This is a genomic window from Streptomyces hawaiiensis (genome assembly GCF_004803895.1).
GTDB classification, from domain to species: domain Bacteria; phylum Actinomycetota; class Actinomycetes; order Streptomycetales; family Streptomycetaceae; genus Streptomyces; species Streptomyces hawaiiensis.
This window is the reverse complement of the sequence record NZ_CP021978.1, coordinates 7,161,107-7,391,792: the sequence shown is the minus strand read 5'-3', so window position 1 is coordinate 7,391,792 and position 230,686 is coordinate 7,161,107. Positions and strand designations below refer to the sequence as shown.

180 protein-coding genes and 12 pseudogenes (1 of these 192 only partly in view) are annotated in these 230,686 nt (G+C 69.5%); 100 read left to right on the top strand and 92 right to left on the bottom strand.

Going from position 1 to position 230,686, the window contains the following annotated elements; translation table 11 throughout:
• On the top strand, positions 1–37 hold the 3' end of the coding sequence (locus CEB94_RS33860) for an LLM class F420-dependent oxidoreductase (RefSeq protein WP_175435762.1). Its footprint begins 926 nt before the window's first position; only the last 37 of its 963 coding nucleotides appear in the window; its start codon lies beyond the left edge, outside the window; it ends in the stop codon at positions 35–37.
• Positions 38–131: 94 nt separating this feature from the next.
• The gene (locus CEB94_RS33855) at positions 132–482 is read left to right on the top strand and encodes a hypothetical protein (protein WP_175437282.1); all 351 of its coding nucleotides are present in this window, start codon (positions 132–134) and stop codon (positions 480–482) included.
• On the opposite strand, the gene CEB94_RS33850 is transcribed toward CEB94_RS33855, so the two are convergent.
• Positions 479–1,510, bottom strand: a complete 1,032-nt coding sequence (locus CEB94_RS33850) for an SDR family oxidoreductase (protein ID WP_246112011.1) — start codon at positions 1,508–1,510, stop codon at positions 479–481. The two genes, CEB94_RS33855 and CEB94_RS33850, sit on opposite strands and share 4 nt — an antisense overlap.
• Positions 1,511–1,516: 6 nt before the next feature.
• Positions 1,517–1,996, bottom strand: a complete 480-nt coding sequence (locus tag CEB94_RS33845; protein ID WP_175435761.1) for a phage holin family protein — start codon at positions 1,994–1,996, stop codon at positions 1,517–1,519.
• Positions 1,997–2,044: 48 nt separating this feature from the next.
• Between CEB94_RS33845 and CEB94_RS33840 the strand changes: the two genes are divergently transcribed.
• Complete coding sequence (locus tag CEB94_RS33840; RefSeq protein ID WP_175435760.1) at positions 2,045–2,392, top strand: VOC family protein; 348 nt, start codon at positions 2,045–2,047, stop codon at positions 2,390–2,392.
• Between the two features lie 13 nt (positions 2,393–2,405).
• Here the strand turns inward: CEB94_RS33840 and CEB94_RS33835 are convergent, their stop codons facing one another.
• The 10 genes and pseudogenes from CEB94_RS33835 to CEB94_RS33785 all read right to left on the bottom strand — a co-directional run bounded on the left by CEB94_RS33835 (position 2,406) and on the right by CEB94_RS33785 (position 12,569).
• A complete protein-coding gene (locus CEB94_RS33835) occupies positions 2,406–2,966 on the bottom strand; it encodes a GNAT family N-acetyltransferase (RefSeq protein ID WP_175435759.1) in 561 nt (186 codons plus the stop codon).
• Positions 2,967–3,010: 44 nt separating this feature from the next.
• On the bottom strand, positions 3,011–4,807 hold the full coding sequence (locus tag CEB94_RS33830; protein ID WP_175435758.1) for a CocE/NonD family hydrolase: 1,797 nt from the start codon (positions 4,805–4,807) through the stop codon (positions 3,011–3,013).
• A 133-nt stretch (positions 4,808–4,940) separates the two neighbouring features.
• A complete protein-coding gene (locus CEB94_RS33825) occupies positions 4,941–5,873 on the bottom strand; it encodes a S66 peptidase family protein (RefSeq protein ID WP_175435757.1) in 933 nt (310 codons plus the stop codon).
• A complete protein-coding gene (locus tag CEB94_RS33820; RefSeq protein ID WP_175435756.1) occupies positions 5,870–7,828 on the bottom strand; it encodes a S9 family peptidase in 1,959 nt (652 codons plus the stop codon). The genes CEB94_RS33825 and CEB94_RS33820 overlap by 4 nt, the downstream gene beginning before the upstream one ends.
• 11 nt (positions 7,829–7,839) lie before the next feature.
• Positions 7,840–9,153 carry a M20/M25/M40 family metallo-hydrolase gene (locus CEB94_RS33815; protein WP_175435755.1) on the bottom strand — a complete coding sequence of 438 codons (1,314 nt, stop codon included), beginning with the start codon at positions 9,151–9,153 and terminating at the stop codon, positions 7,840–7,842.
• Positions 9,146–9,979, bottom strand: a complete 834-nt coding sequence (locus tag CEB94_RS33810) for a M55 family metallopeptidase (RefSeq protein ID WP_175435754.1) — start codon at positions 9,977–9,979, stop codon at positions 9,146–9,148. Before CEB94_RS33810 ends, CEB94_RS33815 begins: the two co-directional genes overlap by 8 nt.
• A gap of 74 nt (positions 9,980–10,053) precedes the next feature.
• Positions 10,054–11,145 (bottom strand): SGNH/GDSL hydrolase family protein, encoded by a 1,092-nt coding sequence (locus CEB94_RS33805; RefSeq protein WP_246112010.1) that lies wholly within the window; start codon positions 11,143–11,145, stop codon positions 10,054–10,056.
• Positions 11,146–11,241: 96 nt separating this feature from the next.
• Entirely contained in the window at positions 11,242–11,571 is a 330-nt protein-coding gene (locus CEB94_RS41290; RefSeq protein ID WP_246112009.1) for an FAD-dependent oxidoreductase, read from the bottom strand.
• Positions 11,568–12,360 (bottom strand): annotated as a pseudogene (locus CEB94_RS42335) (amino acid ABC transporter ATP-binding protein). The gene CEB94_RS41290 and the pseudogene CEB94_RS42335 overlap by 4 nt, the downstream one beginning before the upstream one ends.
• Positions 12,357–12,569, bottom strand: a complete 213-nt coding sequence (locus CEB94_RS33785) for a hypothetical protein (RefSeq protein WP_246112008.1) — start codon at positions 12,567–12,569, stop codon at positions 12,357–12,359. The pseudogene CEB94_RS42335 and the gene CEB94_RS33785 overlap by 4 nt, the downstream one beginning before the upstream one ends.
• A 21-nt stretch (positions 12,570–12,590) precedes the next feature.
• On the opposite strand from CEB94_RS33785, the gene CEB94_RS42330 reads away from it, so the two are divergent.
• Positions 12,591–12,692 (top strand): hypothetical protein, encoded by a 102-nt coding sequence (locus tag CEB94_RS42330; RefSeq protein ID WP_381103463.1) that lies wholly within the window; start codon positions 12,591–12,593, stop codon positions 12,690–12,692.
• Between the two features lie 58 nt (positions 12,693–12,750).
• Here the strand turns inward: CEB94_RS42330 and CEB94_RS33775 are convergent, their stop codons facing one another.
• From CEB94_RS33775 to CEB94_RS33740, 8 genes are all read right to left on the bottom strand, one after another.
• Entirely contained in the window at positions 12,751–13,473 is a 723-nt protein-coding gene (locus CEB94_RS33775) for a class I SAM-dependent methyltransferase (protein WP_175435753.1), read from the bottom strand.
• Positions 13,474–13,668: 195 nt separating this feature from the next.
• A complete protein-coding gene (locus CEB94_RS33770) occupies positions 13,669–16,251 on the bottom strand; it encodes an FtsX-like permease family protein (protein WP_175435752.1) in 2,583 nt (860 codons plus the stop codon).
• Positions 16,248–16,928, bottom strand: a complete 681-nt coding sequence (locus CEB94_RS33765; RefSeq protein WP_175435751.1) for an ABC transporter ATP-binding protein — start codon at positions 16,926–16,928, stop codon at positions 16,248–16,250. The genes CEB94_RS33770 and CEB94_RS33765 overlap by 4 nt, the downstream gene beginning before the upstream one ends.
• Before the next feature lie 115 nt (positions 16,929–17,043).
• Entirely contained in the window at positions 17,044–17,355 is a 312-nt protein-coding gene (locus CEB94_RS33760) for a hypothetical protein (RefSeq protein ID WP_175435750.1), read from the bottom strand.
• A gap of 78 nt (positions 17,356–17,433) precedes the next feature.
• Complete coding sequence (locus CEB94_RS33755) at positions 17,434–17,730, bottom strand: helix-turn-helix domain-containing protein (RefSeq protein ID WP_175435749.1); 297 nt, start codon at positions 17,728–17,730, stop codon at positions 17,434–17,436.
• 189 nt (positions 17,731–17,919) lie between these two features.
• Positions 17,920–20,340: an ATP-binding SpoIIE family protein phosphatase gene (locus CEB94_RS33750; RefSeq protein WP_175435748.1), complete on the bottom strand. Its 2,421-nt coding sequence runs from the start codon at positions 20,338–20,340 to the stop codon at positions 17,920–17,922.
• A 141-nt stretch (positions 20,341–20,481) separates the two neighbouring features.
• Positions 20,482–22,872, bottom strand: a complete 2,391-nt coding sequence (locus tag CEB94_RS33745; RefSeq protein WP_175435747.1) for an MFS transporter — start codon at positions 22,870–22,872, stop codon at positions 20,482–20,484.
• Positions 22,873–23,028: 156 nt separating this feature from the next.
• Complete coding sequence (locus tag CEB94_RS33740) at positions 23,029–23,472, bottom strand: SRPBCC family protein (RefSeq protein WP_175435746.1); 444 nt, start codon at positions 23,470–23,472, stop codon at positions 23,029–23,031.
• A 171-nt stretch (positions 23,473–23,643) separates the two neighbouring features.
• Here CEB94_RS33740 and CEB94_RS33735 point away from each other — a divergent pair, with 171 nt between their 5' ends.
• The 3 genes from CEB94_RS33735 to CEB94_RS33725 all read left to right on the top strand — a co-directional run bounded on the left by CEB94_RS33735 (position 23,644) and on the right by CEB94_RS33725 (position 27,083).
• Complete coding sequence (locus tag CEB94_RS33735; protein ID WP_175435745.1) at positions 23,644–24,699, top strand: Rv2578c family radical SAM protein; 1,056 nt, start codon at positions 23,644–23,646, stop codon at positions 24,697–24,699.
• Positions 24,700–24,836: 137 nt separating this feature from the next.
• Entirely contained in the window at positions 24,837–26,414 is a 1,578-nt protein-coding gene (locus tag CEB94_RS33730; RefSeq protein ID WP_175435744.1) for an alpha/beta hydrolase, read from the top strand.
• Between the two features lie 141 nt (positions 26,415–26,555).
• Complete coding sequence (locus CEB94_RS33725; protein WP_246112210.1) at positions 26,556–27,083, top strand: GNAT family N-acetyltransferase; 528 nt, start codon at positions 26,556–26,558, stop codon at positions 27,081–27,083.
• A 2-nt stretch (positions 27,084–27,085) separates the two neighbouring features.
• On the opposite strand, the gene CEB94_RS33720 is transcribed toward CEB94_RS33725, so the two are convergent.
• Positions 27,086–27,661, bottom strand: a complete 576-nt coding sequence (locus tag CEB94_RS33720; RefSeq protein WP_175435743.1) for an adenylosuccinate lyase — start codon at positions 27,659–27,661, stop codon at positions 27,086–27,088.
• 397 nt (positions 27,662–28,058) lie between these two features.
• On the opposite strand from CEB94_RS33720, the gene CEB94_RS33715 reads away from it, so the two are divergent.
• The 9 genes from CEB94_RS33715 to pssA all read left to right on the top strand — a co-directional run bounded on the left by CEB94_RS33715 (position 28,059) and on the right by pssA (position 38,974).
• The gene (locus tag CEB94_RS33715) at positions 28,059–29,864 is read left to right on the top strand and encodes a 3-hydroxyacyl-CoA dehydrogenase family protein (RefSeq protein WP_175435742.1); all 1,806 of its coding nucleotides are present in this window, start codon (positions 28,059–28,061) and stop codon (positions 29,862–29,864) included.
• 142 nt (positions 29,865–30,006) lie between these two features.
• Positions 30,007–30,834, top strand: coding sequence for a TetR family transcriptional regulator (locus CEB94_RS33710; RefSeq protein ID WP_179956579.1), 828 nt, complete (start codon positions 30,007–30,009; stop codon positions 30,832–30,834).
• A 379-nt stretch (positions 30,835–31,213) separates the two neighbouring features.
• Positions 31,214–32,557: a crotonyl-CoA carboxylase/reductase gene (ccrA, locus tag CEB94_RS33705; protein WP_175435740.1), complete on the top strand. Its 1,344-nt coding sequence runs from the start codon at positions 31,214–31,216 to the stop codon at positions 32,555–32,557.
• A 10-nt stretch (positions 32,558–32,567) separates the two neighbouring features.
• Complete coding sequence (locus tag CEB94_RS33700; protein ID WP_175435739.1) at positions 32,568–34,616, top strand: protein meaA; 2,049 nt, start codon at positions 32,568–32,570, stop codon at positions 34,614–34,616.
• Positions 34,613–35,578, top strand: a complete 966-nt coding sequence (locus CEB94_RS33695) for an HpcH/HpaI aldolase/citrate lyase family protein (protein ID WP_175435738.1) — start codon at positions 34,613–34,615, stop codon at positions 35,576–35,578. The genes CEB94_RS33700 and CEB94_RS33695 overlap by 4 nt, the downstream gene beginning before the upstream one ends.
• A gap of 5 nt (positions 35,579–35,583) precedes the next feature.
• A complete protein-coding gene (locus CEB94_RS33690; protein ID WP_031136470.1) occupies positions 35,584–36,096 on the top strand; it encodes a MaoC family dehydratase in 513 nt (170 codons plus the stop codon).
• A gap of 2 nt (positions 36,097–36,098) precedes the next feature.
• Positions 36,099–37,304 carry an acyl-CoA dehydrogenase family protein gene (locus tag CEB94_RS33685; RefSeq protein ID WP_175435737.1) on the top strand — a complete coding sequence of 402 codons (1,206 nt, stop codon included), beginning with the start codon at positions 36,099–36,101 and terminating at the stop codon, positions 37,302–37,304.
• Positions 37,305–37,476: 172 nt separating this feature from the next.
• Positions 37,477–38,133 (top strand): phosphatidylserine decarboxylase, encoded by a 657-nt coding sequence (locus tag CEB94_RS33680; RefSeq protein ID WP_010038789.1) that lies wholly within the window; start codon positions 37,477–37,479, stop codon positions 38,131–38,133.
• A 58-nt stretch (positions 38,134–38,191) separates the two neighbouring features.
• The gene (pssA, locus tag CEB94_RS33675) at positions 38,192–38,974 is read left to right on the top strand and encodes a CDP-diacylglycerol--serine O-phosphatidyltransferase (protein ID WP_062931704.1); all 783 of its coding nucleotides are present in this window, start codon (positions 38,192–38,194) and stop codon (positions 38,972–38,974) included.
• A gap of 72 nt (positions 38,975–39,046) precedes the next feature.
• Here pssA and CEB94_RS33670 read toward each other — a convergent pair whose 3' ends face one another.
• Entirely contained in the window at positions 39,047–40,165 is a 1,119-nt protein-coding gene (locus tag CEB94_RS33670; protein WP_175437278.1) for a glycerate kinase, read from the bottom strand.
• A gap of 294 nt (positions 40,166–40,459) precedes the next feature.
• On the opposite strand from CEB94_RS33670, the gene CEB94_RS33665 reads away from it, so the two are divergent.
• From CEB94_RS33665 to CEB94_RS33655, 3 genes are all read left to right on the top strand, one after another.
• Positions 40,460–41,533, top strand: a complete 1,074-nt coding sequence (locus CEB94_RS33665) for an ADP-ribosylglycohydrolase family protein (protein ID WP_175435736.1) — start codon at positions 40,460–40,462, stop codon at positions 41,531–41,533.
• A gap of 42 nt (positions 41,534–41,575) precedes the next feature.
• Positions 41,576–42,070: an NUDIX domain-containing protein gene (locus CEB94_RS33660; protein WP_175435735.1), complete on the top strand. Its 495-nt coding sequence runs from the start codon at positions 41,576–41,578 to the stop codon at positions 42,068–42,070.
• Between the two features lie 88 nt (positions 42,071–42,158).
• The gene (locus tag CEB94_RS33655; protein WP_175435734.1) at positions 42,159–42,914 is read left to right on the top strand and encodes an SIR2 family NAD-dependent protein deacylase; all 756 of its coding nucleotides are present in this window, start codon (positions 42,159–42,161) and stop codon (positions 42,912–42,914) included.
• Here the strand turns inward: CEB94_RS33655 and CEB94_RS33650 are convergent.
• From CEB94_RS33650 to CEB94_RS33640, 3 genes are read right to left on the bottom strand one after another with little or no spacing between them, the layout of a single operon-like run.
• Complete coding sequence (locus tag CEB94_RS33650) at positions 42,874–43,587, bottom strand: bleomycin resistance protein (RefSeq protein WP_175435733.1); 714 nt, start codon at positions 43,585–43,587, stop codon at positions 42,874–42,876. The two genes, CEB94_RS33655 and CEB94_RS33650, sit on opposite strands and share 41 nt — an antisense overlap.
• Before the next feature lie 35 nt (positions 43,588–43,622).
• Positions 43,623–44,105 carry a methylated-DNA--[protein]-cysteine S-methyltransferase gene (locus tag CEB94_RS33645; RefSeq protein WP_175435732.1) on the bottom strand — a complete coding sequence of 161 codons (483 nt, stop codon included), beginning with the start codon at positions 44,103–44,105 and terminating at the stop codon, positions 43,623–43,625.
• An 8-nt stretch (positions 44,106–44,113) separates the two neighbouring features.
• Positions 44,114–45,583 (bottom strand): AlkA N-terminal domain-containing protein, encoded by a 1,470-nt coding sequence (locus CEB94_RS33640; RefSeq protein WP_175437277.1) that lies wholly within the window; start codon positions 45,581–45,583, stop codon positions 44,114–44,116.
• A 143-nt stretch (positions 45,584–45,726) separates the two neighbouring features.
• Here CEB94_RS33640 and CEB94_RS33635 point away from each other — a divergent pair, with 143 nt between their 5' ends.
• On the top strand, positions 45,727–46,089 hold the full coding sequence (locus CEB94_RS33635) for an ArsR/SmtB family transcription factor (protein ID WP_175435731.1): 363 nt from the start codon (positions 45,727–45,729) through the stop codon (positions 46,087–46,089).
• A 25-nt stretch (positions 46,090–46,114) separates the two neighbouring features.
• Here CEB94_RS33635 and CEB94_RS33630 read toward each other — a convergent pair whose 3' ends face one another.
• Both CEB94_RS33630 and CEB94_RS33625 read right to left on the bottom strand, forming a co-directional pair.
• Positions 46,115–50,011 carry a glycoside hydrolase family 2 TIM barrel-domain containing protein gene (locus CEB94_RS33630; protein WP_175435730.1) on the bottom strand — a complete coding sequence of 1,299 codons (3,897 nt, stop codon included), beginning with the start codon at positions 50,009–50,011 and terminating at the stop codon, positions 46,115–46,117.
• 224 nt (positions 50,012–50,235) lie between these two features.
• Positions 50,236–51,065, bottom strand: a pseudogene (locus CEB94_RS33625) (alpha/beta fold hydrolase).
• A 152-nt stretch (positions 51,066–51,217) separates the two neighbouring features.
• On the opposite strand from CEB94_RS33625, the gene CEB94_RS33620 reads away from it, so the two are divergent.
• The gene (locus CEB94_RS33620) at positions 51,218–53,263 is read left to right on the top strand and encodes a SpoIIE family protein phosphatase (RefSeq protein ID WP_175435729.1); all 2,046 of its coding nucleotides are present in this window, start codon (positions 51,218–51,220) and stop codon (positions 53,261–53,263) included.
• A gap of 11 nt (positions 53,264–53,274) precedes the next feature.
• On the opposite strand, the gene CEB94_RS33615 is transcribed toward CEB94_RS33620, so the two are convergent.
• Positions 53,275–53,691: a DUF7144 family membrane protein gene (locus CEB94_RS33615; RefSeq protein ID WP_175435728.1), complete on the bottom strand. Its 417-nt coding sequence runs from the start codon at positions 53,689–53,691 to the stop codon at positions 53,275–53,277.
• 32 nt (positions 53,692–53,723) lie between these two features.
• Positions 53,724–54,194: an SHOCT domain-containing protein gene (locus CEB94_RS33610; RefSeq protein WP_175435727.1), complete on the bottom strand. Its 471-nt coding sequence runs from the start codon at positions 54,192–54,194 to the stop codon at positions 53,724–53,726.
• A gap of 187 nt (positions 54,195–54,381) precedes the next feature.
• Between CEB94_RS33610 and CEB94_RS33605 the strand changes: the two genes are divergently transcribed.
• From CEB94_RS33605 to CEB94_RS33595, 3 genes are all read left to right on the top strand, one after another.
• Complete coding sequence (locus tag CEB94_RS33605) at positions 54,382–54,960, top strand: potassium channel family protein (protein ID WP_175435726.1); 579 nt, start codon at positions 54,382–54,384, stop codon at positions 54,958–54,960.
• A gap of 3 nt (positions 54,961–54,963) precedes the next feature.
• A complete protein-coding gene (locus tag CEB94_RS33600) occupies positions 54,964–56,370 on the top strand; it encodes a DUF2252 domain-containing protein (RefSeq protein WP_175435725.1) in 1,407 nt (468 codons plus the stop codon).
• A gap of 416 nt (positions 56,371–56,786) precedes the next feature.
• Positions 56,787–57,620: a class II glutamine amidotransferase gene (locus CEB94_RS33595; RefSeq protein WP_175435724.1), complete on the top strand. Its 834-nt coding sequence runs from the start codon at positions 56,787–56,789 to the stop codon at positions 57,618–57,620.
• An 18-nt stretch (positions 57,621–57,638) separates the two neighbouring features.
• Here the strand turns inward: CEB94_RS33595 and CEB94_RS33590 are convergent, their stop codons facing one another.
• From CEB94_RS33590 to CEB94_RS33570, 5 genes are all read right to left on the bottom strand, one after another.
• A complete protein-coding gene (locus CEB94_RS33590; RefSeq protein ID WP_175435723.1) occupies positions 57,639–58,148 on the bottom strand; it encodes an O-acetyl-ADP-ribose deacetylase in 510 nt (169 codons plus the stop codon).
• The gene (locus tag CEB94_RS33585) at positions 58,145–59,554 is read right to left on the bottom strand and encodes a phytoene desaturase family protein (protein ID WP_175435722.1); all 1,410 of its coding nucleotides are present in this window, start codon (positions 59,552–59,554) and stop codon (positions 58,145–58,147) included. Before CEB94_RS33585 ends, CEB94_RS33590 begins: the two co-directional genes overlap by 4 nt.
• Before the next feature lie 180 nt (positions 59,555–59,734).
• A complete protein-coding gene (locus CEB94_RS33580; protein ID WP_175435721.1) occupies positions 59,735–60,580 on the bottom strand; it encodes an inositol monophosphatase family protein in 846 nt (281 codons plus the stop codon).
• Between the two features lie 85 nt (positions 60,581–60,665).
• Complete coding sequence (locus CEB94_RS33575) at positions 60,666–62,492, bottom strand: gamma-glutamyltransferase family protein (RefSeq protein WP_179956578.1); 1,827 nt, start codon at positions 62,490–62,492, stop codon at positions 60,666–60,668.
• A 308-nt stretch (positions 62,493–62,800) separates the two neighbouring features.
• Entirely contained in the window at positions 62,801–62,938 is a 138-nt protein-coding gene (locus CEB94_RS33570) for a hypothetical protein (protein WP_175435720.1), read from the bottom strand.
• Positions 62,939–63,167: 229 nt separating this feature from the next.
• On the opposite strand from CEB94_RS33570, the gene CEB94_RS33565 reads away from it, so the two are divergent.
• The 4 genes from CEB94_RS33565 (at position 63,168) to CEB94_RS33550 (ending at position 69,803) form a co-directional block, all read left to right on the top strand.
• Positions 63,168–67,145 carry a HEAT repeat domain-containing protein gene (locus CEB94_RS33565; RefSeq protein ID WP_175435719.1) on the top strand — a complete coding sequence of 1,326 codons (3,978 nt, stop codon included), beginning with the start codon at positions 63,168–63,170 and terminating at the stop codon, positions 67,143–67,145.
• A 407-nt stretch (positions 67,146–67,552) separates the two neighbouring features.
• Positions 67,553–67,993, top strand: a complete 441-nt coding sequence (locus CEB94_RS33560) for a hypothetical protein (protein ID WP_342790231.1) — start codon at positions 67,553–67,555, stop codon at positions 67,991–67,993.
• A gap of 98 nt (positions 67,994–68,091) precedes the next feature.
• A complete protein-coding gene (locus CEB94_RS33555) occupies positions 68,092–68,745 on the top strand; it encodes a DUF305 domain-containing protein (RefSeq protein WP_175435717.1) in 654 nt (217 codons plus the stop codon).
• Between the two features lie 389 nt (positions 68,746–69,134).
• On the top strand, positions 69,135–69,803 hold the full coding sequence (locus CEB94_RS33550) for a hypothetical protein (RefSeq protein ID WP_175435716.1): 669 nt from the start codon (positions 69,135–69,137) through the stop codon (positions 69,801–69,803).
• A 32-nt stretch (positions 69,804–69,835) separates the two neighbouring features.
• Here CEB94_RS33550 and CEB94_RS33545 read toward each other — a convergent pair whose 3' ends face one another.
• The 9 genes from CEB94_RS33545 to CEB94_RS33505 form a co-directional block, all read right to left on the bottom strand.
• Positions 69,836–71,362, bottom strand: coding sequence for an NCS1 family nucleobase:cation symporter-1 (locus CEB94_RS33545; RefSeq protein WP_175435715.1), 1,527 nt, complete (start codon positions 71,360–71,362; stop codon positions 69,836–69,838).
• Between the two features lie 148 nt (positions 71,363–71,510).
• Positions 71,511–72,533: a TIGR03842 family LLM class F420-dependent oxidoreductase gene (locus tag CEB94_RS33540; protein ID WP_175435714.1), complete on the bottom strand. Its 1,023-nt coding sequence runs from the start codon at positions 72,531–72,533 to the stop codon at positions 71,511–71,513.
• An 11-nt stretch (positions 72,534–72,544) separates the two neighbouring features.
• On the bottom strand, positions 72,545–73,948 hold the full coding sequence (hydA, locus tag CEB94_RS33535) for a dihydropyrimidinase (protein WP_175435713.1): 1,404 nt from the start codon (positions 73,946–73,948) through the stop codon (positions 72,545–72,547).
• 79 nt (positions 73,949–74,027) lie between these two features.
• Positions 74,028–74,870 carry a nitrilase-related carbon-nitrogen hydrolase gene (locus tag CEB94_RS33530; protein WP_175435712.1) on the bottom strand — a complete coding sequence of 281 codons (843 nt, stop codon included), beginning with the start codon at positions 74,868–74,870 and terminating at the stop codon, positions 74,028–74,030.
• Between the two features lie 155 nt (positions 74,871–75,025).
• Positions 75,026–76,591, bottom strand: coding sequence for a PucR family transcriptional regulator (locus CEB94_RS33525; RefSeq protein WP_175435711.1), 1,566 nt, complete (start codon positions 76,589–76,591; stop codon positions 75,026–75,028).
• A gap of 28 nt (positions 76,592–76,619) precedes the next feature.
• Positions 76,620–77,906 (bottom strand): aspartate aminotransferase family protein, encoded by a 1,287-nt coding sequence (locus CEB94_RS33520; protein WP_175435710.1) that lies wholly within the window; start codon positions 77,904–77,906, stop codon positions 76,620–76,622.
• A complete protein-coding gene (locus tag CEB94_RS33515; RefSeq protein ID WP_175435709.1) occupies positions 77,903–78,745 on the bottom strand; it encodes a nitrilase-related carbon-nitrogen hydrolase in 843 nt (280 codons plus the stop codon). Before CEB94_RS33515 ends, CEB94_RS33520 begins: the two co-directional genes overlap by 4 nt.
• A 170-nt stretch (positions 78,746–78,915) precedes the next feature.
• Positions 78,916–80,721: a hypothetical protein gene (locus tag CEB94_RS33510; RefSeq protein ID WP_175435708.1), complete on the bottom strand. Its 1,806-nt coding sequence runs from the start codon at positions 80,719–80,721 to the stop codon at positions 78,916–78,918.
• A 98-nt stretch (positions 80,722–80,819) separates the two neighbouring features.
• Entirely contained in the window at positions 80,820–81,071 is a 252-nt protein-coding gene (locus tag CEB94_RS33505) for a helix-turn-helix domain-containing protein (protein WP_175435707.1), read from the bottom strand.
• 32 nt (positions 81,072–81,103) lie between these two features.
• On the opposite strand from CEB94_RS33505, the gene map reads away from it, so the two are divergent.
• Complete coding sequence (gene map, locus CEB94_RS33500) at positions 81,104–81,871, top strand: type I methionyl aminopeptidase (RefSeq protein WP_175435706.1); 768 nt, start codon at positions 81,104–81,106, stop codon at positions 81,869–81,871.
• 186 nt (positions 81,872–82,057) lie between these two features.
• Positions 82,058–84,580, top strand: coding sequence for an ATP-dependent Clp protease ATP-binding subunit (locus CEB94_RS33495; protein ID WP_175435705.1), 2,523 nt, complete (start codon positions 82,058–82,060; stop codon positions 84,578–84,580).
• Positions 84,581–84,650: 70 nt separating this feature from the next.
• Here CEB94_RS33495 and ggt read toward each other — a convergent pair whose 3' ends face one another.
• A complete protein-coding gene (gene ggt / locus CEB94_RS33490; protein ID WP_175435704.1) occupies positions 84,651–86,459 on the bottom strand; it encodes a gamma-glutamyltransferase in 1,809 nt (602 codons plus the stop codon).
• Between the two features lie 104 nt (positions 86,460–86,563).
• Here ggt and CEB94_RS33485 point away from each other — a divergent pair, with 104 nt between their 5' ends.
• Positions 86,564–87,322, top strand: a complete 759-nt coding sequence (locus CEB94_RS33485; protein ID WP_175435703.1) for a hypothetical protein — start codon at positions 86,564–86,566, stop codon at positions 87,320–87,322.
• Between the two features lie 116 nt (positions 87,323–87,438).
• Positions 87,439–89,007, top strand: a complete 1,569-nt coding sequence (locus tag CEB94_RS33480; RefSeq protein ID WP_175435702.1) for a CocE/NonD family hydrolase — start codon at positions 87,439–87,441, stop codon at positions 89,005–89,007.
• A 223-nt stretch (positions 89,008–89,230) separates the two neighbouring features.
• On the opposite strand, the gene CEB94_RS33475 is transcribed toward CEB94_RS33480, so the two are convergent.
• On the bottom strand, positions 89,231–89,974 hold the full coding sequence (locus CEB94_RS33475; protein ID WP_175435701.1) for an amino acid ABC transporter ATP-binding protein: 744 nt from the start codon (positions 89,972–89,974) through the stop codon (positions 89,231–89,233).
• Positions 89,975–90,114: 140 nt separating this feature from the next.
• Positions 90,115–90,522, bottom strand: a complete 408-nt coding sequence (locus CEB94_RS33470; RefSeq protein WP_175435700.1) for a DUF6278 family protein — start codon at positions 90,520–90,522, stop codon at positions 90,115–90,117.
• 218 nt (positions 90,523–90,740) lie between these two features.
• Here CEB94_RS33470 and CEB94_RS33465 point away from each other — a divergent pair, with 218 nt between their 5' ends.
• A complete protein-coding gene (locus CEB94_RS33465; RefSeq protein ID WP_175435699.1) occupies positions 90,741–92,507 on the top strand; it encodes an SGNH/GDSL hydrolase family protein in 1,767 nt (588 codons plus the stop codon).
• On the opposite strand, the gene CEB94_RS33460 is transcribed toward CEB94_RS33465, so the two are convergent.
• From CEB94_RS33460 to CEB94_RS33445, 4 genes are all read right to left on the bottom strand, one after another.
• On the bottom strand, positions 92,504–93,283 hold the full coding sequence (locus CEB94_RS33460; RefSeq protein WP_175435698.1) for an exodeoxyribonuclease III: 780 nt from the start codon (positions 93,281–93,283) through the stop codon (positions 92,504–92,506). The genes CEB94_RS33465 and CEB94_RS33460 overlap by 4 nt on opposite strands.
• Before the next feature lie 69 nt (positions 93,284–93,352).
• Entirely contained in the window at positions 93,353–93,988 is a 636-nt protein-coding gene (locus CEB94_RS33455) for an MBL fold metallo-hydrolase (RefSeq protein ID WP_175435697.1), read from the bottom strand.
• Between the two features lie 35 nt (positions 93,989–94,023).
• Complete coding sequence (gene pcaDC, locus CEB94_RS33450; protein ID WP_175435696.1) at positions 94,024–95,331, bottom strand: bifunctional 3-oxoadipate enol-lactonase/4-carboxymuconolactone decarboxylase PcaDC; 1,308 nt, start codon at positions 95,329–95,331, stop codon at positions 94,024–94,026.
• Between the two features lie 457 nt (positions 95,332–95,788).
• Complete coding sequence (locus CEB94_RS33445; RefSeq protein WP_246112006.1) at positions 95,789–96,994, bottom strand: tyrosine-type recombinase/integrase; 1,206 nt, start codon at positions 96,992–96,994, stop codon at positions 95,789–95,791.
• Positions 96,995–97,875: 881 nt separating this feature from the next.
• Here CEB94_RS33445 and cutA point away from each other — a divergent pair.
• Positions 97,876–98,196, top strand: a complete 321-nt coding sequence (gene cutA, locus CEB94_RS33440) for a divalent-cation tolerance protein CutA (protein ID WP_175435695.1) — start codon at positions 97,876–97,878, stop codon at positions 98,194–98,196.
• A gap of 69 nt (positions 98,197–98,265) precedes the next feature.
• Here the strand turns inward: cutA and CEB94_RS33435 are convergent, their stop codons facing one another.
• Positions 98,266–99,507 carry a helix-turn-helix transcriptional regulator gene (locus CEB94_RS33435; protein ID WP_175435694.1) on the bottom strand — a complete coding sequence of 414 codons (1,242 nt, stop codon included), beginning with the start codon at positions 99,505–99,507 and terminating at the stop codon, positions 98,266–98,268.
• 132 nt (positions 99,508–99,639) lie between these two features.
• Here CEB94_RS33435 and CEB94_RS33430 point away from each other — a divergent pair, with 132 nt between their 5' ends.
• Positions 99,640–100,149, top strand: a complete 510-nt coding sequence (locus tag CEB94_RS33430) for an ATP-binding protein (protein ID WP_175435693.1) — start codon at positions 99,640–99,642, stop codon at positions 100,147–100,149.
• 62 nt (positions 100,150–100,211) lie between these two features.
• Here CEB94_RS33430 and CEB94_RS33425 read toward each other — a convergent pair whose 3' ends face one another.
• Entirely contained in the window at positions 100,212–100,712 is a 501-nt protein-coding gene (locus CEB94_RS33425; protein ID WP_175435692.1) for an SAM-dependent methyltransferase, read from the bottom strand.
• A gap of 72 nt (positions 100,713–100,784) precedes the next feature.
• Positions 100,785–102,173: an NsdA family TPR-like regulatory protein gene (locus CEB94_RS33420; protein WP_175435691.1), complete on the bottom strand. Its 1,389-nt coding sequence runs from the start codon at positions 102,171–102,173 to the stop codon at positions 100,785–100,787.
• 231 nt (positions 102,174–102,404) lie between these two features.
• On the opposite strand from CEB94_RS33420, the gene CEB94_RS33415 reads away from it, so the two are divergent.
• The 33 genes from CEB94_RS33415 (at position 102,405) to CEB94_RS33250 (ending at position 135,661) form a co-directional block, all read left to right on the top strand.
• The gene (locus CEB94_RS33415) at positions 102,405–102,860 is read left to right on the top strand and encodes a DUF6415 family natural product biosynthesis protein (protein WP_246112005.1); all 456 of its coding nucleotides are present in this window, start codon (positions 102,405–102,407) and stop codon (positions 102,858–102,860) included.
• Positions 102,857–103,000, top strand: a complete 144-nt coding sequence (locus tag CEB94_RS33410) for a hypothetical protein (RefSeq protein ID WP_175435690.1) — start codon at positions 102,857–102,859, stop codon at positions 102,998–103,000. The genes CEB94_RS33415 and CEB94_RS33410 overlap by 4 nt, the downstream gene beginning before the upstream one ends.
• 89 nt (positions 103,001–103,089) lie before the next feature.
• Positions 103,090–104,994: a glycoside hydrolase family 15 protein gene (locus CEB94_RS33405; RefSeq protein WP_175435689.1), complete on the top strand. Its 1,905-nt coding sequence runs from the start codon at positions 103,090–103,092 to the stop codon at positions 104,992–104,994.
• 27 nt (positions 104,995–105,021) lie between these two features.
• Positions 105,022–106,533, top strand: a complete 1,512-nt coding sequence (locus tag CEB94_RS33400) for a sensor histidine kinase (RefSeq protein WP_175435688.1) — start codon at positions 105,022–105,024, stop codon at positions 106,531–106,533.
• Between the two features lie 73 nt (positions 106,534–106,606).
• Positions 106,607–107,122, top strand: coding sequence for a roadblock/LC7 domain-containing protein (locus CEB94_RS33395; RefSeq protein ID WP_175435687.1), 516 nt, complete (start codon positions 106,607–106,609; stop codon positions 107,120–107,122).
• Complete coding sequence (locus CEB94_RS33390) at positions 107,119–107,532, top strand: DUF742 domain-containing protein (protein WP_175435686.1); 414 nt, start codon at positions 107,119–107,121, stop codon at positions 107,530–107,532. Before CEB94_RS33395 ends, CEB94_RS33390 begins: the two co-directional genes overlap by 4 nt.
• Before the next feature lie 7 nt (positions 107,533–107,539).
• A complete protein-coding gene (locus tag CEB94_RS33385; protein ID WP_175435685.1) occupies positions 107,540–108,172 on the top strand; it encodes a GTP-binding protein in 633 nt (210 codons plus the stop codon).
• Positions 108,172–108,813 carry a GAF domain-containing protein gene (locus CEB94_RS33380; protein ID WP_175435684.1) on the top strand — a complete coding sequence of 214 codons (642 nt, stop codon included), beginning with the start codon at positions 108,172–108,174 and terminating at the stop codon, positions 108,811–108,813. Before CEB94_RS33385 ends, CEB94_RS33380 begins: the two co-directional genes overlap by 1 nt.
• An 86-nt stretch (positions 108,814–108,899) precedes the next feature.
• Positions 108,900–110,153 carry an acyl-CoA dehydrogenase family protein gene (locus CEB94_RS33375; RefSeq protein WP_175435683.1) on the top strand — a complete coding sequence of 418 codons (1,254 nt, stop codon included), beginning with the start codon at positions 108,900–108,902 and terminating at the stop codon, positions 110,151–110,153.
• A gap of 128 nt (positions 110,154–110,281) precedes the next feature.
• The gene (locus CEB94_RS33370; protein WP_175435682.1) at positions 110,282–110,773 is read left to right on the top strand and encodes a DNA-binding protein; all 492 of its coding nucleotides are present in this window, start codon (positions 110,282–110,284) and stop codon (positions 110,771–110,773) included.
• A gap of 74 nt (positions 110,774–110,847) precedes the next feature.
• Positions 110,848–111,420 carry a hypothetical protein gene (locus CEB94_RS33365; RefSeq protein ID WP_175437273.1) on the top strand — a complete coding sequence of 191 codons (573 nt, stop codon included), beginning with the start codon at positions 110,848–110,850 and terminating at the stop codon, positions 111,418–111,420.
• Positions 111,417–111,992 (top strand): DUF6624 domain-containing protein, encoded by a 576-nt coding sequence (locus tag CEB94_RS33360; protein WP_175435681.1) that lies wholly within the window; start codon positions 111,417–111,419, stop codon positions 111,990–111,992. The genes CEB94_RS33365 and CEB94_RS33360 overlap by 4 nt, the downstream gene beginning before the upstream one ends.
• 73 nt (positions 111,993–112,065) lie before the next feature.
• Positions 112,066–112,533 carry a DUF6082 family protein gene (locus CEB94_RS33355; protein ID WP_175435680.1) on the top strand — a complete coding sequence of 156 codons (468 nt, stop codon included), beginning with the start codon at positions 112,066–112,068 and terminating at the stop codon, positions 112,531–112,533.
• A 131-nt stretch (positions 112,534–112,664) separates the two neighbouring features.
• Positions 112,665–112,853, top strand: coding sequence for an FxLD family lanthipeptide (locus CEB94_RS33350; RefSeq protein WP_175435679.1), 189 nt, complete (start codon positions 112,665–112,667; stop codon positions 112,851–112,853).
• 169 nt (positions 112,854–113,022) lie between these two features.
• Positions 113,023–114,981, top strand: a complete 1,959-nt coding sequence (locus tag CEB94_RS33345) for a lantibiotic dehydratase family protein (protein WP_175437272.1) — start codon at positions 113,023–113,025, stop codon at positions 114,979–114,981.
• Positions 114,978–116,048, top strand: coding sequence for a lanthionine synthetase LanC family protein (locus CEB94_RS33340; RefSeq protein WP_175435678.1), 1,071 nt, complete (start codon positions 114,978–114,980; stop codon positions 116,046–116,048). Before CEB94_RS33345 ends, CEB94_RS33340 begins: the two co-directional genes overlap by 4 nt.
• Positions 116,049–116,083: 35 nt before the next feature.
• Positions 116,084–118,129: a methyltransferase, FxLD system gene (gene fxlM / locus CEB94_RS33335; RefSeq protein WP_175435677.1), complete on the top strand. Its 2,046-nt coding sequence runs from the start codon at positions 116,084–116,086 to the stop codon at positions 118,127–118,129.
• A gap of 4 nt (positions 118,130–118,133) precedes the next feature.
• Positions 118,134–119,246 carry a hypothetical protein gene (locus CEB94_RS33330; RefSeq protein WP_175435676.1) on the top strand — a complete coding sequence of 371 codons (1,113 nt, stop codon included), beginning with the start codon at positions 118,134–118,136 and terminating at the stop codon, positions 119,244–119,246.
• Between the two features lie 235 nt (positions 119,247–119,481).
• Positions 119,482–121,422 carry an ABC transporter ATP-binding protein gene (locus CEB94_RS33325; RefSeq protein ID WP_175435675.1) on the top strand — a complete coding sequence of 647 codons (1,941 nt, stop codon included), beginning with the start codon at positions 119,482–119,484 and terminating at the stop codon, positions 121,420–121,422.
• A gap of 61 nt (positions 121,423–121,483) precedes the next feature.
• Positions 121,484–122,620: an NUDIX hydrolase gene (locus CEB94_RS41775; RefSeq protein WP_175435674.1), complete on the top strand. Its 1,137-nt coding sequence runs from the start codon at positions 121,484–121,486 to the stop codon at positions 122,618–122,620.
• 57 nt (positions 122,621–122,677) lie between these two features.
• On the top strand, positions 122,678–124,171 hold the full coding sequence (locus CEB94_RS33315; RefSeq protein WP_175435673.1) for an NUDIX domain-containing protein: 1,494 nt from the start codon (positions 122,678–122,680) through the stop codon (positions 124,169–124,171).
• Positions 124,168–125,436 carry a M15 family metallopeptidase gene (locus CEB94_RS41280; protein ID WP_246112002.1) on the top strand — a complete coding sequence of 423 codons (1,269 nt, stop codon included), beginning with the start codon at positions 124,168–124,170 and terminating at the stop codon, positions 125,434–125,436. Before CEB94_RS33315 ends, CEB94_RS41280 begins: the two co-directional genes overlap by 4 nt.
• A gap of 129 nt (positions 125,437–125,565) precedes the next feature.
• Positions 125,566–126,468 (top strand): NUDIX domain-containing protein, encoded by a 903-nt coding sequence (locus tag CEB94_RS33300; RefSeq protein ID WP_246112001.1) that lies wholly within the window; start codon positions 125,566–125,568, stop codon positions 126,466–126,468.
• Between the two features lie 28 nt (positions 126,469–126,496).
• Positions 126,497–127,645 (top strand): hypothetical protein, encoded by a 1,149-nt coding sequence (locus tag CEB94_RS33295; RefSeq protein ID WP_246112000.1) that lies wholly within the window; start codon positions 126,497–126,499, stop codon positions 127,643–127,645.
• Positions 127,632–128,681 carry an enolase C-terminal domain-like protein gene (locus CEB94_RS33290; RefSeq protein ID WP_175435672.1) on the top strand — a complete coding sequence of 350 codons (1,050 nt, stop codon included), beginning with the start codon at positions 127,632–127,634 and terminating at the stop codon, positions 128,679–128,681. Before CEB94_RS33295 ends, CEB94_RS33290 begins: the two co-directional genes overlap by 14 nt.
• On the top strand, positions 128,681–129,130 hold the full coding sequence (locus tag CEB94_RS33285; RefSeq protein ID WP_175435671.1) for a hypothetical protein: 450 nt from the start codon (positions 128,681–128,683) through the stop codon (positions 129,128–129,130). The genes CEB94_RS33290 and CEB94_RS33285 overlap by 1 nt, the downstream gene beginning before the upstream one ends.
• Positions 129,127–129,816: an HAD family hydrolase gene (locus CEB94_RS33280; RefSeq protein ID WP_246111999.1), complete on the top strand. Its 690-nt coding sequence runs from the start codon at positions 129,127–129,129 to the stop codon at positions 129,814–129,816. Before CEB94_RS33285 ends, CEB94_RS33280 begins: the two co-directional genes overlap by 4 nt.
• 16 nt (positions 129,817–129,832) lie before the next feature.
• A complete protein-coding gene (locus tag CEB94_RS33275; protein WP_175435670.1) occupies positions 129,833–130,615 on the top strand; it encodes a class I SAM-dependent methyltransferase in 783 nt (260 codons plus the stop codon).
• A gap of 76 nt (positions 130,616–130,691) precedes the next feature.
• On the top strand, positions 130,692–131,462 hold the full coding sequence (locus CEB94_RS33270; RefSeq protein ID WP_175435669.1) for a phytanoyl-CoA dioxygenase family protein: 771 nt from the start codon (positions 130,692–130,694) through the stop codon (positions 131,460–131,462).
• A gap of 14 nt (positions 131,463–131,476) precedes the next feature.
• Positions 131,477–132,130 (top strand): L-threonylcarbamoyladenylate synthase, encoded by a 654-nt coding sequence (locus CEB94_RS33265; protein ID WP_175435668.1) that lies wholly within the window; start codon positions 131,477–131,479, stop codon positions 132,128–132,130.
• Positions 132,120–134,237, top strand: a complete 2,118-nt coding sequence (locus CEB94_RS33260; RefSeq protein ID WP_175435667.1) for a phosphoketolase family protein — start codon at positions 132,120–132,122, stop codon at positions 134,235–134,237. The genes CEB94_RS33265 and CEB94_RS33260 overlap by 11 nt, the downstream gene beginning before the upstream one ends.
• On the top strand, positions 134,234–135,085 hold the full coding sequence (locus CEB94_RS33255) for a phytanoyl-CoA dioxygenase family protein (RefSeq protein WP_175435666.1): 852 nt from the start codon (positions 134,234–134,236) through the stop codon (positions 135,083–135,085). The genes CEB94_RS33260 and CEB94_RS33255 overlap by 4 nt, the downstream gene beginning before the upstream one ends.
• Positions 135,086–135,142: 57 nt before the next feature.
• Entirely contained in the window at positions 135,143–135,661 is a 519-nt protein-coding gene (locus CEB94_RS33250) for a P-loop nucleotide/nucleoside kinase family protein (RefSeq protein WP_175437267.1), read from the top strand.
• Here CEB94_RS33250 and CEB94_RS33245 read toward each other — a convergent pair.
• The 4 genes from CEB94_RS33245 to CEB94_RS33230 form a co-directional block, all read right to left on the bottom strand.
• Positions 135,639–137,087, bottom strand: coding sequence for an amidase family protein (locus tag CEB94_RS33245; RefSeq protein WP_175435665.1), 1,449 nt, complete (start codon positions 137,085–137,087; stop codon positions 135,639–135,641). The two genes, CEB94_RS33250 and CEB94_RS33245, sit on opposite strands and share 23 nt — an antisense overlap.
• Entirely contained in the window at positions 137,084–138,292 is a 1,209-nt protein-coding gene (locus CEB94_RS33240) for an MAB_1171c family putative transporter (protein ID WP_175435664.1), read from the bottom strand. Before CEB94_RS33240 ends, CEB94_RS33245 begins: the two co-directional genes overlap by 4 nt.
• Positions 138,289–138,588: a secondary metabolite protein gene (locus tag CEB94_RS33235; RefSeq protein ID WP_031102850.1), complete on the bottom strand. Its 300-nt coding sequence runs from the start codon at positions 138,586–138,588 to the stop codon at positions 138,289–138,291. Before CEB94_RS33235 ends, CEB94_RS33240 begins: the two co-directional genes overlap by 4 nt.
• A 247-nt stretch (positions 138,589–138,835) precedes the next feature.
• Complete coding sequence (locus CEB94_RS33230; RefSeq protein ID WP_245237322.1) at positions 138,836–139,267, bottom strand: XRE family transcriptional regulator; 432 nt, start codon at positions 139,265–139,267, stop codon at positions 138,836–138,838.
• Positions 139,268–140,157: 890 nt separating this feature from the next.
• Here CEB94_RS33230 and CEB94_RS33225 point away from each other — a divergent pair.
• The 6 genes from CEB94_RS33225 (at position 140,158) to CEB94_RS33200 (ending at position 145,304) form a co-directional block, all read left to right on the top strand.
• A complete protein-coding gene (locus CEB94_RS33225) occupies positions 140,158–141,054 on the top strand; it encodes a helix-turn-helix domain-containing protein (protein ID WP_175437266.1) in 897 nt (298 codons plus the stop codon).
• Positions 141,055–141,056: 2 nt separating this feature from the next.
• Positions 141,057–141,773, top strand: coding sequence for a zinc finger domain-containing protein (locus tag CEB94_RS33220; protein WP_175435663.1), 717 nt, complete (start codon positions 141,057–141,059; stop codon positions 141,771–141,773).
• Between the two features lie 160 nt (positions 141,774–141,933).
• Positions 141,934–142,575, top strand: coding sequence for a WhiB family transcriptional regulator (locus CEB94_RS33215; protein ID WP_175435662.1), 642 nt, complete (start codon positions 141,934–141,936; stop codon positions 142,573–142,575).
• Complete coding sequence (locus CEB94_RS33210) at positions 142,572–144,167, top strand: hypothetical protein (protein ID WP_175435661.1); 1,596 nt, start codon at positions 142,572–142,574, stop codon at positions 144,165–144,167. Before CEB94_RS33215 ends, CEB94_RS33210 begins: the two co-directional genes overlap by 4 nt.
• Positions 144,164–144,355, top strand: coding sequence for a hypothetical protein (locus tag CEB94_RS33205; RefSeq protein ID WP_020276726.1), 192 nt, complete (start codon positions 144,164–144,166; stop codon positions 144,353–144,355). Before CEB94_RS33210 ends, CEB94_RS33205 begins: the two co-directional genes overlap by 4 nt.
• 460 nt (positions 144,356–144,815) lie before the next feature.
• On the top strand, positions 144,816–145,304 hold the full coding sequence (locus CEB94_RS33200; RefSeq protein WP_246111997.1) for a plasmid mobilization protein: 489 nt from the start codon (positions 144,816–144,818) through the stop codon (positions 145,302–145,304).
• Positions 145,305–145,313: 9 nt separating this feature from the next.
• Here CEB94_RS33200 and CEB94_RS33195 read toward each other — a convergent pair whose 3' ends face one another.
• Positions 145,314–145,799, bottom strand: a complete 486-nt coding sequence (locus tag CEB94_RS33195; protein WP_175435659.1) for a hypothetical protein — start codon at positions 145,797–145,799, stop codon at positions 145,314–145,316.
• 83 nt (positions 145,800–145,882) lie between these two features.
• Here CEB94_RS33195 and CEB94_RS33190 point away from each other — a divergent pair, with 83 nt between their 5' ends.
• Positions 145,883–147,610 carry a relaxase/mobilization nuclease domain-containing protein gene (locus CEB94_RS33190; RefSeq protein ID WP_175435658.1) on the top strand — a complete coding sequence of 576 codons (1,728 nt, stop codon included), beginning with the start codon at positions 145,883–145,885 and terminating at the stop codon, positions 147,608–147,610.
• Positions 147,611–147,640: 30 nt separating this feature from the next.
• Here the strand turns inward: CEB94_RS33190 and CEB94_RS33185 are convergent, their stop codons facing one another.
• Positions 147,641–148,456: an SDR family oxidoreductase gene (locus CEB94_RS33185; RefSeq protein WP_020276721.1), complete on the bottom strand. Its 816-nt coding sequence runs from the start codon at positions 148,454–148,456 to the stop codon at positions 147,641–147,643.
• A gap of 186 nt (positions 148,457–148,642) precedes the next feature.
• Between CEB94_RS33185 and CEB94_RS33180 the strand changes: the two genes are divergently transcribed.
• Both CEB94_RS33180 and CEB94_RS33175 read left to right on the top strand, forming a co-directional pair.
• Complete coding sequence (locus CEB94_RS33180) at positions 148,643–149,086, top strand: hypothetical protein (RefSeq protein WP_175435657.1); 444 nt, start codon at positions 148,643–148,645, stop codon at positions 149,084–149,086.
• Between the two features lie 79 nt (positions 149,087–149,165).
• Complete coding sequence (locus CEB94_RS33175) at positions 149,166–149,849, top strand: hypothetical protein (RefSeq protein ID WP_175435656.1); 684 nt, start codon at positions 149,166–149,168, stop codon at positions 149,847–149,849.
• Between the two features lie 189 nt (positions 149,850–150,038).
• Here the strand turns inward: CEB94_RS33175 and CEB94_RS33170 are convergent, their stop codons facing one another.
• The 3 genes from CEB94_RS33170 to CEB94_RS33160 all read right to left on the bottom strand — a co-directional run bounded on the left by CEB94_RS33170 (position 150,039) and on the right by CEB94_RS33160 (position 151,623).
• Positions 150,039–150,860: an SPDY domain-containing protein gene (locus CEB94_RS33170; RefSeq protein ID WP_175435655.1), complete on the bottom strand. Its 822-nt coding sequence runs from the start codon at positions 150,858–150,860 to the stop codon at positions 150,039–150,041.
• 15 nt (positions 150,861–150,875) lie between these two features.
• Positions 150,876–151,166, bottom strand: coding sequence for a hypothetical protein (locus CEB94_RS33165; protein ID WP_175435654.1), 291 nt, complete (start codon positions 151,164–151,166; stop codon positions 150,876–150,878).
• Positions 151,167–151,269: 103 nt separating this feature from the next.
• On the bottom strand, positions 151,270–151,623 hold the full coding sequence (locus CEB94_RS33160; RefSeq protein WP_037673256.1) for an SPDY domain-containing protein: 354 nt from the start codon (positions 151,621–151,623) through the stop codon (positions 151,270–151,272).
• A 224-nt stretch (positions 151,624–151,847) separates the two neighbouring features.
• Between CEB94_RS33160 and CEB94_RS33155 the strand changes: the two genes are divergently transcribed.
• The 4 genes from CEB94_RS33155 (at position 151,848) to CEB94_RS33140 (ending at position 156,779) form a co-directional block, all read left to right on the top strand.
• Positions 151,848–153,161: a hypothetical protein gene (locus tag CEB94_RS33155; protein WP_175435653.1), complete on the top strand. Its 1,314-nt coding sequence runs from the start codon at positions 151,848–151,850 to the stop codon at positions 153,159–153,161.
• Between the two features lie 151 nt (positions 153,162–153,312).
• On the top strand, positions 153,313–154,836 hold the full coding sequence (locus tag CEB94_RS33150; RefSeq protein WP_037667101.1) for a hypothetical protein: 1,524 nt from the start codon (positions 153,313–153,315) through the stop codon (positions 154,834–154,836).
• A gap of 447 nt (positions 154,837–155,283) precedes the next feature.
• Entirely contained in the window at positions 155,284–156,423 is a 1,140-nt protein-coding gene (locus CEB94_RS33145; protein WP_175435652.1) for a hypothetical protein, read from the top strand.
• 194 nt (positions 156,424–156,617) lie between these two features.
• Positions 156,618–156,779 carry a hypothetical protein gene (locus CEB94_RS33140; RefSeq protein WP_175435651.1) on the top strand — a complete coding sequence of 54 codons (162 nt, stop codon included), beginning with the start codon at positions 156,618–156,620 and terminating at the stop codon, positions 156,777–156,779.
• 20 nt (positions 156,780–156,799) lie between these two features.
• Here the strand turns inward: CEB94_RS33140 and CEB94_RS33135 are convergent, their stop codons facing one another.
• A complete protein-coding gene (locus CEB94_RS33135) occupies positions 156,800–157,120 on the bottom strand; it encodes a GFA family protein (RefSeq protein WP_281292540.1) in 321 nt (106 codons plus the stop codon).
• A 469-nt stretch (positions 157,121–157,589) separates the two neighbouring features.
• On the opposite strand from CEB94_RS33135, the gene CEB94_RS33130 reads away from it, so the two are divergent.
• Positions 157,590–158,216, top strand: a complete 627-nt coding sequence (locus tag CEB94_RS33130; protein WP_175435649.1) for a hypothetical protein — start codon at positions 157,590–157,592, stop codon at positions 158,214–158,216.
• Between the two features lie 149 nt (positions 158,217–158,365).
• On the opposite strand, the gene CEB94_RS41270 is transcribed toward CEB94_RS33130, so the two are convergent.
• From CEB94_RS41270 to CEB94_RS33115, 3 genes are all read right to left on the bottom strand, one after another.
• Positions 158,366–158,983 (bottom strand): hypothetical protein, encoded by a 618-nt coding sequence (locus tag CEB94_RS41270; protein ID WP_246111996.1) that lies wholly within the window; start codon positions 158,981–158,983, stop codon positions 158,366–158,368.
• A 124-nt stretch (positions 158,984–159,107) separates the two neighbouring features.
• Complete coding sequence (locus CEB94_RS33120; protein ID WP_175435648.1) at positions 159,108–160,649, bottom strand: CATRA conflict system CASPASE/TPR repeat-associated protein; 1,542 nt, start codon at positions 160,647–160,649, stop codon at positions 159,108–159,110.
• Positions 160,639–160,965: a CATRA system-associated protein gene (locus CEB94_RS33115; RefSeq protein WP_246111995.1), complete on the bottom strand. Its 327-nt coding sequence runs from the start codon at positions 160,963–160,965 to the stop codon at positions 160,639–160,641. The genes CEB94_RS33120 and CEB94_RS33115 overlap by 11 nt, the downstream gene beginning before the upstream one ends.
• A gap of 74 nt (positions 160,966–161,039) precedes the next feature.
• Here CEB94_RS33115 and CEB94_RS33110 point away from each other — a divergent pair, with 74 nt between their 5' ends.
• The 3 genes from CEB94_RS33110 (at position 161,040) to CEB94_RS33100 (ending at position 167,574) form a co-directional block, all read left to right on the top strand.
• Entirely contained in the window at positions 161,040–164,966 is a 3,927-nt protein-coding gene (locus CEB94_RS33110; RefSeq protein WP_175435647.1) for a CHAT domain-containing protein, read from the top strand.
• Positions 164,967–165,791: 825 nt separating this feature from the next.
• A complete protein-coding gene (locus CEB94_RS33105; protein ID WP_246111994.1) occupies positions 165,792–166,022 on the top strand; it encodes a peptide deformylase in 231 nt (76 codons plus the stop codon).
• Between the two features lie 472 nt (positions 166,023–166,494).
• Entirely contained in the window at positions 166,495–167,574 is a 1,080-nt protein-coding gene (locus CEB94_RS33100; RefSeq protein ID WP_246111993.1) for a M48 family metalloprotease, read from the top strand.
• Between the two features lie 193 nt (positions 167,575–167,767).
• Here the strand turns inward: CEB94_RS33100 and CEB94_RS33095 are convergent, their stop codons facing one another.
• Both CEB94_RS33095 and CEB94_RS33090 read right to left on the bottom strand, forming a co-directional pair.
• Positions 167,768–168,079: a hypothetical protein gene (locus tag CEB94_RS33095; protein ID WP_175435646.1), complete on the bottom strand. Its 312-nt coding sequence runs from the start codon at positions 168,077–168,079 to the stop codon at positions 167,768–167,770.
• Between the two features lie 585 nt (positions 168,080–168,664).
• Positions 168,665–169,381: a DUF4839 domain-containing protein gene (locus tag CEB94_RS33090; RefSeq protein ID WP_175435645.1), complete on the bottom strand. Its 717-nt coding sequence runs from the start codon at positions 169,379–169,381 to the stop codon at positions 168,665–168,667.
• Between the two features lie 499 nt (positions 169,382–169,880).
• On the opposite strand from CEB94_RS33090, the gene CEB94_RS33085 reads away from it, so the two are divergent.
• Entirely contained in the window at positions 169,881–170,057 is a 177-nt protein-coding gene (locus CEB94_RS33085) for a hypothetical protein (protein ID WP_175435644.1), read from the top strand.
• 113 nt (positions 170,058–170,170) lie between these two features.
• A complete protein-coding gene (locus CEB94_RS33080; RefSeq protein WP_175435643.1) occupies positions 170,171–171,394 on the top strand; it encodes a hypothetical protein in 1,224 nt (407 codons plus the stop codon).
• A gap of 301 nt (positions 171,395–171,695) precedes the next feature.
• On the opposite strand, the gene CEB94_RS33075 is transcribed toward CEB94_RS33080, so the two are convergent.
• Complete coding sequence (locus CEB94_RS33075) at positions 171,696–177,041, bottom strand: sacsin N-terminal ATP-binding-like domain-containing protein (protein ID WP_175435642.1); 5,346 nt, start codon at positions 177,039–177,041, stop codon at positions 171,696–171,698.
• Positions 177,042–177,593: 552 nt separating this feature from the next.
• Here CEB94_RS33075 and CEB94_RS33070 point away from each other — a divergent pair.
• Positions 177,594–177,866, top strand: a complete 273-nt coding sequence (locus tag CEB94_RS33070) for a helix-turn-helix domain-containing protein (RefSeq protein WP_102930544.1) — start codon at positions 177,594–177,596, stop codon at positions 177,864–177,866.
• A gap of 255 nt (positions 177,867–178,121) precedes the next feature.
• Here CEB94_RS33070 and CEB94_RS33065 read toward each other — a convergent pair whose 3' ends face one another.
• Positions 178,122–178,622 carry a toll/interleukin-1 receptor domain-containing protein gene (locus CEB94_RS33065; protein WP_175435641.1) on the bottom strand — a complete coding sequence of 167 codons (501 nt, stop codon included), beginning with the start codon at positions 178,620–178,622 and terminating at the stop codon, positions 178,122–178,124.
• A 72-nt stretch (positions 178,623–178,694) separates the two neighbouring features.
• On the opposite strand from CEB94_RS33065, the gene CEB94_RS33060 reads away from it, so the two are divergent.
• Positions 178,695–179,117, top strand: a complete 423-nt coding sequence (locus CEB94_RS33060; protein WP_175435640.1) for a restriction endonuclease — start codon at positions 178,695–178,697, stop codon at positions 179,115–179,117.
• 176 nt (positions 179,118–179,293) lie between these two features.
• On the opposite strand, the gene CEB94_RS33055 is transcribed toward CEB94_RS33060, so the two are convergent.
• The 5 genes and pseudogenes from CEB94_RS33055 to ureC form a co-directional block, all read right to left on the bottom strand.
• A complete protein-coding gene (locus CEB94_RS33055) occupies positions 179,294–180,394 on the bottom strand; it encodes an IS110 family RNA-guided transposase (RefSeq protein ID WP_425472558.1) in 1,101 nt (366 codons plus the stop codon).
• A 194-nt stretch (positions 180,395–180,588) separates the two neighbouring features.
• Positions 180,589–181,527 carry an urease accessory protein UreD gene (locus tag CEB94_RS33050; protein WP_246111991.1) on the bottom strand — a complete coding sequence of 313 codons (939 nt, stop codon included), beginning with the start codon at positions 181,525–181,527 and terminating at the stop codon, positions 180,589–180,591.
• Between the two features lie 266 nt (positions 181,528–181,793).
• Positions 181,794–182,486, bottom strand: a pseudogene (gene ureG, locus CEB94_RS33045) (urease accessory protein UreG).
• 27 nt (positions 182,487–182,513) lie between these two features.
• Positions 182,514–183,182 carry an urease accessory protein UreF gene (locus CEB94_RS33040; RefSeq protein WP_175435638.1) on the bottom strand — a complete coding sequence of 223 codons (669 nt, stop codon included), beginning with the start codon at positions 183,180–183,182 and terminating at the stop codon, positions 182,514–182,516.
• A gap of 105 nt (positions 183,183–183,287) precedes the next feature.
• Positions 183,288–184,822 (bottom strand): annotated as a pseudogene (gene ureC, locus CEB94_RS33035) (urease subunit alpha); the annotation flags it as partial.
• A gap of 202 nt (positions 184,823–185,024) precedes the next feature.
• On the opposite strand from ureC, the pseudogene istB reads away from it, so the two are divergent.
• A pseudogene (gene istB / locus CEB94_RS41975) lies at positions 185,025–185,793 on the top strand (IS21-like element helper ATPase IstB).
• Between the two features lie 156 nt (positions 185,794–185,949).
• Here the strand turns inward: istB and CEB94_RS33025 are convergent.
• Complete coding sequence (locus CEB94_RS33025; RefSeq protein ID WP_425472510.1) at positions 185,950–186,942, bottom strand: IS630 family transposase; 993 nt, start codon at positions 186,940–186,942, stop codon at positions 185,950–185,952.
• Between CEB94_RS33025 and CEB94_RS42325 the strand changes: the two genes are divergently transcribed.
• The 4 genes and pseudogenes from CEB94_RS42325 to CEB94_RS33005 all read left to right on the top strand — a co-directional run bounded on the left by CEB94_RS42325 (position 186,866) and on the right by CEB94_RS33005 (position 189,756).
• Positions 186,866–187,351, top strand: a complete 486-nt coding sequence (locus tag CEB94_RS42325; protein ID WP_175435637.1) for a VOC family protein — start codon at positions 186,866–186,868, stop codon at positions 187,349–187,351. The genes CEB94_RS33025 and CEB94_RS42325 overlap by 77 nt on opposite strands.
• A gap of 263 nt (positions 187,352–187,614) precedes the next feature.
• Positions 187,615–188,025 (top strand): annotated as a pseudogene (locus CEB94_RS33015) (transposase); the annotation flags it as partial.
• 230 nt (positions 188,026–188,255) lie between these two features.
• Entirely contained in the window at positions 188,256–189,077 is an 822-nt protein-coding gene (locus tag CEB94_RS33010) for an SDR family NAD(P)-dependent oxidoreductase (protein WP_175435636.1), read from the top strand.
• A gap of 343 nt (positions 189,078–189,420) precedes the next feature.
• Positions 189,421–189,756 carry an ankyrin repeat domain-containing protein gene (locus CEB94_RS33005; RefSeq protein WP_175435635.1) on the top strand — a complete coding sequence of 112 codons (336 nt, stop codon included), beginning with the start codon at positions 189,421–189,423 and terminating at the stop codon, positions 189,754–189,756.
• On the opposite strand, the pseudogene CEB94_RS33000 reads toward CEB94_RS33005, so the two are convergent.
• Positions 189,728–190,527: pseudogene (locus CEB94_RS33000) on the bottom strand (IS5 family transposase). The gene CEB94_RS33005 and the pseudogene CEB94_RS33000 sit on opposite strands and share 29 nt — an antisense overlap.
• A 364-nt stretch (positions 190,528–190,891) precedes the next feature.
• On the opposite strand from CEB94_RS33000, the gene CEB94_RS32995 reads away from it, so the two are divergent.
• On the top strand, positions 190,892–191,662 hold the full coding sequence (locus CEB94_RS32995) for an IS5 family transposase (protein WP_175437259.1): 771 nt from the start codon (positions 190,892–190,894) through the stop codon (positions 191,660–191,662).
• A 37-nt stretch (positions 191,663–191,699) separates the two neighbouring features.
• On the opposite strand, the pseudogene CEB94_RS32990 reads toward CEB94_RS32995, so the two are convergent.
• Both CEB94_RS32990 and CEB94_RS32985 read right to left on the bottom strand, forming a co-directional pair.
• Positions 191,700–192,872 (bottom strand): annotated as a pseudogene (locus tag CEB94_RS32990) (IS3 family transposase).
• Between the two features lie 43 nt (positions 192,873–192,915).
• Positions 192,916–193,341 carry an IS110 family transposase gene (locus CEB94_RS32985; RefSeq protein WP_484422083.1) on the bottom strand — a complete coding sequence of 142 codons (426 nt, stop codon included), beginning with the start codon at positions 193,339–193,341 and terminating at the stop codon, positions 192,916–192,918.
• On the opposite strand from CEB94_RS32985, the pseudogene CEB94_RS32980 reads away from it, so the two are divergent.
• Positions 193,306–193,651 (top strand): annotated as a pseudogene (locus CEB94_RS32980) (transposase family protein); the annotation flags it as partial. The gene CEB94_RS32985 and the pseudogene CEB94_RS32980 overlap by 36 nt on opposite strands.
• Before the next feature lie 39 nt (positions 193,652–193,690).
• On the opposite strand, the gene CEB94_RS32975 reads toward CEB94_RS32980, so the two are convergent.
• Together CEB94_RS32975 and CEB94_RS32970 are read right to left on the bottom strand one after the other, a co-directional pair.
• Positions 193,691–194,302: an ATP-dependent Clp protease proteolytic subunit gene (locus CEB94_RS32975; RefSeq protein ID WP_281292588.1), complete on the bottom strand. Its 612-nt coding sequence runs from the start codon at positions 194,300–194,302 to the stop codon at positions 193,691–193,693.
• Positions 194,303–195,580: 1,278 nt separating this feature from the next.
• Positions 195,581–196,912: pseudogene (locus CEB94_RS32970) on the bottom strand (NF041680 family putative transposase).
• A gap of 95 nt (positions 196,913–197,007) precedes the next feature.
• Here CEB94_RS32970 and CEB94_RS32965 point away from each other — a divergent pair.
• Positions 197,008–198,412 (top strand): annotated as a pseudogene (locus tag CEB94_RS32965) (ISL3 family transposase).
• Positions 198,413–198,467: 55 nt separating this feature from the next.
• On the opposite strand, the pseudogene CEB94_RS41970 reads toward CEB94_RS32965, so the two are convergent.
• The 10 genes and pseudogenes from CEB94_RS41970 to CEB94_RS32915 form a co-directional block, all read right to left on the bottom strand.
• Positions 198,468–199,028: pseudogene (locus tag CEB94_RS41970) on the bottom strand (transposase); the annotation flags it as partial.
• A 124-nt stretch (positions 199,029–199,152) separates the two neighbouring features.
• Positions 199,153–199,380: an MbtH family protein gene (locus tag CEB94_RS32955; protein WP_281292538.1), complete on the bottom strand. Its 228-nt coding sequence runs from the start codon at positions 199,378–199,380 to the stop codon at positions 199,153–199,155.
• 39 nt (positions 199,381–199,419) lie between these two features.
• Positions 199,420–206,562, bottom strand: coding sequence for an amino acid adenylation domain-containing protein (locus tag CEB94_RS32950; protein WP_175435634.1), 7,143 nt, complete (start codon positions 206,560–206,562; stop codon positions 199,420–199,422).
• Entirely contained in the window at positions 206,559–220,568 is a 14,010-nt protein-coding gene (locus CEB94_RS32945; RefSeq protein ID WP_281292537.1) for a non-ribosomal peptide synthetase, read from the bottom strand. The genes CEB94_RS32950 and CEB94_RS32945 overlap by 4 nt, the downstream gene beginning before the upstream one ends.
• Before the next feature lie 35 nt (positions 220,569–220,603).
• On the bottom strand, positions 220,604–221,389 hold the full coding sequence (gene fabG, locus CEB94_RS32940; protein ID WP_246111987.1) for a 3-oxoacyl-[acyl-carrier-protein] reductase: 786 nt from the start codon (positions 221,387–221,389) through the stop codon (positions 220,604–220,606).
• Positions 221,386–222,507, bottom strand: coding sequence for a beta-ketoacyl synthase N-terminal-like domain-containing protein (locus CEB94_RS32935; protein ID WP_175435632.1), 1,122 nt, complete (start codon positions 222,505–222,507; stop codon positions 221,386–221,388). The genes fabG and CEB94_RS32935 overlap by 4 nt, the downstream gene beginning before the upstream one ends.
• Positions 222,504–223,766, bottom strand: a complete 1,263-nt coding sequence (locus CEB94_RS32930) for a beta-ketoacyl-[acyl-carrier-protein] synthase family protein (RefSeq protein WP_175435631.1) — start codon at positions 223,764–223,766, stop codon at positions 222,504–222,506. The genes CEB94_RS32935 and CEB94_RS32930 overlap by 4 nt, the downstream gene beginning before the upstream one ends.
• A gap of 39 nt (positions 223,767–223,805) precedes the next feature.
• The gene (locus CEB94_RS42320) at positions 223,806–224,270 is read right to left on the bottom strand and encodes a phosphopantetheine-binding protein (protein ID WP_423514345.1); all 465 of its coding nucleotides are present in this window, start codon (positions 224,268–224,270) and stop codon (positions 223,806–223,808) included.
• 424 nt (positions 224,271–224,694) lie between these two features.
• Positions 224,695–225,810, bottom strand: coding sequence for a zinc-binding dehydrogenase (locus tag CEB94_RS32920; protein WP_218945948.1), 1,116 nt, complete (start codon positions 225,808–225,810; stop codon positions 224,695–224,697).
• A complete protein-coding gene (locus tag CEB94_RS32915) occupies positions 225,807–226,631 on the bottom strand; it encodes a phytanoyl-CoA dioxygenase family protein (protein WP_175435630.1) in 825 nt (274 codons plus the stop codon). The genes CEB94_RS32920 and CEB94_RS32915 overlap by 4 nt, the downstream gene beginning before the upstream one ends.
• A gap of 675 nt (positions 226,632–227,306) precedes the next feature.
• Here CEB94_RS32915 and CEB94_RS32910 point away from each other — a divergent pair.
• The 3 genes from CEB94_RS32910 (at position 227,307) to CEB94_RS32900 (ending at position 229,727) form a co-directional block, all read left to right on the top strand.
• Positions 227,307–227,813, top strand: a complete 507-nt coding sequence (locus CEB94_RS32910; protein ID WP_246111986.1) for a helix-turn-helix domain-containing protein — start codon at positions 227,307–227,309, stop codon at positions 227,811–227,813.
• Positions 227,814–228,052: 239 nt separating this feature from the next.
• Positions 228,053–228,574 carry a regulator component gene (locus CEB94_RS32905; RefSeq protein ID WP_175435629.1) on the top strand — a complete coding sequence of 174 codons (522 nt, stop codon included), beginning with the start codon at positions 228,053–228,055 and terminating at the stop codon, positions 228,572–228,574.
• A 1-nt stretch (position 228,575) separates the two neighbouring features.
• Positions 228,576–229,727 carry an MAB_1171c family putative transporter gene (locus tag CEB94_RS32900; RefSeq protein ID WP_175435628.1) on the top strand — a complete coding sequence of 384 codons (1,152 nt, stop codon included), beginning with the start codon at positions 228,576–228,578 and terminating at the stop codon, positions 229,725–229,727.
• 358 nt (positions 229,728–230,085) lie between these two features.
• Here the strand turns inward: CEB94_RS32900 and CEB94_RS32895 are convergent, their stop codons facing one another.
• Entirely contained in the window at positions 230,086–230,595 is a 510-nt protein-coding gene (locus CEB94_RS32895; protein WP_246112206.1) for an HIT family protein, read from the bottom strand.
• Positions 230,596–230,686 lie beyond the last annotated feature (91 nt).

The window sequence follows — 230,686 nt, the reverse complement described above, 5'->3', positions numbered from 1 at the left end:
CACCAAGGTGCTGCCGCAGCTCCAGCAGTCCGTCTGACCGGGGCGAAATCAGGAGGTGGCGGAGCAGCGGGTCGCCTAGAGTCGCCCGCATGTCTGTTCGTCTACGCATGCGTGCCGCTCTGCCTGAAGCGATGCGGGCCCGGGACAAGGCCGCGGTGAGCGCCCTGCGCGGCACCCTGTCCGCGCTGGACAACGCCGAGGCGGTGCCGGTGGACGAGACCGCGCCCCGCGCCGCCGCTCTGGAAGCCTCACCGGTCGGCGCCGGCGCCACCGAGGCGGTCCGGCGCGAGCTCAGTGAGCGCGAGATGGTGGACGTCGTACGCGCCGAGGCCGCCGAACGGCTGGAGGCGGCGGCACACTTGACCGCCCCCGCACACGCGGACCGTGCCGAACGACTGCGTGCGGAGGCGGCCGTGCTGCTGCGCTTCCTCGACGGCGCCGAAGGCGCCACAGAAGCAGAGGGCACCGCAAAAGGCGCCTAGCGGCGGGCGGGCGCGGCCAGCTTGCGGGCCGCGAGGGCGGCGGCTCCCGCGGTGAGGGCCGCGCCCATCCACCCGCGGTTGCGCGACAGCCACTGCTGCGGGCTGTCGTCCGTGGACTCGTCGTCGAAGCGCCCGTGCGCGCCGAAGTCCCGCCCGTGCGGCCCGTCCGCCGGGGACCACAGGTTCGCCGGCCCCTCGGGCCGGCCCTCCTCCTGCTGCGCGTCGACGTTGGTGCGGGCCAGATAGCGGTCCAGCAGTCCGGGGATCACCGCGTTGGCGAGGAGCGTGGCGGCCGTGGAGCCGCCCACCCAGTACTCCCGGCGCCGCGCGTGCGACGACGCGTGCACGATCGCCCGGGCCGCGACCTCCGGCTGGTACACGGGCGCGACGGGCCGGGCCCGCCCCGGCATCCGGTTCAGCACCCAGTCGAACTGCGGGGTGTTGAGGCCCGGCAGCTGCACCATCGTCGTCCGCACCCCGCTGCGCGCGTGCAGCAGCTCGCAGCGCAGTGACTCATTGAACCCCTGGATGGCGTGCTTGGCCCCGCAGTACGCGGACTGCAGCGGAATGCCCCGGTAGGCGAGCGCGGAACCGACCTGCACGATCGTGCCGCGGTCGCGCGGCAGCATGTGGCGCAGGGCGGCCCGGGTGCCGAACACATAGCCCAGGTACGTCACTTCGGTCACGCGGCGGAACTCGTCCGGGGCGACCTCCGTGAACGGCGCGAACACCCCGGTGAAGGCGTTGTTGACCCAGACGTCGATGTGGCCGAAGGTGTCGACGACCTGCTGGGCGGCGTCGTCGACGGCCTTGGCGTCGGAGACGTCCACGCCGACGACGAGCGCCTCGCCCCCGGCGCGCTCCACCTCGTCCGCCGCGGCGGCCAGTCCCTCACGCCCGCGGGCGAGCAGGGCGACCTTGTCGCCGCGGGCGGCGAAGGCCCGGACCGTGGCCCGTCCGACACCGCCGCTGGCCCCGGTCACCACGACCACGCGGCCAAGCCGGTGCGATGTTCCTGTCGTGCTCACCCGGCATCACACCCCGCGGTGGGGTACGTCCGGGTCGCCCGCCGGCCGCGGGGGCACGGTGCCCGGGGCGGCCGCCTTACCGGGCGGGGCCGGCGGCACGGGCGGATACGGCATGCCGCCGACCGCCCCGGCGGCGGTCCGGCGGGCGCTGTCCCCGCAGGGCGCCACACCGGCCGCGTGCTCCGGGCCCGGCCGGGACGGCCGGGCCATGCCGCGCAGCACATAGGCCAGGGCGCCCAGGATCACGGCGGTGATCAGCGCGGCGGCCCAGTCGGGCAGGCCGAGGGCGAGGGCCAGCCCCACGGCGAGCGCGAGGGCCGCGCCCGCGTACAGGGCGAGCGCGCCGGACGCGGCGTACAGCGCGGCCTTGCGGCGCTGCTTGCGCGTCTGCTCGCGCAGTTCCTCCCGTACTGTCTCGCGCGCCACCTGTGCCAGCTCGTCGACCAGATGCTTGTCCAGGCGCTCCAGGTGATCCAACGGCTTCATGCCCGGCCGGGTACCCTCGCCCCCCTGCGCGTAACTAGGCTCAGACGCATGGAGATTCTGGGTGCCACACTGCGCGTCTGCGTCGACGACCTCGAGACCGCGATCCCCTTCTACGAGCGGCTGGCGGGCGGCAGAGCCCAGCGCTTCGAGCGGGGAGGTGTCCAGGTGGCGGCGATCGGCTGCTTCCTGCTGATGAGCGCTTCCCCGGCCGAGCTGGAGGTGCTGCGCAAGGTCGCGGCGACGATCGCCGTGACGGACGTCGAGGAGACCCACAAGGTGCTGACCGAACTGGGCGCCCACATCGTCGCGGGCCCGATCGCCTCACCGGCGGGCCGCAATCTGATCGCCCTGCATCCGGACGGGTCGGTCTACGAGTACGTGGACCGCAACGCGTAAGCGCCGCCGGGGCTCAGTGCCGCCCCGGCGGGGTGATCATCTCGGTGGTGATCGCCCAGCGTTCGTGGTCGCGCCAGGCCCCGTCGACGAAGAGCATCTTCGGCGAGAAGCCCTCCAGACGGAACCCGCAGCCGCGGGCCAGGGCGATCGACGCGGCGTTCCCCGGCTGGACGTTGATCTCCAGCCGGTGCAGCCGCATCGGGCCGAACGCGTACCGCACGACGAGGTCGAGCCCTTCGCGCATCAGCCCCCGCCCCGCGGCGTGTGCGAAGGCGCCGTAGCCCAGCGCCCCGGACTGGAAACCGCCCTCGACGATGTTGTTGATGTTGATGAACCCGGCGATGGCCCCGTCGCTCTTCTGGCACACCAGGAACCCGGCCTTGGACGGGTCCTCGATCAGCCGCCCGGCGTAGGCGGTGTAGGCCTGCGTCGTGGTGGGCGGGAAGAGCCACGGGTGGTGCAGGTCCTTGCTCTCCCGGGCGCGGGCGGTGAACTCGGCGCCGTCCTCGTAGGTGAAGTGGCGTATGCCCACCCGGGGGCCTTCGGCGAGGTGGCGGGATGCGTGGTGCGGCACCCCGCCACAGTAACCGCGCTGGCGGTGTGTCCCCAGTCGTGGTGTCAGGAGCCGGCGACCGGCAGCCGGAGCACCCCGGTGTTCCGCGGCCCGCTGATCACCGTCACCGGCTTGATCCCCCGGTTGCCGAAGTACGCGTCGTCGCTCGCGGCGATCACGAACCGCAGCCGGTGTCCTCTGTCGTACCGGTGCACGATGCCGGGCAGGGTGACGGTGAAGCTCTTGGTGACGTCCGGGACGCGCACCGGCGCGACCAGGCGGCGCACCAGGGTGCGGGTGCCGTCGGGGGCGACGTCGTAGAGCTTGGCGAACAGGACGAGCTTGTCGGCCGCGTCGGCGGAGTTCTGGGTGCGCGCGGCCTTCGGTGAGACGACCTTGAGCGTGGCCCGGGGTGCGCCGACCACGTCGAGGGGGCGTTCCAGCGGTGCGCTCGTCCAGGCCTGGTAGGTGCCCTCGGTGTCGCGTGGCGGTGAGTCCTGGAGCCCGATGAGGCCGGAGAGCAAGCTCTCCGAATGGCTCGTGGGGGTCAGCCAGTTGGTGTAGCCGCGGCTGCCGCGGGCCACCTTGCCTCGGTGGTCGACGAGTGTGCCGTCGCCGGAGAGGTACAGGGTGCGGCCGAGGGCGGGAAGGTGGCCGGCGGTGGCGTAGGTGCGGTCGGGGTCGGTGATCCAGTCGCGGTAGTAGGCGAAGGCCGGTCCGGTGTCGACGTGGGTCTGCTTGCGCAGGTGGCGGTCGAACCAGGCGAGGACGCGCCGGCCGACGTAGCTGGTGTCCAGGTTGCCCCGGGACAGGTCGAATTCACCGGCGGCCGGGCCGGTGAGCCCGCCGCTGTGGCCCCAGGACTGCCAGATCATCTTCACGGGCGTGCCCTGGGCCTTGAGCGTCCGGTACGTCGCCGTCGCCTCGTTGAGGTTGAACAGGGTGTCGGCCTGCCCCTGGATGAGCAGGGTCGGCGTGTCCACGCGGTGGAGGTACGACGCCGGGGAGACGCGGTGCGCGAAGGCGAGCAGCTCGGCGGTCCGGTCGGCCGGATAGCTCCCGGAGTTGAGGGTGTGGACGGTCCGGCAGGCCTCGGTGACGAAGTGCAGGCAGGCCAGGGAGTTGATGCGCGACGGGTCGAGGCTGGGCTGGAGCAGTGGCTGGCCCTCGCCCACGAGGTAGAAGCCGTTCGTCCACTGCCATTTGAAGACCCCGGGCACGCCCCGGCTGCCGGTGGCGTTGTTGGGGGCGAGCGAGTAGGCCAGGTCGTTCCAGGTGATCATCGGGACGAGCGCGTCGAGGCGGTGGTCGACGGCGGCCGTCGCGAGCTGGACGGCGCCGCCGTAGGAGCCGCCGATCATGCCGACGCGCGGGTCGCCCGGTGCGTCACGGGTGACGAAGTCGGCGGTGGTGCCGTCGTCGGCGGCGCGCTTGCCGCCCAGGAAGTCGACCAGCCGCGTGGCGGCGGCGCCGTCGATGGCCGGGTCGTCGAGGGAGACGAGGCAGCCGCTGCGGCCGAATCCGAGCCCGGAGTAGACCAGGGAGACGTAGCCGCGCCGGGCGAAGGCCTTGCCGATGGTGTCCGTGGAACCGTCCGACTTGCTGCCGCCGAAGCCGTTGGTGCCGAGCACGGCCGGCGCCGGGTGCTCGCGGTCCACTCCGGCGGGACGGTACAGGTCGGCGTCGATGGCGCAGGTGCGGCCGCCCGCCCGGACGGTGAACTTCAGCGGCGTGACGGTGTAGGCGTCGTCGGCTGCGGTCGCGGGTGGGGTGAGGGCGAGGGGCACGGCCAGGGCGGCGCCCAGAGCGAGAGCGAGGGGCGCGCGGGATCTGGGCACGCGTCGGGACACACGGACCTCCATGGTGAGGACGGCGACACCCGGTCCAACCGGATACCGACCAGTAGGTACTGGCCGGTTGTCATGGTGTGACACGTGTCAGGAGCCGTCAATCACCGAAACGAGGGTTCTTGACAGTATTTCAGTAGCGGCCCGCTCAGCTCAGGGCCGGTTCGTCCAGCATCAATGTGCCCGCATCGGCGTCCAGTTCGGCCCGGATCCCGAGCGGCATGGTCAGCGCGCCCTCACCGTGCCCGAACCCGAACTCCTCCACGACCGGGACGCCCAGGCCGCCGAGCCGGTCGGCGAAGACCGCGCGCAGCTCCCCGTACGGGCCGCACGCCGCCCAGGACCCGAGCACGATCCCGGCGGCCCCGTCGAGCCAGCCGGTGCGCAGGAGTTGGGTCAGGTACCGGTCCAGGCGGTACGGGCTTTCGCCAATGTCCTCCACCAGCAGAAGCCCGCCCCGCGCCCCGGGGTGGGCGTGCGGGGTGCCGAGGTCGCTCGCGAGCAGGCTCAGGCAGCCGCCCAGGGTGACGCCCCGGGCGCGGCCCGGGACCAGGGCGGTGCCGCCCGGGGGCACGGCCGAGAGGGTCGTCACGGACTCCGGCTCGAAGAGGGTGGCCCGCAGATGCTCCTGGGCCCGGGCGTTCTTCAGGAAGTCGACGCCTGCTGCCGCCGGCCCGTACAGGGTGACCAGGCCCAGGCGGGTGGCGAAGGCCTGGTGCAGGACGGTGACGTCGCTGAACCCGGCGAACACCTTCGGGCCGGCGGCCCGCATCGCGTCCCAGTCGAGCAGGTCGACCATGCGCTGCGCCCCGTACCCGCCCCGGGCGCACAGCACGGCCGCGACGGACGGATCGCACCAGGCGCTTCGGAGGTCGGCGGCCCGCTCCTCGTCCGTCCCGGCCAGGTAGTCCAACTCCCCGTGACGGCCGAGCACATGGGGTGCCACCACGGAGTCGAGGCCCCAGCCACGCAGGATGTCGAGCCCGGCCTGGAGCCGCTCCTCGGGCACGGGCCCGCTGGGCGCGACGACGGCGACGCGGGCGCCGGGGGCGAGCCGGGGCGGTCGGACGAGCTGGTTCACTTGGTGAGCTCCAGGGCGGGGATACCGGGCGGGTTCAGGCGGAACACCTGGGCGTAGAGGGAGAGTTCGGCCTCCAGGGCGCGCACCATGATCTCCGCCTTCCGGAACCCGTGCCCCTCCCCCTCGAAGGCGAGATACGCGTGCGGCACGTTACGGCCCTCCAGGCGGGCCAGGAACCGCTCGCACTGGACGGGCGGGCAGATCACGTCGTCCAGGCCCTGGAGCAGCAGGAACGGCACGGCGAGGCGGTCGGCGTGGGCGGCGGGCGAGCGCTCCGCGTACCGGGCGGGCACCTCGGCGAGCGGCCCGATCAGACTCTCCAGGTACCGCGACTCGAAGTCGTGGGTCTCCCCCGCGCCCCAGCCGGCCAGGTCCAGGATCGGGTACTTGATCGTGCCGCAGGCGTAGACGTCGGTCGTGGTGAGCGAGGCCGCCGCGGTCCAGCCGCCCGCGCTGCCGCCCCGCACGGCGAGCCGGCCGTGGTCGGCGGTGCCCTCGTCGGCGAGGGCCAGGGCGACGGCGGCGCAGTCCTCGACGTCCACCACGCCCCACTGTTCGCGCAGCCGCTCGCGGTACGGGCGGCCGTAACCCGTAGAGCCGCCGTAGTTGACCTCGGCGACGCCGATGCCGCGCGAGGTGAAGTAGGCGATCTCCAGGTCGAGCACGAGCGGCGCGCGGCCGGTGGGCCCGCCGTGCGCCCAGACGACGTAGGGCGGCAGTTCGTCGCCGGGCGCGACGCAGCCGGGGTGGTGCGGCGGGTAGATGTGGGCGTGGATGTCGCGTCCGTCGGGGCCGGTGAAGACGCGGATCTGCGGCTCGGGGTAGTACGCGGGATCCACGGCGTCGTCGTGCTCGGCGCCGACGACCCGGGCCCGGCCGGTGCGGGCGTCCAGCTCGACGACCTCGTAGGCGCTGCGCGGGCTGGCTCCGACGGCGACGACCCGTTCGCCGTGGGCGGCGAGGGTGGGGGTGAACTCGGTCCAGGGCCCGGCCGCGTCGACGACCTCGCCGGTCTCGGGGTCCAGGATGCCGAGGGCGGTGGCGCCCCGGCCGTGCACGACGGCGATCAGACCGCTCTGCAGCGGCGTGAACCATCTCGAACCCAGCTTCCACAGCGCCCCGCCGAACTCCTCCTCGCGCGGGCACAGCGGCTCGCCGTCGAGGTAGAGGTTCCACCAGCCGGTGCGGTCGCTCGCGTGCAGGAGGCGGCCGTCGTGGGTCCAGTCGGCCTGGGCGATCGATTCGCCGGGTCCGCCGGCCACGGCCCGGGCGCCGCGCAGGGTGCCGTCGGGCGCGACGTCGGCGAGGAGCAGTTCGGTGCCGTCCCAGGGCATGCGCGGATGGTCCCAGGCGAGCCAGACGGCCCGCCGCCCGTCGGGCGAGAGCTTCGGCCCGGTCACGAACCGGTGCCGGGCGTCGGTGAGTTCGCGTACGGCGTCCCGGTCCCGGGCCGCGGAGCCGTCCAGCGGTACGGCGGCCAGGACGCGGCGCACGTCGGTGGGCCCCTCACCGGTGAACTCCTCCAGCACGCACCACACTTCACCCCGTTCGGGCCGCAGCTGCGGCTCGGCCCAGCGCAGGCCCGCGCCCACGGGGGACACCGGTGTGAGCGGACGGGGTTCCCCGCCCGGCTCGCAGCGGTACAGCCGCTGGTCGGCGAAGTTCACGAACACCACCAGCGGCCCGGCGTCATCGGCGAGGGCGGCCCACGGGTGCCCGCCGTACTCGATGACCCGGCTGCGCACGTTCCACGGCGCGGGCAGCAGCGGCTCCTCCCGGCCGTCGGGATGCCGCCGGACCAGGGTGCGCCGGCCACCCTCGTCGGGGCGCGGCTCGGTCCACCACACCTCGTCGCCGACGAAGCCCACGTACTCCGGGTGCCCGTCGTGCGCGGCGGTCAGGGCCGCGTCGATGGGTGAGGGCCACGCCCCGTAGGCCAGCGTCCGCACCGTCATCCCCCACTCTCCTAGGCCGTCCGCAGGAACCGGTCGAGTACGCGGACACCGAAGTGCAGCGCCTCGACCGGTACCCGCTCGTCGACCCCGTGGAACATGGCCGCGTAGTCGTAGCCGTCCGGCAGCTTCAGCGGGGTGAAGCCGTAGCCGGTGATGCCGAGGCGGGAGAACTGCTTGGCGTCGGTGCCGCCGGACATGCAGAACGGCACGACATGGCCCTCCGGCGCGAACTCCTCGACGGCGGCCCGCATACCCGCGAAGGTCGCCGAGTCCACCGGTGACTGAAGGGCGACCTCGCGGTGGTGGAACTCCCAGTCCACGTCCGGCCCGGTGAGCCGGTCGAGAGTGCCGCGGAACTCGTCCTCGCCACCGGGCATGTACCGGCCGTCCACGTACGCCACGGCCTCGCCGGGAATGACATTGATCTTGTAACCGGCGTCCAGCATGGTCGGACTGGCGCTGTTGCGCAGGGTCGGCTCGACGAGAGCGGCGGCCGGGCCGAGCTTCTCCAGCAGCGCGTCCACATCGGCGAGGTCGGTCTCGATGCCGTAGAGCGCGGCAAGCTCGGTGAGCGCGGCGCGCACGGTCGGGGTGAGCCTGAGCGGCCACTCATGTGCGCCGATCCGCGCGATCGCGCAGGCGAGGCGGGTCACGGCGTTGTCCCGGTTGACCTTGGAGCCGTGCCCGGCGCGTCCGCGGGCGGTGAGCTTCAGCCAGGCGGTGCCGCGTTCCCCGGCCGCGATCGGGTAGATCTGCCGCCCGCCGCCGTCGTGGAAGGTGAAGGCGCCCGACTCGCTGATGCCCTCGGTGCAGCCCTCGAACAGTGCGGCATGCTCGTCGGCGAGGAACCCGGAGCCGTCCTCGGCGCTGGCCTCCTCGTCGGCGGTGAACGCGATGACGATGTCCCGGCGGGGCCGGACGCCCTGCCGGGCCCAGCCGCGCAGGACGGCCAGGATCATCGCGTCCATGTTCTTCATGTCGACGGCGCCGCGCCCCCAGACGACCCCGTCGCGGATCTCCCCGGAGAACGGGTGCACGCTCCAGTCGGCGGCCGCGGCGGGCACGACGTCGAGATGGCCGTGGAGCAGCAGGGCGCCGGCCGAGGAATCGGTGCCCTCGATCCGGGCGACGACGTTGGTCCGCCCCTCGGCGCGCTCCAGCAGGGTCGGCTCGATGCCGGCCTCGGCGAGCCGTGCGGCGGCGTACTCGGCGGCGGGCCGCTCCCGGCAGTCGCCCCCGCCCCGGTTGGTGGTGTCGATCCGGATGAGGTCGGACGTGAACGTCACGACCTCGTCCAGCGCGGGCCCGTCGACCTGCTCAGCCATACTGCTCCTCCACCGCGGCCGAGACGATCGTGGTGACCGCCTTGAAGGCGCGGATGCCCTCGTACATGGTCTCGCTCGTGTACGCCACCTTCCGCTCCGCGATCCGGTCCACACCCGGGACGACGGTGGCGGCCATCGCCAGGTGCTCCGCGTCGAACTCCACGGCCACGGTGAACGGGCCACCGCGCACGGGTTCGTGACGCACCGCCAGCGCGGCCGCCTCCTTGGCCGCCGCCCGGATGTCGGCCGCGGTGCGGGCGGGTGTGCGGCACACCGCCGCGTAGCGCGACACGTGGTCCTTCACCGCGACCTTCGGCGCCTCGGGCGCGTACCCGAGCGCGTCCTCGCAGGCGACGTCGTCCCCGGTGACCAGCACGACCGGCACCCCGTACTCGGCGACGACATGGGCGTTGAGGAGCCCCTCGCTCGCCCGTACGCCGTTCAGCCACACGCCCGTGATGGAGTTGGCGAGGTAGGTGTGGGCGAGGACGCCCTCCATGCCGGCGCCCGCGTGGTAGCCGACGAACGCGATGCCGTCGACGTCGCCGTGCTGCACGCCCTCCACCATGGACAGCGCCTTGTGCCGGCCGGTGAGCATCTGGGCGCGGTCGTCGAGCTGCTCCAGCAGCAGGTTGCGCATCGTGGAGTGCGCCTCGTTGATGATCACCTCGTCGGCGCCGCCGTCGTGGAAGCCCCGCACGGCGGCGTTGACGTCGGAGGTGAACAGCGAGCGGCAGCGCTCCCACTGGGACGCGCCCGGCATCACGTCATCGGGCCAGGTGACGCCGGTGGCGCCCTCCATGTCGGCGCTGATGAGGATTCTCATGACGAGCCGTCCAGGGCGGAGATCTTCATGGTTCGTCACGTTACGCGCTGCGGGCGGAACCGGCTACGAGGTGGTCACCAGCGGATCGGCAGGTCGGCGAGGAACGCGGTGAGCCGGTCGGCCAGCAGGCGGTGATCGCGAGCCGAGTAGTGCCAGTGGCAGCCGTTGAGATCCAGGCCGGTGGTGTCGAGGGGCCAGTAGCGGACCCGGTGGTCGCCCGCGCCGGTGCGTTCCCGGACGACGTGTTCGACGTGCCCGGCGAACGGGCCCGTGCCCGCGGCCAGGATGGTGGTCGTGGCCCCGTAGCGCTTGCGCAGCTTTTCGAGGAAGCCGCTGTAGGCGCTGCGGTAGGCGGCGGCGAGGCTCTCGTCCGTCCAGGGCTCGCCCGGGTTGACCGGGGTGGAGAAGTCGTTGGTGCCGAGGTTGACCACCACGAGTTGCGGCCGCCAGGTGCCCGGGTTTCGCCAGACGTCGCCCGGCACGTTCAGCAGCGCGCGGTCGTAGAAGGTGCGGTAGTTCACCTCCGGGGAGCCGCCGTTGTAGTTGCGCACCATGCCCTGGCCCGAATACGCGTTGACCTGGTAGTCGGCGCGCAGCCCCCGGGCGGTGAGGGCGCCGTAGCTCACATCGGCGTTGGTCGTGCGCTTGAGCTGTTCGCCGTCGCAGTCGCGGGAGGCGGAGAGGTTTCCGTAACCGGCCGTGAGGGAGTCGCCGATGAACTCGATCTGGCGGCTGCGCGCGGCCGGCCGGGCCAGGACGGCACCGCCGGGCGCGGCGACGAAGCCGCCGAAGGAGCTGGTGCTCCACGGGGTGTCGTTGCGCTTGACGAGCCGCACGGTGTGCACGCCGTCGCGCAGGCCCCTGACCCAGTGGGTGGTCCTTCCCGGCGTGACGAGGGTCGCGACGGTGGTTCCGTCGACCTGGACGTCGTAGTCGGCGGCCGGGTCGTCGAGCACGACGCCCACGCCGGTGCCCCGGATCCGGCCCTCGAAGTAGACGCCGGGCCAGCTGTACCGGAGCAGGTCGCCGGCGTCCTGGACCCGCCCTGCGGTGTGCACGCTGTCCCGTACCGCGCGATGGTCCGGTGCGGCGGCGGTCGTGACGGCGGATGTGCCGACCATCACCGCCGACGCCGCCGAGGCGATAAGCATCCGTAACCAGGGCATCGGCATGACTGTCCTCCGCGGGGGCGAGGCAGGCGCATGGACGGGGCAGAGTGACCGTACACCGACAAATCCGTCGTCCACCAGACCACGTCCGGCTCAGCGTCGGAGCCGCTCGAAGCGGAACGGCACGAGCGCCTCGGGCCGCCGCCCGGTGACGACGAACTCGGCGAGCCGGTGACCGGGCCCAGGGTGACTCCCAGCATGCCGTGGCCGGTGGCCGCGTAGGCGTTGTCGTGCCCCGGGACGCGGTCGATCACCGGGAGCCCGTCGGGACACCCAGCCGGCGTTGCCCCGGGACGCCCCGGAGCCCAGCTGCCGCCGCTCGACCACCTCCACGGGCAGCCCGGCGGCGGCCAGGTAGTACGCCGTGCACAGCCCGACCACGCCACCGCCCACGACGACGACCGGGCCCGTCGCAGCGCTCATGACGCGTTCCCGTACGACGCGAGGAACTCCCTGGTACGAGCCTGGGCGGGGGCGCCCAGGACGTCCCCGGGCCGGCCCTCCTCGACGATCCGGCCGCCGTCGACGAAGACGACATGGTCGGACACCTCGCGGGCGAAGGGCAGTTCGTGGGTGACCAGCAGCATCGTCATCCCGTCGGCGGCGAGTTCCCGCATCACGCCCAGCACCTCCCGGGTGGCCTCGGGGTCCAGGGACGAGGTGGGCTCGTCGAAGAGGAGCACCTCGGGGTGAGCGCGAGTGCACGGGCGATGGCGACGCGCTGCTGCTCGCCGCCGGAGAGCTGCTCGGGCTGCGCGAGGGCGCGGTGGGCCACGCCGACCCGGCGCAGCAGCGCCACGGCCCGCACCAGGGCCTGTTCCTCGGGCACACCGGCTTTGCGCTGTGCGAGGACGACGTTCTCCACGGCCGTGAGGTGCGGGAACAGATGGAACCGCTGGAAGACCATGCCGACCGTGCGGCGCAGCCGGGGCAGCTCTCGGCAGACCGTGCGTCCGTCCTGGTGGACCACCTCCCGGCGACCTCGATGGTGCCCCGGTCGGGGCGTTCGAGCAGGTTGACGCAGCGCATCAGGGTGGTCTTGCCGCCGCCGCTCTGCCCGATGACGCTGACGATGCTGCCCCGGCCGACCTCCAGGTTCACCCGGTCGAGGACGAGCCGGCCGTCGAAGGACTTGCTCAGCGACTCGATGCGTACGACGGCCTCGGAGGAGGCCCGGGTGGCGGGCGTCACCGCGGCGACCGACTCGGTCATGCGGAAGCCTCCTTCACGGGTACGCCGGCGGCCGGTTCGGCGGCCAGCAGGGCACGGGCCGCCCGCAGGCGCCGCCGGCGCCACGGCGACAGGGGCACTCCCGAGCGGACCTTCCGCTCCAGGAGCAGCAGCAGTTGGGACAGCGGGTAGCACAGGGCGAAGTAGATCGCCGCGATGACCAGGTACACCTCCAGTGCCCGCACATCCACCGCAACACCGTCGTCTACCGCATGAACAAGATCGAGCAGCTCACCGGCCGTCCACTGCGCGAGCACCGGACGGCCATGGCGCTGTACCTGGCCTGTCTGGCCGACCGGCTGGGCGGCGGCTAGGGGTGTCCGCAAAGTCGCGTCGTCCACCCGGAGGGCGGGCGGGACTTTGCGGACACCCCTAGGAGCGCCCCGCCACCAGCCAGGTGGAGGGCAGCTCGATGCGTGTGCCGTCGGGCCGGTACTCGGTGCTCTTCAGGGGCATTCGGCCGCTCGCCAGGACGGTGAGACCGGCCGAGTGCAGATACTCGGGCACGGCCTCGTCCGCGACCTCGCCGGGCGCGAGGCCGTGGCGGAACACGGGCGCGAGCTTGGGCGGCGGGCCTTCGGGGCCGTCCGCCAGGCCCCTCAGCACCTGCTTGGCGGTGCCCGACAGCTCCACCAGGCAGGCGCGGCCGCGGTCGCCGACCAGCGTGGCGATCCCGTCGACCAGGGACTGCCGGTCGTCCGGCTCGCACTGGTGCAGGACACCCCGCATGTAGACGTTGGTGTCGCCGAGCTCGGCGTGCAGGGCCTGGGCCTCGTCCTTCTCGGCGGCGTCCAGCTGCCGGTAGGAGGCCTGCCCCGCCGGGTCGGAGCGCCGGGCGTGGTCGAGGGCCGCGGCGGACAGGTCGACGCCCAGCACGTGCGGGAAGCGGTCCGCGAGGTAGCGGGTCTGGGTGCCGTTGCCGCAGCCGAGGTCCACCAGCGGCAGCGCCGGATCGGCCAGGTACGGCTCGAACAGGGCGAGATGCGGACCCACGGTCAGGACCGGTTCCGCGTCCCAGAACACCGCCCCGGGTTCGCCGGGCGCCTCCCGCCAGAACCCCTCCCACGCCTCCCGGTACCGACTCGTCACGCTCATGGCCCACTCCCCAGGGTGCGAACGAATCCCGCCATGCGACGGGCGAGTACGGTGTATCGCGCCCCGGCCCTGGCCACAAGAACGCGGCACGTACCTTCACGACCCGTTCGCCCCGGGGGTGTTCAGCGGAGCGGCAGCGAGCCCCCTGTGGCGTCACCCGGCCGTAGCGGGCGCGCGCCCGCTACGGCCGGGGCCTCACTGTGCGGCCCTCAGCAGGGTCGTCACCCGGGAGCCACCGAGGCAGCCCGCCGCCACCGCTGCCGCCACGGCTCCCGCCGATGCGGCGGCGAGACCGAGCCATGGCCACAGCGACCAGCCCACGTCCAGGGAGAGCAGCAGGGCGGGGGTGGCGACGGCGGTCACCACGACCCCCATCAGCACTCCGAGGAGCGTCACCTGACCGGCGTACACACCGGTGAGCCAGGACCGGAACCGCCGGTCGGCGCCCGCGGCGGCCAGCGCGGAGAGGTCCGGCCGCATCTCCTGAGTGGCGAGGCCCACCGTGAGGAAGGCCAGTGTGGCCGCCACGAGCATCAGCACGAGCGCGCTGCCGAGGGTCGTGGCCCTCAGCACCTCGGCGGCGACCGGGCCCCGCTCCACCTCCAGCGTGAAGTAGCCGCTGCCGATGTCCGAGGCGAGCGCTCCACGCGCCCGGTCCTCCTGTTCCGAGGAGATCGAGTCATCCGGCGCGGGAAGGTAGTAGTAGGCCGAGTTGGGCTGTTCGACACCGCCGAGCGCCCTGAGACCGACGGCACTGACGTAGACGACCGGCAGGCTGCGGTACTCCGAGCGCCGCTGGGCCACGACCGCGTCGAGGCTCTCGGTGTACATCTCCGTTCGGCCCGTGTCCAGAACCGGGGACTTCGGCGCCGTCACGGTCAGCCGGCCGCCCGGTGCGAGCCGCTCGTCCAGGACGACGGCTCCGCCGGCGGACAGCACCCCGCGCTCCCGGGCGGTGGATTTCCTGCCGAGCACCGTGGACAGGTCGGCCTCACGGATCACCATGACGGCGGACGGCCGGTCGGGCAGCGGTGAGGCGGCCTCGAACTCGCCCCAGTAGGACCACGCGGTGCCGTCCGGGGCCGTGCCCCGCGGGGCCGGCGGGCTGGCGATGCCCATGGCCGTCAGGCGCTCGCCCCCGAGAGCCTCCTCCATGGCGGCGACGGTGGCGGGCCCGGGCACCTTCGTGGCGTAGGTGAAGGCCGAACCGTGCGGGGAGGCGGGCTCGTACGACTTGCCGACCTCCGCGGTGAGCCCTCCCATGGCCGCCAGGACCAGCCCGGTCAGCACCGTGAGACTGGCCACCACCGTTCCCATGGTCGCGGAGCGGGACGCGGAACGTGCCAGCAGCCGGGCCCCGATGCGCTGCATCAGCCGGAGACCGTCGGCCCGGCCGGCGCTCGACGGCAACAGCCGCCGCACGAGGAGGCCCGTGCCGATGACCAGGCCCAGCGCCCCGATCATGACGGTGAACGGAGCCTTGAGCGACGCACCGGCGACGGCCAGCAGCACACCGCAGGTCAGCAGGGCGCCGAGGGCCACCTGCCCGCGACGCGGCGCACGGTCGTCGAAGTCGGCCTGGTCGCGCAGCGCGGCGACCACATCGCCGCCGACGCCGCGTGCCGCGACTCGGGCAGCGATCGCCGGAGTGAGGACGCCGAGCAGTGCCAGGACCGCCGTAGACCAGGCGTCCAGCCGCAGCCCACCCCAGATTTCACCGTTCCGCTCCGCCGCCCAGGGCTTCAGCAGCCAAGCACCGGCCACGCCGGCCCCGAGGGCGAGTCCGGTGGCGATGAGGCCCACCAGGACCCCTTGGTGGGTGATGACCGAACGCCTGGTCTTCGGTCCCGCGCCGGCCGCGGCCAGCAGGGCGAGTTCACGTCGGCTGCTGCGTACGACGATCGCGTAGACCGCCCCCATCACCAGGCCGAGTTCGCCGAGTACCAGGACCGCCAGTCCGATGACCCAGGCGGTCGCGGACTCCTCGGGAAGCAGGGAGTCGGGGGCGTCGCGGGCGACGTCGAAGGCGGTGGACCGGGGTTCGAGGCGCCAGCCCTGCTCCGTCATGGCCCGCTGTGCCCGGGGCGTGAGCGCCTCCGGGGTGTGCCACACGACGACGGTGCCGTCCTGAGCGGCGGCCATGGAGCTTTCCTGCCCCGGTTTCGGGAGAGCCGGTGCCTGGCCGGCGACGACGGCCGGGAGGGCCACCACGAACTTCCGCAGGGTGTCCGTGGGGATCGCGGCGATCCCGGAGACCTCGGCCGTGGCGCCGCCCTCGCCGAGTTCCACCCGGTCACCCGGCCGGGCCCCGAGCCGTTCCGCCACGCTCGGCGAGAGGGCGACCTCGCCCGGTGCGCGCGGCGCCCTGCCGTCGGTCAGCACGAACCGGCCTTGGTGGAGGGGCTGGTCGAGTTCGAGTCCGTAGCCGTAGGAGTCGACCTGAAGGCCGTCCGACGAAACAGCGAGCGGGCCGTCCACCTCGGGGACGACCTCGATGTCCTGGCCGACGGCGTTCGCCAGCGCCTGAGGCCCTTCGGCCAGGGCGCGTTCGGCGCCCCGCTCGGCTACGAAGTCGAGGTTGCGCAGTACGCCCTGCGACTGGCCGATGAGCGTGCCGACCCGTTCGTCCTGGGGGATCTCGCTGGTGGCCCGCAGAGTGACCAGGGTGACGGCCAGGGTCAGCGGAACGAGCAGCGCCGCGGTGAGGGCGACGGTCCGCTTGCGGTCGCGCCGCACGCGCCGCAGGGCGACCCGGAGGGCGATTCTGCGTGCGCTCACGCGGCGGCTCCGGTGACTTCCCCGACGACGCCGTCGCGCATCCGGACCACACGATCGGCGCGGGCCGCGACCGCCTCGTCGTGGGTGACGATCACGCAGGTGGCCCCGGACCGCACCAGTACCTGGAGGCTGTCGAGGACCTGGCCGGCACTCTCGCTGTCCAGCGCCCCGGTCGGCTCGTCCGCGAGGATCAGTCCGCGGCCACCCGAGAACGCCCGGGCCAGGGCGACGCGCTGCTGCTGCCCACCGGAGAGGGAGTCCGGGTAGCGGTCGGCGTACGCGTCCATGCCCACGGAGGCGAGCGCCTCTCGCGCCTGTGCGCGGGCCTTGCGGCGGGACATCCCGTCGAGTTCGGCGGGCAGGGCCACGTTTTCCGCGACGCTGAGGATGCGCACCAGGTTGTAGTCCTGGAACACATAGCCGATGTGACGACGCCGGTGCTGATAGAGCTCCGCTTCCGCGAGCGTGTCGATGCGCGCCCCGGCGACGGTGACGGTGCCCGTGTCCGGGGGCTGCAGTCCGCCCGCCATGGTCAGCAGAGTCGACTTGCCGCATCCGCTGGGTCCCATGACCGCGGTGAGGGTGCCCTCGCGGGCGGTCAGACTCACCCCGCGTACCGCCTGAACCTCGACCTCGCCGCTGCGGTAGCGCCGGGTGACGCCGTCCAACACCAACACCTGTGCACCTCATTCATCCGTACTCGCCGATGGCTGCGAAGCTGGCTGACGGCTGCCGGGCTGCTTTCCTCAGCCCGGCAGCCGTCAGTCGTGCTTCACCGCCGTTTCACACCGGTCACCGGTGCTGGAAGCCCGACTCGCCCACGCCCCACGTGCAGCTGGAGGTGCTGAAGCTGGCTCCCGAGAAGGACCCGCCCTTGTAGGGCGAGTACACGGCGAAGGGCGACAGGTCGCACTCGCCGTAGAGACGGACGTCGTGGGCGCCGCTGTGCGAGCAGCCGCTGGCCCATGCGTTGCCGCCGTTGCCGGCGTTGTGCCCCTGATTGCTGCAGGACACGGTGCCCGCCTGGGCGGGCAGCACGGTGGCGGCCGTTACGCCGCCGGCGAGCGCGGCCCCGATGGCCAGAGAAGCCAGAAGACGCTTCATGAATTGCCCCCTCAAGATCCGCTGACCGGCGCTTCCCGAACAACGGACCAGGTTGTACCCGGTCGGGCTCTCCGACCGTCATACGTCACTTTTGCAACTCACGGCGCGTTCGCCTATCGGACCTTGGGGTATTACCCTGAGGTCCGATAGCGCTTTCTGGTATCTCTGTGCTAGAAGGGCCGCTTCCACACGGGATTCGACGCCGAGCTTGCGCATCAGACTCGTGAGGTGGGCCTTCACCGTGCGCTCCGCGATGCCGAGTCGATGAGCAAGTCGCCGGTTCGAGTCGCCCGTGGCAAGCAGGGACAGAACCTCCAGTTCACGCCTGGTCAGTTCGCTGAACCGTGATCCGTCTCTCCCCTGATCCGCTCCCATGCATTTCCCCCGTTTTCTCTCGTTATTCAGGTGTACGGCATAGTGCTTGGTGCGCTGGGCGGACGAATCGTAGTCTCCGGAGAACCACCGATACACAGGTCGCGCGCCGGGCGCGGAAATCAGCCACAAAAGCAGCTCGAAATAGGTGGTTGACTTTTAAATGATCTCTGGATACTGCTGTCACGGTGTTCAGCGGCGCGGCAGGGTCAGCTCGAACCACACCGTCTTGCCGGCCTTGGTCCGGCTGGTCCCCCACTCGCGTGACAGCGTGCTGACGACGCGCAGGCCGCGTCCGGCCTCGTCGAGCGGGCCCGCGTCGAGCAGCGTCGGCAGTTCGTGGTCGTCGTCGTCCACCTCGCACAGCAGGGTGTCGCCGCGGACCAGGCGCAGTTCGACGGGCCGGGCGTGGGAGTGCCGTACGGCGTTGGTGACGAGTTCGCCGGCCATGAGCTCGGTGGGGGCGGCCAGCTTCGCCAGGCCCCAGTCGTGCAGTTGCTCGCGGACCACCGCGCGGGCCCGGCCGACCTCGGCCGGGTCGAGGGCGAGGCGCCACTCGGCGACGTCGTCCGGCTCGATGCCGTTCAGGCGGGCCATCAGCAGGGCCACGTCGTCCTTGCGCCCGCCCCGCGTATTGAGTGCCCGGATGATGGTGTCGCAGGCGTCGTCCATGGAGGCGGCCGGGTGCGCGGCCGACGCGCAGAGCGTCGCGAGGCCCACCCCGATGTCCTCGCCGCGCATCTCGACCAGCCCGTCGGTGCACATCACCAGCCGGTCGCCGGGCTCCACGCGCACGCGTATCGCCTCGAAGGGCACTCCCCCGACACCGACGGGCGCGCCCGTGGGCAGGTCCAGCAGTTCGCCGCGGCCGTCGCCGGCCCGGACCAGGACGGGCGGGATGTGCCCGGCGTTGGCCAGGTGGAGTTCGCTCGCGATCGGATCGTAGACGGCGTAGAGGCAGGTCGCGAGGTAGGTGTCGCCGAGGCGCTGGGCGAGGTCGTCGAGGTTGCGCAGCAGCTGGGCGGGCGGCAGGTCGAGCCCGGCCATGGTCTGCACGGCCGTGCGCAGCTGGCCCATCATCGCGGCGGAGTTCAGGCCGTGTCCCATGACGTCGCCGACGACGAACGCCGTGCGCCCGCCGTGCAGTTTCACCGCGTCGAACCAGTCGCCGCCGACCCGCCCGAGCAGCGTGCCCGGCAGATAGCGGGTGGCGATGTCGCAGCCCGCCATGCGGGGCGGGATGTGCGGCAGCATGCTGTCCTGGAGCGTCTCGGCGACGTTCTCCTGGAAGGTGTACATGCGCGCGTTGTCGAGCACGAGGCCCGCCCGGGCGGCGAGTTCGGCGCCGGTGACGCGGTCCATGTCGTTGAAGACGGGCCGCTCCGGGTGCCGGAGCAGGATCATGAAGCCGAGCACGACGTTGCGTGCCTTGAGAGGCACGACCAGCATGGAGCGGCCGGTGATGAGGGGCCGGATGTCGCGCTTCTCGAACTGCGCGGCGATGGCGTGCCCCATCTCCTCGCTGATGCGCGGCACGAGGACGGGTCGGCCGCTGGTCATGCACTGGAAGAACGGCGTGTGTGCCGGGAACGGCATGGCCTCGCCGACGGGGACGACGTCGTCCCAGCGGCCGGGCTCGTCGGTGTGCTCGACGGCGACCCGGTGCCACATCGTCGTCGTGTCGGGCACACCGTCCTCGAACCCCTCGCCGGCGACGACCTGTTCCCGCAGATACGTCCCGGCGACATCGGTGAAGCGGGGCACGACGGCCCTGCTGACCTCGACGATCGTGCGGGACAGGTCGAGGGAGGTGCCGATGCGGCCGCTGACCTCGTTGAGGAACTCCAGGCGCTCACGGACGGCCGCGTACTCCAGGTCCTCGCCCTCGTCGGGCGGTTCCTCCGGCACGGGCTCACCGGCGGCCCGGGCCCGCGCGGCCCGTTCGCGGCGCGCCTTGCGCTCGGCTCGCCGGGCCACGCCCCACTCGGGAGTGACGGGGACCCGGTCGTTCTGGCTGAACTCCAGGATCGGATAGCCGAGTTCGAGGATCTGTCCGACGATGCGGGCGCTCTCACCGACACTCATGCTGGGCAGGATCTCGGGGAGCCGGCGGGCGAGGTCCTGCGACCCGGGGAAGTCGGTGTGCGGCGCGAAGCCGGGCGCGATCCGCTCGAACGCCCCGTCGCCCGCACGCAGGGCTTCGGCGTCGGCCGCCAGCACGAGCAGCCGCTCGGGCCCGGGGCCCACCAGCGGGTAGGCCCACCACAGGACGTCGACCCGGCCGCCCCCGGGCGCGGTGAGCCGGGCGCGACCCGCCGCAGGGTAGGACAGCCCGCCGTCGAGGGAGGATTCGAGGTCGGGGCCGAGGCCGTCGCAGGCGGTGTACGAGGTGGTGTCCCGCTCTTCGGGCAGGGCGCCCGAGACGGGGAGCAGGTCGAGAGCGGTGCGGCCGATCGCCTCTTCCTTGGGGGTGCCGAACAGCCGCCGTGCACCGCGGCTCCAGTGGGACACGAGGCCGTCGCGGTCGACCACGACGACGGCCAGGGGGACGCGGCCGGGCTCGGCTCTTTCCGTCGCCGTGCCCTGCTCAGCCCTGTCGGTGCCATGGTCCATGACCCGGGCCCTCTCTCCCCACGGACGCAAGATCTGTGCCGGCGTCACCACCGTACGACTCCGCCGGTGGCGATGTGAGGCAACGCGGGAATTGCCCGCGCGGGGTGCGCACCGGCGTACGACCCCGCGCGCCGCGGCCGGTCAGTTCTCGTGGCCCAGTTGGAGATCCCGCTCGGTACGGCCTCCTCCGGCGACCTGGAGGACGGTGGCGACGGGCGGGTAACCGGCGGCGATGACGGTGTACTCGCCGGAGGACAGGTCGACGAAGCGGAACGTGCCGTCGGCGCCGGTGGTGAGGGTGTCGACGACGTTGCCGCCCACGTCGAGCAGCGTCACGCGCGCGTCCTCCACGGGCCGGCCGCCGCCCGCCCGGACGGTGCCGCGCAGCACGGCGCCGCCGGCCAGTTCGATGTCCCGGCGGGTCTCGCGGGCGGCCTGGACGGTGACGGGGAGCGCGGCCGGGCGGAAGGCGGGGGCACTGGCGGCGAGGGTGTACTCGCCGGCGACGAGCTCGGTGATGACGTAGCCGCCCTCCCGGCCGCTGCGGGTGGTGGCCACGACCTCGCCGTGCACGTTGGTGAGTGTGACGGTGGCGTCCCGTACGGGCGTGCCGTCGGCGGTGACCACGGTGCCGATCAGGTTCCCGGCGCCGCCGAGGACGATGTCGAGCTCGACGGGGCGTTCGCCGACGGTCACGGAGACCGCCTGTGGCTGGTGGCCGCCGGCCGCGGCGATCAGCACGTACGAGCCCGGGCCCGGGGTGGCCAGCGCGTAGCGCCCGTCCTCGCCGCTCGCGCCACGCCCGGTCTGCTGCCCGGTGACGTCGATGAGCGTGAGCGCCGCACGGGGCACGACGGTCCCGTCGTGGTGCTGCACCGAGCCGCACACCGGCACGCCGGCGGCGTACGCGGCACGGGCCTGCGGGACCGGGGCGTTCCCCGGCGCCGCGTCCGGGTCGGTGACGGAGGCGTTGTGGGACACCAGGGGTTTCTCCTTGAGGAAGAAGGCGATGACCAGTCCGAGGACGAGCACCGGCACCAGGTAGAGGAAGATCCGCGGCATGGCGTCGGCGTACGCCCGGATGTAGCTGTCGCGCAGGGCCGGGGGCAGTGCGTGCACGAGCTGCGGGGTGATGGACTCGGAGTCCGGCAGCCCCGTGCCCGCGCGCGCGGGCAGGCGCTCGGCGAGGGCGTGGGTGAGCCGGTCGGCGAAGAGGGTGCCGAAGACGGCGGCTCCGACGCTGCCGCCGATCTGCCGGAAGTAGTTGTTGGCGCTGGTGGCGGTGCCGAGGTCGGCTGGGCGTACGGAGTTCTGCACGGCGAGGATCAGCACCGGCATCACCATGCCGATGCCGGCGCCGAGGACGGCCATCCAGATGCTGTAGTGCAGCCGGGGCGTCCCGACCTCCAGGCGGGACAGCAGCCACATGCCGGCGACGGAGAGGGCGCCGCCGAGGATCGGATAGGCCTTGTAGCGGCCGGTGTGGCTGATGAGCTGGCCGGCGATGATCGAGGCGCCGACGATCCCGGCCATCATCGGCAGCATGAGCAGGCCCGACTCGGTGGCGGAGGCTCCGTCGACCATCTGCAGGTACGTCGGCAGATAGCTGGCGGCGCCGAACAGGCCCACCCCGACCACCAGGCCGACCAGGCCGGTGACGTTGAAGACGGAGTCCCTGAACAGCCGCAGCGGGATGAGGGGTTCCGCGGCGAAGTGCTCGGTGACGAGGAAGAGGACGGTCGCCGCCGCCGCTGCGGCCGCGAGGCCGAGGATCATGCGCGAGTCCCAGGCGTACTCGGTGCCGCCCCAACTGGTCAGCAGGACCAGGCAGGTGGAGGCGGCGGTCAGCAGCAGCGCGCCGACGATGTCGAATCGGGCCCTGTGGGCGGGCTTGGGGAGCTTCAGGGTGACGGCGACGACGGCCAGGGTGACCAGGCCGAAGGGGACGTTGACGTAGAAGCACCAGCGCCAGGAGAGGTGGTCCGTGAAGTAGCCGCCGAGCAGCGGTCCGGCCACCGAGGCGAGGCCGAAGGCGGCGCCGATCAGGCCCAGGTAGCGGGCGCGCTGCCGGGGCGGCACGATGTCCGCGATGATCGCCTGGACGCCGATCATGAGGCCGCCCGCGCCGACGCCCTGCAGGGCGCGGAAGGCGATCAGCTGATCCATGGTCTGCGCCCGGCCCGCGAGCGCGGAGCCGGCGACGAAGACGACGATGGCGAACTGGAAGACGCCCTTGCGGCCGAGGAGGTCGCCGAGCTTGCCGTAGATCGGCAGTCCGACGGTGGCCGTGAGCAGGTAGGCGGTGATCGCCCACGACATCCGGTCCAGGCCGTGCAGTTCACCGACGATCTTCGGGAGCGCGGTGGCGACGATCATCTGCTCCAGGGCGGCCAGGAGCAGGGCCAGCATGAGAGCGAAGAAGACCAGCCGCACCCGGCGCGGACTCGGTCCGGTGTCCGGATCCGGCGGTGGTGCGGGGGTGTCGGGGGGTGCCACCGCCGGTTCGTCCTGCGCCAGAGTGATCCCGCCCACTCACCGCTCCCCTCGTCGCGCTGCCGCACAATTCCCGCGTAAAAGCGACAACTACGAGCAAGCGCGACGAGTTACGGCGCAGGAGCGAGCCGTGCGGAGATCACTCGAACCGGTGAGGGGCGTAACACGCCCTGGGGGTTTGAGCCTTGGGGCGGGTTACTTCTCGACCTCGGCGGCGAGCTTGGCGAGCATCGCGTCGTAGATCCGGCCGAGACCCTTGGGCGCGAAGGTCCTCTCGAAGAAGCCGCCGATGCCGCCGGCACCGGTCCAGATGGAGGTCACGACGACCCGGGACTTGCCCTCACCGGCCGGTGTGACCCGCCAGGTGGTGACCATGGAGGAGTTGCGGTCCTTCTCGACCAGTTCACCGTCGGTGGGTTCGCCGACTTCCAGGAGGCAGTCGCGCACGCGCTTGCTGGTGGCCTGGAGCTTCCAGTGGACGAGGGTGCCCTCGCCGTCGCCGCCCTCCCGCACCTCGTACTCGCTGAACTGCTCGGGCAGCAGCTTCGCGCGCGTGCCGCTGTAGTCGGCGAGGGCGTCGAACACCGTCTCCGCGTCCGCCGCGACGATCCGCTCCGTAGTGGCCTCGACCTGCGCCATCGCATTCCTCCAGGACCTGGTTGCTCGGGGGTCGGGGCAAGCCAACCACCCCGCTGCCCGGCCTCCCAAATCGGGGTGGCGCAATCCGGTCGAACGCGTTCGGAAAACACCCCTCGCACGATCAAGGGAACGTGTGTTCTATTCTGTGGTCAGAGCTACCGAGGAGGCGTCATGCGCTGGGAGAACCTCACAATGGACTCCGAACACAGCCGGGCCGATGCCGCGCTGTTCGGCGCGGACGCGGTCACGACGCGTACGTTCGACACACCGGAGTTCCGCGGGATCACCTTCCACGAGATCCGGGCCCGGTCGATCATCAACCGGGTGCCGGCGGTCTCGCGGATGTCGTTCCAGTGGACGGTCAACCCCTATCGAGGCTGCTCCCACGCGTGCGTGTACTGCTTCGCGCGCAAGACGCACAGCTACCTGGACCTCGACACGGGCCTCGGCTTCGACAGCCAGATCGTGGTCAAGACCAACGCGCCGGAGCTGCTGCGCCGGCAGCTCGGCTCGCGCCGCTGGCAGGGCGAGCACATCGCCATGGGCACGAACGTCGACTGCTACCAGCGCGCCGAGGGCCGCTACCGCCTGATGCCGGGCATCATCGCTGCGCTGCGCGACCACGCGAACCCCTTCTCGATCCTCACCAAGGGCACGCTGATCCTGCGCGACCTGGAGCTGATCAAGCAGGCGGCGCAGGTCACCGACGTCGGCATCTCCGTGTCGGTCGGCTTCACCGACGAGGAGCTCTGGCGCACCGTCGAGCCGGGCACACCCGCGCCGGAGCGGCGCCTGGAGGTCGTCCGGACCTTCGGCGAGCACGGCATCGGCTGCGGGGTGCTGATGGCGCCGGTGATCCCGTTCCTGAGCGACACGCCCGCCCAACTCCGCGCCACCGTACGGGCGATCGCGGCCTCCGGTGCCACGTCCGTGACGCCCCTGGTGCTGCATCTGCGGCCCGGCGCCCGCGAGTGGTTCATGGCCTGGCTGGGGCAGCACCATCCGTATCTGGTGGCCCGGTACGAGCGGTTGTACGCGGAGGGCTCCTACGCCCCGAAGTGGTACCAGCGCCGGATCACCCGTCAGGTGCACCAACTGGCCGAGGAGTACGGCATCGGGCCCACGCGCGCGGGGACGCCGCGGCGGATCCGGCCCGCAGAGCCGGTGGAGGAGGAGCCCCCGGCGCCCGGGCAGATGTCCGGGCCGACTCAACTTTCGCTCCTTTAGGAGCATACGAGCGCATCCGAAGATCCAATCGGGTCATCAGTTTGACGGAATGAGTTCTTCCGGGACCGGTTTCCGGGACGATGCGGCGAGGACGGCGACCCTCGCGGTCCTTCATCCCGCCGTCCTGGGAGGACTCCATGAGAAAACGCGCAGCCGCGCTGTGCGGTGCCGCCATCGTCATGGCCGGGGCCTTCACGGCCGTTGCCGCCGAGGCGAGCGCCCCCGCCAACACCCCGCAGACCGCGAAGCTCTCCTGGAAGAGCTGCGCCACCGAGGACTACCCGACGCTCCAGTGCGCGTCCCTGAAGGTGCCGCTCGACCACCGCAGGCCGCACGGGGAGAAGATCACCCTCGCCCTGTCCCGCGTCCCGCACACCGCCAGGACCTACCAGGGCCCGCTGCTGGTCAACCCCGGCGGTCCCGGCGGCAGCGGTCTGACGCTCGCCGGGTTCGTCGCGTCCTCGCTGCCCGCGAAGGTCGCGGCCCAGTACGACGTCATCGGCTTCGACCCACGCGGCGTGGGGGCGAGCAAGCCCGCACTGGACTGCAAGCCGGGCCACTTCGACCCGGTCCGCCCAAACTCCCTGCCGACGACGCCCGCGATCGAGAAGGCCAACCTCGACCGCGCCAGGTCCTTCGCCGCCGCCTGCGGCAAGAAGTACGGGCACCTCCTGCCCTACATCAACACCACCAGCGCCGTGCGCGACATGGACGCGATCCGGCAGGCCCTGGGCGCGAAGAAGATCAACTACTTCGGCTACTCGTACGGCACCTATCTGGGTGCGGTCTACGCCAAGTTCTTCCCGGAGCGGGTCCGGCGCCTGGTCCTGGACTCGGTCGTCGACCCGACCGACGTCTGGTACGACGCCAACCTCAACCAGGACGTGGCCTTCAACGACCGCCACCGCGCCTTCCTGGCCTGGGTCGCCAAGTACGACGCGACGTACAAACTGGGCACCGATCCGGAGAGGATCGAGGCCAAGTGGTACGCGATGCGCGCGGTCCTCGCGAAGAAGCCGGCGGGCGGCACGGTGGGCGCCTCGGAGCTGGAGGACACCTTCATTCCGGGCGGCTACTACAACGGCTACTGGCCCAGCCTGGCGGAGGCGTTCGCGGCGTACGTGAACGACAAGGACCCCGAGCCGCTGGTCGAGGCGTACGAGAACTTCGGCGCGGTCGACGCCTCCGGCGACAACGGCTACAGCGTCTACACCTCGGTGCAGTGCCGGGACGCCGACTGGCCGCGCGACTGGCGGCAGTGGCGCAAGGACAACTGGGCGGTGTACGAGAAGGCGCCGTTCATGACCTGGAACAACGCCTGGTACAACGCGCCGTGCGCGTTCTGGCCGACGGACTCACTGCGCCCGGTGAACGTGGCCAACGGCAAACTGCCTCCGGCCCTGCTGTTCCAGGCGACCGGCGACGCGGCCACTCCGTACGAGGGCGCTGTCACCGTCCACCACCTGCTGGCCCGTTCCAGCCTGGTCGTCGAGGAGGGCGGCGGCAACCACGGCGTCACGCTGAGCGGCAACGCCTGCCTGGACAAGCACCTGGCGGCATACCTGTCGGACGGCACCGTGCCGCGCGGCTACGGCGAGGCGGACGCGGTGTGCGAGGCGCTGCCCGACCCGAAGCCCGCGGCGACGGCCGCGAAGGCGGCGTCGGCCTCCTCCGACGGCTCGACGCTGCACGGCCTGCTCGGCTTCCGTCACTGAGCGGCTGACGATCCGTCGGGGGCGGGCGTTGTCGCTCCCGTGGTCCACCATGGAGCCATGAGTGAGCTGACGAGGACCCCCTCCCCCGGCGGCGAGGCCGCACTCGGCGGCGCGGGCCCGCCAGGTCTCGGCTGTGGCGCCATGAGAAGCCTTCGGATACGGGAGATGACGCTCGCCGACTGCGACCGTGTCGCTCAGATCCGCGTCGGCGGCTGGCGCAGCGCCTACCAGGGCCTGATCCCGCAGTCGTACCTGGACGGGCTCAGCGTCGAGGAGGACGCCGAGCGCCGTCGTACGTACCTCTCGCAGGGCGACGGCAGTGTGGTGAACCTGGTCGCCGAGGGCGCCGGCGGCGAGCTCGTCGGCTGGGCGTGCCACGGCCCGTACCGGGAGGGTGAAGTCCTCACCGGGGACGCCGAGTTGTACGCCATCTACGTGCACCCGGATCAGGTGGGGCAGGGCGTGGGGCAGGCACTGCTCACGGAGTCGGTCGCGCGCTGCTCCGCCGCGGGCCACGGCCGTCTCCTGCTGTGGGTGCTCAAGGAGAACGACCGGGCCCGCCGCTTCTACGAGAGGGCCGGCTTCCGGGCGGACGGCGCCGAGGAGCCCTTCGACGTGGAGGGGGTCGCGGTCCCCGAGGTGCGGTACGCCAGGGCACTCCCGCGCTGACGTCACCTCCGCTTCGGGATCCGCCCCAGCGCCCGCACCGCCGCCTCGGCCAGCGCCGGGTGCGCGAGGGCCTCGTTCAGGACGGGTCTGGCCCGGGCGTCGCCCAGCGCGCCGAGCCCGTCCACGCAGGCGAGCGCCACGCGGCGGTACGGGTCGTGCGGGCGCAGGCGCCGCTGGAGCGTGGTGATCAGCGCGGGCACCGCCTCCGGGGCGCGCAGCTCGACCAGCAGGCGCACCGGGTGCAGGGCGTAGGCGACGCGCAGCTCGTTGGTGGCCAGGGCGGCGGCCGCGCGGGCGGTGCGCGGGTCCCCGAGCCGGGCGAGGGCGTGGGCGGCGGAGGCGCAGCGCGGGGGGTCACGGTGGTTGAGCAGCAGCACCAGGGCCTCGAAGGCCCGCCGGTCCCGCGCGAGCCCCAGCCGGAACGCGGCCAGTTCCCTCGCCCACAGGTGCTGTCCCGGTTCGGTCAGCGCCGCCGCCAGGGCGTCGAGGTCGTCGGTCGCCACGAGCCGCTCGAAGGCGGGCGACGCCCCGGACTCCTGCCGTAAGCGCTCCGTGAGTGATCGCAACTCTTCGTCCATGACTGAGAGGTTAGGGGCGGTGCGAGCCGCGCGGGACGTACATCACAAAGACGAGGGCTGGCGCGCTCGTTACCCGCCAGTTAAGCTCAGACGAGCGAGTTACCCACTCGCATTTCCTCGCGGCGGTCTGGTGACGCGGCAGTCGCGAGAGCAGTCGGTTCGGTGCCTCAGGTACCGCAGTACGGCTCGGCCCCGGGACAGGGCCGGTCGGAACCGCCGTTCACCCCGGGCGTGTGCACGCCCGCGGAGCGGCACCGGGCGTGTGCGCTTCGCAGCCCGGCCAGCACCCGCACTTCATCACGCACCCGGTTGCGCCCTGTGGTCCGGCTTCCGCCGGGCCGCCTACGGCGCACCCGGAGCGCGTTCCCCGTCGTCACCCTCATCCTGGAGTCCCGCGATGGCCACTCCCCTTTCCGACCCGTCCCAGTCCCCGCTGCAGACCGTCGCCGTCGTCGGCCTCGGCACGATGGGCACCGGCATCGCCGAGGTCCTCGCCAAGGCCGGCCGCACGGTCGTCGGCATCGACATCAGCGAGGCCCAGGCCGCGAAGTGCGTCGCCGCTCTGGAGGCCTCCACCGCCCGCGGCGTCGAGCGCGGCCGGCTGACCGAGCAGGAGCGCGCCGAGATCCTCGGCCGTGTCCGCACCTCCGCCGACCTGCGCACCGCGGCCGACGCCGACCTGGTCATCGAGGTGGCCCCGGAGTCCTACGAGGTCAAGCAGCAGATCTTCCGTGAGCTGGACGGGATCGTGCGCCCCGAGACGATCCTGGCGACCGGCACCAACGCCCTGTCCGTGACCCGGCTGGCCGCCGACTCGTCCCGTCCCGAGCGGGTGCTGGGCCTGCACTTCTTCAACCCGGCCCCGGCGATGCGGCTGGTGGAGGTCGTCTCCTCGGTGCTGACCGCGCCGGCGGCCGTCACCGCGGTCACGGACCTCGCGCTCGACCTGGGCAAGGAGCCCGTCGCGGTCGGCGACCGCCCCGGATTCGTCGCCGACGGCCTGCTGTTCGGCTACCTCAACCAGGCGGCCGCGATGTACGAGGCGAAGTACGCCTCCCGCGAGGACATCGACGCCGCGATGCGGCTGGGCTGCGGGCTGCCCATGGGCCCGCTGGCGCTGCTCGACCTGATCGGCGTGGACACCGCGCGCACGGTCCTGGAGGCCATGTACGCCGCCTCCCGCGACCGGCTGCACGCCCCGGCCCCGATCCTCAAGCAGCTGAGCGAGGCGGGCCTGACCGGCCGCAAGGCGGGACGCGGCTTCTACACCTACGAGGCGCCGGGCAGCCCGGTCGTCGTGCGGGACGCGCTGACCCCGCTGGAGGGCGGCGACCTGGTTCCCGGCCGGGAGGTCCGCTCGGTCGGCGTCGCGGGCTCGGGCACCATGGCCTCCGGTATCGCCGAGGTCTTCGCCAAGGCCGGCTACGAGGTGGTCCTGGCCGCCCGCAGCGCGGAGAAGGCGCAGACCGCGAAGGCCCGGATCGGCAAGTCCCTGGCCCGCTCGGTCGACAAGGGCCGCATGAGCGCGGAGGCCGCCGCCGAGACCCTGGACCGCATCACCGCCACGGGCACCTACGACGACTTCGCGGACGTCGACCTGGCCGTGGAGGCGGTCGCCGAGGAATTGGAGGTCAAGCGCCAGTTGTTCGCCGCCCTGGACAAGGTCTGCAAGCCGGGCGCGATCCTGGCCACCACGACCTCGTCGCTGCCGGTCGTCGCCTGCGCCCGGGCCACCTCGCGCCCGCAGGACGTCATCGGCATGCACTTCTTCAACCCGGCGCCCGCCATGAAGCTGGTCGAGGTCGTCCGGACGGTGCTGACCGCCGACGACGTCCACGCGACGGTCCGCGAGGTGTGCGGCCGGATCAGGAAGCACCCGGTGGACTGCGGTGACCGCGCGGGCTTCATCGTGAACGCGCTGCTGTTCCCGTACCTCAACAACGCGATCAAGATGGTGCAGGAGCACTACGCGACGCTCGACGACATCGACGCGGCGATGAAGCTGGGCGGCGGTTACCCGATGGGCCCGTTCGAGCTGCTGGACGTCGTCGGGCTGGACGTCTCGCTCGCCATCGAGAAGGTCCTGCACCGCGAGTTCCGCGACCCGGGGCTCGCTCCGGCGCCGCTCCTGGAGCACCTGGTGGCCGCGGGCTGCCTCGGCCGCAAGACCGGCCGTGGCTTCCGCGAATATGCCAAGCGCTGAGCGTCCCGGCGACTGGTTCCGGTCCGGCGCGGAGTGGGGCGGCCTGCTCGGCCCGGACCGGTTCCACCCGGCCGGCCGGCCCGCCCCTGCCCCGCCCCGCGGCGGCGGGGTGGAACCAGGTCATGCGCAGCGAGCTGCGCACATGCAGTACGTTCAGGGCATGCCCCAGCCCGCCAAGTCCTCACGTACACCCGCCGCGACCGACGCGCCGGAAAGTGCCGCCGGCTCTCGCGCCGCCGCCCAGCGGCTCAAGATGCGCCGGGAACTGGCGGCCGCCGCGATGGAGCTGTTCGCGACCAAGGGGTACGAGGCGACCACCGTCGACGAGATCGCGGCCCAGGCGGGGGTGGCCCGCCGCACCTTCTTCCGCCACTTCCGCTCCAAGGAAGAGGCGATCTTCCCCGACCACGACGACACCCTGATCCGCGCCGAGGCGGTGCTCAACGCCGCGCCCGCGCACGAGCATCCGCTCGACACGGTGTGCCGTGGCATCAAGGAAGTCATGAGGATGTACGCGGCCCGGCCGGAGATCTCGGTCGCCCGCTACAAGCTGACGCGCGAGGTGCCCACCCTGCGCGAGGCGGAGATCGCGTCGGTGGCCCGCTACGAGCGCCTCTTCACCCGCTATCTCCTCGGCCACTTCGACGAGCGCGCGCACGCCGACGACGCCAACGACGACCCGCTGCTGGCGGAGGTCGCCGCGTCCGCGGTCGTCACGGCCCACAACCACGTGCTGCGGCGCTGGTTGCGGGCGGGCGCCCAGGGGGATGTGGAGGCGCAGCTGGACCACGCCTTCGCGATCGTGCGCAAGACCTTCGGGTCGGGCATGGGGGCCGGGCGCTCCACGGAACCGCAGCCGGCCGCGGCCACGGCCTCGGCGCAGGGTGAGGTGCTGGTGACCGTCGCCCGCACCGACGCCCCGCTGGACGAGGTCATGCGGACGATCGAGCAGGCGCTCAAGGAACGCTGAGCCCCCTTCACCCGTGTGATGACGGCCACCCCTCGGGGTGGCCGTTTTGGCATGTCAGGGGCCGTTTTGCAGGCACTCCGGGATACCGTTCGATCGATCATCGCTCATTTGTCAAGTAAAGATTTCACCTGAGAGAAACTTCTGGCACTCAGTGCCTTGCGGGGTGACACGCGGTGTCATACGTTGAAGAGGTCCGGGCGACGTCCCAGCAGGCCCAGCGCCTGCCCGTCCGGACGCCTGCGTCACAGGCAACCTCCCGCGCCACCAGCGCTGCCGAACAGCACCACCGCCGAACCGACGGCACACCCTCAACCCTCAGCAGCACCGACGTAACCATCGGCGCCCCTCCCTCAGGGCGCTCACCGCCGGAGGCAACACCGTGACCGTTAAGGACATCCTGGCCGCGATCCAGTCGCCCGACTCCACGTCGGAGGACTTCGCCGCCCTCCCGCTCCCCGAGTCGTACCGCGCGATCACCGTGCACAAGGACGAGACGGAGATGTTCGCGGGCCTCGAGACCCGCGACAAGGACCCCCGCAAGTCGATCCACCTCGACGAGGTGCCGCTGCCCGAGCTCGGCCCGGGTGAGGCCCTGGTGGCCGTCATGGCCTCGTCGGTCAACTACAACTCGGTGTGGACGTCGATCTTCGAGCCGCTGTCGACCTTCGGCTTCCTGGAGCGCTACGGCCGCACCAACGAGCTGGCCAAGCGCCACGACCTGCCGTACCACATCATCGGCTCCGACCTCGCGGGCGTCGTCCTGCGCACCGGCCCGGGCGTCAACGCCTGGCGCCCCGGCGACGAGGTCGTCGCGCACTGTCTGTCCGTCGAGCTGGAGTCCTCGGACGGCCACAACGACACGATGCTCGACCCCGAGCAGCGCATCTGGGGCTTCGAGACCAACTTCGGCGGCCTCGCCGAGATCGCGCTGGTCAAGTCCAACCAGCTGATGCCGAAGCCCGGCCACCTGTCGTGGGAGGAGGCCGCCGCCCCCGGTCTGGTCAACTCCACCGCCTACCGGCAGCTGGTCTCCCGCAACGGCGCCGGCATGAAGCAGGGCGACAACGTGCTCATCTGGGGCGCGAGCGGCGGACTCGGCTCGTACGCCACCCAGTTCGCGCTGGCCGGCGGCGCCAACCCGATCTGTGTCGTCTCCAGCGACCAGAAGGCGGACATCTGCCGCTCGATGGGCGCCGAGGCGATCATCGACCGCAGCGCCGAGGGCTACAAGTTCTGGAAGGACGAGCACACCCAGGACCCCAAGGAGTGGAAGCGCTTCGGCAAGCGCATCCGCGAGCTCACCGGCGGCGAGGACATCGACATCGTCTTCGAGCACCCGGGCCGCGAGACCTTCGGCGCGAGCGTCTTCGTCACCCGCAAGGGCGGCACCATCACCACCTGCGCCTCGACCTCGGGCTACATGCACGAGTACGACAACCGCTACCTGTGGATGTCGCTGAAGCGGATCATCGGCTCGCACTTCGCCAACTACCGTGAGGCCTGGGAGGCCAACCGGCTCATCGCGAAGGGCAAGATCCACCCGACCCTGTCCAAGGTGTACTCGCTGGAGGACACCGGCCAGGCCGCCTTCGACGTGCACCGCAACCTCCACCAGGGCAAGGTCGGCGTGCTGTGCATGGCCCCCGAGGAAGGCCTGGGCGTGCGCGACCAGGAGAAGCGCGCGCAGCACGTGGACGCCATCAACCGCTTCCGGAACATCTGAGAGGCGTCGCATGACTGAGGGTCAGACGCCGCAGGCGCACAAAGAAAGGGACCGGCCGTGGCTCATGCGCACCTACGCCGGTCACTCCACCGCCGAGGCGTCCAACGAGCTGTACCGGCGCAACCTCGCCAAGGGCCAGACGGGTCTGTCGGTGGCGTTCGACCTGCCGACGCAGACCGGCTACGACTCCGACCACATCCTCGCCCGCGGCGAGGTCGGCCGGGTCGGGGTGCCGATCGCGCACGTCGGTGACATGCGCCGGCTGTTCCAGGACATCCCCCTGGAGCAGATGAACACCTCGATGACGATCAACGCCACCGCCATGTGGCTGCTGGCGCTCTACCAGGTCGTCGCCGAGGAGCAGGGCGCGGACATCACCAAGCTCCAGGGCACGACCCAGAACGACATCGTCAAGGAGTACCTGTCCCGCGGGACGCACGTCTTCCCGCCGGGCCCCTCGCTCCGCCTGACGACGGACATGATCGCGTACACGGTCTCCCACATGCCGAAGTGGAACCCGATCAACATCTGCAGCTACCACCTGCAGGAGGCGGGCGCCACGCCGGTCCAGGAGATCGCGTACGCGATGTCCACCGCGATCGCCGTCCTCGACGCCGTGCGCGACTCCGGCCAGGTGCCGCAGGAACGCATGGGCGATGTCGTGGCCCGCATCTCCTTCTTCGTGAACGCGGGCGTCCGCTTCGTCGAGGAGATGTGCAAGATGCGGGCGTTCAACCGCATCTGGGACAGCGTCACCCGTGAGCGGTACGGCATCGAGAACCCCAAGCAGCGCCGTTTCCGCTACGGCGTCCAGGTCAACTCCCTGGGCCTGACGGAGGCGCAGCCGGAGAACAACGTCCAGCGGATCGTCCTGGAGATGCTGGCCGTCACCCTCTCCAAGGACGCCCGCGCGCGTGCCGTGCAGCTCCCCGCGTGGAACGAGGCCCTTGGCCTGCCCCGCCCCTGGGACCAGCAGTGGTCGCTGCGCATCCAGCAGGTGCTGGCGTACGAGAGCGATCTGCTGGAGTACGAGGACATCTTCGAGGGCTCGAAGGTCATCGAGGCGAAGGTGGACCAGCTGGTCGAGGAGGCGTCCGCCGAGATCGACCGCATCCAGGAGATGGGCGGCGCGATGGTGGCCGTCGAGTCCGGCTACCTCAAGTCGCAGCTGGTCGCCTCGCACGCCGAGCGCCGGGGCCGGATCGAGTCCGGCCAGGAGAAGATCATCGGCGTCAACATCTTCGAGGGCACCGAGCCGAACCCGCTCACCGCCGACCTGGACACCGCGATCCAGACGGTGGACCCGGCGGTCGAGGCCCGGGTCATCGCCTCGCTCCAGCAGTGGCGCGACAGCCGCTACCAGCCTCCCTTCAACCACCCGCGGCCCTGCAAGGCGCTGGAGCGGCTGAAGGAGGCCGCCCGCGGCAACGACAACCTCATGGAGGCCACCCTGGAGTGCGCCCGCGCCGGTGCGACGACGGGCGAGTGGGCCGGGGCCCTGCGCGAGGTGTTCGGTGAGTTCCGGGCGCCCACGGGCGTCTCCTCGGCGCCGGTGGCCGTCCCCGTCGAGGAGGGCAGCACGCTGGCCCTGGTCCGCCGCAAGGTGGACCTCACGGCCAAGGACCTCGGTGTGGGCAAGCTGCGCTTCCTGGTCGGCAAGCCGGGCCTGGACGGGCACTCCAACGGCGCCGAGCAGATCGCCGTGCGCGCGCGTGACGCCGGCTTCGAGGTGGTCTACCAGGGCATCCGGCTGACGCCCGAGCAGATCGTCGACGCGGCTGTCGCCGAGGACGTGCACGCGGTCGGCCTGTCCATCCTGTCCGGCTCGCACGCCCAGCTGGTGCCGGACGTGCTCGAACGGCTGCGTGTGGCGGGTGCCACAGATATTCCGGTGATCGCCGGTGGCATCATCCCGAACGGTGATGCCGAGCAGCTCAGGGCAGCCGGAGTGGCCGCGGTCTTCACCCCGAAGGACTTCGACATCACCGGAATCATCGGCCGCATCGTCGACGAGATCCGGAAAGCGAACAAGCTCGACCCCCTGGAGGTCCCCGCATGACCACGCCCGTCAACCGTCTGCGTCCGCGACGCTCCTGCCTCGCGGTCCCCGGAAGCAACCCCCGCTTCCTGGAGAAGGCACAGGGCCTCCCCGCCGACCAGGTCTTCCTCGACCTGGAGGACGCGTGCGCCCCGCTGGCCAAGCCCGAGGCGCGGCACACCATCGTCAAGTTCCTCAACGAGGGCGACTGGACGGGCAAGACGCGGGTCGTGCGCGTCAACGACTGGACGACCGAATGGACGTACCGCGATGTCGTCACGGTCGTCGAGGGCGCCGGCCCGAACCTCGACTGCATCATGCTGCCGAAGGTGCAGACGGCCCAGCAGATCGTCGCCCTCGACCTGCTGCTGACGCAGATCGAGAAGACGATGGGCTTCGAGGTCGGCAAGATCGGCATCGAGGCGCAGATCGAGAACGCCCAGGGCCTGAACAACGTCAACGAGATCGCGCAGGCCTCGCCGCGCGTCGAGACGATCATCTTCGGCCCGGCGGACTTCATGGCGTCGATCAACATGAAGTCGCTGGTCGTGGGCGAGCAGCCGCCCGGCTATCCGGCGGACGCCTACCACTACATCCTGATGAAGATCCTGATGGCCGCCCGCGCCAACAACCTCCAGGCGATCGACGGCCCCTACCTGCAGATCCGCAACATCGACGGCTACCGCGAGGTCGCCCAGCGCGCCGCCGCGCTCGGCTTCGACGGCAAGTGGGTGCTGCACCCGGGCCAGGTCGAGGCGTCCAACGAGATCTTCTCGCCGTCCCAGGAGGACTACGACCACGCCGAGCTGATCCTGGACGCGTACGACTACTACACGTCCGAGGCCGGCGGCAAGAAGGGCTCCGCGATGCTCGGCGACGAGATGATCGACGAGGCCAGCCGCAAGATGGCCCTGGTCGTCTCCGGCAAGGGCCGCGCCGCCGGCATGCAGCGCACCAGCAAGTTCGAGATTCCGGAGGGCTGAGCGCGATGCAGTTCGGGCGCACCTACGAGGAGTTCGAGGTCGGGGCGACGTACAAGCACTGGCCGGGAAAGACGGTCACGGAGTACGACGACCACCTGTTCTGCCTCCTCACGATGAACCACCACCCCCTCCACATGGACACGAACTATGCGGAGAAGACGACGGACTTCGGCAAGAACGTCGTCGTCGGGAACTACATCTACTCGCTGCTGCTCGGCATGTCCGTGCCGGACATCTCCGGCAAGGCCATCGCCAACCTGGAGATCGAGTCGCTCAAGCACGTGGCGCCGACGTTCCACGGCGACACGGTCTACGGCCAGACGACCGTGCTCGACAAGTGGCCGTCGAAGTCCAAGAACGACCGCGGCATCGTCTACGTCGAGACCAAGGGCTACAAGCAGGACGGCACGCTGGTCTGTGTGTTCCGCCGCAAGGTGATGGTGCCGACCGAGACGTACATCAAGGAGCGCGGCGGCGAGCAGCCCGGGCGCCCGGAGCTCAAGGAGCAGGAGAAGTAGCCATGGCGCGACTCGCCCAGACCGCCGGTCTGACGGACGTCCAGCAGGAGATCCTGTCCACTGTCCGGGACTTCGTGGACAAGGAGATCATTCCGGTCGCCACGGAGCTGGAGCACCGTGACGAGTACCCGCAGCAGATCGTCGACGGTCTGAAGGAGTTGGGCCTGTTCGGCCTGATGATCCCCGAGGAGTACGGGGGTCTGGGTGAGTCGCTCCTGACCTACGCGCTGTGCGTGGAGGAGATCGCCCGCGGGTGGATGTCGGTGTCCGGCATCATCAACACGCACTTCATCGTGGCGTACATGCTCAAGCAGCACGGCACGCAGGAGCAGAAGGACCACTTCCTGCCGAGGATGGCGGCCGGTGACATCCGGGGCGCCTTCTCGATGTCGGAGCCGGGTCTCGGCTCGGACGTCTCGGCGATCACCTCGAAGGCGGTGAAGGACGGCGAGGAGTACGTCCTCAACGGCCAGAAGATGTGGCTGACGAACGGCGGAACGTCGTCTCTGGTGGCCGTTCTGGTCAGAAGTGACGAAGGTCACCCCGAGGGCACCGCGCCCCATAAGTCGATGACGACCTTCCTGGTCGAGAAGGAGCCCGGCTTCGGCGAGGTGCACCCCGGCCTGACGATCCCCGGCAAGATCGACAAGATGGGCTACAAGGGGGTCGACACCACCGAACTCATCATGGATGGCCTGCGGATTCCTGCGGATCGCGTGCTCGGCGGGGTCACCGGCCGTGGTTTCTACCAGATGATGGACGGCGTCGAGGTCGGCCGCGTCAACGTGGCGGCGCGTGGCTGCGGCGTCGCCCAGCGTGCGTTCGAACTGGGTGTCCGGTACGCGCAGCAGCGTCACACCTTCGGGAAGCCGATCGCCCAGCACCAGGCGATCCAGTTCAAGCTGGCCGAGATGGCTACCAAGGTCGAGGCCGCCCATGCGATGATGGTGAACGCAGCACGCAAAAAGGACTCCGGGGAGCGAAACGACCTCGAGGCTGGGATGGCGAAGTACCTCGCCTCCGAGTACTGCAAGGAGGTCGTCGAAGACGCCTTCCGGATCCACGGCGGCTACGGCTTCTCCAAGGAGTACGAGATCGAGCGCCTCTACCGTGAGGCCCCGATGCTGCTCATCGGTGAAGGTACCGCCGAGATCCAGAAAATGATCATCGGCAGGCGGCTGCTCGAAGAGTATCGATTCCAGGGCTAGATGTCCGGATACGGGGTGTTTTCTTGGAGAAGAAGATCACACCCCGTCAGCGCTCTTCTGCCGCCGACTCGGCTGCCTGGCTTACCCAGTTACGGCCCCGAGCCGCTACGATCGCCGGAAAGCCGCCGTCCCCCGTCAGAGTGCGGCATCATCTCCGCTACGAAGGTCATCCATGCCCCACAGCCAAACCTCTGCACCTCGCGACAGCCGGGCCGGCGTACGCCTCGCGCGCGGAGCATCGCCGTGGCTCCTTCCGACCGTCGCCACCGCAGCCCTCAGCCTGGCCCGGGCCCGGCGCTCCGGCGCCGCCAAGGCCGTCGCCGTTCCCGCCACCGCGCTCGCGGCGGGAATGCTGTGGTTCTTCCGCGACCCCGAGCGCGAGATCACCCAGGGCCGGGTCATCTCTCCCGCCGACGGTGTGGTGCAGAGCATCATGCCGTGGAAGGACGGCCGCACCCGCGTCGCGATCTTCATGAGCCCGCTGAACGTCCACGTCAACCGCGCGCCGCTGGCCGGCACGGTGACGTCGGTCGAGCACGTGCCTGGTGGCTTCGTTCCCGCCTTCAACAAGGAGAGCGAGAACAACGAGCGCGTCGTCTGGCACTTCGACACCGAGCTCGGCGACATCGAGATGATCCAGATCGCCGGCGCGGTCGCCCGCCGCATCGTCCCCTACGTGCCCCAGGGCACGAAGGTGGAGCAGGGCGAGCGGATCGGCCTGATCCGCTTCGGCTCACGTGTCGACCTCTACCTGCCCGAGGGCGTGGAGGTCGCGGTCGAGGTCGGTCAGAAGACCGTGGCTGGGGTGACTCGCATTGACCGTGATTGATCCTGACACCAAGGCCGGCTGGGTCCCGGAAGCCGGCGAGGTCGACGAAGAAGAGGAGATGCCCCTCTCTCTTCGCCTGTCGATAGCGGACACCCTGACGCTGGGTAACGCCACGTGCGGCTTCATGGCGGTGTACTTCACCACCACCGGCATCCTGATCCCGCACCTCACGGGCAGCCAGGAGACCGGCATGGCCCGCCACAGCGCGGCCACGGCGGTCATCCTCATGCTCTGCGCGGCGGTCTTCGACCTCTTCGACGGCCTGGTGGCGCGCAAGCTGCGCTCCTCCCCCATGGGCGCGGAGCTGGACAACCTCTCCGACCTGATCAGCTTCGGTCTGGCGCCGGCGTACTTCGTCCTCGTCTACGGCATGGTCGCGAACGACGCGCACCAGCGGGTGGCCGCGGTCGGGGCGATCGTGGTGTTGCTGGCGGTGGTGCTGCGGCTCGCGCGCTTCTCGTGCGTGACGGTGAAGGACGGCACCTTCCAGGGCATGCCCTCGCCGTTCGGCGCGCTGACGGTCGTCGCGATCGTGCTGCTGGAGCTCCCGTTCGAGGCCACACTGCTGGCGATCGTGGGGACGGCGTGGCTGATGGTGAGCCGGGTCGAGTACCCGAAGCCGCGTGGCTGGCTCGCGGTGGCCATGCTGACCTGGATCGTCCTGTCCATGGGTCTGCTGGCGGCCTGGGCGTTCGGCGCGCCCGGCGGACAGCTCCTCCTGCAGACGGGGTGCGCGCTCCAGCTGGTCACGGGGGCGGTGATTCCGCTGTTCGCGACGGCTCGGCGGGTGAACAACTTCCGCGACAACCGCCGCGAGGCGCGGGCGGCGCAGCTGCCGTGACGCCGTGGCGTTGACATGGCTCGGGCCCCGGACCGGTAACGGTTCGGGGCCCTTTGCCTGTTCTGAAGAGGCTCAGGTCAGGAAGTCCCTGGCGATGCGTTCCGCGACCCGTTCCAGGATCGGGCCCGCCTCGGCGATGCACTTCGCCACGTCCGGCTCCGCGTCCGTCAGGGGGTAGGCCCGACGGAAACCGGCGCGGCCCAGAACCTGGGGCGGCAGGGCGAGGCGGCCGCAGACCGCCACGACGTCCTTGTCCGCGGCACGGGCCGCCGCGGCGACACCCGCCGGGGCCTTGCCGTGGAGGGTCTGCTCGTCGAGGGAGCCCTCGCCGGTGATGACCAGGTCGGCACGGTCCAGGGCGGGCGCGAAGCCCAGGACGTCGAGCATGACCTCGATGCCGGGGCGGAACGCCGCGCCCAGCAGCAGGGCGCCGTAGCCGATGCCCCCCGCCGCGCCCGCACCCGGCGATGCCGCGTACTCGGCGGCCTTCGGGCCGACCGGTCCCTCCAGCACCTTCGCGAAGTGCGCGAGGGCGGTGTCCAGGGCCGTCACGTCGTCGGGCGAGGCGCCCTTCTGCGGGCCGTAGACCGCGGGTGCGCCCTTCGGGCCGGTCAGCGGGTTGTCGACGTCGCTCGCGAGGACCAGCTCGACCTCACCGAGGCGCGGGTCCAGTCCCGACAGGTCGGCGGTGGCCAGCTTGACGAGTCCGCCGCCGCCCGGTGGCACCGGCTCCCCGTCGGCGTCCAGGAACCGGGCGCCGAGCGCCGACAGCATCCCGGCACCGCCGTCGGTGGTGGCGCTGCCGCCGACCCCGAAGACGATCGTGCGGGCGCCCGCGTCCAGCGCGGCCCTCAGCAGCTCGCCGGAGCCGTACGTGGACGCCGTGAGCGGCGCGAAGACCCCGGCGGGCAGCCGCTGCAGCCCGCTGGCCTCGGCCATCTCCACCACGGCGGTGCCGTCGCGCAGCGCGAACGCCGCCGTCACCTCGTCGCCGAGGGGGCCGGCGACCCGTACCTCCCGGCGCTCGAACCCGGCCGCGACCGCCGCGGCCACGGTCCCGTCGCCGCCGTCGGCCACGGGCAGCGCCTCGACCTCGAGGTCCGGCACGACCCGGCGCAGCCCGGCCGTGACCCGCTCGGCGACCTCCACGGCCGTCAGCGACCCCTTGAACTTGTCCGCGGCGACGAGCACCCGCGGTGCCTTCCAGGTGTCGCTCACTGCAGCGTCCGCCACTTGCACTCCCCTTGCTCTCCGGGCCCTCACGCACGTCAAGGCCAGTCGCGCCGCTGTGACCTTAACCGGAGGACACCCCGGGCGTCAGCCTCTGCCCAGCCTCTGGACCGAGGCTCCTGGGGGCACCGCGGCTCCTAGGGGGCGGGGCCGCATCCGGCATGCGGCTGGCGACGCGCGGGCGCGACCGGACACGACGCACCGGCAGCCGCCGGACGCACCGCAGACCTGCCCCGAAACGGGTAAACCGTAACCATGACCCCCGCAAGCACCGAGACAGACCTGGCGAACCGCATCCTCGGCGGCTGGCAGGGCCGCATCGCGGGCAACATGCTCGGCAAGCCGGTCGAGCAGGGCGAGGTGTGGACCCGCGAGCGCATCGACCGCTACCTCAGGCAGGCCGCCGCCCTCCCCCTCACCGACTACCTGCCCGAGCCGATCAGCGAGCACGACGGCTTCGAGCTGCGCCCGGAATGGCGCCAGTGCGTCCGCGGCCGCATCCACGGCAGCTGCCGTGACGACGACGTCGACTACGCGATCCTCGGCCTCGACCTGCTGGAGACCCACGGCTTCGGCTTCAGCACCGAGCAGGTCGGCGACCTGTGGCTGCTGCGGCTGCCGTATCTGCAGACGTTCACCGCCGAGCGGGCCGCGTACCGCAACCTCGCCAATGGGCTGAAGCCGCCGCTGACGGCGACGTACGACAACCCGTACCAGGAGTGGATCGGCGCCCTCATCCGCGCCGACATCTTCGGCTGGACCTGCCCGGGCGTCCCGCGCCGCGCCGCCCTGCTGGCCCGGCGGGACGCGGTGCTGTCGCACACCGGCAACGGGGTCTACGGGGCGATGTGGGCGGCGGCGCTGATCGCGGCGGCGTTCACCGCACCCACCGTGCGGCACGCCGTCGACGAGGCCCTGGCGGTGATCCCGGCGAGCAGCCGCCTCGCCCGCACGGTACGCCGGGTGGTCTCCCTGCACGACACCCGGATGTCCTGGGAGGACACGCTCACCACGGTCGCCGAGGAGACCACCGGCATGGGCTGGATCCACACCGTGCCGAACGCGGCCGTCCTCACCGCCGGTCTGCTCTATGGCGACGGCGACTTCACGCGCACCATCACCCTGACCGTCCGCGGAGGCCTGGACACCGACTCCAACGGCGCGACCGCGGGTTCGGTGGCCGGCGTGTTCGGCGGGGCGGCGGCCATCCCCGACAAGTGGACGGTCCCGCTGGAGGACACGGTCCGCAGCGCGGTGTTCGGTTTCGACGGGGTGCGGATCAGCGAACTGGCGGAGCGGACGCTGCGGCTGGCGGAGCCGGCGGCCTGACCGCCGGAGGATGAGACGGGATCCGGTGGTTACCCTGCACCGGTGACTTCCTCTCCTGACTTCGCCGCCTACATCGCGTCCCTGCCCCGCGTCCTGGCCGGCGCCGCCGCGCTGTTCCGGGACGGCGAGGGCCGGGTGCTGCTCGTCGAGCCCAACTACCGGGAGGGCTGGGCGCTGCCCGGCGGCACCGTCGAGTCCGACGACGGCGAGACCCCGCGGCAGGGCGCGCGACGCGAGACGGCCGAGGAGATCGGCCTGGACCGGGAGCCCGGCCGGCTGCTGGCGGTGGACTGGGTGCACGGCACGGGCCGTCCGCCGCTGGTGGCGTATCTGTACGACGGTGGGGTGCTGAGCGAGGACGAGCTCAAGGCGATCCGCCTCCAGGAGGAGGAGCTGCTGTCCTGGCGGCTGGTTCCGCGCGATGAGCTGACCGCCTATCTGCCGGGTGCCCTCGGCGGCCGTGTCCTGGCCGCCCTCGACGTTCTGGCCGACGGGTCGGGCACGGCGGAGCTGGAGAACGGCCGGCGGGTGTTCTGACGGGCCCCACCACCCGTACCTCACACCCTCGGCGTCCCGTTGGATATCCGCTCGCCGCCGCCCTGCGCCCCGGCCTACCCTCGGTGACATGGCCAAGCCCCTTGTCGCCCTGCTCACCGGTGCCGGCATCAGCACCGACTCCGGGATTTCCGACTACCGCGGGTTGAACGGACTGTGGCGGCGGGACCCCGAGGCCGAGAAGCTCGTCACGTACGAGTACTACATGGGTGACGCGGAGATCCGCCGCCGCTCCTGGCGGATGCGGCGGGAGAACCGGACGCTGCGGGCGGAGCCCAACGCCGCGCACCGGGCGGTCGCCGAGCTGGAGCGGTCCGGTGTGCCGGTGCGGGTGATCACCCAGAACGTGGACGGTCTGCACCAGCTCGCCGGGATGCCCGCCCGCAAGGTGCTCGAACTGCACGGTACGGCGCGGAGTTTCGTCTGCACCGGCTGCCACGCCCGCGGCCCGATGGCGGACGCGCTCGCCCGGGTCGAGGCCGGTGAGGACGACCCGCCCTGCCGGGAGTGCGGCGGGATCCTGAAGCCGGCGACGGTGATGTTCGGCGAGCGGCTCGACCCCGTCGTCCTCGGTCAGGCGGTCGCCATCAGCAAGGGCTGCCAGATCTTCGTCGCCGTCGGCACGTCTCTTCAGGTCCAGCCCGCCGCCGGTCTCGCCGGGGTCGCCGCCGACCACGGCGCCCGGCTGATCATCGTCAACGCCGAGCCGACGCCGTACGACGACCGTGCCGACGAGCTCGTCCGCGATCCGATCGGCACGGCGCTGCCGGAGGTGCTGCGCGGCCTCACGGCAGAGGCGGGCTCCGCAGGTCCGCCAGGCGTGTGAGCGCGTCGCGGCCCCGGTCGCGTTCGGCTTCGGCGAGGTCGAGCGCGGCGGCGCGGGCGAGGGCGGTCGCGGACGCCTCTTCGTCGCCGAGCCGTCCCGCTACGTCCGCGCGCAGCACGAGGAGCTGAAGCAGCTGGACGCGCGTCGGTGTCTCGTCCGTCAGGCACAGCACCCGGTCGATGACCTTGGCGGCGCCCGCCGCGTCCCCCTTGGAGTCCGCCAGCAGCGACGCGAAGTGCAGGGCCCGCGCGAACGTCTCCTCGGGGGCGGGCCCGTGGTGGCGCTCCTGGCCCGTGCGCTGCCCGACGCGGACGCAGTTGCCTCCGGGGTCGGTCATGAGGAACTGCCGCACGCCGTACGACATGTCCTTGAGCGGCCCGACCCGGGGCAGGCCCCGGGTGGGGACCCTTCCGTACGTCTCCTTGAGCCCGGCCCGGAATGCCTGGTAGAGGCCGTCGACGTCGTCGGTCAGGACGTAGCAGGTGCTGAACGACACGGTCGGCTCGTACTGCTTCATCGCGAAGAACTGCAGCTCGATGCCGCCGCGTTCCACGACCGCGTAGGGGTTGGGGCTGCGCTGCTGGTACGTCACCTCGAATCCGAGGGCGGTGTAGAAGTCGAGGACGGGCTGGAGGGTGCGGCACGGCAGGATCGGGATCGTCTTCTCCGGCATGACCGCAGTCTAGTCAAATTTGATGAGCTGTGGCGTCAGAAAAGGGCGGCTCCGCGTTCGAAGTCCAGCAGGCGCTGCTTGCGCTCCAGCCCGCCGCCGTATCCCGTCAGGCTCCCGCTCGCCCCGATCACCCGATGGCACGGCACGATGATGCCGATGGGATTGCGGCCGTTGGCCAGGCCCACCGCGCGGGAGGCGGTGGGGGTGCCGAGGGCGTCGGCCAGTTGGCCGTAGGTGCGGGTCTCGCCGTACGGGATGCGGCGCAGTTCGTCCCAGACGGTGCGCTGGAACGGGGTGCCGTTCAGGCGGAGTTCGACCGTGAACTCCTCGAGGTCGCCCGCGAAGTAGGCCTTCAGCTGCTCCTCCGCCTCCGCGAAGAGGGTGTCGTCGCGGGTGCCGAAGGTCTCCTCCGGCGGGCGGTGGCGCTGGTCGGTCATGTACAGGCCGCACAGGACCCCGTCGTCGGCGACGAGGGTGAGGGGGCCGTACGGGCTGTCGGTCACGGTGTGCTGCTTCATCGGACGTCCTATACCGGAAGGAAGTTGATCGGGTGGCTGTCGGTCGCCCAGAGGTACTGGACCGCGTAGGCCCGCCAGGGGCGCCAGGCCCCGGCGCGTGCGGTGAGCGCGGCGGGTGTGGACGGCAGGCCCAGTTCCCGGGCGGCGCGGCGGATGCCGAGGTCGGTGGGGAGGAAGGCGTCGGGGTCGCCCAGGGCGCGCATGGCGATGACGTCCACCGTCCAGGGGCCGAAGCCGGGCAGGGCGAGGAGCCGGTCGCGGGTGCGCGGCCAGTCGCTCTCGACGCCCAGGTGGAGGTCGCCGTCGGCGAGGGCGCGGACCAGGGTGGTGAAGGTCGTGCGGCGGGTGCGTGGCATCGCCAGCGTCTCGGGGTCGAGCGCCGCGAGGGCCTTGGGGGCCGGGAAGAGGTGGGTGAGGCCGCCCTCGGGGTCGTCGACCGGTTCGCCGTACGCGGTGACGAGACGGGCGGCGTGGGTGCGGGCGGCGGCGGTGGAGACCTGCTGGCCGAGCACGGCCCGAACGGCGAACTCGGCCTCGTCGACTGTGCGCGGCACACGCCGGCCGGGCGCCTTGTCGACCAGCGGTGCCAGGACCGGGTCCGTGCGGAGCTGGTCGTCGATCGCGACGGGGTCGGCGTCCAGGTCGAGCAGGCGGCGGCAGCGGCTGATGGCGACGGTCAGGTCGCGCAGGTCGCTGAGGGTGAGGCGGCAGGCGATGTGATCCGGGTTCGGGGTGAGGGCCACGACGCCGTGGCCGTAGGGCAGGCGCAGGGTGCGGCGGTAGGAGCCGTCGCGCCACTCCTCCACGCCGGGTACGGCCGTCGCCGCGAGGTGGCCGAAGAGGTTGTCGGGGTTGAGCGGGGCGCGGAACGGCAGCCGCAGCGACAGGGCGCCGGGGGTGCTCGCGCCCTGCCGCTTCGGGGCGCGGGCGCGCAGCTCGCTCGGGGGCAGGGCGAAGACCTCGCGGACCGTGTCGTTGAAGGTCCGGATGGAGGCGAAACCGGCGGCGAAGGCGATCTGCGCCATGGGCAGGGCGGTCGTCTCGATGAGCAGCCGGGCAGTCTGGGCGCGCTGGGCCCGGGCGAGCGCGAGAGGGCCCGCGCCCAGCTCGGCGAGGAGCTGCCGCTCGACCTGCCGGGTGCTGTACCCGAGCCGGCCGGCGAGGCCGGGCACGCCCTCACGGTCCACGACCCCGTCGGCGATCAGCCGCATGGCACGGGCCACGACGTCGGCGCGCTGATTCCACTCCGGGGAGCCGGGGCTGGTGTCGGGCCGGCAGCGTTTGCAGGCCCGGAAGCCGGCCTGCTGGCAGGCCGCCGCGCTGGGGTGGAAGACCATGTTCTCCGGCTTGGGCGGCACCACCGGGCAGCTGGGACGGCAGTAGATGCCGGTGGTCAGGACGGCCGTGAAGAACCAGCCGTCGAACCGTGCGTCCTTCGACCGGACGGCGCGCACGCAGCGCTCGGTGTCGGTGTGCATCCCCATCTGCATGGGTCCAGCATCCGGCACCGGGCCGGGCGGGGCTGGCGAGAATCCGACATCGACGTGCCCGCGCCTCCTCACCCCAACGAGACAGATGAAGATTCATTCATGTGTTCGTGCGGGGCCGGTACGATGACGTCATGGGTCATGGAGCCGTCACCCCCGTGCAGGACGCCGGCGAGCGCGTACGCCTGGACGCGGACAACGTCGCGAAGGTCGCCACCACGCTCCAAGCCCTGTCCACACCCTCCCGGCTGCTGATCCTGGCGCGGTTGCGCGAGGGCCCGCTGCCGGCCACGGAGTTGGCCGCCGAGGTGGGCATGGAGCAGTCGGCCTGCTCGCACCAGCTGCGGCTGCTGCGCAATCTGGGCCTGGTCGTGGGCGAGCGGCGGGGCCGTTCGGTGGTCTACGCGCTGCACGACCACCATGTCGCCGAGCTGCTCGACCAGGCCGTGTTCCACGTGGAGCATCTGCGCCTGGGCATCAGCGACGCCGCCGACTGAGGCGGCGCCGCTGTCACCCGGCGGGCTAACTGGTGGCCGTCGGCCGTCGCGAGGCCTCCATCGCCTCGCTCACCCGCGTCAGCGGCCGCAGCCGGTAGGTGTACGCGTAGTCGCGGTTGGCGAGCAGCTTGAACTCGTCGTGCGTGTGCGCGCCCCAGCTGTTGTCGCCGCCCACGCCCATCTGGCGGTGGTTGAGCCGCAGGACCACCGCGTCCCGGGGGGTGAGCTGGTAGTCGTGGCGGGCCCCGACGGACAGGTCCTCGGGGGTGAAGTGCGAGGCGTTGACCTCCAGCAGCGGCTCACCGCAGACGAGCAGTCCGCGCCCCCTGCCGTCGGTCAGCGCGGCCCAGCGGACGTCGGTCTTGTTGCCGTTCTCCTGGGGGCGCAGATACGGGGTCCACTGCCCGGAGACGGTGCCGGAATACAGACCCACGTCGGTGGCGTTGTTGCGGTCCCACATGTTCTCCTCGGGGCCCCGGCCGTAGTAGTGCAGCCGGTCCAGGCTCCTCGGCAGGAACAGCAGGGTCCCGACCTCCGGGATGTACGGCAGGTTCGCCGCGCCCGGGTGCAGGGTGTTGTCGACCTTGATCTCGCCGTTGCCGAAGACCGTGTACGTCGTGCTGTACGTGGACGCCGTGCCGGTGGGCAGCGTGCCGGTGAAGGTGACCTCGACGGCCCGGTCGTCCAGGGGCCGTACCCGTACGTCCGCGACCTTGCGCTTCGCGCCGGCGTCGCGCCACACCTGGTTGCGGGTGTGGTGGCCGTTGCCGCGGTCGTTGTCGGTGGGCGCCCGCCAGAAGTTCGGGACGGGGCCGGAGGTGATGAGCCGGGTGCCGCCCGCCTCGTAGGACGTGATGGTTCCGGTGCTCTTGTCGACGGTGACGGCGAAGCCCTTGCCCTTGACGGTGACGGTCTTGTCCCCGTCGGTGTGGCTGAGGGCGGGCACGCCGCGCAGCGGCGCGGGTTTCACGGCCGGGCTGCCCGCGTCGAGGGCGATTTGCTGCTTGGCGACCTCGAAGCCGGCCTTGGCCCACCGGGTGGGTTCCCTGGTGGTGAAGGAGAGCTGGAGGAAGTACTCCGTGCCGGGTTCGGGCTTCGCCGGGAGGCGCACCGGGATGTTGATGTCCTTGCTGCTCAGCGGCGCGACGTTCAGCTGGTCGCGGGTCAGCCGGCCGCGCCGGACGACCTCGCCGTCGGCGACGAGGGACCAACGGCCTTCGAACTCGCGGAGGTTGGTGAACAGGTACTCGTTGGTGAGCGTGACGGCGCCGGGGCCGCCCGAGGCCGGGGTGGCGTTGACGGACTGGTAGATCTGCTTGACCTCGGCGGACTTGCCGGTGAGCGTGCGGTCGGGCAGGACGATGCCGTCCCCGGCGAAGGCGCCGTCGTTGGGGTTGTCGCCCCAGTCGCCGCCGTAGGCGTAGAACGTCTTGTCGCGCGGGCGCTTCTCGGTCAAGCCGACGGTGGCGGCGTCGAACCAGAAGCGCACGCCCTCGTCGTCGGGCTTGCGGGTGTCCGAGGCCAGTTCGGCGGCGCTGAGGGCGCGGGCGTACACGCGGGCCCGGCGGATGGTGCCGCTGAACTCGCGGGTCGGGTTGTCGATGTCGGTGGCCAGCGACAGGGACGCGGTGTTGTCGGCGGGACGCCGGGTGGTGGTCTTGGTGCCGCGCACCTGGCCGTCGACGTACAGGGTGAGCGTGCCCGCGTCCGCGTCGAAGACACCCGCGACGTGGTGCTCCTGGCCGGTCCAGCCGTCGGGCAGCGCCCAGCTCGCGGTGACCCACTGGCCGCCGCCGTGGATGAAGAACTCCAGGGTTTTGTCGGACTGTTTGAGGGCGTACTGGGTATCGCCCTTGGCGATGATCGGCTGGTGGCCGCCGGTCACGTGTGGGGTGACCCAGGCCTCCAGCGTGAGGGAGCCGGTGAGGTCGAGGCGGGTGTCGCGGGGGAAGACGGTGCCGCCGGAGACGCCCTTGGCGCGGTCGAAGGTGCCGGCGGGCGCGATGATCTCACCGCGCAGCGAGCCCGGGCCGGACTCGGTGAGCAGCTTGCGGGCCGGGGCGGGCCAGCTGAGGGCCTGGTCGACGAAGTCCCAGATCCAGCCGCCCTGGAGGACGTCGTAGCGGCGGACGATGTCCCAGTACTTCTTGAAGTTGCCGTTGGAGTTGCCCATGCCGTGGGAGTACTCGATCATCACGTACGGCCGGGTGTCGCTCGTGTCCTTGGCGCGCTGCTCGACCCGCTGCGGGCTGTCGTACATCTCGGAGCGGATGTCGCTGATGCCCGGGCGGTCGTCGCCCTCGTACTGGATGACGCGCGAGGGGTCGTAGGAGCGGATCCAGTCGTACATGGCGTTGAAGGTCGTGCCGCCACCCGCCTCGTTGCCCAGGGACCAGATGACCACCGAGGCGTGGTTCTTGTCGCGGTGGACCATGTTCTGGGCGCGGACCACGCACGCCTCGGTCCACTCCGGGTGGCCGCTGCCGGGGAACTTGTCGCGGATGCCGTGGGTTTCGAGGTTGGTCTCGTCGACGAGGTACAGACCGTACTCGTCGGCGAGTTCGAGCCAGAGCGGGTTGTTGGGGTAGTGCGAGGTGCGGACGCTGTTGATGTTGAGCCGCTTGATGACCTCGATGTCCTCGACCATCTGCGCGCGGGTGAGCGCCGAGCCGGTGACGGGGTGCATCTCGTGGCGGTTGGTGCCGCGGAAGGAGACCGGCTTGCCGTTGATGCGCATCAGGCCGTCCTTGAGCGCGAACTCGCGGAAGCCGACCCGGTGCGAGAGGGTCTCCACCACCTTGCCGGCCGGATCGCGCAGGCGGAGCACGGCCGTGTACAGGTTCGGGTGCTCGGCCGACCACAGCTTCGGCGAGGGGACGGCTCTGGAGGCCTCGGCCGTCGCCTCGTCGCCGTCGGGGACGTCGGCGGACCCCTTCAGGGGCCGGGACCAGACCGCGTGGCCGCGCGCGTCGTAGAGCTGGGTCTCGACGGTGTAGCGGCCCGCGCCCTCGCCGCCGTAGTCGCGTACGTGCGCGGTGACCTTGAGCTCGGCGGAGGTATAGCCGTCGCCGAGCGGAGTGTCCAGGCGGAAGTCGCGCAGGTGCACGTTCGGGGTGGAGTACAGGTGGACCGAGCGGAAGATGCCGCTCAGCCGGATCATGTCCTGGTCCTCCAGCCACTCCGCGTCGGAGTAGCGGTACACCTCGACGGCGATCTGGTTGGTGCCCGGCTTGAGGTGGCGGGTGATGTCGTACTCGGCGGAGGTGTAGGAGTCCTCGTGGTAGCCCACCAGCGCGCCGTTGATCCACACGTAGTGGGCGGACTTGACGCCCTCGAAGTGCAGGAAGGTGCGCCGGCCCTTCCAGTTGCGGGGCACGGTGAACGTGCGGCGGTACTGGCCGACGGGGTTGTAGCGGGTGGGGGCGGCCGGCGGCTGGGCGTCCTCGCCGCCGCCGTTGGGGCCCCACCAGGGGTAGGTGATGTTGACGTAGATCGGGAAGTCGTAGCCGTGCATCTGCCAGGCCGAGGGCACGGGGATGGTGTCCCAGCCGGAGTCGTCGACGTCGGTGCGGTGGAAGTCGGTGTCCCGGTCGTCGGGGCGGTCCGCGTAGGCGAACTTCCAGGTGCCGTCGAGGCTCAGCCGGTACGGCGAGCGCTCGCGGTCGCCCTTCAGTGCCTGCCCGAGGTCCGCGTAGGGCATGAGGGTGGTGTGCGGTGGCTCGGTGCCCACCCGGTACACGCTCAGGCCGTCGTTCCACTCCGGAGGGCCGTCCGCCGCCGGGCGCCGGCCGGCCGCGTGTGCCGCGGCGGGCGACGCGGACAGGGCGAGCGCGCCGAGCACGGCGGCTCCCCCCTCCAGCAGTCGGCGGCGGCTGACGACCGGCCGGTCGGCGGGAGAGGGGTGCGGGTGCGGGTGCGGCATGACCGTGGCCTTCCTCGGTTCGACAGGGTGCTGCACGGACTGAGGGCATGTCAGATGGGATGCCCAACTGCCCATCCCTGATGGGTGTTTCTGTTGGGACGCGTGCAACTGACGGTGACGGAGCAACTGCTGAGCAGGCACACCCTAGGACTCGAACACAAACGAAGCAATGACCCCGTCGGACTTTGTGCGGTCCTGATGGTTCCCCGGTGTCGGACGGGCTCTCAGACCGTGAGGAAGCTGAGCAACTCGCTCGTCAGCAGGGCGGGGGCGTCCAGCGGAACGAGATGGCCGGCCTGCGGGACGGGCACCAGGCGGGCACCCGGGATCAGGGCGGCCAGTTCCTGCCCCTTGGTGAACGGGACTCAGGTGTCCTCGGTGCCCCAGCAGACCGTCACCGGCAGGTCGATCGTGGGGTACAGCGGCTGGATCTCGTCGGTGTAGCGCTGGTCGGCCTGCGCGATCTGCCGGTAGAAGGCGGCCTGCCCCTCCTCCCCCGTCCAGGGCCCGACCAGCGCGTCGAGGATGGCGGGCCGCAGGCCGAGATGGCTCGCGGAGGAGACGTACTCGCGCACCAGGGCCTCGTGCAGCGCTGCCGGGAGCTGCTCGAAGACCTGGCTGTGCTCCCCGACCAGCCGGAAGAAGGGGGAACCCCAGGGCCTCAGGGCCACCGGGTCGACCAGCGCGAGCCGCCGGTAGCGGGCCCCGTGCAGCAGGTGGGCCCGCAGGGCCACGCATCCGCCGAAGTCGTGTGCGATCACGGACGGTCCCGCAGTCCCCAGTGCGCGAGCAGTTCGGTGAGGATCCGGCCCTGGGCGGCCAGCGAGAGGTCCTGGCCGGCGTGCATGGCGGAGGTGCCGTAGCCCGCCATGTCCCACAGGTGCACATGGTGCCCGGCGGCGGCCAGGGCGGGTGCGACCTCGTGCCACACGTACGACGAGAAGGGCGTTCCGTGCAGCAGCACGACCGGCTCACCGCCGGGCTCGCCGAGCCGGTCCCAGCGCACCGGCCCCGAGGCGGTGACCAGGCTCTCCCGCAGTGTCCAGTCCCCCATCACGCCGCTCCCTCCCGCCGGGTGTGCCGACCCGCGGTTTTTTGTCATTTCGGCGCGACAGTGCCGCTCCTCCGACCGTAATGTGACCTCATCGGACAGCCAGCGCACCAGATCATGGCGGTACCTTTGCCGCGCCGAAAGGAGCGGCTCGCATGAACGGGTATGCGACCTCGGACCGCGACGCCGTCACGGCCGCGCCCGGCGGGCTGCTGGAACTGCTGAAGGTCGCGGCGGTGGTCCTGGACCCGGGCGGGCACATCGCGCTGTGGAGCCCCGAGATCGAGCAGCTGCTCGGCTGGAGTGCGCAGGAGGCCCTGCGTCAGCGCGCCGACACCCTCCTGGTCTCCCCCGCGAACCGGTCCCGGGGCAGGGAGTTGTTCGCCCAGGTCAGCACGGGCGCCCGGTGGGCCGGTGTCTTCCCGCTGCGGCACCGCGACGGCACGGAACGCGCCGTGGAGTTCCGTACGATGCGCCTCCTCGACCCCGAGGGGCAGCCCCACCTGCTGGGACTCGCCACGGACGCGACGACCGTACGGCGGGTGGAGCGCGACCTCGCCCTCTCGCACAGCCTCGTCAACCAGACCCCGCTCGGCATCGCCGTCTTCGACAACGACCTGCGCTGGGTCGGGGTCAACCCCGCGCTGGAGCGGATCAACGGCGTGCCCGAGGAGGCCGTACTGGGGCGCCGGATCGGCGAGGTGCTGCCCGACCTGGACGTGGAGACCATCGAGGCCCGGATGCGGCACGTCCTGGAGACCGGCAGGCCGCTGCTCGACCAGCAGACCGTCGGGCGTACGGCGGCAGACGTCCAGGAGCGCGCCTACTCGGAGTCGTACCACCGCATCGAGGACACCGACGGCCGGGTGCTCGGGCTCGCGATGGCCGTGCTGGACGTCACCGAGCGCCAGCAGGCCGCCGCCGAGGTGGCGCAGGCGCGCCAGCACCTGTCGGTGATCGCCGACGCGGGGATGAAGATCGGCACCACGCTCGACCTCCAGCAGACCGCCCGGGAGCTGGCCGGCGTGGTCGTGCCGCATCTCGCGGACCTGGCCGCGGTGGACGTCCTGGAGTCGGTCGTGGCCCGGGGCACCATCGCGCCCGTGTCGGGCGGCGCACCGGCCGAGTTCCGGGCGCTGGCCGTCGCGGCCGGCTACCCCACCGACGCCATCCACGCCGCCGACCCCGTGGGCGAGCTGGCCACGTACGGCTCGTCGCGGATCATCACGCAGTGCGTCCGCAGCGCCCGTCCGGTCCTGGTCGAGCGGGTGGACGGCAAGATGCTGCGGCGTCTGGCCCGGGACTCACGGGCCGCCCTGGCCCTGCACGAGGCCGGCGCCCACTCCTACCTGGCGCTGCCGCTGGTGGCGCGGGGCAAGGTGCTCGGCACGCTCTCGCTGTACCGCACGGTCAACGAGCGCCCCTTCGACGGCCGGGACCAGGTGCTCGCCTCGGAACTGGCCGCCCGCGCCGCGATCTGCATAGACAACGCCCGCCTCTACGGCCGCGAACGCGGCACCGCCCTGACCCTGCAGCGCAGCCTGCTGCCGAGCACACCCGCCGAGCGGGAGGGGCTGGACATCGCCGCCCGCTATCGCCCGGCCCTCAGCGAGGTCGGCGGCGACTGGTACGACGTCCTGCCGCTGGGCCCGGGGCGCACCGGGCTGGTCGTCGGGGACGTCATGGGCAAGGGCGTCCAGGCCGCGGCGATCATGGGGCAGCTGAGCACGGCGACGCGGGCGCTGGCCCGGCTGGACCTGCCGCCCGCTGAGCTGCTGCGGCACCTCGACGACATCGCCGGCTCGCTCGGCGACGCGATCGCCACGTGCGTGTACGCGGTGTGCGACCTGGGGCGCGGCACCTGCGAGCTGTCCAGCGCCGGGCATCTGCCGCCGGTGCTCGCCGGTGCGGACGGCAGCGCGAGGCTCGTCGACGTGCCGGGTGGTGTGCCGCTCGGGGTCGGCGGCGTGGAGTTCGGCACGGTGGAGGTGGAACTCGCCCCCGGCTCCCTGCTCGCCCTGTACACGGACGGGCTGGTCGAGAACCGCGCGGAGCCGATCGACACCGGCCTCGACACACTGACCCGGCTGCTCCGCAGCGCGGGGCCCAGTCTTCAGCGCGCGAGCGACAGTCTGCTCAGCGCGCTGAGTCCCGAACCGGACGACGACGTGGCCCTGCTGCTGGTCCGCAGGCGGGCCTGACCCGCGACGGCTCAGGTGTCACCCTTGCGTGGGCTGCACAGGGCCCAGATGATGAACGCGGACATCGCGATCATGATCACGGACCAGACCGGGTAGGCCGGCAGGGAGAGGAAGTTGGCGATGATGACGAGTCCGGCGATGCCCACGCCCGTGACGCGCGCCCAGCCCGCCCCCTGGAACAGGCCCATGCTGATGAGCACGGCGGCCACGCCCAGGGCGAGGTGGATCCAGCCCCAGCCGGTGAGATCGAACTCGAAGATGTAGTTGCGGGTCGAGACGAAAACCTCGTCCTCGGCGATCGCCGCGATACCGCGGAAGACGGCCAGGATCCCGGCGATCATGAGCATGACGGCCGCGAAGACCATCATGCCGGTGGCCAAGCCGTGCTTCGCCGTCGTGTGCCCGTGCGTGGGGTGTGTGGCGGTCATCTGCTACCTCGCTTCTGCTGGGTCCGGCGCGGTCAGCGACCGGAGGTGGGGGTGCCGGGGGCCGAGGCGCCCGAGGCTCCGGAACCGCTGAGTACCAGCTCCTTCGCCCTGCGGAACTCCTCGTCCGTGATGTCGCCGCGGGAGCGGATCTCGGACAGCCTGGCGAGCTCGTCGACGCTGCTGGTCCGGTTCTCGCCGCCCCGGGCGGTCTGCCTGATGTAGCTGTCGAAGGCCTGCTGCTGGGCGCGGGCCTGGTCCGTTTCCCGGCGGCCCATGTTCCGGCCGCGGGCGAGGACGTAGACGAACACGCCCAGGAAGGGCAGGACGACGCAGAAGACGAGCCAGCCGGCCTTGGCCCCGCCGCTCAGGGAATCGTCGCGGAAGATGTCGAGGACCACCCGGAAGAGCAGGACGAACCACATGATCCAGAGGAAGAACCACAGCATCGACCAGAAGGCGCTCAGCAGCGGAAAGTCGTACGCCAGGTAGTTCTGCGCGCTCATGTCGGTCTCCGTCCCGGGGGCACGCCCGACGGCCGTCCCCGTCGACCCCAGCCTGCTCGGGGCCCGGGCCGGGGCGCCTCACCCGTGGCGGGTGATCCGTACGGGGCGCCGGGGCGCTGGGGTGGTGGGGCAGGCCTTGTGCGGTGCCCGGGTGCCGGGGGCCAGGACCGAGACCGAGAGACACGCGATGGACGATCCAGCGGAGGTGCCGTACCGGCGGCGGCCGGGGCAGCCGCGGCGCGCGGCGGTCTCGGCCGTCCTGCGTGCCGTGCTCATCGCGGCCGGGCTCATCACGGTCTACTACCTGCTGCCCCTGGACGGGCGGGGCACGAGCGGCGATTCGGTGCTGTTGGCCTGCGGTCTGCTGCTGGTGGTCGTGGTCTTCTGGTGGGAGGTGCGGGCCATCGTGACCTCGCCCTACCCCCGGCTGAAGGCCGTCGAGGCCCTGGCCACGACGCTGGCGCTGTTCCTGCTGCTCTTCGCGGGCGCCTACTTCCTGCTGGAGCACACGACCCCGGGGTCGTTCAGCGAGCCGCTGACCAAGACGGACTCCCTGTACTTCACGCTCACCACGTTCACCACCGTCGGCTACGGCGACATCGCGGCTCGCTCCCAGACCGGGCGGGTGCTGACGATGACGCAGATGGCGGGCGGGCTGCTGCTGGTGGGCGTGGCGGCGCGGATCCTGGCCGGCGCGGTGCGGGCGGGACTGCGCCGGCAGGGCCGGGAGCCCTCGGACGACTTCCCCTCGCAGCCGGAGGGCTGAGCCATGACCGTACCGAGCCCCTTCACGACCTTCGTGTCACCGGCCGAGCGGACGGCCGCGGGCCGGGACGCGCGGCGGCGGGTGCCGCGGTCGTCCCAGGCCGGGTTCGAGGCGGGGCCGGACCGGTTCGACCCGGTCGAGGTGGTGGAGCGCCAGTCGGCCACCCGCGTACCGGAGCTGGTGCCGATCCGCTACGGCCGCATGCTCGAGTCCCCGTTCCGTTTCTACCGCGGCGCGGCGGCGATCATGGCGGCGGACCTCGGGGCCACCACGGACACCGGGCTGCGGGTGCAGCTGTGCGGGGACGCCCATCTGCTGAACTTCCGGCTGCTGGCCTCGCCGGAGCGCCACCTGGTCTTCGACATCAACGACTTCGACGAGACGCTGGCCGGGCCGTTCGAGTGGGACGTCAAACGGCTCGCGGCCAGTTTCGCCATCGCGGGCCGCGCCAACGGCTTCTCGGCGGCGGAGCAGATCAGCGTGGTGGAGACGTGTGTCCGGGCCTACCGGCGGCGGATGCGGGAGTTCGCCGGGATGCGCACCCTGGACATCTGGTACGCCCAGGACGACGCCGACCGCCTGCGGGAGCTGATGGCCGCGTCGATGCCCAAGGAGGCGCGGCGCCGCACCGCGAAGGCCACGGCCGACGCGCGGACCCGCACCCATATGCAGGCCTACGCGAAACTCACCCGGGCCACGGCCGAGGGGCGGCGGATCACACCGGACCCGCCGCTGATCACCCCGCTGCGGGACCTGGCGGACGACTCCTCGCCGCACGGCCGGGAGAAGGAGCTGCGCGCCGTCCTGGAGGGTTACGCCCGGACCCTGTCGTCGGAGCGCCGGCATCTGCTGCGCCGCTACCGCCCGGTGGACATCGCCCGCAAGGTGGTCGGGGTCGGCAGCGTCGGCACCCGCTGCTGGATCGTGCTGCTGCTCGGCCGGGACGACGACGATCCCCTGCTGCTCCAGGCCAAGGAGGCACAGGAGTCGGTGCTCGCCGTCCACAGCGGCGGCGACCGCTGGGACAACCAGGGCCGGCGCGTGGTGGCGGGACAGCGGCTGATCCAGACGACCAGCGACATCCTGCTGGGCTGGACCCACGCGGTGGGGCTCGACGGGCACGAGCGGGACTTCTACGTACGGCAGTTGCGCGACTGGAAGGGCATCGCCCGGCCGGAGACCATGGACCCCGGCCTGCTGCGGCTGTTCGGGCGGCTGTGCGGGGCGAGCCTGGCACGGGCCCACGCACGCTCCGGCGACCCCGTCGCCCTCGCGGCCTACCTGGGCGGCGGCGACCGCTTCGACCGTGCGCTCACCGTGTTCGCCCAGGCGTACGCCGACCAGAACGAGCGGGACTTCGAGGCGCTGGGCGCGGCGGTCCGCTCGGGCCGGGTCCGCGCGGCGGAGTAGTCCCGCGGCAGCGGGTCGTGGGCCTCCGGGTGAGGTCGTCCGGTCGAGTGCGTCGAACCCGACCACGGTGGTCCGGTTCCGGCACTCCGGGTCGGAGGCCGGGCAGGTCAGCGTCCGCCGGTCCATCCGGGGCCGCCTCCGCCGGGCAGCCGGCCTCGCCCGCCGGCGGCACCCCGGCGGCGTGCGGCGCCCGGAGCAGACGCGCCCGGAAGATGCCGGGTCCGGTCGGCGGTGTCGGTTGTGAGGGCCGGTCGACGTCAGCGTTCCCTCGCCCGCGCCCACCCGGGCCCGGGCCCCGTAACCACCCGCGGCGGGCGATGCGCCCCCGGGCCCGGCCGTTGTTCTCTGAGGTCCACGCACACCACCTACGGAGCCGTGCGGCCCGGCCCGGGCGGCTCGGAACAGGGGTATCGGCCATGTGCCGCTGGCTCGCCTACTCGGGCACTCCCGTGCTGCTCGACGACGTCCTCTACCGCCCGGAGCACTCGCTGATCGACCAGAGCCTGCACGCGCGGATGGGGGTCGAGACCACCAACGGCGACGGTTTCGGTGTCGGCTGGTACGCGTGGCACCTGCGCACGCCCGCCGTCATCCGCGACACCGGCCCGGCCTGGAGCAACCGTAATCTGCGGGAGATCTCCGATCATGTCCGCTCGTCGCTGTTCTTCGCCCATGTGCGCGCCTCCACCGGCTCGGCCGTGCAGCAGACGAACTGCCATCCGTTCCGTCACGGGCGGTGGATGTGGATGCACAACGGGGCGATCGACGGGTTCCGCGAACTGCGCCGGGATCTGATGCTGGCGGTGGACCCGGGGCTGTTCCCGTCGCTGGAGGGCACGACGGACTCCGAGGTGATGTTCCACGTGGCGCTCACCCTCGGGCTGGACGCAGATCCGCCGGGTGCGGTGGCCCGGATGACGGGGCTGATCGAGCGGCTGGGCAGCGAGCACGGAGTACCGCAGCCGCTCCAGATGACGGTCGCGGTGACCGACGGGGAGCGGGTGTGGTTCTTCCGGTACTCCAGCGCGGGAAAGTCGCGGTCGTTGTACTACAGCAGCCGGGTGGAGGACATCCGGGCGCTCCACCCCGACCTGGGGTTCCTGAACCATGTCTCCGACGAGACCCGGCTGGTCGTCTCGGAGCCGTTGGGCGATCTCCCCGGCGTGTGGAACGCCGTACCGGAGAGCACCTACGGGGTCGTCCAGCCCGGCCGGCACCTGCTGCGGCACTTCGAGCCCGAGCCCGTCTGAGCGCTGCCGTCCCGTGCCTCAGCGAAGATGCGCGGCGAACGCCTCGTACGCCCGCTCGTCGAAGAGGACGAACCTGACCTTCTCGACCGTCGTGTCCGCCACCCGTGCGGTCTCGACCGCGATGCGGGCTCCGTCGTCCATCGGCCAGCCGTAGACGCCGGTGGAGATCGCGGGGAACGCGACGGTACGGGCGCCCAGTTCGCCGGCGACGCGAAGCGACTCGCGGTAGCAGGAGGCGAGGAGGGCGGAGCGGTCGTCGGTCGCGCTGAACACCGGGCCGACGGTGTGGATGACCCAGCGGGCGTCCAGGTCGCCCGCGGTGGTGGCGACGGCCTGGCCGGTGGGCAGGCCCTTGCCGAGATGCGCCGCGCGGAGCCTGCGGCAGTCCTCCAGGATGGCCGGGCCGCCGCGGCGGTGGATCGCTCCGTCGACCCCTCCCCCGCCGAGCAGTGAGGAATTGGCCGCGTTGACGATCGCGTCGACGCTCTCGCGGGTGATGTCGCCCCGGACCAGTTCGATGGTGGTCATGTCTGCCTCAGTCGCTTCCAGACGGCCTTCGCCGCGTTGTGCCCCGACATGCCGTGCACTCCGGGGCCCGGCGGGGTCGCCGACGAGCAGATGAACACCGCCGGGTGCGGGGTGCGGTACGGGAACAGGGTGGGCCTGGGGCGCAGCAGGAGCTGGAGGCCGGAGACCGCGCCGGAGGCGATGTCCCCGCCGACGTAGTTGGCGTTGCGGGTGGCGAGTTCCGGCGGGCCCGCCGTGGCGCGGGCCAGGACGCGGTCGCGAAAGCCCGGGGCGAAGCGCTCCAGCTGGCGCTCGATGGCGTCGGTGAGGTCACCGGTCCAGCCGTGCGGGACGTGCCCGTAGGCCCAGAAGACGTGCTTGCCGACCGGGGCCCGGGTGGGGTCGACGACGCTCGGCTGCACCGTGATCAGGAACGGCTTGTCGGGGGCCCGGCCCTCCCGGGACACCGCGCGCAGGGCCGCGCCGATCTCCGCGCTGCTCGCGCCGATCTGCACCGTGCCTGCGGCGCGGGCCTCCTTCGCGGTCCAGGGCACGGGGCCGTCCAGCGCGTAGTCGACCTTGAAGACGCCCGGTCCGTAGCGGTAGCCGCCGTAGTGGTTGCCGAAGCCGGCGATGCGGGCCAGGGCGGTGGGCGAGGTGTCGAAGACGTACGCCCGGGCCGGCGGCAGGTCGTCGAGGCGTTTGACCTCGTAGTCGGTGTGGACGCTGCCGCCGAGGTCACGCAGGTAGGCGGCGAGGGCGTCGGAGAGGGACTGGGAGCCGCCGCGGGCGACGGGCCAGCCGCGGGCGTGCGCCGCGAGGGCGAAGACCAGGCCGATGGCGCCGGTGGCGAAGCCGCCGAGCGGTGCCATCACGTGGGCGACGAGCCCGGAGAACAGGGCCCTGGCCGGTTCGTCGCGGAAGCGGCGCATCAGCATCGTCGACGGGGGCAGCCCGGCCAGGCCGAAGCGGGCGAGGGTCACCGGGTCGCGGGGCAGCGCGGTCAGCGGAAGGGACATGAAGTCCCGGGCGAGGGTGTCCCACTTGGGCAGGAAGGGCTCGACGAGCCTGCGGTACGCGCCGGCGTCGCGCGGGCCGAAGGAGGCGGCCGTCTCGCCGACCGTCCGGGCCAGGACGGCCGCCGTGCCGTCCGGGAAGGGATGGGCCATGGGCAGCTCCGCGTGCAGCCACTCCAGGCCGTAGCGCTCGAGCGGCAGGGCGCGGAACGCCGGTGAGTTGATGGCGAGGGGGTGGGCCGCGGAGCACGGGTCGTGCCGGAAGCCGGGGAGGGTGAGCTCCTCGGTGCGGGCTCCGCCGCCCACGGTGCTCCGGGCCTCGAAGACGGCGACGGAGAAGCCGCGGCGGGCCAGCTCCACGGCCGCGGTCAGTCCGTTCGGCCCCGCACCCACTACGACGGCATCGAGCATCGACGGCACCTTCGGACCCCTTCGTCAGCCGACGGCCACTGGGGATCAGGATATGCCCGGGGACTGACAGTCACCGGCCGCTGGTGATTTCTGGTGCGGGAGGGCCGGTTTGCGGCGGCTGGGACCCCTCGCGTGCGCACACGGCGTAATCAAGTGTGTACGGTATGCGATTCCTTCCGCTCATGCCGCGCCCGACAGCAGGCCCACCACCCGGCGGGCCGTGGCCGCGTCGCGGGCGGCGGTGAAGGGCAGGACGTTGCCGCCGGCGATGCGGAACGGCTCGCCGGCGAGCGTCAGGTGGGCGCCGCCCGCCTCCTCGACCAGGAGCAGACCGGCCGCGTGATCCCAGGCGGCTTCCCAGGAGAACGCCACCGCGTCCGACTCGCCGCGGGCGATGGCGAGATACTCCAGTCCGGCCGAGCCGCACGGGCGCGGTGCCACACCGTCGGCGCGCAGGCCGAGCAGGGCGTGCTTCTCCTCGTCCGTCGTGTAGTCGGGGTGGGAGGTGGCCACGCGCAGGTCCCGGCCGGGCTCCGGCACTCCGGCGAACAGCCGCTCCCCGTCGAGGTGGGCGCCCTTGCCCCGCTGGGCGGTGGCGAGCCGGTCAGGGGCGGGCGCGTACGTCCAGGACGCCAGCAGGGTGCCGCGGTGGGCCAGCGCGACCAGGGTGCAGAAACCGGCCTCGCCGCGCACGAACTGGCGTGTCCCGTCGACCGGGTCGACGATCCAGACCGGGGCGTCGCCGCGTATCGCCTCGTAGGACGCCGGGTTGGCGTGGACCGCCTCCTCGCCGACCACGACCGAGCCGGGCAGCAGGGTGCCCAGCGCCTCGGTCAGGTACAGCTCGGCCTTGCGGTCGGCGTCGGTCACCAGGTCGTGCGGGCCGCTCTTCTGGTCGACCTCGTGCGCGGCCAGCTGGCGCCAGCGCGGCATGATCTCGGCGGCGGCCGCCTTGCGGATCGCCTCCTCGACGTCGGAAGCGTGCTCTGAGAGAAACTCTTCGATGGTTTCGTTGCTGTCGATCACCCCTCCATGACAACACGCGCCACTGACAATCCCCGCCCGCCGGGTGCACTGCGGGTGGCAGTGCGATGAACAGCGGTCCGCCGGATCACCGGCCCACCGCGTACCCCTGCATCCCGCGCGGGTTCGCCGCCGCCGACAGGACGCCCGTCTCCGGGTCCCGCGCGACCGCGCACAGCCGGCCCTCCGACCAGGGGCCGCCCACGGTCACGTCGTGGCCGCGGCGCCGCAGCTCCTCGACGAGCCCTGGGTCGGTGCGGGACTCCACGGTCACGCTGCCCGGGCGCATGCCGCGCGGGTAGAAGGAGCCGGGGAAGCTGTCGTTGTGCCAGTTCGGGGCGTCGATCGCACCCTGGAGGTCGGGGCCGCCGCGCACCTGGGCGCGCAGCGCGACCGCGAGGAAGAAGTGCAGCTGCCACTGGTCCTGCTGGTCCCCGCCGGGCGTGCCGAACGCCATGACGGGCACGCCGTCGCGCAGGGCGATCGAGGGCGTCAGGGTGGTGCGGGGGCGGCGGCCGGGGGTGAGGGAGTTCGGCAGGCCCTCCTCCAGCCAGGTCATCTGGAGCCGGGTGCCGAGCGGGAAGCCGAGTTCGGGCACGACGGGGTTGGACTGGAGCCAGCCGCCGCTGGGGGTTGCCGAGACCATGTTGCCCCAGCGGTCGACGACGTCGAGGTGGCAGGTGTCGCCGCGGGTGGTCCCGTCGGCGAGGATGTCCGGTTCGCCGGGCACGGGGGACACCGGGCTCTTGGCTACGGTCGGTTCGCCGACGCCCAGGGCGTCGAAGCCCTCCTGGGCGGCGGCCGCCACGCGCGCGTGCGCGCACAGCCGCGGGGTGCGTCCGCCGGGGCTGCCGGGCCGCAGGTCGTGCTCGGCCCGCTCGCCGACGAGGGCGCGGCGGGCCGTGTTGTACGCGTCGGACAGCAGGTCGTCGAGCGGCACGTCGGCGGCGTCCCCGTACCAGGCCTCCCGGTCGGCCATGGCGAGCTTGCAGTTCTCGACCAGGAGATGGACGTAGTCGGCCGAGCCGTAGCGGGGCAGTTCGGGCGGGAGCAGGGCGAGTTGCTGGAGGAGGACGGGGCCCTGGCTCCAGGGGCCCGGCTTGCACACGGTCCAGCCGTTCCAGTCGTACGTCGCCGGCGTCTCGTAGGTCGCGGACCAGGCGGCGAGATCGGCGGCGGTGAGGGTGGCGGTGTGGTGTTCCCCGCTGGTGTCCCTGGTCGGGCGCCCGGCCTGGCGGACGAGGGCGTCGGCGATGAACCCGGTGCGCCACACCTGCCGGGCGGCCTCGATCCGCGCCTGCCTGTCGCCCGCGCCGGCGGTCTCGGCGAGCAGGCGCTTCCAGGTGGCGGCGAGTGCGGGGTTGGCGAAGAGCTCGCCGGGGCGGGGCGCCTTGCCGCCGGGGAGGTAGACGTCAGCCGAGGAGGTCCACTCCGTCTCGAACAGCTCGCGCACGGTCTCGACGGTCTCGCCGACGCGCTCCACGGGCGCGTGGCCGTGCTCGGCGTAGCCGATGGCGTACTTCAGCACCTCGTCGAGGGGCATGGTGCCGTGGTCGCGCAGCAGCAGCATCCAGGCGTCGAACGCGCCCGGTACGGCGGCGGCGAGCGGCCCGGTACCGGGGACGAGGTCCAGGCCGAGGCCCCGGTAGTGCGCGACGGTCGCCCCGGCCGGTGCCACGCCCTGCCCGCACAGCACCCGCACCTCGCCGCCGGCCGGGGCGAGCAGGATCGGCACCTCGCCCGCCGGGCCGTTGAGGTGGGGCTCGACGACGTGCAGCACGAAGGCCCCCGCAACGGCCGCGTCGTAGGCGTTGCCACCGCTCTCCAGGACGGCCATCGCCGACTGCGAGGCGAGCCAGTGGGTGGAGGAGACCATGCCGAAGGTGCCCTGGAGGGTCGGTCGGGTCGTGAACACAGAGCCTCTCACCTCGCTGTTCGCGTGTATCGGCCCGGATGATGGGCCCTCAGGACGGGTTGGGGAGAATCTGGGGAGTCAGCGCCAGGGGTCTCCTTCTTCCCGCTCCCCCGGAAGGCTATCGATCGCGCTGCGCCCCTTCTCCCCCGCCTTGAGGATGAGGGACGCATATGGGTGCCTCACCCCGTGGAACCCGCAGGAGGGCCGGGGCGCCCGGCCCTCCTCTCAGACCACCGGACATGCGGGACCCGCGTCCAGCGGTTCACCGAGCTGATGTCAACGACGGCGGGCGCGGTGGCGCTGACCCCCTACGACGCGTCAGGGGCGTCGCGGTCGTCGTCCGGTGTGCAGCGGGTGCCGCGGAGGGCGGTCACCAGGGTGATGGCCGAGGCTGCCAGGGTCACGACGGCGGTGCCCAGTTGGAGGACGAGTGTCCAGTGCTGCATGGGTGTTCTCCCCTGCGGAATGGTGAGGAGGGGCCGGCCGGGTCCCGTTGGTGTATGCAGCCTGGAGGGGCCGGGAGGCCGGCGGAGTTCTGTCGCGTTCTCCGTGATGGGCGGCCTATGCTGCCGCAGGCGGGTACCGGGGTGGGCGTGCGGGGACAGAACACGTGCAGGACGGGAGAGAACACCACCTTTCACGTGTCCACCTGGCTGAGTGGGGAAGGAAGGCAGCGTGGGACGCGGTAGGAGGATCAACCGCTCTGGCTGGCCCGAATCGGGACCGCACCGTGAGCTGCTGGAGCGGCTCGACGCCGTTCACCTCGCCAACGGCGTGAAGAGCATGGCCGATGTCGCGAAGGGCATGGGGCTTTCCGCCCGGTCGCGAGTCAATACGCTGTTACGGGGAGCCAACGGTTCCCTTCCCGCCGACGAGGCGCAGATGACGCTGCTCGTGCATGCTCTCGGCGGGGGCGACGACGACGTGCGGATCGCCTTGAAGCTCTACGCAGCCGCGGTCAGGGCGCGCGACTGCGAAGTCCCGGTTGCTGCGTCCTCGTCTGCCGAGCAGCAGGTGACCGAGGCCGTGGCGCACTATGCCGGCCGCGCGGTGCAGGTGTACGGGCGCTTGGACCTGGAGGTGCTCGCCCCGGTGGGGGAAGCCTCGTCGGCAGTCCGGCTGCCAGAGGTGTTCGTCGCCCCGACCGTGCGGGCCGACCCACCCCCCGTACAGCTGTCCCGGGAACTGCAGAGGCGCGTGTTGGAGTCAGGTGGACTCCTGGACGACGAACTCCTGCCACCGGGGTCGGACACGGACGCATTCGAGCGCCTGGTGAACTCCTATCTGGAACGCCCCGAACAGTGTGTTCTGGAGACGCTGGCCGGACCCTCGGGCAGACGGGCTGTCCTCCTGGGCGATCCCGGCGCAGGCAAGTCGAGCCTCATCCGCTACCTGACTCTGGCGTTGACCAGTGGCGAACACGAGGGCGCTCTCAAGCTGTTGAAGGGCCTGGTGCCGCTGGTGGTCGAACTGCGACAGTACGCCGACGACCGGTGGCATCACAGCAGCTTCGAGGACTTCCTCGCCCACCAGTACCGCGACTTCGCGCTCGGCGTTCCACCCGCTGTGCGGGATCATCTGCTGGCCGAAGGCCAAGCGATGGTGATCTTCGACGGTCTGGATGAGATCTTCGATGCCAGGGTGCGGACGGAGGCCCAACAGCGCATCGCCGGTTTCGCCGCCCGCTGGCCCGCGACGCGGATCCTCGTGACCTCTCGGGTCATCGGCTATCACCGTGCGGTCTTGGACAGCGCGGGCTTCGCCCACTTCACGATCCAGGACCTGGACGATGAGCGGATCAGCGCGTTCGCCGACCGTTGGTATCGCACCACCTGCCCGGACGACGCGGTGCTGGCCCGCGAACGGTCGGTACGACTCACGTCGGCGATCGAGACCTCACCGCCGCTGCAGGAGATGGCAGGCAATCCACTCTTGCTGACCATTCTGGCCATCATCGGCCGGCACGCTTCCCTTCCACGCAACCGGCAGGGCGTGTACGAGCACGCGGTCACCGTCCTGGTCGCGCACTGGGACGAGGCCACCAAGATGCTCAAGGCGCCTGTGCCCCCGGCCGTCGCCACGGCACTCGATGTACTGGGGCCGGGCGAGCGCCTGAGGCTGCTGCGCCTGGTGGCCCGCACCATGCAGGAAGGCCACAACGGCATCGCCGGCAACCACATTCACGCAAGCGACCTCGAACGCGTCTTCCGCGACTATCTGCAGCAGTACGCACTGGAGCCCGTCCAGGCCACCCTCACCGCCCGAGCCATGATCGCTCAACTGTTCCACCGCAACTTCATCCTGGCCCGCTACGGCGGCGACATCTATGGTTTCGTGCACCGCGCCTTCCTTGAATACCTGACAGCGGCCGATATCACCCACCGGTACAAAGACGAACGTCATTGGACGCCCGAGGGCCTGATCGATCAGGTCGTGAGCGTGCGGGCCGCTGACCCCGCGTGGCACGAGGTACTGCTGCTCCTCGTCGGGCAGCTGGACATCAGCGACGCGACCGCCGCCATCGACCGGCTCCTGGACCTCCACGCTCGACGCACGGATCCCACTGATGCCCGCTATGTGATCCTGGCCCTGCGCGCACTGGCCGAGTTGGACAAGAACGCCGCGCCGACCGCCCAGATCACCACTGCCGTCGACGCCATCACCGCGGTTCTCAACACGCGCGGTTCCAAGGGGCCATGGCTGCTGGCCCGAGCATGGTCCGCGTTGGCCTCGTTCGGCCGGTACTGGGCCGGGCGCGAGCCCTACCTGCGCTGGTACCGCCTGAGCGGACAGTTCTCCCCCAGCGATGAGCCGACCGACGTCCTGGCCTTCGCCCTCAAAGCGGACGACGACGAACTGGCGGCACTCGCCCGCGGCTGCTGCTACGGCTTCGACCGTCTGACGTTCCTCTACGTGCTGGGGCAACGAAAGCCGGACGACGACGCCATCCGCGAACTCGTCCTGCGCGAGGCAACACTCCATCCCGGTCACCGCGTCCGCTCCATGGCGCTAGAGGTACTCGGCGAGGTGTGGAAGGCCCGGAACGACGTCCGCGCCTTACTGGTCAACCGCGCCGCCGAAGATCCCGAAGCCAACACCCGCGGCAGGGCCCTGGAAGTCCTCGGCACCTGGTGGCCGGATGAGCACCACGTGCGTGACCTGATCGTCCACGCAGCCACACACGCCAACCATCCGTTCGTCCGCAGCGACGCGCTGCGCACCCTTGGCCGACAGTGGCACGGCCGTGAGGACATTCGGTCCCTGCTCATTCGACGTGCCCGCGACGACCGCAACGACAACACGCGCGGCACGGCGCTGCAGATGCTGAGCCGGCACTGCACCGGTCACCAGGACGCTCTCGACTTTCTGACACAGTGCGCCGCCGACGACACCGCCCCTGATCTGTGCCGGCAGGCGATGTGGGCCCTCAGCGAATGCCCAAGCGGAGACGACACGGTCCGGGATCTGTTGATCAAACGTGCCGTCGACTCGTCCGACGACGGCGTCCGTGAAGCGGCCTTGAGGGCGTTGGCCAAGAAGTGGCCGGGGCACACCGATGTCCGCCACACCCTTGTGCGTGCCGTCGCCGACGATCGCTGTCCACGTGCGCGTGAATCCGCGCTTCAGCTGCTGGGCGAGCGTTGGTCCCGACACGAGCGCGTCCGTGACCTGATCCTGCGCCGGGTCCACGAGGACGCGGATGAGGAAGTGCGTGGCGCTGCCATAGAGGTGGTGGGTAACCGCTACCGCGACGATGACGACGCTCTCAGCAGCCTCATCCGCGCGGCCACCGGCGATCCGCACAAGAGAGTCCGGGAGCGTGCCCTGCGTGTGCTGGCCGAGCAGCGGGCCGGGCAACCGGATATCCGCGACCTTCTGGTCCGGGCTTGCACCGACGATGTGGGTGGCTGGGCCCGCGCGACCATGCTGCGGGGCCTGGCACAGCACTGGCCCGACCGGCAGGACATTCACGAGCTGCTCCTGGCCTCCGCCGATCACCCGCACCGCTACACCAGCTCCACCGTGCTCGACGAGTTGCGGGATCACTGGCCCGACCGTGACGACGCCCGCGCGGTCCTGATGCGGACCGTTACCGAGCGCGCCGACGTCCTGGTCGGTGCCGCCGCCATGAAGGTGCTGGCGAAGCGGTGGATGGACCGTGCTGACGTCTATGCCTTCGTGATGCCTGTCGCCGCGGACCCCTCGCACCCTTACCGTCGCGCGGTGCTGGATGTGCTGTGCGAACACTGGGCATACCGCGAGGACGTTCGGGACATCCTCATCCGCGCGGCCGCAGACGATTCCGACACGGACACCCGCGCCAAGGCGGTGAAGGTGCTGGGTCTTCGCTGGAGCGACCACGAGGGCGTTCAGGAACTGTTCTGCCGCCGCGCCGTCGTCGACCCGGACCCCCATGTGAGGTTCTCCTCGCTCCGTTGGTGGGTCGTCAAAGCCGGCGAAGATGAGGGAGTAACGCTTGTCAGCACGCGGGCTGTCGAGGAGCCGGACTCGCAGGCGCGGCGCAAGATCATTCACATGCTTGCCCTGGGTTGGCCGGCACATCCACAGACCACCGCTGTACTGCGAGACCGAGTCCTGCATGATGAAGACGAGAGAACGAAAGCTGCCGCGTACGACCTCTTGGCCCGTTGACGCAACTCCTGGATTCAGGCAGCGCCATTGACGTACCGGCCACTGGCCGAGAACTACGGCCTTACGTGGCTGATCGGCCCGGCGGGCGAGGTCGGGTCCGAGGAGATCAGGCAGATCTCGGGGGCCTCGGAGGGGAGTTCGCAGGCGCGGCCCGGGACTCCGCTCCCCGGTGGCGGTCCGGAGGCATCGGGTGACGACAGTGAGGCTGCGCGGCCGGACACGGCCTGAGGCACGCCTTGAAGCATCAGGTCAGTGGCTCGTCCTCAGATGCCCGGGTATGGCTGGAGCGTGAGCGCCCCGAGGGGGACAGCCTCGACTGCACAGACCGAGCGGCATGGCCTCCTCCGCTTCGGTAAGGTCGGGTGCGACGGGCCACGGCGGCTCGCGACGGAGTCTTGGGAGTGGCCGTGAGCCGGTACGTACGGACAGGAGGCGCCCTCGGGCACCTGCTGCTCGTCGTCGTGCTCGCACTCGGCGTGTTCGTCATGCACACCGTCGGGCATCCCACGCAGTCGCACGCCGCTGACAGGAGCGCGTCCTCCCATGTGTCGGCGCCGACGGCTCATTCGGTCTCCGCGCCCCAGGCCCCCGCCACAGCGGAATCGAAGCACACGGCCTCCCCCGAGCACTCCCTGTCCACCGACATGCCCGCCATGGCGATGGACATGCTCTCCCTCTGCCTGGCCGTCCTGCTGGCCGCGTGGGTGCTCGCCGCCCTCGTCCGGTCGGCACTCGCCCGCCACCCCGACTGGCTGGCGAACCTCCGTGCCCAGGTCGCCGCCGTTCTGCACCCCAGCCCGCCGCCCCGCGGCCCCGCTCTCACCCAGTTGTCGGTCCTTCGGCTGTAGGCCGAGACACCCTCGCGGGTCGCGCACCACGCGCGATCCCGCTGTCTCGTACGCCCACAAACAGCCAGAAGAACCAGACACCCGAGGTGAAATCGATCATGACTGCCTTCACGCGTGCCCTGCGCCGCAAGTCCGCCCGCCGTATCGCGGCCGCCGGCGTCGTCGCGGCGGGAGCCCTGCTGCTCTCCGCCTGCGGTGGCGACGACATGAGCGGCATGGACCACGGCAGCGGCTCGTCGTCGCCGACGGCGACCGCCGAGGCCGGGGCCAAGGCCGGGGAGTTCAACGACGCGGACGTCACGTTCGCGCAGATGATGATCCCCCACCACGAGCAGGCCCTGGAGATGGCCAAGCTCGCCGACGGCCGCGCCTCCGACGCGGAGATCAAGGACCTCGCCGGGAAGATCGAGCAGGCCCAGGACCCGGAGATCAAGACGATGAAGGGCTGGCTGGAGTCCTGGAACCAGCCGACCGCCATGGAGTCCATGCCCGGCATGGACCACGGCACGGGTCACGGTGGCGACGGCATGATGTCCGACGCGGACATGGAAGAACTCAAAGCCATGAAGGGCACCGAGTTCGACAAGATCTTCGCGGAGATGATGATCGAGCACCACAACGGCGCCATCACCATGGCCAAGGACGAGCAGAAGAACGGCGAGAACGCCGACGCCGAGAAGATGGCCGGCGACATCGCCAAGGGCCAATCCGCCGAGGTCAAGCAGCTCCAGAGCATCCTCGACCGACTCTGAGCCAGGTCACACACCGGCCCGCCCGGGCTCCTCGGCACGCCCGCCGCGGAGCCCGGGCGGCCGGCCAGCTGCACATGCCCTCCCGCGCCCGCCGGAACTCGAGAGCCGGCCCGACCCTGCCTGAGACCGGCGTTCTCCTTGCCGAGGCGGTCGTAGGCGAGGATGTCATCGCGAACGGTGGGGAGTTGGGGTATGTCCCGACTTTTACCGGATGATGGCGGCGAAGTCACAGCTCAGGGCTGCGCAGCGCGACCGTGCCGGTGCAGACGGTATTCCCGCAGCGTGTGTGCCGGGACCGCACTTCCGCACCACAGGGACTCGTGTGACACTGTCGTCCCGTCCGCCGTGCGGACCCGTTCCGCACCGTCGTCCCCCACGAGAAGGGCGCCGTGCGTTCCCTACCTCTGCCCCTGGCCCTGACCGCCCGTCTGTCCCCGGTGGTGGTGCTCGCCACGGTGGGCTGGGCGCTGTCGTCCGGTCCGCTCGCCGCGCCGCAGGCCGCCGAGCACAAGCCGGCCGAAGAGAAGACCCAGACGCAGTCCGCGTCCGCCCCGTCCACGACGACGGTGTCGAAGGCGTACTCGGCCGCGCCCGCCCCGTGCGAGAGCGTCGCCAAGAAGACGATCGAGTCGCTGGTGCCGGGCGCCAAGACGGGCGGCAAGGAGATCCCGTCCACGGACGCGGAGTTGCGCCGCACCTGCTCCTGGAACGCGCTCAAGGGGTACGACTACCGCTGGCTCGACGTGTCCTACGAGGTCATGGAGTCGGACGAGGCCGCACAGAAGTCGTACGAGGCGCACACCGAGAAGAAGAGCGGCGGTGGGGCCGTCCCCGGTCTGGGTGACAGCGCGTACTCGGTCGTGAATCTCACGACGGAGGACAAGCAGGAGACCCGCGAGGGCGTCGTGATCGCCCGTGCCTCCAACGCACTGGTGACGATCACCTACAACGGCAGTGACTTCGAGTCGAAGAAGGCGCCCAGTACGGACACCATCAACAAGGGCGCCATCAAGGCCGCGAAGGAAGCGGTGGCCGCGCTGGAGGCCGACAAGGGCTGATCGCCGCCCTCCAGCGCCGGTCCGGGTTCGTGTCAGACGACCGTGCGGTCACGGCCTCGCAGCGCCATCAGCAGCAGGTACAGCACCATCGACGTGCCCAGGCCAACCGCCCAGCCGTAGTCGGCCAGATCGGCCAGCGCCGGGATGGGACGGCCGTCGATCAGCGGCTTGAAGCTCGCGCCGCCGACGGCGAGGACACCGCCGACCGTGAAGGCGACGACGGCCCGCCAGTTCCAGCCGCCCTCGTACCAGTAGCGGCCGTCCGGGCGGTACAGGTCGGCCAGATCGAGGCGGGAGCGGCGCAGGATCCAGTAGTCGGCGATGAGGATGCCCGCGACGGTGCCGAGCAGGCCGCCGACCAGGCCGAGCCAGGTGAAGATGTAGCCCTGGGGATCGGAGTACAGCTTCCACGGGCAGATCAGCACCCCGAGAACGCAGGTGGCGAGGGCACCGGCCCGGAAACTGATGCGGCGGGGCGCGATGTTGGAGAAGTCGAATGCCGGCGAGACCAGGTTGGCCGCGACGTTGACGGAGAGCGTCGCCACCAGGACGGTGACGAGGGCGAAGAGCAGGCCCACCGTGTTGTCCGTCTTGGCCGCGAGCTGTACCGGGTCCCAGATCGCCTCGCCGTAGACCGCCTGCGAGCCCGAGGTGACCATCACGGACAGGAACGCGAACAGCGTCATCGTCGTCGGCAGCCCGAGGGCCTGACCCCACGTCTGCGCCTTCTGGCTCTTGCCGTAGCGGGTGAAGTCGGGGATGTTCAGCGACAGCGTGGACCAGAAGCCGATCATGCCCATGAGGGCGGGGGCGAACAGCTTCCAGAAGTCCGGGCCCCAGCCGAGCTTCGAGGGCTGGTCGAACAGCGGGCCGAAGCCGCCCGCCTTCTCGCTCATCCACCACAGCATCACGAACGCGCCGACGAGCACGAAGGGCGCCGCCCAGTTCTCGAAGCGGCGGATCGTCTCCATGCCCCGGTAGATGATGACGACCTGCAACGCCCAGAAGATCGCGAACGACAGCCACATCGTCCAGGCGTAGCCGCCGACCTTCGCCGCGTCCGTCCAGCCGGTGCCGATGAGCTTGCCGGCCAGGAAGTAGATGGCCTCGCCGCCGATCCAGGTCTGGATCCCGAACCAGCCGCACGCCACCAACGCCCGTACGACGGCGGGCAGATTGGCGCCGCGGATGCCGAAGGAGGCCCGGGCGAAGACCGGGAAGGGTATGCCGTACTTCGGTCCGGCGTGCCCGGTGAGCAGCATCGGTATCAGCACGATGACGTTGGCCAGGGCGATGGTGAGCACCGCCTGTTTCCAGTCCATGCCGACGGCGATGAGCCCGGAGGCCAGGGTCCAGGAGGCCGTGTTGTGGGCCATGCCGACCCACAGCGCGGAGAAGTTGTAGGTGGTCCAGGTGCGCTTGTCGACCGGGACCGGCAGCAGGTCCTCGTTGGCGTAGGGGCCGGTCGGTGCGGGGGCGCCCGGGGCGATCTCCACCCGGCCGTCGGCGAGGGTGACTTGGGTGGTCGGCGGTGGGGCCGTGGGAGCGGTATCGGTCATGGGCCGGGCCAATCAGGGGAGGTGGGACGGGAAAGGCCGTGCGGTGGCGCCGATGGGGGGTGCGCTCCGGGTGCACCGGGGAGCGTCCTGGGCCCCCTTCCCGAGCCGCTGGGAAGGAGGAGTTCACAGGGGGGTGCGGCGGGTGAGGTCAGCCGTTGACGGCCGGGATCACCCGCGATCCGTAGGCCTCGATCACGGCCTCCTGCGCGTCGTGCATGTCGTAGACGGCGAACTGGTCCACGCCGAGCGCGCGCAGCGCCTCCAGCTTCTCGATGTGCTTCTCGACCGGGCCGATCAGGCAGAACCGGTCGACGATCTCGTCGGGCACGAACTGGGTGTCCGGGTTGCCGCTGCGCCCGTGGTGGGAGTAGTCGTAGCCCTCGCGGGCCTTGATGTACTCGGTGAGTTCGTCGGGGACCGCGGCCGAGTGCTCGCCGTACTTGGACACCAGGTCGGCCACGTGGTTGCCGACCATGCCGCCGAACCAGCGGCACTGCTCGCGCGCGTGGGCGAGCGCCTCGGGCGAGTCGTCCTCGGTGACGTAGGCCGGTGCGGCCACGCAGACGGTCACCTCGGCGGGGTCCCGGCCGGCGGCGACGGCCGCGTCCTTCACGGCCTTGACCATGTACTCGGTGAGGTAGAGGTCGGCCAGCTGGAGGATGAACCCGTCCGCCTCCTCTCCGGTCATCTTCAGGGCTTTCGGGCCGTACGCGGCCATCCACACGGGCAGTTCGGCGCCCTGCTTGATCCACGGGAACCGGACGAGGGTGCCGCCGCCGAGGTCGGCCTCCCGTCCGCTGCCGAGGTCCCGGATGACCTTCATGGCCTCGCTGATCCGGGCGAGGGTGTTGGGCTTGCGGCCGGCCACGCGCATCGCGGAGTCGCCGCGGCCGATGCCGCAGACCGTGCGGTTGCCGAACATGTCGTTGAGGGTGGCGAAGGTGGAGGCGGTGACCTCCCAGGTGCGGGTGCCCGGGTTGGTCACCATCGGCCCGACCTTCAGTGTCGTGGTGTTGGCCAGGATCTGGCTGTAGATCACGAACGGTTCCTGCCACAGCACGGCGGAGTCGAAGGTCCAGCCGTACGTGAAGCCGTTGCGTTCCGCCCGCTTCATCAGGCTGATCACCCGCGAGGCCGGCGGGTCGGTCTGCAGGACGAGTCCGAAGTCCATCTGCGCCACTCCTAGTTGAGGTACTGACAGGTGGAACGCGGGGTGAACACGCCGTGCCCGGCGTGGCCGGTGTACTCCCGCTCGGTGATGACGAGTTCGCCGCGCGAGAGGACCGTCTCGACCCGGCCGGTGGTGCGCTTGCCCTCGTAGGCCGAGTAGTCGACGTTCATGTGGTGTGTCTCCGCGGACATGACCTGCTCGGCACGCGGGTCGTAGATGACGACGTCGGCGTCGGCGCCGGGCGCGATGGTGCCCTTCTTCGGGTAGAGGCCGAACATCCGGGCCGGGGTCGCGCAGGCGATCTCGATCCAGCGGCGGCGGGAGATGTGCCCGTCGACGACCGCCTGATGGAGCAGGTCCATACGATTCTCCACGCCCGGCAGGCCGTTGGGGATCTTGGAGAAGTCGCCGCGGCCGAGTTCCTTCTGGCCGGTGAAGCAGAAGGGGCAGTGGTCGGTGGAGACGACCTGGAGGTCGTTGGTGCGCAGGCCCCGCCACAGCGCGGCCTGGTGCTCCTTCGGCCTGAGCGGGGTGGAGCACACGTACTTCGCGCCCTCGAAGTCCGGCTCGGCGAGGTTGTCGGTGGACAGGAACAGGTACTGCGGGCAGGTCTCGCCGAAGACGTTCAGTCCCTCGTCGCGGGCCCGGGCCAGCTCGGCGACCGCCTCCGTCGCCGAGACGTGCACGACGTACAGGGGCGCGCCGGCCACCTGCGCGAGCTTGATGGCACGGTGGGTGGCCTCGGCCTCCAGCAGGGCCTTGCGGACCTCGCCGTGGTAGCGCGGGTCGCTCTCGCCCCGGGCCAGGGCCTGCTCGACCAGGACGTCGATCGCGATGCCGTTCTCGGCGTGCATCATGATCAGGCCGCCGTTGTCGGCGGAGCGCTGCATGGCGCGCAGGATCTGGCCGTCGTCGCTGTAGAAGACGCCCGGGTAGGCCATGAACTGCTTGAAGGAGGTGACGCCCTCCTCGACCAGGTGGTCCATCTCCTTGAGGGTGTGCTCGTTGACGTCGGAGACGATCATGTGGAAGCCGTAGTCGACGGCGCAGTTGCCTTCGGCCTTGGCGTGCCAGGCGTCGAGGCCCTCGCGCAGGCTGTGGCCGACGCTCTGCACGGCGAAGTCGATGATCGTCGTCGTGCCGCCCCAGGCGGCGGCGCGGGTGCCGGTCTCGAAGGTGTCGGAGGCGAAGGTGCCGCCGAAGGGCAGCTCCATGTGGGTGTGGGCGTCGACGCCGCCCGGGATCACGTACTTCCCCGTGGCGTCGATGACTCGGTCGGCGGTGAAGGTGTCGGCGGCTGATGTGCCCGTGGCTGCGAGGGCGGCGATGCGGCCGTCCTCGATCAGGATGTCGGCGTGGATCTCGTCGGAGGCTGTGATGACGAGGCCGCCGCGGATGACTGTACGGCTGCTCATGTCGTGGTCGCTCCTCGCAGTCGGTACGTGCCGGTTGTGGGTGGTTGCTCGCGCAGTTCCCCGCGCCCCTTCAGGGCGCTTACGGAGCTGTCAGCGGTCCGTACGCCCCCGGTGCCCGGTCCCGGTAGAACTGCCAGCGGTCGCGGACCTCGCGGAGTTTGGCCATGTCCAGGTCGCGGACGACCAGTTCGGGCTCCTTGTCGCTCGCCACCTCGCCGACGAACTGGGCCTCCGGGTCCACGAAGTACGACGTGCCGTAGAAGTCGTTGTCGCCGTACTCCTCGACCCCGACCCGGTTGATCGCGCCGATGAAGTACTCGTTGGCGACGGCCGCCGCCGGCTGCTCCAGCTGCCAGAGGTAGCCGGACAGGCCGCGGGAGGTGGCCGACGGGTTGAAGACGATCTCGGCACCCGCGAGGCCGAGGGCACGCCAGCCCTCGGGGAAGTGGCGGTCGTAGCAGATGTAGACGCCGACCTTGCCGACCGCCGTGTCGAGGACGGGCCAGCCGGAGTTGCCGGGGCGGAAGTAGAACTTCTCCCAGAAGCCCCTCACCTGGGGGATGTGCGTCTTGCGGTACTTGCCGAGGTAGGAGCCGTCCGCGTCGATCACGGCGGCGGTGTTGTACAGGACGCCGGGCTGCTCCTCCTCGTACATCGGCAGCACCAGGACGATGCCCAGCTCCTTGGCGAGGGCCTGGAAGCGGCGGACGATCGGGCCCTCCGGGATCTGCTCGGCGTACTCGTAGAAGGCCGGATCCTGGACCTGGCAGAAGTACGGTCCGTAGAACAGCTCCTGGAAGCAGAGGACTTGGGCGCCCTGCGCGGCGGCGTCGCGGGCCGCCTGCTCGTGGACCTGGATCATCGATTCCTTGTCGCCCGTCCAGGCTGTCTGGAAGACGGCGGCACGGATCACTCGGCTCATCGGGACCTCCGGTCGCTCGGTGTGCCGTGAGCCTAGGAAGTCGCGCGGTCGTCTTTGAGTTGCACCGTGTCACGTCCGAGGGCGCGCGGCGTGCCACCGTGTCACTCTGCCGTGGGCCCATGTTTCACCGCCGTTTTCCCAGGTGGTCGCGTGTTTCACTGTTGTTGCGCGTCGTGCGCGAGGAGTGCGATGTGCACCGAGGCGGCCTGCTCGAAGTCGTCGAGGTCCACCCCGAGGCGGACCTGTATGGCCTCCAGGCGGCGGTAGAGGGCCGGCCGGGAGACGTGGTGGAGCTGGGCGGTGCGGGACTTGTTGCGGCCGCTGGCCAGGTAGGTGCGCAGCACCGACAGCAGGTCCTCCTCGGTCTCGCACAGCAGCCCGTCCAGCTCCCGCTCCGCGAACGACTGCACGTGCGGGTCGTCGCGCAGGAGGCGGATCAGGCCCCGCAGGTGAACGTCCTTCAGGCGCACGACCGGTGGGAGGTCCAGGACGGCGGAGGAGTCGGCCACGGCGTCCGCGACGTGCTGGGCCTCGCGCAGGCCGGTGGGTACGTCGTCCCAGGCGACGCGGGGTTCGGCCGCGGCCACGACCGTGTGGTCCGGTCCGGTCTCGGCCCGCAGCCGGGTCGCGAAGTGGGCGGCGAGGGCGCCCGCGTCCTGGTCCCGCGCCAGGCTGAGCAGCACGGCGGTGGCGCCGTCGGCCAGTTCGGCGACCAGCCCGGGCAGGCCCAGCAGCCGCAGGAGCCGTTCGAGCCGGGCGGGGTCGCCGTCTCGGACGACCAGTGGCACGAACGTGCGCCGGTTGACCGGCAGCCCGGCCGCACGGGCCCGGGGCAGCAGTTGCCGTGCCGGTACGACACCGCTGACCAGGTCGGTCAGCAGGCTCTGTGCGGACTGTTCCTCCCAGGAGCAGGCGGCGCCGCCGGCGAGCATGCGGTGCAGGACGAGGGCCTCGGCGGCGCGATCGGCCAGCAGCCGTCCGGTGGCGGTGTCGCCCCGGTAGCCGCACAGCACGATCCGGCCCCAGCGCTCCCCGCGTCCGCCCAGTTCGGCCCGGATCCAGCCGTCGCCCTCGGTGCCGCCGGCCTGCCGGGCGATGCGCTCCCAGTCGCGCAGCACGTCATCGACCGCGGGCCGCTCCCCCGCCGTGCCGAGGACGCGGTGGGCGAGGTTGGTGACGACGACCGGGCAGGCGCTGTGCCGGGCGACCTCGTCGAGCAGGCGTTGCAGCGGCGCGCCGGCGGTGATGAGGGCGGTGAGTTCGGTGCGGACGGCCTCGGAGAGGCTGACCGCGGCGAACTTGCGCCGCACGAGCCGGGACTGGACCTCCTCGGTGAGTTCGGCGAAGGGGAAGGGCCGGTGCAGGACGACCATCGGCAGTCCGCACCGCTCGGCCGCCCGGCGCATCACGTCCGGCGCCGCGGGGAAGGCGCGGCCGAGTCCGAGGACGACGGCGGCGGCCTCCGCTCGGTGCAGGGAACGGACGTACTCGGCCTGCTTGTCCTCGTCGCCGGCGAGCAGCACGCCGGTGGTGAGGACCATCTCGCCGCCGCTGAGCATCACCCCGACGTCGGCGGCCTCGGCGACGTGCACCCAGCGCACCGGCCGGTCGAGGTGGCTCGCGCCCGCTACCACCTCGGGTTCCCCGGCGAGGACCCGTTCCAGGGTGAGGACCTGCCGGACCGACAGCGCGGGCTCCAGGGAATCCAGGGTGATGGTCATGGTGGCGGGTCCCTTGCTCAGTGCACTGCTACTGGATGCTCCTCAGAGCGTTCTCGAGGATCGCGGCGCCCTCCTCGGCCTCCGCGACGTTGAGGGACAGCGGCGGGGCGACGCGCAGCGAACTGGTGTTGTGCCCGCCGCCCTTGCCGATCAGCAGGCCGCCCTCGCGGGCCGCCTCCAGGACGGCCGCGGCGGTCTGCGGATCGGCCTCGTCGGTCCCGGGCCTGGTGATCTCGATGCCGATCATCAGCCCCCGGCCGCGTACTTCCCGTACGGCCGGAACGTGCGCGGCGGCGGCCCGCAGCCGCTCGATGAGCAGGCCTCCGACGCGCCGGGAGTTGCCCTGGAGGTCGTGTTCCAGCAGGTAGTTGAGGTTGGCGAGGCCCGCCGCCATGGTGATCTGAGTGCCGCCGAAGGTGGAGATGCTGTTGGAGTCCAGGCAGTTCATGATCTCGGAGCGGGCGACGACCCCGCCGATGGACATGCCGTTGCCGATGCCCTTGGCGAAGGTCATGATGTCGGGCGGTCCGCTCCGGCCGTGGGCCTGCCAGCCCCAGAAGTGTTCACCGGTGCGGCCCCAGCCGGTCTGCACCTCGTCGGCGATCCACAGGATGCCGCGCTCGTGCAGCACTTCGCGGAAGGCGGCGTACAGCCCGTCCGGCGGGGCGGTGAAGCCGCCTACGCCCTGGATGGGCTCGGCGATCAGCGCGGCCGGGGCGCGGGTGTGGCCGAGCAGGTCCTTCAGGTCGTCGACGCAGGCCGCGATGTAGTCGTCGTCGCCGAGTGCGGCGAACGGGCCGCGCGTGCGCACGCCGCCGTGGACGTACAGCGTCTGGAGCGGGGAGAGCGAGGTCGGGGACCAGCCGCTGTTGCCGGTGATGCCGACGGAGCTGAAGGAGCGGCCGTGGTAGCTGTTGCGCATCGCCAGGATGGTGTTGCTGCGCCGGTACGCCGTGGCCAGCAGCAGGGCGGTGTCGTTGGCCTCGGTGCCGGAGGTGGTGAAGAAGACGCGGGCGTCCGGGATGCCGCTCAACGCCGCGATGCGTTCGGCGAGTTCGACCATCGGACGGTTGAGGTAGAGGGTGGAGGAGTGGACGATCCGCCCGGCCTGCTCGCTCACCGCCTTGGTCACCTCGGGCAGCGCGTGCGCCGTCATGGTGGTGAGGATGCCGCCGAAGAAGTCGAGGTACCGGTTGCCCTGCGCGTCCCAGACGTGGCGGCCCTCGCCGTGGGTGATCTCGAGGGGCTCCTCGTAGTAGAGGGCGAGCCAGTCCGGGAGCACGGCCCGGTGGCGGCCCAGGAGGTCGTTGGTCACGGCTGCATCAGCCCTTCGTAGGCGTCGGGGCGGCGGTCGCGGTAGAAGGCCCACGTCTGCCGCACTTCTTCGATGAGGTCGATGTCCAGTTCCCGGATCACGAGCTCCTCCTGGCTGTCGCTGGCGACGTCCCCCACGAACTGCCCGCGCGGGTCGACGAAGTAGCTCGTGCCGTAGAAGTCGTTGTCGCCGTACTCCTCCTGCCCGACGCGGTTGATCGCGGCGATGTAGTACCCGTTGGCGACGGCGGCCGCGGGCTGCTCCAGCCGCCACAGGTGGGAGGACAGGCTCCGGTGGGTGGCCGAGGGGTTGTAGACCAGCTGGGCTCCGGCCAGGCCGAGCTGGCGCCAGCCCTCCGGGAAGTGGCGGTCGTAGCAGATGTACACGCCGACCTTGCCGACGGCCGTGTCGAAGACGGGCCAGCCGAGGTTCCCGGGCTTGAAGTAGAACTTCTCGCGGAAGCCCTTGAGCTGGGGGATGTGGTGCTTGCGGTACTTGCCGAGGTAGGTGCCGTCGGCGTCGATCACGGCCGCGGTGTTGTAGTAGAAGCCGGGCTGCTCCGCCTCGAACACCGGCGCGACGATCACCATGCCGGTCTCGCGCGCGAGCGCCCGCATGCGCCGCACGGTCGGCCCGTCGGGGACGGGCTCGGCCCAGCGGTAGTGCTCCGGCTCCTCGACCTGACAGAAGTAGGGGCTGTTGAAGACTTCCTGGAAACCGATGATCTTCGCGCCCCGGCGGGCCGCCTCGCGGGCGTGCTCCTCGTGTTTCGCCACCATGGACTCGGTGTCGCCGGTCCAGGTGGCCTGGACCAGGGCGGCACGTACGACGTTGGCCATGAGCTGCTCCTTCGACGCGACGTCTGCGCCTCTACGCCCGTAGAAGCGAGCCGTAGAGCCACGAACGTAAGCCTCTGGCACGGGGTTGCCAAGACCATCGTCGCCAACCCGCTGGGCAATGCGCGATTCACACTCCTGCGGGTGAGTCGCCCGGGGCGCGACGTCGCCGGTCAGGCGGGGTGTCCCGCGACCCGCAGGGCGTGCACGAGATCCCAGCGGCGCTCGTCCGACACGCCCCGGGCGGCCTCCAGCAGGAGCGGTACGAGGCGACGCGGATCGGGTTCGGCGCTGCGGGCGGCCTCCTCGGGGGCACGGGCCCGCACATACGCGTCGAGCAGCACACGCACCTCGCGGTGCAGTCCCTCGGCGGCCAGGGCGAGGACCGCCTCCCCGACCTCGCCCGGCGGCCGCGCGACGCCCTGTCGCAGCATCTGCTGCCCGTCCCCCGCCCGCCCGGCCGCGACCAGCGCGTCGGCGGCGGCGACCAGCCGCCCGGCGGGCAGCGAGGCGGCCTCCCACAGCAGGGTCTGCCAGTCGGCGTCCAGCCCGGCGAGGTGCAGGCGCTCCGCGAGCAGCGGAAACCGGCCGGGCTCCCACGAGGCGGCCTCGGCCAGCAGCGCGTGGGCCTCCCCGCTGCGGCCCTCGCTCCGCAGCCGGGCCAGCGTCTCCACGGTCCGTCCGACGTCGGCCCGGTCCGCGGCCCCGGCCACGCCGGCCTCCCGCGCCGGGCGCTGCACCACCGCCTCCTCGGCGGCCCCGGCGAAGCGCGCGCCTCGTGGGGTACGGCGGGTGCTCGCGGGGGCGGATGCGGGCAGATCCGGCACGGCAGCGGGCGGCACGGCGACGGGTACGGCTTCCTCGTCCACCATCCCGGCGAAGCGGGCACTGCCGCGACGGCGTTTGCGTTGCTTGGGGGCCGGGGGCTCGGGGGCGGTGAACGCGTCGGGGGCGGCTGGGGCTGACGCCCAGGCGGGGAGCACGTCGGACGTGCCGCCCGCGGCGACCTCCCCGGGGGCGGCCCGGCCCGCCGGATACTGCGGGGCGCGCGACCCGGCCCCCGGGGCTCCGGCTCCGTCCCAGGCGTCATACCGACCGGCGGCACCGGTCATGGCCGGGGCGGAAAGCGTGCCGGGCGTGCCACCCGCGGCGGCCTCTTCGGGAGCGGCCCGGCCCGCCGGATATTGCGGGACGAGCCACCCTACGGCGCCGTCCCCGGTGTCATGCCGATCAGCGGCACCTGTGCCGTCGTAGCCCCGGGGGCCGGACGTGCCGCCCCCGGCGGCCTCCCCGGGAGCGACCCGGCCCGCCGGATGCCGCGGGGCGTGCCACCCCGCCCCCGGGGCTACGGCGGCACCGGTCGCGGCCCGGGGCGTTCCGGGCTTGTACGGATCTTCAGCGGTTGACGGTTCCGACCCGGTGCCGCCCAGCCCGTCACCGTCGTCCCACGCCCTCGGGGGCACCTCCTGCGCACATCGGTCCACGTGAGCCATCCGCGCCCGGAGTTCCGCGCACCGCGCGCCGGCCCGTTCGTGGTCGTCGCGTGCCCAGGCCAGCTCCAGGCGCAGGGCGTCCGCCTGTTCGCGGGTCGTGGCCGAGGTCAGGTGGCGGGCCAGGGCGGCCTGGCGTTCGGCGGCGTACTTCTGTTCGCGGAGCATGACGTCGAGGCGGTCGCCGAGGGCGTCGCGGCCCCCGGGCCGGGTGTCGTACGCGGCGAGCGCGGCCGCGTGCAGGGCACGGGCGCGGTCCGTCTCCGGGGCGGCTCCCCCCGGGCCGTACTGCCCGGCGAGGTCCTGCAGCAGGGCCTCGACCACGTCCCAGGGCGGCATCTCGCGCCCGTCGAGACAGGCCCGCATGCCCTCCGGGTCGCGCTGCCAGAACACCGCGTACCAGCCGCCGGACGGATCGAGACGTGCCAGCAGTCCGTCCAGGTAGGTCGCGAACTCTCCGACTTCAGCCGGGAGTTGATCCGCCGCCATCGCTCAACTCCCGTGAGACCGGAGCACTCCGCCCCGTAGGCAACACCAGTTGTGTTACGGGCGTGCTACGGGGAGTTTTCACGCGCGGCGCAGGAGCCTCAGAGGGGCACCAGCACGCACTGCCCTGCCAGTTCGTCCATGGACAGCCCGAGCACTCCGGCCAGCGCGGCCACCGTGAAGAAGGCCGGGGTCGGGGCCCGCCCGGTCTCGATCTTCCGAAGGGTCTCCGCGGAGATACCCGCGCTCGCCGCGATCTCCGTCATGCTCCGGCCGCCACGCGCTTCACGCAGCAGCTTGCCGAGCCGCTCGCCGCGTTCGCGTTCTTCTGGGGTGAGAGGGGTGCGCACCATGACCCCATTCTAATACCGGTATAGTAATTGGCATGGTTGAGCTGAAGACAGACACTTCCATCGACGCGATGTACGAGGCGGGCCAGGTCGTCGCCCGTGCCCTGACGGCCGCACAGAAGGCCGCCGACGTGGGCGTCTCCCTGCTGGAACTGGACGAGGTGGCGCACGACGTACTGCGCGAGGCGGGCGCGACCTCGCCCTTCCTGGGGTACCGCCCGTCCTTCGCACCGACCCCCTTCCCCGCCGTCCTGTGCGTCTCGGTCAACGACGCGATCGTGCACGGCGTCCCGGACCGCTACCGCCTGCGCGACGGCGACCTGGTCTCCATCGACTTCGGTGCCGAGCTGGGCGGCTGGGTCGGCGACTCGGCGCTCAGCTTCGTCGTGGGCACCCCGCGCGAGGCGGACCTCCGCCTGATCGAGACCGCCGAGCGGGCCCTCGCGGCCGGCATCGAGGCGGCCGTCGTGGGCAACCGCATCGGCGACATCGCCCATGCGATCGGCACGGTGTGCCGGGGCGCCGGTTACGGCATTCCGGACGGCTTCGGCGGCCACGGCATCGGCCGCCGCATGCACGAGGATCCCGGGGTGCCGAACGAGGGCCGCCCCGGGCGCGGCATGCGGCTCCGGCACGGCATGGTGCTGGCGATCGAGCCCATGGTCATCGCGGGCGGCACGGACGATTACCACGCCGCCGCCGACGGCTGGACCCTGAAGACGAACGACGGCTCCCGCGCGGCCCACGCGGAGCACACGGTGGCGATCACCGAGTCGGGGCCGAGGATCCTGACGGCACGCTGATCTCCACTCCACACCCCCTTCCTCCCGGTATGCCTCAAAGGTGCCCGCGGCCGACGATCGTGCGAAGGTGTTCTACGAGCGCGCCCCAGGTGTAACCGGCTGCCACCCGGGTTACCCGACCCCGGCACGTCGACCAGCGAGGGCGTCCCCCGCCCGCGCGCCGGGGACGCCGGGAACGGAAGGCCCATGAGCAGCGGCTTCACCAGCCCGGAGGGCTACGGCTCGGATCCCTTCGGAGAATTCCTCGCACGCTTCTTCGGCGGACCGCGTCCCGGTCCCCGGCAGATCGATCTCGGGCGGCTGCTCAGTCAGCCGGCCCGGGAGCTCGTCCGCGGCGCCGCCCAGTACGCCGCCGAGCACGGCAGCCGGGACCTCGACACGCAGCATCTGCTGCGGGCGGCGCTCGCCACCGAGCCCACCCGCACCCTGCTCAGCAAGGCCGGCGCGAATCCCGACTCACTGGCGTCGCAGATCGACGACCGGTCGGGACCCGCCCAGCACACGCCGGACGACGCTCCCCCACCCACCGCCCTCTCCCTCACCCCGGCCGCCAAGCGGGCCCTGCTGGACGCGCACGACATGGCCCGGGCCCGCGGCTACGGCTACATCGGCCCGGAGCACGTGCTGAGCGCCCTGGCGTCGAACCCCGACTCGGCCGCCGGGCACATCCTCAACGCGGCCCGCTTCGCCCCCTCCGAACCGCCCGAGGCGCCGGAGATGCCCCAGTCCGAGCGCCCGCGCCCGACGAACACGCCCACCCTCGACAAGTACGGCCGTGACCTCACCGAGCTGGCCCGGCAGGGCCGGATCGACCCGGTGATCGGCCGGGACGAGGAGATCGAGCAGACCGTCGAGGTCCTCTCCCGGCGCGGCAAGAACAACCCGGTGCTCATCGGTGACGCGGGCGTCGGCAAGACGGCCATCGTGGAGGGGCTGGCGCAGCGCATCTCCGAGGCGGACGTGCCCGACGTGCTGATCGGGCGCCGCGTGGTCGCCCTGGACCTGACGGGAGTGGTCGCGGGCACCCGCTACCGGGGTGACTTCGAGGAGCGGATGAACAACATCGTGGGCGAGATCCGCGCCCACTCCGACCAGCTGATCATCTTCATCGACGAGCTGCACACGGTCGTGGGCGCCGGGTCCGGTGGCGGCGACGGCAGCTCGATGGACGCCGGCAACATCCTCAAGCCGGCCCTGGCCCGGGGCGAGCTGCACATCGTGGGCGCCACCACGCTGGAGGAGTACCGCCGGATCGAGAAGGACGCGGCGCTGGCCCGCCGCTTCCAGCCGATCATGGTGCCGGAGCCGACCGCCGCGGACGCGATCGAGATCCTGCGCGGCCTGCAGGACCGCTACGAGGCCCACCACCAGGTCCGCTACACCGACGAGGCCCTGGTCACGGCCGTGGAGCTGTCGGACCGCTACCTCACCGCCCGCCGTCTGCCCGACAAGGCGATCGACCTGATCGACCAGGCCGGTGCCCGGGTGCGGCTGCGGGCCCGGACCAAGGGCACGGACGTGCGGGCCCTGGAGCGGGAGCTGGAGCAGCTGACCCGGGACAAGGACCAGGCGGTCGCGGACGAGAGTTACGAGCAAGCCACCCAGTTGCGCGACCGGATCGTGGACGTGAAGCAGCGGATCACCGCGGCCGGCGGCGATGGCGAGGTCGACGAGGGCCAGGACCTGGTGGTCGGGGCCGAGGCGATCGCCGAGGTGGTGTCCCGGCAGACCGGCATCCCGGTCAGCAGCCTCACCCAGGAGGAGAAGGACCGTTTGCTGGGCCTGGAGGAGCATCTGCACCAGCGGGTGGTCGGCCAGGACGAGGCCGTGCGGGTCGTCTCGGACGCGGTGCTGCGCTCCCGCGCCGGGCTCGCGTCTCCCGACCGGCCGATCGGCAGTTTCCTGTTCCTCGGCCCGACGGGCGTCGGCAAGACCGAACTGGCCCGGGCGCTCGCCGAGGCCCTGTTCGGCAGCGAGGACCGCATGGTCCGCCTCGACATGAGCGAGTACCAGGAGCGGCACACCGTCAGCCGGCTGATCGGCGCCCCGCCCGGTTACGTCGGCCACGAGGAGGCGGGCCAGCTCACCGAGGTCGTGCGCCGCCACCCGTACTCGCTGCTCCTGCTGGACGAGGTGGAGAAGGCCCACCCGGACGTCTTCAACATCCTGCTCCAGGTCCTCGACGACGGCCGGCTGACCGACTCGCAGGGCCGCACGGTGGACTTCAGCAACACGGTCATCGTGATGACGAGCAACCTCGGCTCCGAGGCGATCACCCGCCGGGGCGCCACGACGGGCTTCGCGGCGGGCGGCGCCGACGCGGACGAGGAGGCCCGCCGCGAGCAGATCCTGCGCCCGCTGCGCGAGCACTTCCGCCCCGAGTTCCTCAACCGCATCGACGAGATCGTCGTCTTCCGCCAGCTCACCACGGAGCAACTGCGCCGGATCACCAACCTCCTGCTGGACCGCACCCGCTCCCTGGTGCAGAGCAAGGGCGTCACGGTGACCTTCACCGACCGGGCGGTGGAGTGGCTGGCCGAGCGCGGTTACCAACCGGAGTACGGCGCCCGCCCGCTCCGCCGCACGATCCAGCGCGAGGTGGACAACGAGCTGTCACGACTGCTGCTGGACGGCAGGGTGGAGGAGAACGGCCGGGTGACGGTGGACGTGGAGGACGGCCATCTCGCGTTCAGTACCGTGCCCCGATAGGGGCACGGGGCTGTGTCGATCTGCGGCTCCGCCGCGGGCGCGACCAGCCCCACACCCCCGCGGACGGCACTCAACGCGAAGGCCGCACCACCATCGCCGATCCCCCACCACGGCGTTCGGTCTCGGCGGCGGCAAGCCACTTCCCACCCGGAAGCCGCTGAACCCCTGTCGCCGCCCCGATCTCAGGATTGGCCTTGAAGGAGTGTCCGATCGCTTCGAGCTGCTTCCTCAACCGCTCGTTGTCATGAAGACCGGGCTCAAGCTCGGTCTGCGCGGCGTTCCTCTGGCTGGCCCGCGGTGCCGCGATCGCGTCGACCAGCGGCAGCCCCCGGTCCACGAACCCGGTGAGCGTCTGGAGCACGGTCGTGATGATCGTCGCGCCGCCCGGCGACCCCAGGGCCACCACGGGCCGGTCGTGCCGGTCGAGCACGATCGTCGGCGACATCGAGGACCGGGGCCGCTTCCCCGGCCCCGGCAGGTTCGGGTCGTGCACGGCCGGGTTCGCCGGGGTGAAGGAGAAGTCCGTCAGCTCGTTGTTGAGGATGAACCCCCGTCCGGGGACGGTGATCCCACTGCCACCGGTCTGCTCGATCGTGAGGGTGTAGGAGACGACGTTGCCCCATTTGTCGGCCACGGTCAGGTGTGTGGTGCTGTCACCCTCGTAGGTCGTGGGAGCGGACCTACCGCCGGAGCCGCAGGCCTTCGGGTCGCGCGGATCGCCCGGCGCCACCGGACTGGCCAGCACCGCGTCGTCCTTGATGAGGCACTCACGCGAGTCGGCGAACCTCTGCGACAGCAGGTCCTTCGTCGGTACGTCCTCGAAGGCGGGGTCACCCACCCAACGTCCCCGGTCGGCGAACGCGATTCGGCTGGCCTCGATGAAGCGGTGCAGATAGCGCGCCTTGCTCGCCTTGGACAGATCGGTCCGCTCCAGGATGTTGAGCGCCTCCCCGACCGTCGTGCCGCCGGAGGAGGACGGCGCCATGGAGTAGACACCGAGGCCGCGGTAGGAGGTCCTGGTGGGTGCCTGGAGCTTGGTGCGGTAGGCGGCCAGATCCTTCGCGGTCAGGTCGCCGGGCCGGGCGTTCCAGCCGGAGTCCGGGTCCACCGGCGGCTTGTTGACCGTGTCGACGATGTCCCGGCCGAGCCGGCCGTGGTAGATCGCGTCGACACCCTTGCGCCCCAACTCGGCGTACGTACGGGCGAGATCGGGGTTCTTGAAGGTGGAGCCGACCACGGGGAGCTGCCCGCCCGGCAGGAACAGGTCGGCGGTGTCCGGGAAGTAGCGGAAGCGGGCCTCGTTGGACGCCGTCTGCGAGCGGAAGGTCTCGTCGACGGTGAAGCCGTCGCGGGCGAGCCGCTCGGCCGGCTTCAGCACGCTGGAGAGCCGCTTGCTGCCCCACCGGTCGAGCGCCGTCTGCCAGGTGGCGGGCGTGCCCGGGGTGCCGACGCTGAGGCCGCTGCTGACGGCTTCGGCGAAGGGGACGGGCTTGCCGTTCTCGACGAACAGGTTCTTGTCGGCGCTCAGCGGGGCGGTCTCGCGGCCGTCGATGGTGCGTACGGTCCGGGACTCGGCGTCGTAGTAGACGAAGTAGCCGCCTCCGCCGACGCCGGCGGAGTAGGGCTCGGTGACGCCGAGCGCGGCGGCCGTGGCGACGGCCGCGTCGACGGCGTTGCCGCCCTTGCGCAGGACCTCGATCCCGGCGGCGGACGCGTCGGGGTCGACGCTGGAGACGGCGCCGCCATAGCCGACGGCCAGCGGGGATTTCTCACCGCCGGGGCTCTGGGCGGCGGGTGGCGGCGCCGCCGCTCCCACCGACACCACCACGGCGGCCGAAACCGCCAGGACCGTCAGATTCCGTGCGACAGGGCGACGCATCCGCACCTCCAGTCAAAGGCCGTCCGCGCAGCTTAATTCATCGCCATGGCCGCGTCAGGCAGGCGTCGAACACCGGTGCGTCGGGCCCGCTAGCATGCGCGCCCATGAATGACGACGTGCGCAACATCGTCCTGGGCGTGATAGCGGCGGGCATCAGCGCCGCGCTGGGCTGGGTGGCCCGCACCTATCTCTACCGGCGCAGGCTCCGCCGGAAGCAGGCGTTCTTCGGGCTGCCCGACAACTCCGAGTCGCTGCTGGTCGTGAACCGCGGCGCCACGGGGCCGGAGTTGACGGTGATGCGCTATGACGTGTTCGCGCTTCTCGAACTCGCCGCACTGATCAAGGACTGCAACGCCCACGCGCAGATCCTCCCGCACGACACCGCCCGCCAGGGTTTCGGCGAGCGGACCGAGTTCTGTGTCGGCGGGCCGGCGTCGAACCGCCGTATGGCGGCCCATCTGTCCTCCCTGCTTCCCGGGGTGCGGGTGAACGTGGAGGCCGAACCGGGCCCGGACCGCGGCTCCTTCCTGATCGGCTCGGAGCGCTACCGCGCGGAGAACGGCAGGGAGGAGTACGCGCTGCTCGCCCGGCTCACCGCCGAGCGCAGCCAGAACGTCCGTCCGGTGTTCCTCTTCTGCGGCCAGACCTCGATCACCAACCAGGCCACCACCCGCTACCTCGCCCGCAACCACGAGCGGCTGGCCCGCAAGTACGGCAACAGCCCCTTCGTACTGCTGCTCAAGGTGATCAACTCGCAGGCGTACGGCCCGGACGTCGTCGAACTGGTGGAGGACGTGACGCGTGCCGCGCAGACCGCGCTGCCCGCCGCGGCGGCTCCACGCAATACCCACCGGGCCTCCTGACGTCCTTCACTCCTCAACAATCGTTACTGGCACGTAACTTACTGACGGGTTACCACTGGTAAGGAGGCGAGGTTACCGTTCGGTCACTTTGCACTTACACGAGTGAGGAGTGACCCGTGGGACCCCACCGCAAGGCCCTGCGCACCACCGCCGTGGGCGCCGTCTCGGCGACCCTGGTCGCCGGCACCGCCCTCGGAATCGCCCCCACCGCCCAGGCGGCGCCGCACCCCATCCGCTTCGTCGACATCACCGGCGACGGCGGCACCGTCCTCAAGGCCAACGTCGTCACACCGGCCGGAGCCCGCGACACCGACCGCTTCCCCCTGCTCGTCATGCCCACGAGCTGGGGGCTGCCCCAGATCGAGTACCTGGCCCAGGCGCAGCAGCTCGCCGACTCCGGGTACGTCGTGGTCACGTACAACGTGCGCGGGTTCTGGCAATCGGGCGGCGAGATAGAAGTGGCGGGCCCGCCCGATGTCGCCGACGCGTCGAAGGTCATCGACTGGGCGCTCACCCACACCCCGTCGGACGCCGGGCACATCGGCATGGCGGGCGTCTCCTACGGCGCCGGCATCAGCCTGCTCACCGCCGCCCACGACAAGCGGGTCAAGGCGGTCGCCTCACTCAGCGGCTGGGCCGACCTGATCGACTCCATCTACGCCGGCCGCACCCAGCACGTCCAGGCCGCCGCCCTGCTGGACGGCGCGAGCGTGGTGACGGGCCGCCAGAGCGCCGAACTCCGGCAGATCTTCGACGACTTCTACAGTTCCAACCTGGCGAAGGAGCCGGAGCTCATCGCCTGGGGGAAGAAACGTTCCGCTGCGACGTACGTCGACCAGATCAACAACAACGGCGCGGCGATCATGCTCGCCAACGCCTGGGGCGACAGCGTCTTCCCGCCCAACCAGTACGCCGACTTCTACGAGAAGCTGACCGGCCCGAAGCGGCTGGAGATGCGGCCGGGTGACCACGCGACCGCCGAACTGACCGGCCTGTTCGGACTGCCCAACGACGTGTGGAAGGACACCGAGCGCTGGTTCGACCACTACCTCAGGGGCGAGGACAACGGCATCGACCGCGAGCAGCCCGTCCAGCTCAAGTCCCGTTCCTCCGGCGGCTACGAGGGCTACCCCGACTGGAAGTCGGCCGGCGCGACCGACCGGAAGATCGCCCTCGCGGGTTCGAAGACGATCCGCGCCAACGTGAACTCGGGGGCGGACGGCGGCGTCGTCTTCCTGTCCAGCATCCTCGACCAGGTGGCCGAGCTGCCGCCGACGGCCTCGATCCCGCTGCTCCCCCGCCGCTGGGCCGCCGTCTGGCAGTCGGGGAAGTACGCCACGGCCCAACAGGTGCGCGGGACGACGGCGTTGCACACGACCCTCACCCCGACCAAGGAGAGCGGCACCCTCGTCGCCTACCTGTACGACGTGGGGCCGCTCGGCCTCGGCAAGCTGGTCACCCACGCGCCGTACACCTTCCACGGGCGCACCCCCGGGAAGCCGTTCGGCGTCGACCTGGAGCTGTACTCCACGGCCTACGACGTCCCGGCCGGGCATCGCCTCGCCCTGGTCGTCGACACGGTCGACCCGCTCTACATCGAGCACAACCCGTCCGGCGCGCAGCTGACCTTCTCCTCGCCGGCGAACGACCCGTCGTACGTGTCGGTTCCGCTGCGCGAGCAGTGATCTCCGGCTGCCGCCGGACGGGCCTGGCCGATGTGAACCGCCGCCCCCGTGGCCTTCGGGCCATGGGGGCCGCACCCGGTGGGAATCGCCCCGCGGACCGGGCGGGCGGTCTGCTCACCCCTGGCGGGATCGGCGGCCTTCGGTGAAGTCCCCCTCTCCGACAGGGATGAAGGGCACATCGTAGTCGAGGTCCGAACCGATGAGCCGTTGGGAGCCTGCCCGTTCAGTGCTTGAGGATCTTGGAGAGGAAGTCCTTGGCGCGGTCACTGCTCGGGTTGGTGAAGAACTCGTCGGGGGTGCGGTCCTCGACGATCCGGCCGTCGGACATGAAGACGACGCGGTTGGCGGCCGAGCGGGCGAAGCCCATCTCGTGCGTGACGACGATCATGGTCATGCCGTCGCGGGCCAGTTGCTTCATGACCTCCAGCACCTCGTTGATCATCTCCGGGTCGAGGGCCGAGGTCGGCTCGTCGAAGAGCATCGCCTTGGGCTCCATGGCCAGGGCGCGGGCGATGGCCACGCGCTGCTGCTGACCTCCGGAGAGCTGCGCCGGGTACTTGTCCGCCTGATCGGCGACGCCGACCCGGTCGAGGAGTTCACGGGAGCGCTTGTCGGCGTCCTCCTTCCGGCGCCCGCGGACCTTGACCTGCCCCAGGGAGAGGTTCTGCAGGACGGTCTTGTGGGCGAAGAGGTTGAACGCCTGGAAAACCATCCCGACGTCGGCGCGCAGCCGCGCGAGGGCCTTGCCCTCCTCCGGCAGCGACTGCCCGTCGAGGACGATCTCCCCGGACTCGATGGTCTCCAGCCGGTTGATCGCCCGGCACAGGGTGGACTTTCCCGACCCCGACGGGCCGATGACCACGACCACCTCCCCCCGGCCGACGGTGAGGTTGATGTCCTGCAGGACATGCAGCTCCCCGAAGTGCTTGTTGACGTCACGCAGCTCGATCAGCGGATCGACGGCCATGCTCAGCCCTACTCACTCTCAGCTGTGTGGTGGTTGCCGCAACGTATCCAGGCAAGATCAGACTTGTCGGGCGACACGCACTTTTCGGTCATTAGCCGTATTTACGTCGGACTTTGGGCCAAAGGTTGCGGCCATGGGGCTCACGACTCCGCGACTTCCGCGTACAGCTGCGACAGCTCGGGCACCCCGTACGCGGCCCACTCGTGGCCGGAGTCGACCACGTCGAACTCACGGCCGGAGTCCAGCCGTACGACGGGCTGCCCGTCGGGACGGATCTCCCAGGTGGCGCCCGGCACGGTGCGCACGATGACGCTGCCCAGGTAGAGACCGGCGTCGTTGCCGAGCCAGGTCAGGGTGTCCTCGTCGTCCCGCCAGCGCGGCAGGAGCTGGTCCAGTGCCTCCAGCGAGGCCGCCGTGTCGTCCAGCCGGACACCCGCCCGGTACGCCTGGGAGCGGAGCAGTTCACACTCGGCGAGGAGTTCCGCGATGCCTGCCGGATCGGGGACCCCGACCTTCTGGCGCCGGTTGCCCAGGAAAGGGATGTTCATACGCCCAGCGTGTCATTCGTACCCCCGTACGCACCACAGGGCGCGCGGACCCGCGATCCCGGTCGGGTTCAGGCCGAGTTCACGCGGTGCGCGTTGACGGGTCTCTCAGGTCTCCTGGTTTCACCGTGCGTCTTGCGTCTCGGCCGTCGTTGTCCATTGTGTTCCGTCCCTGCGTTTCGTCTGTTGCGTCGTGTGTCGATGAGCGGGAGGAGTCGGCCGTGCGCCGATGTGTCCGGGGGATCCTGGTCGTCCTGACCCTGTGCGGGTCGCTGGTCCCGGCGGTGTCGGCGCAGGCCGTCGAGGAGGGACGGGCCGCGCCGGTGCCGCTGGAGCGGCTGTTCGACAATGTGGCCGTCAGCGACGACAGCTCGCCCGGGGAGGCCGACTTCGACGGTTCCGGTGCCTCCCTGTCCGCGCGGGACCTCACCGCCGCGGGCTGGACACCCGGCCGCACGCTCACCGTGCAGGGCGCCCGGCTGACCTGGCCGAAGCGCCGGCCCGGCGAGCCCGACAACGTCCGCGCCGCCGGCCAGGACGTCCGGGTCACGGGGCGCGGCGACGCCCTGGCATTCCTGGTGGCGGGCACCGCCGGCACGGAGGTGGGCGGCCCGGGCACGGTCACGTACGCGAACGGCTCCCGCTCCGGGTACCGGCTGACCGCGCCCGACTGGCGCACCGGGCCGCTCGCGACCAAGGCGGTGGCCCTGCCGCACATCAACACCCCCGGCGGCCGACTCGCCCGGCCGGCCCGCCTGTATGTCATGACGGTGCCGCTGGTCCCGGGGCGCGCGGTGGCCTCGGTCCGGCTGCCGAACGCGGCCGGGCTGCACGTCTTCGCGGTGTCGGTACGGACCTCCACGCGGGGCTGGACGGGCAGCTGGACGACGGCCACGGGCGGCTACGCCGCCGTGGGCCCCTGGACGGACCGGACGCTGCGGCTGGTCGTGCACACGTCGGCCGGCGGGCCCAGGGTGCGGGTGCGGTTCGACAACACCTTCGCGGCGGCTCCGGTACGGATCGGGAACGCGACGGTCGCGGTGCGGGCGGCGGGCGCGGCCTCGCGGGGCACCCCGGTGGCGCTGTCGTTCGGCGGTGCGGCGGGCGTGGCGATCCCGGCCGGGGCCCAGGCGTACAGCGATCCGCTCGGCTTCTCCGTGCCGGCGGACGCCGATCTGCTGGTGAGCTTCCATCTGCCCGGGACGGTGACGGCCACGCCCGTGCACGGGCTCGCCCAGCAGCGCTCCTACGTCAGTGAGCCCGGCGATCACGCGGCGGACCGCGCCGCCGGGGCGTACACCTCGGTGATCACCCGCTGGCCGCTGCTGGCCGGGGTCGACGTGAGCGGCGGTCCCGGGTCCGTGGTGCTGCTCGGGGACTCGATCACCGACGGCGACAAGTCCACGGTGGACGCGAACCGTCGCTGGCCGGACGTCCTGGCCGACCGGCTCCTGAAGCAGAGCACCGTCCCGCGTTACGGAGTGCTGAACCTGGGCGTCTCCGGCAACCGCGTGGTCACCGACCGGTACCCCGGCGACGGGGTGTCCACGGACACGGCCGGGGTGAGCGCGCTGCACCGCTTCGACCGGGACGTCCTCGCACAGCCGTCGGCGCGTACGGCCGTCGTCTTCGAGGGCGTCAACGACCTGCGGTGGGGCACCTCGGCGGAGCAGGTGATCGCGGGGCTGCGCGAGCTCGCGGCGCGCGGGCAGGCCCGGGGGCTGAGGATGCTGGCGGCGACGGTCCTGCCCTGCGAGGGCGAGACGCGGTGCACCGCGGCCGTCGACGCCGGGCGGGTCGCGGTGAACGAGTGGATCCGCGACGGCGGGGCTTTCGACGCCGTGCTCGACTTCGACGCGGTGGTCCGCGACCCGCAGCGGCCGTCCCGGATGCTCCCCGCGTACGACAGCGGGGACCATCTGCATCCGGGCGACACGGGGCTGGCGGCCCTGGCGGACTCGGTCGACCTGCGGCTGCTGCGGCCCTAGACGTCCAGGTCCACGACCACGGGCGCGTGGTCCGAGGCGCCCTTGCCCTTGCGCTCCTCGCGGTCCACGTACGCGTCGCTGACGGCCTTCGTGAACGGGGCGTTGGCGTACACCAGGTCGATGCGCATGCCGCGGTTCTTCGGGAAGCAGAGCTGGCGGTAGTCCCAGTACGTGAACGGGTGGTCGTACTTGAGGGGCCGCGGGACGACGTCCGACAGGCCGGCCTCACGCAGGGAGGCCAGGGCGGCGCGCTCGGCGGGGGTGACGTGCGTGGAGCCGACGTAGGCGGCCGGGTCGAAGACGTCGTCGTCCGTCGGCGCCACGTTGTAGTCGCCCATCACCGCGAAGGGGCGGCTGCCCGCCGCGTCACCGGCGACGGCGGCCTTGAGGGCCTCGAACCACTGGAGCTTGTAGGCGTAGTGCGGGTGCTCCACCTCACGGCCGTTCGGCACGTACACCGACCAGACGCGGAGCGGGCCGCAGGTCGCCGAGATGGCGCGGGGCTCCACCGAACCGTCGAACCCGGGATCGCCGGGCAGGCCCTTGACGACATCCTCGATGCCGACGCGGGAGAGCACCGCCACGCCGTTCCACCGGCCGGTCGCGTGGACCGCCGACTCGTAACCCAGCTCGCGCAGTTGCTCCGCGGGGAACTGCTCCTCGGCGACCTTTGCCTCCTGGAGGCACAGCACGTCCGTGCCGCTGCTCTCCAGCCAGGCCAGGAGCCTCGGCAGGCGGGCGGTGATCGAGTTCACGTTCCAGGTCGCGATGCGCATGTCCCACAACCTACCCGGCGGGTCTGACAACGCGGCCCGGCCGGGCACAGTGCAAGAACCCCCAAGGCCTCAGACCTCGGCGGACTCCCCCGGCGTCAGCCGCAGGTGCTCCGAGCCGCCGAGCTGCCCGATCTGCCGGTCGTAGATGGGTCGGGCCAGGTCGGTGAGGAGGGCGTCGTGGATGTCGTAGGCGCGCTGCGGCTTCAGCTCCCGGACGTAGTCGATGACCTCGGAGATCTTGCTCCAGGGGGCCATGACGGGGAGCATCAGCGTCTCCACCGGGTGGTCGGGGACGGTGAGGGCGTCGCCGGGGTGGAAGACCCTGCCGCCGTCGACGAGGTATCCGACGTTGGTGATGCGCGGGATGTCCGGGTGGATCACCGCGTGGAGCTCGCCGTGGACCTGGACGTCGAAGCCGGCGGCGGTGAAGGTGTCGCCGTGGCCGACGGAGTGGACGCGGCCGGGGAAGGCGGACGAGATCTTCTCGGCGACCGCCCGCAGGGTCCAGATCTCGGCGGCCGGGTTGTTCTCCATCGCGGCGCGCAGCCGGGACTCGTCGAAGTGGTCGGGGTGCTCGTGGGTGACGAGGATCGCGTCCGCGCCGAGCGCGGCGTCCTCCTCGCTGAAGGCGCCGGGGTCGAGGACGAGGGTCCGGCCGTCCTTCTCCAGGCGGACGCAGGCGTGCGACTTCTTCGTGAGCTTCATGGGTCCATCCTGCCTCCGCGCTCTTCCCGCGGACTTCACCCCTGGGGCGTGGTCTCCTCGCGGATGACCTGCTGGGCGACCTTGAACGCACTGTTGGCGGCCGGTACGCCGCAGTAGACGGCCGCCTGGAGCAGCACTTCCTTGATCTCGCCCGGGGTGAGGCCGTTGCGCAGGGCGGCTCTGGTGTGGAAGGCCAGCTCGTCCAGGTGGCCGCCGGCGACCAGGGCGGTGAGGGTGACACAGCTGCGGGTGCGCCGGTCGAGGCCGGGGCGGTCCCAGATCTCGCCCCAGGCGTAGCGGGTGATGAACTCCTGGAAGTCCCCGGAGAACGCGTCGGCCTGGGCCAGCGCCCGGTCCACGTGCGCGTCGCCCAGCACCTCGCGGCGGACCTTGATCCCGGCGTCGTACGGGTCGGGCCGCCCCTGGGCCTGCGGCGGTACGACGACCGGGGCGATCTCGGCGACGGGCCCGGTCTGCGGGGGCTGCGGCGGGGCGGGAGACAGGACCGGCTTGAGGGCGGCCGGGGGCAGGGCGTTCTGGCCGGTGGAGGTCTCGAAGGCGGGCTGCCAGGCCGTGGAGAAGTGCCGCACCAGCAGGTCGGTGACCGCCGCGGGCTGCTCCACCGGGACCAGGTGGGAGGCGCCGGGGACGACGGCGAGGCGGGCGTCCGGGATGCCGGCGACCAGCGTGCGGGCCTCCGCGGGACCGGTGACCTGGTCGTCCGATCCGACCAGCACCAGGGTCGGTACGCCGACCCGCCCCAGCTCGGGACGGACGTCGAACGAGGCGAGCGCCTCGCAGGAGGCGATGTAGCAACCGGGGTCGGTGGTGCGCACCATCTGCACGGCCCACTCGGTGATCGCGGGCTGGGCGGCGGCGAACCCGCCGGTGAACCAGCGCTCGGGCGCGGTACGGGCGATGGGGTCGAGGCCGTTCGTGCGGACGATCACGCCTCTCTGCCGGAACTCGTCGGCCGTGCCGAAGCGGGGCGAGGCCGCGATCAGCGCGAGCGAGGCGAGCCGCTCCGGGTGGCGCAGGGCCAGCTCGATGCCGACGGCGCCGCCGAGCGCGCAGCCCGCATAGCCGAAGCGCTGCACGCCGAGCCCTTCGAGGGTGGCCAGCAGCCGCGTGGTGAGTTCACCCACCGACCCGGCCGGGTACGCGGGAGCGCCGCCGTGCCCGGGCAGGTCGAACCGGAAGACGCGCCACTGCTTGGTCAGCTCGGGGATCTGGCGGTCCCACATGTGCCATGTGGTACCCAGTGAGGGACCCAGGATCAGGACGGGAGCCTCTTCTGGCCCGTCAAAGCGGTATTGCAGGGTGTTCGGTGGTGTCTCGCTCACCCGTCTGAGCCTCTCATCTGTCACGAGATGTCACATCGCCGGGGTGGAACTAGCGGGCCTTGCCCCGCTCCGGTCCTGCCAACGAGATCCCAGGTATACATTCTCCGGCATGTACTCGTGGCCGTGTCGGCAGTGGGCCCTCCGGGCGCGTGCCCTCCTTCAGCCGCTACGAGCAACGCTTTCCTCTTTGATCACGGCCTCCAGGCGGTTCAGGAAGCAGCATCGAGTGTGGTGGCACGAACGAGGCTCGGCGCGATCCACCTGGAAACCTTCCGAAACCCCGCCCAACAGCAACTTAAACGCCACACGGTGAACGCTTGGTAGAAGGCTTGGCCATAGCCGGATGCTCTCAGTTACAGCCACCGGTCCAAAACCAGCAAGCGGACGCCGAAGCCCCCTCGCCCCAATCCTGCAGGCCATACGGCGCGCAAGTTGCTCGGCTCATAGTCCGCGTGGCTCACTCTTGCCCCTCTGCCGTACCCCCGTGCAGGCCATCCCAAGTGGTGGCGGCTCCACGAAGATCTTCTACATCCGGCTTGACGTACCACCGCTTGGTCGTCTTTACGTTCGTATGTCCGGCCCATCGCGCGAGGATGTGGTCCGGGACGCCGTTGTTGGCCAGGAAGGTGAAGCACGACGAGCGTGCGTCGTAGAGCCTGACGCGACGGAGCCCGAGAAGCTCCATAAGCCGGTACGCGCGTCGGCGAAGTTGCTTGATCGTGAAGGCGTCGCCCGTCTCATGCGCCAGCACGTAGCCCGACACCGTGTACGCCTCCCCCAGAGCGAGCCTCTCCTCGGCTTGGAGAGCCCGGAATGCCTTGAGGGCTCCCAGCACAAGCGCCGGCAGCGGCAGGTCCCGCTCACCCGCAAGAGACTTGGTGTCCTTCTCCACCACGTACCGGTTGCCCATCATCGTGCGCGTGTTGGCAATGACGATCTTGGCGTTCTCCAAGTCAACGTCTTCCCACCGGAGGCCGCAGACTTCAGCTGGGCGAAGCCCCATCAGCGAAAGAAGAAGCGCAGCATAGAGACGCTCGCCCCTAATTCCATGGATGAATTTCTGAACCTCCTGGACGTTCCAGGGCGGCACCTCCTCTTTAGTCTTCCGTTCTTCCTTGCGCGCTCTCCGGGGAATGGTCACGTGCGCAGCGACATTGACGTACACCAACCGCCGGGTAACGGCTCTCCCCAGCGCTTCCTTCAGCCGAGCGAGGCTCATATCCACACTCGTGACACTGAGTGGCGTCCCGGCCCTTTTACCACGCACGCGACCATGCGCCAGCGCCCAGTCTCTCCACTCTTCCACGTGCTCTTCAGTAAGGTCCTGGAGACGGATATTGCCGAGCCTCCCCCGAACTCGGTCCAGGGTAATCCCGTAGTTGTAGATGGTGGTTTCTTCGAGATCCTCCGCTTTCATGGCCAGCCATCGGTCGAGCCACTCATTCACGGTGATCTTGTTGGGCGGCACAAGCGACCCATCATGCCGCCGGTTAGTTATGTTTGCGTACTCAGCCCTAGCTTCCTTCAACGAGTCGAAGGTGCGCCTCAACTGCTTACGCTTACCAGTTTCGGGGTCGATTCCTGCGTCGACAACAAACCGGTATCGAACCTTCCCCTTCGAGTTCGGTGGAAGTTTCTTGATGGGATCGGACAGAGTACTCACTCTCCTTGAGGGTGTGGAAACTGCACGCGGGCGGAGGGCCACTGCGCTTCAGCGAAGGGTGCCGCGGGTATCACCGCTGCGGTAGCCGATGCTCCCCCTCTCCCTCCCCGGTGGGTTTGGGGAGCGCTGCCTTCTTCTGTGTCCGCTACGGCTCCACTGTCAAGTACAGCCAAATGCGGACCTGCTCCATGGTCGCGAAGATCGCCGGTTTGGCTAACCGGCAATCTTGGTCTATGTTGCGCTCGCGCTCCGAAAAGAGGCTCGCCTCGACTGCCAGCCTCGACGCCAATCGATCCGCCCCCGTATGTGGATCCGGCATGAACGGTCCACCGTGTATCGCACAAAGGGTAAGCGGACAGGGGCGGCCGGCCGGACTGATCGGAGGACGCGCATCGGCGGAAATACTCCTCATCGGATCTCCAGGCGGGTCGCTTACCGACCTCACACTTCCGAGGTGTTGTACGTTGACATACACCCGGAGAGGGTTCCAGTCCTTCGAGCCCCTTTCTCGTCTGCCATGGGCAAAATGCCGAGTCAGACTGAGTACACAGAAAGAATTCGCCCTATCGGCCGACCTCGTCCGGGCCGCCGCTCGCTCTCCGCTAGGCACCCGCCGACGCGCTGTCGCCCCCGGAAGTCAGGGGCTCGCCGGCCTGCCTTGCGGTCAGTACGAAGCCCAACGGACGACACAACACCCCGGTGAGGTCACGCATCTATGCGGTCCACGCGTTCAGGTCGCCAAGCGTTTGAATGGCCTGCTGCCCGTCTCAGTGGTCCAGGTCGCTGGTTGAGTCCCGCCCACCTTCACCGGTAGCTACCGACTTCGGTGCGCGCTGGACGGCTGGGTAGGGTCGCGGTACCCGAGCTGGAGAGGTAGTTGCATGGCCAACGAGATTGTGATCGCGCAGACGACCAGCGACAACGAGGATCAGGCGAAGGCGCTGGCCTGGGGCGCTGTCGAGAGCAAGCTGGCAGCGGGCGTCCACATCGATGCGCCGATGACCGCCTTCTACTGGTGGAAGGGGAAGGTTGAGACGGCGCAGGAGTGGCGGATCTCGTACATGACTACGACGGACCGTCTCCCGGCACTGGAGGCGTGGATGCACGAGAAGCACCCGTACGACGTCCCCCAGTGGATCACATTGCCCGTGACCGGCGGTTCGGAGGCGTACCTGTCCTGGGTAGTCGCGGAGACGGCATAGGTCTGCGGAGCGACGGACCGGCCGTACGACTGTTCGCGTCCTGGGCTTGTCCGCGTGCCGCGCAGGGACTCAGGATGCGAACTGCCGCAGATGGCGGCTGAGTTCCTGCTCGCTGTCCGGGAGCGACGCTGCGATAGTCGATGCGCGCTCCTTGCCCATCGTGTTGGGTTTGGCCTGTGCCGCTGCGGCGAACTGGCGTGACACGTAGACCCCTTGGTCGACGTCACCTCCACGCAGCAGGGCCGACGCGAGATCACCGAGGACCACGACGCCTCCGTCCGGTAGTTCGTCTCCGAGTCGGTCGACTGCGGTGTCTGCTGTAGCGGTGAGTTCGGGACGCCCCAACTGCCCGTATACAGAGAGGGCCAGCGAATCCATGCGGTACGGGGTCACGAACCGGACCCACGCCTGCTCGTTGGTGTGATCCGCGAAGTCGTAAGCGAAGCGCGCTCGCTCCAACGCCCGGAGCGCCCCCATCTCGTCGCCGGCCGCCGCAGCCTCCTCCGCGTGCCTGCCGAGGACCCAGGCGGCAGCAGTAGCGTTGCCGTGGCCTCGCACATCGCTGGCCGCCCGGGAAAGGAACTCCAACTTCGCCTTCGGCGTCGAGGCGCCGTAGCTGCTGTAGGTCAGGGCCAGGGCTCGGAGCGGAGGGTGCCCGGCGGTCGTCGCGCACTGCGACGTGACCTTGTAGTAGGCGTCGGCTTTGTCGTGCTCACCCAGGTCCCAGGCGACCCAACCCGCCAGGGCGGCGGTTTCTCCAGCGGCGATAGTGAGAGCCCGCTCGTGCTCGCCAGCACGAGGCAGAGCCGCGGTGATCGCGTCAAGATGCGACTCGACCGTCCTTTGTAGCCGCCGGGCGCTGAGATTGAGTTCCTGGACGTGTAGTTCAGCGGCCCGGTCGATGAGCGCGACGGCGGAGGGCGAATCGATCTTGGACCCCTTACTGAGGGCGAAGGCGAGGCGCCCCCAGGGCTCGGCAGCCGCGCTCACGCCGACAGCGGCGCCACCCAGCAGCGTGCGACGCTTCACGGCGTCCTGGTCCTCCTCTGCACTGGCATGCCCCTTTCTCTTCCGAGCGCGGGCAGCCTTGGCCTCCCGCTGAAGCTCCTCGAAGGGCACACCGCAGGCCGCCGCGATGTGGGCGATTGTGTGATTGGTAGGGACGTTCTCGAAGTTCTCATAGCGGCTGATCTCTCGGCGGGTCATGGTGTCCCGGCCGGAGACAGCGTTGATCGCGTCTGCCTGCTCCTCCTGCGTCCTGCCCGCCTCCTGCCGGAGCCGGAGGAGCAGGTCGGCGAACGGATCTGGCATGAGTGTGACCTCTGTTGGTGGGCGGAATCCAATCATGGCCTCAATTCCCCCTCCGACTTTCCCCCCTTGACAGATATTTCCCCCTCTGGATTCCCCTGGTCGACGGCGTCGCCACGCGGTGCGATAGCCCCCATGACCAGGCTCCAAGAGGAGACCCCGCCCGGCGGGGGCATCCGTAGCTTTGCCGACGTGGCAGGCGTGTCGTGCGCGAGGTCGGTTCACGAAGACCGGCACAGCACATCGGCGAGGGCAGGCATACCGGCGGCACCCCATGGCTGTCAGGCGGCCTTTCTCCCTGATCTCGCGAAAGTTGGGGAGATGCGGCAGACAGCCGGGGCGTTCCTGCGGCGGTGCCGTGTTTCGGACCCGGTGGCGGGGGTCGTCGTACTGGCCGTCTCGGAGCTGGCCACCAACGCCGTGATTCACGGTGAGGGAGAAGTCGTGCTCCGGATCACGGTGGCCGTCGACGTGGTGCGTGTCTCGGTCACCGATCACAATCCGGCCCCAGCTGTACTCAAGGAAGCCGGACCCGACGGTGAATCCGGTCGCGGGATCCGGCTTGTCGATGCGATCTCAGACGCGTGGGAGAGCAGCGGCAAGGAGACGTGGTGTGAGTTCCGGTACGCGAGGGCTGAGGGTTGAGCCAGACTTCCAAATGGTTCCCGGCCATGCGGTTGACGAGTCGGGCAGCTCAGTCACTTCCCCTACAGGGGACGCTCGGAGGGCCGTTCGCTTGCCTTCGCCCAGTAGTTCGGTTCAAGCATCTCGCCAGGCCATGCGGGCTGACGGATCGGGCCCTGAGGCCCCATCTGTTCGAAGTACGGTGCCAGGTCGATCACGGGCGTCCCGTCGACGGCGTCGAGATCGGTGACCAGGAGGTCCCTGCCTTCGACCTTGAGCAACCGCGGGTAACTGACCGCCAGTTGGTTTGGGCGCCGGTGGTTGCGGTGGACGAACGTACCGGTCGCCGGCCAGTTCTGGTTTCCCCTTGGACTGCGTGCGTGGAGCTGGACGTCTTCGGGTCGGGCCAGATGGAAGCGCCAGGTCACGGTCAGGTGGGAGAACTCCTCGATTCCTTGCAGCGTTTCAAGGGGATACGCGTCGTCGAGCCGGATGATCGATTCGACCCCGCCTTGGTAGTCGTCCTGTACGCGAGTGTGGCCGCCGACGACCGTGGCGATCGACTTGACCTCGTAGGTCGGCATCAGCGCTCGTTCCTCTCCCTGGGCGTAGCGTGCGCGGCGGCCTCCGGTCAGCGCCGCGAAACCGTTCTGTGGTCAGCCTATGGCGCGCAACAAGCCTCGCGCGCGACGGTCCAGTTCGGCGACGTGGCGACCACCGCGCTGCCGGACGGGCGAGATGTCGCTCTGCATGCGGACGATGACGTCGCGGGCTCGCCCGGACTGGATACCGGCCATGGCATCGAGTGCTTCGCTCCAGGTTGCGCATGCCTCGTCAAGGCGTCCCTGCTGGACTTGGACGGCGCCGAGGTAACCGAGCGTCACGCCGTGGGTACGGGCGAACTGCTGGCGTTGGCGCGTGGCCACGCTGCGCTTGAAGTAGATCTCCGCATCCCGAGGCTGGCCCATGTCACGCAGAGCGCAGGCCGTCTCGTGGGCGAGGGAGGCTTCCTGAAAAAAGCCGACGCGCGCCGGCGCCTCGTTGGTGTCGGCGCGGGCGAGGTCCCGCTCCGCGCGGCTGATGGCCGCGAGAGAGCCGGCCCGGTCGCCGTCGGCCGCGAGTGCGCGAGCGTGGACGATCGCCAGAAGTGCCTTTTCACGATGGCTGGCTTGGCCGTAGCGGTCGCGGGACATCGAGGCGTCGGCCAGGGCGAGCGCCCGGCGTGGATGCCCGAGGTCCACGGCCTGGTGGGCGAGGGCGCGCAGGACATGACCACCGAGCGGTCCGTCTCCAGCTTCCGCCGCGATGCGGGCGGCAATGGTGAGGTAGCGCTGGGCAGTGCGGTGTTCACTGGCGTCGAAGGCCATCCAACCGGCGAGGTAAGTCATCTCCGCCACGGCGGAGTACGTGTCGCGGCGGAGCTGGTCTGTACGGAATCGGCCGCCAAGCAGCGGTACCGCACCGTCGAGCAGGTGGCTGGCAAGGGCTTTGCGGCCGGAGGCGCCGCCTCGCTGCTGGTCGCGCGCGGAGTAGTAGACCGTGAGGTCGCGGACGTCGTCGATGTCTGTCTGGGTCACCGGGCGCGGGGATGCCGGTCGGCGCTTCGCCGCTGTGGCGGGGGCGGCTGCCCACCACGAGGCTGTGGGCAGGGCGAGGCCGGCCGCGGAGTAGGCGGCGGTGGACAGCAGCTTGCGTCGGTGCATGTCGAGATCGTCGCTTCCCAGCTCGGCCAGTGCGGTCAGAGGGTCGACGCTCCAGTCGGATCCGGTGTCGGTAGTGCCTGTTGGCTCTTCTTCCAGCCCGAGGTCGGCCAGGGTGAGGTGGCGGCCGAGTCTGCGGGACAGCGTCTCGCGCAGGATATGCGGCGCTCTGCCACTCGGCTTCGTGCCGAGCACCCACATGGAGATGTGCGAGCGGGAGATCGCCTCCAGCTCACGCACTCCGCTCTCCGCGGCCACTCGAGCAACGGCAGCGGCTGCTTGTGGCTGGGACCAGCCTGCTTCGCGCAGGAGTGCGGCGAGGGCGACGTTTCGTTCACGGGCCATGGACTGCCCCTCGGGTCCGAAATGATCTTTGGCGCCTTTGGCGGCCTTCCGGTCCGCACAGGCATACCCCTCAGACGGGATTCACGGTTCGCTCAACGTAGCTGCCAGATCACTCACTTCGCACGCCAGCCGTCGGTGCCAACCGGCGATTTCGGCTCACTTTGGCTTGATCCGAACAGGAGTTGTGTCATGCGCCTTTCGCTGGTTCCTCGCGGAGGAGACATCCAGAGCGTGGGCGGGAGCGGAGAGCGAGGGTCCGTCACCGTGAAGCGGGCGCCGCAGCGTGATCACGTGGTGGCCGCGTGGGAGACGGTGACGCTCGTGCTGGGCGAGGAGTCACCGCTACCCGAGAGCGCTGCTGATGTGGAGGGCCTCGTTCGCCGTCTGCGCGGTCACGTTGCCCAGTTGGGAGCACGAACCCCTTCGGGCACCCCCGTCCTGCTGCGCGCGCAGCGGCTCTGCTCGGACAGCGTCCCCGAGGGCTACATGCCCAGCCGGGTGTACCTGGTCGAGCTCGCCGAAGCGACGCGGAAACTCGTCACGCATGTGGAGCGCGGTGATCCCGGGTCGATGCGCCCGCAGCGCAGGCGGCGTTCGTGGAAGCCCCGGATCAAGATGCTGCGCGGGGCGGTTTTCGCAGTCGCCCTCGCCTGTTTGGTCTGGGCCGCTTCGGTGCCACGGACGTGACAGTAACCGGGGTCGTCGTCATCGGGCTGATTCTCGGGCCGATGGCCTGGCTGGTCCTCCGCGGCGAGCGCGCAGCCAGTCCTGTCGCGGCCGACGAGGACGCCCCACCGACCCTGAACGATCCGACCTCACCCCGGTGACCACAGGGGCACTTACTTCTCAGTGTTCCCGGCCGCCGTAGCGGCCCCCGACACCCCCGGCCTGCGGGATCAATGGAGATTCACAAACGATGAAACGTCTTCCGCGTATCGAGCAGTACGGCCTGATCGGCGACATGCAGACCAGTGCCCACGTCTGCGACGACGGTTCGATCGACTGGCTGTGCCTGCCCCGCTTCGACTCGCCGGCCATTTTCGCCAGCCTGCTCGGCACGCAGAAACACGGCACCTGGCAGATCGCTCCGGCCTCGCCGCCTCGTAGCCGGTCCGGCTCCGAAGCGGAAGCCAAACGCCGGTACTGCGGTGACTCACTCGTCCTCGAATCGGTGTGGCGCACCCCGACCGGCTCGGTCCGCGTCCTGGATTTCATGCCGCCACGCGACGGGGCACCCCAAGTGATCCGGATCGTCGAGGGCCTCACCGGCGAAGTGCCGATGATCTCGGCCATGCGTCCGCGGCCGGGATACGGCAGCGTCAGCCCGTGGATCCACGAGGTCGGGGGCCGCATGGTCGCGGAGGCCGGCGCGGACGCTCTGTGGCTCGACACCTGCGTCCAGCAGGTGGAGAAGGACGGCGCCATCGTCAGTGCGTTCGCTGTCGCCGCCGGGCAGAGCGTGGCTTTCGTGCTCAGTTGGTGCCCATCCCATGCAGCCGCGCCTGACCTTCCCGACCCGGAGGGCGCGCTCACCGAGACACTCGCCTTCTGGCGGGAGTGGGCGCAGGAATGCACCTACGACGGCCCCTTCCGCGAGCCCGTGGTTCGTTCCTTGATCGCGCTGAAGGCGATGACCTATGGGCCGAGCGGCGGGATCGTTGCGGCGCCGACCACATCGCTGCCTGAGGAAATCGGCGGCGGACGGAACTGGGACTACCGCTTCACCTGGCTGCGCGACGCCTCCACGACCCTGGCCGCGCTGCTGGGGACCGGGTACCGGCAGGAGGCGCAAGCATGGCGGCGATGGCTGTTGCGTGCGGTGGCCGGCGATCCGGAGAACTTGCAGATCATGTACGGGATCACCGGGGAGCGCGATCTGCGGGAGCGGGAGCTGGCCTGGCTTCCCGGGTACGAGGACTCAACCCCAGTACGGGTCGGAAACGGGGCGGCGGACCAGCTCCAGCTCGACGTGTACGGCGAGGTGATCGAGACCCTGTACCTCGCGCACCAGAGCGGTGTCGCCCACTGCGCCGACACTGCGGTCCTGCACCAGCGCCTCGTCGAGCACCTGGCGCAGCGCTGGCAGGAGCCCGACGAGGGAATCTGGGAGATCCGAGGGGCACGCCGGCACTTCGTCCACTCCAAGGTGATGGCCTGGGTCGCGGTCGACCGCACCATCCGCCTGGCCGAAGTCGGTGCCCTCGACGTGGACCTGACCCCCTTGGTCGAACTGCGGGCCACGATCCACGACGAGGTCTGCACCAAGGGCTTCGACCCGGCGCGCAACACCTTCACCCAGTCCTACGGCTCCCAGGAACTGGACGCCGCCACGCTGCTCATCCCCCGCGTCGGCTTCCTGCCGCCGAACGACCCGCGCGTCATCGGCACCGTGGATGCGGTACGTCGTGAACTCTCCACACCGGACGGGCTCGTGTACCGGTACCCGACCCGCGGCAAGCGCACCGGAGTGGACGGCATGGCCGGCGATGAGGGCACCTTCCTCCTTTGCAACTTCTGGCTCGTCGATGCGCTCGCCCTGACCGGCCGCCTCGGCGAGGCCCACGCCCTGTTCGAACACCTTCTCGCGCTGCGCAGCGACCTCGGGCTCCTGGCCGAGGAGTACGACCCCGTCCAGCAGCGCCAGGTCGGTGATTTCCCGCAGGCGTTCAGCCACATGGGCCTGATCCAAAGTGCCCGGCTCCTTCATCAGCTGGCGACGCAGTCTTCCTGCCACCGAGGCACGGTCGAGGTTCCGGCGCCTCGCTCGACCTCACGCAACACGCTCCAGACCTGCACAAGCCTGACGCCGCAGCACGCCTAGCAACCCCACCCCCTGACGAGGATTCCCATGCCTGACAGCGCCTTCCCGGCACGGCCGGCCGCTCCCGGCCACCGCAGACCTCCACGGATCGACACGATCACGCTGCACCGTGTCCGCCGCACCGTGGCCTTGCCCGTGGTGCTTCTGGCCGCGCTGTTGGGTGCCGCCTTCGCCCTCTGGTCGATGTCTGCGGTAGGTCCCGGCTGGCTCCTGACCGGCCTTGTCTGTGGGCTGGCCGGGGTCGCGCTGGTGGCGGCTCGCGGAGTGCGCACGGCCGCAGGGGTCGTGCAGGCAGCTGTGGAGAAGGCCCAGGCAGCGGCGCTGACAGCGGTCGCCGAGGCAGGGGCGGCCGTCGAGAAGTCGGTGCAGTGGTCGGCGGACGAGCTGTGCCGCGGGGGACGCCCGGCGCTGCCGGACATGCAGACGCCACCGTCGGCCAGTCCGACCGTCGAGATCAACAAGGCGTTGAGTTCCCTCCAGGCGCAGGCCATCGCGTCGCTGATACGTGTGCACGACGAGTCCCAGTCCGTCGTTCTCCTGGAAGTGCTGCGCCGTCTGGCGATGCGCGAGCACGCCCTGGTCGGCAAGGCGCTCCAGGCACTGAGCCAGTTGGAGATGCTGACCGACGACCCGGAGCTGCTTTCGAAGATCTTCGAGATCGATCACCTCGTGACGCGGATGCGTCGCCAGGTCGAGAGCACGGCGGTGCTGGGCGGGCAGTCCCTGCGCAGCGTGCGTCGGCCCGTCCCCCTCGCGACGGCGCTGCGCGGCGCAGTCTCCGAAGTTGTGCAGTATCCGCGTGTGGCCGTCGCGGCTGGTTCCGTGGGCGCTGAGCTGGGCCTTCCGGGACATGTGGGTCCGGACCTGACCCACCTTCTGGCCGAGCTGATCGAGAACGCCTGCGAGTGCTCCGATCCGGCAACGAAGGTGACCGTGCGAGCGCAGCGGGTTTCTAACGGGCTGGCGATCGAGGTCGAGGACCGGGCCATCCCTATGCATCCGCAGACACGCGCGCAGATGAACCACCTGCTCAAGGCCCCTGACGAGGTGGACGTCAGCGGTCAGGTACGAGCGGGACAGCTCGGCTTGCTGGTCGCCGCGAAGATCGCCCAGTCGCACGGGCTCTCCGTTCTCCTCCAGGAGAACGTGACGGGAGGCACCACCGCCCTGGTCGTCATTCCGGCACGGCTCCTCGTCGCGATTCCCTCGCTCGAGGACTCGGGCGCGCTCCCCAGGAGACCCCACCCCTCCGCGCCGCCGCCCCGGCAGAGTGCCACGGCTCCAGCCATCCCGGCGGGCCAGGTACCACGCCCGGGCACCGCAGGGGCGCCGAGAGCCGGAGAGGCAGGTCACTCGGCTGATGCGCCCGCCCTTCCCACGCGTACGCGTCAGGCTGGCTCGTTCCGTCCACCACGCGAGCGGGAGCAAGCCCCCGTGACCGCGGCGACGCCAGGGCTCGCAGCCGCCTTCCGCAACGGCATCCAGGCCGGCGGGACAGCTGGTTCTCCGCCCGCTTCGGCAGAGCAACCCAGGCCCTGATTCTCGCCCTTCCCTCCACGTTCCCGGCGGCCTGTTACATCCGCTGGCCCTTCCCCCTTCTGGAGCGATTCCTATGAGCACCCACCCCGCGATGGACAACGTGACCAGCGACGCGCCCGCATCCGAGACGACAGCAAGCGGTCAACGGGACAACATGGCCTGGCTGCTGCGTCACTTCACCTCCGAGACTCCGGGCGTCACGCACGCCGTCCTGCTGTCGCGCGACGGACTGCGGCTGCTGGACAGCGACGTCGACAAGGACTGGGCGGACGAACTGTCGGCCGCGCTCAGCGGAGTGGCCTCCCTCGCGACGAACATCACCGGCCCCAGCCACAAGAAGAGGCCGGCCAGGCAAGTCATCATCGAGCGAGACGACTGCCTGTTCTTTGTCCAGAGCGCCGGGTGCAGCGCAGCCTTCGAGGGCCATCCCGGCAACGAACGCGGTGAGGTGGACACGATCCTCGCCGTCATCGCCACCACGGACGCCGACGCGGGAACCGTCGGGTTCGAGATGGGGCGCCTCGTCCAGAAGTTCGCTCCTTACATGCAGATCCCCGTCCGCGTCGGCACGGGTGCTGAGGTCCGGTGACCGCACACGGCCGCTCGGCCGAGGAGTCGACGTTCGTGCGGACCTACACGCTGACGCGCGGGCGCACCAAGCCGCGGCACCTGCTGGGCCTGGAAACCGTGCTGGACGCCGGGCCGGGGCGACCCGGCCCGGGCCAGGCCGAGGAATGCGAAGACATCCTCACCCTGTGCCGAGAGCGCCGGCGTTCGGTGACCGAGCTGGCGGGCCGACTCGGCCGCCCCGTCACCGCCGTCAAGATCCTCGTCTCGGACCTCTTGGACGCCGACGCCCTGGTCGTCTCCGTCGCCGATGCCTATGCCGCCTCCGACGCAGACGCGGATGAGCGTCCCACCACCCACCTGTTGGCGGCCCTCTCTGTGGGCCTGAAGAGGAAGTGGCCCGATGCCGTCGCCTACCCCCAGGCCGGATGACTCGACCATGGCGCTGCGGAGTCCGTCGCGCCCGCAGGCCGGCGCACCGACTGTGCTGAAGATCGTGATTGCCGGGGGCTTCGGCGCGGGCAAGACCACCGCCGTTGGTGCCGTCAGCGAGATCACGCCGCTGAGCACGGAGGAGTACCTGACCCAGGCGAGCGCGGACGTGGACAGCCTGGAAGGCGTCGAGGCCAAGCAGACCACCACGGTCGCCTTCGACTTCGGCCGCCTCAGCCTGCCGGACGCGCCTGTGCCCCTGGAACTGTTCCTGTTCGGCACGCCCGGCCAGGACCGGTTCGTCGACCTCTGGTACGACCTCTCCCGCGGAGCCGTCGGCGCGGTCGTCCTGGTCGACACCCGCCGCCTGGAAAGCAGCTTCACCCCCGTCAGCTTCTTCGAAGACATCGGCCTGCCCTTCGTCGTCGCCATCAACCAGTTCGACGGAGCACACCGCTACCACCCCGAACAGGTCCGCACCGCCCTCGAACTCCCCACCTCTGCGCCGGTGGTCACCTGCGATGCCCGCGACCCGAACCACGTCGCCGGCGTTTTGCTGACCCTCGTCGGCCACGCCGTGAAGAACGCATCGGCAGGCCCCGCTCGCCCAGCAGCCACTACCACCCTCCAGGACGCCTGATGTCATATCAGCCCAACGACCCCTACCTCGTACCGCAGACCGCCCCAGCAACCCGGTCACTGCCGCGACGCAACATGCGAGACATCGCCCTTGGGCCGTCCCTCTCGGCCGACGTTGCCGTCACCGGCCCGCAGGACCAGCAGACGACCGAACTGGCTCGGCGGTATGAGCTGCTCGAGCGCCTGGGCGTGCCCACCGCTGCCAGCCAGGACTTCGACGAGCTGGCACGCGACATGACCACGCAGGCCGGATTCCTGTACGGGTTCGTCAATCTCTTCCTGGAGGAGCAGACCTTCGTCGGGCTGCACCAGCCGCCCGCGGACAGCGGGTACGTCATCGTCGGCCGCACCATGAGCCGCGACCACGGCTGGTGCCCGGAGGTCATGGCCCGCAAGAAGGCCCTCCCGCTGCACGACGTGCACGCCAGCCCGCGCTTCAGCGGCAACCACGTGGTCGACGCGGTCGGGATCCGCTCCTACTTCGGCGCACCGCTCATCCACGGCAGCGGCACCGTGCTGGGCACGGTGTGCGTCATCGACCCCGAGAAGCGGCCCCTGAGCGAGGCCCGACGGCTGAGAGACATCGTCATCAACGCCGGCGCCCAGGTGATGGACCACATCGCCCACGCGCCAGTCCGCTAGGCCGTTCCACCACCCCCACCCGGGAGCCGCAGGCGATCCCCGGCCGCTCCACTGTGCGACCTTCACCCAGGGAGAGGGAGACGACCATGCCCGCCACACCCACCACGCCACCACCGGCGCTGCGTCCCTACCTCACCGCCCGCCACGAGCTGCTGTGGGACGAGGCGGACGCCTTCGCGGAAGAGCACATCGCGCCGCGCGCCGCACGTATGGAGGCCGCTCCGGGCAGGGTGGAGCGCAAGGTCGCCGACCTGATGGCCGCACGGGGCTGGTTCGCCGTCACCGTCCCGGCCGCCTTCGGCGGTCTTGGCGCCGGCCATGTGGCCAAGACGGTCTTGGTCCACCGCGTCGCCTGCCTGTCGGCGGCTGCTGCGGCCATCCTGCAGGCCACCCTCATCCCCGTCGGCGGGTTGTTGCACTTCGCCACTTATGAGCAGAAGGTCCGCTGGCTGCCGCGGGTGGCGGACGGTTCACTTCTTTTGTCGATCGCCGTGACCGAACCGCGGGCCGGCGGACACATCGGCGGCATCGAAACCACCGCCGAACGCGGCGGCAATCAATGGGTGATCGCCGGCAGTAAGGTCCACATCGGCAACAGCCATCTCGCGGGAGCCCACCTCGTCGTCGCCCGAACCGCCGAGGTGGGCGTACGTACTTCCCAGGCGCTGACCGCGTTCATGGTCGAATCCGACCGACCCGGGCTTTCGGTCTCCGACCACCGTCCCGGCCTCGGCCTGCACGGCTTCTCCGCCGGCCGCCTCGACCTCGACCACGTCCGCGTCCCCGAGGACAACGTGGTCGGAGAGATCGGCCAGGGGCTGAGCGTGGCCCAGAGCAGCAGCATCCTGTACGGCCGTCCCAACCTGGCCGCGGTCAGCCTCGGGATCCACGAGGCGGTCGTGGCCACCACGACTGCCCGCCTCAAGGCGCGCGCCCGCTACCGGGGCGCCCTGTCCGATCTGCCGGTCCTGCGGGACCGCATCGGTGACATGGAGGCTCGCCTGCGCGCCGGACGAATCCTGGCCTACCAGTCCGTGCACCTCCTCGACCAGGGCCTGCCCTGCGACGCCGACCTGATCAACGCCAAATATCTCGGCCACCAGTGGGCCGTGCAGTCGGCCCAGGACGCCATGGAACTGCACGGCGCCCACGCCCTCGACCGCGACTACGTCCTCCAGCGCCTGTGGCGCGACATCCAGCACACCTATCCACCGGCCGGAACCGGCGAAGTCCAGCGCATACGCCTCGCCGACGCCGCCTTCGACGAGGAGCACATCCAGTGGTCCGAACGCCTCGCCGCCGAAGCGGCCTGGGCACGACCTGACCCCACCGCCGCATGAGCCCCCGTGCGCGGCATCCCGTGAATCCAGACCGCCGCGCACGGGCCCATGTCGCCGGCCCCCGTCCCCCGCGGGGGCCGGCGGCACCCCTTCCGGTGACCGTCCACTCAGCCGAGAAAGAGACACCCGTGACCCCGCCCGTGACGACCAGCGCACCGATCACACCCCTGACGCCGACCCTGCAGCGCGTCGCCCAGCACCTCGCAGACGACCTCACCCCCCGAGAAATCGCCACGAGGACCGGGCTGTCGGCCGTTACCGTCCGCCAGTACGTCCGCGACATCCGGGAGAGCCTCCACTGCCCGCCCCGCTGCAAGCCCCCGGTGATCGTGCACCGCCTGTTCGCTGCCCAGCAGGTCGCCCCACCCACAACGGACAGGCCAACGCCCAAGCTCAGCCCGGAGCAGCAACTGCTGCTGCAGGCCGTCGCTGAGCACAGCAATCCCCACGACATCGCAGTCGCCGCCAAGATCGCCCCCGCCGATGTCCGAGCAGCACACGACGAACTGCTCGATAAGACCGGGGCGGCCAACACCACCCAGCTCGTCGTTCTTGCCCACGCGTGGGGCCTACTGGGCACCAGGCCAGCCGCCACGACGGAGAGCGGAGCGAGCCAGTGAACGCGTCACCCGTTTCTGTGGCCACCAAGCCATTCCCCGCCTCCCTGCACCGGCGCGCGACAGCGTTACCGGCCGTGTACGAGATGCGGACTCTGTGCACCGACGCCGAACGAGACGAGGCCGCCGCACTCGTCCAGGACCGTCAACGCTGGCTCACCATGCGCGGCATGCCTGTACCCGCCCGAGCCGACATCCCGGCTCTGTTCCGCGACCCGCAGGCCAAGCCGGCCGGACTGTTCGAGGACGGGCTGCTGCTGGCCTGCATGATCCCGCAGCGCGGGCCCCACCTCCGATGGGGCGAGGGCCCGTGCCTCTTCCTGGGCTGCGTCCACACCCTGCCCGACCGCTCCGACGACACCGTCCGGCTGATCACTCTGTGGGTCTCCGACTTCGCCGCCCGGCTCGGCGTACCGCTCGTGCGGGCCGAGGTCTTGGCCCGCCATCCTCTCGACGTTGCTCCGACCGCCGCATTCCTTCATCGGCTCACCGACATGGGCTGGGACCTGCGAGGATCCGGCACCGGGCAGCACGATGAGCGAGTCGCTCGCCTCGAACTCACAGCAGAGCGTCGGCCTGGGCTGAGCGCGCTCATCGGCTGCCGGGTCCACGAGCCGCGTTCCGCCGCAGACCAGCGGGGCATCGCGTGATGACCGCCGAACCGCTACGACCGGACCTCGCCCGCGAACTCCTCGTCCGAGCCGCACAGTCGGCAGCGCGCCGGGCCAAGCGCGTGCGCAACCACCTCGACTCCGTCCAACTCGGTCAGGACCGTCACGCCGACCACGCCGACGCCAAAGTGCTGCGCCGCATCCTGGCCGAACATGACTGGCCCGGCCACCGCCTCGTCGGCCCCGACGCGGCACGTGCCGCCTGGAGCATCGCTCTTCATGCCGACGGCGAGCCCGACTTTCAACGGGCGGCCACCGTCCTTCTGAAGCGCGCAGTCCAGGACGACGACGCGCGCATCCAGCACTGGGCCCACCTTCACGACCGTGCCCTGGTCAACAGCGGGCGACCACAAGAGTTCGGGACCCAACTGGTCGTCAACGCAGCAGGGGTTGAGCTGTGCCCGCTGCGCGCACCGGAGTCCCTGGACCAGCGACGGGCCGCCGTCGGGCTGCCGCCGATCGCCGTCGCCCTGGAGACGGTGCGGCGCCGGTACGCCCCGGATCGCCATGCCGGCGACTCCCCGACCGTCGTGCTCGCGGGGGCCGCATGACGCAGCGGGCCCCACAGGTTCCACAGACCCAACGCTCGTCCGCAGACTCCTTACCTGAAAGGACCGTTGAAGTATGAAGCTCACTACCGCCGTCCTCGCTGCCGGAGCCGCCGTCTCCCTCACCACCGCCGTGGTCGGAGCCGCCCGGCTCAGGCAGGACGCGCGGCACCAGGCCGAGCGAAACGAGGTGGCCGTCGCGCGGAACCAGCTCGACTGGCTGACGCAGATGTCCACCAACCCCGACCTCGCCAAGCTCTGGACGCCCGAGGACATCGACGTCGAGGAGTACATGCAGCTGCTCCATGCCAACCAGCAGATCTGCGCCCTCAGCCTGCGTGACCGGCTGGGCTTCGTTCGCCACGGACAACTGCCCTTCTACGCCTCGATGCTCATGAACAGCGACGTCTGCAGGCGGTACTGGGCCCGTTTCGGAGACCTCCGCGCCCAGGAGGCCGAGGGCGACGAGCGCGCCGAGCACTTCACCGAGGTCCTGGACAGGGCTGCGAAGACCCACTCGCGGGCGCAGCCCTCAGCAGCCTGACGACACGGCTCACACCGACTCCCAGACGCCCTGGAGCAGGCGACACCGTCGCCCGCCACCGTCTGGCCCCAAGTTCCGGGTCCCGACCGGGCCCGGGATCCCGCACCACCCATCGCCACTAGGAGGCAAGCATGACCGCCGTGCAGACGGAGAGGCCGACCGCCCCCGCGCAGCCGGACCTCGCAACCACCGACGAGACCGACCCGTTCGGGCTCGACATCACCTTCATCGAGGGCACGCCGGCGACCGAGACGGTCCTGATGTGCAGCACGGGCGACACCTGCGGCAGCTCCTGCCCCAGCGCCTGCACCACCTCGTAAGCCGGTCCGATCCGGCAGCGCGGGCCGGGCGGGGCTTCCCGTCCGGCCCGCATCCCGCCCCGTCACGAAGGAAGAAGGGAGAGCGGTGATGACACGGGTACGTCCCAGCCTGTATCAGGGCGCGGGGCAGGCGATGCTGCGCTCCACGGTGCACCTCACTGCGCCCGCCATGCCACCCTGGCCGGCATCCACGGCACCGGTGGAACCGTGGCGTGCGTGGCTGAGCAGCGTCTGGTCCGACGATGCCTTTCGGCAGACAGTGACCGACGCCAGCCCCGACCTCGCAGGACAGGTGCAGGCCATCATCGACGGCCGCACGCCGAAGCCGCGCCGGGTTCGCCGTGCTGCTCTGGCCACGGCCCGCTATGCGATCCGGTACGCACACCGCTCCACCCCCTACGGCCTGTTCGCCGGCGTCGCCCTGCTCGGCTTCGACCAGTCGACATCCGTGCGCTTCGGAGAAGACCACCAGGCCGTCGTCCGCCCCGATCCGGTCGGTCTCGACGAGATGCTCAGCGCTTGGGAGAGCGACAGCACTCGCATGGCCGAAACGGAGGTCTGCGTCAATACGCTGGCCCGGCAGCGTAACGAGCGCATCCACGTGCCGTCCGAGGGCGACGCAGAGTTCCGCCTCGCCCTGAACCCTGCGCTGCGCCTCGTGCTCAACCTGGTCCGCTCCCCGATCGAGTATCGCCAGTTGGCCGATAAACTCGCCGCGGAGTACCCCGCTGTGAGCGACGCAGCGCGTCACCGGCTCCTGGGCGAACTGCTGCGGGTACGGCTGCTGCGCTCCTCGCTGCGCGCGCCAGCCACCGCCGTCGACCCCTCAGACGCCCTACCGGACGCGGTCCGCGCCCAGGCAGACCGGCTGCGGCCAGCATGCGACCTGCGGCTGGATGCCGACGTGCGGCTGCCCGAACAAGTGCTGACCGAGGCAGGGACGACAGCGACCGTGCTGGCCCGCCTGGCCACTCATCCGAACGGGACACCGACCTGGCGTCGGTGGATCGAGCAATTCACCGAGCGCTACGGCGAGAACGTCCCCGTTCCGGTGGAGGTGGCCACGGACTCCGACCGGGGCGTGGGCTTTCCGGAAGGGTTCGTCACCGTGAGCGAACCGCCCCGACCGATGTCCCGGCGCGACCGCCTGCTGCTGGAGCTGGCCGGCACCGCCGCCGCCGAGGGCAGGCGCACGGTGGCCCTGACGGGCGCGATGATCGAGGAGCTGGAAGCCGCAGCCGGCGAGAAGCCACACCATCCGGCGCCCCATCTCGAACTGGCCGCTCAGGTGCACGCCTCCTCCGTCCAGGCCCTCGACCGGGGGGACTTCCGGCTGCGGGTCCTGACCGTCTCCCGCTCGGCCGGTTCGATGACCGGACGGTTCTGGCACCTCTTCCCCGGCACCGAGGAGGCGTACGCGCACCTGCCCACCATCGATGCGGAGGCGGAGCTGGCACAGCTGTCCTTCCACGCCGGGCGGGTGCCGGCCGACCTGCTCACCCGCGCGCCCCAGGCCCTGCCCCGCGTCGTCAGCGTCGGCGAATTCCGCCGCCCCGCCCCGCACGTCCTCTTCCCCGGCGACCTGTCGGTCACCGTCGCCGACGGCCGCCCCCAGCTGGTGGAGTCCGCGACGGGCAAGCGGCTGGAGCTGCTGGCCCCCACCGCCATCAACTTCCTGTGGAACAACTACACCCCGCCGATGGCCCGCTTCCTCGGCGAGATCAGCAGGGCCGCCTCCCCTCAGGTGACCTGGTTCGACTGGGGCGCCGCCTGGACCCTGCCCTTCACCCCGGCTCTCACCTACCGGCGCACCATCCTCACCGCCGCCCGGTGGAAGATCCGCAGCCGCACGCTGCCCGCCCGCACCGCACCACTCCAGCAGTGGGCAGACCAACTCCACGCCTGGCGTGCCCGGTTCCGGGTACCGGAGCGGGTCCTGCTCGCCGAGGACGACCAGCAGCTGCCCCTCGACCTCAGCCGCGACGTCGACCTGGACCTGCTGCGCGCGCACATGGACGCCAGCCCCGTCGGCATCGCCACCCTGCACGACGCGCCCCCGCCGGACGCAGACGGGTGGATCGGCGGCCGGGCCCACAGCATCGTCGTCCCCCTGGCCAGGCGCTCATGACCACGACGACCGTGCCCCGTACGCAGGACCTGTCCGAGGGCGCCCTGGGGATGGCCCTGCTCGACATCGAGCGCCGTGACTTGTCCACCGCCCGCCGCCACCTCACCCAGGCCACCGTCCGAGGGGTGAGCACCGGCAGCAACGCCAGCCTGTTCCACGGCGCACCCGCCCTGGAGTTCGTCCTGGCCCGCGCCCACGGGGCCGGCGACGACGTCCGCGCGGCCGTCGACCGCGTCGTGGACGCCCGGCTCGCCGCCGCCCACCGCCGCCAGGCGGCCGGCGCGCTGCCCCACCTCGCCGAGTGGGACCTCATCCGTGGCCTGACCGGGCTCGCCGCACTGCTGCTGTCCCGCCGCCCGATCGCGCCCCGGCTGCCCGACGTGCTCGCCTGCCTCGTCACGCTCGCGCACCCAGCCTGCGGTGGCGGCCGGATGCTGCCCGGGTGGTGGTCGGCGGTCGGCCCGGACGGGATGGAGATGGCCGGCGGGCACGGCAACAACGGCATGGCCCACGGCATCGCGGGGCCCCTGGCCGTGCTCTCCCTCGCCCTGCGTGCCGGAGTCAGCGTCTCCGGCCAGGAGGAGGCCGTCGGCACGTTCGCGACCTGGCTCGACCGGCACGGCGCCCACTACTGGTCCACCGCAGCACACCTGGAGGCCGAGCAGCCGCCCGCAGCGGAACCGGCCCGCCAGTCCTGGTGCTACGGCCAGCCCGGCATCGCCCGCGCCCAGCAGCTCGCCGCGCTCGCCCTCGGCGATACCGCCCGGCGCCAAGCGGCCGAGGACATCGTCGAGACCATCCTGACCGACCCGCTGCGGCTCGCCCGCATCACCGACTCGACCCTCTGCCACGGCTGGGCCGGCCTGCTGACCCTCACCCGCGCGGTCGCCGCCGACAGCCCCGCACCCGGACGCTTCACCCCGATCATCCAGGACCTGCACCGACGGCTGGCCGCCGACTGGGAGCACCTGCCCAAACCCGGATTTATGGAAGGCCGCGCCGGAGCCCAACTCGCCCTGAACGCCACCGACACCACCGGCTGGACCCGCGTCCTCCTGCTCACCTGACCTCTCCCCGCCGCCTCGCAAGGAGTTTTCTGCCCATGACCTTCGACGACGAGAACCTGCGGATCCCCGCGGACACATCCTGGTGGCACGCCTCTGTGGCCTTCCCCGACCAGCACGCGGACGCCGCCCGGGCCCTGGCGACCGCCCTGTCCGGGCGCCGCTTCCACTTCCTGCGCAAGGACGCCGGCGTGCGTCTGCGCACCGAACAGCCCGCCACCGGCCTGCTGGACCAGCTCGTCGCCGCCCGCGTGATCACCGGCTGGACGGGCGGGATCTACGAGCCGGAGATCCATGCCTTCGGCGGCCCCGAGGGCATGGAGGTCGCGCACGACGTGTTCTGCGCCGACAGCCCGGCCGCGCTCGCCGAGACTGGCACCCCCGGCGCCCGTGAGCGCAGCGTGATGCTGCTGTCCGCCATGATCCGCGAGGCGGGACTGGACCCGTTCGAAGCCGGAGATGCATGGGCCCGGTGGGCTGCCCTGCGGCCCCCCATCACCCCGCCCCAGGGGCCCGCGCTGGAGAGAGCCGTCTCCGCGATGCGGCGGCTGATGAACGCGGACGCTTCCCTGCGCCCAGACGCGGAAGCGGGCTGGGTCGAGCGCGTCGCCGCGTTTGAGGATGCCGGCCGCCGCCTGCGCCGGCTCGCCGCTGACGGCCGACTGATACGCGGAATCCGGGGCGTCATCGCCCATCACGCGATCTTCGCGTTCAACCGCGCAGGCGTGCCTGCCGAAGCGCAGGCCGCCACCGCATGGCTCGGCCGTCACGTCGCCTTCTCCACCGGAGAAGGAGCTGACGTGTCCACCCGCAAGTCCGCCCCGGCGGACCCTAGCCTCCCTCGAATGGAGACCACCATGACACCCGTCACCGACCCCAACCAGCTGCGCGAATCCCTCGCCCAGCGGCTCGTCGACAGCGGCCACCTGCGCAGCAAGGCGGCCATCGACGCTTTCCGCACCACCGACCGGCACGCCTTCCTGCCCGGCGTCGACCTGGAGAGCGCGTACAAAGAGGACGCGGTCCCGATCAAGCACGACGAGCACGGGGAGATGATCTCCTGCATCTCCGCGCCGTCCATCGTCGCCACCCAGCTCGAACAGCTCGGCGCCCAGCCCGGCCACAAGGTCCTGGAAGCCGGAGCCGCCACCGGCTACAACGCCGCCCTCCTCGGCAAAATCGTCTCCCCCGGCGGGCAGGTGTGGACCCTCGACGTCGACCAGGACCTCGTCGCCGGCGCGAGCCAGCACCTCGCCGAGGCAGGCGTCGACAACGCCACCGCGGTGATGGCCGACGGCGCGGCCGGGCTGCCCGAGCACGCCCCCTACGACCGGATCATCTTCACCGTCGGCGCCGGCGACGTCCCCGTGAAGATCCTCGACCAGCTCGCCCCCGGCGGGCGCCTGGTCCTGCCGATGCGCATCCGCGGCAGCATCTCCCGCTCCTTCGCCTTCGAACGCGACGGCGACACGTGGAAGACCGTCTCCTGCGAGATGGCCACCTTCATCCCCCTGCGCAAGGGCGTCTGCGACGACGTGTACACCCTCGTGCCGATGGCCGGCGAGGGCAACGTGCGCCTGGAGACGTTCAGCGAGCAGGACGTCGACCGCGACGCGCTCCGCTGCGTCCTCGACCAGCAGCAGACCAAGCTCTACACCGGGGTGAAGTTCCGGCAGGGATCGGCGTGGGAGTGGCTGTACTTGTACCTGGCGTGCGTGCTGCCCAACGGCCTCTCCCGCCTGCCGGGCCAGCGCCCCGGATTCACCCCGCACTTCGGGTGGGGCTCCATGGCAGCCCTCGACGCCGGGTCGCTCGCGTACCTGACCATCCGCGAGGGCGAGGACGAGAAGGGCCGGTACTGGGAGGTCGGCGTGATCGGCCACGGCGAGGGCGGCGCTGACCTCGCCGAGCGCGTCGTGAGCGAGATCCGCGCCTGGGACGCGACCGGCGGCAACGACGCCCCCGAGCCGGGCTTCCGGATGGCCGTCGCGGACTCGCGTGACCGGCTGACGGCGGACGACGCCCGCTTCGTCGTCGACAAGCCCTACAGCCGACTGGTCGTCGACTGGGCGCGCAAGGGCTGAGCCGATGATTCCCGCGATAGCCAGCCGCATCCCCCTGGTCCGCCGCACCAAGGCGCCCGCGCTCCACTTGGAGGAGCGCATCAACCATCTCACCGGGCTGACCGTCGCGCCCGCAGGTGCGAGCCACCATGACCTGGTGGCCCGCGCCTGCGGGGTCCTCAACTACGCCGCGCTCATCGCCTCCGACGTCGGCCTGCCCGGCCTGGCCGAGGATCTGTGCTGGCGCCAGCACCAGGTCTTCACCGACGCCGGACGCCTCAGCGGACGGGTCGCCGTCATGTCGCTGATGCCGCTCGTCAACCTCTCCCGATTGCAGACTCGCGCCGGCCACGGCGAACTCGCCTACGGCTTGTTGTACTGCCTCAACGACGCTGCCCGACATCGGAACAAGGCTGACATCGACGGCCGCACCGTCGACCTGTCTGCTCTGACCGGCACGGACGAGGACCACCGCACGGTGTGCCAGGAGCTGTACGTCACCCTGCTCGTGGACGGCGCCCGCGCCCTCGCCCAGATCGGGCGGTGGACCGACGCGGCCGACGCCATGGCCCGGCATCGCGGCATTGGCAACCGGCTCCTCGACGGTCGCCAGATCAAGATCATGGCCCTGATGGAGCAGGGCCTGGACCAGCAGGCCCGCGACCTGATCGACACCACCCAGCCCACGGAGCCTTGGGAGAGAGCCATCGCCCTCCTCCTGCACGCCCACTGCCGGCCCGAAGACACCCCCGTCCCTGAACCCGACCTCGACCGCACCGTTGATGCAGCCGTCCAGCTCCTCGACCATCCCGATCCGCCGACCGCCGCCTTCCAGACCCGGACGGGCCTGTCAGCCCTGGAACTGGACCGCACCGGACGCCATGTCGCCCGCGTACTCGACTCCCTCGTCAGCGTTGCCCGACTCGACGCCTACGCCGCACGAGACGCACTGCACCACCCCGTCGCCGCGGCCGCCCTGGACGACCGGGCGACAGACGCGCTGAACGCGGTGATCGCCGCGGCCGGACTGGGATCCGGCGTCCTGTCCGCCCACCACCATGAGGCTCTGACGGGCGCGGTCGGCCACGCCGAGACAGAGCTGGAAAGGCTGCTACAGGCCGAACCAGATCCCGGTTAGGAGAGGGCGACCGGGATGGGCCCGCCGTGCTGCCCACGCTGTTTGGCGGTGTCGGCGTTTCGGCCATTTCCTGCCCCGCGGCCGCTCCAAGCCAGACCAGGGATCCCGCGCCCGCGGGGTTCCCTGACGCAGGAAATAGCAGGCTCCCCAGCACGACCGAATGACGTGTGTTCGATATCGCAGCCGTGTCGTTAGACCTCACGACTCTGCCGCAGCGACCGTCCTAGGGGGAACGATGACCTCGGCCATTACGCAGGACCAGCCGCCGCAACCGCCAAAGGGGGCCGCGCCGGACGACGAACCGCAGGAGGCCGGTGTTCGAGAGGAGGAATATCTCTACCGCGACGAGTCGAGGCTCCAGGCCGGCTCCCTGCTGACCTCCCGCACCATGGCGCGGCGCCTACCCTCGCTCGTGCGGCGCTCGGTGCAGATGGCCTGGCGCGTGGACCGCGGCGCGACCATCGGCCTGCTGGTGTGCCAGATCGGGACCGGCGTCCTCGCGGCCCTCGGCCTCCTGGCCGTCACGGGCACGATCACCGCGCTGATCTCCTCGGGCGACATCACCGAGCGGCTGTGGGACGCCGCCCCGCAGCTGGCAGTGATCGCCACCGCCACCGGCCTGCGCGCGCTGCTGGGCATCGCCGTCGTCTGGCTGACCGGCCGTCTGCGCCCGGTGCTCGGCCGGGCAGCGGAGTTGACGATGATCGAGGCCGCGCTCGGCGCGGAACTGGCCGCCAACAACAAGCCCGGCTACAACGACGCCTACGACATCGCCGACCGCGGCGCCCAGGTCACCCCCGACCTCGTCGAAGAAGCGCAGGACGTCCTCGCGGCGACCGCCACGCTCGCGGCCGGCGCCACCGTCCTGACCGTCCTGCATCCGCTGCTCCTGCCTCTGCTCTTCCTCGCGTGCCTGCCGCAGGCCGCCGCCTACGTGCGCTCCGCACGCGTGATCTACCTGGCCGGGCTGGAGACCTCCGGGCGGCGCAGGATGCTGGGCAAGCTGCGCTGGCACATGGCCTATCAGGAGTCCAGTGAGGAGATGCGCGCCTGCCTGGCCGGGCCCTTCCTGATCGGCCGGTACCGGCGGCTGGCCGACTCGGTCAACGCGGCCGAACGCAAGGCCGCGAACACCGGTGCCTGGATGGGGCTGGCCGGAGCAGTGGCCGGCGGGATCGCCTCGACCGCGGTGTGGGCGGCGCTGCTGTGGCTCCTGGCCTCCGGGCGGATCAGCCTGGCGGCCGGCGGCGGCGCCGTCTTCGCCCTCCAGACCGCCACCGGCTCGGTGCGCGGCATCATCAACGGTGGGGCACGCCTGGTGCGCACCGGCTGGTACGTGCAGGACTGGCAGAACTTCCTCGACAACGCCCACGGCCAGGCTATGACCGATTCCCGCGGCACCGCGCCCGTGACCGCGGCCCCGGAGCGTTTCGAGGTCCGCGACGTCACCTACCGCTACGACGGCGCCCCCAAGGACAGCCTGAGCAACGTCTCCCTGCACGTGCGGCGCGGGGAGATCGTGGCGCTGGTCGGGGAGAACGGCTCCGGCAAGACGACCCTCTCGCGCCTGATGTGCGGGCTGCTGCTGCCCACCGAGGGCGACGTGGCCTGGGACCACACCTCCACCGCGGACCTGGACCCGTGGGGGTCGTGGGAGCACGTCGCGCTGGTGCCGCAGAAGTTCACGTACCTGCCGCTGACGATGCGCGACAACATCACGTTCGGGCAGGGCGACACCAGCGACGCCGCCCTGCTCGCCGCATGCGAGGCGTCCGGCGCCGCGGAGATGCTGCCGGGCCTGCGCTCCGGCCTGAACACCCTGTTGACCAGCGAGTGGTTCGGCGGACAGCAGCTCTCCGGCGGGCAGTGGCAGCGCCTGGTCCTCACCCGAGCGTTCCACCGGCAGGCGGCGCTGCTGGTGATGGATGAACCCACGGCCGCCCTCGACGCCCGCGCGGAGCACCGGATCTTCGCCGGCCTGCGCGAACTGGCCAAGGACCGCGCCATCCTGCTGATCACGCACCGGCTCACCAACGTGGCCGTCGCCGACCGGATCGTGGTCCTGGACGAAGGGCAGATCGTCCAGGAGGGCACCTACGCCCAGCTCACCCAGGAGCCAGGTCTCTTCCGGACCCTGTGGGAGCTGCAGCGCCGGATGAGCGGCGACACCCCCTGATCACCCCTCGCCGTTCCGCGCTGTCCACTCGCCCGTACACCGTCTCGGAAGGCAGAGATACGTGACCTCTCCCGTCTCCCCTTCGGATCACGTCTCACCGCGTGCCGATCTGCCCGCAGCGCAGTACGCCGCATCCCGGCATGCGGCGTGGCTCGGCGCCGCCGCGATCATCACCGACGAGGTCGGCCGGGTCCTGCTGGTGCACCCCACCTACCGCGGGGACGACTCGTGGCTGCTGCCCGGAGGCGTCGTCGAAGCCGGCGAACACCCGCACGTCACCTGCAGGCGCGAGATCACCGAGGAACTGGGCCTGGATCTACCCCTGTCGGCCGTGCTCGCCGTCCACTCCTTCTCCCCGCACCACCCCGACCTCCAGACTGCCACGGCATGCCCCGGCGAGATCCGGTTCGTCTTCGACGGGGGAACTCTCCACCCCGACCAGGTGGAGGCGATCCGCCTGCCGCGCGAGGAGCTGTCCGAGTACGCCTTCCTGGAGACCCGGGACGCGGTGCAGAGGCTGCGGCCCGTGGACAGGCAGATCATGCTCGCCGCCTACCGTGCCCGGCTCGGGAACACCGCCACCGCTCACCTCGCCGACGGCCGGCACATCCACGACGTCCCGGCGCTGGACCGCCATGACGTCCACGTCCGCTACCGACCCTTGTGGGACAGCCCTCTCCACCGCAGCCCCGTCCCCGAGCGGCTGCCCGTACAGCAAGCCTGGGCGTGGTGCTTCGCCCCCGACGGCCGGGTCGTCCTCGTGGCCGACCCCGGCCCGCGGGGTGCGCTGCCGATGCTGCCCGGCGGCACCGTGGAGACGACCGACGCGACTCCCGAGGACACCTTGCACCGCGAAGCCGCCGAGGAAGCCCAGCTCACCCTGGCCGATCCGGTGCGACTGGGCTGGGTGCTGGACGAGACCGGCGAGGTCTACGGCGGCGTGGGGTCCAACGCCCGGCTCCGCCTGGCCGCCCGGGTCACCGCCATCGGGCCGACGGCCGTCGACCCCGCCACCGGCCACCCCTTCGCCCGCCTGCTCGCCACCCCCGCCCAGGCAGCCGCCCTGCTGGGCTGGGGCCCGCCCGGCGCGCGGCAAGCCCAGCTCGCGGCGGAGACGGCACGCGAGCGGTGGGGCCTGCCCACCGCTCGCCCCGCCGCCATCGAGGAGATCCCGGCGGAGGGGATGCGGCTGACCTGACCCGAACAAGCACCCCGCCTCAACACGTCCCGCTCCACGCCCCTCTGAGGTAGCCCCATGCCGTTGTCGCACGACCACATCCGCACGACCGTCGAGACCTACCTCGCTCGCCACCCTCACGAACGCGACCAGCTCGGCGGCCTCCTGGACGCCCTCGAACGTCCCACCGACATCGCCAGCCGCTCCACCTTCACCGGACACGTCACCTGCGGCGCGATCGTCGTCGACCAGCTCGGCCGCGTCCTGCACGTGCTGCACCTGGCGAGCGGAAAGGTCCTCGCCCCCGGCGGACACACCGAGCCCGCCGACGAGTCCCTGGCAGCAGCGGCGCTGCGGGAGCTGCACGAGGAGACCGGCATCCCGCCGCAGGCCGTGGCACCGTGGCCCGGCTACGAGACTGTGCCGTTCGACATCGACACCCACGACATCGACGCCCACCCGGGCAAAGGCGAACCCGGCCACCAGCACTTCGACCTCCGGTTCCTCTTCCGCCTGCACACCGCGGCCGAGGCGCCGGTGGTGCTGCAGGAAGAAGAGGTCGGCGGCATCGAGTGGCGGCCCGTGGACAGGGTGACCTCCCCCTCCCTGCGCGAGAAGCTGCTCAAGCTCACGCCGGAGACCGAACCGGAGAGGGCCAACGCCTCCGCCCTGATCTACAACGACCGCGGCGAGTACCTGCTCCACCTGCGCGACTACTTCCCCGACCAAATCTGGGAGCCGGGCATGTGGTCCCTGCTGGGCGGTGGCCGAGAGCCCCAGGACGCCACCCTGGAAGACACCGTGCGGCGCGAGCTGGCCGAGGAAGCCAGCCTCGACATCGCCGACCTGACACCGTTCGGCACTGAGTACGCCTCCGACGACGCCGGCGCGAGCGTGCCCATCGCCATCTACGCCGGCCGCTGGAACGGCGACCCCCGCGACCTCCGCCTGACGGAGGGGGTGATGCTGGCCTGGTTCGCCCCCGACGACCTCCACCGCCTGCGCATCGCAGACACCACCAGCGACCTCGTACGGCGCCACGCCGCCAGCCGCCCGGCCAACGCGTCCAGCACTGCGTCGCAGAGCGGGCTCTCATCGCACGAGGAGCACCGCCCAGCTGCGCCGCACGGCACAGTCCTCAACGTCATTGGCGTCCACCTCTACCTGGAGCGGCCCGACGGGACGGTGCTGCTCGGGCTGCGCCACCCCGACTCCGCGTTCGCGCCGTCCACCTGGCACGTCCTGGCCGGCCACTGCGAGCAGGAGAGCGCCATCACCTGCCTGATCAGGGAGGCACGGGAGGAAGCCGGCCTGCACATCGAGCGCCAGGACGTCGAACTCGTCCACGTCGTCCATCACATCGACAAGGCCGGGGACCGGCCCCGCATGGGCCTGTTCTTCCGCGCCCGCGCCTGGAGCGGCGAGCCGGAACTGCGCGAGCCGGACAAGTGCACCCAGTGGAAGTTCTGGGACCCCGCCGCGCTGCCCGACAACCTCGTTTCCTACACCCGCCAAGCCATCGCAAAGATCCAGAACGGGGATCTGTACAGCGAGACGGGATGGCCCGCATGACCGGCACACCGAGCGGCGCACACCGTCGTGTGCCCACTGCAACTGCGGCCGGCCGTGAGGACACCCGCCTGGTGGTGATCCGCGGCAACTCGGCGACAGGCAAGTCAAGCGTGGCCCAGGGCCTGCGAGATCACTACGGCCGTGGTATCGCGATCGTGGGCCAGGACGTGATCCGCCGGAACGTGCTCAGGGAACACGACACCGCGCGCGGCGCCAACATCGCCCTGCTGGGGAGGATCGCACGCGAAGCACTGAACGCCGGCTTTCACGTGGTGCTTGAGGGGATCCTGTACGCCGATCGCTATAGCCACATGATCACGTCTCTGGTACGGGACCACCGCGGCGTCTCCTGCTGCTACTACCTGGACGTGCCGCTGGAATCGACGTTTGTCCGACACGCGTCGAAGGCGGATGCCGCGTACCTGGCGCAAGTCACCGACAGCCACCTCGCCTCCTGGTACCGCGAGCTGGATCTGCTGCCCGGCGGTCTGGAGACCGTGATCCCGGCCGACAGCACGCTGCAGGACACCATCGCGCGAATCCTGCGCGAAACCGACCTGGCCTCTGCCTCCCCAACCCCGCCGCCGCAGTGCAAGCCGTCGCAGGGAGACTCGATGAGCAGTCTGGTGTTGATGTCCGATCCGCAGGTCGCCGCAGTCCCGGTGCGCGAGTGCGGGGAGCCGCTCGTCGACGTGCGTGACCACAGCTTCCGCGTCGATCCCCGCAAGCAAGATCCGCTGGGCGCGTTCGCCCACGTCCGCGAGGGCGTCCTAGCCCGGCTGGAGCACGCCCGCTCGCTCCTGCCCGCTGGCACCGACCTGCTGTTCATCGAGGGCTACCGGCCGCTGGCCCTACAGCAGCGCTACTTCACCGAGTACCGGGACGAGCTGGCCTCCGCTCGCCCCGGCTGGACAGCTGAGCAGCTGTACCAGGCTGCCAGCCGGTACGTATCACCACCGGAGATCGCGCCCCACTCCGCGGGCGCGGCCGTGGACGTAACCCTCGCCGACCAGGACGGTCACGAACTCGACCTCGGTACCCGCGTCAATGCCTCCCCCGAGGAGAGCGACGGTGCCTGCTTCACTCACGCCCCGAACGTCAGCGATCGTGCGCGCCACCACCGCATGCTGCTGCTCAACGCCATGGAGAACGCAGGTTTTACGAACTACCGAACCGAGTTCTGGCACTTCTCGGTAGCGGACCGGTACGACGCGTTGATGCGGCAGGAGCCGCACGCGCGCTACGGACCGATCGAACTGCCGTAGCGCGCTGGCATCCTCGTCCACTTCATCGCCACCCACGCCGATCCAAAACACAGGAGCGCGGCCACCGGACCCTGGCCCGGTTGGGATCCCAAGACCGCGACGGACGGAACGCATCGAACGGAGGCACGTGTGCCTGACGACACCCAGCAGGCGATCCCAGCCGTCCCGAGTCCGGCGACCGGAGGTGAACCACAAGAGCACCACATGCACCTGCTCGGGCGGTACTACCGCCAAGTGGAAGCAGGCCGCAAGACGATCGAAGTGAGGGTGGCCACCCCGCAGAAGCGCGCCGTCGCAGTCGGTGACACGGTCGTCTTCCACGACCGGGACACCGGGCGGGAACTCGACGTCATCGTTAAGCGGATCACCCCGTACCACTCCTTCGAGGATCTGCTCAGCTCGGAGGACACCGTGCGCATCGACCCGGACGGGCCGCCCGGAGAGCTGCTCGCCAACCTCCGCAGCATCTACCCGCCGGCCAAGGAAGCCCTCGGCGTTCTCGCCCTCGCATTCGACCACCGCCCTGCCCGGCCCGGCCGCCCCATGCCGATGACGCCCACGCAGTACGCGCAGACCGTCCCCCACCACACGGTGTACGGCTGCCTGTACATCCGCGACGAACACGACCGGCCGGTCCAGCTCCGCTCGGTCTACGGCTCGAGACTCTGGCAGTTCCCGGGCGGCAACTTGGACGCCCGAGGCGAGGACCCGCTGCAGACAGCACGGCGAGAGGCGGTCGAGGAGACGGGCCTCCAACTCGGTCTGGAAACGCCGAAGCTGCTCCTGACGCACTTCCTGCACGCCGGGCCGCGCCTGCCGCTGAACAAGGTGGGGCTCATCTTCGACGGAGGCCAGCTGACCGCCGACCAGCTCGGCCGGATCCGACTCGATCCCGCAGAGCACGACATGTGGGCCGTCCACGACCTCGCGACCTGGCAGGAGCTGATGGCGCCGCGCGCCTTCGCCCGCCTCGGCGCCATCGAACGAGCCCGGCGCGGCGAGGGCCCCACCTACCTGATCACGCACACCTGATCCCCAGCACCTCACCCAGGAGGCAACCGTGCCCGCCGAACTCAAGTTGGAGTCCTCCATGCTGCATCTCTCCATGCGCCGGTCGATATCCTCGGACGGCGCCGTCGGCACCGACCGCCTGCGTCATCTGGAGCAGGCTGCCTTGCGCCACGGAGTCCCCGTCGAGGACGTGCTGCTGATCGCCGTCAACCTGTACGGGATCACCTCCGACCAGGACCGTCACCGGGCCCGGGTCAACCTTCGCCTCGTGCGCCGCCCCGATGCCCCCTGGCAGATCATCGTCCCGCTGAACCAGCCGGCCAGCCCCTTCCGGCTCCGGAGCGACGAGCTGTCGCTGAACGGCGAGGTGGTCGCGCACGTCGGGCGCATTGATGCCGACGAGGCGGTCGGAGGGTACTTCCGCAACGACGGCCGCGCCGCGACCCTCAACCCCAACGCCCGCAGCCGGTGCGTCGGGTGCGGCTGGTGCCCGAACACCCTGGAGGCCGCCGCCGATCCGAGGATGCAGGAAGACCAAGGGCTCGACGCCCTGCTGCACGCCCTCGGCGAGCAGCATCCCCGCCGCAGCCTGGCCGAGCTGACCGAGGTCACCGTCTCCACCGGCTGTTTCGAGCGGGAGGAGGCGGCCGTCGCACACCTAACCGCCCTGCGGCCCGCTCTGGAGCGGGCCGGCGTCAAGGCTCGGATCGGCTTCCTCACGTCCGTGCTGCGCAGCGACGAGGCGTTCGAGACCATCGCGTCGCAGGTGTCACCGTTCGTGCTCAGGCTGACAGCCGAGCACTTCACCCGGCGGGAGGCACTGATGAAGGCGACCAAGGCCGACCTTCGGCCGGAGCAGATGCCGGACCTGCTGATGCGGGCGCGGGCGGCGGGGCTGGACACCTCATACACGTACATCGTCGGGCTGGACCCGATGGAGGACCTCATGGACGGGGTGAACGCACTGGCGGGCGAGGTCACCGCGTTCCCGAACTTCCAGGTCTTCCAGGCGCACACGGTGATGATGCAGGGGATGCGGACGCCGAGCGCGGAGAGCCTGGAGTACTACCTGCAGGCGCGTACGGCGATCGAGCAGGCCATGGCAGCGACCGGACTGCGGCCGGTGGGCTGGGAGTGCTACCGGCCGCTGTGGTACTTCACCTACGCGGGAGAGGACCTCGTCGATGGACCCCGCTGACGCGGTCATCGACCGGGTGCGGGTCGAGCGCCTCGACGAGAGCGGGACGGGCCCGTGGAAGGCTGGCGACAGCCGGTTCGCGATCGTGGTCGAGGCCGGCGGAGTGACCGGGGTATTCGCCCCGGTCGACGAGCTGCCCGCCGCGCTCGTCGCCACCCGGCTTGGGCAGAGCGCTCTGCGGCACCCCGTGGCCGACCACACGGGTCTGTTGCACAGGCTCTTGGCCGGCCTCGGCCCGCACGCGGCGGGGCTCGGCCGCTGGGCGGTCGGGGCGCTGGACTGCGCGGTGTGGGACCTGCACGGCCGACTCGCCGACCTGCCGGTCGCGGCCCTGCTCAGCGACCGGCCCGAACCGCGAGTGCCGGTCTACGCCTCCTGGCTCTCCCTGGACCTGGCCTCCACGTCGGCCCCCGAGTCCGTCAAGTCCACCGCCGACGGGGGCTTCGCCTTCACCAAGTGGGCCCTGCGCGGCGCTGAAGCCGCCGAGATGGCGCTGCTGGCCGAACGGGCGGCGAAGTGGGCGGGGGACAGTGTGGCGGTGGACGCCCTGGGCGCATGGGGGCACCTGCGGACCATGGAGGTCGCACCGCTCCTCACTCCGGAGACGGTGCGCTGGGTGGAGGACCCGCTCCCGCGAACCGACCAGGCCGCGTACCGACAGCTGCGCCGACAGACGGAGGGGCTGAGGGTCGCATTCGGCGAGCGACTGTCCCATGCGGAGGACGCCAGGGCCCTGCTGGAGCACTGCCGGCCGGAGGCGTTCACGTTCGACGCGGTGTGGTGCGGCGGGATCACCGAGGCGCAGGGCTGGCTCGGCGCCGCACACGACGCGAAGGTGCCCGTCCACCTGCACGGCCGGGCGTTCCTGCCCGCCGTGCACCTAGCCGCCGCGTTTCCGCACGTGTCGGGCGCGGTGGAGTACCAGGTGGTGTGGGAGCCGCGCCGCCAGCGGGCACTGTGCGGCACACTCCGGCCGGACGGCGGCCACGTCGCTCTCCCGGACCGGCCCGGTCTCGGGATGGAGGTGCGCCGGTAATGCCCAGGCACACGGGCGAGCTGGCGGTCCACGGCCGCCTGGAGCAGCGCGAGGAGAAGGTCCTGCTCGTCGTGGACGAGCGACTTAGCGGACACGACACCTTCCTGTCCACGACCCTTCGCCTCGAGCGGCCGGTGTACCTGCCCGAACTCCCGGTCCGGATCCTCACCTTCGACGACGTCACCGTCCTTGCGCCCCTCGACCCTGCCCTGCCGCAGGGGCAGGCCGGAGAGGGGTGGAGCGGCACGCTGCTGTTACCGCACGGCGCGCGTCCGCCGACGATCCCCGACGACCTCGCCCGGGCCGCTGCCGAGGCCGGTGTCGACACCAGCAGTTGGTCGCCGGCCGAAGCCCGGCATCTGCTGACCTTCCTCGGCGAGGCTGGCCCTGGCCCCGTGCGCACCGAACGGATCGACATGATCATCGCGGCCCTGGCGGGTCGTTCGTGAGCACGGGGGCCCCGGTGCGGCTGGTGAGCCTCGACGTCGGATACACCCTGGGCGAGCCGTCCGGGACGACGCTGACGCAGCGCCTCGTGAAGCTGTCCCCGCTCCCGGCCCGGCAGGCGAAGAAGGTCGCTCAGCAGATCCTGCACGCCCTGGACCCGCGCAGCGATGCGACAGCGCCGCAGACGGTGTGTGCCGCTCTGAGGATCGCACCGTCCGCCTTCCCCCAGGACCACTGTCCGCCCGACTTCGCCCTGTGGCCCGGCGCGGTGGAGGCGGTGGCACGGATCGCCCGGGTCGTGCCGGTGGTCACCCTGTCGAACGTGAGCCACTGGGACGAGCAGGAGACCGACGTCGCAGCCCTCCTCGCCCCCCACCTCCGGGCCCATCACCCGTCGTGGCAACTCGGGTTCGCCAAGCCGGACCCGCGCGCCGTGGAGACTGTCGCTCGACTGCACGGCCGCGACCCCGCGGAGGTGCTGCACGTCGGCGACAGCCTCGACTACGACGTACGCGGGGCCCTCGCCGCCGGAGCCCACGCCCTGTGGATCACCTCGCGCCCGCCGTCGTCCGAGGCACTCCGGCTGCTGGCCGAGTACCCCGGCCGGGTCACGGTCGTACCGGACCTCACCCGTGCGGTCGAGCACATCGAGCAGACCGTCCTTCCGTCCTTCCGTCAACCCAGATGATCAGGAGTTCTACCCCGTGAGCCAGTTCGACACCACCGCCCCGTACTACGCCGCCTACCGGCCCGGGATCCCGACGGAAGCCGTCAAGCTGCTCGCTCAGCGGGTGGCCGGCAAGGAGCACCGGGCCCTGCTCGACCTCGGGTCCGGCACCGGGCAAGTCCCCCTGGCCCTGGCCGGGGCGATGACGGAGATCGACGTCGTCGAGCAGGACGCGGGCATGCTCGCCGAGGCCGACAAGGCGCTCGCCGGGCTGCCGCTCACTGTCCGCCTGCACAACGCTCCGGCCGAGGCGTTCACCCCACTCGCCTCTTACCGGGCCGACCTTGTCACGGTCTGCCGCGCCTTCCACTGGATGGACCAGGACGTGGTGCTTTCGCGTCTGGAGGACATGACCGCGCCTGACGCGACCGTCGCGGTCATGGGCGACGGCAGCCTGTGGACCGCGCGCTCCGCCTGGACCGACGCCCTGCGCGCCCTGATTCAGGAGTACCTGGGCAAGGAGCGGCGGGCCGGAGTGGGCAAGAAGTACGCGGCGCACAACCGGCCGTACCGCGAGATCCTCGCCGAGTCCGCGTTCGGCCAGGTCGAGGAGCACACCATCGCCGTCGAGCGGGAGTGGAGCACCGAGACGGTGATCGGCTACCTGTACTCGACCTCCTTCGCCGCCCGGCCGCTGTTCGGCGAGCGGGTCGACGACTTCGAGCGCCGCGCCCGGGCTCTGCTCGACGAGCACGCCGCCGCCGGCGGCGGCCTGATCGAGCCTGCCTCCTTCCAGATCGTCCTCGGCCGGCGCGGCTGACCCGCTCCTCCCCCTTCGCGCCGGGGCGGCCCCCCTTCCCGCCCCGGCCCCGTGTCCCTCCGGAAGGAGATCCACCATGCCCAGTCCTGTGACGTGGAGCGACGACGAGCGGCGCCGGTTCGTCGACGACGGCGTCGTCATACGCCGTGGCCTGGTCCACGGCGCCGTCCTGTCCAAGGCGCGCGCCCTCGTCGGCGGCTGGCTGGCCGAGGCGTACGACCCCGCGCGGCTCACCGCTTACACCGAACGCAGCTTCGCCCCCGAGCTGGAGGAGCACCCCGACATCCTCACCCTGTACCGGCGAAGCGGCCTGGCGGAGTTGGCCGGAGACCTGCTGCGGCCCGCGAGGCCCGCCCCGGTCACCCGGGCGCAGATCCAGATCCGGCTTCCGCACGGCGCGCAGCAGCCCGTGAAGCGGATGCACGTCGACGGTGTCTCCTGCCCCCACCTGGAACCGCGCGACCTACGCACGTTCACCTTCATCGCCGGCGTCGTCCTGGACGGCAGCTCCACCGCAGACGCCGGCGCTATGCACTACGTGCCCGGCGGGCACTACCGGATGGCCGACTACTTCGCCACGGACTGGGTCCTGGGGCAGCCGGCCCAGACTCCCGACGACATCGACGCCCAGGACGGCACCGCTCTCACCGCCGAGCCCGGCGACGTGGTCGTGATGCACCACTTAGTCCCGCACCGGGTCGGCATCAACGCGAGCAGCACCCCGAGGGTGATGGCGTACTTCCGCGTCAGCCACGCCCAGCACCCCGACCTCGCCCGGCGCGCTCTGTCGGACCCGTGGCTGGAGTACCCGGCGCTCGCCGCCCTCGCCCGTCCCGGCACCGTGTGAGAGGGGAGAGCGCCGTGGACGTCCTCACCCCCGCCCAGCTCCCCGACGCGGCCCGGCTCCTGGCCGCCGGACAGATGGTCGCCGTGCCCACCCCCCGCTGGTACATGCTGTGTGCCCGTGCCGCCGACCCCGCCGCCACGAACGCGGTCTTCCGCGCCAAGCAGCGTCCCACCGCCAAGCCGCTGTTGCTCGTGCTCGATTCCCCGGCCACGGCCGAGATCCTGTTCGACCTGAGCGCCGACGCCCGGCTGCTGACATGCGGCCTGTGGCCGGCGGACCTCGCGCTGCGTCTTCCGTGGAAGCCCGCGGTGGAGCCTGTCGCGGCGGTCGGCTCCCCGGCACTCGTCGGATGCCCCGACGGAATACTGGGCCAACTGGTCGCCCTGGCCGGCGAACCGCTGGCCGCCGCCGTGTGCAGCATCTCCACCCCCGCCGCCGGCGAGAAGGACCACCCGGCGCTCACCGCCGGCCAGGTCGCCGTCTTCGAGCGGACCATGAGGGCCGGGATCGCCGCGGTCGTCGACGGCGGGATCTGCCCGCACGGCCGGCACATGACCATCGTCGACTGCCCCGCGGGCGCCGCAGCGCGCCTGGAGCGGGAGGGCGCCGTCCACGCCCGCGCCGTCGAAGCCGCTCTCGCCCCGACAGGAGGACCGCATGTGGGGTGACCTCGCCCGTCGGACGAACCGCCTGGTGCCCGACGCGTCGGTGGCCGCCGTCGCCGACGCGCTCGACTACCTCTGTCTCGCCCAGCTCTATCTGCGCGACAACCCGCGCCTGGCCCGGCCCCTGACCCCGGCCGACGTCAAGACGCGACCGGCCGGCCACTGGGGAGTGTGCCCGCCCGCCAACCGGATGCTCGCCGCCCTGGGCCCGCTCCAGGCGACCGTCCCCGACGGCTACGAGCTGCACGTCCTGCACGGCGCCGGGCACGCCGGCCCCTCCGCCCTCGCCCACGCCTACCTCACCGGCCGACTCGGCCACGCCCACCCAGGCTTGCGCCAGGACGAGGCCGGACTGCACGCACTCGTCGCCGGCTTCCCCCGGGCCGACATCGGCGGGGAGATCACCCCGATGATCCCCGGCCACCTGCACACCGGAGGCCAGCTCGGCCCCGCCCTCGCGATCGGGCAAGGCACCGTGCTCGACGCGCCCCACCGGCTGACCGTGGTCCTGATCGGCGACGGCGAGTGCGAGACCGGGACGACCGCCGCCTCCTGGCTCGCCACCCGCGCGCTGCACGGTACGGGCGACCACGGCACCGTTCTCCCCGTAGTCCTGCTCAACGGGCTGCGCATGGGCGGCAAGAGCCTGCTGTCCACCCTGAGCCGCGCCGAACTCACCGCCTATTTCACCGGACTTGGCCACCGGCCCGTCTACAGCGACGGGCACGACGTCGGCCAGCTCCGCCAGGCGGTGGCCGAAGCGCTCGGCGCCGCCGCGCCCTTGGGCATTCCGGGACCGTCGAGCGTCATGGTCCTCACCCTGGACAAGGGCCACGGCGCCCCCGCACACCTCGCCGGCACCCCGGCGGTCCACAAGACGCCGCTGCGCGACCCGGCCGGTGTGCCCGCCGAGTTCGACGCGCTTGCCGACTGGCTGGCCTCCTACCAGCCCAACCAGCTCCTCACCTCCAGCGGCCGGCCCCAGCCGCACCTGCTGCCCGCGCTCCCTTCATCCCGGCCCGAGCCCGACGGCCTCCCGGCGCCGCGCGGCTGCGTCGCCGCCTCCGCCCAGGTCGCCGACCGCGCCGTCGGCCGCCCGTTCACGCAGGTGGTCCCGGAGGTTCTGCGGGCCCGCGCCGAGCAGGGCCCGTTCCGCGTGTTCAGCCCCGACGAGCTGCCCTCCAACCGCCTCGACCTCACCGACGATGACGGGCGCCCGGTGCCGTGGGCGGTGGAAGTGCTCAGCGAGGAGCTGTGCCACGCCTGGGCCCAGGGCTACACGGAGACCGGCCGGCACGCCCTCGTCGCCACCTACGAGGCGTTCGCGCCGATCACCCTCAGCCTCATCCAGCAGCAGCTCAAGCACCGGTCCGTGCGTCGGCACGCCGGGCTCGCCCCACTGCCCAGCCTTGTCTACCTCCTGACCAGCCTGGGCTGGCACAACACCCTCACCCACCAAAACCCCAGCCTCACCTCGGCACTTCTGGCCGGCGGCGACCCCACGCTCCACGTCCTCACCCCCGCCGACCCCGCGCGCACCGCCGCCGCACTCACCTTCGCCCTGCGCAAACTCGGCCGGTGCACGATCGTCATCGCCGGCAAGCACACGACCGTCCACCACTCGCTGGAGACCCTCGACGAGGAACTGCGGCACGGCATCGCGATCTGGCCCCACCTGACCCACCCCGGCCCCGGCGAGCCCGACCTGATCCTCACCTCCGCCGGCGACCTGCCCGCCGAGGCCCTGACCACCCTCGCCCGGCGGCTGCGCGCCGAACGCCCGGACCTGCGCCTGCGGTACGTCCACGTCCACGACCTCACGGCCCTCGCCGAGGACGGCACCCGCCCCCTCGCCCTCGCCCCGGACGCGTTCGCCCGCCACTTCGGCACCCGGGCGCCGATCGTCCTGGCCACCAGCGGGCACCCTGCCGACATCCACGCCCTCCTCGGACGCCGCCACCCCGGGCCCCGGCTCACCGTCCTCGGCTACCGCGACCCCGGCCGCCCCGTCTCCCAGGCCCACCTCCGCCAGCTCTGCGGCCTCGACGACCCCGGCCTGTGGCAGCTCGCCATCACCCTCACCAACACCCCGAAGGAAATACCGGCATGAGCACCCCGCTCCCACCCGTCGCCCCCGACGCCGGCACCATCGACGCCTTCGAACGCGACGGGTACGCGGTCGTCCGCGACGCGATCACCCCGGACCTGCGCGACCGGCTCCTGACCGCCGCCGAGAAGCTGCTGGCCAGCGACATCACCCAAGGCCGCGACCGAGGAGGCGACGGCAAGGACGGCTTCCGCGGATGCCTCAACCTCGACCCTGTGTTCCTCCCGCTCCTCGCCAACCCGGCCGTCCTGCCCACCGTCGTCCAGCTCCTCAGCCCGAACATCCACCTGCTGTCGGCCCACCTCATCGCCCTGCCCAGCGGCCCGCCCCGCACCATCCGCATCCCCGGACGCCACGGCTGGCACCGCGACATGTACGGCGTCACCGCCGACCTCGGCTTCCCCCACACCCCCCGCATGGCGATCAAAGCCGCCCACTACCTCACCCCCGTCACCCCCGACTGCGGGCTGACCATGTTCCTCCCCGGCAGCCACCGCCTTACCGACGAGCCCGTCGTCCCCGCCGGCGCCATCGACCCACCCGGCGCCGTCACCCCCGACATCACCGGAACCGACGCAGTTCTCTTCGAGAACCGGACCTGGCACACCGGAGGCATCAACCTCTCCGGCCGGCCCCGCATCGCCCTGATGCTCCAGTACGGGTATCGCTGGCTCCACCCCGTCGACGACCCGGCCACGGAACTTCGAGCGGACCCCGCTCTCACCTCCATAGAACAGCAGCTCTTGGGCCTGCCCGACCGCCACCCGGACGGATCCCTCGCCAAGGGCAGCGGAGCCGCCCCTATGCGCTCGTGGTGGCAGTCCGGCCCGTCTGTTGCCCACTGCCGCTAGAGCCAGGGGTAAGCCCCCAACGACCCCACCGGTACGAGCAGCACGAGGGAGCACGACATCGAGAGCGAGTCGACCGCCGTCCTGCTCATCGGGATCACCGGCTCCGGCAAGACGCACCTTGCACAGGCCCTCTCCGCGAGGGGCATTGTCCGTCTCAGCGTTGACGAGGAGGTTCACCGCCTCCATGGCCGGTACGGCGTCGACTACCCCGAGCACGAATATTTCGAGCGCGAGGCACCCGCGGTCGAGACCGTACGGGCGCAGCTTATGGAGCTGCTGCGCGCCGGCCGGTCCATCGTCCTCGACCACGGCCTCTGGCGTCGTTCCGATCGCGACGAGTGGAAGAAGACCGTCCGGGCCGTGGGAGGACGCCCACTGCTCGTCTACCTGCCAGCGTCCAAGGAGGTCCTCCTGCGGCGCCTGGCGGCACGCAACCAGCGTCGAGACGCCAATGCCTTGACCGTCACTCCCGAAGCCTTGGACGACTTCTTCGCTCGGTTCGAACCGCCTACCGCCGATGAAGACGCAGTCACTTACAACGGTGACGTAGAGGTCATCCGCTCCGTGGTGCGATGACGCCCTCGGCCGTCCCTCCGAGCAGGAGCGCGAGGTGCTCGGCCATCACGAGCAGGGTCCGGTCCGAATAGGCCGGTCCTACGAGCTGCACACCGATCGGGAGGCCGTCGGCGCCGTGCGCAATAGGCATGACCAGGCTGGGCAGGCCGATGTGGCTGGTGAGGTTGGCCCAGCCGGTCTGGTCGAAGAAGCTCCGTTCGACGCCGTCGACCATGAGAGAACGGCTCCCGGCTGGGATCGCCGCGGTGGGAGCGGCTGGCGTAATGAGGACGTCGTACTGACCGTCGGTGAAGAACCGGTGCCACGTCTGCTGGAGCCGGAGGCGCTCCTCGTTGGCGCGGAGCCAGGCGCGGTGTGTCTGCGTGCGGTGGCGGAGGATGGCGGCCCGTGGGCTCGCGTCGTCCGTGTGCAGGTCACGGGCGGCGGCGAGTTCGGCCGCGCCGGCGGCATCGTCGGTGGCGGCCGTCGTGGTGGCGTGGAGGAGCTGCTCGAAGAGGCGGAGGGATTCGGCGAAGCGGACCGACCCCGCAGTGCGGTGGACACTGGCGCCGGCGGAGGCGAGTGTCCCTTCGAGGGCGGCGACAGCATCGGCGATGTTGCGGTCGACGGGGCAGCTCGCGTCGTCGGCCCACACCGCCACGCGGAGCTGGCCGATCGGGCGCTGCGCCGTGGGCAGCGTGACGCGCCAGGGGGTGTTCTCGTCGGGTGACGGTGTCGTCAGTGCGGCGAGGAGCAGGTCGAGGTCGCGGGGGTGGCGGGCCAGGGGGCCGGGGGTGACCATGTCGCTGCTGGTGATCCATCCCGGCGGGCGGGGGATGTGGCCGCGGGCTGGGATGAGTCCGTGGGTGGGGCGCAGGCCGTAGACGCCGCAGTAGTGGGCGGGGAGCCGCAGGGAGCCGGCGAGGTCGCTGCCGAGGTCGGCGGGGGTCAGGTGTGCGGCGACTGCTGCGGCGGGGCCTCCGGAGGAGCCGCCGGTGGTGTGCTTGGGGTCGTGCGGGTTGAGCGTGGGGCCGAAGAGGGCGTTGTCGGTGTGCAGGTCCTGGCAGTACGCCGGAGTGTTGGTCTTGCCCATGATGACGGCACCTTGGTGGCGGAGCCGGGCGACCGCGTCGGCGTCGCGTGTGGGGACGTGGTCGGCGAGGTCTTCGGCGCCGCTGGTGGTGCGCAGGCCGGCCGTCTCGAAGCTGTCCTTGATCGTGAGGGGTAGGCCGTTGAGGACGCCGGTGCTCTCGCTGCGAGCGCGGCGTTCGTCGGCTGCGTGCGCGGCGGCTCGGGCCGCGCTGTCGTCGCGCGTGACGACGGCGTTGATCTGGCTGGCGTCTATCTGGGCGAGGTGCAAGTCGAGCAGTTCGCGGCTGGAGATCTCGCCGCGGTCCAGGGCCCGGAGCTGGACGTGGGCGGGCTGGTGGGTGAGGTCGTTCGTCATGCGGAGACTCGCTCAAGGTGGGGGGCTCGTGCGGGCTGGCGGGGCAGGTGGCGGGCGACGTCGAGGAGAGCGTCGATGTCGTCCATGGGCCTGGTGGTCTGGCGTTCGAAGTCGGCGAACTCGGTGAGCTGGTCGGGCTCCGGGCGGGCGCCGGCGGCCCTGGCGGCGATTCCGGCGAGGATCTGGTCCGCCGTGACGGCCGCGGACAGATCCTTTCCGTGAAGCCCTCGGGCCCGGTGACGGGCTTCGCTGGCCTCGCGGACGGCGGCGTCAAGGTACTGGCGGATCACGAACCGGCCGTCCCGGATCTCGACGGCTCGGCGGTAGAGCCGGATCGAGATGCGACGGAAGCGGCGCCGCTGGGCCGGGTCGACCCTGTCGATCGGCAGCTCGATCTCGGGTGCCTCGCTGTAGAAGGCCAGCCATAGGGGGCGCAGGCCGTAGTAGCTGCGGTACTGCTTGATCCGGTACCGGACGCTCTGGGCCTGGTCGCTGATGGTGGGCACGAGCCAGCCGATCAGCGTGAGCATGGCGCCGACATCGCCGCAGGTCCAGGCAAAGCCCTCCCATTCCGCGAGGGAGGTGGCGAAGGCGCCGGCGATCACGTTGCCGATGCGGACGGCGCTGTATCCGAGGGTGACGGTCGCGCCGAGGGCGACGATGCGCAGGCCGACGCGGACGGACCCGCGAGTGCTGCGGCGGGCCAGGCGCCAGCAGGCGCGGGCGAGGAAGACTTCGCCGATGGTGTAGGCCGTGACGTACAGGGTGAGGTACGCGGCGTACCAGTCGTCGTGCGCGTAGTAGAGCGTGAAGTCGATCGGGTGCGGCGCGTTGGGCGTCAGCAGGGCGAACAGCACCAGCAGCCCGGCGATCACCGCGAAGCCGGCCCAGAGCCAGCGGCGACTGCGCCGGCGGGCCACCCCGGGCGGGGATCCCCAGTAGGTGAGGACCACCTGTTGGCAGGCCAGGAGCGCGACCACGCAGCCCTGCGCGAGGGGCACGGAAATGTTGACGGTGCCGAGCACGCGGTCGAGGTAGTTCCACATCGGCGTGATGGAGAACAGGAACGAGAGCCCTGACAGCAGGAAGACAGCGGCCAGCGCGGCGGAGGCGGGGTCGCGGCGCCGAGTGGGCACGTCCCGCAGGAGGCACAGGAAGCCGAGCGTCGCGACGACGAGGCTGATCGGGTGGAGCAGGTCCTTCACGGCCGGGCCTCCCGTCGGCGCAGCAGCGTGTGCGTCACCCGATCCTGCACTTCGTCCCCGGAAGGCTCGTCGCTGCGCAACCACCGGTCGATGATCCGGCGCTGGAGCAGCGATGCTAGGAGTTCGGTGTCTCGCTCCTCGTCCTCGTCGTACTTGGTGCGCCCCAACATCATCTGCACGGTGGCCGGGTCCACGCTGGTGATGAAGGCCGGAGCCAGGGCGGAGACCGGTCGGTTCTCGTGGTGGCCGAGCAGTAGGTGGCTGAACTCGTGGGCGATGATGTGGTCCTGGTGCAAGACACTGGTCCACGGGTCGTAGAAAACGTGGACGGCACTCTCTGTAACTGCACATGCCCCGCACACCGAGGGCGCTTGCTCCCGGGGCTCTAGGACCACCGTCCGTCCCGTGCGGCGAGAGACCTCGTCGCTGAGGTCGCGGATATTGGTGACGTGCGGGAGCTTCAGCTCGGCCAAGAGGTCAGGCCGGCGCAGCCTACGTGCAGACCACATTGCTTTCCTTGATCATTTACTGAACTGCGGCCGTTTACGCGCCAGTTGAGGGCGGCAACCCCTCGGATTTTCGTACGCTCTCAACGATCCCCAGGACGGCGTCCTTTCCGTCTGCGGAGACGTCGGATAGGCGAAGAAGAACGTTCTTGATCTTCGCGTCGCGAAGCAGCGCGAGCAACTCAAGTTCCTGCACCGTCTTTTCGGCGACAGCATCGTCGAACCAATAGGCGGGATCCACGCCGAAGAACCCTGCAAGCGCCTCGAGATGACGCTTCGTCGGGTTATCGCGCTGCCCGGTCCGCAAGAGCCACAGGTACTGGCCCGACAGCTTGCCCAGCCCTCGCTTCTCCATCAGTTCGGCCACTTCAGCGTTGCTGTAAGGGCCGCGATCGGGCGGGTGCACAGTGTCGAACAGGCGGTTTAGGCGATCCATGAGCCCCTTGGGGCTCACCTGACCTTCAGCCACTCTTTCATGATCCTTTCCAAGGCGGGCTTCCTCGCAACTTCAGCCACCCTACCCCGCCATAAACACCAGTTTGACGCGCCGATCACACGTATGGAAAGTTCTTCCCCACCAGCACGTTTCCGTGTGGCGCGTACCGCCTGCTTCAGGTCGACCTGTCCGTTTCTGCCGACAGGAGTACGCCGGGCGACGTGGCGCAAGCCACATTCGCCCAGCAATATAAGTCACGTCTGGCAGGCCGTGTTTGATCTTCGAACGGAAAGCGCGGAGGCGACCGTGGAAACACCTCATCCACATCCCATTTCCGCTGCGGGAAATACCAGACTCCCGCTCCAATTCGGACACAATGGCACGCTCTCGGCGTACGGGGCAACCGCGGCAACGGTGCGCTTCGACGCGAGGACGGGCCCCGCCAAGCCCTGTGCGGACGGCTGCGGCACACGACCGTTCGGCGACTCTCTGCAACCAGTACAGAGTTTAAGAACCAAGTCTGGATCTTGACACCGGTCCATGCGTATGTTCGTCGTCCCCGGGCAGCCCGCCTGCGGCGACGAACGTGAGGAGACCGCGAGCACGGACCGGACCGCGAAGGTCCGCAAACAGCGACGGCGCCCGAGAGCGGTAACTCACGGACGCCGAACGCTAAGCGGCATACCCGCCCCGGCAAGGGCGGAGATTGCCCACCATCACCACGCTGAGTCCTTCCGAGGGGCGCGTCAGCGTGGCGACACTGCAAAGGGGAGTATCGCATGCCTCCTGCCCTGCGCAAAAGGCCCTTCCGCCTGGCCTGCGCGGCAGCCACCACCGCCTCGGCGCCTCAGCGCCCCGAGCCGGACCGCACGACCCTGGCCCCCGGCGAGCAGCCGGACCCGCCCGCTCGTCTGGAGCGGCCGATGAGCAGCGAAGCCCGCGAGTGGGTGTGGGAGCACAGCTCCAGCCGAGGGGCCGCGCGCCTGGTCCTGCTGTCGATCGCCGACCGGGTGGCCGACGAGCAGTGCATCTCCTGGGCCTCGCTGTCCAGCCTGGCCAAGCGCACACGCGCCTCGGTCTCCACGGTGCGCGAAGCCGTCGAGCGCCTGCTCCTGTCCGGCGAGCTGGAACAGCTCCATGAGCTCGTAGGCCCGCAGCGCAGCACGGTCTACCGCATGCCTCTCGCCGCCGAAGTGGTCGCCCAGGCCCAGCGCGAGCAGCAGGAGCAGGAAGACAGCGACACAGCAGCAGACGAGCCCGCAGGCCCCGCGAAGCTTCGGCTCTCGGCTCTGCGGCGGTACGGAATCCGCCCGCGTGAGGTGCCGGAATCCCCCGCGAGGGTCCGGAATCCGGCAGTACCGGAAACCGGCAGGTCGAGGCGGAAACCGGCACAGCGACGTACCGGCCACCGGCACAGCGATGTACCGGCTACCGGCACACAGAACCGTAGTGAACCTGATTTGAACCGGAGGTACAGCAGAAGTGGTGCTGCCGTCCTCCCGGCTGCCGAGTGGCAGGTCGACTCCGCCACCCGCACCTGGGCCCGCCAGCAGGGACACCTCGATCGCCTCGGCGAGCAGGGCCTGCGGGCCGCCGACGCGAAGTGGCGTGCGCACCGGGCGGGCCATGCTCCGAGGGCAGCGGAAGCCTGGGCTGCCGACTGGCGCTCCTGGGTCGCCCGGGAGCACGCTCCCAGCCGACCGAACCTCTACGCCGTGCCCGGCAAGAACACCGCCGTACCGGGGGGCATGACGCGGACGGAGGCGCACACCGCCGCCCTGCTTGCCGCCCTCGACGAGCCGACCGGAACGGAGGGGTGACCGTGGACCGCCGCGAAATCGCAGCCCTGCTGGCCTACATCGGCCGACTCGACCCCCGCACCATCCGCACCGACCAAGGCGAGGCCCGCGACCAGCTCGCCCAGTGGCACGAGCTGCTCGGCGACGTGCCGATGGCCACCCCGCACGGCTGGGACGTCCGCGTTGCCGCCCGCCAGCACATCCGCACCTCGCCGTACCAGATCCTGCCCGCGGACCTGGCCCGTCCCTGGGAGAGCTACCGGCGCGACCGCCTGGCGAGGCACTCCGACCCGACACCGTCCGTCGACCCGGACGACCAGGCCGCCTGGACCGCCGAGCTGGTCGGCACCCGCCGCGCCGTCGCCGCCGGTACCGCGCAGCCCGCGCAGGCCCGGGCGATCACCAGCGGTCGCGACGGAGGCGACCCGAAGCTGGAGGCGCGGTTGCGGGAGATCGGCTCCTGCATACCGCCCGCCGCCCGAGCAGCCCTCGCGCCCTACCGGCCCGCCCGCGCAGTCCGTGAGGCCGCTGTCGCGCAGGGGCTGCCCGATGCCCTGAGCGTGCGGTGTGAGTGGTGCCTGGCCCAGCCCGGCGAGCCGTGCCGCCGCCGGAGGATCGGCCCCGATGGCGGAGCCCGCGGAACCGCCCCGCGCGCCACTCCGCACCCCGGCCGTCTCGACCTCGCCGCCGCCGAGCAGGCACAGCGCACCGAGCAGGCCCAGCAGCCCGCCTTGGCCTGATCCGGCGCCTCCGGCGCGTGCATTCCGTCCGCTGCACCGCCGCAACATCACCGTCCCGCACCGGCTGCGTCGCACGCCCTGTGCCGCAGCTGGCACCCGACGCCGCACCCGCCGAGCACCGCCCTAGCCGGCCGGCACGGCAGCACATCGGAGACTCGCCTTGCGCCACATCACCACCCACGACGCGCCGGCCACCGGCCTGCGCGGCATCGGAGACACCAGCTGGCACGTCCGCGGAGCGTGCCACGGCATGGACGTCGAGGACGCCGACGCCGTGTTCTTCCCCGGGCCCCGGGACCACGAGGAGATCGCGGAGGCGAAGGAGCTGTGCGGTTGGTGCCCCGTACGCCGCGAGTGCCTGGACTTCGCTCTGGAGAACGTCCTCAAGGAGGGCGTCTGGGGCGGGCTCACCGAAGCCGAGCGGCGCCCGCTGCACGACGGACTGCACCGGCGCCTGGACTACCGGCGCGTGACGGCCTTCTTCCAGGGACGCGACGTGCACCTGACCGAGGCCGAGCGGCAGGTTGTCATCGACCACGCCTACGTCCGGGGCTGGCGGCCCGAACGGCTTGCCGCCGCCCTGCAGATCAGCCACAAGCACGCCCGAGACCTGCTCCGGCAAGCCGCCAACAAGGTCCTCGACCGCGACCGTAACTACGGCGTGCCCCGCCCCAAGAAGAAGCGGAAGAAGACCTCCAAGACCAAGGGCACCCCCGCGTCCGCAGCTCCCGGCACGCAGCAGCCGGCAGGCCGCCCGGCAGCGTCGCCCCCGACGCACGCCCCTCTCGGAAAGGCAGCATGACCCACCCCGTCCTCGCCTTCGGTGCTACTTCGGACCTCCCTCTCCTCCTCGCCGCCGTCGTGCCCGCCACCCTCGCGCTCGTGCTGACTGCCTGGACCATCCGGCGCCGGGGATCTCGCTCGCAGAAGCGTCTCGGCGGCCCGGCGGTCAAGGTCGCCGCTGTCGCCGCCCTCGGCTGCACCGCCTACAGCGCCGACACCTCGTGGCGGTTCGCGGCCGACTACCTCGACATGGCCGGCGCCGCCGAGCGCGCCGGCATGTTCGCCGCCGCCGAACTCGCCCTGTTCGCCACCGCGCTGATGGCGCGGCAGAACCTCGCCGTCCAGGGCGCCCCCGGCCTGCCGGGCACGCTGGTCTGGGTGATCACCACGGTGCAGGTGATCCCCGCCTACGCAGAGAGCGGCCCCATCGGCGGCACGGTCCGCGCCTTCGTCGGACCAGTCATGGCGGCGATGCTGTGGCACCTGGCCATGGGCATCGAACTGCGCCTGCGCACACCCGGTGCCGCCTCAAAAGGATTGATCGCCATCCTGGGCCGGGAGGCACGCGAGCGTCTCCTGTCTCGCCTCGGCATCGCTGCGCGAGACCGCGACGCCGCACAGATCACCCGGGACCGGGCCACCGCCCGTGCGGTCACCCTCGCCGCCCGCCTCGCCGAGCGCACACCCGAGCAGCAGCGGAACCGTCGAGGCCGGCGGCTGACCCGACGCCTGTCGAAGGCGGTCGGCAGGGCTTCGGTCGGCACCGACCCCCTCCAGCGAGCACAGCTGCTCGACCAGCTCGCCGCCCGGCGACACGCGCTCGCGCTCGCCACGGTCCCGCTCCCTTCTCCCTGGTCCCCGGCGCACAGCAGCGCATCAGCGGCCACGGTCCCCGCACAACCGACATCGAATGTGCCGGTCCCCGTCCCCGGTCCCGACGGTTTCGACGAGCCGGTCCCGGACCGAGGACCGAGGACTCCTCGGGGACCGGTCCCCGAGGAGGCGGACCCTGAAGCCAAGGTCGGCGCGGGGACCAAGGGCGACGAAACGGGAACGACCGCGGGGACCAAGCCCCCTGAAGAGGGTGCGGTCCCGGGGACCGAACCCGCCGATCCAGAAGCCGCAGCGCGGGACGCAGGGGCCACGAGGACCGACCGCAACACGCGAGAAGTAGCAGCTCAGGGCACAAAGCCTCATCGGGGACCGGGCATGGCAAAGTCGGGGACCGAGAGCACCGCGGACCGAGGACCGACCGCCACCGAGTCCGGGACCGAGACCACCCAGGACCGAGGACCCAAGGTCCCACTCCGTCGGAAGCCGGCCAGGAAGTCCCGGACGAAGAACAAGGACAACCGTGCCCGGTCCCGCTCTCCGCAGACGGAGCGCCCGGCACGCGAGCTGGGCGAGTCCGAGCGCCAGCTTGTCCAGGAGGTACGCCCCCATGTTCCCGCCCTGCTCGAACGGGACGGCAACGGAGCGATCACCCGGGTGCAGCTGCGCGAAATCATCCGCCGCCAGGGCCTGACAGGTGTCGGGAACGACCGACTCGGCCTCGTCCTCCAGGAGCTGCGGAACGAGGACATCACGACGACGAGGAGCACCGCCCGATGAAGACCTGCCACCAGTTCGACACCGTGCGCGCGGAGTACGAGCGAGAGATCGGATTCATGCTCGCTCACTCCGAGCGGCACGCGGGCAGGCCGGCGGCGAAGTCCAGTGCGAAGCACGCTGCCTCGGCGAAACAGCGAATGGCCCGCGCGCTCAACAGCCACGTCGGGCGCTGCCCCGAGTGCGGCTGAACCGGCAAAACTCCAGGTCAAGCCCGTACCCGTAAAGGTGGCCGACTCCACGCCGGGCCACCGCCCCGCTTAGGAGGTACGCAGTGATTCCGCGTCCCCCTCGTTCTTCCGAGCCCACCACCGCCGAGGCCGATGCCTGGGCGGACGTCTTGGTCCGCCGGCAACTCCTACACGCCGTCGTCCCCACGCCGACCGGGCAGTGGCTCGTCCAGGACCACCCCGAAGGGCCGGTCGGCGTCCTTGCCAGCCCAGCCGATGTCCTCGCGCTGGCCGCAACCATCCAGCAGCGCACCCGCTCGACGAGGCCCGAATCCCGATGACGAACGCACGCAAGAACGGCACCACCCCGGAACCTGATCCCGACTCCAACTCGGTCTCGGGGCGAGCAAGTTATCGGCCAAGCTACTCTTCCCCGTCGGGGAAGGCAGCTTGGCCATCTCCCGCCCCAGGGGTGGCGGGAGTGGTCCAGCACCGGGGGGCGCTGGACCGTCAGGCAGCGACCGAGGGCGGATCGCAGCCAGAGGTGGGGAAGCAGCAGCGAAGCCGCGTGAACGCAGCTCCACCAACCACGACACGTAAGCGCTCCCCCCAGAAGAACAAGCGCGCACGCATCTGCAACGTCCGTCTCAACGACGACGAGTGGAATCGTCTGACCACCGCAGCACGTACCTCACGCAAGAGCCTGCCCGCCTTCCTCGTGCGCGCCGGCCTCGCCGCCGCCGACGACTCCGAGAACACAGCAGCGGCCATCGCAGGCCACCGAGATCTCATAGCCGAGCTGTTCGCCGCACGCCGTCATCTCGGACAGGTCGGCAACAACCTGAACCAGGTCGCCCGCACCATCAACAGCGGCGGACAACCCGCCGAACTCGACGCCGTCGTTTCGGCCGTCCAGCGAGCAGTCGCTCGTGTGCAAGTGGTCACCGACAGGATGCTCGAACAGGATTGACCGGGCGGCTCAGGCAGACCACGAGGCGCTGCCAGACAGCAGCCCGCGTACGTCATGCCGGACAGCATCCTGGAACCGGTCGCGCAGGCTTCCGACCTCATCCTTCATAGCGAGGAGCCCTGGGGTGTCCTGCGGATCCGCAGCTGCGACGTAGTCACGAGCACGTCGCAGAGCACGGAAGATCTCGTCGGCTGCCCGGACGACGTCGAGTGGAGCCAGAACGTGGATCCGCTGCCGAGTGCCGCCGAGGTTGAAGTCGGCGAACGCCACCTCGGCCGCCGTCTCGCGTTCCTCACCCGCCGTGGTCCGCAACACGCGCAGGAGGTCTCTTCCCGTGTCCTCCATCGCGACCAGGTACTCGGCGTACAGCTCCGTACGCAGCTCCAGCAGGCGCGTGACCGACTCCCGACGCCAACGCCGCCGGTCCCCCAGCGCCGTCGCACCAGCACCCAGCAGAACTCCCAGCAGCGCGGACAGCGGCGATACCCAGCTCATCCGTGAGCACTTCCCGCCCAGCGCACGTGGAACGCCCCCTTCCCACGCCCCATCCCAGTTGATCAATCGTCAAGGACAGCACCATGGTTCCCCGGATCCAGAAGCGCGGACAGCGCACCATTGGCCTCCTGTACTACCTCTACGGACCAGGCAAGTACGAGGAGCACACTGACCCCCACCTCGTCGCTTCCTGGGACCACAATGCTCCCGACCCCGGCCGCGACGCCACCGCAACCCTCAAGCAGCTCCAGCAGCTCCTGGACCAGCCCGTCGACAACATCGACCAGTCACAACGGCCCAAGAGGCATGTGTGGCACCTCTCCGTCCGCAACGCCGGCGAGGACCGGATCCTCACGGGCGAGGAATGGGGCGACGTGGCACGCCGCATGGTCGCTGCCGCCGGCATCGACGACCCCGAGGCGGGAGCGGGCTGCCGGTGGGTGGCCGTCCGGCATGCCGACGACCACATCCACATCGTCGCCACCCTCGTCCGCGAAGACGGGTACAAACCCGACCTCGCCAACGACGCCAACCGGGTGCAGGCTCAGGCCCGAGCCCTCGAAGCGGAGCTGGGTCTGCGTCGCCTCAACAAGGGTGATGGCACCGCAGCGAAGCGCCCCACCAGCGCCGAGCGCCACAAGGCCCAGCGCCAGGGCCGCGAGCGCACCGCGCGGGAAGAGCTGCGTGAGACCGTACGCGGAGCCGTGACCGGCGCCCGAAACGAGACGGAGTTCTTCGACCGCCTCGCCGCCGCCGGCCTCCTGATCCGTAAGCGCGAGGCTCCCTCTGGCGACCTGCTCGGATACAAGGTGGCTCTGCCGGACGACCGCAACAAGGACGGCGAGCCCGTGTTCTATCCCGGAGTGCGCCTGGCCCCGGACCTGTCCCTGCCGCGGATCCGCGAGCGCTGGTCCGCCGACCAGACATCATCGACGGGTGCTCCCGGCCGCGCCGCTCCGACCAACCCGTCTGCCGCACGTCGGCGGGCAGCGTCGGCCGCCTGGTCCGCGATCACGGTCATCGAGCACGGTGACGACGCGGTCGCCGCCGCCTACATCTCTTCGGCTGGCGAGGTCTTGGATGCCCTCGCGAAGACGTCCGCTGCACACACCCGCCGCGAACTGCGGGATGCTGCCTTCGCGTTCGAGCGGGCCTCCCGATCCCACGTACGTGCCGAGCGTGGGCACGACCGCGCTCTACGGCAGGCCGCCCGCGACCTCGTCCACGGCGGTCCTGCGCTCGGCCGAGGCGAGGATGGTGCGAGCACCGCGATGGCCATCGACATGCTGTTCTTCCTCATCATCGCCGCCGCGCACTGGCACGCAAAGAAGGGCCACGCACAGCAGGTCGCTGCTGCGCGTCAGGCCGCCGAGCACCTGCGCTCCGCCTACGAGGATGCCGCCGCCCAGCCCCTCGGCGTGCTCTACCAGCGAGGCCGGCGTCTGAGCCGGCCGGTGTTTCAGCGGCAGACGGTACTGCTGCGCGAGGCGCTGCCGGGGCTGGCTGAGCGGATCCTTACCGAACCCGCTTGGTACGCCCTGGCCGCCACCATCACCGACGCCGAGGCCGCCGGCCACGACCCAGCGGACCTCCTGTCCCAAGCAGTTGAGCGCCGCGAACTCGACACCGCGGACTCGGTCAGCGACGTCCTGGTGTGGCGACTTCGTCGCCTGGCCGATCTGCCAGCCGACGCTACCGGGATACCGGAGAACAACACGAAAAAGAGCCCGACGACCGTGCGCCCGGCATCGGCTCGCACCACCGCCTCTGGCCGCCGCTTCGGTGAAGAGGCGCCGGGCAATACACGATGAGCCTCGCGCAGGTGCGACGGCGCTTGTATGTCAGAGGAACTCACGGACGCCGCGCAATCTGGTACGCAGCTTGGCCTGGGTTGCGCGGCTGTCGAGCCGGACGTCGAGTGCGCCGGGAAGCGCGGTGGCTGCCCGGAGGCCCTTCGGTAGACGGGAAGCGTCGAGCCCGTCGCGGTGGGCGATGAGAACACCAAGGGCGTGACGACTCACGGCGTCGGGACCTGCAAGGTGGTGGATGCCGCGCGCGTCGGTGGAGGCCAGCTCCAGCAGGGCGGCGGCCAGGTCACCGACATGAACGGGGCAGCGGATGTCGTCAGTGAACAGGGATCCCGCTCGGGAATCGGTCGCGAGGTCGTGCACAAGGCGTACGTGCTCGGACTGGATGCCGCCGATGATCAGTGAGGTACGGGCAATGGCGGCGTCCGGGGCCAGCAGCCGGATGCCGGTCTCCGCCGCGGCCTTCGCTGCGCCGTACGGGGTTACGGGATCGGGGAGGCAGGATTCGTCGTAGTGGGCGCGCGTGCCGGAAAACACGGCGTCACTGCTTACGTGAACGAGACGGCAGTTGTGCTTCGCCGCGGTCATCGCCAGGCGCACGGAACCTTCGGCTGTGGCTGCCCAATCGGCGCTGCCGCTACTCGCGTTGATGACCATGCAGGGGGCGAGCGAGGAGACGACCTCCTCGACGCGATCGCCGTCCCGCAGGTCCAGGTCGTACCAAGTGGCCTCCGGACTGCTGACCGGCCTGGTCGCAAAGGTCGCGGCGGTGAGATGCCCGGCGGCAGATGCCTGGCGGACCAACTCGGTGCCCAGGAACCCGCTGCCGCCGACGATGAGGACAGTCATGGCATGCCACGGTAGACGGTCCTCGCTCGCTGGAAGCACCTCGCACAGAGCGGGCCCCGGCCCCGGGAAGCGATGAATCACCTTGCGACCGGCCCAAAACTGACTGTGATCTTTGTGAATTGAAACCGCCAGGGGCGTAGGGCACGATCATGAAGCGAGTAGGACGAGGCAAAGGAGGACGCCAGGGTGTTTCACCGGATACGCCGCCGGGCCAAGGAGCCGAGCGAGGCGCAGCGACAGTTCGCCGAGCTGCATGCGCGGCTGCAGAACCAGGTCCCGCCCGGGTTCGGGCTACCGCCGGCCGAGCCGGAGCGCACCGAGCCGACCGCCGTGGTGGACGACTTCCTTCCGCCGGAGCTGCGGGTACCAAGCCACGACCAGCTCGACGGCAAGATGATGCCGTGGAAGCAGCCGCTCGTCCTCGACGGTGAGATGGTCGCCTGCTCCGAGTGTGGCGCATACCGAGACTGGCTCATCCTTTCCACGCGCGACCAGATCTGGCTGCGCTGCCGAGTCGGCCACCAGCAGCAGGAGACCCGCCTCAACACCGCCTGGTTCAACCGGAACTCCGGGCCGGCGGACGCGACGCACGCCACGTTCGAGGACTGCCTGCGCCACCTCGGACACTGACCTCCACTCCTACGACCCCACCGGGCCCGCGGGCCCGCACTGACCACCCGTCGCCTAGCACCAAGGGGTCAGTTCCGTCATGCGCGTTCGCGTCGCCAGCACCGCCCTCGGCATCACCGCCGCCCTCCTCGCCGTGCCCGCCTGCTCCACCGACACCGCCGGCACCGACACCTCCACCCGCACCGGGAAACCGGCAGACGCCGCGCAGCAGGCTGCCCCGCTCAAGTCGGCCACGCTGCAGACGCGTCTGCTCGACCAGAGCGACCTCGGCAGCAGCTACCTGCGCAAGCAGGAGCGCCCCACTCAGCACGACGACGTCACGGTCATCGGCTGCCCCGCCCTGAGCGAGCTGGGCGGTGACGCGGCGACCGGCGGCACTCTCACCTTCCCGCACAAAGCGAAGGCCGCCTTCACCTACGACGGCAGCAGCTCCGAGGTCGCCGAGGAGCTGTACAGCGACAGTGCGGACAAGCTGTCTGACAGCATCGGCCGGATCTTCGACGCCATGACGGGATGCCCCACGTACCAGGTCGTCGCGGGCGGCACCCCGGTCGACATGGCCTCGCAGAAGCTGCCCGCGCCCCGCAACCTCGGTGACGAGCAGTGGAGCCAGCTCCTGACGTTCTCCACCGGAGGAAAGAGCACCGTGGTCAAGCAGACCGCGATCCGCGACGGCAGTCTGCTGCTGATCGTCTCCGGCTCCCCGGCCCTCGTCGACCGCCACCTCGACAAGGCGCTCGCCAAGGCCACGACAACGAGCTAGCCCCTCCACCACCCAGCTCCTGCCCCCGACCACCATGGGTCGGGGGCAGCAGCGCGTTACTGGCCGACCCGCTGAGCGGCGCGGGCAGCTTGGCCAGGCCCCAGGCTCGGACAGCCCGGGAAGCAAGGAACCCGGCGCCCTCCACCTGGGGAGGAGCCGGGCTGCGTGCGTTGGGAGTTGAGCGGGACGTTAGATGGCCGGCGCGCGCAGGAGGCGCTCCTGGGTTGCCTCGGGCAGCACTCGGCGCAGGACCGGTGCGGTCGAGCTGAGGGATGCGGCGAAGGCAGCCACGAGGTCGTGCGGGACGCTGGCCCCGAAGGAGGCCGCCCACAGGCAGGGGGCGCCGAGCGCGGGCTCGGCCCATGCCTGCCATCCGGCCGGTCCCGCCTCGTCGGCCTCGATGGTCAGGGCGCGCGGGTCGGCGTCCTGGATGAGGGGCGGCACCTCGCCAAGGCTGACGTGCGAGGTGAACGTCGGGTCCGTTGCCGCCGCCTGCGGCTGGTCAATGTCGCGGAGCCAGCCGTGTGCTGCGACGGCGTCGAGGACCAGCTCGGGGCCGGCGAGCGGCGCGGCGGGTTGGTCGCGGGCGTCGAGCGCGACAAGGAAGTCGGCCACGGCCTCGCCGGGGGCGTCGGGGGTGAAGTAGGCCGACCACGACGCGATCGGGCTGCTCGTGTCCGTGCGGGCCGAGATCTGCCAGGCGATCGGTAGGTCGCCCAGGTGGAACGGCTCGTCCGGCAGACTCCACTGCGCCCAGCGGAGGGCGTCGGGGCTGATGTGCAGGACGGTGCTGCGCAGGACCTGGCGGTCCTCCGCTGCTTCATCCGGCTCGTACCGTCCGCGGACGATCGTCAGGCTCGTCCAGCCCAGGCCGGAGAGCGTGTCGGCGACGGCGTCGTAGAGGCGCCCATCGTCGCCGGCCAGATGCCGGGGCCCGACCCAGAACGCGGGCTGGCCGCCGCGCGGAGTGGACGAGTCGAGCGGGAAGTCGGGGTACAGGGGCGCCTCCAAGGGCTCAGTGCGGGTCTAGTTGCCGCCGGCACGGCGGCGGGGGCGGCGCGGGGGTGCCTGGACGGGGCCCTGCCACGTCAGGTCGACGGCGACCTCGGACGGCAGATGGCCGAGTTGTGCGTCCTCGTCCCGCCCTTCGGCGAGGTAGACGACGGTCCGGCCGGTCTCGTCCACGGACTGCACGACCTGCGCCAGGCGGTGTGCCATCGGAAAGAAGGGGTTCATGGCCTGGCGGACCGGAGCACTCCGGTCGCAGGCGGACAGCAGGTCGATGAGATCACCGACGGTCATCTCCGGGGACGTCACGAACAGCCTCCTGGGGTGAGGGGAAACGGGGAGCAACGGAACGGGCCGGAGGCCAGCAGTAAGCCAGTCTTCCGAGTGAGGGCTACCAGTGGGCTCTACACGGTCATACGCGACGCGAGGTCTCCAGCACGCACGCCACGGCGGCGGCGACGATGTCGGCCGGCGTCTCGGTGTCGAACGACAGGTGGTAGCCGGGCACCTGGGCCGTGCCGGTGACGGCGATCCTCCATCCCTCGCCGTCGGTGCCGGGGCGACCGAGCGGGAACCAGCCAAGGTAGAAACGGCCGTCCTTCGAGCTGACGTGCACGTCAGCGCGGTCGTCCACAATCAGGTGGAAGTCCTCTGCGGAGAACTGGTCCATGACGAGCGTGGGCTGGCCGGGGCCGAGCTGCCACTCGCGCAGCCGCAGGGCTTCGACGGTGGTGGAGAAACCGGGGGCCACTGGCGCTACGGCCACAGGCAATCACCTCTCTGACCTGGTGTTTCTTGCAAGGTCGTCTACGTTGACATGCTCTCGCCCGCGTTGGCCAGCCTTTCCGCGATCTTTCCTGTCTGCCCCCGGCGAACTGCTATTCCAAGTCACTTCGCGTCGAACTCACGAAGTCACCCCACGGGAAACGGGTGGCCGACTGGGGGCCTATGGGTGCATGCTGGCCCGTTTCCCATCGTGAGGAGAAGTACGTGGAGATCCGGCCCCTTGAGGATTTGCGCGCCGCGGACGATCTGTCGCTGGCGTTCAACCCCTATGGGCTCGGCGGCCGTATGAAGCCCGAGGACGCTGCGGAGTTCCAGCAGCGGCAGATCGCCGACTGCGACCTGGCGAAGAGTGTCGCGGCTGGAACACGCGACTCCTTCGAGCGGCTGCGCACCGTCTTCGCCTACGGCGTGCTGTGCTACGACGTGTACACCATGGTCGGCGACCAGGCGCTCCTCATCTACGAACAGGCGTTGCGCGACCGCTTCATGGAGTGGTGCGCCGGCACCATCACCTTCCGCCCCACCCAGGCCCCGGACGTCTGCTACACCGTCTCGTCGTACGACGACGTCAAGAAGTGCGCGGACAGGATGGCGCGACAACACGCGAAGCTGGTCGTAGCCACCCACGCCATCGACTTCAACGGGATGCTGCACGGGCTCCGTCTGTGGGCGCGTGCGGCGGGTCTGCTTCGCGGGCGGCGCAGCCGCGCGGTCGAGGACGCGCTTGCCAAGCTGCGTAACTACGTCGCCCATCCCTCCGGCCACCATGTCGACACCCCCGTCGGGGCGGCCCGAACGGTGCGGGATCTGGCGGAGCTGATCAACCAGCTGTGGGGGCAGGCCACTCCCAATGGGCGCCTGTACCCGGCCCCTCTGCGCCGGGAGATCGCCGTGCTGAGCTGGAACGGGTCCGGGCGGACGCGGATGGAGCCCGCCGATGCTCTCACCGTCCCCGACCCCGTGGAAGATCAGGAGGACGACGAGTACCAGCACGTCGTGGTGCGGGCCATCCCCTTCGTCCCGGGCAGCCGCTGGGATGACGCTCACTGGGCGGAGTACGACACCCGCTACGAGACCACACGGTTCCCGACGGATTACCTGTGGGGGCCGGGCACCCGGGAGCAGGCCCGGGCGTGGCTGGAGCAGGAGCGCCCCGAGGGGGACAGCGTCGACTTCACCGACCGGGTGTTCCTCGTCCAGGACCACGAACGCCTGCTGCCGCCGATGCGGCCGGCGGTGGCGGCCGGGCTGCCCGACAACGAACGCGTCGGGATCTGGCATGCCGTTCGGGCCGACTTTCCCGACGACGCCTTCACGCACGTCCGAGGCTCCGCGGATCGCAGCGCCGGTCATGCCCGCCGCCCCAGTGACTGTTCTGCCTGTTCTGCTGAGGTCCTTGGTTTCGGCTCCTACGACGAAGCCCTTCGCGCTGCAGCAGCCGCCCTCGGACCGATCCGGGCGGTACAGCTGCCCTCCGTCCGGCTGCCTTCGTCGACCTTCTGGCCCGACCGACCGTGAGCGGCGCATCGCGGTGAGGCGGGTGGCAGGCCAACAACACCCGTCGCCATCGGACATGGCCGCGACTGCGCCATGACGACGGGAGTCAAGCAGATCGGCGGCCCGCTGCCCGGCATTCGGAAGGGTCCAGACCCGTGCCACAGTGATCCTCATGATCCCCGCACACATCGTCGACGAGCCGCCGCTCACCTACGCCGACAGCTTCGACGTACCGGTCCTGTTCCGTAACGGACCCGCGAACAAGCCCAAGAGGCAGTGGCGCACGGCGAAGCATGAGGCGTGGAGCGCGTCGGACGGGTTCCCGGCAACCGATGGCTGGTACGCCCCGACCACCACGTGGCGGGAGATCATCAAGGCCGCCACCGAGGTCGGCCGCGACGTCACCCCGCACCTGCAGAACCAGCCCCGGTACGCGCACGGGGAACTCGTCGCCCGGGTCTCCCCGCTGTACGCCTACCTTGGCACCCACCCCGTCACACCCCGGCACCCCGTACCGGGCGCAAAGGGCCAGCGCCTGACCCTGAACCCGGTGTACGAGCACGGCACCGAGCGCACTGCGAAGAACGCCGCCGCCTACCGGCTGGGCATGACGATGACCGAGTGGGCGTGCCGCTCCCTGCTCAGCCTCGGACAGACTCACCACCTCGAACTGGGCGGCCCCATCCCCGCCCTGAGCGGCACGTTCAAGGACCCGAAGAGGACGCTGCCCGACCTGTGGGGACGGCACGAGGCGGAAGAGATGTACTGGCTGATCGAGGCCAAGGGCGGCAGTGTCGGCGTCGGCGAGCTCCGCAAGGGGTGGGTGCAACTGGAGGCCGGCAGCAAGATTCTCGGCTCCTACAAGCACCGCATCGTCCTGGTCGGGGCGTCCGTGCGGCCCGGAGACGACCTCTTCCTCACGATCGACCATGACCTGCGCTCCGGCGAGCCGCCCCTTCTGCCTGCCGGATCCGGCGCTGACGACGCAGCGGTCGGCCCCGGCAACCTCGAAGACCACCTCGGGGACAGCGACGAAGCGCTCATCGGCGCCGCCCGTGCACAGATGCTCGCTTACCTGGCGCTGCGCTCCGCTCCCGCCTCTCAGTTGCGCACGGTACCGGTACCGGCCGACCGCGCTTCCCGCCACCGGCGTTCCGGACTGACCACCCCCTTGGAAAACGACGACCTCACCCTCGCCATGCGGGCGGACGCCCGCGGAGCGGCGCTCCACATCGAGTCGCACACCCTGCGCGCCCAGATCCGCTCCTGGGGGCTCGACGACTTCCTCACCTGCCGCATCCCTGGAACCGAGGTCCACCTCGGCATGTCCAGAAAGCTGTTCGCCGCCTGCGCACGCCTCCACGAAGAAGATCTGGCCATCGCCCAGCGCACCCCGGGACTGCGCGCCGAGGATCAGCCGGCCCTCGACCACGGGCTCAGCGACGAAGCCCAGGAAGTACAACGGCTCACCCAGCGACGGATCTTCCGCGAGCAGCAGGAGGAAGCCCGCCCACGGCTGCGCCCCCTGCTCCGCGACGCCTACGAGCGGGGAGCGACGAGCGACTGGAGCGACCTGCTGCGCCGTCCCCAGGAGCCGAAGCTCGACCTGGAGGACGACGAGGGTCTCCTCGAAGCGGCCACGCCGGAAACGTACCTGGCCGTCAGCCGCTACGACCTGCCTCCCGCACGCGCTTAGTCCGGCCCGGGCGGCGTCCGGGGTGAGTGCCAGGCCACGAAAAATTTGGTCGGGTAGCTGGGGACCATTGCTGATCCCCAGCTACCCGACCACGGGAAATGTGACTGAGCGTCCAGGTTGGCCAGTCTGAGCACCACAGTTGGCCACACCTCGCGCCTCACTTCACTGCGCAGGGAGCGCGAGCCGGCACGAACTACCGGGACTGGAACCACCAGATCCCGCCAGTCACGGCAGCGCTGCCGACCGCGTACGCAGCACCTCGGATCATGGCGAACCCGGCAACCCGAAGCATGTGTCGAGGCCCCTTGCGGAATCGGCTTGTCATTTGATCTTCCCATCTGGCCTGGTTGCCGTGCGCACAACGCGCGGCACTCGTATGCCCAGTAGGCCAACCCGTCCCACGGTGAGGGCCTCTGTGGATCGCGGGGTTCTAACTAGACTGGCCCCGTGGCGTGGAAAGAGCCCAGTGACGCCGAACGGCGACTGCGTGAGCGGCTTGCGGCGGATGGGCTATCAGTGAGCTGGGCGAAGATCCGCCGATGGCGGGAGTTCGGCGCGCTCCCCTGGAGGAAACAGCACGGCCTGGGGCGTGGGTCTGGGTCCACCTCGGAGCTCCTGCCGGAGACTTTCGTGGTCGCTGAGGCCCTGGCTTTGGCCACCATCAAGAAGAGACCCCTGGAGCAGGCGGTACTCCACGTGTTCACCACGCACCCTCGGTTCGATCAGGGCCTTGCGGCCACGTCGATACCGCTGCCCGAACGTGCGGTTCGACGCGCTTTGGCCTGGTACATGGCCCGGGACGACTCTCATCCACTTGCCGCCATCGAGAAGGCCGCCCGGTCCGCAAGCAGCTGCCCCGACAAGGCCATGGACGCCGCCCTGGAGTCGGCTCACCGCTATTTCTCAAAGCTGTACCGGCAGGCGACACAAAGAAGGCACCCACCGGGCACGACGGCACCCGATAATCTTGCCGACGCCGACGGTCTCGCCACCTTCGCCGTGGCCACAGTGCTCGGCTTCGAGAACTACGGCGCCGACGCCATCGTGGAGGCAGTCAGCAAGTCACTGCCGGAACTCGCTGACGAGTACGGCAACCAGTTGTTCGCCCAATGGAGTAAGGCCGTCCGAAAGGCAGAGGGCGTCAGCGAGAGACCATTTTCCCGCCAACCTCGCTGGCCCTCACTCGAAGACCGGGTCCAGAGGATGGAGCGGGTCGAGTATCCGGTGATCTGCACGGTCCGCGACGTGCTGGCCCTTCTCGTAGAAGCCTCCCCTGCGCTGGCCTTGGCCCGGCAAGCAGGGATCGACAATCCGGACGTACTGCACATTGAGGCAATTCGGACATCAAACCGGCGCACGGACGAATACCTGAAGCGGGCTGAGGCCATCAGCCGCCGTCCCGGGGAACGGGCCTGGAAAGGCTTCACTGGCCTTCTCCTGGACGTGTGCACCTCGCCGCGACGGCTGAGCACGTTCCAGGAGGATGTCACGGCACTGGACCCTGCCTTGGACGACGTGCCGGGCCTTGGTCGTCGCATACTCGCGAGCTGTAACGCACCCACCGCCAGCTCGGACGGCGAAGCATGAGGTCACCAAGCGCCACAAGACGCCGTTGGCCCGTTGAGCGTACGGATCTCCTCGACGTTGGACCCCGGGCCCGCACCCATTCCCCCGTCCCGGTCCTCCATATCGGGTCCCGGGCGGGCCACGTGGCACGAGGATGGGGGAACGCCGTGGGAGGCCGACGGGGAGCGAAGAGAATCAGCGAGTCTCTGGTGGAGATGGTTAGGGAAGCCGTCGCCGAGCTGATCCTCACTCCGATCACCTGGGACACGCTGCGGGCCGACCCGCTGGAGCAATGGAGTGTGGAGCTGCGCCGCGCGGTCCGAGCAGGACCGCCCGAATTCGCCGTGAATGCCCGCGGGGACGCGCCGATCTCGTAACCGGGGCTCAGCGTAGACCATCATGTCCGGCGCTGCGGGTCGGGCGCGAGCGTGATGGCCATCCAAGGCGCCGCCTCCTCGCGGTAGCTGTGTCCGACCGGGGCCAGTTCAGCGCTGCGGGAAAGACTGAAGATCGCGACCATGATCATGTCCGAGCCGTCCGCGACGGAGGTGAGCTGGGTGCGGCAGCGCTGGCAGGACCCTCGATGAAGCGTCGGCCAGGTGGAGAAGTACGTCGGCTCACCTACCGGGCCCGTCCACTTCAGAGCGTCCCTGTGGAATCCGACCCACGCCATCGCCGGCGCACCGGACAGGCGCGTGCAGTGCTCGCACGAGCACAATTCCCTGTCAAGTCTTTCTGTTCAGGTCCGTCAGACCGCCCATGATGCTGTCCCTTTCGTGGTCTAGGTGATCAAGCATCTGGAGTGCTTGGCAGGATGGTGGAGCTCTCGGTGCAGAGGGCGTCCAAGCTCTCGTTGGACCCGCACGCCGCCCGGATCTCCATTTGGGAGCCGCTTGATCCGGACGCCCTGCCAGTCGGAGGGGTCCACGCTGCCCGTCCGTGAGCGTCAAGTGACCATAAGATGTTGCGTGTTGGTGGTCTCGTAGCGCATGCGGTAGATCTCGTGGTGCATCAAGCCGCGTAGATCGGGGGAGCCGATGGCAGCCGATAACTCGAACAACACCAGCACGTCGCCTTCGCCTGGTCAGGAGCCACCCAGGCCGGACCGGCGCCCACCTGCGAGACAGCCTGTCGACCCGGCGATCACAGCGGCTCGCATCAGCGCCCGCGCAACTTTGATCGGAGCTGTGTTGGCAGCTGTGATCGGTGGCATCTTCGTTGTCGCCACCTCTGATGATGACGACGAGAAGGAAGACGCGAAGCCCTCGGCCACGGCTACTACTCACGCCGCGAAGCCACCCACCGCTTCCGCGCCATCGTCTGCGGCGTCCTCGGCCTCAGCCGATGCGGAGAGCCCCGAGCCGAGCATCGACCCAGCAAAGCCCTTCCCGGGGGAGCCGCTACCTCTCCGTCTCAACGGCGATAGCACATGCGACTACGCCAGCCACATCGACTTTGACTCGTACCCCTTCGTCACCCGAGTCGACAGGGCCGAGCCCGACGCCGAGGACGCAGCCGCACCAGCGGATCTGAATTGGTACGGCTGCTCCCCGGTCGAATTTGGGACGGCGCGAGACAGCCACGCTGGTGTCCTCTCGAAGCGCCAACCGTTCAGTAAGCAAGCCTGCGAGGCTGCCGCGAACGGCGGTGGGCTCGAAGGCATCCTCATGCACTCGAATGCAGTGGAGGAAGCCGGACTCATCGCAGGCAACTCGATCTGTGTGATCACAGACAAGGGCAGACTGGTTCGCGCTCAGATCGTTGAAGCCCCCTGGGCGCCGAACCTATCCCTGAAGATCACCACGGTCTCATAGCACTCACTGGGCATGTTTCGCGTGGCGGGGAGGCTGCGCAGCCTGATGACGGCGCCGGGAGGTGGAGTCCGGCCTTGAAGCTTGCGGGCACCTTGTCGTAGCGGATGGCCAGCCCGCGCCATTGCTTGATCTGAACCGGCCGTCCCGGGTCAGTTGGGCGCCGGATGCACTACCGATCCATTCGGCTGGATGTGGAGCGTGGGTGAGAGCGCGGTTGCGGAGAGGTCGCCGTCCTTGGGAGCAAGTTGGGCGGTGGCCTGGACGGCTCCGTGCACGCGCGTGACGGAACATCCCGGGAGAGTGAACCACGCCGTCGTGGCGGGCTCGGCCGTGAGGGACACCTCGTCCTCCGGCGCGTCGCAGGGGACCGGGTGCTCTGCGCGGACGTACCCGAGGCGAAGGCGGAGTTCCTGGCGTCCCCCCGTGTTGCGGACCAGGACACCGAAGTGGACCGCGTCCGCGGTGACGCGTGCGCAGGGGACCCATTCCACTGATCCCACCGCCCTCGGCTGGCGGGCGCAATACGTGTCGGGGTCCGTCTCGGTGAACGGCGTACCGGGTTCTGTGGACGGACGGCCGTCGTCGCTCTCGGCGGTCACCACCGTGCGGTCGGCGGCCGACCCGGGCGGGGCGGGATCGTCTGCGAACCAGTTCTGGGCCCAGGCGCCCACCACGCCCGAGAGCACAGCGGAGGCGACGACGGCCAGGGCCTTGCGCCAGGTCGGCCAAGGGGCGGAGCCAAGCGGCTCTGGAGGCGGTGTGGTCATGAGGTGCCTGCTTCTCGTCGTGCGGACTGGCAGCGGTCATCGTGATCGCTCAGCTTCACTTGGTGCATCCCGGTGCATCAGATCCGGCCACCCGCGTGCGGGCCGGTCGTACCGGGTGACGGGTTCAAGGGGACGACCGGCGCGTCAGCCACATTCCGGCGACGCCCAGGAGGAGGACCCCGCTGAGGACCAAGAGGCTGGTGTGTCCGAGGGCGCGTCCTACCAGCCAGCCCGCAGCCGCGCCCGTCGCGGCGAGGGAGGCGATCTCCAGGATGCTGCCGATCCGACCCCCGGTGCCGCCGCGCCACCGACGTACCACGAGGAGGGGGAGGCCCAAGCCGAGCGAACCGAGCAGGGCGATCAGCGGCGCGTGCAGACCGGCCGGGATAGGCAGTTTGTACGCCAGAGCCTGGATGGCAGTCAGGGTCATCAGGAGGGCGCCGATGATCGCGGTCTGGATCAGGGCGAGGTACTGCTGGTGGCGCTGCAGATGCTGCGTCGCAGTCTCCGAGGCGATCCGGGCAGTTTCGGCCACCTGTTCCCTGGCGATTTCGCTGTGGGTCACGTCGTCATCGAGGATCTGGGCGAGGTTCGAGTGACACTCGTTGTCGCGTCCCACTGTCTTCGGGGTGCCGTCCGTGCCCGTCCCCAGGACCTTCATGCCGTCGGCTGCGATTTCCAGGTTGCGTTGCATCAGGCGTATGTCGCCGGTGGCCGCGTTCGCCAGTCTCTCCTCCGCGAGGAGCCGCCGCGCCCGGACGGCAATGCTCTCGCAGCGCGCCAGGTCGCGTCGGCCAATGCGTGTGCTGGCTGGGTGTCCCACAAGGACTTCTCGCCATTCCCGGGTCAGTTCTTCGCCCTGACACCGCAGCCTGCGGAGGTGGCTGGCGATCGACGCCGCATGCGCAAGGCGTACCCGGTACTGGTTACGGACGATGGTGGCGTTAGCGAGATAGCGCGTCAGAGGCACGAGGCTGTCGTCGACGGTGGTCCAGGTCCAGTCGTCGAGCAGGCCCTCCTGCTCGTCGGTGGCGGGCCCGGTGGCGAGGAGTTCGCGGTCGGCAGAGAAGGGATCACCCCGCTGGGTGAATTCCCAGAGGACCAGTTGGCCGGTCAGGTTGACGGGGCGGGAGAGCTGGGTCTGCGGGGCCAGTTCTCGTCGGAGTTCTTCCCCCACGGCCGCGGGGTCCACGGGCGTGGGCCCGCCCGGAAGGGTGAGCGAGCGGTGGACACGGACGGACCCGATGACCGTCCGGTCGTCGTCGGTACCGTGCCCCGCGGTGGCGGCAGCTCGCGCATACGCCTCGTCCCAGTCCTGCGCGAGGGCGCGCAGCCGGGCGGCACTCTGCGCGCCGGTACGGCCGGTCCCTTCGTCTGCCGCCAGCATGATGGTGAGTCCGACCACGCCGTTCAGGCTGTAGAGCGTGGCCTGGCGTGTCGCGGTGGCGTCGGTCCGCTGGCACAGGGACCGCCCGCCGAGGCTGGCGTCCAGGTCGGTGGGGAGGGAGAGGTTGCCGCCGAGTGACGGGGTGCGGTCCATGCCGGCCTGCGCGCAGGCGTCCCAGAGGCGGCCGAGGCGATGGGTTCCCCTCAGTGCGAGCTGTTCCACTCCGAAGAAGTAGTGGAGGAGCAGTGCCTCGCGTGCGTAGCGCGCCTCACTGATCATCCTGTTCCTCAGTCTGGTCTGCCGAGGTGTCCTCCGCGCCGATCCGTTCAACGAGCACAGCATGCCGCTCAAGGACCGGCTCTGGGGCGCTGGTCGTGCCGGGCAGCGTACGCGGCCCCCGCTCCACCGGGATCAGATCCTCGACGCGGTAGAGCTCTTGCCGGAAGGTCTCATGGTCGCCCTGGTCCAGGGCCTTGGCCATGGCCGTCAGGGACACCTCGATCTCCTGCCAGTCGGCCGGCGTGAGCAGCGCGTGGGTGACGTCCTCCAGGATCTCGCGGGCCTCGTCCCGGAGATCGCTCAACTCGGCGTGCATAGTTCCCCCTTGGTAATGTCCCGGCTCCGGCCACAGAGTAGGGCATCCGACGGGACTGCAACGGGGGGCGGGACATGGACCACACACGGGGGCTCAGCAGCCGGGAGCGGGTCATGGGGCTCCTGATGGGCCTCAGAAAGGGCACGCTCGACGGCAGAGACCTCGGACTGCGCGCCTACGTGCGGCTACGCGCGTGGGAGGAGGATCCCGACGACGTGCCGGCCCTCCAGGATGCGACGGTCATGTACGCGGAGGCTCTGCGGAGCATCCCGGAGAAGCATCCCAGTCGGTTGGGACTCATCGATCAGTTGGCGGCGTGCCATCTCAATCTGTGGATCGCCAGAGGAGACCTGGACAATATCCGGCAGTCCCTTGAGCTGATGGCGGAGGCGCTCCGTCTCACGCCCCCGCAAGCCGTCCGGGACTGGGCCGAGCGGCGCTGGTACATGATGTTGATCCACGTGCTGCGGTACGGCGCCACCAAGCACGCTGGCGACCTCCGGCACGCTGACGATTTCCGCAGGGAGTTGGCGCCGTTTCTGACCGGACCGTATCGGCACCCCTGGGAGCCCGATGTCCGGGCCGCAGTGTGTCTGGCGGATGCCCAGCTCGCCGCCGTGCAAGGTGACGCGGCCGCGTGCGCCGAGCTCGTTGCCCGGGCCCGGCAGGTCCTCGGCGGATCCGTGCCGCCCACCGGTGGGCGTGCAGTTGAGACCTGGGGCGTCCTCGTCCGGCGTCGTACCCGTTTCCTGGCCGCCGCGTACGAGGACGCCGACGACGAGCAGGCGCTGGCGGAAGCACTTGCCCTGGCCTCGTGCGGCATCGACGCCTTCGGGGCGGTCCCGGGCACTCCGGCGATGCTGCTCAGGTTCCGCGGCTGCCTCCGGGCCGCCCGCTACCAGTTCCACAGACGCCGTGACGACGCCCTCCTCGCGCGGGACGACTTCGATGCCTCCCTCAGTCTCACAGAGCCGTCCCACACGAAGGCGCGAGCCGAGACGCAGTGGCGGCTCGCCCGGCTCTTCGTTCTCATGTCCGACCACCGGCAACTGGACGCGGCGGATGCGGCGCGCGTCCACGCCCTGACCATGGAGTCCCTCGCGGCCTTGGCTCCCGGGAGTACGGAACACGCGCACTGTCTGGTAGCCGTGGCCGACATCCGGCGTGAGCACACACCCGACGGGTCCACGGAGTCCCTACACGAAGCGGTGGGACTCTATGAGCAGGCGCTCCCGGTCCTACAGGACACCAACACCGGCTGGGAGGTGCACAACAGGCTCAGCATCGCTCTCGGCGCTCTGTACAAGGCGAGGGGGGACCTCGGACACCTGGACGCCGCCATCGGCCACGCGGAACGTGCGCTCACGCTGTGCCCCGCACGCGCGGCTCCGCTCAACGCCCCCCTACTGCACTCCACGCTGGGGGAATTCCTACGCGTGCGGTACGAGCGGTTCGCGCACCACGAGGACTACGACCGGGCGCTCCACCACACCCGGCATGGCTTGGAGCTGTCCCGCTATCCGGGTGGGGCGCCGCAGTGGGCGCTCCGCGTCTCCAACCACGCGCTTGTAGTCAGTCTCGGCGGCGGGGCCGAGAACCTCCAGAAGTCGGAAGATCTCCTGCACGAGGCGCTCAGCCACGCCAACTTGGCCCCGTGGGAGAGGACACACCTGCACCTCAACCTCGGGGCCACGATGCGTGAAGCCGCCGAAGCCACACAGGACCGGGAGCGGCTTCGGACCGCGATCCTCCATCTGGAGCGGGCCGAAGCCTCGGTAACCGAAGGACAGGCCCTCCCCTTGATCCGACGCAACCTGGCCCTCGCGCTCCACACCCAATGGCATCTCGAGCATCGAGCGGCCTCGCTCGACAAAGCCCACGACCTGATCGAAGCCGCCCTCGCAGACACCCCTGCAGGATCCCCACTCCGTGCCCTTCTCCTGTCCGACCTGGGCACACTCCTGGTGGCCCGCGCCCACCGGAGGCTAGGCCCCAACGAGCCCGGGAGCCCTTCGCCCGGCAGCTTGGAGGCGGCAGAGCGCGCGCGAGAAGACGTGGAGCGCGCCGTGGATGTACTGGAGGCGGCACGGAACGAGCCGGGCGCGGGACTCGCCGAGTTGGGGCTCTTCGCCACACAGTACGGCGAGGCCCTGTCCTTCCTCGGCCAGCTCACCGGCGATCCGGGGCTCATGGAGGCGTCGCTCAGGGCCCCGCGGGAGGCCATGCGGTCGCTCGACGAACAGGGACCGCACTGGGTACTGCCCGCCCTGTTCCTGGCCGACGCCCTCGTTGGCGAGGAACAAGCGTCGAACGAGCACGGGCACGAGGCCGCGGAGCTGTACGGGAAGATCGCCAGGCACCCGATGGCCGCCCCCGCCACCCGGTGGCGGGCCGCCGTAGCCCGCGCCCGAATCCTCACGGAAGCAGCGGACTGGGCAGGCGCGCTCGACGCCTACTCGACGGCCATCGCTGGCCTGCCGCAAATGGCCTGGGGCGGACTTGACTTCGACGACCGGCTGAATGTGCTGAGCAACACCTCCCAGACGGTCTCCGACGCTGCCGCCGTTGCCCTGGAGGCGGGAGCGCCTGAGCGGGCCCTTGAACTCCTCGAACACGGCCGCGGCCTGCTGCTCTCGTCCGCCCTCGACATGCGAACCGACCTGGGGGCAATCCGCCGACGCGCCCCGGAACTCGCGGCCGACCTGGCGCTCTCGCGCGATGAACGGGCCTCAGGGCGCGTCCGCGGATCGGACGACGTCGGAATTCAACGACGCCAGAGCCAGCGCCGCTGGGACCGACTCGTCGAGAAGGTGCGCCAACAGCCGGGCCTCGAGGACTTCCTGGAGCCCCTGCCGTACCAGGAACTGCTCGGCACCTCCAGCCACGGCGCCGTGGTCGTCCTCAACTCCAGCTCGCTACGGGCCGATGCGCTGGTACTCCACGACGGTCAGCTCAAAGTCGTCCCGCTGACCCGCTTCCGGCACAACAAGGCAGTCCTGCGGGCCGACGCCCTGACACGCTCGGAGCACCGGCCTGGGAACGGGGACGGTCAGGAACGTCTAGCACGTCGGCCCTATCTGACCGACGTACTGGACTGGCTGTGGACGACGGTGGCCGAGCCCGTTCTCCGCGTGCTGCCACCGGCCCCCGCGCGGGACATGAACTCCACCCCACCGCGCATCTGGTGGTGCCCGACCGGCGTCTTCAATCGCCTTCCGGTTCATGCTGCCACGCGGCTGCCCGATCCGTGCGAGCCGGACCACGGAGGTGCCGACAGCCTCGCCGACCGGTTCGTTGCGAGCCACACACCGACCCTGCGAGCCCTCAAGGCCGCACGCGAGGAGGTAGACCAGACGACTCCCGGTACGACATCACCGGTGCTTCTGGTCGGAGTTGGCAAGACACCCCCGTACACAGAGCACCCTCCTCTGGACCACGTCGCCCTGGAGATCAACGCCGTGGCCAGGCTACTCCCGGCGGCTCGGAGCCTGCGGGACGAAGAGGCTGTCCGGGACGTTGTCGTGCGACATCTCAGGACAGGCGGGTGGCTGCATTTCGCCGGTCATGGCGAGCAGGACATCGCGAACCCGGACGGTGTGCTGTACCTGTGGGATCACTACCCAAGCGGGTCGCTGCGGATCCAGGACATCGCCAGGCTCCACCTGGAACAGGCCGATCTCGCCTATCTGTCGGCCTGTGAGACCCACCGGACACCGACGGCCCATTCCGACGAACCCGTGAGCCTCGCTGGCGCACTGCAACTCGCCGGCTACCGCCACGTCGTGGCGTCCCAATGGCAGCTGAACAGCCGGCGTGCGTCCAACGTCGCCAGGGCGTTCTACGAAACCCTATTACTCACGCCCGACGGCCGCACCCGCCCACCGGGGCCACAGGCAGCCGCCCGCTCCGCGTATGCCCTGCACACGGCAGTGGGGATTCTGCGGGCACGGCGTCCGGATGCCGTGGACATGTGGGCTGCGTACGTCCATATCGGTCCGTGAACCGCGTCCCGGTTCCACTTCGTACCGCCAATCCGCTGCGGATTCAGCGGCGAATCGAGGCGGAACTCCTTGTACGCCCGCAAGTCCGCGCTGGTCGCCGACCGCCAGGGCACACCCCTCCGCCACAGCCACGACAGCAACAGCCGGATATCCGTCGCATAATTCCGACGCGACTCCCGCTCCAGACCACGGAACTCGGGCGAGAGGACGAACTGCAGCAGTTCCGTGTCCACGACGAAATCGGGCCGCACGAATACCGGATCACCCGGCCGAAGCCCCACCCCGTCCAACGCAGCTGGCAGATCACGGACCCCCAGCACCCCATCCTCCGGCAGCGGCCCCCACCGCTCCGGATCCGGAACAAACACCACCCACCACTCGTCCAACTTGCACCCCTGTGAGTCCTTGAACTCACTCAATCATCAGAGAAGCACAAGTGCGGGAAGACTGCCGGACCTCGGGTAGTGAAGCGGATACGGCCGCACAGGCAGCCGCCGGTACGTTCCCCGGCTGTTTCGGTTCCCTGGGCGTCGGCTGCGGGGGTGACGTTCATCAGGTTATCTCCCAGGCGCAATGGGCAAATTGGGCCCATCAGTGTGCCATCCATTGCGTGATCGTCAGGATCCTCTACCCGGTCGCGTGGGGCACCGAGACCTCCATGACCGCCGAAGCCTCGTCGCTGCGAACCCCATTTGTCCGCAGCGACGACGGTAAGATACGGCGATTCTCGTGGATCACGACCACACTCGCCTTGCACGCTCGGTACCGTCTGGAGTATCGGTATCGGCCACGGCGCGAACGCACCATGGATCAAGGGGAGTTCAGGTGACTGATGTGCGGCCCAGCCAGATGATGCGAGACCTCGGCGTCGTCCAGCACGGCGCCGGCATACTCGCCGAACCGGCCCGCGCCTTCGACCTGCCCGCCGAGCGCGACGAGGCCGAGGGCATCACCGACGAGCTGTTCGCCGCCATGGAGCGGATCAGCCAGGTCCACCTCTTCGCCCAGGACATGGGCATCGCGGCCCCGCAGATCGGCACGGGGCCGTGGACGTAGTAACTCTGCTCTTGCTCGGGGCAGCGGGAGGTTCCTTACGGGCGTTCGTGGACTTCTATAACCACACGATGGAGTGGCGGGCAGCCCGTCGGGCCCATCGCCAGCTGGCCCCCGTCGACCAGCCAGCCGAGGTACCAGCATTCCGAGATTTCATCGATCCCGTGCCTGACCTGGTAGCCGCCCTATTCCACACAGCGCTTGGGGCCGGTGCCGCCGCGATGTTCGGTAGCACAGGGCAGATTGACGGTGCCTACGCAGCGATTGCGGTGGGTATCTCAGCGCCGGCGCTGCTGACGCAGCTCGGTCAGTTGCAGAGCGTCGGTGACGCGGTGGCTGGCCCCCCTCCCCCCGGGGAAGCTCCTGCAGCCGCTCCAGCTCCGAGCAGCCCGAACATGGGTGGACCCGATCAGCAATCTGCGCGGCCGAACACGATCCCTCCCCCGACGCCGGGAGCAGAACCACGGAGGGCTGTATGAGCACGGAGAATTCATTCGCGCGCAGACTGATTTCAGCAACGCTCAAAACGGAAAAGCGTCACCGTGTCATAGTCGCTCGCAGCCGGGGTCGGCACTACTACAGTCTCTGGCGTCGCTGCGTGGCAGCTACTTTGAACGTCACTCTTCCTATTCCGCCAATAACCCACCGCCAATCCACCCGTGCCCAAATTGAGTTGCAAGGCGCCAGAACTCATCACGGCACCCTCAGAGCGGCAGTGCTGCTGGCAGTCCTTCTCGGAGGGGTGGCGTTGGCTGGGAGTAGCTTCGGTCGTCCAGGAATGATCACCGCCATGGCGGGCGCACTTGCTGTCATCGGGTACGCATATTGGAACGGCGACAGACTTGCGCTGCAAGCCATGCGCGCACGACCAGCTAGCGAACAAGAGGTGCCACAGCTCTATCGAATCGTGCGTGAACTGTCCGTCGACGCACGCCGTCCCATGCCATCGATCTACCTCTCGCCAACGCAAGCCCCGAACGCCTTCGCCGTTGGACGGACCCGGCGGAACGCTGCTGTGTGCTGTACCGATGGCATCTTGCGCATCCTCGATGAACGGGAACTACGCGGTGTAATTGCGCATGAGCTGAGCCATATCCACAACCGCGACGTCTTGATTTCGTCCACAATTGGTGCACTAGCCGGGGTGGTTCTATTCGTGCTCAACCTTGTCTGGCTGACTCCAGTCGGCCGTTCCGACGACGAGGGTGGCTCTACCATGCTTGGCTCGCTGCTGGTCATCCTTTTGGGTGGCCCTCTTGCTGCCTCCCTTATTCGTCTCGCGGTCAGTCGGTCCTGTGAATACAGGGCAGATGCTGCTGGCGCTTCATTGACAGGGGACCCTCTCGCCCTTGCATCAGCACTCCGCAAGCTGGAAAAGGGCACCAAACTGCTGCCGCTTCCGCCCGAGCCTCGCCTCCAGGTAAGGGGACATATGATGGCCGCCGCCCCTTTTCGCGCGGATACCCTTGTGTCGAGACTCTTCTCGACGCATGCCCCCATCCGGGAGCGCGTCGCACGCTTGGAGCACATGGCCGGCCATCACGCTGCGCCGTGAACGTTGTCCTTGACTGACGAGAGCTTGGGTGCTTCTGCTGCCACTGCCTCATCGGCGTCGCGGCGTGACGGCCGGTGATTTGCGGAAGCCCCGAGGTGTGCCACAGCCTCGCCTCCTGGGGCGCGAGTCGGCCGTCCGCGAGTTCACCCACCCCGCAAGGAACTCGGCAGCGCTGCGTGACGGCCTGCTCTCCTTAATTGCCGGACGGGTGGAGCGGGATGACGTTGTCGGGAACAGGCTGGTCTTGGCTATCGGGTTGCCGGAGGATGAGGACGGCTGCCGCGAGGGCCATCTGCTCCGCTCGATGCCGGGACGCGGCCTCGGCAGCCCGGGAGTCTTTGAGAGCTCCCTTCAGGCGGACCAGCTCCTTGCGAAGCCGCCTTTCGACTTCCGGCGTCTGGTGCGTCTCCGTACGCACCCGCGCGTAGAACTCCTCTTTGAGGTCGGCGTGGCGCTTTTGCAGCGCCATGCGGTGGACACCGGCCTCTGCGGCGAGCGCGACCACCGTGAGGCTGCCGCAGGGCCCCGGCGAGTGCCTGGATCACCCCAGGGTGGGGTGATCCAGGCACTCGCCGGGGCCCTGGTGCGCAGAGCGGCGCGATTGGCCTGATGATCGAGCCAGGTGTGAAGGTCCTCGCGGGTATCGACCCCGTCGGCCGCGAGGCGGTCGGTGATGGCGTGAGCCGTCGCGACCTTCTGTGCGTGGTTGAACTTCATGGCCACGGCAAGGTCTTCCGTGACGAGCCGGCGCTGGAAGCCGCGGACTGTTCTTGCATCAGCCCAGCTCAGTTGCAGATGAAGGAGCCGCGGTCGGAGAGTCCTCTCGTAGTTGCACCGGGGCTGGAAGCTGACGTCGCAGATGACGGCACCCATGTGGGTCCATCCGCCGGGCTGGAGAAACGGTCCGCCGCCAAGGAGGTGTCGAACGTGGTCGGCGAGCCGTTGGGCCGGGCTGGATGCGAGCATGGGTCAAGGATGGCGCTGCCGTCTGGCAAGCTGGTGGGAAAGTTCAAAACTCTCGAATGGATGGAGCAGGGGGCGCCGTTCCATCGGGCAGCTCCCTCCATGATGGGAGGGCTGCCCATTTCGGCTACCGGGTCTCCGTCGAGACCGGGGCGAGGCGGAATAGGCACTGGACCGTGTTGAACTCGATCACCTCGGCGATGAAGCGGAACTTGTCGCCAACTGCAATGGTGGCAGGGACCTCCTTGCCGGTCAGGTGGAGGTTGCCGGTGTTGACGTCCTCGTACTTGAAGTTCGGGCCGTCCGTCGTCTGCGGCCCCTTGTCGCCCGGGCCTAGAAGGAAGTCGTAGCGGGTCCGGTCATCCGCGTGGGCCGCCATGTGCCTGATTGACCCGTCGAAGGCGACCCTCTGCCCCTCGTGCTTGGTTGCGAAATTCACGTTCGCTTCGCCACACGGATCCACCTTCAACAACGTCGCGAACTCGGGACTGTTCTGCGCCGTGATCACCTCAGCGGTGGTCGGCTCGTCTGCGGGCGGCGTAGCAGAAGGCTTCTCACTGGCGGCCGTCGAACTGGCCAACGCGCCCTTCTCCTCGTCGCCGTCGCCGAGCGCAACGCCCGTGCCGATGATGGCGGCCAAGACCAGGAGGGCGGCAGCCCCCGCCCCGATCAGACGCCAAGGCAGTGGCCTCTTCGGCCGACGGAAGTTGAGGGTGGTGCGAAGTCTGCCTGGGAGCTGTTCCACGAGCTCCCATCCGTCCTTCTGCATCTTCGAGATCACCAAACCGTCAGTGCCCCGAACCGTCTGCACCGCCTTGTACTCGTACCTGATCTCATCGGCCATGCGGCTCCCCGCCCCCCTGAAGCGAACTGGTCATACCAACTGGGCGCGAGCATAGATGACTCCGCGCAGAGCCCGACGTCACGAACTGTCGGCTCATCACCGGCATCCGCAGCACGCTGAACGCGTTTAACGGGAGACCGGAGTCGGCATGCACTACGACAGCGTCATGTGGAAGTAGTAGACCTTCGGGATGTCCATTTGGGCGAAAAATCCTGCCGCCGTCGCCCCGGTCCACCTGGGTCTGGGCGCCGGAGACGACCTAGAACCGGCGGTGCATTTCGACGAGTTCCTTCGGCGTGATGCCGAGTTCCTCGGGATGCGAGGCCGGGCTTCCTGAATGTAGAACTTGACGCGTCTGCCAGGATTGCGCCTCAGTTCGCAGCGTGCGGCAACGCTCCCGCGAAGACATTGCCCGGTGGAGGCGCAGCTCGACGAGGGCAAGACCTATGCCATGGGATCCACCACGAGCCGGCTCCACCGATGGGACTGCCGTTCGCTCATGAGCCTCGAGAAGCGCGTCGAGGCCATGGAGATGGGCATCGAGGCAGTCCGCCACGGGCACAGCCGCTCCTACCTGGCATGGCTCGGTCCTCCCTCCCTGTTCACCGCACAGGAGCTACGAGCGAAGGAGATCCGGAGGAAGCGCTGCGAGCTATGCGGACCTGACCCGCTGTAGGCCCACTGCCCCCTGTGTCTCTCAGTGCGTCCTGTTTCCGCAGGACAGCCCCGATTGTCAGACCCTCCCCGTAGCGTTGTGAGTCCTACTCGTGGCGGCTGCGGGGAGTACCAATGGACGACGACCTTCAGATCGACAGCGACGAAGACCTCTTCCGCAACCCCGTCTACTACGAACCGGCTGGCCGCAACCTCGACTTGGATCGCCCCGACCTCGGCGTCCCGCACGGCCAAGACCTCCTGAACGTGCTCCTGCGCATGCGAGGACGTGTCCCCGTCGAAAAGCGCGGGCTCATCTGCCCCGACTGCCGGGATCTCCGCGGCCGGCGCGTCCCCATGTACCTCGTCCAGCGTGACGGCGTTTGGCTTGCCTCCCACTACCGGAAGCCCGGGGAGAAGCCCATCAGCCACGAGTCCGACGAGCACCTCGCCCGCAAGGAACGCGTCGCGAAGGACTCCGAAGATCACGGCTTCCACGCCGACATCGAGTCGCAGACCGCCGACGGGCACGCGCGCCTCGATGTACGCATCAACGGCGCCAACGGCATCGTCCTGGGCTACGAGCCTCAGCTGAGCGCCCAGACAGCCCGCGGAATGCGTGCACGGGAGGGGTTCCGGCGCCGCGGCGGTATCCAATCGGTCTGGGACTTCGCCGACCACGACCACGCAGGCATCGGCACCGTCCCTTACGTCCGCACGCCCAACCTGCCGGCCTCCATCATCCGCGTGCAGAAGAACCCCATCGCGGTCCAGGACGGCAACTTCGTCCTGGAGGAGGGCCAGTGCAGCCAGAACGGCGCGCTCACACGGTGCCCGGAGAAGCCCTACGACCCGGAGAACCCCACCGACGCCGGGTATTGCGGGGGCTGGCACCGCGTCCTCATGCCCGCCCATCAGTCGAGCACCTTCACAGGGGAAGGCGGCCTGACCCTCACCCGGTTCATCGTGGAAGCTGCGGCCGGTGAGCGGATCCCGTTCCAGCGGGGCGGCCACCACGGTTGGCTCCCCGCACAGCAGTGGCAGCAGTACCTCGAGGCGAACGGGCCCGCCCTGGACGACAAGGAGCGCCAGCCATCCGTACGACAGGGGGACCGGCGCGACAGGTGCACCGAGGACCGTCCGGCTTCGGAGGTGCGGGCTGAACCGAAGCAGAGACGTGGCAGCCGCGCGATCGTCCTTGAGTCCCGCCCCCGGGAAACCGAGACCGCCAGGGTTCCGGTCGACGCGTCGGGGCAAGCAATCCCGCTCTGCCGCTTCGGCTGCGGTCAGCCCGCAAGCCTTCCAGGACCCGAAGGGCTGCCCGAGCACTTCTCGTGCCGCAGGAAGCATGAGGCGTGATCTGTCGGCCGCCGCTGACCGCCCCTCGCTTCGTCACCTGGTGCCAGAGCCCCCCTGACCGGTTCGGGGGGTGTCGTGTTTCCACCCGACATGTCAGTCCCGGTGCCACAGTGGGCGCAGCACACCCAGCACCCCTTTCCCTAGTACTACAGGGACACTTCGGTCTGCAACCTGCGGCGACGGACTGAATGAGCGTTCGCTCGCGAGCCGCTGACCTGCGAGTGGATGCCTGTCGTCCGCCAAGTATCCCTGTAGTAGCAAGGCCGTCGTCCCACAGCCAGCCGGGCACGAACTTATTGATTCAGCCAAGGTTGAATCGAAGCCTCAGCTGGGTGCTAACCAGTTCATAGCCAGCGAGGTCGGGGGCGCCGAATGGGTTGGGCAGGACGGTGATGTCGCGGCGGTCGCGGTCGAGAACATGAGAGACGTACACGATGAAGTACGTCTCGCCCGGGGCCAGCCGGGAAGCGCGTCGCACCTCCGACCCGCCCAGGATGATCTCTCCGCTGTCACCCATGGACGACTTGACCTCGTAGAGGTAGGTCGCGTCGCCGTCGTGGATGAGGAAGTCGTAGCCGAGCCGATCGTCCCCCGGCTGCGCACCGGCGAGTCCGTGCACGCGCAGGCTCGACTTCCACGAGTCCTGTGGTTCGACGCCGAACTGCTCGTGCAGCCACGCGGCCACCGCCGCCTCCCCGGCGACGCCCACCGGCACGGTGCGGTCCTGGTCGTTGCCTGCGGCCTGGTAGGAACCGCCCTGTGATCCGGCGGCGGGCTGTGACGGGGTGCGAGGCCGGGGAATGCGGGGCGCGAGTGCCGTCACGGACGTGGCCGGGGTGGCGCACTGTTCTGGTGTCAGGTCCGCGGCCACCTCACGGGCCAGTGCGGCCAGGTCGTCGGGGCCCGCCGGGACAAGCTTGCCGTTCAGGGCTACTTGGGGCCCCGGCAGGGGTGTTCCGGATCGGCTGGTGCCCGTGGCCGCGGCGCTGTTCCCGGCAGGCGCCGACGAGCGCGTCGGGGACAGCCCGAGTTGGGCGCGGCGGTCCGACAGGGGCATGTCCACCGGCCAGTGGCCGTGGTCGCTGAGCCAGGTGATCAACGTCTTCGTGGACAGGACCTGGAAGTCCAGCATCCCTTCGTCGTCCAGCGCTCGCAGCACCTCCTGCGCGGGTGGCAGCACCGCGGTACGGCTCGTCGGGTGCAGACGCTGCCATTCCTCAATCAGCTGCCGTAGACGCGGCAGGTGCTGGTGGACGGCGGTGGTGGATGCTTCGCGAACCTCGGTGAGCGGCGGCAGCGCGCGGGATGTCGGCGGCTGTGCGGGGAGCGATCGGGTCAGCCAGGCGTCCGCGTGAGCCCGGAGGAGCTGGTCGGTGAGGTCCCAGAGTGTCGTGTGCCAGGCCGGGTCCGGCGCGAGTGAGGGCAGGCCGCGCAGCCGCACGTAGGTGGCCAGGGACCGGCCGGAGCGGTGGACGTCGGCGTGGGCGTCCCTGATTCGCTCGGCGAGTGCGGGACGGTTCCGCTGGAGCCAGGTCGCGAACTGTCGTTCGTGCCGGTCGGTGTTGTCGATCTGCGGCAGGCCCAGTGCGTGCCAGGCGCGGTTGGCCTCGGCCAGGGGCACGGACAGGGCCCTCAGCTGCCGTTCCGGATCGTCGTCGTCGAGGAGCCGCATGAGGCGTTCCGCGTCCGGTGCGCCGGCCCGGGCGGTGAGCCAAGCCAGGAGGGCAGCCCGGTCGGGGAAGTCCTCGATACGTTGCTGAAGTTCCTCCGCGAGGTCGAGGTCGAGGCAAGCGAGGAGCGGCACGAGCCGCGCGCTGCCGGAGCGCTCCGAGGCCCGCTCGGCGAGGACCGCGCGCAACTGGTGCTGCCGCAGTTCCAGGACGTCCGCGAGATCTTCCTCGGAAACGTCGTCCGTCTTCAGGTCCCGCTCCTCCAGCCGGGTCAGTGCCTTCCACAGGATGTCCGCGAGGTAGGGCGCGCGGATGAGAGCGGCCAGGGCGGGTGCGGCGGTACGGAGCACTCGCCAGCCGGTGCGCGGCCCACTGCGCACGACGACGACACAGGGCCGGTCGGGGTGCGGGTGCAACAGGGCCCGGTCCGCGCCGTTCTCGGTGAGACGGTGTCCGGCGATCCAGACGACGGCCTCATCGGCCACGGTCACCTCGCAGCGGCGCAGCAGGCCGGTCGCCTCTGCCACGGCCACAGGCTCCGTCCGGGACGCGCGCTCCTCGTCGAATTCCAGCAGAGCGGCGACCAGGGTGAGCAGCCAGGGGCCCGCGTACCGGGTCAGCGGCAGGCGCATCGCCTCACGGACGGGCAGCCCGTCGGTCTGGATGTCGTGTGCGGCGTCGCCGCACCGCTGGACGTCGAACGTCGTCCCCTGGTCGAGGAAGGCGTGGACCCGGGCGCCCAGCGCCCTGTCCCTGATCGGGATCACGGGCACCGGGACGCGGTCCAGGAGGGCCCGGTTCTGGGCCCCGTCAGGGTCCGGGACGTAGACCGTCTCGTCCATCTCGGCCGGGTCCAGCAGTTCGATGGCACCGGCCCGGTGGATTAGCAGCCGGCGCGGTGGCGTGGCGGGCCCGTCGTCGGCGGTGCGTGTGCCGCCCTCGGCGGGCAGCAGCTGGGCCCACGCCTTCTCGTACTCCTGCCCGATCTCGTGCGCGTGCCTGCCTTCGCGCAGATGCGGGCCGGCCTGCACCAGGTCGGGCAGGTGGCCGAGCCGGTCGAGCGCGGTGCCAGGGTCGTCCCAGGAGCGGATGCCGAGCAGGCCGAGGCGTGCCACGAGCTTGGCGGACCGCCTGCTGCGCAAGGTCGCGGGCACCACGCCGAGGAACGGCGGCGGGGACTGCGTGCCCTGCCACCACCAGGCCCGCCCTGCGGTGGCGAACACGGTCCCCTCCGCGGGGGCGCCCGGGACGGCGGTCTGCGGGATCCACGGCGCGTGGGCGAGGAAGGCGGCCAGCGGAGTGGGCCACGGGGTCCCGGCGGAGTCGGTGTGGCGTACGAAGTGCATCTCCAGCGCGGAGTCGAGCCAGGAGAAAGCGAGGCCGTGCACGATGAGTTCCGCGTAGAGCCTTCGGTCCTCCTCGCCGAAGGCGGCGTAGTCGTCCTGTCCGGGCAGCACGGCCGCGGTACGGAAGCGTGAGTGGTATGCGACTTTGAGGTAGCCGACCCGCCGCCGGTTCGGCCAGCGCTCGGCGGTCGTCCGCCACTGGGGCAGCAGATCCTGCCTGCCCGGGGACCAGAAACGGGCGGGCCAGTTGAGGGCCTCGCCTCGCACTTCGGTGCGGAAGACCTCGTTCCGGGGACGGAGGCCGTGAGCGACGCCGTGCCGTTCGAGGAAGCGCCGCATGGCCTCGACGGGGAGCGTGTCCCCGCACAGCTCGTCGGGGCGCAGGAGAAGCCGCCGCTCGGTCTGGGTCAGCACGGACGACAGTCCCCGGACGTGCTCCAAAAACCGGGTCAGAGTGTCATCGACGGAGGAATGCTCACCGGGCCACCCCGGCCCGAACATGGCGCGGCTCGCCTCCGACCAGCCGCCCCGCGTCGGTACCCGGAGATCCTTCAGGCGCGGAGCTCTACGCCCCTCGGTCTCCTGTGCGTGGGACGCCGCACAGGCGTAGCGGAGGCAGGCCAGGCGCACGCCGTCGTCGTCTCCGCCCTCTCCGCCCGCGCTCAGGGCCGCGGCCACGACATCGAGCACCCGGTCGGCGCCGTAGTCGTGGACGAGGTCGGCGGTCCTGAGCCAGGTGCGGCCGTGCGCTCTGCGCTTGCGGCCCTTGCCGGTCCAGGCGATGCCCTCGTGCACGAAGTGCAGACGGCCGGACAGCCCGTCGGGCAGGGCCGGAAGGGAGCCGCCCCGCGGGGACTCCCGGTCGAAGAAGACGCCTTCCGCGCCAGCCGGTGCCAGCGCCGACCCGGACGTGAGGATGATCCGCTTGCCGGTCAGGTCCGAGCCGTTGGGGAACTCCTGCGAGAGGTCGTAGTAGAAGTCTGCCCACCATCCGGGGTCGAAGGGGGCGCGGGCGGCGGCCTCGGCGAGCCGCTCCGCCCAGGAGGCGAGGCGCTCCGGGGGCGGTTCGAGGCGCGTGCCCATACTCCTCGCCAGAGACACCAACCGCCGCAGCCGTACAAGGTGCAGCTCCGGGTCGAGAAGATCCGTGACCCCCGTGGCGGCGACCGCGTGCGAGGTGAAGGCCGTGGCGTGCTCCTTGCCCTCCCACAGCACTGCCCGGTGCAGGGAGGTGCGCGTGCCGGACGCCGTGGCGATCACCGGGATGAACGGCACCTGGGCGATGCCGTGACCGAGCCGCTGGAAGGCGGAGGTGAGCCGTGGAAGTGCCGTGGGCGACCGCCAGCACATCAGGTCGACCAGCGCTCCGGCAGGAACGGGTGCGCGTCCGTCTGCCGTGGCGAGCACCGCGCGGGCACACGTCTCGGCCACGGTGTCGAGCAGCAGGCCGTTCCACGGCACCGCCTCGTTGAACGAGCGCCGGTTCATCTCGGCGAAGAACGGGGCATGGACGAAGCCGCGCACGGGGGCCGCGATCTTCTCGCCCATCGGCAGGAAGGTGTACAGCCGCCCCTCCCGCAGGGGGTCGGCGACCGGTACGGCGACGCGTACCTCGGCCTTCTTCTCCCAGGCCATCCAGTCGCGCCGCATGCCGCTCTTCTCGATCGACGCGGTGAGCGCCTCCCGGGCGCGGTCCGGGTCGGCCTTCCCACAGACGACGATCAGTCGCATCCGCCGGCGCAAGGTGACCTGCTGCACCTTCAGGCCACGGGCGTGGTGCAGCACCTCCACCTGACGGTCGTACGTCCTGCCCCGGGATTTCCCTGCGGACCGCCACTCCAGCCGGACACGTTCCAGGCGGTCGAGGAACAGCTCGAACGGGGCGCTGTCGTCCATGAGTTCCCGCACCTGCGTCCCGGCGGCCGAGCGCGCGTCGGCGGACTTCAGTGGCAAACGGATGACGGTGACGAAGCCCCGGCGCGCGAAGTTGTGGACGGTCTTCGGTGCCTCCTCCAGGAAGACCGGCACCTTCAGCGTGAGCAGGTTTTCCTTCAAGTAGTCGGCGAAACCGGCGCGTTCGGGCGCCACCTCCCGGGCGAGCGCGTCGTAGTCGTCGAGCCGGGCGAACCGAAAGGTAAACCCGTCGGGGACACGGGATCCCTCCCCGGCCACGCTGTAGACCTCGGGGGCATCGCACAGGTGCAGCACACTCTTGAAGCCGACACCCTTGTGGCCGATCCCGGCGTCGGCACGCTTGCTGGACAGGGCGATGCTGCACAGGTCCTTGAAGTTCTTGCCGCCGAACGGCTTGCCGCGATTGGCCACATAGAGGGTGCCGTGCTCACCCTCGTCCTCGTCCAGCCGGATCTCGATACGTCCGTCGGCGGCACCGGCCGGGTGCGCGTCGTGCGCGTTCTGCAACAACTCGATGAGCACCCGGCCCTCATACTCGGGCGCGATGATCGTCTCGGCCACGGCCTTGGCTTCGCGGGCCGCGTCACGGCCGTCATCCCAGTCCCGCAGACAGCCGCGCACCTCGACCAGCGCCTTCTCGTGCACACGCCTGCGCACGGCGGCCGACCGGCGCTGCCGCACACGCTCCGCCGACGGTCGCCGGCCCCCCGCTGCCATACCGCTAATCCCCACCCCGTGCGCGTCCCGCCTCGCTCTGCCGGTGATCCTACTGAGCGGGAAGGAGCCCTGAAGGGCGTTTGACACGGGCGGCCCTGCGGCTCCGTGGCGTGCAGCACCTGCAAAGCGGCGCAACATAGCGCGGGATTGCCGGTTAGCCAAACCGGCAATCCCGCGGATCATTATTGGCCCACCGCCAACACCTGCTCGCATGTCGGAAGGAATCGCGAACATGACACCAGATCGACTCCGAGAGCCCATACCAGTCCCCCGGGCAGCCGGACCGCTCACGCCCAAGATCCTGGGACCCCTTCAGCTCTCTGCGGCACGCAACGACCCCATCACCGATCTGGGGTAGCCGACTCTCGGCGCACTCTCTCAGCTGGTCTGGGTGTAACGGCTACCGACCCTTGCCGCTGTGCCGTTTTTGCCAGCTGACTCCGCAGTGCAGGGACCCGGCCACCGACTACGCGCAACCGCTGCTCTGAGCAGTTCAAAACCTGCCGACCATACGTAAGCGATGCCGCCTGAGCAAGGACGAAACACTTCGAAATGCACCAAGAAAGCAAAGAGCCGTCAGGTCCCCGCTACAGTCCTATCCACATTCGGGCTACCTGGGACGGAACAGGGAGCGTGGAAGATGCATCAAGGGCACTGGGATTCTCACGAGCGAAAGGCTACGACCTTATTCGTCGCGGAGAGTTCCCCTGCCGCGTGCTGCGCATCGGCCGTACGACACGTGTCGTCACCGCGTCCCTGCTCCGCGTGCTCGAGAGCGGGGTGCCTGAGTACAACGGTACCCACACCGGCCGCGACACGTCGTAGCACGATTTGCACAGAAGCCCCGATGGAGTGCTTCCCGACACGGCTTCGTCGTATCGCGGGCTCCGAACGCTCGAGAGCGGTGAGTCGACAGTTGTACCCATCGGGGATGCCGCACCCCCTCGTGGCTCGCTCCCTGCAGAAGCCTCGTCGGGATGGATCCCCGACGGGGCTTCGCCGTATCACAGCCCCTATGACGAGGGCCAACGCCACGGCGGGTTGGCCCCGACGAAACTCTGTGTGGTGCGCGCGGTGTAGTCAGACTTCGCCGCCTTCGTCCCACCCACATTCAGTACAACGAACTCCCGCGTACATGTCGTCTCGGACGTGATCAACGGCGCTCCAGCCTTCCAACTTCGAACTTGGAGCTCCGCACCGGGGACAGCCAACGATGACGCCGAACCCATTTAAGTACCTGTACTCCAGTCCGGACTCCTCAACGGTTCGCTGCATCGTCTTCACGAGTTCTGCTTGGGAGTCCACACCTACGAGTTCCCGAGCAGCTCTATCGACATCACCGTCAACCATGGAAACCCACATGATCGGCTCAAGGAGCGGCGGAAGCGGGGTCTCGTCGAGGACAACCGGGATGACGCGGACAGAGTCATCCCTCAGTCGCCGTGTGAGGGCGGCCTCCCACTCTGTGTTCACCCAAGGGGACTTCGAAGAGTTGGCGGACCAGAAGACCATGACGGTGTCTACGAGCCCCAGCGCCTCGTTGATCTTGCCGGGGATCCGATCCCCAGGTCGGATTTTCAAGCACTCCGAGACCGACTCAACGATCTGTTCAACGAAGACGACCCGAGAAAGCGAGGCACCGCCCTGGAAGGTGTGCTCAACGACCTGTTCGCAACCGAAGGCATCTTGATCAGGGAATCCTTCACGCTGCGCAGCGAGGAGGGGCATCCCGTTGAACAGATCGACGGCGCCCTCGAAGTCGACGGATCCGCGTACCTCGTAGAGATCAAGTGGTGGGGTGAGCCTGTCGAGATCAACGCGATGAGCCGCCACCTGGTACGGGTGTACGGGCGCTCGGAAGTCCGCGCCCTATTCATTTCTGCATCTGGCTTCACCGGGCCGGCCATCGAAGAGAGCGAACGCGCACTGAACCAGCGAGTGATCGTCCTGGGCGAACTCCGGGAACTCGTTCTCCTGCTCGAACGGCAAGGTGATGTTGCGGCCTGGCTGCGCGAAAAGGTCCGCTTCGCGCAGCTCGAACGTCGTCCTCTCGCCCTGCTGGGCTCCGATTTCTGAGCACCCTACGCACCATCAGAACACTCAAGCGCACAGCGTCCAGCCAGGCATTCGTTCGCCCAATACCGATGGCAAGGCGCCCCCCCAATACCGTCGCTGCACACAGGGGATCCGCTGCGCATCTTCTGTCACGTCCGTGTCACGAGCCCCATGGACGCTGCGTGTCACAGACGCCCCTATAACGCGGGGGTGCGGGAAACCGGTCTGACCAGGTTGAAGACCTCGCGGGCGGCATACCGCTTGAGGCATCGGATGATCTCACGACGGGTCTTGCCCTCCTGGGTGCGGCGTTCGTAGTACGCCTGGGTGCGCGGGTCGTGGCGCAGCCGAGTGAACACGATGCGGTGCAGGGCGGCGTTTGCCTGGCGGTCGCCGCCGTAGTTGAGCCGTCGCGCGACTCGCCGCCCGGAGGAGTACTCGATGGGGTTTACTCCGCAAAGGGCTGCAAAGGACGCCTCGGTGTTCAGCCGCTCAGGGTTGTCTCCCATGGTGATCAGGAGAGTGACTGCGCTGTCCGGGCCGATGCCCACCGGTACGAGTAGCTGTGGGGCGTGGTGTTCGACGAGCCGGGTCAGGCGTTGGTTCAGCTCATTGATCTGCCCGGTGAGCTGTTCGATACGCTCCGCGAGCATTCTCAGGGTCATGTGGGTGGCCTGGGCCACCGCGTTCTCCCCGTCCTCGCCGTCGTCTGGCACGAGGCGTGCGCAGGTGCGGAACAGCTCGCGGTTGCCCAGGCTGGACAGTCGTTCCCGCAGTGCGGGATCGGCGATGACCAGGACGGCTTTGAGCTGGTTGATCGCCTGGGTACGGGCCTTGACCGCGGAGTCCTTGGCGAGCTTGAAGATCCGGGCGCTGTGCACCGGACCGTCGCCGGACTTGGCCCGGGCCCGGGCACGACCGCTGAGCACGGCTCGCGCGGCGGCCTGAGCGTCGAGCGGATCCGACTTCCCGAGTAGCCGGCGGGCCGAGCGGTCGGGCCGGTTCACTTCGAAGACCTGTATCTGCTGGGCCAGCAGGTAACGGGACAGGCCCGCACCGAAGGTGCCGGTGCCCTCCACACCGGCACGCCGCACCGTACCCAGCTTGCGGGCCCACGCGAGCAGCTGTCGGTAGCCGGCCGCCGTCGCGGGAAAGGACTCCGTTCCCAGAATCTTCCCGAGCGGGGAGATCACGGCGGCAACATGCGCCTCGCCGTGCGTGTCCACGCCCAGGACGACCTCGCGCCGAACGGGCGGATCCGTGCTCGATGAGGTGCTGCGCTGTCGGGTCGTCACGATGGTTCGCCTCCCACATGCTGACGTGCTGGCTAGGGTGAATGGCACCGGCCTGCTCGGGCGGTCTGAACCGTGATGGCGCCTGAAACTCGGCAAGGCCCCTATAGGGACACGCCCTGTGGCTCGGTGGCAGGCAGCGTCCCGCAACGGCAGTCGACAGGTCCGTGACTGGACACTTCGGTCATAGATCTCACGAGTCAGACCTCCGCCCGGGACGGCACTGCGCAACCGTGCCATCGATCCCGGCGCATCGGTACGTCCGACCACAACCGGATGGCTTTTCGCCCGAACCAATGCCCAACCTGGCCGGAGCAGGCTGATGATGAGTTGACTCCCGGCCCACTCGTGACCGGGCCGTGGCGGACAGCGGTCCGGCCCGCCTTACGGTCGCCCTTCATCGACCATCGCTCGGAGCATCGAACGAGTGTCACGGTCCGGCCTGCCTGCACTCCCACAGACCGCGCTGAAAGGAAGCCTCCGCTGGACCGGTGATGTGTTCGCTCACTGGTACGCGGGCCGCCTGGTGCCATCGGCATGGGTGCGGGCCCATCGAGGAGCTGACGGAGTCCGGCGAGGGTCGGCGCGACGGCGGTGGCGAGGAGCGCAGCGTCGTCGGCGAGGGGCGACAGCACGCAGTGCCCGCGTAGTGGGTCGCCGAGGAGCAGGGGTGCCGGTGGCGGGTCGAGGTCGGGGGTGACGAGGAGGAGTTGGCCCGTCGCTCGGTGGCAGCCCAGTACGGCGGGTCCGTCCCATGCCGGGGCTCGCGGGCCGTAGACGGTCTGCTGGTCAAGGATCGTACTGCCGGCGCGGAGCACGGTCAGTCGGGTGGACAGCTGGCCCGGGGGTTCGGCGGAGCGTCCGAGGAGCTGTTCTTTGCGCAGGAGCAGGTGGGACGTCCCGTGGAGGTCTACCCGGTAGGTCTGGTGCAGGCTGCTGCCGTGGGTGCTGATCAGCGGCTGTGGCAGCCAGTGCAGCGACGCGTTCTCGCCTACGGTCAGCCGTACATCGTAGGTGGCGGGTTCGTTTGTGGCGCCGCTCAGGGCGATGGTGGCGGCGGCCGCTGTCACCTCCAGTCGGGTGCTCGTTCCAGCGGTGACGTCGAGCGCCAGTTCGTCGCCGCCGAGGGGTGCGCTCATCGCGCCGAGTACGCAGACGCGCGCCCGGTCTCCTTGGGGTCGCAGCCGGCGCAGGTGGAAGGGGCCGTCGCTGTGCAGGAGGCGAACGGTGGTGGTACGGCCGTTGTGGGTGGCCCGGAGGCGTGCGGTGGCGCGGAGGCCGGGGCTTGTGCCTTCGGCAGGGCGAGTCACTGTGTCCGGCATGCGGGTTGTCGCCTGCCGCTGCGGGGGCGTTCCGCCGTTGCCGGCCGGTGATGGCGTCTGGATCCGTGCCTGGGCAGCGGCCTTCACCGGATGGCCCCGGTCCGCCAGGCGGCGAGGCACTCGGCGACCCAGTCCGCGACGGGCCTGATGCCGTCGTCCGAGGTGAGGCTGGTGAAGGCGAACGGCAGGTCCTTGCGCTGCCTGCGGGTGTCGGCCCTCATCGTGTCCAGGTCGGCCCCGACGTACGGCGCGAGGTCGGTCTTGTTGCCACGAGGAGGTCGGCGGTGGTGATGCCGGGGCCGCCCTTGCGGGGGATGTCGTCGCCGCTGGCGACGTCGATGACGAAGACCTGGGCGTCGGCCAGTCCGCGGGAGAAGGTCGCGGTGAGGTTGTCCCCTCCGGACTCGATGAGGATCAGGTCGAGCGGGCCCAGCGTCTGTTCGAGTTGCTCGACGGCTTCGAGGTTGGCGGAGATCGTCGCGGATGGCGGTGTGCGGGCAGGCCCCGGTCTCGACGGCGGCGATCCGCTCGGATGGCAGCACGGCTTCGCGGCGCAGGAAGGCGGCGTCCTCCTGGGTGTAGATGTCGTTGGTGACCACGGCGAGGGACAGCCGGTCGCGCAGGGCGCGGCACAGCGCGGCGATGGTGGCGGTCTTGCCCGAGCCGACCGGTCCGCCGAAGCCGATGCGCAGGGCACGGGGGCTGCCGTCCGGTCGGTGGGGATCGGCACTGTGGGTGTGGCGCTGCGGCAGGGTCACCGGGTGGTCCAGGTGCACGGGGACTCCAGGTCTGTGCCGAAGGATTCAGGATGCGAAGAGGCGTACGGTCTGCGCGGCGTGCTGCTCGGCGGTGATGTCCAGCAGGGGCGCGGACACAGCGGGCAGGATGGCGACGCCGTCCGAGGCGACGCGCCCGGCCGCCTCCGCCGCGGTGACGGCGTCGCACTCGACCGCCAGGCGGGCCAGGACCGCCGCGGCGTCGAAGGGGTCGAGGCTCCGCAGCCGTACGGCGGCGGTCGCCGGGCCCCCGACGCTGTCGAACGCGGCGGCGTGGGCGGCGTCCGGCGGGGACAGCCCGGCGGCCCGCGCCACGACACCGAGGACGACCGGCTGATGCACGCCCCCGGGTCGGTGGTGAGCGAGGTGGTCGAGGTCGGCACAGGGCCACGTGGCGCGGGCGGCGCGCAGCAGTTGCCGGCCCAGTCGGCGGGCGACGTGGCGCAGCGCGGGTGCCGGCGTGCGGGCGTCGGCTGCGTCGTCCAGGGCCAGGGGGTCGTGTCCGGTGGCCGCCGCGGCGGCCAGGCCGGCCGCGGTCAGTCCGGTGGTGTGCAGGCGTCCGCGGCAGAACGCTTCCAGGCTCGCGGTGTCGTGGACGGCTCCGGAGGCGGCAGCGGCCTCCATGCCGCCGGAGTGGGCGTGCCCTCCGGCGGGGAAGCGGCCGTCGGCCGGGACGAGCAGGGCGGTACGGCTCATGGGGTGACAGGGTCGCCTCTCGTGAGAAGGCGGGTGGATGCCGGCCTCCGAGTCTGGGGCCGGCCCACGGTCGAGGAGAGAGGTCCGAAGTGGGCCGGTAGAGGGTCAGAAGAGGAAGTACCGCTGGGCCATCGGCAATTCTGTGGCGTAGTTGCGGCCGATCTCGTGTCCGTCCACGCTGGTGCGCAGGTCGGACGTCGTGGCGCCGCCGATGGTGACCAGGAAGGTCTCCGGGTCGACGACGATATCCGGCACACCGTCGTTGTGGATCATGTCGGCTTTGGTGACGTCGCGGGTGGAGCGGATCGCCTGCAGCGGCTTGAGGAGTCCGAGCTGCGGCAGGCGCCCGTCGAGGGCGGCTTCCGAGACGAAGTTGAAAGAGTTCGCCGCGGGTGAGCGGCCCTGGAATCCCCAGACCGGGCGGGGCAGGTAGGGCTGTGGGGTGGGGATGGAGGCGTTGGCGTCGCCGATCTGGGCGTAGGCGATCTGGCCGCCCTTGATGACCATGTGCGGTTTGACGCCGAAGAACTTCGGTTCCCACAGGACCAGGTCGGCGAGTTTGCCGGTCTCCACGGAGCCGACCTCGTGGTCGATGCCGTGGGTGATCGCGGGGTTGATGGTGTACTTGGCGACGTAGCGCCGGGCCCGGAAGTTGTCCGCGTGCGCGTCGTCCTCACGCAAATGCCCGTAGCGGGACTTCATGACGTGTGCGGTCTGCCAGGTCCGCATGATCATCTCGCCGATGCGTCCCATGGCCTGGGCGTCGGAGGACATCATCGAGATGGTGCCCATGTCGTGCAGCAGGTTCTCGGCGGCCATGGTGGGGGGGCCGGATCCGGGAGTCGGCGAACGCCATGTCCGCCGGGATCTCCGGGTTGAGGTGGTGGCACACGACCATCATGTCGACGTGCTCCTTGACGGTGTTCACCGTCAGGGGCCGGGTCGGGTTGGTCGAGGCAGGCAGCACGTTCGGCTTGCTCACGAGGCTGATCATGTCCGGGGCGTGGCCGCCGCCGGCGCCTTCGATGTGGAAGATGGGCAGGCTGCGGTACCTGGCTTCCCTAGCTTTGCCGCGATGCATGGTCGCGGCGAAGGCGTTGTGCACGAACCCCGACTCGTTCAGCGAGTCGGCGTGCAGCGCCACCTGGACACCGGTCTGCTCGCACACGTTCAGCGCCGCGTCGATCACTGCCGGCGTAGCGCCCCAGTCTTCGTGGATCTTGAAGCCGAGAGCGCCCGCCGTGACTTGGTCGAGCAGTGCCTTCTCGGAGACGGTGCTGCCCTTGGCGAGCAGGCCGACGTTCACCGGAAAGGCGTCCAGCGCCTCGAACATCCGCTGGATGTGCCACTCCCCCGGTGTCACGGTAGTGGCAGTACTTCCCTCGGCGGGGCCCGTGCCGCCTCCGATCAGCGTGGTCACGCCCGAGGCGAGCGCCTCGTGGATCTGGTTCGGGCACAGGAAGTGCACATGCGTGTCAACGCCGCCCGCGGTCAGGATCCGCCCCTTCCCCCGAAATCACCTCCGTCTCTGGACCCACGACGAAGTGCGAGGCACGCGGATCGCCGAGGGGCCGCTCGGACATGGTCTCGGGGTTGTACGCCTTCCCGATCGCCTCGATCCGGCCGTCGCGCAGCCGGACAGGGACGCCGGACCACGACCGGCGACATCCCCGTCCAGCCTCGTCAAGAGCGGCCGCGGGGCGAGGAGGCCGGACCTTTGCAGGCCCTGCTGAACAGGGCCGCGGCCACCCGGATCGAGGTTGGACGCAGGCCGTTGTCCGTCTATGACGAGCTGACTGGCACCCTTCCCTTCACCACCCATCGAGCGACGAAGGAATCGTCTTGAGCGAGCTCGCCGGCAACCGCATCCGCACGACGGCCGGCAAGCTCGGCCTGCCCCACCTCGCGGAAACCATCAACGAGTTCACCCGCCGGGCGGACGAGGCGAAGATGGGCTACCTCGACTTCCTCGACCTGGTCCTCTCCGAGGAACTGGCCGTCCGCGACGACCGCCGCTTCCGCCAGGGCCTGCGGCTCTCCCGGCTGCCGCACCACAAGACGCTCGATGAGTACGACTTCTCCTTCCAGCCCGAGCTCGATCCGCGCAAGGTAAAGGACCTCGCTACCCTCTCGTCCGTTGAGGTCAGGGCGAACGCGGCTCTCCTGGTCCGCCGAGGGTGGACAAGACGCATATCGCCGTCGCTCTCGCCGTTGCGGCTTGCCAGGCCGGCTACTCGGTCTACTTCACCAGCCTCGACGACATGGTCCGCAACTTCAAAGCCGCCGATGCCGCCGGGCGCCTGGCCAACAAACTCGGCACCGATCTGCGGCCCGGCGTCCTCGTGGTCGACGAGGTGGGCTACGAGATCTCGAACGCGGAGAAGCGAACCTGGTCTTCCAGGTCATCCCAAAGCGGTATGAAAAGGGCTCAATCATCCTGACCTCGAACAAGACCTTCAGCGAATGGGGACAGGTGTTCGGCGACGAAGTCCTCGCCACCGCCATCCTCGACCGCCTCCTCCACCACTGCGACGTGATCTCCATCAACGGACCGAGCTACCGGCTCAAGAACCGGCTCAAGGCCATCGAGCGGGAGACAGACGTGGCCTGACAAGCCCGTTCCCAAAACCGGCCTGGTTAGCAGCTCTTAAGGTGTGCATCGGGAAAGTCTGTCGATCGACTCGGAGGTGCCATGCCCCTGCGGATGAAGTTGAGTGCGATAACACTCGATTGCCCTGATCCACTGGCTCTGGCGGCGTTCTATTGATCAAAAACTCATTGGGTTCTCGTCCAGGACGTAGCGGACGTGCGGGCCGCCGAAGTAGCCGCGGACGATGTGCGGCTGGCGCTGGCGTCGGCGGAAGAAGCGGCGGGTCTCCGCGGCGAGTTCGGCCTGGTCTCGGGCTCGGTGCTGCTTGGGCAGGCTGTGTTTGAGGTCGGCGTTGACCAGCTCGTCGGGGTTCAGCTCGGGCGAGTACGGGGGCAGGAAGTGCAGCTCGACGGCCTCGGGGTGGGCGGCGAGCCAGTCCCGGACCATCTTCGAGCGGTGCGCGGAGTGCCCGTCGACCACGAGGTGGACCTTGTGGTCGAAGTGGCCGGCCAGCCGGTCCAGGAAGCGGCACATCACCTCGGCTGTGAAGGACTCGGTGAAGACCATGAAGTGCATCCGGCCCTTGGTACTGATCGCCGACATCGCGTTCACGGAGAACCGATTCCCGCTCCGCCGCACGATGGGCGTCTTCCCTTTCTCGCCCCAGGTGCGGCCGGTGACCTGGTCGGATCGGATGCCGATCTGGTCGGCGAAGAGGATCTGACCGTCTTCGGCCTTCGCCTTCGCGCGGATCTTCGGCCAGGTCTCCTGGTGCCAGCGGCACACGGCCTCGGGGTCCTGCTCGACGGCCCGTTTGTCCGGACGCTGGAAGGACAGCCCCCACCGCTTCAGGTACTTGCCCACCCCCGGTTCGGTCAGCCGCACCCGGTACAGCTTCGCGATCAGGTCACCGATCAGCCGCCGCGTCCACAACTGCCCGCTCAGGCCCACGTCACAGGGCCGGTGATCGAGGACCGCCTGCCGCACGGCGCCCTGCTCGGCCTCACCGAGCACCTGGTGCACCCCCACCGGCTTACCGCGCGGGCGCATGACCAGCGCCTCCCGGCCACCGGCCTGCCATTTCGCCCACCACTTGTCGACGGCCTTCAGCGACACGCCGAAGACTGCCGCCACGTCTTCACGGTCCCGGCCCGCCACCAACGCCGCCACCGCCCGCAGCCGCAGGGCCTCCTGCGCCGACGGCGACAGATGCCGCGCGTCCCCCACCAGATCGCTCACACACCACCAACGACCCAGAACCCGAACCGTTTCGGATCAATACCAGCAGGCCACCGGCCTTGAACCCCACCCGAAGTCGGACGCCGACTTTGCCGGTCTCAACCGCGAGGACGGACTCCTCATCGGCTTTCAACGGGTCGACGACTACCGAGCGCCGAGCTGGCCGGATCAGGCCGTTCCCCAGCAGCTTCACCTCTGCTTCGACGTCGTGGATCTCGACGAGGCGGAAGCCCGGTTGCTGGAGTTGGGTGCAGGCAAGTCGGATCACCAGCCGCATGAGGACAAGTGGGGAGTCCTAACCGATCCGGCTGGGCATCCTTTCTGCATTGTCAGGGGCTGACCGGGCGGGACAACCAGGATCCCCAGCCGTGCTCCTGCCCGCGACATAGCTGGGGACGTTCCTCCGTACGTGGCTGGGGAGCTTTGGTCGTACGCCGACAGCACCCTCAACAACGCCCTCGCCGACGCCCAACCCGTACTCCACGAAGCCGAAATCGCCCTGCCGCCCGCCCGACCCGCTTCACCACCGGCGCTGCTCGCATCCGTCAGCAACGACACGCCACAAGTTGATTCTTTACGGCTTCCCCGTGCAACTCCTTCCGCTATGCCGCCCGCCAGGACTGGGACAAGATCGCTCGTGTCCTCAAGCCCGTCTACACCGCGCCGACCGACGAGGCCGCGCTCGAGCGGTCGCCGAGTTCGCCGATTCCTGGGGCAAGAAGTACCCGGCGATCGTCCGGCTCTGGGAGAACGCGTGGGAGGAAGTTCATCCTGTTCCTCCGCTTCGACACCGAGATCCGCCGCATCGTCTGCACCGCGAACGCGATCGAGTCCGTGAACGCCAGGGCCCGTGGGCACTTCCCGAACGAGACCGCCGCCTTGAAGTGCGTCTACATGGCCATCATGAGCCTGGACCCCACCGGCAAGGGCCAGGCCCGCTGGACCATGCGCTGGAAGACCGCTCTGAACGCCTTCGGCATCACCTTCGACGGCCGGCTCTCCACAGCCCGCTAGTAACCCCAACCACGCTGGTTACACCGCTCGTTTGACAGACCCGGCGATCCTGGAAGCGGTAGAAGGCCGCGGCGGTTCGGGGGGAGAAACTCGAAGTCGAATTGGAGCGGGCGCAACAGGCGATCGCGGACGCGGAGCAAGTACTGACGCTCCGGGCGTTCGGCTTGGATCATGCTTGTGTACGATCAAGGACTCTGAGTGATGTCGCAGTGGACGGGAGGCTGATAGACATGGTGGAGCAGCGAGTCACCATTGTAACCGGTGGGGGCACTGGCATCGGGGCAGCATGTGCGCGGCTGTTACGGGAGGCGGGGCACCAGGTGGTCGTCTCCGGACGGCGGCCCGAGCCGTTGCAGCGCCTCGCGGAAGAGACCGAGGCACTGGCCTGCCCGGGAGACGTCCGTGATCCCGATGCCGCTGTCAGCCTTGTCAACGCGGCCCTGACGTCATTCGGCCGACTCGATGGTCTCGTCCTCAACGCTGGCATCGGCCGCAGTGGTGCCGTCGGGGACCTGTCTCTAGAAGACTGGGACGACGTGATGCGCACGAATGTCACCGGTCCGCTTCTGCTCCTGCGTGCGGCAATCCCGCACCTGCTCCGGACTCGTGGATCGGTCGTCGCCGTCGCCTCGGTGTCCGCCCTGCGCAATGGCGCGAGCAATGCCGCGTACGCCACCTCCAAGGCAGCCCTGCTACAGCTTTGCCGCTCCCTGGCCGTCGACTACGGACGGCAGGGGCTGCGTGCCAACATCGTGTGTCCAAGCTGGGTACGCAGCGAGATGGCCGACCGGCGGATGGCGCGCTTCGCCGCAGATTTCGGGCTGGGCGACGGGGGAACAGAGGCCGCCTACAAAGAAGCAACCCAGCCCTTGCCTCTGGGGCGCCCGGGTGAGCCGCGCGAAGTCGCGGAGGCGGTCAGCTGGTTGCTGTCTTCGGCCGCTTCCTATATCAATGGCGCAGTCCTGAACGTCGATGGCGGGGCGACGGCACTTGATCCCGGGACTTTGGCTTTCGACTTCCGCATCGAGCCCCGGAGCGCTGGAGCACGTTAACGGTGGTGTTGTTATGGATCGGAACACCGTTGGCCAATGCGGTCGAGGCTGATGTCTCGTGCCCCTGTTCGTGGAACCTGCCACCGGTTGGTTCGTTGAGTTCAATATGGACTCTCCTGTGAACAGATAGCAGAACCCGCGAGAGTTGGCACGGTTACTGGATGTTCTCGACCGATGTGGCGCTTCGTGCACGGATCGTGGTGTGGTCCGGTGAGGGGCGGCCGCGCAAGGACGGGACTGCTGGAGGATTGGGTGACAGCGGGGTTTAGACGTCATCTCAATTGGTGGCTGATGACGTAGGTAGCCGCTGGCAGGCGTGCTGTGGGGACGGTTGAATGTCGTAGTGAGCGACTACTGGACGCCCGCGCATCAAGCGGTCGAGCAGGAGGATGCTGAGGCCCTGGCCCGGTTGCTGGCCGCTGGTTCCGATCCCGACGAGGTCTTCAGCAACATGACGCTGCTGACGCACGCAATCGACGCCGAGGGTGATGGCTCCCTGCAGAGCGGGCAGCCGTTGACGGTGCATACCACGGCCGTGTTGCTGGCCTTCGGGGCTGATCCGGAGCTCGCAGACCCAGACGGCCGCACACCCATGGACACGGCCAATCACTACGGCCACGACCTGGCCGTGAAACTGCTGCAGGCCCACATCAGCAGACGAGCCGCCGATAACGGATGAGGGTGCAGGCGATGCTAGTGAAGGCGAGGAAGTGCTCGGCCTTGCGCTCATAGCGGCGATGGAGGCGGCGGCAGCCGGCGAGCCAAGACATGGTTCGCTCGATGGTCCAGCGGTGGCGGCCAAGCCGCTGCGAGGTCTCGATCCCCTTGCGGGCGATGCGGTGCCTGATGCCACGACCTCGTAACCATCGGCGCAGGTGAGAGTAGTCGTAGCCCTTGTCTGCGTGAAGCTTGTCCGGCCTGCGTCGCCGCCGCCCGCGGCGGGAACGGACCGGAGGTCTGCCCTTCACTAACGGCATCAGTGCCTGGCTGTCGTGCAGGTTCGCCCCCCGAGATTCCGACGGACAGAGGCAGACCCGTCCGCTCAGTGATCAAATGGATCTTCGATGCGTACTTGCCCCGGTCGACAGGATTCGGGCCCGTCAGGTCCCCCCTTTCAGGGCCCGCATGTTCACCGAGTCGATCGCGCAGCGAGACCAGTCCAACTCGCCGCGCGAGCCGAGCTCGTCGAGGACCAGGCGATGGAGCTTGGCCCATACCCGAGCCTTCGACCACTCGGCAAAACGGCGGTGAGCCGTCGCCCCCGACGGGCCGAACGACGCAGCGGGCGACTGCTGCCACGTGCAGCCCGAGGTAGCCACGAACACGATCGCGGCCAGCATTTCCCGGTCTCCATGCCGGCGGCGTCCATCGCCCTGAGGCCGCGAAGCGCCTCCGGCACCACCCGCTGGAACAACTCCCACAATTCGTCCGGCACCAGCCGCTCAACGATCCCCGCCACGAACCACAGCCTATCGAGGCAGCCAAATGAGATGACTTCTTAGTGAGCGTTTGATTCGCTTGTCAGGTAGTTCGTGATGATTTCTAGGGGCCAGGCATGAGCACCGGCCCAAGCGATCCGCCGGAAAGATGGCGTCTGCGGCAATCCGTAGACCAGTCATGCGCCGGTTTCCATACAAGAGCTCCTGTCTCATTTAGAAATCCACCGGTTCACGCGAGATTGAAAACGCACGCCCTCACGCAACCGACACTCCCGCACACGCCCTGCTCAGGCCGGCCTCCACCCCTTACCCAGGCATCATGCAGCCCTCACGGGGCCCTACCCCAGCGACCTATCCGACGCCCGCTGGGAACTCATCCGCCCCACCCTCGAAGCCTGGCGCCAGGCCCGCAACGGCATCCGCAAGCCCACCCACGACCTGCGCGCCCTGATGAACGCCATCCTCTACGTCGACCGCACCGGCATCCCCTGGCGCTACCTGCCCCACGACTTCCCGCCCCACCAGACCGTCTACGGCTACTTCGCCCACTGGGAAGCCGACGGCATCTTCGACCAGCTCACCGGCCTGTTACGCGGCAAAGTCCGCCAGGCCGAAGGCCGCACCAGCGAGCCCAGCGCCTGCCTGATCGACAGCCAGAGCATCAAAACCTCCGCCACCGTCCACCTGACCAGCCAAGGCATCGACCCGGCCAAGAAAATCATCGGCCGCAAACGGCACATCGTCACCGACACCCTCGGCCTCCTGCTAGCCGTAGCCGTCACCGCAGCCAGCGTCCACGACTCCGCCGCCAGCACCCAACTTCTGACCCAAGTCCGCCAGCGCCACCCCACCATCACCAAAGCCTGGGCCGACAACGGCTACAAGACCAAAGCCATAGAACAAGCCGCCCACCTCGGCATCGACCTCGAAATCGTCCAACACGACCCCACCACCCGCGGCTTCCACGTCCAGCCCCGCCGCTGGGTCATCGAACGCACCCTCGGCTGGCTCATGCACCACCGCCGCCTGGCCCGCGACTACGAAACCCACCCACACCGATCAGCCGCCATGATCCAACTGGCTGCCATCAACCTCATGACCCGCCGCCTCACCCACGAAGCCACCACCAACTGGCGCGACAGCTAAGCCAAATGAAACAGACAAGCGAGAATCAAACGCTCACTTATGCAGCCAGGGCTGCGGCTGGGTTCATGATGGTCTCGTACTCGACGGGGGCAATCGGGCCAGGCATCTTTGACGCCGGCGTCAGTGGTAGGTGCGCTCGATCCAGGTAACGATCGCGATCCGCAGCTTTTGGCGGGTGGCCCAGGTACGGCGGTCCAGGACGATGTTCTGCAGCAGCGCGAAGAAGCTCTCCATCGCCGCGTTGTCGCCGGCCGCTCCGACCCGGCCCATGGAGCCGACCATGTCCTGCCGTGCGAGAACGGACACGAACTTCCGTGAGCGGAACTGAGGCCCGCGGTCGGAATAAACAGTGCCTCCAACGACCTGGCCGCGACGGACCACCGCGGATTCAAGGGCTCTCACCGCGAGGCTGGACTTCATCCGGGCGTCGATGGAATAGCCAACGATGCGGCTGGAGTACACGTCCCCCCAGAAATGGCTTGCTCTCGCCGGTTGTGTGCTCGGTAATGTCCGTCAGCCACAACCGGTTCGGCCCGGCTGCGGTGAAGTCCCGCCGCACCAGATCATCATGAATAGGCGGCCCGGCCTTGACGTTCTTACCACGCCTTCTGCGCTTGCCGAAGGCACTCCACCAGCGGTTGTCCCTGCAGATCCGCCAGGCGGTCCGCTCAGCCATCGACTCACCGGGCGGCCCGGGCCTCGTCGAGAAGGAAGCGGTGACCGAACTCGAGATCGTCGCGATGCGCGTTGAACAGGGCGTTCGCCCGATATGCCTCGGCGAGCTCGAAATCGGTGACTGGTGAGGCCAGCCACCGGTAGTAGGGTTGGCGGGCCAGCCCGAGCACCCGACACGTCACCGCCACCGGCACCCGGTGAGGGGCAGCGGCGGCGGCCAGCTCGCGGACGAGCGGATACATCACTTTTCACGGCGGGTTCGCCTGCGACAGATACGCCGGAGCCCTCCGCAGAACCTCGTTCTTCTGCTCCAGCAGCCGGATGCGCTTGCGGGCCTCGCGCAGCTCGGCCGACTCACCGACGCCGTCGCGGGCCTGGCGCCCTCATCGGTGTCAGCGCGGCGCAGCCACTTCGACAGCGTGATCGGGTGGACGCCGAAGTCGGCGGCGATCTGTTCCAGCGTGACGCCGGGCCCACGGTTGCGTGCGACCCGCGCGACGTCCTCGCGGAACTCCGTTGGATGAGGCTTGGGCAACATCCTTCCGGGCCGCCTCTCAGCAAGCCAGGTCAAGTGTCACCTATCCGTACAGCAGTCCCGTTCGACACCGAGCAGCGACGGCCTTGAGCTGGTTCTTCGCCTGTGTGCGGGCATTGACGGCTGACTCCCTCGCCAGTCGCATCACGCGCATGTCGGCCGCTGGGTCCTCGCAGGTCTTGGGCGTGACGTCAGCGTGCCCGGACAGCACGGCGCGGGCGGCGGCCTCCGCATCGACGGCGTCGGTCTTGCCGTGCTTGTGGCGCATGGCGCGGTCGGGCTGATTCACCTCGACGACCTGGACGTTCTCCCGGCTCAGGAAGCGTGCCAAGGCTGCTCCGTAGGAACCGGTGCATTCCACACCCGCTCGACGCAGGGCGCCGAAAATGCGTACCCGCGCCAGGAGTTGGCAGTCCGATCCGTTCGGCCGACACTGTGGACTTCGCCTGCGCTGCCCGGCACCATCCACGACATCAAGGGGGTCCGCGCACGACGGCATCGTCGACGCCCTGACCAGCTCGGCCATCCGCTGCTGGGCCGACAAGGGCTACCAGGGTGCGCGGGGCACAATCCGTGTTCCCCACCGCGGCCGGTGGAACGAGTTGTTCGCCGGTCAGCGGGCTGTCAACGTCTCCCGCGCCTGGATCCGCGCCGTCGGTGAGCAGGCCATAGCCACCTTGAAGCAGTGGCGCCTGCCGCGAAAGCTCCGTTGCAGCACGACCCGCATCACCGACGTCGTGAAGGCGGTCCTGGCCCTCCACTTGGCCACGTCAGCCTGAGGTAGGAAAGGGCTCAGTCAGTAGGCGTCAGACGCGAAACTACTTCGCTGCCCCGATATTGCCAGGAACGGTAGCGGCTACATATTCAACCCTGTCGGCGAGGCCGTACTCGACTGCTTCGTCAGCGGAGAACCACCTGTCGCGGTCTGAATCCCGCTTAATCTCCTCGACAGTCCGTCCGGTGTGCTGAGCCGTGATGTCAATCATGCGCTTTTTGACACGAATGAGTCGCTCGGCATGAATCTTGATGTCACTGGCAGAGCCGCCGAGACCGGCAGAGGGCTGGTGCATGAGGATTTCCGCATGAGGCAGAACGATGCGCTTGCCTGGGGTGCCCGCAGTCAGGAGGAATTGGCCCATCGAGGCTGCGGTCCCCATCGCTACTGTGACTACATCGTTCTCGATGTAGTTCATGGTGTCGTAGATAGCCATTCCCGCGGTGACGGACCCACCCGGTGAGTTGATATAAAGGCTGATGTCGCGAGGGGAATCTCCTGCCAACAGAAGCAGTTGCGAGCAAATCGCATTGCTTCCGGCGTCATCGACCTCTTGACCCAGCATAATAATACGCTCGTCCATGAGGCGATGCATTACCTGGTCGTTCAGGTTCCACCGTGATGCGCCGAGGGTGCGACCCGTCAGTTCCTTAATGTCCTTCACTGTAACTCCTTACCGTTCTGATACTCGTGGCCAGTCACAGGTGGTCTGCCTTTTGATTTCCTGGAGGTCGGTATGCGTGATTTCGCCCTCTGGAGAATCTGCTTGGTGTGGTAGAGAGGTATTCTTTACGCGAGGAGGTTATTGACATCTCGATTGATGGGCCACGTGGTCGGCAAATTTCAAAGAGCGCAAACACTAGATGCCGCAGCACTGGGTCCATCAGTGGTCGGTTCAAGGGAAATGAGCGCCGCCAAGGTTGCTGATTCGAGCCATAAAAATCTCGGCAACGGCGCGAAAAAATGATCGCCGCAGCAAGGCGAGCGGCTACGACGGGAAAGCTGATAAAGAAGGTATATCCTTGCCGCGCGTCTTCCAGCGTGATTCCCTCAACCATGAGGCCCGCAAGGGACCGAAGGGAAATGACATCAGCGGATACGCTGGTAGCTCCCAGGCGCTCCGAACCTGGCAAGCCGCAGATGTAAGCCGACGTAGTTGATAATGATTTCACCTGTGACTCGGTGTTGGTCCTGCTGGCGTATAAGCCCGCGACCACGCGTGGTGAGGTCGTACCATCTGGTACGCCAGTCAACCTGGGAAACCTTGAGAAGCTCACAACCTGCCAGCGCCGCAGAGAAGATGCTGGATGGGTCACGCACTTACCTCCTGTACGGCGTACGTTGCATCCTACAGTGATGCCTCATGGCATGCAAGCGTCTCCATTGTCAACTGCCGTTCATATTCACCTCTGTTCATCGGGTCAAAGGAGACATCGCTGAGCGCTCCCCTCGTTGCGGAGCAAGGGGGGCGCCCACATGGAGCAGTGGGCCTCAAGTCCGCTGGCCTTCAGGGTAAAGCGGGCAAGGATCGGTCGACGTGTTCTTCGCTCCGCGCGAACGAGGCAGGCTCACCAAGCTCACGGCCACGACGTACCGGCCATCAGCGCCGAAGCCGCGAGATGGTGGGTAACCGCCTCTCGATGGGTCACGGCACCGTTTGCGCGGAGCAAGTCCGACTGCTGCGGCCCCGTACGGCCAGCGTCAACAACCTCCTGGCCCGCAACATCAAGTGGGTCAACATGCTCATCGTTACCCGATGGGGATCGTTACCCGAGGGGCACCGCCGTTGCATGCTTCCGGCCGCACCAGCGTGCCCTGGTCGGCTGCTGCGCCTCCGCAGGCAAGACCTCGTCCAACTCGCTTTCGCTTCGGCATCTCCGTCGGCACGACCTACGCCTAAGCTTGGCGTTTAGCGTGGGCGGGCTTGGTGTTCCTAGATTGACTCGGCGCGTTTGACTGTCTTGACGACGTCTTGGTGCTTGGCCCGGTGTTTGTTCTTCGACCCCGTAGGGGTGAGTCGGCGAGGCTCGGCCGGTCGTTCCCAGGGGCGGCGGAGGTCCTCGGCGAGGGGTCGGGCGAGGCGGAGCTGGGTGTGGGCGGCGATGATGAGCCAGGTCCACAGGTCGACGGTGTCCGCGTGGCGGACCTTCGGGGCGGTCCAGCCGAGGGTCTCTTTCATGAGCCGGAAGGTGTGCTCGAGGTCGAATCTGCGCAGGAGGGACTGCCACCAGTGGTACACCGTCCGTCGGCGTGGCGGCTGCGGCCGATCACCACAGCCAGACCGGTTTCGGGTCGCGGTCGCTCGGCAGGTGCTCGACCCTCAGGCGGATCAACGTGCCGTGCAGGATGGGGCAGTTCCTCTTTCGTGTGGTTCAGCCAGGCGCCGCGGTGGGTGGGCCGCGGGTGTATCCGGTCCCAGCTCATCGCCTCGGCCTTGCCGTAGCGGGTGGTGTCCGTGACCGTGGTGACCTCGGGTTCGTGCCCAGCTGTCGGGCTTGGCGAAGATCAGGACGCCGCCGTGCCGGCGCGGCCGTCCGCCTTGGGCCCGGAGCGGGCGGGGCCGGGGACACGGAGCATGACGCGGTCCGAGCGCAGGCGTCCGACCAGGACGACCGGCAGGTCCGCCAGGGCATGGGAAAGGTAGGCGATGTCGTAGCTCGAGTCCATGACGATCCAGATCTCCGGATCAGCCGCGCTCCACTGCTGGGACTGGATCAACCGCTCGACGACGTCGCGTAGTTGGGCGGCGTTAACAATGGTCGCGTCGTTGGCCGGCCCGAGGCGCACCGCACCCAGCAACGCGACCCAGGAGGTCCGGTCGGTCTCCGAGCGGCGACGAAGGAGTATACGGCCAGCCCGACACGAACTGGTCCCGGCTGCGGGCTCCGCGTCCGTAGACGTGGCAGAACAGCCGGTCCTCGCTGGTCGGGGCGTCGGGGCGGAGCCGGTTGCTCACATCCACAGCCAGCACGATCCGCCCGTCGGCCGCCCTGGGCAGCAGCAGGCCCGCCAGCGCGCGCCGCAACCGCGCCGGCTCCAGCCGGCCCCGGTCCAACGCCGCGTTCATCGCCCCGTGCCCGCGCCGGTACTCGACCGCCAGCGACAACTCGACCAGCGTCTTCACCGGCCCGTCTGCACACAGCACGGCGTCCGTGAGCTCGAAGAGTGCATCCGCGCGGGCGTAAAGGCACTCGTAGAACTCGACCCGAAAGCGGGACAAGACATCGAACGCCTCGCCCGCGGGCGCGTGGACCGGGAGACTCATAGAAGCGGCCGTTCTCTCGTGCTTCGTGACTGGGACTGGCTCTGGCCCATAGTCGGTGCTGACACCGGGTAGTCATTCGCGATCGTGATCTCGCGATGGTTGTCAACTCCCTTATCGGCACAGTGTCTTTTTTCGGGTTGCCGGTGCTCGTTGTCGAGGACGTGGAGGGCTGTGGTGACGCGGTGGTGGTCACGGCCCGCACGCGGGATGTGGCGGTGCCGTGTCCGGTGTGCCGGACGCTGACGGCGAAGGTGTCACGGACTGCTGGAACGCCATCAGAGCCGCACGGTGCGGCTTGCCTGACAGATATCCCAGGTGGCGGAGGAGTTATGCGGTCGGGCGGCCGCACGCCTCGCCGGCCTGCTGGCCGTGCCCGTCTCCCGCAGCACCGCGCTACGCCATCTGCGACGCCTGCCGCTGCCACAGCAGGCGGTCCCGCGGGTGATCGGCGTGGATGATTTCGCCCTGCGCCGCCGCCACCGTTACGCCACGATCATCACAGATGCCGAAACCGGCCGCCGCGTCGCGGTCCTGCCCGACCGCGAGAGGGCCACTCTGGAGTCCTGGCTGCGCGAACACTCTGTTGCCGAGATCGTGTACCGCGACGGCTCGGCCATCTACGCCGAGGCCATCCGCCGGGCCCTGTCCGACGCGGTGCAGGTCAGCGACCGATGGCACCTCTGGCGCAACCTCTGCGACAAAGTCCAGCTCGAGGTCTGCGCGCACATCGGATGCTGGGCCACCATCAATCCGACCCGCCCCGGCGGAGTACGCGAGCAGACCACCCGCGAAAGCTGGAACAAGATCCACGACCTCGTCGGCCAGGGTGTCGGCCTGCTCGACTGCTCCCGCCGCCTCGGAGTAGCCCTGACACCGTCAAACGCTACGCCCGCATGCCCAAGCCCAGGCTCTGCGCATCGCCCCCGCCTACCGGCCCACGCTCGTTGACCCCTACCGCGACCATCTGCGCACCCGCCGGGTGGCTGAACCGGGAGTTCCTGTCAACCAACTGCTGGGAGAGATAAGGAAGCTGGGCTACACCCGCAGCGCGAACCTCCTGGTCCGCGACCTCAACCAGGGCCGCGCCGAAGGCGACCGCTCCGTCACTACCCCACGCCACGCCAGCCGCCTCCTGCTCACCGACCCCGAAAACCTGCGCCCGAAGGAAACGACCCTGCTGGAGAAGATCGTCGCGGCCTGCCCGGAGATGACCACATTGCCGATCCCGTACGCGGCTTCGCCACCCTGCCAAAACCGGCCGAGGGCAACGACGGGAAACTCACCGAGTGGATCACGGCCGCCCACACCGTCGAACTACCCCACCTGCGCAGCTTCACCAACGGCCTCGAAGACTACCGGTCCGCCGTGGACGCCGGCCTCACCTTGCCCTACCACAACGGCCGCACCGAAGGTGGCAACACCTGCATTAGGAGGATCATGCGACAGAAGCACGGACGCGCCCGATTCGGCCTCCTCCGCCACCGCATGCTCCTGCCCTGACAGACACCCCGGCGTCACCACCGACTACGAGCCAGATCCGAACGTCTGACAGACCCCTTTCGACGACGGCGCGTAGGCGCTGGTCGTCGCCATGGCGGTTTCGCCAGATGATGTATCGGCTGATCATGCTGCCCTGTTCCTTGTGGGTGGCGTGGTCGGTGCCGTCGAGGGTGAAGTAGCGCAGGGTGGTGAACTGCGCTTCTATCCGGTGGAGCCAGGAGCTGTTGGTCGGGGTGTAGGCGATCTCGACGCTGTTCGCGGCGGCCCAGGTGCCGACCCGCTGGCAGCTCTTCGTGGTCAGGTGCGGGGAGAAGTTGTTGCAGACGATCGCGATGCGGGTCTCAAGCGGGTGGAGGCTACGCAGGTAGCGGCAGCCCACTGTTGGCCCGGGTGGGGCATCAGAAGCGGCCCGAACTCGTCCCTGCAGAAGACGCCTTCGGGTTCGTCGTCCTCGGGTATGACCTTGCTGTCGGCGATTGCGTCGTGATGTTCGATCCGGTCCTTCTTGGCCGCGTAGTCCGGATCGCGTTAGGTCTCCCAGGTCTTCAGCCGTTGAAAGGAGACGCCTTCTTTCGCGGAGCAGGATGCGCAAGCCCTCGTGGCTGACGTCGTCGACCGTCATCCGAATCCCTTAAATACCAATATTGACCACATCACTCACAGGGCGAGGAACGCCCCTGCGCGCGGAGCACGCAGGGGCATTGATCAGACACGAATCTGGAAAGACCAGATGCTTCCGGCTACTGAGTTGCCGTCGTGGCCTGCGTGACCGCTTGGGCAAGGCTCCGGGGACGCATGTCCGTCCATTGCGCCTCAATGTATTCCAGGCAGACCTGACGGCCAGCCTTCTGGTGCGCTACATGCCATCCCTCAGGGACGCCGATGTACGCGGGCCAGAGTGAGTATTGTCCTTCGTCGTTGACAAGCGCCAGGTATTCGCTGTCGTTGTCCTCAAAGGGATTGGACACGATAGTCACCTTTCGTTTTTCTTGTCTGCTCTTGTTTCTTCAGGGCCTGGTGTCAAGCTTGTCGGCCACGATCTTTGCGATTTCGGCAAGCGGCCCTGGCTGAACCATGTCCCGGTGCTCGCAGGCGATCGGGTGGTCCTCGATACGGCCTTCGACATGCGGTCGCCAACTCCGCGCCGTCGGTGTCCTCTCGTCCCGGCCCAGCGTGGCCGTGAAGTGCAGGAGCTCCCCACGGAAGCGGACGGGGTTGAATCCTGTCAGCAACTTGTTGTTGTTGATGAAGATGTCCATAAGCGCTGACGTGCTGCGGTCGTCGAGCGCGGCGAGCGCGCTGCCTTCCTGCCGGAGGATGTCCAGCGCAGCTGACCGGTCCAATTTGTCCCGGGTCGCATCGGCATCGATTCCCACGAAGTGGATGAGGTCTGCGAGCAGTTCCTTCTCCAAGCCGCCCGTTCTCTGGTCGGCCTGTTCCGGAACGATCGGATAGGCGTCGAGCATCGCCAGCAGCGCGACGCTCTCTCCCTTATCCTGCAGCTGCGTGGCTATGACATGGGCGACCATCCCGCCGAAGGACCAGCCCAGCAGGTGGTACGGGCCGTGCGGCTGCACCGCCCTCATCTGCTCCAGGTAGTCGCCGGCCATCTCCACGATGGTCTTCGGTAGTTCCGTGGGCTCGGCGAGCCCGCGAGCCTGCAGCCCGTAGATCGGACGGCCCGGTCCGAGATGCTTTAGCAGTCCCGCATAGCACCAGCTGAGGCCACCGCCGGGATGGATGCAGAAGAGCGGGGCTCTGTCACCGTTAGTCCTCAACGGCAGCAGGACGTCGAGCGCGCCTTCCTTGGTGTCCACGCCCAGGCGTTCGGCCAGGCCCGCCACGGTCGGCGCTTCAAACAAACTACGAATCGAAAGTTCCACGCCTAGCAGGTCCTGGATGCGGTTGATGAGGCGCGTCGCCAGGAGTGAGTGGCCACCAAGGTCGAAGAAGTTGCTGTCGATATCGACCCGGGACATCCCCAAGATTTCGGCGAACACGCCGCAGAGGATCTCCTCCTGGGGTGTCCGGGGGCCTCGGCCCGAGGACTCAGTGTCGATAACGGGCGCAGGAAGGGCCCGCCGGTCCACCTTGCCGCTAGGTGTCAACGGCAAGGCGTCCAGCATCACGATCGCGGACGGCATCATGTGCTCCGGCAACGCGCCGGCCAGGTAAGTGCGCAGCGCCGGAACGTCCACGTCGCAGCCCGACACAGGGACGACGTATCCGACGGGGCGTCCACCGCCCGGGCCCTCAGCGCGCAATGCCACGGCTGCCTGGGCGACGTCGGGGTGGCCAGCGAGGACCGCCTCGATCTCGCCTAGTTCGACGCGTATGCCCCGCACCTTCACCTGGGAGTCGGCCCGGCCCAGATACTCCAGCTCACCCTCGGCATTCCACCGCACCAGATCCCCAGTGCGATACATCCGCTCACCAGGAGTGAACGGATTCGCCACAAACCGCTCCGCCGTCAGACCAGGACGGTCGTGGTAGCCGCGGGCCAGGGCGGCGCCCGCGATGTACAACTCACCCGCAACACCCACCGGCACCGGCGCCAGCCCGGCATCCAGCACATACACCCGCGTGTTCCAAATCGGCCGACCAATCGGAGCCGTCGCCCGCCATCCCGTCACATCGTCCGACAGGGAATGGGCCGTGACCAGATGGGTCTCGGAAGGTCCGTAGTGGTTGTGGAGCCGACGACCGGGCTCAGCCGTGATGAACTCGCGCACGGCAGGGGTGAGCCCCAGAGCCTCCCCGCCTTGGCCGATGTGGTGGAGGGCGGGAAGGGTGCGGTGTTGTTCGAGCGCGGCTTCGCAGACCGCTTCCACCATGACGTTCGGCGCGTACAGTTCCGTGATTCGATACTCCTCCAGCCACCGGACGAACCGCGCCGCGTCCCGCCGCACATCAGCATCCGGAACCACCAGACGCTTACCCGACCCCAGCGTCTCCAGAATCTCCTGCGCCGACACATCGAAACTGATCGCCGTGAACTGCGCCACCGACGCCTCCGGCCCCGCCCCGATCGTCGCCACATGCCAAGCAATCAGATTGGCCAGCGCCTCCACCGTCATCACCACGCCCTTGGGTGTGCCGGTGGAACCGGACGTGTAGATCACATACGCCGGCGACTGCGGCCCCACCACACCCAGCCGCTCACCAGACTCGACATCGCCCGCGGGCAGACCGGCCAGCTCCTCCAGCACCGCCGGATCGTCCAGCAGCACCCGCTCCACATCCCCCGGCACGCCGGCCACCACCGCCTCGGTGGACACCAGCAACACCGGCGCCGCATCCCCCACCATGAACGCCAACCGCTCGCGCGGATACTCCACATCCAACGGCAGATACGCCGCCCCGGCCTTCAACACCGCCAGGACCGCCACCACCAACTCCACCGACCGCGGAACAGCCAGCCCCACCAACCGCTCCGGCCCCGCACCCCGCGCAACCAGCAACCGCGCCAGCCGATTCGCCCGCTCATTCAACTCCGCATACGAAACCTCGACCTCGTCACACACCACCGCCACCCCGGCCGGCGTCACCCGCACCTGCGCCTCGAACGCCTCCGAGAGCACGCTCGGGACGATCACCTCCCGGTCGGTGGCATTCCGAGCCTCGATGATCTGGGCACGCTCGTCCGCCGACAGCAGCTCCACCGCACCGACCCGCACACCCGGATCGGCCACCACCTGCTCCAGCACCCGCACCAGCCGTTCCACCAACGACACCACCGTGCCCCGGTCGAACAGATCCGTGCTGAACTCCACAAACCCCTCAAGCCCCAACGCCACACCCGACGCCGAGAACCGCTCATCGACGTTGAACAGCAAATCGAAGCGGGAGGTGCCCGTCCCCACCGGCATGCTCGAAACCTGCACACCCGGCAGAGACAGTTCACCACGCTCAGCACTCTGGAACGCCAGCATCACCTGGAACAACGGGTGATGTGACAACGACCGCGCCGGATTCAGCACCTCCACCAGATGCTCAAACGGCACATCCTGATGGGCATAAGCGGCCAGATCCGTCTCCCGCACCCGCCCCAGCAACTCCCGGAACGACGGATCACCGGAGACGTCGGTCCTCAGCACAAGAGTGTTGACGAAGAACCCGACCAGATCATCGAGCGCCTCGTCCATCCGCCCCGCGATTGGCGAACCCAACGCAATGTCCGACCCCGCACCCAGCCGCTTCAGCAACACCGCCAGACCGGCCTGCAACACCATGAACACACTCGCCCCACACTCCCGAGCCAGCGCCACAATCCGACCATGCACCTCCGCATCCACCGCCAGCGGAACCACATCACCGGCATAACTGGCCACCGCCGGACGCGGACGGTCCACCGGCAACTCCAGCTGCTCAGGCAGGCCCTCCAGCGTCTTCGACCAGTACGCCACCTGACGGCTCACCAGACTGTCCGGATCACCCTCATCACCTAGCAGTTCCTGCTGCCACAGCGTGTAATCCACATACTGCACCGGCAACTCCGACCACCCCGGCACACGCCCACCCGCCCGCGCCACATACGCCACACCAACGTCCCGCGACAGAGGTCGCAGGGACCAACCGTCACCCGCGATGTGGTGCAGTACCAGCAGCAGCACATGCTCGGTCGGCGACAGTTCGAACAGCGTCGCGCGAAGGGGGGTGTCCAGGGCGAGGTCGAAGGCGTATCGCGCCTCCTCGGCCAGTCGGCTCGGCAGCTCTGCTTCAATCGCCTCGATGACGACGAGGTCCGGCACAGCTACTGAAGCGTCCATCACGTGCTGGCGGGGGCCCTCCGGTCCGTCGGAGAATACCGTCCGCAGACTCTCGTGCCGCTCGACCACATCACCCAGCGCCAGCCTCAGCGCGTCCCGGTCCAGCTCACCCGACAGCCGGATCGCCATCGGCATGTTGTACGTCGCACTCGGCCCCTCCAGCCTGTGCAGGAACCACAACCGCCGCTGAGCGAACGACAACGGCACGATGTCCGGCCGCTCGACGACCCGCACCGCCGGCCGAGCCCCCTGGCCCTGCGACAACCGCTGTGCCAGGGCGGCCACCGTCGGCGCCTCGAACACCGCCCGCACCGACAACTCCACACCCAGCACCGACCGCACCCGGCTGATCAACCGCGTCGCCAGCAACGAATGGCCACCCAGCTCAAAGAAGCTGTCATCGACACCGACCTGCCCCACACCCAGCACCTCAGCGAACGCCGCACACAGCACCTCCTCCTGCGGCGACCGCGGACCACGCCGCACCCCCCGACCACCACCAAAATCGGGCGCGGGAAGGGCCCGCCGGTCCAGCTTCCCGTTCGGCGTCAACGGCAGCGCGTCCAGCACCACCACCGCCGACGGCACCATGTACTCCGGCAACACCTCCGACAGACGCCCACGCAGCACACGCTCATCCACCACACGCCCCGCACCCGGCACCACATAGGCCACGATGCGCTGATCACCGGGACGGTCCTCACGCACCATCACCGCCGCCTGGCCAACCTCCGGCCGGCCAGCCAGCACCGTCTCGACCTCACCCAGCTCGATCCGGAAACCCCGCACCTTCACCTGGGAGTCGGCCCGGCCCAGATACTCCAGCTCACCCTCGGCATTCCACCGCACCAGATCCCCAGTGCGATACATCCGCTCACCAGGAGTGAACGGATTCGCCACAAACCGCTCCGCCGTCAGACCAGGACGGTTCAGATACCCGCGCGCCAGACCCACGCCCGCCAGATACAACTCACCCGCAACACCCACCGGCACCGGCGCCAGCCCGGCATCCAGCACATACACCCGCGTATTCCAAATCGGCCGACCAATCGGCGGGGTGACAGTGTGGTCCACACCGGCGAACCAGGCTGTGGCATAGACCGTGGCCTCGGTCGGGCCGTAGATGTTGGCCACCTGGCACCCCGGCATGGCGGCCCGGATATCCGCGACCACCTGCGCCGAGAGTGCCTCCCCGGCCAGCACCACCGTCTGCGCCTTCACGGCCAGATCCGGTTGTCCGACCACCTGCGCCAGAGCCGAGGGAACCGCACTGATCAAGCTGCCCGACCACGGCCGGCCCAGCAGTGCCAGCACATCGCGCACCACCTCCACCGAGCCACCCGACACCAACGGAGCGAACAGCTCGAACACCGACACATCGAAACTCAGTGACGTCGCGGCCAGCACATGCGACAACCGCCCCCGGTCAAACGCCCGCACCGCCCAGGACAACAGATCAGCCACACTCTCCTGCGCCACCACGACGCCCTTGGGTGTGCCGGTGGAACCGGACGTGTAGATCACATACGCCGGCGACTGCGGCCCCACCACACCCAGCCGCTCACCAGACTCGACATCGCCCGCGGGCAGACCGGCCAGCTCCTCCAGCACCGCCGGATCGTCCAGCAGCACCCGCTCCACATCCCCCGGCACGCCGGCCACCACCGCCTCGGTGGACACCAGCAACACCGGCGCCGCATCCCCCACCATGAACGCCAACCGCTCGCGCGGATACTCCACATCCAACGGCAGATACGCCGCCCCGGCCTTCAACACCGCCAGGACCGCCACCACCAACTCCACCGACCGCGGAACAGCCAGCCCCACCAACCGCTCCGGCCCCGCACCCCGCGCAACCAGCAACCGCGCCAGCCGATTCGCCCGCTCATTCAACTCCGCATACGAAACCTCGACCTCGTCACACACCACCGCCACCCCGGCCGGCGTCACCCGCACCTGCGCCTCGAACGCCTCCGAGAGCACGCTCGGGACGATCACCTCCCGGTCGGTGGCATTCCGAGCCTCGATGATCTGGGCACGCTCGTCCGCCGACAGCAGCTCCACCGCACCGACCCGCACACCCGGATCGGCCACCACCTGCTCCAGCACCCGCACCAGCCGTTCCACCAACGACACCACCGTGCCCCGGTCGAACAGATCCGTGCTGAACTCCACAAACCCCTCAAGCCCCAACGCCACACCCGACGCCGAGAACCGCTCCCGCAGATTGAAGAACAGATCGAACCGCGACGTTCCCGTCCCCACCGGCTCGATACGACTCTCCAAACCGGGCAGAACAAACGCACCCTCAGGCGTGTTCTGCAACGCCAGCATCACCTGGAACAACGGGTGATGTGACAACGACCGCGCCGGATTCAGCACCTCCACCAGATGCTCAAACGGCACATCCTGATGGGCATAAGCGGCCAGATCCGTCTCCCGCACCCGCCCCAGCAACTCCCGGAACGACGGATCACCGGAGACGTCGGTCCTCAGCACAAGAGTGTTGACGAAGAACCCGACCAGATCATCGAGCGCCTCGTCCATCCGCCCCGCGATTGGCGAACCCAACGCAATGTCCGACCCCGCACCCAGCCGCTTCAGCAACACCGCCAGACCGGCCTGCAACACCATGAACACACTCGCCCCACACTCCCGAGCCAGCGCCACAATCCGACCATGCACCTCCGCATCCACCGCCAGCGGAACCACATCACCGGCATAACTGGCCACCGCCGGACGCGGACGGTCCACCGGCAACTCCAGCTGCTCAGGCAGGCCCTCCAGCGTCTTCGACCAGTACGCCACCTGACGGCTCACCAGACTGTCCGGATCACCCTCATCACCAAGCAGTTCCTGCTGCCACAGCGTGTAATCCACATACTGCACCGGCAACTCCGACCACCCCGGCACACGCCCACCCGCCCGCGCCACATACGCCACACCAACGTCCCGCGACAGAGGGGCGAAGGACCAGCCGTCAGCGGCAATGTGGTTCAGCACGAGCAGCAGGACATGTTCGGTCGGCGACAGCTCGAACAGCGTCACACGCAAAGGAAGATCGTTCGCCAGGTCAAAACCATCGGCAGCCGCGGCCGCCAGCCTCTCAGGCAGCTCTTCCTCCACCGTCGACACCACCGACAACCCCACGCCCGCCGCAGAGACACTCAGCACCCTCTGCTGCGGCACCCCATCAACCTCGGGAAACACCGTCCGCAGACTCTCGTGCCGCTCGACCACATCACCCAGCGCCAGCCTCAGCGCGTCCCGGTCCAGCTCACCCGACAGCCTCATCGCCAAGGGGATGTTGTACGTCCCGTTGGGGCCTTCCAACTGATGCAGGAACCACAACCGCTGCTGAGCGAACGACAACGGAATCATCGCGTCTCCCCCGGCCGCTGCATGCGACGCAGCTTCGGCCTCTGTGTCTTTTCAACCATTTTCAAGGAACTGGCCATACTCGCGACGGTGGGCGCATCGAAGATGCTTCCGATCGAAAGCTCAACCCCCAGCACCGATCGGACCCGGCTGATCAGCCGCGTCGCCAGCAACGAGTGGCCGCCCAGATCAAAGAAACTGTCATCGACACCGACCCGTGGCAGGCCGAGTACTTCAGCGAACAGATCGCACAGCACCTCTTCCTGCGGGGTGCGCGGCCTTCGTCCGCCCGCCCGTCCGCTGAAGTCCGGCGTAGGTAGGGCGCGACGGTCCAGCTTGCCGCTGGGCGTCAACGGCAGCTCGTCCAGCACCACCACCGCCGACGGCACCATGTACTCCGGCAATGCTTCGGACAGTTGCCTACGCAGCGAGGTAACGAGTGTTTTCTTCTGACGGTGGCCGGCGGGGTCGTTCGTCATTCCGGAGGTCGTCGACGTGCTCCCCTCCGCCGAAAGGTAGACGTCGGTGAGTGCGGCTGCCGTGTCCGTAGCAGTGTGGAACACAACGTCGAAGGCTCCGTCATGGCTGGCGCCCGACCACGTCGTCACCACGCCGTACCCTTGTTCTTCACCGAGTGCCTGGAACTGTTCGGGGTCCCATCCGGCGCTATCGGAATCGGCGGCTCGTCTGCGTACTTCCGCCATCGGCTCATCCGCTTCCATCGCATGCACCGCGGCGATCTCATGGGCCAGCCGCCCGTTGGCGACACCCGTGACGCGGAGAGCGGACGGCCGCTGCTGAGTCAGGTACCGAGCGAGCTCCTCCATGTCGGACACTTCGCGTCCCCATCGCAGGGAGTCGGCCTGTGCTAGGGAGACGGTCGACGTCGCTTGCTTGTGCAGGGTGACGTCGTATCGATAGCGGGTCAGCTCATTGAGGTGCCCACCTTGCTTGATACGGATGTCGACCGCGTTTACGTCGTGGAACAGGTCGGCCGAAGCTGCAAAGAAGGCGGGTGAGACGAGGAGTTCCTTCTCGTCGGACACGGCACGTTTGACTGCCCGGCGCACGGTCGGTACATCGTCCTCCGTGGCGGAACGCGCGAGTTGCACAGCGGCATGGAAGCTGCTCAGCAAATCAAAATTCCGCACATCGCCGATGAGCAGGCGGCCACCCGGCCTGAGGAGCCGAAGTGAGTTCTCCAGCACCTGAAGGAGATAGGAGCGACTCGGGAAGTACTGGACCACGGAATTGATGACTATCGTGTCGAAATGGTTCTCCGGCAGGTCGCTGGTCACGTCTGCGGGCCGACACAGGAGCGTCAGCCGTTCCGCGATCTCCGGATGTCCAGCGACGTCGGACCTCAGCTTATCGATGACGGCGGACGAGAAGTCGCTTGCCCAGTATTCGTCACAGTGCTGGGCGAGGTGGGCCAGCAACAGGCCACTGCCGACGCCGATCTCCAGGACGCGTTCCGGTGTGTGGCTCAGAATGCGCTCAACAGTCGCGTCTCGCCAGGCACGCATCTGTTCCAGGGGGATGGGCTCCCCGTCGTAGCTGCTGACCCATCCGGTGAAGTCGTCACCGAAGCCGGCGCTGTCCTTGGTCTGCCCGTAGATGGAATCGTAGACCTGCTGCCATTCGTCGACCTGTTCGTCCTCCACCTGGTCGCTCGACTGCGCTGATGCGGTCTTCGGTACGACATAGGCGACGATGCGCTGATCACCGGGACGGTCCTCACGCACCATCACCGCCGCCTGGCCAACCTCCGGCCGGCCAGCCAGCACCGTCTCGACCTCACCCAGCTCGATCCGGAAACCCCGCACCTTCACCTGGGAGTCGGCCCGGCCCAGATACTCCAGCTCACCCTCGGCATTCCACCGCACCAGATCCCCAGTGCGATACATCCGCTCACCAGGAGTGAACGGATTCGCCACAAACCGCTCCGCCGTCAGACCAGGACGGTTCAGATACCCGCGCGCCAGACCCACGCCCGCCAGATACAACTCACCCGCAACACCCACCGGCACCGGCGCCAGCCCGGCATCCAGCACATACACCCGCGTATTCCAAATCGGCCGACCAATCGGCGGGGTGACAGTGTGGTCCACACCGGCGAACCAGGCTGTGGCATAGACCGTGGCCTCGGTCGGGCCGTAGATGTTGGCCACCTGGCACCCCGGCATGGCGGCCCGGATATCCGCGACCACCTGCGCCGAGAGTGCCTCCCCGGCCAGCACCACCGTCTGCGCCTTCACGGCCAGATCCGGTTGTCCGACCACCTGCGCCAGAGCCGAGGGAACCGCACTGATCAAGCTGCCCGACCACGGCCGGCCCAGCAGTGCCAGCACATCGCGCACCACCTCCACCGAGCCACCCGACACCAACGGAGCGAACAGCTCGAACACCGACACATCGAAACTCAGTGACGTCGCGGCCAGCACATGCGACAACCGCCCCCGGTCAAACGCCCGCACCGCCCAGGACAACAGATCAGCCACACTCTCCTGCGCCACCACGACGCCCTTGGGTGTGCCGGTGGAACCGGACGTGTAGATCACATACGCCGGCGACTGCGGCCCCACCACACCCAGCCGCTCACCAGACTCGACATCGCCCGCGGGCAGACCGGCCAGCTCCTCCAGCACCGCCGGATCGTCCAGCAGCACCCGCTCCACATCCCCCGGCACGCCGGCCACCACCGCCTCGGTGGACACCAGCAACACCGGCGCCGCATCCCCCACCATGAACGCCAACCGCTCGCGCGGATACTCCACATCCAACGGCAGATACGCCGCCCCGGCCTTCAACACCGCCAGGACCGCCACCACCAACTCCACCGACCGCGGAACAGCCAGCCCCACCAACCGCTCCGGCCCCGCACCCCGCGCAACCAGCAACCGCGCCAGCCGATTCGCCCGCTCATTCAACTCCGCATACGAAACCTCGACCTCGTCACACACCACCGCCACCCCGGCCGGCGTCACCCGCACCTGCGCCTCGAACGCCTCCGAGAGCACGCTCGGGACGATCACCTCCCGGTCGGTGGCATTCCGAGCCTCGATGATCTGGGCACGCTCGTCCGCCGACAGCAGCTCCACCGCACCGACCCGCACACCCGGATCGGCCACCACCTGCTCCAGCACCCGCACCAGCCGTTCCACCAACGACACCACCGTGCCCCGGTCGAACAGATCCGTGCTGAACTCCACAAACCCCTCAAGCCCCAACGCCACACCCGACGCCGAGAACCGCTCCCGCAGATTGAAGAACAGATCGAACCGCGACGTTCCCGTCCCCACCGGCTCGATACGACTCTCCAAACCGGGCAGAACAAACGCACCCTCAGGCGTGTTCTGCAACGCCAGCATCACCTGGAACAACGGGTGATGTGACAACGACCGCGCCGGATTCAGCACCTCCACCAGATGCTCAAACGGCACATCCTGATGGGCATAAGCGGCCAGATCCGTCTCCCGCACCCGCCCCAGCAACTCCCGGAACGACGGATCACCGGAGACGTCGGTCCTCAGCACAAGAGTGTTGACGAAGAACCCGACCAGATCATCGAGCGCCTCGTCCATCCGCCCCGCGATTGGCGAACCCAACGCAATGTCCGACCCCGCACCCAGCCGCTTCAGCAACACCGCCAGACCGGCCTGCAACACCATGAACACACTCGCCCCACACTCCCGAGCCAGCGCCACAATCCGACCATGCACCTCCGCGCTCATCTGGATGTCGATGAGATCGCCTCGATAGCTGGCCACCGCCGGACGCGGACGGTCCACCGGAACGTCCAGCCGGTCGGGGATGTCCGTCAGGGCTGTCTTCCAGTAATCGACCTGACGGCTGATGACACTCTGCGGATCGCTCTCATCACCGAGCAGTTCCTGCTGCCACAGCGTGTAATCCACATACTGCACCGGCAACTCCGACCACCCCGGCACACGCCCACCCACCCGCGCCACATACGCCTCTGTGACGTCGCGCGACAAAGGCCGCAGGGACCAACCGTCGCCAGCAATGTGGTTCAGTACGAACAGCAGGACATGTTCGGTCGGCGACAGCTCGAACAGCGTCACACGCAAAGGAAGATCGTTCGCCAGGTCAAAACCATCGGCAGCCGCGGCCGCCAGCCTCTCAGGCAGCTCTTCCTCCACCGTCGACACCACCGACAACCCCACGCCCGCCGCAGAGACACTCAGCACCCTCTGCTGCGGCACCCCATCAACCTCGGGAAACACCGTCCGCAGACTCTCGTGCCGCTCGACCACATCACCCAGCGCCAGCCTCAGCGCGTCCCGGTCCAGCTCACCCGACAGCCGGATCGCCATCGGCATGTTGTACGTCGCACTCGGCCCCTCCAGCCTGTGCAGGAACCACAACCGCCGCTGAGCGAACGACAACGGCACGATGTCCGGCCGCTCGGATACGACCCGCACCGCCGGCCTGGCCGTACCGGCACTGGGAAGCAGCTGTGCCAGGGCGGCCACCGTCGGCGCCTCGAACACCGCCCGCACCGACAACTCCACACCCAGCACCGACCGCACCCGGCTGATCAACCGCGTCGCCAGCAACGAATGGCCACCCAGCTCAAAGAAGTTGCTGTCGACATCGACCCTGGAAACTCCCAGGACATCGGCGAACACTCCGCAGAGGATCTCCTCCTGGGGTGTCCGGGGGCCTCGGCCCGAGGACTCAGTGTCGATAACGGGCGCGGGAAGGGCCCGCCGGTCCACCTTGCCGCTGGGCGTCAACGGCAGCGCGTCCAGCACCACCACCGCCGACGGCACCATGTACTCCGGCAACACCTCCGACAGACGCCCACGCAGCACACGCTCATCCACCACACGCCCCGCACCCGGCACCACATAGGCCACGATGCGCTGATCACCGGGACGGTCCTCACGCACCATCACCGCCGCCTGGCCAACCTCCGGCCGGCCAGCCAGCACCGTCTCGACCTCACCCAGCTCGATCCGGAAACCCCGCACCTTCACCTGGGAGTCGGCCCGGCCCAGATACTCCAGCTCACCCTCGGCATTCCACCGCACCAGATCCCCAGTGCGATACATCCGCTCACCAGGAGTGAACGGATTCGCCACAAACCGCTCCGCCGTCAGACCAGGACGGTCGTGGTAGCCGCGGGCCAGGGCGGCGCCCGCGATGTACAACTCACCCGCAACACCCACCGGCACCGGCGCCAGCCCGGCATCCAGCACATACACCCGCGTATTCCAAATCGGCCGACCAATCGGAGCCGTCGCCCGCCATCCCGTCACATCGTCCGACAGGGAGTGAGCCGTGACGACGTGCGTCTCAGCGGGGCCGTAGTGGTTGTGCATGCGGCGGTCGGAGGATGCGGAGAAAAAGTCCTGCACCGCGGAACTCAGTCGCAGTGCTTCACCGGCCTGGCCGATGTGGTGGAGGGCGGGAAGGGTGCGGTGTTGTTCGAGCGCGGCTTCGCAGACCGCTTCCACCATGACGTTCGGCGCGTACAGTTCCGTGATTCGATACTCCTCCAGCCACCGGACGAACCGCGCCGCGTCCCGCCGCACATCAGCATCCGGAACCACCAGACGCTTACCCGACCCCAGCGTCTCCAGAATCTCCTGCGCCGACACATCGAAACTGATCGCCGTGAACTGCGCCACCGACGCCTCCGGCCCCGCCCCGATCGTCGCCACATGCCAAGCAATCAGATTGGCCAGCGCCTCCACCGTCATCACCACGCCCTTGGGTGTGCCGGTGGAACCGGACGTGTAGATCACATACGCCGGCGACTGCGGCCCCACCACACCCAGCCGCTCACCAGACTCGACATCGCCCGCGGGCAGACCGGCCAGCTCCTCCAGCACCGCCGGATCGTCCAGCAGCACCCGCTCCACATCCCCCGGCACGCCGGCCACCACCGCCTCGGTGGACACCAGCAACACCGGCGCCGCATCCCCCACCATGAACGCCAACCGCTCGCGCGGATACTCCACATCCAACGGCAGATACGCCGCCCCGGCCTTCAACACCGCCAGGACCGCCACCACCAACTCCACCGACCGCGGAACAGCCAGCCCCACCAACCGCTCCGGCCCCGCACCCCGCGCAACCAGCAACCGCGCCAGCCGATTCGCCCGCTCATTCAACTCCGCATACGAAACCTCGACCTCGTCACACACCACCGCCACCCCGGCCGGCGTCACCCGCACCTGCGCCTCGAACGCCTCCGAGAGCACGCTCGGGACGATCACCTCCCGGTCGGTGGCATTCCGAGCCTCGATGATCTGGGCACGCTCGTCCGCCGACAGCAGCTCCACCGCACCGACCCGCACACCCGGATCGGCCACCACCTGCTCCAGCACCCGCACCAGCCGTTCCACCAACGACACCACCGTGCCCCGGTCGAACAGATCCGTGCTGAACTCCACAAACCCCTCAAGCCCCAACGCCACACCCGACGCCGAGAACCGCTCATCGACGTTGAACAGCAAATCGAAGCGGGAGGTGCCCGTCCCCACCGGCATGCTCGAAACCTGCACACCCGGCAGAGACAGTTCACCACGCTCAGCACTCTGGAACGCCAGCATCACCTGGAACAACGGGTGATGTGACAACGACCGCGCCGGATTCAGCACCTCCACCAGATGCTCAAACGGCACATCCTGATGGGCATAAGCGGCCAGATCCGTCTCCCGCACCCGCCCCAGCAACTCCCGGAACGACGGATCACCGGAGACGTCGGTCCTCAGCACAAGAGTGTTGACGAAGAACCCGACCAGATCATCGAGCGCCTCGTCCATCCGCCCCGCGATTGGCGAACCCAACGCAATGTCCGACCCCGCACCCAGCCGCTTCAGCAACACCGCCAGACCGGCCTGCAACACCATGAACACACTCGCCCCACACTCCCGAGCCAGCGCCACAATCCGACCATGCACCTCCGCATCCACCGCCAGCGGAACCACATCACCGGCATAACTGGCCACCGCCGGACGCGGACGGTCCACCGGCAACTCCAGCTGCTCAGGCAGGCCCTCCAGCGTCTTCGACCAGTACGCCACCTGACGGCTCACCAGACTGTCCGGATCACCCTCATCACCTAGCAGTTCCTGCTGCCACAGCGTGTAATCCACATACTGCACCGGCAACTCCGACCACCCCGGCACACGCCCACCCGCCCGCGCCACATACGCCACACCAACGTCCCGGAGTGCCGGGCGGAGGGAACCGCCGTCGCCCGCGATGTGGTGCAGTACCAGCAGCAGCACATGCTCGGTCGGCGACAGCTCGAACAGCGTCGCGCGAAGGGGGATCTCCGCGGTCAGGTCGAACGCGTGGGCTGCGGCCTCAGCGGTCTCCCGCGCCAGCTCCGTCTCCGTCAACGGGACGACCGGGATGGCGACGTCCACCACATCCAGCACCCGCTGGTACGGCACCCCGTCGGCTTCCCCGAATACCGTCCGCAGACTCTCGTGCCGCTCGACCACATCACCCAGCGCCAGCCTCAGCGCGTCCCGGTCCAGCTCACCCGACAGCCGGATCGCCATCGGCATGTTGTACGTCGCACTCGGCCCCTCCAGCCTGTGCAGGAACCACAACCGCCGCTGAGCGAACGACAACGGCACGATGTCCGGCCGCTCGACGACCCGCACCGCCGGCCGAGCCCCCTGGCCCTGCGACAACCGCTGTGCCAGGGCGGCCACCGTCGGCGCCTCGAACACCGCCCGCACCGACAACTCCACACCCAGCACCGACCGCACCCGGCTGATCAACCGCGTCGCCAGCAACGAATGGCCACCCAGCTCAAAGAAGTTGCTGTCGACATCGACCCTGGAAACTCCCAGGACCTCGGCGAACACTCCGCAGAGGATCTCCTCCTGGGGTGTCCGGGGGCCTCGGCCCGAGGACTCAGTGTCGATAACGGGCGCGGGAAGGGCCCGCCGGTCCACCTTGCCGCTGGGCGTCAACGGCAGCGCGTCCAGCACCACCACCGCCGACGGCACCATGTACTCCGGCAACACCTCCGACAGACGCCCACGCAGCACACGCTCATCCACCACACGCCCCGCACCCGGCACCACATAGGCCACGATGCGCTGATCACCGGGACGGTCCTCACGCACCATCACCGCCGCCTGGCCAACCTCCGGCCGGCCAGCCAGCACCGTCTCGACCTCACCCAGCTCGATCCGGAAACCCCGCACCTTCACCTGGGAGTCGGCCCGGCCCAGATACTCCAGCTCACCCTCGGCATTCCACCGCACCAGATCCCCAGTGCGATACATCCGCTCACCAGGAGTGAACGGATTCGCCACAAACCGCTCCGCCGTCAGACCAGGACGGTTCAGATACCCGCGCGCCAGACCCACGCCCGCCAGATACAACTCACCCGCAACACCCACCGGCACCGGCGCCAGCCCGGCATCCAGCACATACACCCGCGTATTCCAAATCGGCCGACCAATCGGCGGGTGCTTGTCTTCCGTCTCGGAGGCGCAAGCGTGGTACGTGACGTCGACGGAAGCCTCGGTAGGGCCGTACAGGTTGTGCAGCGGGATGCTCAGAGTCGTATGGAACGCCTGTGCGAGGTCCGCGGTCAGGGCCTCGCCGCTGCAGATCACCTGCCGCAGGCTCGTACAGGTGGCCGCCGCGGGCCGGGACAGGAACGCCCGCAGCATGGAGGGCACGAAGTGCGCCGTGGTGACCTGCTGCTCGTTGATGAGGTCGGCTAGGTAGGCCGGATCTTTGTGGCCGCCAGGCCGTGCGATAACGAGGCCGGCGCCCGCGATCAGCGGCCAGAAGAACTCCCAGACGGATACGTCGAAACTCGACGGCGTCTTCTGCAGCACACGGTCCTCGCCGGTGAGGCCGTACTGGGCCTGCATCCACAGCAGCCGGTTAACTATCCCGCTGTGGGGAATCGGCACACCCTTCGGACGTCCCGTCGAACCTGAGGTGTATATGACGTATGCCGGGTGCTGCGGCAGCGGCGTCGTGGGGCGCTCGCCGGGCTCCGGCTGCTCCCGATCGTCGGCGGACCGAGCCAGGCGTATCCGGGTCTCGGGGCTGTCCAGCACGATCCGTTCCGGGGTCGAACCGGTCTGCGGCAGGAGGGTGGATGTCTCCTCGGTGACCAGCAGGAGGATCGGCTGCGCGTCGTCGAGTACGAAAGCCGTGCGCTCGGATGGGTCGTCCGGGTCGAGCGGCAGATAGGCCGCCCCGGACTTCAGCACCGCGAGGAGAGCGACGACCAGATCGATCGACCGGGGAACGGCCACTGCCACCACACGCTCGGGGCCGGCGCCGAAGCTTGTCAGCAGGGACGCCAGGCTGTCGGCCCGTGCATGCAGGTCCCCGTACGTCAGTTCGCTATCCTCGAAGACCAGAGCCGTACGGCCCGGTGTCCGGGCCGCCTGCTCTTCGAAGAGCTCCGTGAGCGTAAGTTCGACGACGTTGTGCGCGGTGTCATTCCACTCCTCTTCGATCCGAAGGTGCTCGGTGGTCGTGAGGATGTCGAGGTTCCTCACGGAGCTGTCTGTGTGGTTGACGGCAGCTTCCAGGAATCGCGTCAGGTACGCCCCGATGCGCTCCGCGGTGGCGTGGTCGAAGAGGTCAGCGCTGTATTCGATGCGGCAATCGATACCCGCGGGGGTGCCGTCCTCGGAGTGCAGTTCACTGTAGGAGAGCGAGAGATCGAATTTGGCCGTGCCGGTTCCGAGAGGCTGCAGGCTCGATGCGAGTCCGGGCAGGTCGATTAGGCCGGTATTGACGTCCTCTGCCGCGAGCATCACCTGGAACAACGGGTGATGCGACAGTGAGCGCGCCGGGCTGAGAACCTCTACCAGGTGCTCGAAGGGAACGTCCTGATGGGCGTATGCGGCCAGGTCCGTCTCCCGCACCCGCGCCAGCAGCTCCCGGAACGACGGGTCACCCGATACGTCCGTACGCAACACCAGGGTGTTGACGAAGATGCCCACCACGCCGTCGAGTGCCTGGTCGGTGCGACCGGCGATCGGGGAGCCGATCGGAATGTCCGTCCCCGCGCCGAGCTTGTGCAGCAGCGCGGCCAACGCCGCCTGGACGACCATGAACACCGTCGAACCGGTTTCGCGGGCCAGTGCGACCGCCGACTGGTGGGCGTCCGCGCTGAACGCGAAGGGCACCACACCACCGGTGAAGGTAGCCACCGCGGGGTGGGGACGATCCGCCGGGAGATTCAACCGCTCAGGTATCCCGGCGAGAGCGTCTGTCCAGTAGCCGACCTGCTGGCTGATGAGACTGTTCGGCTCTTCCTCGCTGCCGAGGAGTTCACGCTGCCACGCCACATAGTCCGCGTACTGCACGGGAAGCCGAGACCATTCGGGCGCCCTGTGCGCCGTACGAGCCGTGTATGCCAGGGCGAGGTCCCTGGACAGCGGAACGATGGACCAGCCGTCAGCGGCGATGTGGTGCAGTACCAGCAGCAGCACATGCTCGGTCGGCGACAGCTCGAACAGCGTCGCGCGAAGGGGGATCTCCGCGGTCAGGTCGAACGCGTGGGCTGCGGCCTCAGCGGTCTCCCGCGCCAGCTCCGTCTCCGTCAACGGGACGACCGGGATGGCGACGTCCACCACATCCAGCACCCGCTGGTACGGCACCCCGTCGGCTTCCCCGAATACCGTCCGCAGACTCTCGTGCCGCTCGACCACATCACCCAGCGCCAGCCTCAGCGCGTCCCGGTCCAGCTCACCCGACAGCCGGATCGCCATCGGCATGTTGTACGTCGCACTCGGCCCCTCCAGCCTGTGCAGGAACCACAACCGCCGCTGAGCGAACGACAACGGCACGATGTCCGGCCGCTCGACGACCCGCACCGCCGGCCGAGCCCCCTGGCCCTGCGACAACCGCTGTGCCAGGGCGGCCACCGTCGGCGCCTCGAACACCGCCCGCACCGACAACTCCACACCCAGCACCGACCGCACCCGGCTGATCAACCGCGTCGCCAGCAACGAATGGCCACCCAGCTCAAAGAAGCTGTCATCGACACCGACCTGCCCCACACCCAGCACCTCAGCGAACGCCGCACACAGCACCTCCTCCTGCGGCGACCGCGGACCACGCCGCACCCCCCGACCACCACCAAAATCGGGCGCGGGAAGGGCCCGCCGGTCCAGCTTCCCGTTCGGCGTCAACGGCAGCGCGTCCAGCACCACCACCGCCGACGGCACCATGTACTCCGGCAACACCTCCGACAGACGCCCACGCAGCACACGCTCATCCACCACACGCCCCGCACCCGGCACCACATAGGCCACGATGCGCTGATCACCGGGACGGTCCTCACGCACCATCACCGCCGCCTGGCCAACCTCCGGCCGGCCAGCCAGCACCGTCTCGACCTCACCCAGCTCGATCCGGAAACCCCGCACCTTCACCTGGGAGTCGGCCCGGCCCAGATACTCCAGCTCACCCTCGGCATTCCACCGCACCAGATCCCCAGTGCGATACATCCGCTCACCAGGAGTGAACGGATTCGCCACAAACCGCTCCGCCGTCAGACCAGGACGGTTCAGATACCCGCGCGCCAGACCCACGCCCGCCAGATACAACTCACCCGCAACACCCACCGGCACCGGCGCCAGCCCGGCATCCAGCACATACACCCGCGTATTCCAAATCGGCCGACCAATCGGCGGGGTACCCGTCCCAGTGAGGGGACCGGTCATGGTCGCGCAGACCGTGCTCTCGGTCGGGCCGTAGGCGTTGATCATTGTCCGCCCGGGGGCCCAGTCGCTGACAAGGGCTGCCGATGACGCCTCGCCGGCGACCACCAGGGTGGTCACCATAGGGAGGGAGTCCGGTGCCATGATCGCCAAAGCTGCGGGGGGAATCGTGGCATGGGTGACACGGTGTTCCGCTGCCAGCTCGGCGAGGGCGGGCCCTGGCGCGAGGCGCTGATTGTCGGCGAGCACCAGGGCCGCGCCAGTCAACAGCGCCATGCACCATTCCCAGAACATCGCGTCGAAGCTCGGTGAGGCGAACTGCAGGACCCTGCTGTCCGCGCCTACACCAAGCCCGTCAACCTGTTGGGAGACTAGGCTCGCGGCACCTGCGTGGGTCACCACGACGCCCTTGGGTGTGCCGGTGGAACCGGACGTGTAGATCACATACGCCGGCGACTGCGGCCCCACCACACCCAGCCGCTCACCAGACTCGACATCGCCCGCGGGCAGACCGGCCAGCTCCTCCAGCACCGCCGGATCGTCCAGCAGCACCCGCTCCACATCCCCCGGCACGCCGGCCACCACCGCCTCGGTGGACACCAGCAACACCGGCGCCGCATCCCCCACCATGAACGCCAACCGCTCGCGCGGATACTCCACATCCAACGGCAGATACGCCGCCCCGGCCTTCAACACCGCCAGGACCGCCACCACCAACTCCACCGACCGCGGAACAGCCAGCCCCACCAACCGCTCCGGCCCCGCACCCCGCGCAACCAGCAACCGCGCCAGCCGATTCGCCCGCTCATTCAACTCCGCATACGAAACCTCGACCTCGTCACACACCACCGCCACCCCGGCCGGCGTCACCCGCACCTGCGCCTCGAACGCCTCCGAGAGCACGCTCGGGACGATCACCTCCCGGTCGGTGGCATTCCGAGCCTCGATGATCTGGGCACGCTCGTCCGCCGACAGCAGCACGGCCCGTGCGATCGGCTGGTCGATGCCGACGGAGAGGGACGATTCGAGAAAGCGAAGGAATCGCTGTTGCAGCGTCACGATCTCGGACGGGCTGTAAAGCTGCGGGTTTGCGTCGAAGTCCAGGCGGATGTCCTGGCCGTCATGGGTGTCGTAGACGGCGATCGAAAGGTCCTCCACGGGACCGTTAGAGATGTTGTGGAAGTAGGTGCGGTGTGGCCCCATGCGCAGGTCGTAGTCGAACGACATGTAGTTGACGAGCGGGCCGAAGATGTTCTGGCGTCCCCCGCGGGCCGGCAGGTCGCGCCGGAGTTCTTCGCTGCTATACCGAAGGTGGCGCAGTGCCTGGAAACTCTCCTGTGACGTTTGCCGGATGAGGTCCGTCATGATCGTGGCGGAGCCGATCGGGATTCGGAGCGGAACCGCGTGGGCGAGCATGCCCGGGACGCGTCGCAGCCAGCTGCTGTCCCGGCCCGTGACGGCGAGACCGAGGACGACTTCACGCGCGTTGGTCATCCGCTGGAGAAACGCCGCCACCGCAGCAGTGATCACGTTGGGAACGGTAGTGCCCGTCTCCGCAGCTGCCTTGCGGACCAACTGCCAGACTCCGTGCGGGAGGTAGGCCGTGCGGCGCAGGAAGGTGGACGGCATGGCCATGGGCGGGCCAGCCAGCCGTACGGTTTCAGGCTGGTCGTGGAAGCGGTTGAGCCAGTACGTTCGGCTCTTCTCGTAGCGGGCCGACTGACGGTACTCCGCTTCGTCGTCGAGGAGAGACGTCAGAGAACCGAAGCGGGTGGCCGGGACCGGCTGATCGTCAACCAGCGATGTGTACACTTCGGCGACCCGCCGGATTATGAGGGAATGGCTCAGCGCGTCGAGCACGATGTGGTGACTGCCCTCGTACCACAAGAAGCGGTCGGGGGCGACGGTGAAGAGGGCCTGGCGGAAGAGCGGGCCTTGCGCGAGGTTGTACGGCTTGGCGAGATCGGCCCGCATCCACTCCTCGGCGGCGGCCCGTGGGTCCGGGGCGTCGCTGACGTCGATGTGGTGAAGTGGCCACCGCGACGGCGGCTCGAGGATCTGTCCCGGCTCACCCTCCTGCTCGACAAATCGCACGTGAAGCGCCTCGGCCTCGGATACGGTCTGACGCAGCGCTGCCTCGAACAGTGTCGCGTCGATCGGGCCGAGTATTTCCAGATAGCCCCCGACGTTGTAGAACGGATTGGCCACGTCTAGCTGCTGCGCAAACCACACTTCGCGCTGAGCCGAGGACAATGGCAGGACAATTCCGCGGCGGCCACTGGACAACGTAATGCTCCCGTCTTCACGCATTTTGAACCAGCTGTTGAGAAGCGCAGACAGCGCATTCAGATGGTGATACCACCATGGATCTCGAACACGCTGCCGGTGATGTAGGAAGCGGCATCCGAGGCCAGGTAGGAGATCAGGTCTGCGACTTCCTCGGAGCTACCGAAGCGGCACAGAGGAATAGCGCGCAGCAGATCTCTCCTGGCATTTTCACTCAGCGCTTCGGTCATATCGGTTTCAATGAGCCCGGGCGCGACGACATTGACCCGAACACCAAACCGGCCGACTTCTTTCGCCAGCGCCTTGGAGAACCCGATGATTCCAGCTTTCGATGCCGAGTAGTTCGTCTGCGTGGGGTTTCCGTGGACACCTGACACCGAGGAGACGTTGATGATGGAGCCGGACTTCCGCTTCATCATCGGGACGATGACGGCCCGGTTGACGTGGTAGCTGCCATCGAGGTTGGTGTCGAGGACCTGATGCCAGTCGTCGTCGCTCATGGTCATGAGCGGCTTGTCCCGGGTGATGCCCGCGCAAGTGACGAGGACGTCGATGGGACCCAGCTCGCGTTGGGTGCGGGTGACCCATCCCCGCACGGCTTCCGCGTTGGCCACGTCGACCTGGACGGCGAGCGTACGGACAGGGAGGCTGCTGAGTTCCTTCCGAACGGCCTCTGCCATGTCGGCGTTCGACTGGTAGCAAAAGCTCACATCGAACCCGTCGCGCGCCAGCTTCAGTACCGCCGCGCGTCCGATACCTCGTGAGCCGCCGCTCACCAGGGCGATCCGCGATGTTCCCGCTTCCGCTGCCCTCTTCGGGCCGATGTCCATCCCGTTGTTGCTCATCGATTGCCACCGCCCGTCCTGAGCAGCGAACAGGCCACGATGCCGTCTCTGTCGACTGAAGTGATCACGGCCACTTTCCCCTCGGCTTCGGGATGGAGGCCAGCAAGGCTGAGCGTGGCGGCGATCTGGAACGCCGCGCCGGCGGCTCCGGTGTCGCCCAGCACGTCGGCCACCGAGATCCACTCGATGTCGGACCCGGAGAAGCACTCGTGCAGTGCATCCGTTTCCTGATCCTCGTAGGGCGTCTGTCCGCCGGAAGACGCGACGGCCCACACGTCATCGGGGTGCACCCCGTTACGCTGCAGGACATCCGAGACACATGCGGCGACGGTGCTGCGCCTGTCGCCGTGTGCGTGCGTCCGTATCCGTACATCGATTATCTCGGCGAGCGGCATACGGTCGGCCGCGGTCTCGTCGGCGGCCTCGATGAGGAACATGGCACTGCCTTCTCCGAGAAGCATGTCGGCCGTTGTTCCACCGTTCCGACGGTCCTCGATCCAGGCGCGGGCAGAGGAGAATTCCTCCGCAGCACCGCACAGGATCCTTTCAGCCCGTCCCGAAGCGAGCAGTCGTCGCGCGTAGTTGAGTGCGAGCAATCCCGCAGACTGGCCGCCCGCGACAGTGGCGTTCGGGCCTTTGAGTTCGTGCCAGATGGCACACTGCCCGGCCGCACAGTTCATCACTGTATACGGCATAAGCGCGGGGTCGACGAGAAACGGCTTGGACTTCTGCATCGATGTGCGGGTGTAGCCCATCATGCTGTCGGCGCTGCCGGTCGTCGTCCCGAGAACGAGGCCCGTGCCCTCTCCTTTCGGAACGGCGCGGCTGCCGCTGTCGTCGTCCCGCAGCAGTTCAGCCGTCACACCGACAGCGAGGCCGGTCGCCCTGTCCATGCCCCGGGTGCCCTTTTTGCCCAGCAGGTCCCTGACGGAGAAGTCCGGTACCAGGCAGGCTTGCTGGACGGGGGCGGACCACTGTTCGGCGTCGAGAGAATGGACAGTGTTGCGCCCGGCGCGTATCCCTTCCCGGAAAGCTTCCTGACCGAGCCCAAAAGGGGAAATAGCCGACCACCGGGTGATTACAAGGCGGCGGCCGGCGCCGGATTTCGCTACCGTCATCGCGCTGCCACCTCACTCTTGTATTTACCGAGGATTACCACGGCGTTGTTTCCGCCAAATGCCATACCGTTGTTCTGGACGATCTCGAGTTCCGCTTCGACCGCCTCGTTGGGAACGCAGTCGATCTGGCATTCCGGATCGGTGGTGACGTGATTGATGGTGGGCGGGATGAATTTGTTGGTGATGGCCAGGGCGCAGCCGATGGCGGCGAGTGCGCTGGCCGCGCCCAGAGTGTGACCGAGCATCGACTTCATCGAGACCGTACGTGGCGGCTGATCACCGAACACGTCGCGGATGGCTCTGGTCTCGGTGATGTCATTGGCCTTGGTGCCGGTGCCGTGGGCAGAGATCATATCGACTTGACTCGGGTCGACGCCCGCGTCCCGCAGTGCCAGCTCCATGCAGCGCGTCACGCTTTCCTGGTGCGGCGCCACCTGATGGTAGGCATCGCAGTTGAGGCCGTATCCGAGCACCTCGGCGTAGATACGGGCGTCGCGGGCGAGCGCAGATTCCAGCGATTCCAGCATCAGCACGCCAGCGCCCTCTCCGGTGAGGATGCCCTTGCGGTCCTTGTCGAAGGGGCGGCAGACGTCGGGGGCCATAGTGCCGAGCCGATAGAAACCCGTGAAGGTCTTGCGGCAAATGGCGTCGGCGCCTCCACACAGGGCATAGTCAACTTCGCCGGTGCGGACCGCGTCGAAACCGCTGCCGATTGCGTAGTTGCCCGCAGCGCAGGCGGTCGCAATCACCGTTGCCTCGACGTCGGCGAGGCCGAGTTCCTGAGCGATGGAGATGGACAACCGGAGGGGACTGACCCGTCCAGCGACCGCTGTGGGCATGCTCTCGTGTCCGTCCCGCAGCTCGATCTCCACGAGTTGATCCAGGTCGTGTGATTCGCCGTCGGTGGTCCCTATACAGACCAGTCCGCGTTGGCTGGCGAGCTCTTCGGCTTCCAGACCGGCGTCCGCGACGGCCATCCGCGCAGCGGCTACGGAGAACCGGCTGGCTCGTCCCACGTTCTCCAGGTCGAGGTTCGAGATCCATTGCTCGGGTTCGAATCCGACCACCTCACAGCCGTTCGAGTGGGCGAATCCTGTCGTGTCGAACTGGCTGATCGGCCCCGCGCCGCTCCGTCCGGCGCGAAGCGACGCGGCGAATTCATCGACGCCGATGCCGATGCTCGACACTACGCCCAGGCCGGTCAGAACCACTCGGCGCAGAGGAGCGCCTGATACGTCGTCAAGGGCGGCCGTTGACATGAGTCTCCTGCGGGGTTGAATAACGCGGGGCAGTGGGGATTACCAGCCGATGGTCTCGGCTACAACCTCGTAGACGCCTTTAACATTGACCATTCTAGGAAGCTGGGACTGATCGATCTCGATGTCGAAATCCGCCTCCAGGGCAGCGAGGATTTCGATGCTCTGGAGGGAGTCCGAACCGTGCTCCTCATGGAAGAGGCTCGTCAGGGTCACTTCGTCCTCGTCGAGCTCCAGCCGATCGCACACGATCTTCTTGACCCTGTCCAGATTGGCGTCATACCGCTCTTCCTCGATTCCCATCTGATTCCTCGATTCTTTCGCTGTCTGAGGTTCTGCCCAAGGGCGGAAAAAGGGTTCAATCAGTTCATCGACCGCACCGCGGGCCAGGCTGTCGTCCGCGGCCAGTCCCGCACGCTGGTCGTCATGGCGCAGCAGCGCGAGCAGCCCGTTGCCGATGAGATTGATCGTGGTCTCGTGACCAGCGACAAGAAGCAGCATCGTCATGGAGACGAGATCCAGCCGGTCACCGTCGTCGCTGACCTGACTGAGGTCAGAGAGCAGGTTGGTCAGAGGGCTTGGCGCGCTTGTCCGCGATGATCGGCGTGAGGTAGCCGCCCCATGGCCATCGATGCTTGCCCACACCTCCTAGGCTGGCCAGCGCCGGCCAGCCTTGGGCCATGCGCGGAAGGTGTCGCGCTCGGCGAGGGGGATTTCGGGCAGTTCGCAGATGACCGCGGTGGGCACCGGAAACGCGAAGTCGTTGCTGAGTCAAGGTTTGGGCGCCGCTTCCCGTCTTTCGCAGCGAATCGATCCTGCATATCCGCGTCACCGAACCCCTCGGTGCCTCCAGGGTGCCATGCATGTCTCGCTCCTCAAGCCGCACGCAGCGCGCACTGGGTGGGCGGGAAATCGGACCACAGAATGGATGTCAGGCCGACTGAAGGACGGCCTTGATGACGGTGCCGTTGGCCACTGCTTCCATGGCGATTCGGACATCGGCCAGCGGGAAGGGAACGACGAGGCTCCGCAGGTCGAATCGGTTGGAGAGGACGGGAAGCAGACGGACGTACTCGACGAGGTGAGCGCCGCTGAATGCCCAGGAGCCGTGAATGTCCAGTTGGCGATGGACGATCTGGTGCGGGTTGAGCATAGTGTCCCCGTTATCGGTGTACTGTCCGACCACGAGATACGAGCCACCGCGCCGGGCCAGCGTCAGCCCCTGAGCGACAGCGCCCGGGATTCCTGCGCACTCGATGACGAGGTCCGCGCCGGTGCCCCCCGGTGTCAGCGCGCGCGCCTGGTCGAGGGCCTGCTGGGGGTTCGCGCCGTCCACGATGTCGATGTGGTGATGGCCGATCCCGCACTTCGCGGCCAGGTCCAGGCGTTGACGCGGTCCGCCGACCAGGATGACCTTCTCCGCGCCGGCCATGTGGGCGAGGGCCGCGGCCGCGAGCCCGACCGGTCCGCTTCCCTGGACGATCACGGTTTCACCGAGCCTGACCGGACGCCGCTCGTACAGGGCGTGCACCAGAGTCGGCCCGGCGCAGGCCAGCGACATAGCGGCCAACTCGTCAGCGCCCTGCGGCAGTTTCACGACGACCACGCCCGGGTGCAGCAGAATGGTTTCCGCCCATGCGCCGGAGAGTCCGGCGCCTTCGGCGAGCGAGCGGTTGACCCCATACGTCCGGCGTGCCTCGCACAACGTGGGTTCACGGTACTGCCGGCACGGCATGCACTGTCCGCAGGAGATCGACGAGGCCCACATGACCGTGTCCCCCACGTGCAGAGTGGCGCCACACGCGTCGACGGTTGTTCCCGCCCCGAGGCTGCGGACCGTGCCCAGGCCCTCGTGTCCAAGTGTCAGAGGAGTCGGAATCGGCAGGTGGCCCTGCTGCAGGTGAAGATCCGTTCCGCAGATGCCGCCGTATGTCACATCGACGAGCATCTCGCCCTCGTTCGGCTCAGGCACGCGCAGTTTCCGGATCGACACCGTCTGCCCGAATCCCTCGAGTACCGCCGCTGCGGCGAATTCCCAGGTCGTCACGATTCCGCCCGCGCTATGGATGCCCCAATAGTCTCCAGTGTCCACGAGTTCGGCACGAGGGGCGTGACGTCCCGGCCCACGAGATATTCGGGGCGCGGTTCTCCCACCGGGCGAGGCGCATTAGTGGAGGCGTTGTACGTCACAATCAGCAGGTCGCGCGGGAAGGGGGAGATGTTCGGTGCTGATCCATGCATGATCTCCGGGTGGAAGAAGACGACGGTTCCGGCCGGCCCCTTGGGGCTCGTCATCTCGTGCACTTCCGCGAGCTTGGACAGGTCACCGGTGGACAGCGCGTAGTCATGCGGATCGATGTGCTCCCCCGCCTGGTTGGCCTGCTGGCGAGAACTCGCTTCCGACCCGAGCCTGTGCGAGCCCCGCAGGAACACCACGGGGCCGTTGAACTCGGTTACCTCGTCCAGGAATACGGCCACGTTGACGGCACGTGGTTCCGGCATACGGTCGGCGTCGCGCCACACGGGGTAGTCCTGGTGCCATGCCCATGATTCGCCCCCGAAGGGCCGCTTCGTGTTGATCTTGAATTGGTGCACGTAGAGGTCCTGAGCCACCAACTGCATCGCCGGGGCGAGGAGTCGCGCGGACGAAACCAACGTACTGAAGAGCGGATGCCGGGTGTGTGACGCGTAAACGGCCCGCAGTGTCGCACCGTCATCCTCCGTGATCAGATGCGGACCCTTACTGGACGCCACGTCCTCGGCCATCGCCCCCTTAAGGCAGTCCATCTCGGCAGGAGAAAAGGCCCCCGGGACGAGGACGAACCCATCGCGGTCATACTGATCCAGCACGCTTTTTGCCAGCTGCACGCAATCCCCCTAATTGGGAAAATCGAAATAACTGCACGAATAGTCAATCGATATTCGGCAAGTGTCACTAAGGCGCGAATTTGACTTGAGCGCACCCTGCCGCCAGGGCCGACCGAAGCGATGCTGCCCTAGCGGCGCCCACGCCAGGCTTTACCGAACAGCGACCGGCAATTCAATGAACCCAGGAGAGGTGACCGCATGGGCAGGCAGGAGAGACAACGCCAGAAATTTTCCGCATGCCACTGCTGGGCGCACTCAAGGGGTGACACCAATGGGCCGCCGCAACGGATCACAGAAAACTTCCGCACCCAGCGCGAGGCCAGACTCGGCACGACGAAGGACGACAGGCACCACACCCGCCCCCCGAGGCGTCAAGCAGAACCTCGGCAAGGGAAGCGCGCAGCTTGCACAGTAGATCTTCACGCTAGTAATCTGATCAGCCGACTATGCGCCTCCGCCTTCACCAGGGGGTCCCCTTTGTAGTTACAGGCCACCCCTCACGCTTGCACGCTGACCGAACCGTCGAAGGCATCTCACCTCAGCACAGGGCGAGTTCACGTTGGTCGCCCCTTCTCGAGCCCTCCTTCCCGCTGGTTGACCATAGCCTCGCGGATCGATCAGTTGCAACATACTTCGACCAAGGTGCAGCATGCTGCACTATGACGGGAGCAGAGAGTGCCAGCTGGCCAACATGTAGAGCACGACGCCTCGACGACGCACGGGCTGGACGAACAGGTCCGTGGCGCGAAGACCGCTATCGCGTCACGGTTGCGACACATCCGGCAGCACCACCCGGAAGGGCCGTTCACCCTGGCCCAACTAGCCGAGCGCGCTGGCGTATCGAAACGCACTTTGGCATCGGCCGAGTCCGCTGATGGAACAAACCTCACCATCGAAACTCTGGTGAAAGTAGCCCACAGCCTGGGCATCGCCCGGTGGGCCTATTTCCTCGACGAGCAGGTCTTCCAGCAGGTCAATACGGAGCTGGCGACAGTGCGGGAACTGAGCCGGCACAAGGTTCGGTCAGCGGCCCTGCGCTCACCCCACTCTGCGTCTTTTTCTGCAGACCAAATGTCAGAGCTTCTCAGCGGCATCATCGATGCCGCTGCGCAGGCCCGAGACTCTCTGCGAGTCATGCCTGCGACCGCATCCGACGATCAGCACACCTCGGATGCCTCATAGCATTCCTCGCGTACCAGCGGAGCCCGCCGTCTTTTATGCGGAGCAGCAGCGCTGGTGATCGGTTACCGAAAAAGGACCCGGCCGACCTGCGCAGCCCGCACGGTCTCGCAGAGCCGCCACAGCCTTCCACGTGACACGACCACATCCCACGTGGTTACCCCGCCTGGGGCAAAGATGAAGACTGGTCGGCAGTGTCACTTTTCCGCAAATGCGAGCGAAGAAACCAGGAGAAGCGCCACATGATGCCCACTAGCGAATATTTGCGATTGCAGCGCCGGTGTCGAAAAATTCTCGATAATCTCCACGCACCTCAAACTAATTCATTTGAAGCGATTTGCCAATGGGTCGAAGAGCGGCGAGGGCGCCCTCTAATCCTGAGAGAATTACCTGACCAGATCGCGGCAACCGGAGTGTGCGGGCTTTGGTTGGGAATCGATGAAGCAGACTTAGTCTTCTACCAGGCGCACACCGTTCCCTTTCATCAACAGCACATCATCCTCCACGAACTCGGCCACATTTTGTGCGACCACCATCGTGCACCAAACTCCGTGGCAGCCGATCAGCTGAGTGGCCTATTCAATGGTCTTCAGCCTCAGCTGATCAAGCGCCTCATGACCCGGACACGCTATACCGCCATAGAAGAACAAGAAGCCGAGATGATCGCTAGCTTATTACACAGCACGAGACGTGTAGCCCGGCCTAGCGGTACGTTAGGCCGAATCGGGGCATTCCTTGGAGTGGCTGCCGATGACAGTGAATGAGATGGCCGGTCTTACCGGCTGGAGCAGCGTCATCGCCATGTGGACCGCTCTTGCTTGGCGCGCTCGCTCCGCCCTGCGCCTAGCCCACCAACGTGGGCTCTGGCTAGCGGTCCTGGCTGCCGCCATCGCCATCACACTCTTCCAGCCGGAGATCATCGCCTGGAGCACGGGCGCCACCGGGGACGCGCATGCGATCACTCTGACCAGGAATCTCGTCGGTGTTCTGAGCGCCGGGCTCACACTCCTCTTCCTGGTCGGCCCCGTATACGAGCGCCATCTGCAGCTGACCCTCTCTTGGGGGCTGGTGATCGTCGTGGCGGTGCTGCTGCTCATGGACTTGAGCGAAGGGGCCTACCCCGGCCCCAGCATCCCTCTGGCTGGAGGTCCCGCTTCTCCCTCGACTGTGTACTGGCTCATTGTCATCATCGCTCACTTGGTGACCGACTGCGTCGCCACCATCGTCTGCTGGCAACACGTTCGCCAAACCGATGATCACGACCTTGTCTGGTCTCTGAGGCTGTTCGCAGTCGGCAGCCTTCTGGCTGTCGCGTACTGGGCCACCTATCTTGTCCATCTCTACAACCGCGTGCCCGTCGCCTTGCCATATGTCGCCGTAGCCATCAACGTCCATGGTCTGTTCCGAGCGGCCTCGCTTCTCGTCCCCACCGCTACCGCCTACACCCGCAAGGCATCGGCCCTGCGGACCATCTGGATACTGTGGCCGCTGTGGCGAGATCTGCTGAAAGCTGTACCTGATGTTGCACTGGTACAGCCACGACGAACCCGGATTCAGGAAGTGCTGTGGCCGTCCACCTCGTTGGTGCTGCAAGCCCACCGCCAGACCATCGAGATCTATGACGCGCTGTTGGGTCTCCGATTCTACGTGTATCCAGGCGCCTACGATCATGCGCGTCAGCACGCCCAACGCATTGGTGTTCCAGCTGACCGCCACAAAGCGGCCGCGCTCGCTGGCGCTATGGGTCAAGCCCGGCGTGCAAAGCTCGCCGCAGTACCTTCGTCCAAGCCCAGCCAGCTTCCCTACCCTGATAGCAGCGACCTGGCCCAACTCCTCCATATAGCTCGGCTATGGCCGCTGATGGCCGATGCACTTCCCGACCCCAGCGAGCCGGTCAACTCCCCCTGCCGGCCCTGACTCAACAAAACCAAACCGCCAGCGCCAGGGGAGGAAAGCCGTATCTCATGAGCCGCAGATCCAGTGAGGACAACTCGACGCTTCGCGCTACCGAAAGCTAATGGAGATTCAACTATAGGGCGCGCCACTAAAGCCACTCTTATCCCCGTGGCGGCCGGGGTCGTGGGCCATCATGCGGTAGATGAAGCAGGTTCGCGCACCAAGCTTGGCGCAGACCAGCCCCGCCAGCGAGATGCTCCCCGAGTCCTGTACAGAGACTTTCACCAACGGTGGCATCGCTCCGGGGTCATGTGTGGGCCTTGGACGGACGCACTGAGCCATTTCCAACTTCACGTTGAGGGTGCGTGGCTCGCCCCGACTACGACGTGACGTCGGTCCAGCACTGGTGATAGATGCGGTCTGCGACGCTGCTGTCTGCGATCTCTCGGAACAGCTCACGAGCCTGATCGCAAAACTCTTCGACATCCGCGATGTCCGGCTCGTCACCGTCCGCCAGCATCCGGGCCTGGAGTTGCTCGGAGCGCAGCCCGCCGTAGCGGGCCCGCACCTCTGCGGTCACCGGCTGGACCGCGATGTGCAGATGCTTGCGCGCGTCGCGGCCATGCGACCACATGCAGACGTAGGTCTGGTCAGGCCGGCACAACGTCTCTACGACACGAGCGGTATCGCGCAGCAAGGGGCCGAGTTCCGCTGCTGCCATACCGTCGAGCTCCGCGAAAGCCACGACGTGCTCCCGTGGACCGACGATCAGGGTGCCGAGATTCATCGGACCGACGACGTGGTTCACCACCCAGGCAGCGGTTTCGTGCAGGACGCCTCCGGGCAACTCCCGTCGACCGGCCAGAAGGTCGCACCCAAGACACCCCATCACATCCACGCGCACCAGCCTATACAGAGCCGCAGCGATGAAGTCGACTGCCAACCTGGTTGATGCGTCTCTCGGTTGGCCTGAGCACGCG

Bases quoted from the DNA above. Each gene is read 5' to 3' on its own strand.
- CEB94_RS33855 (WP_175437282.1), top strand. From the start codon at position 132: ATGCGGGCCCGGGACAAGGCCGCGGTGAGCGCCCTGCGCGGCACCCTG.
- CEB94_RS33845 (WP_175435761.1), bottom strand. From the start codon at position 1,996: ATGAAGCCGTTGGATCACCTGGAGCGCCTGGACAAGCATCTGGTCGAC.
- CEB94_RS33840 (WP_175435760.1), top strand. From the start codon at position 2,045: ATGGAGATTCTGGGTGCCACACTGCGCGTCTGCGTCGACGACCTCGAG.
- CEB94_RS33830 (WP_175435758.1), bottom strand. From the start codon at position 4,807: ATGGAGGTCCGTGTGTCCCGACGCGTGCCCAGATCCCGCGCGCCCCTC.
- CEB94_RS33820 (WP_175435756.1), bottom strand. From the start codon at position 7,828: ATGACGGTGCGGACGCTGGCCTACGGGGCGTGGCCCTCACCCATCGAC.
- CEB94_RS33815 (WP_175435755.1), bottom strand. From the start codon at position 9,153: ATGGCTGAGCAGGTCGACGGGCCCGCGCTGGACGAGGTCGTGACGTTC.
- CEB94_RS33810 (WP_175435754.1), bottom strand. From the start codon at position 9,979: ATGAGAATCCTCATCAGCGCCGACATGGAGGGCGCCACCGGCGTCACC.
- CEB94_RS33805 (WP_246112010.1), bottom strand. From the start codon at position 11,145: ATGCCCTGGTTACGGATGCTTATCGCCTCGGCGGCGTCGGCGGTGATG.
- CEB94_RS41290 (WP_246112009.1), bottom strand. From the start codon at position 11,571: ATGAGCGCTGCGACGGGCCCGGTCGTCGTCGTGGGCGGTGGCGTGGTC.
- CEB94_RS42330 (WP_381103463.1), top strand. From the start codon at position 12,591: ATGAACAAGATCGAGCAGCTCACCGGCCGTCCACTGCGCGAGCACCGG.
- CEB94_RS33775 (WP_175435753.1), bottom strand. From the start codon at position 13,473: ATGAGCGTGACGAGTCGGTACCGGGAGGCGTGGGAGGGGTTCTGGCGG.
- CEB94_RS33760 (WP_175435750.1), bottom strand. From the start codon at position 17,355: ATGAAGCGTCTTCTGGCTTCTCTGGCCATCGGGGCCGCGCTCGCCGGC.
- CEB94_RS33755 (WP_175435749.1), bottom strand. From the start codon at position 17,730: ATGGGAGCGGATCAGGGGAGAGACGGATCACGGTTCAGCGAACTGACC.
- CEB94_RS33750 (WP_175435748.1), bottom strand. From the start codon at position 20,340: ATGGACCATGGCACCGACAGGGCTGAGCAGGGCACGGCGACGGAAAGA.
- CEB94_RS33740 (WP_175435746.1), bottom strand. From the start codon at position 23,472: ATGGCGCAGGTCGAGGCCACTACGGAGCGGATCGTCGCGGCGGACGCG.
- CEB94_RS33735 (WP_175435745.1), top strand. From the start codon at position 23,644: ATGCGCTGGGAGAACCTCACAATGGACTCCGAACACAGCCGGGCCGAT.
- CEB94_RS33730 (WP_175435744.1), top strand. From the start codon at position 24,837: ATGAGAAAACGCGCAGCCGCGCTGTGCGGTGCCGCCATCGTCATGGCC.
- CEB94_RS33725 (WP_246112210.1), top strand. From the start codon at position 26,556: ATGAGAAGCCTTCGGATACGGGAGATGACGCTCGCCGACTGCGACCGT.
- CEB94_RS33720 (WP_175435743.1), bottom strand. From the start codon at position 27,661: ATGGACGAAGAGTTGCGATCACTCACGGAGCGCTTACGGCAGGAGTCC.
- CEB94_RS33715 (WP_175435742.1), top strand. From the start codon at position 28,059: ATGGCCACTCCCCTTTCCGACCCGTCCCAGTCCCCGCTGCAGACCGTC.
- CEB94_RS33710 (WP_179956579.1), top strand. From the start codon at position 30,007: ATGCAGTACGTTCAGGGCATGCCCCAGCCCGCCAAGTCCTCACGTACA.
- CEB94_RS33700 (WP_175435739.1), top strand. From the start codon at position 32,568: ATGACTGAGGGTCAGACGCCGCAGGCGCACAAAGAAAGGGACCGGCCG.
- CEB94_RS33695 (WP_175435738.1), top strand. From the start codon at position 34,613: ATGACCACGCCCGTCAACCGTCTGCGTCCGCGACGCTCCTGCCTCGCG.
- CEB94_RS33690 (WP_031136470.1), top strand. From the start codon at position 35,584: ATGCAGTTCGGGCGCACCTACGAGGAGTTCGAGGTCGGGGCGACGTAC.
- CEB94_RS33685 (WP_175435737.1), top strand. From the start codon at position 36,099: ATGGCGCGACTCGCCCAGACCGCCGGTCTGACGGACGTCCAGCAGGAG.
- CEB94_RS33680 (WP_010038789.1), top strand. From the start codon at position 37,477: ATGCCCCACAGCCAAACCTCTGCACCTCGCGACAGCCGGGCCGGCGTA.
- pssA (WP_062931704.1), top strand. From the start codon at position 38,192: ATGCCCCTCTCTCTTCGCCTGTCGATAGCGGACACCCTGACGCTGGGT.
- CEB94_RS33665 (WP_175435736.1), top strand. From the start codon at position 40,460: ATGACCCCCGCAAGCACCGAGACAGACCTGGCGAACCGCATCCTCGGC.
- CEB94_RS33655 (WP_175435734.1), top strand. From the start codon at position 42,159: ATGGCCAAGCCCCTTGTCGCCCTGCTCACCGGTGCCGGCATCAGCACC.
- CEB94_RS33650 (WP_175435733.1), bottom strand. From the start codon at position 43,587: ATGCCGGAGAAGACGATCCCGATCCTGCCGTGCCGCACCCTCCAGCCC.
- CEB94_RS33645 (WP_175435732.1), bottom strand. From the start codon at position 44,105: ATGAAGCAGCACACCGTGACCGACAGCCCGTACGGCCCCCTCACCCTC.
- CEB94_RS33640 (WP_175437277.1), bottom strand. From the start codon at position 45,583: ATGCACACCGACACCGAGCGCTGCGTGCGCGCCGTCCGGTCGAAGGAC.
- CEB94_RS33635 (WP_175435731.1), top strand. From the start codon at position 45,727: ATGGGTCATGGAGCCGTCACCCCCGTGCAGGACGCCGGCGAGCGCGTA.
- CEB94_RS33630 (WP_175435730.1), bottom strand. From the start codon at position 50,011: ATGCCGCACCCGCACCCGCACCCCTCTCCCGCCGACCGGCCGGTCGTC.
- CEB94_RS33620 (WP_175435729.1), top strand. From the start codon at position 51,218: ATGAACGGGTATGCGACCTCGGACCGCGACGCCGTCACGGCCGCGCCC.
- CEB94_RS33615 (WP_175435728.1), bottom strand. From the start codon at position 53,691: ATGACCGCCACACACCCCACGCACGGGCACACGACGGCGAAGCACGGC.
- CEB94_RS33610 (WP_175435727.1), bottom strand. From the start codon at position 54,194: ATGAGCGCGCAGAACTACCTGGCGTACGACTTTCCGCTGCTGAGCGCC.
- CEB94_RS33605 (WP_175435726.1), top strand. From the start codon at position 54,382: ATGGACGATCCAGCGGAGGTGCCGTACCGGCGGCGGCCGGGGCAGCCG.
- CEB94_RS33600 (WP_175435725.1), top strand. From the start codon at position 54,964: ATGACCGTACCGAGCCCCTTCACGACCTTCGTGTCACCGGCCGAGCGG.
- CEB94_RS33595 (WP_175435724.1), top strand. From the start codon at position 56,787: ATGTGCCGCTGGCTCGCCTACTCGGGCACTCCCGTGCTGCTCGACGAC.
- CEB94_RS33590 (WP_175435723.1), bottom strand. From the start codon at position 58,148: ATGACCACCATCGAACTGGTCCGGGGCGACATCACCCGCGAGAGCGTC.
- CEB94_RS33585 (WP_175435722.1), bottom strand. From the start codon at position 59,554: ATGCTCGATGCCGTCGTAGTGGGTGCGGGGCCGAACGGACTGACCGCG.
- CEB94_RS33570 (WP_175435720.1), bottom strand. From the start codon at position 62,938: ATGCAGCACTGGACACTCGTCCTCCAACTGGGCACCGCCGTCGTGACC.
- CEB94_RS33555 (WP_175435717.1), top strand. From the start codon at position 68,092: ATGACTGCCTTCACGCGTGCCCTGCGCCGCAAGTCCGCCCGCCGTATC.
- CEB94_RS33545 (WP_175435715.1), bottom strand. From the start codon at position 71,362: ATGACCGATACCGCTCCCACGGCCCCACCGCCGACCACCCAAGTCACC.
- CEB94_RS33540 (WP_175435714.1), bottom strand. From the start codon at position 72,533: ATGGACTTCGGACTCGTCCTGCAGACCGACCCGCCGGCCTCGCGGGTG.
- hydA (WP_175435713.1), bottom strand. From the start codon at position 73,948: ATGAGCAGCCGTACAGTCATCCGCGGCGGCCTCGTCATCACAGCCTCC.
- CEB94_RS33530 (WP_175435712.1), bottom strand. From the start codon at position 74,870: ATGAGCCGAGTGATCCGTGCCGCCGTCTTCCAGACAGCCTGGACGGGC.
- CEB94_RS33525 (WP_175435711.1), bottom strand. From the start codon at position 76,591: ATGACCATCACCCTGGATTCCCTGGAGCCCGCGCTGTCGGTCCGGCAG.
- CEB94_RS33515 (WP_175435709.1), bottom strand. From the start codon at position 78,745: ATGGCCAACGTCGTACGTGCCGCCCTGGTCCAGGCCACCTGGACCGGC.
- CEB94_RS33510 (WP_175435708.1), bottom strand. From the start codon at position 80,721: ATGGCGGCGGATCAACTCCCGGCTGAAGTCGGAGAGTTCGCGACCTAC.
- CEB94_RS33505 (WP_175435707.1), bottom strand. From the start codon at position 81,071: ATGGTGCGCACCCCTCTCACCCCAGAAGAACGCGAACGCGGCGAGCGG.
- map (WP_175435706.1), top strand. From the start codon at position 81,104: ATGGTTGAGCTGAAGACAGACACTTCCATCGACGCGATGTACGAGGCG.
- CEB94_RS33495 (WP_175435705.1), top strand. From the start codon at position 82,058: ATGAGCAGCGGCTTCACCAGCCCGGAGGGCTACGGCTCGGATCCCTTC.
- ggt (WP_175435704.1), bottom strand. From the start codon at position 86,459: ATGCGTCGCCCTGTCGCACGGAATCTGACGGTCCTGGCGGTTTCGGCC.
- CEB94_RS33485 (WP_175435703.1), top strand. From the start codon at position 86,564: ATGAATGACGACGTGCGCAACATCGTCCTGGGCGTGATAGCGGCGGGC.
- CEB94_RS33475 (WP_175435701.1), bottom strand. From the start codon at position 89,974: ATGGCCGTCGATCCGCTGATCGAGCTGCGTGACGTCAACAAGCACTTC.
- CEB94_RS33470 (WP_175435700.1), bottom strand. From the start codon at position 90,522: ATGAACATCCCTTTCCTGGGCAACCGGCGCCAGAAGGTCGGGGTCCCC.
- CEB94_RS33460 (WP_175435698.1), bottom strand. From the start codon at position 93,283: ATGCGCATCGCGACCTGGAACGTGAACTCGATCACCGCCCGCCTGCCG.
- CEB94_RS33455 (WP_175435697.1), bottom strand. From the start codon at position 93,988: ATGAAGCTCACGAAGAAGTCGCACGCCTGCGTCCGCCTGGAGAAGGAC.
- cutA (WP_175435695.1), top strand. From the start codon at position 97,876: ATGGCCAACGAGATTGTGATCGCGCAGACGACCAGCGACAACGAGGAT.
- CEB94_RS33435 (WP_175435694.1), bottom strand. From the start codon at position 99,507: ATGCCAGATCCGTTCGCCGACCTGCTCCTCCGGCTCCGGCAGGAGGCG.
- CEB94_RS33430 (WP_175435693.1), top strand. From the start codon at position 99,640: ATGACCAGGCTCCAAGAGGAGACCCCGCCCGGCGGGGGCATCCGTAGC.
- CEB94_RS33425 (WP_175435692.1), bottom strand. From the start codon at position 100,712: ATGCCGACCTACGAGGTCAAGTCGATCGCCACGGTCGTCGGCGGCCAC.
- CEB94_RS33420 (WP_175435691.1), bottom strand. From the start codon at position 102,173: ATGGCCCGTGAACGAAACGTCGCCCTCGCCGCACTCCTGCGCGAAGCA.
- CEB94_RS33405 (WP_175435689.1), top strand. From the start codon at position 103,090: ATGAAACGTCTTCCGCGTATCGAGCAGTACGGCCTGATCGGCGACATG.
- CEB94_RS33400 (WP_175435688.1), top strand. From the start codon at position 105,022: ATGCCTGACAGCGCCTTCCCGGCACGGCCGGCCGCTCCCGGCCACCGC.
- CEB94_RS33395 (WP_175435687.1), top strand. From the start codon at position 106,607: ATGAGCACCCACCCCGCGATGGACAACGTGACCAGCGACGCGCCCGCA.
- CEB94_RS33385 (WP_175435685.1), top strand. From the start codon at position 107,540: ATGGCGCTGCGGAGTCCGTCGCGCCCGCAGGCCGGCGCACCGACTGTG.
- CEB94_RS33380 (WP_175435684.1), top strand. From the start codon at position 108,172: ATGTCATATCAGCCCAACGACCCCTACCTCGTACCGCAGACCGCCCCA.
- CEB94_RS33375 (WP_175435683.1), top strand. From the start codon at position 108,900: ATGCCCGCCACACCCACCACGCCACCACCGGCGCTGCGTCCCTACCTC.
- CEB94_RS33355 (WP_175435680.1), top strand. From the start codon at position 112,066: ATGAAGCTCACTACCGCCGTCCTCGCTGCCGGAGCCGCCGTCTCCCTC.
- CEB94_RS33350 (WP_175435679.1), top strand. From the start codon at position 112,665: ATGACCGCCGTGCAGACGGAGAGGCCGACCGCCCCCGCGCAGCCGGAC.
- CEB94_RS33345 (WP_175437272.1), top strand. From the start codon at position 113,023: ATGCCACCCTGGCCGGCATCCACGGCACCGGTGGAACCGTGGCGTGCG.
- CEB94_RS33340 (WP_175435678.1), top strand. From the start codon at position 114,978: ATGACCACGACGACCGTGCCCCGTACGCAGGACCTGTCCGAGGGCGCC.
- fxlM (WP_175435677.1), top strand. From the start codon at position 116,084: ATGACCTTCGACGACGAGAACCTGCGGATCCCCGCGGACACATCCTGG.
- CEB94_RS33330 (WP_175435676.1), top strand. From the start codon at position 118,134: ATGATTCCCGCGATAGCCAGCCGCATCCCCCTGGTCCGCCGCACCAAG.
- CEB94_RS33325 (WP_175435675.1), top strand. From the start codon at position 119,482: ATGACCTCGGCCATTACGCAGGACCAGCCGCCGCAACCGCCAAAGGGG.
- CEB94_RS33315 (WP_175435673.1), top strand. From the start codon at position 122,678: ATGCCGTTGTCGCACGACCACATCCGCACGACCGTCGAGACCTACCTC.
- CEB94_RS41280 (WP_246112002.1), top strand. From the start codon at position 124,168: ATGACCGGCACACCGAGCGGCGCACACCGTCGTGTGCCCACTGCAACT.
- CEB94_RS33290 (WP_175435672.1), top strand. From the start codon at position 127,632: ATGGACCCCGCTGACGCGGTCATCGACCGGGTGCGGGTCGAGCGCCTC.
- CEB94_RS33285 (WP_175435671.1), top strand. From the start codon at position 128,681: ATGCCCAGGCACACGGGCGAGCTGGCGGTCCACGGCCGCCTGGAGCAG.
- CEB94_RS33270 (WP_175435669.1), top strand. From the start codon at position 130,692: ATGCCCAGTCCTGTGACGTGGAGCGACGACGAGCGGCGCCGGTTCGTC.
- CEB94_RS33260 (WP_175435667.1), top strand. From the start codon at position 132,120: ATGTGGGGTGACCTCGCCCGTCGGACGAACCGCCTGGTGCCCGACGCG.
- CEB94_RS33255 (WP_175435666.1), top strand. From the start codon at position 134,234: ATGAGCACCCCGCTCCCACCCGTCGCCCCCGACGCCGGCACCATCGAC.
- CEB94_RS33245 (WP_175435665.1), bottom strand. From the start codon at position 137,087: ATGACGAACGACCTCACCCACCAGCCCGCCCACGTCCAGCTCCGGGCC.
- CEB94_RS33225 (WP_175437266.1), top strand. From the start codon at position 140,158: ATGAGCAGCGAAGCCCGCGAGTGGGTGTGGGAGCACAGCTCCAGCCGA.
- CEB94_RS33210 (WP_175435661.1), top strand. From the start codon at position 142,572: ATGACCCACCCCGTCCTCGCCTTCGGTGCTACTTCGGACCTCCCTCTC.
- CEB94_RS33205 (WP_020276726.1), top strand. From the start codon at position 144,164: ATGAAGACCTGCCACCAGTTCGACACCGTGCGCGCGGAGTACGAGCGA.
- CEB94_RS33195 (WP_175435659.1), bottom strand. From the start codon at position 145,799: ATGAGCTGGGTATCGCCGCTGTCCGCGCTGCTGGGAGTTCTGCTGGGT.
- CEB94_RS33190 (WP_175435658.1), top strand. From the start codon at position 145,883: ATGGTTCCCCGGATCCAGAAGCGCGGACAGCGCACCATTGGCCTCCTG.
- CEB94_RS33185 (WP_020276721.1), bottom strand. From the start codon at position 148,456: ATGACTGTCCTCATCGTCGGCGGCAGCGGGTTCCTGGGCACCGAGTTG.
- CEB94_RS33175 (WP_175435656.1), top strand. From the start codon at position 149,166: ATGCGCGTTCGCGTCGCCAGCACCGCCCTCGGCATCACCGCCGCCCTC.
- CEB94_RS33150 (WP_037667101.1), top strand. From the start codon at position 153,313: ATGATCCCCGCACACATCGTCGACGAGCCGCCGCTCACCTACGCCGAC.
- CEB94_RS33140 (WP_175435651.1), top strand. From the start codon at position 156,618: ATGGTTAGGGAAGCCGTCGCCGAGCTGATCCTCACTCCGATCACCTGG.
- CEB94_RS41270 (WP_246111996.1), bottom strand. From the start codon at position 158,983: ATGACCACACCGCCTCCAGAGCCGCTTGGCTCCGCCCCTTGGCCGACC.
- CEB94_RS33120 (WP_175435648.1), bottom strand. From the start codon at position 160,649: ATGATCAGTGAGGCGCGCTACGCACGCGAGGCACTGCTCCTCCACTAC.
- CEB94_RS33115 (WP_246111995.1), bottom strand. From the start codon at position 160,965: ATGCACGCCGAGTTGAGCGATCTCCGGGACGAGGCCCGCGAGATCCTG.
- CEB94_RS33110 (WP_175435647.1), top strand. From the start codon at position 161,040: ATGGACCACACACGGGGGCTCAGCAGCCGGGAGCGGGTCATGGGGCTC.
- CEB94_RS33100 (WP_246111993.1), top strand. From the start codon at position 166,495: ATGAGCACGGAGAATTCATTCGCGCGCAGACTGATTTCAGCAACGCTC.
- CEB94_RS33090 (WP_175435645.1), bottom strand. From the start codon at position 169,381: ATGGCCGATGAGATCAGGTACGAGTACAAGGCGGTGCAGACGGTTCGG.
- CEB94_RS33085 (WP_175435644.1), top strand. From the start codon at position 169,881: ATGAGCCTCGAGAAGCGCGTCGAGGCCATGGAGATGGGCATCGAGGCA.
- CEB94_RS33080 (WP_175435643.1), top strand. From the start codon at position 170,171: ATGGACGACGACCTTCAGATCGACAGCGACGAAGACCTCTTCCGCAAC.
- CEB94_RS33075 (WP_175435642.1), bottom strand. From the start codon at position 177,041: ATGGCAGCGGGGGGCCGGCGACCGTCGGCGGAGCGTGTGCGGCAGCGC.
- CEB94_RS33070 (WP_102930544.1), top strand. From the start codon at position 177,594: ATGCACCAAGAAAGCAAAGAGCCGTCAGGTCCCCGCTACAGTCCTATC.
- CEB94_RS33050 (WP_246111991.1), bottom strand. From the start codon at position 181,527: ATGAGCGCACCCCTCGGCGGCGACGAACTGGCGCTCGACGTCACCGCT.
- CEB94_RS33040 (WP_175435638.1), bottom strand. From the start codon at position 183,182: ATGAGCCGTACCGCCCTGCTCGTCCCGGCCGACGGCCGCTTCCCCGCC.
- CEB94_RS33010 (WP_175435636.1), top strand. From the start codon at position 188,256: ATGGTGGAGCAGCGAGTCACCATTGTAACCGGTGGGGGCACTGGCATC.
- CEB94_RS32950 (WP_175435634.1), bottom strand. From the start codon at position 206,562: ATGATTCCGTTGTCGTTCGCTCAGCAGCGGTTGTGGTTCCTGCATCAG.
- CEB94_RS32945 (WP_281292537.1), bottom strand. From the start codon at position 220,568: ATGCGTGAAGACGGGAGCATTACGTTGTCCAGTGGCCGCCGCGGAATT.
- fabG (WP_246111987.1), bottom strand. From the start codon at position 221,389: ATGAGCAACAACGGGATGGACATCGGCCCGAAGAGGGCAGCGGAAGCG.
- CEB94_RS32935 (WP_175435632.1), bottom strand. From the start codon at position 222,507: ATGACGGTAGCGAAATCCGGCGCCGGCCGCCGCCTTGTAATCACCCGG.
- CEB94_RS32930 (WP_175435631.1), bottom strand. From the start codon at position 223,766: ATGTCAACGGCCGCCCTTGACGACGTATCAGGCGCTCCTCTGCGCCGA.
- CEB94_RS42320 (WP_423514345.1), bottom strand. From the start codon at position 224,270: ATGACGATGCTGCTTCTTGTCGCTGGTCACGAGACCACGATCAATCTC.
- CEB94_RS32905 (WP_175435629.1), top strand. From the start codon at position 228,053: ATGATGCCCACTAGCGAATATTTGCGATTGCAGCGCCGGTGTCGAAAA.
- CEB94_RS32900 (WP_175435628.1), top strand. From the start codon at position 228,576: ATGGCCGGTCTTACCGGCTGGAGCAGCGTCATCGCCATGTGGACCGCT.
- CEB94_RS32895 (WP_246112206.1), bottom strand. From the start codon at position 230,595: ATGGGGTGTCTTGGGTGCGACCTTCTGGCCGGTCGACGGGAGTTGCCC.